This window comes from Pseudomonas sp. LTR0 (assembly GCF_036630035.1).
Classification (GTDB): domain Bacteria; phylum Pseudomonadota; class Gammaproteobacteria; order Pseudomonadales; family Pseudomonadaceae; genus Aquipseudomonas; species Aquipseudomonas putida_Y.
This window is the reverse complement of the sequence record NZ_CP123734.1, coordinates 4,050,664-4,277,835: the sequence shown is the minus strand read 5'-3', so window position 1 is coordinate 4,277,835 and position 227,172 is coordinate 4,050,664. Positions and strand designations below refer to the sequence as shown.

The 227,172-nt window shown below is 62.5% G+C and carries 201 protein-coding genes, 4 tRNA genes, 1 pseudogene and 1 riboswitch (1 of these 207 only partly in view); of the genes and pseudogenes, 127 read left to right on the top strand and 79 right to left on the bottom strand.

Annotated elements, in window-relative coordinates; genetic code table 11:
- On the top strand, positions 1–1,465 hold the 3' end of the coding sequence (locus QCL51_RS19620; protein ID WP_338444057.1) for an efflux RND transporter permease subunit. It extends 1,601 nt beyond the left edge of the window; the window shows 1,465 of its 3,066 coding nt (coding positions 1,602–3,066); the start codon falls outside the window, past its left edge; its stop codon occupies positions 1,463–1,465.
- Positions 1,466–1,645: 180 nt separating this feature from the next.
- On the opposite strand, the gene QCL51_RS19615 is transcribed toward QCL51_RS19620, so the two are convergent.
- The 3 genes from QCL51_RS19615 to plsB all read right to left on the bottom strand — a co-directional run bounded on the left by QCL51_RS19615 (position 1,646) and on the right by plsB (position 5,327).
- On the bottom strand, positions 1,646–2,332 hold the full coding sequence (locus tag QCL51_RS19615) for a DUF4197 domain-containing protein (RefSeq protein ID WP_021785927.1): 687 nt from the start codon (positions 2,330–2,332) through the stop codon (positions 1,646–1,648).
- 33 nt (positions 2,333–2,365) lie between these two features.
- A complete protein-coding gene (locus QCL51_RS19610) occupies positions 2,366–2,764 on the bottom strand; it encodes a YbaY family lipoprotein (protein ID WP_021785926.1) in 399 nt (132 codons plus the stop codon).
- 76 nt (positions 2,765–2,840) lie between these two features.
- On the bottom strand, positions 2,841–5,327 hold the full coding sequence (gene plsB, locus QCL51_RS19605; RefSeq protein ID WP_021785925.1) for a glycerol-3-phosphate 1-O-acyltransferase PlsB: 2,487 nt from the start codon (positions 5,325–5,327) through the stop codon (positions 2,841–2,843).
- A gap of 233 nt (positions 5,328–5,560) precedes the next feature.
- On the opposite strand from plsB, the gene QCL51_RS19600 reads away from it, so the two are divergent.
- Positions 5,561–5,770, top strand: coding sequence for a cold-shock protein (locus QCL51_RS19600; protein WP_003252255.1), 210 nt, complete (start codon positions 5,561–5,563; stop codon positions 5,768–5,770).
- Between the two features lie 122 nt (positions 5,771–5,892).
- On the opposite strand, the gene QCL51_RS19595 is transcribed toward QCL51_RS19600, so the two are convergent.
- From QCL51_RS19595 to QCL51_RS19580, 4 genes are all read right to left on the bottom strand, one after another.
- Positions 5,893–6,270 carry a hypothetical protein gene (locus QCL51_RS19595; protein WP_330508463.1) on the bottom strand — a complete coding sequence of 126 codons (378 nt, stop codon included), beginning with the start codon at positions 6,268–6,270 and terminating at the stop codon, positions 5,893–5,895.
- 17 nt (positions 6,271–6,287) lie between these two features.
- The gene (locus tag QCL51_RS19590) at positions 6,288–7,100 is read right to left on the bottom strand and encodes a putative RNA methyltransferase (protein ID WP_021785923.1); all 813 of its coding nucleotides are present in this window, start codon (positions 7,098–7,100) and stop codon (positions 6,288–6,290) included.
- Positions 7,100–8,251 (bottom strand): succinyl-diaminopimelate desuccinylase, encoded by a 1,152-nt coding sequence (gene dapE / locus QCL51_RS19585; protein WP_021785922.1) that lies wholly within the window; start codon positions 8,249–8,251, stop codon positions 7,100–7,102. The genes QCL51_RS19590 and dapE overlap by 1 nt, the downstream gene beginning before the upstream one ends.
- 190 nt (positions 8,252–8,441) lie before the next feature.
- On the bottom strand, positions 8,442–11,033 hold the full coding sequence (locus tag QCL51_RS19580) for a glycosyltransferase (RefSeq protein ID WP_021785921.1): 2,592 nt from the start codon (positions 11,031–11,033) through the stop codon (positions 8,442–8,444).
- A 119-nt stretch (positions 11,034–11,152) separates the two neighbouring features.
- Here QCL51_RS19580 and tcdA point away from each other — a divergent pair, with 119 nt between their 5' ends.
- The gene (gene tcdA, locus QCL51_RS19575; RefSeq protein ID WP_162149610.1) at positions 11,153–11,962 is read left to right on the top strand and encodes a tRNA cyclic N6-threonylcarbamoyladenosine(37) synthase TcdA; all 810 of its coding nucleotides are present in this window, start codon (positions 11,153–11,155) and stop codon (positions 11,960–11,962) included.
- A gap of 108 nt (positions 11,963–12,070) precedes the next feature.
- Here tcdA and QCL51_RS19570 read toward each other — a convergent pair whose 3' ends face one another.
- The 4 genes from QCL51_RS19570 to QCL51_RS19555 all read right to left on the bottom strand — a co-directional run bounded on the left by QCL51_RS19570 (position 12,071) and on the right by QCL51_RS19555 (position 15,178).
- On the bottom strand, positions 12,071–12,481 hold the full coding sequence (locus QCL51_RS19570; RefSeq protein WP_021785919.1) for a SufE family protein: 411 nt from the start codon (positions 12,479–12,481) through the stop codon (positions 12,071–12,073).
- On the bottom strand, positions 12,478–13,683 hold the full coding sequence (locus QCL51_RS19565; RefSeq protein WP_338444052.1) for a cysteine desulfurase: 1,206 nt from the start codon (positions 13,681–13,683) through the stop codon (positions 12,478–12,480). The genes QCL51_RS19570 and QCL51_RS19565 overlap by 4 nt, the downstream gene beginning before the upstream one ends.
- An 81-nt stretch (positions 13,684–13,764) precedes the next feature.
- The gene (dapD, locus tag QCL51_RS19560; protein WP_021785917.1) at positions 13,765–14,799 is read right to left on the bottom strand and encodes a 2,3,4,5-tetrahydropyridine-2,6-dicarboxylate N-succinyltransferase; all 1,035 of its coding nucleotides are present in this window, start codon (positions 14,797–14,799) and stop codon (positions 13,765–13,767) included.
- A 31-nt stretch (positions 14,800–14,830) separates the two neighbouring features.
- Positions 14,831–15,178 carry an ArsC family reductase gene (locus tag QCL51_RS19555; protein ID WP_003252272.1) on the bottom strand — a complete coding sequence of 116 codons (348 nt, stop codon included), beginning with the start codon at positions 15,176–15,178 and terminating at the stop codon, positions 14,831–14,833.
- Positions 15,179–15,835: 657 nt separating this feature from the next.
- Between QCL51_RS19555 and QCL51_RS19550 the strand changes: the two genes are divergently transcribed.
- Entirely contained in the window at positions 15,836–17,482 is a 1,647-nt protein-coding gene (locus tag QCL51_RS19550; protein ID WP_012053546.1) for a Na+/H+ antiporter, read from the top strand.
- A gap of 105 nt (positions 17,483–17,587) precedes the next feature.
- On the opposite strand, the gene dapC is transcribed toward QCL51_RS19550, so the two are convergent.
- Genes dapC through map (QCL51_RS19535) form a run of 3 tightly spaced genes read right to left on the bottom strand, consistent with a single transcriptional unit; the run spans position 17,588 to position 22,341 of the window.
- On the bottom strand, positions 17,588–18,784 hold the full coding sequence (gene dapC, locus QCL51_RS19545) for a succinyldiaminopimelate transaminase (protein WP_021785916.1): 1,197 nt from the start codon (positions 18,782–18,784) through the stop codon (positions 17,588–17,590).
- A 30-nt stretch (positions 18,785–18,814) separates the two neighbouring features.
- Positions 18,815–21,517: a [protein-PII] uridylyltransferase gene (locus tag QCL51_RS19540; RefSeq protein WP_021785915.1), complete on the bottom strand. Its 2,703-nt coding sequence runs from the start codon at positions 21,515–21,517 to the stop codon at positions 18,815–18,817.
- Between the two features lie 41 nt (positions 21,518–21,558).
- Positions 21,559–22,341, bottom strand: coding sequence for a type I methionyl aminopeptidase (map, locus tag QCL51_RS19535; protein ID WP_021785914.1), 783 nt, complete (start codon positions 22,339–22,341; stop codon positions 21,559–21,561).
- Positions 22,342–22,687: 346 nt separating this feature from the next.
- On the opposite strand from map (QCL51_RS19535), the gene rpsB reads away from it, so the two are divergent.
- The 23 genes from rpsB (at position 22,688) to ispD (ending at position 48,814) form a co-directional block, all read left to right on the top strand.
- Positions 22,688–23,425, top strand: a complete 738-nt coding sequence (gene rpsB / locus QCL51_RS19530) for a 30S ribosomal protein S2 (RefSeq protein ID WP_003252287.1) — start codon at positions 22,688–22,690, stop codon at positions 23,423–23,425.
- A 185-nt stretch (positions 23,426–23,610) separates the two neighbouring features.
- Complete coding sequence (tsf, locus tag QCL51_RS19525; protein WP_003252290.1) at positions 23,611–24,474, top strand: translation elongation factor Ts; 864 nt, start codon at positions 23,611–23,613, stop codon at positions 24,472–24,474.
- 181 nt (positions 24,475–24,655) lie between these two features.
- Positions 24,656–25,399: a UMP kinase gene (gene pyrH, locus QCL51_RS19520; protein WP_003252294.1), complete on the top strand. Its 744-nt coding sequence runs from the start codon at positions 24,656–24,658 to the stop codon at positions 25,397–25,399.
- A complete protein-coding gene (gene frr, locus QCL51_RS19515; protein WP_003252296.1) occupies positions 25,396–25,953 on the top strand; it encodes a ribosome recycling factor in 558 nt (185 codons plus the stop codon). The genes pyrH and frr overlap by 4 nt, the downstream gene beginning before the upstream one ends.
- A 15-nt stretch (positions 25,954–25,968) precedes the next feature.
- Entirely contained in the window at positions 25,969–26,724 is a 756-nt protein-coding gene (gene uppS / locus QCL51_RS19510) for a polyprenyl diphosphate synthase (RefSeq protein WP_021785913.1), read from the top strand.
- On the top strand, positions 26,724–27,539 hold the full coding sequence (locus tag QCL51_RS19505) for a phosphatidate cytidylyltransferase (RefSeq protein WP_021785912.1): 816 nt from the start codon (positions 26,724–26,726) through the stop codon (positions 27,537–27,539). Before uppS ends, QCL51_RS19505 begins: the two co-directional genes overlap by 1 nt.
- Positions 27,536–28,726, top strand: a complete 1,191-nt coding sequence (ispC, locus tag QCL51_RS19500; RefSeq protein WP_338444048.1) for a 1-deoxy-D-xylulose-5-phosphate reductoisomerase — start codon at positions 27,536–27,538, stop codon at positions 28,724–28,726. Before QCL51_RS19505 ends, ispC begins: the two co-directional genes overlap by 4 nt.
- 72 nt (positions 28,727–28,798) lie before the next feature.
- Positions 28,799–30,151, top strand: coding sequence for an RIP metalloprotease RseP (gene rseP / locus QCL51_RS19495; RefSeq protein WP_084850393.1), 1,353 nt, complete (start codon positions 28,799–28,801; stop codon positions 30,149–30,151).
- Positions 30,152–30,223: 72 nt separating this feature from the next.
- Entirely contained in the window at positions 30,224–32,584 is a 2,361-nt protein-coding gene (gene bamA / locus QCL51_RS19490; protein WP_021785909.1) for an outer membrane protein assembly factor BamA, read from the top strand.
- 44 nt (positions 32,585–32,628) lie between these two features.
- A complete protein-coding gene (locus tag QCL51_RS19485) occupies positions 32,629–33,132 on the top strand; it encodes an OmpH family outer membrane protein (RefSeq protein ID WP_003252311.1) in 504 nt (167 codons plus the stop codon).
- A gap of 1 nt (position 33,133) precedes the next feature.
- A complete protein-coding gene (lpxD, locus tag QCL51_RS19480) occupies positions 33,134–34,189 on the top strand; it encodes a UDP-3-O-(3-hydroxymyristoyl)glucosamine N-acyltransferase (protein ID WP_021785908.1) in 1,056 nt (351 codons plus the stop codon).
- Between the two features lie 114 nt (positions 34,190–34,303).
- On the top strand, positions 34,304–34,744 hold the full coding sequence (gene fabZ / locus QCL51_RS19475) for a 3-hydroxyacyl-ACP dehydratase FabZ (protein WP_003252314.1): 441 nt from the start codon (positions 34,304–34,306) through the stop codon (positions 34,742–34,744).
- Positions 34,741–35,517 (top strand): acyl-ACP--UDP-N-acetylglucosamine O-acyltransferase, encoded by a 777-nt coding sequence (gene lpxA / locus QCL51_RS19470; RefSeq protein WP_021785907.1) that lies wholly within the window; start codon positions 34,741–34,743, stop codon positions 35,515–35,517. Before fabZ ends, lpxA begins: the two co-directional genes overlap by 4 nt.
- 1 nt (position 35,518) lies before the next feature.
- Positions 35,519–36,646, top strand: a complete 1,128-nt coding sequence (gene lpxB, locus QCL51_RS19465) for a lipid-A-disaccharide synthase (protein ID WP_028698302.1) — start codon at positions 35,519–35,521, stop codon at positions 36,644–36,646.
- A gap of 1 nt (position 36,647) precedes the next feature.
- On the top strand, positions 36,648–37,271 hold the full coding sequence (rnhB, locus tag QCL51_RS19460) for a ribonuclease HII (protein ID WP_084850392.1): 624 nt from the start codon (positions 36,648–36,650) through the stop codon (positions 37,269–37,271).
- A gap of 186 nt (positions 37,272–37,457) precedes the next feature.
- Entirely contained in the window at positions 37,458–40,982 is a 3,525-nt protein-coding gene (dnaE, locus tag QCL51_RS19455; protein ID WP_021785904.1) for a DNA polymerase III subunit alpha, read from the top strand.
- Between the two features lie 106 nt (positions 40,983–41,088).
- Positions 41,089–42,036 (top strand): acetyl-CoA carboxylase carboxyltransferase subunit alpha, encoded by a 948-nt coding sequence (locus QCL51_RS19450; protein WP_003252323.1) that lies wholly within the window; start codon positions 41,089–41,091, stop codon positions 42,034–42,036.
- A gap of 155 nt (positions 42,037–42,191) precedes the next feature.
- Positions 42,192–43,475 (top strand): tRNA lysidine(34) synthetase TilS, encoded by a 1,284-nt coding sequence (gene tilS, locus QCL51_RS19445; protein ID WP_279934660.1) that lies wholly within the window; start codon positions 42,192–42,194, stop codon positions 43,473–43,475.
- A 267-nt stretch (positions 43,476–43,742) separates the two neighbouring features.
- The gene (locus tag QCL51_RS19440; RefSeq protein WP_012270851.1) at positions 43,743–45,371 is read left to right on the top strand and encodes a CTP synthase; all 1,629 of its coding nucleotides are present in this window, start codon (positions 43,743–43,745) and stop codon (positions 45,369–45,371) included.
- Positions 45,372–45,374: 3 nt separating this feature from the next.
- Positions 45,375–46,220: a 3-deoxy-8-phosphooctulonate synthase gene (gene kdsA / locus QCL51_RS19435; protein WP_021785900.1), complete on the top strand. Its 846-nt coding sequence runs from the start codon at positions 45,375–45,377 to the stop codon at positions 46,218–46,220.
- Positions 46,221–46,374: 154 nt separating this feature from the next.
- Complete coding sequence (gene eno / locus QCL51_RS19430; RefSeq protein WP_021785899.1) at positions 46,375–47,664, top strand: phosphopyruvate hydratase; 1,290 nt, start codon at positions 46,375–46,377, stop codon at positions 47,662–47,664.
- A gap of 164 nt (positions 47,665–47,828) precedes the next feature.
- Positions 47,829–48,110 (top strand): cell division protein FtsB, encoded by a 282-nt coding sequence (ftsB, locus tag QCL51_RS19425; protein WP_021785898.1) that lies wholly within the window; start codon positions 47,829–47,831, stop codon positions 48,108–48,110.
- Positions 48,107–48,814: a 2-C-methyl-D-erythritol 4-phosphate cytidylyltransferase gene (gene ispD, locus QCL51_RS19420; protein ID WP_021785897.1), complete on the top strand. Its 708-nt coding sequence runs from the start codon at positions 48,107–48,109 to the stop codon at positions 48,812–48,814. Before ftsB ends, ispD begins: the two co-directional genes overlap by 4 nt.
- A 65-nt stretch (positions 48,815–48,879) precedes the next feature.
- Here ispD and QCL51_RS19415 read toward each other — a convergent pair whose 3' ends face one another.
- Complete coding sequence (locus QCL51_RS19415; protein WP_021785896.1) at positions 48,880–49,776, bottom strand: LysR substrate-binding domain-containing protein; 897 nt, start codon at positions 49,774–49,776, stop codon at positions 48,880–48,882.
- A gap of 107 nt (positions 49,777–49,883) precedes the next feature.
- Here QCL51_RS19415 and QCL51_RS19410 point away from each other — a divergent pair, with 107 nt between their 5' ends.
- The 8 genes from QCL51_RS19410 to rpoS all read left to right on the top strand — a co-directional run bounded on the left by QCL51_RS19410 (position 49,884) and on the right by rpoS (position 57,350).
- Positions 49,884–50,996, top strand: a complete 1,113-nt coding sequence (locus QCL51_RS19410; protein ID WP_021785895.1) for an S-(hydroxymethyl)glutathione dehydrogenase/class III alcohol dehydrogenase — start codon at positions 49,884–49,886, stop codon at positions 50,994–50,996.
- A gap of 8 nt (positions 50,997–51,004) precedes the next feature.
- A complete protein-coding gene (gene fghA / locus QCL51_RS19405) occupies positions 51,005–51,859 on the top strand; it encodes an S-formylglutathione hydrolase (RefSeq protein ID WP_014592130.1) in 855 nt (284 codons plus the stop codon).
- 340 nt (positions 51,860–52,199) lie between these two features.
- Positions 52,200–52,673, top strand: coding sequence for a 2-C-methyl-D-erythritol 2,4-cyclodiphosphate synthase (gene ispF / locus QCL51_RS19400; RefSeq protein ID WP_021785881.1), 474 nt, complete (start codon positions 52,200–52,202; stop codon positions 52,671–52,673).
- Positions 52,670–53,728, top strand: coding sequence for a tRNA pseudouridine(13) synthase TruD (gene truD / locus QCL51_RS19395; RefSeq protein WP_021785880.1), 1,059 nt, complete (start codon positions 52,670–52,672; stop codon positions 53,726–53,728). Before ispF ends, truD begins: the two co-directional genes overlap by 4 nt.
- Positions 53,716–54,465, top strand: a complete 750-nt coding sequence (gene surE, locus QCL51_RS19390; protein ID WP_021785879.1) for a 5'/3'-nucleotidase SurE — start codon at positions 53,716–53,718, stop codon at positions 54,463–54,465. The genes truD and surE overlap by 13 nt, the downstream gene beginning before the upstream one ends.
- Before the next feature lie 35 nt (positions 54,466–54,500).
- Complete coding sequence (locus QCL51_RS19385) at positions 54,501–55,139, top strand: protein-L-isoaspartate(D-aspartate) O-methyltransferase (RefSeq protein WP_162149611.1); 639 nt, start codon at positions 54,501–54,503, stop codon at positions 55,137–55,139.
- A 237-nt stretch (positions 55,140–55,376) separates the two neighbouring features.
- Positions 55,377–56,234 (top strand): peptidoglycan DD-metalloendopeptidase family protein, encoded by an 858-nt coding sequence (locus QCL51_RS19380; protein ID WP_021785877.1) that lies wholly within the window; start codon positions 55,377–55,379, stop codon positions 56,232–56,234.
- Positions 56,235–56,342: 108 nt separating this feature from the next.
- A complete protein-coding gene (gene rpoS, locus QCL51_RS19375; protein WP_021785876.1) occupies positions 56,343–57,350 on the top strand; it encodes an RNA polymerase sigma factor RpoS in 1,008 nt (335 codons plus the stop codon).
- Between the two features lie 517 nt (positions 57,351–57,867).
- Here the strand turns inward: rpoS and fdxA are convergent.
- Together fdxA and mutS are read right to left on the bottom strand one after the other, a co-directional pair.
- Positions 57,868–58,191: a ferredoxin FdxA gene (fdxA, locus tag QCL51_RS19370; protein ID WP_004375459.1), complete on the bottom strand. Its 324-nt coding sequence runs from the start codon at positions 58,189–58,191 to the stop codon at positions 57,868–57,870.
- A 140-nt stretch (positions 58,192–58,331) separates the two neighbouring features.
- Positions 58,332–60,905: a DNA mismatch repair protein MutS gene (gene mutS / locus QCL51_RS19365; RefSeq protein WP_028698024.1), complete on the bottom strand. Its 2,574-nt coding sequence runs from the start codon at positions 60,903–60,905 to the stop codon at positions 58,332–58,334.
- 281 nt (positions 60,906–61,186) lie between these two features.
- Between mutS and QCL51_RS19360 the strand changes: the two genes are divergently transcribed.
- The 4 genes from QCL51_RS19360 (at position 61,187) to recX (ending at position 64,267) form a co-directional block, all read left to right on the top strand.
- The gene (locus QCL51_RS19360) at positions 61,187–61,840 is read left to right on the top strand and encodes a hypothetical protein (protein ID WP_021785874.1); all 654 of its coding nucleotides are present in this window, start codon (positions 61,187–61,189) and stop codon (positions 61,838–61,840) included.
- A gap of 284 nt (positions 61,841–62,124) precedes the next feature.
- Positions 62,125–62,607, top strand: coding sequence for a CinA family protein (locus QCL51_RS19355; protein WP_103469356.1), 483 nt, complete (start codon positions 62,125–62,127; stop codon positions 62,605–62,607).
- A gap of 103 nt (positions 62,608–62,710) precedes the next feature.
- Positions 62,711–63,775 (top strand): recombinase RecA, encoded by a 1,065-nt coding sequence (recA, locus tag QCL51_RS19350; protein WP_338444041.1) that lies wholly within the window; start codon positions 62,711–62,713, stop codon positions 63,773–63,775.
- A gap of 21 nt (positions 63,776–63,796) precedes the next feature.
- Positions 63,797–64,267: a recombination regulator RecX gene (gene recX, locus QCL51_RS19345; protein WP_338444040.1), complete on the top strand. Its 471-nt coding sequence runs from the start codon at positions 63,797–63,799 to the stop codon at positions 64,265–64,267.
- A gap of 132 nt (positions 64,268–64,399) precedes the next feature.
- Here the strand turns inward: recX and QCL51_RS19340 are convergent, their stop codons facing one another.
- Positions 64,400–65,518, bottom strand: coding sequence for an LOG family protein (locus QCL51_RS19340; RefSeq protein WP_084850386.1), 1,119 nt, complete (start codon positions 65,516–65,518; stop codon positions 64,400–64,402).
- Positions 65,519–65,678: 160 nt separating this feature from the next.
- On the opposite strand from QCL51_RS19340, the gene QCL51_RS19335 reads away from it, so the two are divergent.
- The gene (locus QCL51_RS19335; protein WP_021785870.1) at positions 65,679–65,888 is read left to right on the top strand and encodes a hypothetical protein; all 210 of its coding nucleotides are present in this window, start codon (positions 65,679–65,681) and stop codon (positions 65,886–65,888) included.
- 14 nt (positions 65,889–65,902) lie between these two features.
- Here QCL51_RS19335 and QCL51_RS19330 read toward each other — a convergent pair whose 3' ends face one another.
- Positions 65,903–66,322 (bottom strand): quorum-sensing-regulated virulence factor family protein, encoded by a 420-nt coding sequence (locus QCL51_RS19330; protein WP_021785869.1) that lies wholly within the window; start codon positions 66,320–66,322, stop codon positions 65,903–65,905.
- Positions 66,323–66,538: 216 nt separating this feature from the next.
- Here QCL51_RS19330 and QCL51_RS19325 point away from each other — a divergent pair, with 216 nt between their 5' ends.
- The 3 genes from QCL51_RS19325 to QCL51_RS19315 all read left to right on the top strand — a co-directional run bounded on the left by QCL51_RS19325 (position 66,539) and on the right by QCL51_RS19315 (position 68,517).
- On the top strand, positions 66,539–67,249 hold the full coding sequence (locus tag QCL51_RS19325; protein ID WP_021785868.1) for a tRNA-uridine aminocarboxypropyltransferase: 711 nt from the start codon (positions 66,539–66,541) through the stop codon (positions 67,247–67,249).
- Between the two features lie 178 nt (positions 67,250–67,427).
- A complete protein-coding gene (gene erdR / locus QCL51_RS19320) occupies positions 67,428–68,078 on the top strand; it encodes a response regulator transcription factor ErdR (RefSeq protein WP_010952699.1) in 651 nt (216 codons plus the stop codon).
- 73 nt (positions 68,079–68,151) lie between these two features.
- Positions 68,152–68,517 carry a diacylglycerol kinase gene (locus QCL51_RS19315; RefSeq protein ID WP_010952700.1) on the top strand — a complete coding sequence of 122 codons (366 nt, stop codon included), beginning with the start codon at positions 68,152–68,154 and terminating at the stop codon, positions 68,515–68,517.
- Here the strand turns inward: QCL51_RS19315 and finR are convergent.
- A complete protein-coding gene (gene finR, locus QCL51_RS19310) occupies positions 68,514–69,440 on the bottom strand; it encodes a LysR family transcriptional regulator FinR (RefSeq protein WP_003252379.1) in 927 nt (308 codons plus the stop codon). The genes QCL51_RS19315 and finR overlap by 4 nt on opposite strands.
- A 117-nt stretch (positions 69,441–69,557) precedes the next feature.
- On the opposite strand from finR, the gene fpr reads away from it, so the two are divergent.
- Positions 69,558–70,337 carry a ferredoxin-NADP reductase gene (fpr, locus tag QCL51_RS19305; protein WP_003252381.1) on the top strand — a complete coding sequence of 260 codons (780 nt, stop codon included), beginning with the start codon at positions 69,558–69,560 and terminating at the stop codon, positions 70,335–70,337.
- A 185-nt stretch (positions 70,338–70,522) separates the two neighbouring features.
- Here the strand turns inward: fpr and QCL51_RS19300 are convergent, their stop codons facing one another.
- Positions 70,523–71,017: a SprT family zinc-dependent metalloprotease gene (locus QCL51_RS19300; protein WP_021785867.1), complete on the bottom strand. Its 495-nt coding sequence runs from the start codon at positions 71,015–71,017 to the stop codon at positions 70,523–70,525.
- 131 nt (positions 71,018–71,148) lie between these two features.
- Complete coding sequence (locus QCL51_RS19295; protein WP_003252385.1) at positions 71,149–71,748, bottom strand: Yip1 family protein; 600 nt, start codon at positions 71,746–71,748, stop codon at positions 71,149–71,151.
- Between the two features lie 262 nt (positions 71,749–72,010).
- On the opposite strand from QCL51_RS19295, the gene ttcA reads away from it, so the two are divergent.
- Positions 72,011–72,835: a tRNA 2-thiocytidine(32) synthetase TtcA gene (ttcA, locus tag QCL51_RS19290; protein ID WP_014592121.1), complete on the top strand. Its 825-nt coding sequence runs from the start codon at positions 72,011–72,013 to the stop codon at positions 72,833–72,835.
- Between the two features lie 4 nt (positions 72,836–72,839).
- Positions 72,840–73,511 carry a DNA-3-methyladenine glycosylase I gene (locus tag QCL51_RS19285; protein WP_010952703.1) on the top strand — a complete coding sequence of 224 codons (672 nt, stop codon included), beginning with the start codon at positions 72,840–72,842 and terminating at the stop codon, positions 73,509–73,511.
- A 103-nt stretch (positions 73,512–73,614) separates the two neighbouring features.
- Here the strand turns inward: QCL51_RS19285 and QCL51_RS19280 are convergent, their stop codons facing one another.
- Genes QCL51_RS19280 through arsC form a run of 3 tightly spaced genes read right to left on the bottom strand, consistent with a single transcriptional unit; the run spans position 73,615 to position 74,976 of the window.
- On the bottom strand, positions 73,615–74,028 hold the full coding sequence (locus tag QCL51_RS19280; protein ID WP_021785866.1) for a DUF2069 domain-containing protein: 414 nt from the start codon (positions 74,026–74,028) through the stop codon (positions 73,615–73,617).
- Entirely contained in the window at positions 74,021–74,626 is a 606-nt protein-coding gene (gene wrbA, locus QCL51_RS19275; protein WP_101196200.1) for an NAD(P)H:quinone oxidoreductase, read from the bottom strand. The genes QCL51_RS19280 and wrbA overlap by 8 nt, the downstream gene beginning before the upstream one ends.
- The gene (gene arsC / locus QCL51_RS19270; protein ID WP_101196199.1) at positions 74,623–74,976 is read right to left on the bottom strand and encodes an arsenate reductase (glutaredoxin); all 354 of its coding nucleotides are present in this window, start codon (positions 74,974–74,976) and stop codon (positions 74,623–74,625) included. Before arsC ends, wrbA begins: the two co-directional genes overlap by 4 nt.
- Before the next feature lie 85 nt (positions 74,977–75,061).
- Here arsC and QCL51_RS19265 point away from each other — a divergent pair, with 85 nt between their 5' ends.
- A complete protein-coding gene (locus tag QCL51_RS19265; protein WP_010952706.1) occupies positions 75,062–75,526 on the top strand; it encodes a peroxiredoxin family protein in 465 nt (154 codons plus the stop codon).
- Positions 75,527–75,642: 116 nt separating this feature from the next.
- Here QCL51_RS19265 and QCL51_RS19260 read toward each other — a convergent pair whose 3' ends face one another.
- From QCL51_RS19260 to QCL51_RS19245, 4 genes are all read right to left on the bottom strand, one after another.
- The gene (locus QCL51_RS19260) at positions 75,643–76,047 is read right to left on the bottom strand and encodes an META domain-containing protein (protein WP_021782541.1); all 405 of its coding nucleotides are present in this window, start codon (positions 76,045–76,047) and stop codon (positions 75,643–75,645) included.
- Positions 76,044–76,481 (bottom strand): hypothetical protein, encoded by a 438-nt coding sequence (locus QCL51_RS19255; protein WP_021782540.1) that lies wholly within the window; start codon positions 76,479–76,481, stop codon positions 76,044–76,046. Before QCL51_RS19255 ends, QCL51_RS19260 begins: the two co-directional genes overlap by 4 nt.
- 31 nt (positions 76,482–76,512) lie before the next feature.
- On the bottom strand, positions 76,513–77,502 hold the full coding sequence (locus QCL51_RS19250) for a 2-hydroxyacid dehydrogenase (protein WP_021782539.1): 990 nt from the start codon (positions 77,500–77,502) through the stop codon (positions 76,513–76,515).
- A gap of 284 nt (positions 77,503–77,786) precedes the next feature.
- Positions 77,787–80,540, bottom strand: coding sequence for a response regulator (locus QCL51_RS19245; RefSeq protein WP_084850385.1), 2,754 nt, complete (start codon positions 80,538–80,540; stop codon positions 77,787–77,789).
- A gap of 193 nt (positions 80,541–80,733) precedes the next feature.
- Between QCL51_RS19245 and QCL51_RS19240 the strand changes: the two genes are divergently transcribed.
- The 10 genes from QCL51_RS19240 (at position 80,734) to QCL51_RS19195 (ending at position 93,507) form a co-directional block, all read left to right on the top strand.
- Positions 80,734–81,453, top strand: a complete 720-nt coding sequence (locus QCL51_RS19240; protein ID WP_021782537.1) for a response regulator transcription factor — start codon at positions 80,734–80,736, stop codon at positions 81,451–81,453.
- A gap of 3 nt (positions 81,454–81,456) precedes the next feature.
- Positions 81,457–82,848 (top strand): sensor histidine kinase, encoded by a 1,392-nt coding sequence (locus QCL51_RS19235; protein WP_338444033.1) that lies wholly within the window; start codon positions 81,457–81,459, stop codon positions 82,846–82,848.
- A gap of 141 nt (positions 82,849–82,989) precedes the next feature.
- Positions 82,990–83,889 carry a cysteine synthase CysM gene (gene cysM / locus QCL51_RS19230; RefSeq protein WP_003252416.1) on the top strand — a complete coding sequence of 300 codons (900 nt, stop codon included), beginning with the start codon at positions 82,990–82,992 and terminating at the stop codon, positions 83,887–83,889.
- Complete coding sequence (rlmD, locus tag QCL51_RS19225; RefSeq protein ID WP_021782535.1) at positions 83,890–85,248, top strand: 23S rRNA (uracil(1939)-C(5))-methyltransferase RlmD; 1,359 nt, start codon at positions 83,890–83,892, stop codon at positions 85,246–85,248.
- A gap of 96 nt (positions 85,249–85,344) precedes the next feature.
- Positions 85,345–87,585, top strand: a complete 2,241-nt coding sequence (gene relA / locus QCL51_RS19220) for a GTP diphosphokinase (RefSeq protein WP_021782534.1) — start codon at positions 85,345–85,347, stop codon at positions 87,583–87,585.
- A gap of 123 nt (positions 87,586–87,708) precedes the next feature.
- The gene (gene mazG, locus QCL51_RS19215; protein WP_028698018.1) at positions 87,709–88,542 is read left to right on the top strand and encodes a nucleoside triphosphate pyrophosphohydrolase; all 834 of its coding nucleotides are present in this window, start codon (positions 87,709–87,711) and stop codon (positions 88,540–88,542) included.
- Positions 88,543–88,568: 26 nt separating this feature from the next.
- Positions 88,569–89,108, top strand: a complete 540-nt coding sequence (locus tag QCL51_RS19210) for a DUF2058 domain-containing protein (RefSeq protein WP_021782532.1) — start codon at positions 88,569–88,571, stop codon at positions 89,106–89,108.
- Positions 89,109–89,415: 307 nt separating this feature from the next.
- Complete coding sequence (locus QCL51_RS19205) at positions 89,416–90,756, top strand: cytochrome C (protein ID WP_084850382.1); 1,341 nt, start codon at positions 89,416–89,418, stop codon at positions 90,754–90,756.
- A gap of 4 nt (positions 90,757–90,760) precedes the next feature.
- Positions 90,761–91,252: a sorbitol dehydrogenase gene (locus QCL51_RS19200; RefSeq protein WP_021782530.1), complete on the top strand. Its 492-nt coding sequence runs from the start codon at positions 90,761–90,763 to the stop codon at positions 91,250–91,252.
- Positions 91,249–93,507, top strand: a complete 2,259-nt coding sequence (locus tag QCL51_RS19195) for a GMC family oxidoreductase (RefSeq protein ID WP_021782529.1) — start codon at positions 91,249–91,251, stop codon at positions 93,505–93,507. Before QCL51_RS19200 ends, QCL51_RS19195 begins: the two co-directional genes overlap by 4 nt.
- Before the next feature lie 99 nt (positions 93,508–93,606).
- On the opposite strand, the gene QCL51_RS19190 is transcribed toward QCL51_RS19195, so the two are convergent.
- The 4 genes from QCL51_RS19190 to purM form a co-directional block, all read right to left on the bottom strand.
- Positions 93,607–93,789, bottom strand: a complete 183-nt coding sequence (locus QCL51_RS19190) for a hypothetical protein (protein ID WP_021782528.1) — start codon at positions 93,787–93,789, stop codon at positions 93,607–93,609.
- Positions 93,790–93,989: 200 nt separating this feature from the next.
- Positions 93,990–94,700 carry a DUF3108 domain-containing protein gene (locus QCL51_RS19185; protein WP_021782527.1) on the bottom strand — a complete coding sequence of 237 codons (711 nt, stop codon included), beginning with the start codon at positions 94,698–94,700 and terminating at the stop codon, positions 93,990–93,992.
- Positions 94,701–94,708: 8 nt separating this feature from the next.
- Positions 94,709–95,362 carry a phosphoribosylglycinamide formyltransferase gene (gene purN / locus QCL51_RS19180; RefSeq protein ID WP_021782526.1) on the bottom strand — a complete coding sequence of 218 codons (654 nt, stop codon included), beginning with the start codon at positions 95,360–95,362 and terminating at the stop codon, positions 94,709–94,711.
- Complete coding sequence (purM, locus tag QCL51_RS19175; RefSeq protein ID WP_021782525.1) at positions 95,362–96,420, bottom strand: phosphoribosylformylglycinamidine cyclo-ligase; 1,059 nt, start codon at positions 96,418–96,420, stop codon at positions 95,362–95,364. Before purM ends, purN begins: the two co-directional genes overlap by 1 nt.
- Positions 96,421–96,789: 369 nt before the next feature.
- On the opposite strand from purM, the gene QCL51_RS19170 reads away from it, so the two are divergent.
- From QCL51_RS19170 to QCL51_RS19075, 20 genes are all read left to right on the top strand, one after another.
- Positions 96,790–97,857 carry a DUF2066 domain-containing protein gene (locus QCL51_RS19170; protein WP_021782524.1) on the top strand — a complete coding sequence of 356 codons (1,068 nt, stop codon included), beginning with the start codon at positions 96,790–96,792 and terminating at the stop codon, positions 97,855–97,857.
- A gap of 12 nt (positions 97,858–97,869) precedes the next feature.
- On the top strand, positions 97,870–98,943 hold the full coding sequence (locus QCL51_RS19165) for an AI-2E family transporter (protein WP_021782523.1): 1,074 nt from the start codon (positions 97,870–97,872) through the stop codon (positions 98,941–98,943).
- A 179-nt stretch (positions 98,944–99,122) separates the two neighbouring features.
- A complete protein-coding gene (hda, locus tag QCL51_RS19160) occupies positions 99,123–99,830 on the top strand; it encodes a DnaA regulatory inactivator Hda (RefSeq protein WP_003252443.1) in 708 nt (235 codons plus the stop codon).
- Positions 99,831–99,957: 127 nt separating this feature from the next.
- Positions 99,958–100,596 (top strand): NlpC/P60 family protein, encoded by a 639-nt coding sequence (locus QCL51_RS19155; RefSeq protein ID WP_021782522.1) that lies wholly within the window; start codon positions 99,958–99,960, stop codon positions 100,594–100,596.
- 140 nt (positions 100,597–100,736) lie between these two features.
- The gene (locus tag QCL51_RS19150) at positions 100,737–101,270 is read left to right on the top strand and encodes a C40 family peptidase (protein ID WP_021782521.1); all 534 of its coding nucleotides are present in this window, start codon (positions 100,737–100,739) and stop codon (positions 101,268–101,270) included.
- A gap of 122 nt (positions 101,271–101,392) precedes the next feature.
- A riboswitch (cobalamin riboswitch) is annotated at positions 101,393–101,614 on the top strand.
- A gap of 119 nt (positions 101,615–101,733) precedes the next feature.
- Positions 101,734–102,345, top strand: coding sequence for a cob(I)yrinic acid a,c-diamide adenosyltransferase (gene cobO, locus QCL51_RS19145; protein ID WP_014754250.1), 612 nt, complete (start codon positions 101,734–101,736; stop codon positions 102,343–102,345).
- On the top strand, positions 102,342–103,637 hold the full coding sequence (locus QCL51_RS19140; RefSeq protein WP_021782520.1) for a cobyrinate a,c-diamide synthase: 1,296 nt from the start codon (positions 102,342–102,344) through the stop codon (positions 103,635–103,637). The genes cobO and QCL51_RS19140 overlap by 4 nt, the downstream gene beginning before the upstream one ends.
- Positions 103,634–104,284, top strand: a complete 651-nt coding sequence (gene bluB, locus QCL51_RS19135; protein WP_021782519.1) for a 5,6-dimethylbenzimidazole synthase — start codon at positions 103,634–103,636, stop codon at positions 104,282–104,284. Before QCL51_RS19140 ends, bluB begins: the two co-directional genes overlap by 4 nt.
- On the top strand, positions 104,281–105,189 hold the full coding sequence (gene cbiB / locus QCL51_RS19130) for an adenosylcobinamide-phosphate synthase CbiB (protein ID WP_021782518.1): 909 nt from the start codon (positions 104,281–104,283) through the stop codon (positions 105,187–105,189). Before bluB ends, cbiB begins: the two co-directional genes overlap by 4 nt.
- On the top strand, positions 105,182–106,174 hold the full coding sequence (cobD, locus tag QCL51_RS19125) for a threonine-phosphate decarboxylase CobD (RefSeq protein ID WP_084850376.1): 993 nt from the start codon (positions 105,182–105,184) through the stop codon (positions 106,172–106,174). Before cbiB ends, cobD begins: the two co-directional genes overlap by 8 nt.
- A complete protein-coding gene (locus QCL51_RS19120) occupies positions 106,171–107,625 on the top strand; it encodes a cobyric acid synthase (protein ID WP_338444028.1) in 1,455 nt (484 codons plus the stop codon). Before cobD ends, QCL51_RS19120 begins: the two co-directional genes overlap by 4 nt.
- 1 nt (position 107,626) lies before the next feature.
- Complete coding sequence (cobU, locus tag QCL51_RS19115) at positions 107,627–108,148, top strand: bifunctional adenosylcobinamide kinase/adenosylcobinamide-phosphate guanylyltransferase (RefSeq protein ID WP_003252463.1); 522 nt, start codon at positions 107,627–107,629, stop codon at positions 108,146–108,148.
- Positions 108,145–109,200, top strand: coding sequence for a nicotinate-nucleotide--dimethylbenzimidazole phosphoribosyltransferase (cobT, locus tag QCL51_RS19110; protein WP_101196193.1), 1,056 nt, complete (start codon positions 108,145–108,147; stop codon positions 109,198–109,200). The genes cobU and cobT overlap by 4 nt, the downstream gene beginning before the upstream one ends.
- On the top strand, positions 109,197–109,763 hold the full coding sequence (gene cobC, locus QCL51_RS19105; RefSeq protein WP_021782514.1) for an alpha-ribazole phosphatase family protein: 567 nt from the start codon (positions 109,197–109,199) through the stop codon (positions 109,761–109,763). The genes cobT and cobC overlap by 4 nt, the downstream gene beginning before the upstream one ends.
- Before the next feature lies 1 nt (position 109,764).
- The gene (locus QCL51_RS19100; RefSeq protein ID WP_338444026.1) at positions 109,765–110,487 is read left to right on the top strand and encodes an adenosylcobinamide-GDP ribazoletransferase; all 723 of its coding nucleotides are present in this window, start codon (positions 109,765–109,767) and stop codon (positions 110,485–110,487) included.
- 226 nt (positions 110,488–110,713) lie between these two features.
- Positions 110,714–111,829, top strand: coding sequence for a cellulase family glycosylhydrolase (locus tag QCL51_RS19095; RefSeq protein WP_319298472.1), 1,116 nt, complete (start codon positions 110,714–110,716; stop codon positions 111,827–111,829).
- A gap of 61 nt (positions 111,830–111,890) precedes the next feature.
- Entirely contained in the window at positions 111,891–112,295 is a 405-nt protein-coding gene (locus QCL51_RS19090; RefSeq protein ID WP_084850372.1) for a MarR family winged helix-turn-helix transcriptional regulator, read from the top strand.
- 72 nt (positions 112,296–112,367) lie between these two features.
- Complete coding sequence (locus tag QCL51_RS19085; protein ID WP_338444897.1) at positions 112,368–113,561, top strand: MFS transporter; 1,194 nt, start codon at positions 112,368–112,370, stop codon at positions 113,559–113,561.
- The gene (locus tag QCL51_RS19080; RefSeq protein ID WP_010952738.1) at positions 113,558–113,680 is read left to right on the top strand and encodes a hypothetical protein; all 123 of its coding nucleotides are present in this window, start codon (positions 113,558–113,560) and stop codon (positions 113,678–113,680) included. The genes QCL51_RS19085 and QCL51_RS19080 overlap by 4 nt, the downstream gene beginning before the upstream one ends.
- A gap of 46 nt (positions 113,681–113,726) precedes the next feature.
- Entirely contained in the window at positions 113,727–114,278 is a 552-nt protein-coding gene (locus QCL51_RS19075; RefSeq protein WP_014592086.1) for a glutathione peroxidase, read from the top strand.
- A 210-nt stretch (positions 114,279–114,488) separates the two neighbouring features.
- Here the strand turns inward: QCL51_RS19075 and QCL51_RS19070 are convergent, their stop codons facing one another.
- The 3 genes from QCL51_RS19070 to QCL51_RS19060 all read right to left on the bottom strand — a co-directional run bounded on the left by QCL51_RS19070 (position 114,489) and on the right by QCL51_RS19060 (position 116,873).
- Positions 114,489–115,769, bottom strand: coding sequence for an outer membrane protein transport protein (locus tag QCL51_RS19070; RefSeq protein ID WP_021782510.1), 1,281 nt, complete (start codon positions 115,767–115,769; stop codon positions 114,489–114,491).
- Between the two features lie 147 nt (positions 115,770–115,916).
- Positions 115,917–116,399, bottom strand: a complete 483-nt coding sequence (locus QCL51_RS19065) for a hypothetical protein (protein WP_021782509.1) — start codon at positions 116,397–116,399, stop codon at positions 115,917–115,919.
- A 249-nt stretch (positions 116,400–116,648) separates the two neighbouring features.
- Positions 116,649–116,873: a hypothetical protein gene (locus tag QCL51_RS19060; protein ID WP_016501083.1), complete on the bottom strand. Its 225-nt coding sequence runs from the start codon at positions 116,871–116,873 to the stop codon at positions 116,649–116,651.
- A gap of 949 nt (positions 116,874–117,822) precedes the next feature.
- Between QCL51_RS19060 and QCL51_RS19055 the strand changes: the two genes are divergently transcribed.
- Positions 117,823–118,242 (top strand): sel1 repeat family protein, encoded by a 420-nt coding sequence (locus QCL51_RS19055; protein ID WP_028698010.1) that lies wholly within the window; start codon positions 117,823–117,825, stop codon positions 118,240–118,242.
- 445 nt (positions 118,243–118,687) lie between these two features.
- Positions 118,688–120,061 carry a DNA recombination protein RmuC gene (rmuC, locus tag QCL51_RS19050; RefSeq protein WP_162149588.1) on the top strand — a complete coding sequence of 458 codons (1,374 nt, stop codon included), beginning with the start codon at positions 118,688–118,690 and terminating at the stop codon, positions 120,059–120,061.
- Here the strand turns inward: rmuC and QCL51_RS19045 are convergent.
- Together QCL51_RS19045 and QCL51_RS19040 are read right to left on the bottom strand one after the other, a co-directional pair.
- Positions 120,033–123,512: a PAS domain-containing hybrid sensor histidine kinase/response regulator gene (locus QCL51_RS19045; protein WP_021782506.1), complete on the bottom strand. Its 3,480-nt coding sequence runs from the start codon at positions 123,510–123,512 to the stop codon at positions 120,033–120,035. The two genes, rmuC and QCL51_RS19045, sit on opposite strands and share 29 nt — an antisense overlap.
- A 126-nt stretch (positions 123,513–123,638) precedes the next feature.
- Positions 123,639–124,817, bottom strand: a complete 1,179-nt coding sequence (locus QCL51_RS19040; RefSeq protein WP_028698009.1) for an MFS transporter — start codon at positions 124,815–124,817, stop codon at positions 123,639–123,641.
- Positions 124,818–125,059: 242 nt separating this feature from the next.
- On the opposite strand from QCL51_RS19040, the gene QCL51_RS19035 reads away from it, so the two are divergent.
- The 4 genes from QCL51_RS19035 (at position 125,060) to QCL51_RS19020 (ending at position 130,054) form a co-directional block, all read left to right on the top strand.
- Positions 125,060–125,791: a GntR family transcriptional regulator gene (locus tag QCL51_RS19035; protein ID WP_028698008.1), complete on the top strand. Its 732-nt coding sequence runs from the start codon at positions 125,060–125,062 to the stop codon at positions 125,789–125,791.
- A gap of 95 nt (positions 125,792–125,886) precedes the next feature.
- Positions 125,887–127,161 (top strand): MFS transporter, encoded by a 1,275-nt coding sequence (locus QCL51_RS19030; RefSeq protein WP_021782503.1) that lies wholly within the window; start codon positions 125,887–125,889, stop codon positions 127,159–127,161.
- Between the two features lie 24 nt (positions 127,162–127,185).
- A complete protein-coding gene (locus QCL51_RS19025) occupies positions 127,186–128,019 on the top strand; it encodes an amidohydrolase family protein (protein WP_103443850.1) in 834 nt (277 codons plus the stop codon).
- Between the two features lie 157 nt (positions 128,020–128,176).
- Complete coding sequence (locus QCL51_RS19020; RefSeq protein ID WP_028698006.1) at positions 128,177–130,054, top strand: MFS transporter; 1,878 nt, start codon at positions 128,177–128,179, stop codon at positions 130,052–130,054.
- Positions 130,055–130,057: 3 nt separating this feature from the next.
- Here QCL51_RS19020 and sugE read toward each other — a convergent pair whose 3' ends face one another.
- Both sugE and rdgC read right to left on the bottom strand, forming a co-directional pair.
- Entirely contained in the window at positions 130,058–130,375 is a 318-nt protein-coding gene (gene sugE, locus QCL51_RS19015; RefSeq protein WP_010952753.1) for a quaternary ammonium compound efflux SMR transporter SugE, read from the bottom strand.
- A 217-nt stretch (positions 130,376–130,592) separates the two neighbouring features.
- Entirely contained in the window at positions 130,593–131,513 is a 921-nt protein-coding gene (rdgC, locus tag QCL51_RS19010; RefSeq protein WP_003252510.1) for a recombination-associated protein RdgC, read from the bottom strand.
- 216 nt (positions 131,514–131,729) lie between these two features.
- Here rdgC and QCL51_RS19005 point away from each other — a divergent pair.
- The 4 genes from QCL51_RS19005 (at position 131,730) to QCL51_RS18990 (ending at position 132,231) form a co-directional block, all read left to right on the top strand.
- Positions 131,730–131,805, top strand: a tRNA-Val gene (locus QCL51_RS19005).
- A 13-nt stretch (positions 131,806–131,818) separates the two neighbouring features.
- Positions 131,819–131,895 (top strand) — tRNA-Asp (locus QCL51_RS19000).
- A gap of 170 nt (positions 131,896–132,065) precedes the next feature.
- A tRNA-Val gene (locus QCL51_RS18995) sits at positions 132,066–132,141 on the top strand.
- Between the two features lie 13 nt (positions 132,142–132,154).
- Positions 132,155–132,231 (top strand) — tRNA-Asp (locus QCL51_RS18990).
- A gap of 114 nt (positions 132,232–132,345) precedes the next feature.
- Here the strand turns inward: QCL51_RS18990 and map (QCL51_RS18985) are convergent.
- Positions 132,346–133,194: a type I methionyl aminopeptidase gene (gene map / locus QCL51_RS18985; RefSeq protein WP_021782500.1), complete on the bottom strand. Its 849-nt coding sequence runs from the start codon at positions 133,192–133,194 to the stop codon at positions 132,346–132,348.
- 266 nt (positions 133,195–133,460) lie between these two features.
- Between map (QCL51_RS18985) and QCL51_RS18980 the strand changes: the two genes are divergently transcribed.
- From QCL51_RS18980 to nirD, 3 genes are all read left to right on the top strand, one after another.
- Positions 133,461–137,486 carry a bifunctional nitrate reductase/sulfite reductase flavoprotein subunit alpha gene (locus tag QCL51_RS18980; RefSeq protein ID WP_338444019.1) on the top strand — a complete coding sequence of 1,342 codons (4,026 nt, stop codon included), beginning with the start codon at positions 133,461–133,463 and terminating at the stop codon, positions 137,484–137,486.
- Positions 137,487–137,758: 272 nt separating this feature from the next.
- Entirely contained in the window at positions 137,759–140,311 is a 2,553-nt protein-coding gene (gene nirB, locus QCL51_RS18975; protein WP_274101321.1) for a nitrite reductase large subunit NirB, read from the top strand.
- Positions 140,311–140,673 carry a nitrite reductase small subunit NirD gene (gene nirD, locus QCL51_RS18970; protein ID WP_021782497.1) on the top strand — a complete coding sequence of 121 codons (363 nt, stop codon included), beginning with the start codon at positions 140,311–140,313 and terminating at the stop codon, positions 140,671–140,673. The genes nirB and nirD overlap by 1 nt, the downstream gene beginning before the upstream one ends.
- A gap of 127 nt (positions 140,674–140,800) precedes the next feature.
- On the opposite strand, the gene QCL51_RS18965 is transcribed toward nirD, so the two are convergent.
- The 4 genes from QCL51_RS18965 to QCL51_RS18950 all read right to left on the bottom strand — a co-directional run bounded on the left by QCL51_RS18965 (position 140,801) and on the right by QCL51_RS18950 (position 144,824).
- Complete coding sequence (locus QCL51_RS18965) at positions 140,801–141,751, bottom strand: 2-hydroxyacid dehydrogenase (RefSeq protein WP_012053427.1); 951 nt, start codon at positions 141,749–141,751, stop codon at positions 140,801–140,803.
- A 24-nt stretch (positions 141,752–141,775) separates the two neighbouring features.
- On the bottom strand, positions 141,776–142,534 hold the full coding sequence (locus tag QCL51_RS18960) for an SDR family oxidoreductase (RefSeq protein ID WP_021782496.1): 759 nt from the start codon (positions 142,532–142,534) through the stop codon (positions 141,776–141,778).
- Between the two features lie 18 nt (positions 142,535–142,552).
- A complete protein-coding gene (locus QCL51_RS18955) occupies positions 142,553–143,263 on the bottom strand; it encodes a fumarylacetoacetate hydrolase family protein (protein ID WP_012053425.1) in 711 nt (236 codons plus the stop codon).
- A 220-nt stretch (positions 143,264–143,483) separates the two neighbouring features.
- Positions 143,484–144,824, bottom strand: a complete 1,341-nt coding sequence (locus QCL51_RS18950; RefSeq protein ID WP_021782494.1) for an MFS transporter — start codon at positions 144,822–144,824, stop codon at positions 143,484–143,486.
- A gap of 295 nt (positions 144,825–145,119) precedes the next feature.
- On the opposite strand from QCL51_RS18950, the gene QCL51_RS18945 reads away from it, so the two are divergent.
- On the top strand, positions 145,120–146,049 hold the full coding sequence (locus QCL51_RS18945) for an AraC family transcriptional regulator (protein ID WP_012053423.1): 930 nt from the start codon (positions 145,120–145,122) through the stop codon (positions 146,047–146,049).
- 25 nt (positions 146,050–146,074) lie between these two features.
- On the opposite strand, the gene QCL51_RS18940 is transcribed toward QCL51_RS18945, so the two are convergent.
- The 3 genes from QCL51_RS18940 to QCL51_RS18930 form a co-directional block, all read right to left on the bottom strand.
- Complete coding sequence (locus QCL51_RS18940; RefSeq protein WP_021782493.1) at positions 146,075–146,743, bottom strand: hypothetical protein; 669 nt, start codon at positions 146,741–146,743, stop codon at positions 146,075–146,077.
- Complete coding sequence (locus tag QCL51_RS18935; RefSeq protein ID WP_021782492.1) at positions 146,740–147,393, bottom strand: hypothetical protein; 654 nt, start codon at positions 147,391–147,393, stop codon at positions 146,740–146,742. Before QCL51_RS18935 ends, QCL51_RS18940 begins: the two co-directional genes overlap by 4 nt.
- Positions 147,394–147,695: 302 nt before the next feature.
- A complete protein-coding gene (locus QCL51_RS18930; RefSeq protein ID WP_223271096.1) occupies positions 147,696–149,204 on the bottom strand; it encodes a hypothetical protein in 1,509 nt (502 codons plus the stop codon).
- Here QCL51_RS18930 and pcaQ point away from each other — a divergent pair.
- The 5 genes from pcaQ to QCL51_RS18905 all read left to right on the top strand — a co-directional run bounded on the left by pcaQ (position 149,172) and on the right by QCL51_RS18905 (position 152,654).
- Positions 149,172–150,104: a pca operon transcription factor PcaQ gene (gene pcaQ / locus QCL51_RS18925; RefSeq protein ID WP_021782489.1), complete on the top strand. Its 933-nt coding sequence runs from the start codon at positions 149,172–149,174 to the stop codon at positions 150,102–150,104. The two genes, QCL51_RS18930 and pcaQ, sit on opposite strands and share 33 nt — an antisense overlap.
- A gap of 253 nt (positions 150,105–150,357) precedes the next feature.
- Positions 150,358–151,110 carry an FKBP-type peptidyl-prolyl cis-trans isomerase gene (locus QCL51_RS18920; protein ID WP_010952765.1) on the top strand — a complete coding sequence of 251 codons (753 nt, stop codon included), beginning with the start codon at positions 150,358–150,360 and terminating at the stop codon, positions 151,108–151,110.
- Positions 151,111–151,398: 288 nt separating this feature from the next.
- Complete coding sequence (locus QCL51_RS18915) at positions 151,399–151,836, top strand: DUF1232 domain-containing protein (RefSeq protein WP_021782488.1); 438 nt, start codon at positions 151,399–151,401, stop codon at positions 151,834–151,836.
- 114 nt (positions 151,837–151,950) lie between these two features.
- Positions 151,951–152,289 (top strand): helix-turn-helix domain-containing protein, encoded by a 339-nt coding sequence (locus QCL51_RS18910; protein WP_021782487.1) that lies wholly within the window; start codon positions 151,951–151,953, stop codon positions 152,287–152,289.
- Positions 152,286–152,654, top strand: a complete 369-nt coding sequence (locus QCL51_RS18905; RefSeq protein ID WP_028698000.1) for a hypothetical protein — start codon at positions 152,286–152,288, stop codon at positions 152,652–152,654. The genes QCL51_RS18910 and QCL51_RS18905 overlap by 4 nt, the downstream gene beginning before the upstream one ends.
- 24 nt (positions 152,655–152,678) lie before the next feature.
- Here QCL51_RS18905 and QCL51_RS18900 read toward each other — a convergent pair whose 3' ends face one another.
- Positions 152,679–153,644: an EAL domain-containing protein gene (locus QCL51_RS18900; RefSeq protein ID WP_021782485.1), complete on the bottom strand. Its 966-nt coding sequence runs from the start codon at positions 153,642–153,644 to the stop codon at positions 152,679–152,681.
- A gap of 118 nt (positions 153,645–153,762) precedes the next feature.
- Positions 153,763–155,844 carry a carboxy terminal-processing peptidase gene (locus QCL51_RS18895; protein WP_172402795.1) on the bottom strand — a complete coding sequence of 694 codons (2,082 nt, stop codon included), beginning with the start codon at positions 155,842–155,844 and terminating at the stop codon, positions 153,763–153,765.
- A gap of 139 nt (positions 155,845–155,983) precedes the next feature.
- Between QCL51_RS18895 and QCL51_RS18890 the strand changes: the two genes are divergently transcribed.
- Complete coding sequence (locus QCL51_RS18890; RefSeq protein ID WP_021782483.1) at positions 155,984–156,946, top strand: NAD(P)H-quinone oxidoreductase; 963 nt, start codon at positions 155,984–155,986, stop codon at positions 156,944–156,946.
- A gap of 60 nt (positions 156,947–157,006) precedes the next feature.
- Here the strand turns inward: QCL51_RS18890 and QCL51_RS18885 are convergent, their stop codons facing one another.
- The 6 genes from QCL51_RS18885 to QCL51_RS18860 form a co-directional block, all read right to left on the bottom strand.
- Entirely contained in the window at positions 157,007–157,660 is a 654-nt protein-coding gene (locus QCL51_RS18885; protein ID WP_019436775.1) for an HAD family hydrolase, read from the bottom strand.
- Positions 157,661–157,674: 14 nt separating this feature from the next.
- Positions 157,675–158,664 (bottom strand): ABC transporter ATP-binding protein, encoded by a 990-nt coding sequence (locus tag QCL51_RS18880; RefSeq protein ID WP_021782482.1) that lies wholly within the window; start codon positions 158,662–158,664, stop codon positions 157,675–157,677.
- Position 158,665: 1 nt separating this feature from the next.
- Positions 158,666–159,460: an ABC transporter permease gene (locus QCL51_RS18875; protein WP_021782481.1), complete on the bottom strand. Its 795-nt coding sequence runs from the start codon at positions 159,458–159,460 to the stop codon at positions 158,666–158,668.
- Positions 159,450–160,289: an ABC transporter permease subunit gene (locus tag QCL51_RS18870; protein WP_021782480.1), complete on the bottom strand. Its 840-nt coding sequence runs from the start codon at positions 160,287–160,289 to the stop codon at positions 159,450–159,452. Before QCL51_RS18870 ends, QCL51_RS18875 begins: the two co-directional genes overlap by 11 nt.
- Positions 160,286–161,092 carry an alkaline phosphatase family protein gene (locus tag QCL51_RS18865; protein ID WP_003252558.1) on the bottom strand — a complete coding sequence of 269 codons (807 nt, stop codon included), beginning with the start codon at positions 161,090–161,092 and terminating at the stop codon, positions 160,286–160,288. The genes QCL51_RS18870 and QCL51_RS18865 overlap by 4 nt, the downstream gene beginning before the upstream one ends.
- Before the next feature lie 129 nt (positions 161,093–161,221).
- Positions 161,222–162,286 (bottom strand): extracellular solute-binding protein, encoded by a 1,065-nt coding sequence (locus tag QCL51_RS18860; protein WP_021782479.1) that lies wholly within the window; start codon positions 162,284–162,286, stop codon positions 161,222–161,224.
- Between the two features lie 326 nt (positions 162,287–162,612).
- On the opposite strand from QCL51_RS18860, the gene QCL51_RS18855 reads away from it, so the two are divergent.
- A complete protein-coding gene (locus tag QCL51_RS18855) occupies positions 162,613–163,326 on the top strand; it encodes a UTRA domain-containing protein (protein ID WP_003252562.1) in 714 nt (237 codons plus the stop codon).
- Here QCL51_RS18855 and QCL51_RS18850 read toward each other — a convergent pair.
- The 7 genes from QCL51_RS18850 to minC form a co-directional block, all read right to left on the bottom strand.
- On the bottom strand, positions 163,323–165,488 hold the full coding sequence (locus QCL51_RS18850) for a mechanosensitive ion channel domain-containing protein (RefSeq protein WP_021782478.1): 2,166 nt from the start codon (positions 165,486–165,488) through the stop codon (positions 163,323–163,325). The genes QCL51_RS18855 and QCL51_RS18850 overlap by 4 nt on opposite strands.
- A gap of 44 nt (positions 165,489–165,532) precedes the next feature.
- On the bottom strand, positions 165,533–165,700 hold the full coding sequence (locus tag QCL51_RS18845) for a hypothetical protein (protein ID WP_016501052.1): 168 nt from the start codon (positions 165,698–165,700) through the stop codon (positions 165,533–165,535).
- A 136-nt stretch (positions 165,701–165,836) separates the two neighbouring features.
- Complete coding sequence (locus QCL51_RS18840; protein WP_021782477.1) at positions 165,837–167,126, bottom strand: M18 family aminopeptidase; 1,290 nt, start codon at positions 167,124–167,126, stop codon at positions 165,837–165,839.
- 169 nt (positions 167,127–167,295) lie between these two features.
- A complete protein-coding gene (locus QCL51_RS18835) occupies positions 167,296–167,931 on the bottom strand; it encodes an RluA family pseudouridine synthase (protein ID WP_019436776.1) in 636 nt (211 codons plus the stop codon).
- A gap of 151 nt (positions 167,932–168,082) precedes the next feature.
- Positions 168,083–168,337 (bottom strand): cell division topological specificity factor MinE, encoded by a 255-nt coding sequence (gene minE, locus QCL51_RS18830; protein ID WP_021782476.1) that lies wholly within the window; start codon positions 168,335–168,337, stop codon positions 168,083–168,085.
- Between the two features lie 3 nt (positions 168,338–168,340).
- A complete protein-coding gene (gene minD, locus QCL51_RS18825) occupies positions 168,341–169,153 on the bottom strand; it encodes a septum site-determining protein MinD (protein ID WP_003252574.1) in 813 nt (270 codons plus the stop codon).
- Between the two features lie 109 nt (positions 169,154–169,262).
- On the bottom strand, positions 169,263–170,024 hold the full coding sequence (gene minC / locus QCL51_RS18820; RefSeq protein ID WP_021782475.1) for a septum site-determining protein MinC: 762 nt from the start codon (positions 170,022–170,024) through the stop codon (positions 169,263–169,265).
- Between the two features lie 111 nt (positions 170,025–170,135).
- Here minC and QCL51_RS18815 point away from each other — a divergent pair, with 111 nt between their 5' ends.
- Both QCL51_RS18815 and QCL51_RS18810 read left to right on the top strand, forming a co-directional pair.
- The gene (locus QCL51_RS18815; protein WP_021782474.1) at positions 170,136–171,071 is read left to right on the top strand and encodes a lipid A biosynthesis lauroyl acyltransferase; all 936 of its coding nucleotides are present in this window, start codon (positions 170,136–170,138) and stop codon (positions 171,069–171,071) included.
- A gap of 145 nt (positions 171,072–171,216) precedes the next feature.
- On the top strand, positions 171,217–172,365 hold the full coding sequence (locus QCL51_RS18810) for a patatin-like phospholipase family protein (protein ID WP_021782473.1): 1,149 nt from the start codon (positions 171,217–171,219) through the stop codon (positions 172,363–172,365).
- An 87-nt stretch (positions 172,366–172,452) separates the two neighbouring features.
- Here QCL51_RS18810 and QCL51_RS18805 read toward each other — a convergent pair whose 3' ends face one another.
- Positions 172,453–173,280, bottom strand: a complete 828-nt coding sequence (locus QCL51_RS18805) for a VacJ family lipoprotein (protein WP_021782472.1) — start codon at positions 173,278–173,280, stop codon at positions 172,453–172,455.
- Positions 173,273–174,571 (bottom strand): serine protein kinase PrkA, encoded by a 1,299-nt coding sequence (locus QCL51_RS18800; RefSeq protein WP_021782471.1) that lies wholly within the window; start codon positions 174,569–174,571, stop codon positions 173,273–173,275. The genes QCL51_RS18805 and QCL51_RS18800 overlap by 8 nt, the downstream gene beginning before the upstream one ends.
- Positions 174,572–174,761: 190 nt before the next feature.
- Here QCL51_RS18800 and QCL51_RS18795 point away from each other — a divergent pair, with 190 nt between their 5' ends.
- Entirely contained in the window at positions 174,762–175,115 is a 354-nt protein-coding gene (locus QCL51_RS18795; protein ID WP_101196187.1) for a hypothetical protein, read from the top strand.
- Positions 175,116–175,404: 289 nt separating this feature from the next.
- Here QCL51_RS18795 and QCL51_RS18790 read toward each other — a convergent pair whose 3' ends face one another.
- The gene (locus QCL51_RS18790) at positions 175,405–176,970 is read right to left on the bottom strand and encodes a beta-1,6-glucan synthase (protein ID WP_028698287.1); all 1,566 of its coding nucleotides are present in this window, start codon (positions 176,968–176,970) and stop codon (positions 175,405–175,407) included.
- A gap of 197 nt (positions 176,971–177,167) precedes the next feature.
- On the opposite strand from QCL51_RS18790, the gene QCL51_RS18785 reads away from it, so the two are divergent.
- Positions 177,168–178,028 carry a glycine betaine ABC transporter substrate-binding protein gene (locus QCL51_RS18785; protein WP_021782468.1) on the top strand — a complete coding sequence of 287 codons (861 nt, stop codon included), beginning with the start codon at positions 177,168–177,170 and terminating at the stop codon, positions 178,026–178,028.
- A 394-nt stretch (positions 178,029–178,422) separates the two neighbouring features.
- On the opposite strand, the gene QCL51_RS18780 is transcribed toward QCL51_RS18785, so the two are convergent.
- Both QCL51_RS18780 and tnpB read right to left on the bottom strand, forming a co-directional pair.
- Positions 178,423–179,955, bottom strand: a complete 1,533-nt coding sequence (locus QCL51_RS18780; protein WP_338444004.1) for an IS66-like element ISPpu15 family transposase — start codon at positions 179,953–179,955, stop codon at positions 178,423–178,425.
- Positions 179,956–179,973: 18 nt separating this feature from the next.
- On the bottom strand, positions 179,974–180,333 hold the full coding sequence (gene tnpB / locus QCL51_RS18775) for an IS66 family insertion sequence element accessory protein TnpB (RefSeq protein WP_009687920.1): 360 nt from the start codon (positions 180,331–180,333) through the stop codon (positions 179,974–179,976).
- 182 nt (positions 180,334–180,515) lie between these two features.
- Here tnpB and QCL51_RS18770 point away from each other — a divergent pair, with 182 nt between their 5' ends.
- From QCL51_RS18770 to QCL51_RS18740, 7 genes are all read left to right on the top strand, one after another.
- Positions 180,516–180,827 carry a DUF485 domain-containing protein gene (locus QCL51_RS18770; RefSeq protein ID WP_021782467.1) on the top strand — a complete coding sequence of 104 codons (312 nt, stop codon included), beginning with the start codon at positions 180,516–180,518 and terminating at the stop codon, positions 180,825–180,827.
- Entirely contained in the window at positions 180,824–182,488 is a 1,665-nt protein-coding gene (locus QCL51_RS18765) for a cation acetate symporter (RefSeq protein ID WP_021782466.1), read from the top strand. Before QCL51_RS18770 ends, QCL51_RS18765 begins: the two co-directional genes overlap by 4 nt.
- Before the next feature lie 154 nt (positions 182,489–182,642).
- Positions 182,643–183,128: a hypothetical protein gene (locus tag QCL51_RS18760; protein ID WP_021782465.1), complete on the top strand. Its 486-nt coding sequence runs from the start codon at positions 182,643–182,645 to the stop codon at positions 183,126–183,128.
- A 68-nt stretch (positions 183,129–183,196) separates the two neighbouring features.
- Positions 183,197–183,688, top strand: coding sequence for a CS1 type fimbrial major subunit (locus QCL51_RS18755; RefSeq protein ID WP_028698289.1), 492 nt, complete (start codon positions 183,197–183,199; stop codon positions 183,686–183,688).
- A 74-nt stretch (positions 183,689–183,762) separates the two neighbouring features.
- Complete coding sequence (locus QCL51_RS18750; RefSeq protein ID WP_274119203.1) at positions 183,763–186,231, top strand: CS1-pili formation C-terminal domain-containing protein; 2,469 nt, start codon at positions 183,763–183,765, stop codon at positions 186,229–186,231.
- A gap of 54 nt (positions 186,232–186,285) precedes the next feature.
- Positions 186,286–187,059, top strand: coding sequence for a pilus assembly protein (locus tag QCL51_RS18745; protein ID WP_033739140.1), 774 nt, complete (start codon positions 186,286–186,288; stop codon positions 187,057–187,059).
- Between the two features lie 11 nt (positions 187,060–187,070).
- Complete coding sequence (locus QCL51_RS18740) at positions 187,071–188,234, top strand: hypothetical protein (protein WP_238090224.1); 1,164 nt, start codon at positions 187,071–187,073, stop codon at positions 188,232–188,234.
- 73 nt (positions 188,235–188,307) lie between these two features.
- Here QCL51_RS18740 and QCL51_RS18735 read toward each other — a convergent pair whose 3' ends face one another.
- Positions 188,308–188,460, bottom strand: coding sequence for a DUF3309 family protein (locus QCL51_RS18735; protein ID WP_003252624.1), 153 nt, complete (start codon positions 188,458–188,460; stop codon positions 188,308–188,310).
- A 206-nt stretch (positions 188,461–188,666) separates the two neighbouring features.
- On the opposite strand from QCL51_RS18735, the gene QCL51_RS18730 reads away from it, so the two are divergent.
- Both QCL51_RS18730 and csrA read left to right on the top strand, forming a co-directional pair.
- Positions 188,667–189,476 (top strand): SDR family oxidoreductase, encoded by an 810-nt coding sequence (locus QCL51_RS18730; RefSeq protein ID WP_084850779.1) that lies wholly within the window; start codon positions 188,667–188,669, stop codon positions 189,474–189,476.
- Between the two features lie 120 nt (positions 189,477–189,596).
- Positions 189,597–189,776 carry a carbon storage regulator CsrA gene (gene csrA / locus QCL51_RS18725; RefSeq protein ID WP_021782459.1) on the top strand — a complete coding sequence of 60 codons (180 nt, stop codon included), beginning with the start codon at positions 189,597–189,599 and terminating at the stop codon, positions 189,774–189,776.
- Between the two features lie 14 nt (positions 189,777–189,790).
- Here the strand turns inward: csrA and QCL51_RS18720 are convergent, their stop codons facing one another.
- The 5 genes from QCL51_RS18720 to mnmC form a co-directional block, all read right to left on the bottom strand.
- Complete coding sequence (locus QCL51_RS18720; RefSeq protein WP_004575803.1) at positions 189,791–190,018, bottom strand: YheU family protein; 228 nt, start codon at positions 190,016–190,018, stop codon at positions 189,791–189,793.
- A gap of 83 nt (positions 190,019–190,101) precedes the next feature.
- Positions 190,102–191,286, bottom strand: a complete 1,185-nt coding sequence (locus QCL51_RS18715) for an osmoprotectant NAGGN system M42 family peptidase (RefSeq protein ID WP_021782458.1) — start codon at positions 191,284–191,286, stop codon at positions 190,102–190,104.
- Positions 191,287–191,490: 204 nt separating this feature from the next.
- Positions 191,491–193,236 carry an N-acetylglutaminylglutamine synthetase gene (gene ngg, locus QCL51_RS18710; RefSeq protein ID WP_274119201.1) on the bottom strand — a complete coding sequence of 582 codons (1,746 nt, stop codon included), beginning with the start codon at positions 193,234–193,236 and terminating at the stop codon, positions 191,491–191,493.
- A 3-nt stretch (positions 193,237–193,239) separates the two neighbouring features.
- Positions 193,240–195,027, bottom strand: coding sequence for an N-acetylglutaminylglutamine amidotransferase (locus QCL51_RS18705; protein ID WP_021782456.1), 1,788 nt, complete (start codon positions 195,025–195,027; stop codon positions 193,240–193,242).
- Positions 195,028–195,441: 414 nt separating this feature from the next.
- The gene (gene mnmC, locus QCL51_RS18700) at positions 195,442–197,406 is read right to left on the bottom strand and encodes a bifunctional tRNA (5-methylaminomethyl-2-thiouridine)(34)-methyltransferase MnmD/FAD-dependent 5-carboxymethylaminomethyl-2-thiouridine(34) oxidoreductase MnmC (RefSeq protein ID WP_338443988.1); all 1,965 of its coding nucleotides are present in this window, start codon (positions 197,404–197,406) and stop codon (positions 195,442–195,444) included.
- A gap of 136 nt (positions 197,407–197,542) precedes the next feature.
- Between mnmC and pap the strand changes: the two are divergent.
- Positions 197,543–199,037 (top strand): annotated as a pseudogene (gene pap, locus QCL51_RS18695) (polyphosphate:AMP phosphotransferase).
- A 177-nt stretch (positions 199,038–199,214) separates the two neighbouring features.
- Positions 199,215–200,168, top strand: a complete 954-nt coding sequence (locus QCL51_RS18690) for a DMT family transporter (protein WP_084850783.1) — start codon at positions 199,215–199,217, stop codon at positions 200,166–200,168.
- Positions 200,169–200,283: 115 nt separating this feature from the next.
- Here QCL51_RS18690 and QCL51_RS18685 read toward each other — a convergent pair whose 3' ends face one another.
- Positions 200,284–201,678, bottom strand: a complete 1,395-nt coding sequence (locus QCL51_RS18685) for a class II fumarate hydratase (RefSeq protein ID WP_021782452.1) — start codon at positions 201,676–201,678, stop codon at positions 200,284–200,286.
- Between the two features lie 154 nt (positions 201,679–201,832).
- Here QCL51_RS18685 and QCL51_RS18680 point away from each other — a divergent pair, with 154 nt between their 5' ends.
- The 7 genes from QCL51_RS18680 to QCL51_RS18650 all read left to right on the top strand — a co-directional run bounded on the left by QCL51_RS18680 (position 201,833) and on the right by QCL51_RS18650 (position 209,746).
- Positions 201,833–202,357 carry a DUF2059 domain-containing protein gene (locus tag QCL51_RS18680; RefSeq protein ID WP_010952796.1) on the top strand — a complete coding sequence of 175 codons (525 nt, stop codon included), beginning with the start codon at positions 201,833–201,835 and terminating at the stop codon, positions 202,355–202,357.
- A 10-nt stretch (positions 202,358–202,367) separates the two neighbouring features.
- Positions 202,368–202,664: a BolA family protein gene (locus QCL51_RS18675; protein WP_010952797.1), complete on the top strand. Its 297-nt coding sequence runs from the start codon at positions 202,368–202,370 to the stop codon at positions 202,662–202,664.
- Positions 202,665–202,791: 127 nt separating this feature from the next.
- Complete coding sequence (locus QCL51_RS18670) at positions 202,792–203,724, top strand: rhodanese-related sulfurtransferase (RefSeq protein ID WP_275966617.1); 933 nt, start codon at positions 202,792–202,794, stop codon at positions 203,722–203,724.
- 3 nt (positions 203,725–203,727) lie between these two features.
- Complete coding sequence (locus QCL51_RS18665; RefSeq protein ID WP_028698294.1) at positions 203,728–204,360, top strand: DsbA family protein; 633 nt, start codon at positions 203,728–203,730, stop codon at positions 204,358–204,360.
- A complete protein-coding gene (locus tag QCL51_RS18660; protein ID WP_021782449.1) occupies positions 204,353–206,185 on the top strand; it encodes an ABC transporter ATP-binding protein in 1,833 nt (610 codons plus the stop codon). Before QCL51_RS18665 ends, QCL51_RS18660 begins: the two co-directional genes overlap by 8 nt.
- 288 nt (positions 206,186–206,473) lie before the next feature.
- Entirely contained in the window at positions 206,474–208,930 is a 2,457-nt protein-coding gene (locus QCL51_RS18655; RefSeq protein ID WP_021782448.1) for an EAL domain-containing protein, read from the top strand.
- 30 nt (positions 208,931–208,960) lie between these two features.
- The gene (locus QCL51_RS18650; RefSeq protein ID WP_021782447.1) at positions 208,961–209,746 is read left to right on the top strand and encodes an iron-containing redox enzyme family protein; all 786 of its coding nucleotides are present in this window, start codon (positions 208,961–208,963) and stop codon (positions 209,744–209,746) included.
- A gap of 118 nt (positions 209,747–209,864) precedes the next feature.
- On the opposite strand, the gene QCL51_RS18645 is transcribed toward QCL51_RS18650, so the two are convergent.
- From QCL51_RS18645 to ubiG, 3 genes are all read right to left on the bottom strand, one after another.
- The gene (locus QCL51_RS18645) at positions 209,865–210,605 is read right to left on the bottom strand and encodes a YciK family oxidoreductase (RefSeq protein WP_021782446.1); all 741 of its coding nucleotides are present in this window, start codon (positions 210,603–210,605) and stop codon (positions 209,865–209,867) included.
- 157 nt (positions 210,606–210,762) lie between these two features.
- Positions 210,763–211,434: an N-acetylmuramic acid 6-phosphate phosphatase MupP gene (mupP, locus tag QCL51_RS18640; protein WP_021782445.1), complete on the bottom strand. Its 672-nt coding sequence runs from the start codon at positions 211,432–211,434 to the stop codon at positions 210,763–210,765.
- A 2-nt stretch (positions 211,435–211,436) separates the two neighbouring features.
- Complete coding sequence (gene ubiG, locus QCL51_RS18635; protein ID WP_338443981.1) at positions 211,437–212,135, bottom strand: bifunctional 2-polyprenyl-6-hydroxyphenol methylase/3-demethylubiquinol 3-O-methyltransferase UbiG; 699 nt, start codon at positions 212,133–212,135, stop codon at positions 211,437–211,439.
- Positions 212,136–212,245: 110 nt separating this feature from the next.
- Here ubiG and mtnA point away from each other — a divergent pair, with 110 nt between their 5' ends.
- From mtnA to rpsA, 7 genes are all read left to right on the top strand, one after another.
- The gene (gene mtnA / locus QCL51_RS18630; RefSeq protein ID WP_325948676.1) at positions 212,246–213,322 is read left to right on the top strand and encodes an S-methyl-5-thioribose-1-phosphate isomerase; all 1,077 of its coding nucleotides are present in this window, start codon (positions 212,246–212,248) and stop codon (positions 213,320–213,322) included.
- 1,412 nt (positions 213,323–214,734) lie between these two features.
- Complete coding sequence (gene gyrA, locus QCL51_RS18625) at positions 214,735–217,506, top strand: DNA gyrase subunit A (protein ID WP_021784966.1); 2,772 nt, start codon at positions 214,735–214,737, stop codon at positions 217,504–217,506.
- Positions 217,507–217,653: 147 nt separating this feature from the next.
- Positions 217,654–218,739 carry a 3-phosphoserine/phosphohydroxythreonine transaminase gene (gene serC, locus QCL51_RS18620; protein ID WP_028698391.1) on the top strand — a complete coding sequence of 362 codons (1,086 nt, stop codon included), beginning with the start codon at positions 217,654–217,656 and terminating at the stop codon, positions 218,737–218,739.
- Entirely contained in the window at positions 218,732–219,835 is a 1,104-nt protein-coding gene (pheA, locus tag QCL51_RS18615; protein WP_172402871.1) for a prephenate dehydratase, read from the top strand. The genes serC and pheA overlap by 8 nt, the downstream gene beginning before the upstream one ends.
- A 186-nt stretch (positions 219,836–220,021) precedes the next feature.
- Complete coding sequence (locus QCL51_RS18610) at positions 220,022–222,229, top strand: bifunctional prephenate dehydrogenase/3-phosphoshikimate 1-carboxyvinyltransferase (RefSeq protein WP_274101366.1); 2,208 nt, start codon at positions 220,022–220,024, stop codon at positions 222,227–222,229.
- Positions 222,226–222,912, top strand: a complete 687-nt coding sequence (gene cmk / locus QCL51_RS18605; RefSeq protein WP_021784962.1) for a (d)CMP kinase — start codon at positions 222,226–222,228, stop codon at positions 222,910–222,912. Before QCL51_RS18610 ends, cmk begins: the two co-directional genes overlap by 4 nt.
- A 124-nt stretch (positions 222,913–223,036) precedes the next feature.
- On the top strand, positions 223,037–224,713 hold the full coding sequence (rpsA, locus tag QCL51_RS18600; RefSeq protein ID WP_003252673.1) for a 30S ribosomal protein S1: 1,677 nt from the start codon (positions 223,037–223,039) through the stop codon (positions 224,711–224,713).
- Between the two features lie 598 nt (positions 224,714–225,311).
- Here the strand turns inward: rpsA and QCL51_RS18595 are convergent.
- Positions 225,312–225,767: a transposase gene (locus QCL51_RS18595; protein WP_021784961.1), complete on the bottom strand. Its 456-nt coding sequence runs from the start codon at positions 225,765–225,767 to the stop codon at positions 225,312–225,314.
- Between the last annotated feature and the right edge of the window lie 1,405 nt (positions 225,768–227,172).

The following is a 227,172-nucleotide window of genomic DNA, read 5'->3' as shown; positions in this document are numbered from 1 at the left end:
GATCCTGCTGACCGTTGCCGCCTTTATCGGCAGCATCCTGCTGTTCCGCTTCGTGCCCCAACAGTTCTTCCCGGCCTCCGGGCGTCCGGAGTTGATGGTTGACCTGAAGCTGGCCGAAGGCGCCTCGCTGGCCAATACCGCCAAGCGGGTCAAGCAGCTGGAGGCGCTGCTCAAGCAGCAGGACGGTATCGACAACTACGTGGCCTATGTGGGCACCGGTTCGCCGCGCTTCTACCTGCCGCTGGACCAGCAACTGCCGGCAGCCAGCTTTGCCCAGTTCGTGGTGCTGGCCAAGTCTATGGAGGACCGCGAGCGCCTGCGCAGTTGGCTGATCAGCACTGTGGACCAGCAGTTCCCCGACCTGCGTGCCCGGGTCACGCGCCTGGAGAATGGCCCGCCCGTGGGCTACCCGGTGCAGTTCCGGGTCACTGGCGAGCATATCGAGAAGGCCCGTGCACTGGCCCGTGAAGTGGCTGACAAAGTGCGCGAGAACCCGCATGTGGTGAACGTGCACCTGGACTGGGAGGAACCCAGCAAGGCGGTGTTCCTCGAAATCGACCAGGACCGCGCCCGGGCGCTGGGTGTGAGCACCGCGCACCTGGCGAGCTTCCTGCAAAGCTCGCTGATCGGCACCACGGTCAGCCAGTACCGCGAGGACAATGAGCTGATCGAGATCCTGCTGCGCGGCACCCTCCAGGAGCGCAGTGACCTGGGCAACCTGGGTAGCCTGGCGTTGCCTACCGACAATGGCCAAAGCGTGGCGCTGTCGCAGGTGGCGACCCTGGAGTACGGCTTTGAAGAAGGCATCATCTGGCACCGCAACCGCTTGCCGACGGTGACCGTGCGTGCCGATATCTACGACCAGGAGCAGCCGGCGACGCTGGTGAAGCAGATTCTGCGGACCTTGCAGGACATCCGCGCCAAGCTGCCCGATGGCTATCTGCTGGAGGTGGGCGGCACAGTGGAGGACTCCGAGCGAGGGCAGAAATCGGTGAATGCCGGTATGCCACTGTTCGTCGTGGTAGTGCTGAGCTTGTTGATGATCCAGCTGCGCAGCTTCTCGCGCACGGTGATGGTGTTCCTCACCGCGCCGCTGGGGCTGATTGGTGTGACCCTGTTCCTGCTGGTGTTCCGCCAGCCGTTTGGCTTTGTCGCCATGCTCGGCACCATTGCCCTGGCGGGGATGATCATGCGCAACTCGGTGATCCTGGTGGACCAGATCGAGCAGGACATCGCAGCGGGGATGGAGCGCTGGCAGGCGATCATCGAGGCTACGGTGCGGCGCTTCCGGCCGATCGTGCTGACCGCGCTGGCGGCGGTGCTGGCCATGATCCCGTTGTCGCGTAGTGTGTTCTATGGACCGATGGCGGTGGCGATCATGGGTGGGCTGATCGTGGCCACGGTGCTTACACTGCTGTTCCTGCCGGCGTTGTATGCGGCGTGGTTCAGGGTGAAGAAGGGCTGAAGACCGCAGGGGGAGGGCTTGGCCCTCCCTTCGCGGGTGAACCCGCTCCTACAGAGGACCGCGCAGGCTTTTCGATCAGTGTAGGAGCGGGTTTACCCGCGAATACGGTAGCGGCAGCAACGGTGAACGGCTGGTGAAAATTGGCCAGCAGGCCCGGCCCTTTCGCGGGTGAACCCGCTCCTACAGCGCGCCGAAAACCTTCTTGGCCAGGCTGGTAGCTGCGGCTGCCGGATTCTGGCGAATGCTCTGCTCCTGCTTGCCGATCATCTCGAACAGGCCATCCAGCGCCTTCTCGGTCACGTAGTTCTCGATATTGGCGTCATCCTTGACCAGCCCCAGGCCTTTGGCCTGGGCGGCGAAGGCATTGTACTGCTGGGCCACGCCAACCTTGTCGGTGGCCTGCTTGACGATTGGCAGGAACTTGGCGCGGATCTGCTCGCGGCTGCTCTTGTTCAGGTACTGGGTGGCCGAGTCGTCACCGCCGCTGAGAATGCCCTTGGCATCGGTCACGCTCATGTTCTTCACGGCCTCCACCAGAATTGCCTGGGCCTGCGGCACGGCAGCCTCGGCGGCCTTGTTCATGCTGGTTTCCAGGGCTTCGACCTGTTCACCCTTGCCGAACATTTTCATCGCCTTGGCAGCTTTGCCCAGGTTGCCTGGCAGCTCGATGCGCACGTCCGGGTTGTTGCTGAAGCCGCCTGGGGTGCTCAGTTGCTTGACGGCCAGTTGCGCACCTTGGGTCAGGGCGTCCTTCAGGCCGCCGGTGGCGTCTTTCTGGCTGAGGTCGCCGAGCGACAGGGCCAGGGCGCTGGCCGACAGCAGCAGGCCGGCGCACAGGGTGGTGAAGCGCAGGGAAGTGCGGATCATGAAGCTTTCCTTGTAAACGGATGAGTACGGGTATCAGCGAACCTGGTCTACCTTGATGCGTACCGATTGCGGGTCACTGCCATCGAGCGCGACAGCGTGCTGTTCGGTGTTGATGAACAGCAACTTGCCATTCAGCTCGATGCGCGCGCTCACCGCATAGCGGTGGCCAGGCTTGACCTGCGCGGGATCATAGGTGAGATGGAACGGCAGTGGTACGTTGCCTTTGACCGGGCCGGCCTGGCGCGCCAGGGTTACGGCAGGGGCGTCCATCAGTGACACATCCTGCAGTTCCACGCTCAGGGTGGCGGCAGGCGGCAGGGCAATACGCTGCAGGTAGAAGACTTCACCGTCCAGGCTGGCCTGGCTGTGTGGGTTTTGGCTGGAACAGGCTGCAAGCAGGGATGCGCAACACAGCATAAAGAGCTTTTTCATGGAATCTCCGGTGTCCTTGGAGCTGGCTTGTGGCCAACCCCAGGGACTTTAGCGGATTTTCCCGACCGATGAACCGTTAGAGGGCCGAAGTTTCCAGCCCGTCGTCACGGTGCAGGGCCACCTGGCGGATCGACAGGCGCAGCTCGGCCGACAGCACACGCTTGGCCACGCCCTCGGCCAGCTCGCCGAGCTTGTCCTGATAACCCAGCTTGCCTTGCGCGTCGGCGTGCAGCACGCCTTGCTCGAGCAAGGTCTGGATGAAGTGGCGGAACAGCGTCTTGTCGAAGAACTCCGGCGCGTTCAAACCATGCAGGATCGACAGGCGCTGGGCCATCATCACGCACAAGTCTTCCAGCGCTTCGGCACTCAGGCTGTTCTGCCCGCTGTTGATCAGCAGCGAGGTGGCCATGTAGAAGCGCTGCAGGGTCTGGGTGATGGTACGGGCGAGCAGGGTCAGCAACACGAATTGCCGCGAGCTGGGCGCCGGGCGCACGTACAGATCGTTGTCCTGGCGCAGCAAGCCCTGTTCCACCAACGCGACCAGCCATTGGTCGATTACTTCGTCCAGCTGTTCTGGCGTCCAGCGCAGAAACAGTTCGGCCTGCAGGTACGGGTACAGCGCGTGCACATACTGGCCCAGCAGTTCACGGCTCATGCGTGAACTGCTGAGGAAGAAGCTGGCCAGCAGCGCCGGCAGGGCGAAGATGTGCAGCACGTTGTTGCGGTAATAGGTCATCAGTACCGCATTGCCTTCATCCAGATAGAGGATGCGGCCCAGGGCGTCCTTCTGCTCGGCCATCAGGTTCATGCTGCGTACATGTTCGATCAGTGCCTGGCCGTCGCCCTCGGGCAGGGTGGTATGCGGCGAGTAGGGCACTTGGCGCAGCAGCGCCAGGTACAGGTCGAGTACGCGGGTCAGGGCGCGTTCGTCCAGGGCAAGGCGGCTGGTGGACAGCAGTGCCAGGGCCACCAGGTTGACCGGGTTGATGGCGGCTGCCTCGTTGAGGTGACGGGCCACGGTTTCTCCCAAGCGGGCGGTGGTGGCGTTGAGCCAGTCCGGACGGTACTGCGGACCGTGATCCTGTTCACGCCAGCCGGGCTGCTGCTGGTCGAGGAAACCAGCCAGGCGGATGGGTTCGCCGAAGTTCACGTAAACTTGGCCAAAGCGCTGCTTGAGTGCGCCGAACACCTTGAAGATGTCGAACACCGACTCCTTCTTCTTGCTGGCGCCGCGCAGTTCGCCCAGGTAGGTACGGCCTTCGAGCACGCGTTCGTAGCCGATGTACACCGGCACGAACACGATTGGCGTACGCGACGAACGCAGGAAGCTGCGCAGGGTAATGGCCAGCATCCCGGTGCGCGGCTGCAACATGCGCCCCGTACGCGAGCGGCCGCCTTCGACGAAGTACTCGACCGGGAAGCCCTTGGTGTACAGGGTGTGCAGGTACTCGTTGAACACTGCCGTGTAAAGCGGGTTGCCCTTGAACGTGCGGCGCATGAAGAAGGCGCCACCACGGCGTAGCAGGTTACCCACCACCGGCATGTTGAGGTTGATGCCTGCAGCCACGTGCGGCGGAGTGAGGCCGTTGCGGAACAGCAGGTACGACAGCAGCAGGTAGTCGATGTGGCTGCGGTGGCACGGCACATAGATCACTTCATGGCCAGGGGCGATACCCTGCACCTGTTCGATGTGGTTGACCTTGATGCCGTCGTAGATCTTGTTCCAGAACCAGCTGAGCACCACTTCGAGGAAGCGGATGGCGGTATAGGTGTAGTCCGAGGCTATCTCGTTGCCATAGCGCAATGCCTGGGCCTCGGCTTTGGCCAGCGGCAGGTTCTCGCGCTGAGCTTCGTCGGCAATCGCCTGGCGCACTTGCGGGGCATGGACCAGGCCTTTGACCAGGGTGCGTCGGTGCGAGATGTCCGGGCCGATGACGGCAGTCTTGAGGTTGCGAAAGTGCACGCGCATCAGGCGCTGGGCCATGCGCACGGTGCGCTCGTGGCCTTTGTTGTGCTGCACCAGTTCGCGCAGGTGGATTGGCGCGGAGAACTGTACCCGGGTCTTGCGCCCCAGGATCAGTACGGTCAGCAGCCGGCGCAGGCGCCCGGTTACCGCCCAGCTGTCGGCGAACAGCAGCTTCCAGGGGCTGGACTCGCTGGCCGGGGTCTGGCCCCAGAACACGCTGACAGGAATGATCTGCGCATCTTCTTCGGCATGCTGGCTGACGGCAGCCACCAGGCGCTCGAGCGTGGGCGGGGCGCCGCTTTTGTCCTGGCGGCCGAGCCAGTCCGGGTCGGGGGTCAGGTAGAAGAACGCGGCGGGTTCCTGCAGTGGGCCGACGGCTACCGGCAGCACCGGGCGCGGCAGCCCCGCCTTGGTGCACTCGTGGTCGAGCACGGCCAGGTCGGTGAGCGCGGGCGAGGGCAGCGCATAGAACACCGGCCGGCTGCGGTCGAGGTTGAGGGTCATGGAAGACTGGTTGATGGTCTCGGAGCGCACCCACAGGTACAACAGGCGACGCAGGCCGCCGAATATCAGGCGGTGCAGGGGGGAACGGGTCATGGGGTGTGTGCCCTGGGTGTGATGTTCAGGTGAGTATTCTGCTATTTAGTCTGCCGTATCGGCGTAAGTTCAGCAAAATTCGGCCAACAGCGGGGCCGTCATCAATTTTTTTTGTTCTGTGTCATATACTCGGCCTGCCACTTGCAGGATATTTCAGCAAGCGGCGTTGGCACGGGGCATGTGACCTCGTGCCTGCAAGGCGATCTTCACAATAAAAATCCGGAGTAGTTCAGATGTCGTCTCGTGAGACTGGGAATGTAAAGTGGTTCAACGATGCCAAGGGTTATGGCTTCATTCAGCGCGAAGGTGGTGCGGATGTGTTCGTCCACTATCGGGCGATTCGCGGTGAGGGGCATCGTACCCTGGTCGAAGGGCAGCGGGTGGAGTACGCCTGCGTGCAGGGCCAGAAAGGCCTGCAAGCTGAAGACGTAGTGGGCCTCTGAGCCTCTGGTTTCAAGCCGTAGGAGCGGGCTTGCCCGCGAAGCAGCCACCACGGTGGCTGTCACGGGCATAGCCCGTGTTCGCGGGTAAACCCGCTCCTACAGAAACAAGCAAGGCTGCCGTTTCATGATGTACGCCAGGTGATTTCCTCTTCACCGTCGGCGCTGATGCGGACCCAGCGGTCGGCATCTTCTTCCCCGTCTTCCTCAACCCAGCCACCCGGCGCGCAGCGCACTTCCACACCCAGTGCGGCAAATGCGGCGCGGGCGCAGGCAACGTCATCTACCCAGGGCGTCTGGTCGCTTTCCAGGTACAGGCTGTTCCATTTCCCTACAGCCTTGGGTAACCAAGTGACCGGAATGTTACCGGCCTGGCATTTGAAGGTATGGCCTTTCTGCTTCCATTCAGTGCACGTGCCGATCGCCTGGGCAAGCCATTCGGCAATCTGCTTGTGGTCGACGTCGGCGTCCTTCAGGTAGATCTCGATATCAGGTTGACGCATAAGGGCTCCGGGTGTGCTCAGTCTTGGCGCACGAAATAGTCATAACGCATGGAAACCGTGACCTCGAACGGCTCGGCCTGGTCGATCACCCGGGCCCGTTTTTCGGCGCTGGCGCGCCAGCCGTGTGGGGTCATGGCCAGCAGGTCGGCGCGGGCCTTGGGCGCGGCCAGGCTCAGGCGGAACTCGAGGGTTTCGCTGTGGGCATGGGCCATGCCTTCAGGGACCAGGGCCAGGTGCTTGTCGTCGGCGTAAGGGCGTACTTCATCGTAGAGCACTTCACGCAGTTCCATCAGGTGGCCGCTGGTCGGGCCGACCCGCATCAGGCCGCCGCCGGGGCTGAGCAAACGCTTGGCCTCGGCCCAGTCAAGCGGGCTGAAAACGCTGGCGATGAACTGGCAGCTGGCGTCGGTCAGCGGCACGCGGGCCATGCTGGCGACCATCCAGGTGACCGCCGGTGCTCGGCGGCAGGCACGCTTGACCGCTTCGCGGGAGATGTCCAGCGCATAGCCGTCGGCGGCCGGCAAGGCCTGGGCGATCTGTGCGGTGTAGTAACCCTCGCCGCAGCCGATGTCCAGCCAGGCGCCTGGCTGGCGCTCGGCGGCCAGCTCGGCCAGGCGGCGGGCGACTGGCGCGTAATGGCCGGCGTCGAGAAAGTCGCGGCGGGCCTCGACCATGGCCTGGTTGTCACCGGGGTCTCGGCTGTTCTTGTGCTGCACCGGCAGCAGGTTCAGGTAACCCTGGCGGGCGCGGTCGAAGCGGTGGCCGGCCGGGCACACCACTCCATTGTCGAGCCGGCTCAGCGGCGCTTGGCAAAGCGGGCAGGCAAGCATCAGGCGAGCAACCGGACCAGGGTCTGGTAGTAGATTTCGGTCAGCAGATCGAGGTCACTGGCAAGGATCCGCTCGTCAACCTGGTGGATCGTAGCGTTGACCGGGCCGAGTTCGACCACCTGGGTGCCCATGGTTGCGATGAAGCGTCCATCGGAGGTGCCGCCGCTGGTGGAGGGCTGGGTATCGCGACCGGTGACGCCCTTGATGCTGGCCGCTACGGCGTCGAGCAGCTCGCCTGGCTCGGTCAGGAACGGCAGGCCCGACAGCGCCCAGTCGACCGACCAGTCCAGTTCATGCTTGTCGAGAATCGCCGACACCCGCGCCTGCAAGCCTTCAACGGTGGACTCGGTGGAAAAACGGAAGTTGAACAGCGCGGTCAGCTCGCCCGGGACTACGTTGGTGGCGCCGGTGCCGGAATTGACGTTGGAGATCTGGAAGCTGGTTGGCGGGAAGAACGCGTTGCCTTCGTCCCAGTGCTCGGCAGCCAGTTCCGCCAGGGCCGGGGCGGCCAGGTGGATCGGGTTGCGCGCCAGGTGCGGATAGGCCACATGGCCCTGCTTGCCGCGTATGGTCAGCTTGGCGCCCAGTGAACCACGGCGACCGTTCTTGACCACGTCACCCAGCAAGGTGGTGCTGGACGGTTCGCCGACGATGCACCAGTCCAGGCGCTCGTTGCGCGCTTTCAGGCGCTCGACCACCGCCTTGGTGCCGTGGTGAGCCGGGCCTTCCTCGTCGCTGGTGATCAGAAACGCGACTTTGCCGCGGTGGTTCGGGTAGTCCTGCACGAAGCGCTCGCTGGCGATGACCATGGACGCCAGGCTGCCCTTCATGTCGGCGGCGCCACGGCCGCAGAGCATGCCGTCGGCGTCGATCAGCGCCTCGAAGGGTTCATGCTGCCATTGCTGGACCGGGCCGGTGGGCACCACGTCGGTGTGGCCGGCAAAACACAGTACCGGGCCGTCCTGGCTGCCGTGGGTGGCCCAGAAGTTGTCGACGTCTTCAATGCGCATCGGCTCCAGCTGGAAGCCTACGGCACCCAGGCGTTTCATCATCTGCGCCTGGCAATCGGCGTCGACGGGGGTGACCGAGGGGCGACGGATCAGGTCGCAGGCCAGTTGAAGGGTAGGCGAGAGCTCGGCAGGGGCCGTCATGGGGGACTCCGGGGCAAGGCAAGGCGGGGAAATCTGAGGGGCGTTATCTTATATCAAATGATTTCGGGCAGCACGGCCCATTCGCGGGCACGCCCGCTCCACCAGGTACCGCGCAGCTCTGAATGCCTGTGGCAGGCCTGTGGGAGCGGGCGTGCCCGCGAATGGGCTGCACAGGTCAGCCCAGGCAACTTCAAGCCTGCTGCGCTTCGGCAGCCTTTTCTGCGGGCTTGGGCAGCGACGACAGAAATGCCATCACCAGCGCTGCCACATATGGCAACGACTGCACCAGCAACATCGCCACCCAGAAGCGCATGTCCGAGCTCGGCAGCCCCTGAACCAGGTAGATGCCCAGCGCCGCGCCCCACAGCAGCACCATGATGAACAGCTCTTCACGCGCTTCGGAAATCGCCACCAGCAACCCATGGCTGTCAGCATTCTTCGGCGTGCGGAAGAACGGCATGCTGCTGGTGAAGAAACCATACAGGACCGCCTTGGCGATGGTGTGCGACAGTGCCAGCCCGGCCAGTGCAGCTGCGAAGGCATCCTTGAGGTTCACCCCCACCGCTCGGCGGTACAGGAAGACGATCTTGCCGACCTTGAAGAAGAACAGCGCCAGCGGCGGGATGGCAAAGATCATCAGCGGCGGGTCGACCCGATGCGGCACGATGATCATCGCCGCCGACCACAGCAGCGCGCCGATGGTGAAGAAGATGTTCATGCCATCGGCGATCCACGGTAGCCAGCCGGCCAGGAAGTGGTAGCGCTGGCCACGGGTCAGCTGGCTGCCTTTGCCGCGCAGCAGTGCGCTGGCGTGGTGCTTGATGATCTGGATGGCGCCGTAGGCCCAGCGGAAGCGTTGCTTCTTGAAGTCGATGAAGGTGTCAGGCATCAGGCCCTTGCCATAGCTGTTGTGGGCGTAGGCGGCGGACAGGCCTTTCTCGAACACGCGCAGGCCCAGTTCGGCGTCCTCGCAGATGCACCACTCGGCCCAGCCCAGTTCTTCCAGCACACTGCGCCGGGTCATGGTCATGGTGCCGTGCTGGATGATCGCGTCACGGTCGTTGCGGGTGACCATACCGATGTGGAAGAAGCCCTTGTACTCGCTGTAGCACAGCTTCTTGAAGGCGCTTTCGTGCTGGTCGCGGTAATCCTGCGGTGACTGCACCACGGCAATTTTCGGGTCGGCGAAGTGCGGCACCATGTGCTTGAGCCAGTTGCGGTCGACGCAGTAGTCCGAGTCGATTACCGCGATCACTTCGGCGTCCTTGGCCGTGTGCGGGATCAGGTAGTTCAGCGCGCCACCCTTGAAGCCGGCCAGAGGCGCGACGTGGAAGAACTTGAAGCGCTCGCCAAGCTTCTCGCAGTGGGCCTTGAGCGGCTCCCAAACGGCCGGGTCCTTGGTGTTGTTGTCGATCACCAGCACTTCGTAGTCGGGGTAGTCCAGGGCGGCCAGGGCGTCGAGGGTTTGTTTCACCATCTCAGGTGGCTCGTTGTAGCACGGCACATGCACCGACACCTTGGGCCGGTAGGCACTGTCGGCCTGCACGGGCAGGAACTCGCGGCGCCGCTTGTGTATCCATACCGCCTCGGCCAGTTCGTGGGCCTCGGTGAGCAGCACGATGAACACGCCCAACGCGCCAAGGGCCAGCAGCACGCCCACGGTCAGGCTGAACCAGGTGCTGTATTGCTGGCTATAGTCGTAGGCGATCCACACCAGCACCGACCCGCACAGGAAGGTGATGAACGTCAGGAAGGTCCGGCCACGCTGGCGCAGGGCCGAGCCATCAATGAACAGCACCGTCAGGGCGATCATTGCCAGCACCACCGACGCCACTGCCAGGGCCCGCCACTGCGGGATCGCCACCACGGGGCCGTCGAAGTTGAACTTCTGCTGGCGCTCGGCGTTGTAGACCCCCCAGTAGGCGCCTACCGAGCCTTCGTCGCTGGCTTTCCAGGGTTGGTCATAGGCTTCAATGACAAAGTAGTTATAGCCCCTGCGGTTGAGGGTGTTGACCAGGGTGCGCAAGTAGATGGCCTGGTCGGCCTGTGTGGCATCGGCACCACCGCGCATGCGGCCGTTGCTTGGCCAGCCGACTTCCGACAGCAGCAGGGGTTTGCGCGGGAACTGGCGCTTCAGTTCACGGGCGCGGTCGAGGACGAACTCGACCGAATCCTTCATCGGCACGAACTCCCAGTAGGGCAGGATGTGCGCCGCAATCAGGTCGACGTGCCTGGCCAGCTCGGGGTGTTCCTTCCAGATGTGCCATTGTTCACTGGTGGTCACGGGCACCTTTACAGCTGCGCGTACCCGGTCCAGGTATTTGATCAGGTTTTCCGGTGTGACTTCTTCCCGGAACAGCGCCTCGTTGCCGACCACCACCCGCACCACGCTACGCGACGTGTTGGCCAACTGGATGGCCGTGGCGATTTCGCGCTCGTTGCGCTCCAGGTCCGGGCTGATCCATATCCCCAGTGTTACCCGCAGGCCCAACTCCTCAGCCAGGCGCGGGATGTCGGCCTGGGTGCCTTCCACGGTATAGATACGGATGCTGTCGGTCAGTTTGCTCAACTGCTCCAGGTCCTGGCGCATTTCGTCGTCAGTGGGATACTGACCCTTCTGTGGGCTTTCGCCCAGGCGGAACGGCGAATACGAAAAGCCAGAGATCTGTTCTGGCCAGGCGGGGGCGGAGACCGGGCGGTTGATCAGTGCCCAGAACCCGGTGAACAGTGCGGCGATGGCCAGCACCACTACCAGGTTCAGGCCGAATTTACGTGAAGACATCGTCGTCCATTCATGTCGAAGTGATAGGACATTAAAGCAGGGTTGGCAGTCTCTTTCCTAACGATGCAGGGCAAGGGCTCACTGGCATATAATGCGCGCCGGTTTTTTGGGGTATGAACATGAGCACAGAAGATCCACGCTTTGCCGGCGTTGCCCGGTTGTATGGCGACCAAGGGCTGCAACGGCTGGGCCTGGCCCATGTGGGCGTGGTCGGTATCGGCGGTGTGGGCTCGTGGGTGGCCGAAGCGCTGGCCCGCAGCGGCGTGGGCGAAATCACCCTGTTCGACCTGGACGATGTCTGTGTCAGCAACACCAACCGCCAGGCCCATGCGCTGGAAGGGCAGGTGGGGCGGCCCAAGGTCGAGGTCATGGCCGAGCGCCTGCGGGCGATCAACCCGGCGTGCACGGTGCATGCGGTGGCCGACTTCGTCACCCGCGAGACCATGGCCGAATACATCACCGAGCACCTCGACTGCGTGATCGACTGCATCGACAGCGTCATGGCCAAGGCGGCGCTGATCGCCTGGTGTCGGCGGCGCAAGATTGCCATTGTCACTACCGGTGGCGCGGGTGGGCAGATCGACCCGACGCAGATCCAGATCGCCGACCTGAACAAGACCTTCAACGACCCGCTGGCCTCGCGGGTACGCTCAACGCTGCGCCGCGACTACAACTTCTCGCGTAACGTCAGCCGCAACTATGGAGTGCCGTGCGTGTTTTCCAGCGAACAGCTGCGTTACCCCAAGGGTGATGGCAGCGTTTGCCTGCAGAAGAGCTTTGTCGGTGAGGGCGTGCGTCTGGACTGCTCGGGGGGCTTTGGAGCGGTGATGATGGTGACCGCGACCTTTGGCATGGTGGCGGCGAGCAAGGCGATCGAGAAGCTGGTGGCCGGCGCGCGCCGGCCGTCGGAACGGGTCAAGCCTGAATAGACCGCGTGGGCATCTTCGCAGGGCCGGCCGCTACAGGTATTGCCTCTCTCTCAAGCATGATGCCGTACCTGTGGGAGCGGGCTGGCCCGCGAAGAAACCGGCGCCGATTCAGCGGTTGGACGCCAACTCCGCCATCCGCTGCAACACTGCATGCAGCCCATTGCTGCGCGACGGCGACAATTGGCGCTCCAGCCCGAGCTGGGTAAACCACTCGCGCAGATCAAGCCCGGCCAGCTCCTCACTGGCCAGTCCCTGCACCCGCACCAGCAACAGCGCCAGCAGCCCACGCAACAAGCGGGCATCGCTGCTGGCCTTGAACCGCCACACGCCCTCGACCTGCTCGGCCACCAGCCACACCAGGCTCTCGCAGCCATGCACCCGGTTGGCCTCGGTCTTTTCGGCGTCATCCAGCGGGTCCAGCCGTTCACCCCACTGCATCAGCAGCCGCGCACGCTGTTCCCAGCCTTTGCCCTGTTGAAAAGCTTCCAGCGCTTGCTGCGCCTGTTCCTGCAGGCTCATCGCAACAGCTCCAGGCCTTGGTCCAGCGCGTCGAAGAAACGCTGCAAGTCATCGCTATCGTTGTACAAACCCAGTGACACCCGTATCGCGCCCTCCAGCCCCATCCCCTTCAGCAGTGGCATGGCACAGTGGTGACCGGTGCGCACGGCAATGCCCTGTTCAGTCAGTAGGTGGGCGATATCAGCGTTGTGCACGCCCTCGATGACGAAACTGGCCAGTGCCGTCTGCGGTGCGCCCAACACCCGCACGCCCTCGCGGTCGCCCAGGCCACGCAGCAGGTGCTGGTGCAGGCTGGCTTCATGCGCTGCGACCGCATGGGCATCGAGGCTGGCCAGGTAGTCCAGTGTCGCGCCCAGGCCGATCACCCCGGCAATGGGCGGCGTACCCGCTTCGAAGCCCAAGGGGGCGGGACGGAAGGTGGCGCTGTGGTACTCGGCCAACTGCACCATCTCGCCACCGAACTGCCAGTGGCGCAACAGCTGCAGAGCCTGGCTGCGGCCATAGAGCACGCCGACGCCGTCCGGACCGTACAGCTTGTGGCTGGAAAACACATAGAAGTCGCAACCCAGTTGCTGCACGTCATGGCGGCCATGCACCACGCCCTGGGCGCCATCGACCACCGTCAGCGCGCCCTGGGCGCGGGCATGGGCCAATAGCGCTGGCAGCGGCTGCCAGGTACCCAGCACGTTGGACAGCTGGCTGATGGCGAGCACCCGGGTGCGTGGGCCGATCAGTTGCAGTGCCTGGTCCTGGTCGATACGACCATGGGCATCCAATGGCAGCACCACCAGGCGCAGGTTGCGCCGGTGCGCCAGCTGTTGCCAGGGCAACAGGTTGGCATGGTGCTCCAGGGCACTGACGGCAATTTCGTCACCGGCTTCCAGGCGGTGTTCCAGGCCATAGGCCAGCAGGTTCAGTGCCGAGGTGGCGCCGTGGGTGAACACGATCTGCCGCGAGTCTGCGGCATTGAGCCAGGCGGCGACCTTGTCGCGGCTGGTTTCGAAGGCCTGGGTCGCCAGCGCACCGGGCAAATGCTGGGCACGGTGCACGTTGGCCGCGCCATGGCCGTAGTAATGGCTCAGGGCATCGAGCAAGGCTTGCGGCTTCTGGGTGGTGGCGGCGCTGTCCAGATAGGTCTGGTGCTGCCGTTGCAGGGCGGCGATGGCGGGGAAGTCGGCACGCCAGGGAGAGGGCTGGAACATGTTTGCGAGGCCTGGAATGAAAATCGGGTCTGGTGCATTGGCGCCAGACCCGATCTTAACACCTCAAACCCGGCAAGGTTCTCAGTTGTGAGCGTGCAGCGCTTCGTTCAGCTCGATGGCCGACTTGTGGGTCTTGCACTCAACTGCGCCGTTGAGCGAGTTGCGGCGGAACAGCAGGTCGGTCTGGCCGGCCAGGTCGCGGGCCTTGACCACTTTGACCAGTTCGTTGTTCTCGTCCAGCAGGTTCACCTTGGTGCCCGCGGTGATGTACAGGCCGGCTTCGACGGTGTTGCGGTCGCCCAGCGGAATACCGATACCGGCGTTGGCGCCGATCAGGCAACCCTCGCCGACTTTGATGACGATGTTGCCGCCACCGGACAGGGTGCCCATGGTCGAGCAGCCGCCGCCCAGGTCCGAGCCCTTGCCGACGAATACGCCAGCGGAAACGCGGCCTTCGATCATGCCCGGGCCTTCGGTGCCAGCATTAAAGTTGACGAAGCCTTCGTGCATGATGGTGGTGCCTTCGCCAATGTAGGCACCCAGGCGCACACGGGCGGTGTCGGCGATACGCACGCCGGCCGGGACCACGTAGTCGGTCATTTTCGGGAACTTGTCCACCGAGAACACTTCCAGCAGCTCGCCCTTCAGGCGTGCTTCCAGTTGCAGTTCGGCCAGTTCGGCCAGGTCGACCGCGCCCTGGTTGGTCCAGGCCACGTTCGGCAGCAGCGGGAAGATGCCGGCCAGGCTTACGCCATGCGGCTTGACCAGGCGGTGCGACAGCAGGTGCAGCTTGAGGTAGGCCTCTGGGGTCGAGCTCAGTGCTGCGTCTTCGGCCAGCAGGGTGGCGACCAGCGGCTTGTGGCTCTCTGCCAGACGGGTCAGCAGGGCGGCCTGGGCAGCGTCCACGCCTTTCAGGGCTTCGGCCAGTTGTGCGGCCTGGGCGTTGCTGAAGGCGATGGCCTGGTTGCCACCTTCGTAACCGAGAACAGGGGCTACTGCAGCAACCAGTTCGGCGCTCGGGTTGAGCAGGGGTTGTGCGTAGAACACTTCCAGCCAGGCGCCCTGGCGGTTCTGGGAGCCGACACCAAAGGCCAGGCTGAACAGGGTATTGGACATGTGATTACCTCGTGCGAAATAGGGTAGGGGCTCAGGCCAGGGCAGCGGCGTACAGGTCGGGCTTGAAGCCAACCAGGGTACGCGCGCCAAGGTCGAGCACCGGGCGTTTGATCATCGACGGCTGGGCCAGCATCAGCTCGACGGCCTTGGCCTGGTCGAGGTCTGCCTTGCTGGCGTCGTCCAGCTTGCGGAAGGTGGTGCCGGCACGGTTGAGGATGACTTCCCAGCCGTGTTCGTCGCACCAGCGGTTCAGGCTGTCACGGTCAATGCCTTGGGTCTTGTAGTCGTGAAATTCGTAGGCGATGGCTTTGTCTTCGAGCCAGGTACGCGCCTTTTTCATGGTGTCACAGGCTTTGATGCCGTAGAGCGTGTAGGTCATTGTGTACATTGGGGGTACAAGTCGCCCCAATCTCTCCGTTTTTCGATGTCAGTCGCGGGATTATGCGGGAACGAGACAGGGAGCGCCACGGGTGTGCAAGTCTTGGGTTTTGATGGGGCGTGGTTAGGTCTGCCTTGAGTCTTGTAGTGCCTGTGAGATCGAGCGCCGCCCGCGCGGCGCTTCGCGGGTAAACCCGCTCCTACGTTTGTTTCGGGCCAGTATCGCCTGTGCCAGACCCGCGCGACCGCCTTGTTTGTACGACGCGATATCGAGGCGTGCGCCAAGGCGTTCGCGCGCAGATGCCACAGGCATAACTTGCCCGAAACAAACGTAGGAGCGGGTTTACCCGCGAAGCGCCGCGCGGGCGGCGCTCGATCTCGCAGGCGCTGAATGTCTTAAGCCGGGAACCTGGCGGCGCTCGATCTCACAGGCGCTGAATCTCTTCAGCCGGGAACCAGGCGGCGCTCAATCTCGCAGGCGCTACAAGACTCAAGGCAGGCCCTACCATCAAACCTAAGTATCATCATGTTACATATTCAACCTCCACCTGCGACTATCGTGCAGCGGCCCCAGCTCGCCGGTCGCCGCTAACATATTGTTCCAATGGCGATGTTTCGCCTTGCTATCGTTTCTGGTTCTCAAAGGAAGCCTTACCGGATGCAGTCCGCCTACACCGTCCTCATCCTGCTGACCCTGGTCAGCCTGTCGAAGCTGGTCGGCCGTGTGATCCCGCTGCCATTGCCGCTGGTACAGATTGCCGCCGGTGCCTTGCTGGCGTGGCCGACGCTGGGCCTGCATGTAGCCCTTGACCCCGAATTGTTCCTGTTCCTGTTCCTGCCTCCGCTGCTGTTCGCCGACGGCTGGCGCATCCCCAAGCGTGAGTTATGGCGCATTCGTGGCCCGGTAGTGGCGCTGGCCGTGGGGCTGGTGTTGTTCACCGTGGTCGGGGCCGGTTACTTCATCCACTGGTTGCTGCCGAGCATCCCGTTGCCGGTGGCCTTCGCCCTGGCGGCAGTGCTTTCGCCGACCGACGCCGTGGCCGTTTCGGCCATTGCCCAGGACCGCCTGCCCACTCCCCTGATGCACATGCTGCAGGGCGAGGCGCTGATGAACGACGCGTCGGGCCTGGTAACCTTCAAGTTCGCCCTGGCGGCGGCGATCACCGGGGTGTTTTCGTTGGCTGACGCCAGCTTCAGCTTCGTGTTGGTCGCACTGGGCGGCCTTGCGGTGGGCGTGGTACTGAGCTGGTTGATCGGTCGCCTGCGCATGTGGATGATCACCCGGGGCTGGGACGATCCGGCTACCCATGTGGTGTTCATGTTGCTGCTGCCGTTCGCAGCCTACGTGCTGGCCGAGCGTTTGGGCGTTTCGGGTATTCTCTCGGCAGTGGCGGCCGGCATGATGCAGAGCTGGCTCGACCTGCTGCCGCGTCAGACCAGTACCCGCCTGCTCAACCGCAGTGTCTGGTCGTTGCTGGAGTTTGCCTTCAATGGCCTGATCTTCCTGTTGTTGGGCTTGCAGTTGCCAGACATCATCAAGGCTGTGGTCAGCCACGAAGCGACCCTCTGGCCGACATTGGCCTACCGATGCCTGGACGTGGTGGCGATCTTTGCCGCACTGATTGTGTTGCGGTTCATCTGGGTCCAGAGTATCTGGCGCTCGATCGGTGTGGTCCGTCGCTGGCGCGGCAAGCCGGCACTGGTGCTGATGCCTACGGCGCGTTCCTGCTGGTTGCTGACCTTGGGGGGTGTGCGCGGCGCTGTCACCCTGGCGGGTGTCATGTCGATCCCGTTGCTGATAGGGGCTGGCACCGCTTTCCCGGAGCGTGATCTGCTTATCTTCATTGCTGCGGGGGTAATCCTGCTGTCGTTGATCAGCGCCTGCATCGCGCTGCCGATATTACTGCGCGGGGTGACCAAGAGCCCGGACGAGCGCTTGCACCAGGAAGTGCAGGAAGCCTGGCGGCGCACGGCCGAGGCGGCGATTCATGCCTTGGAGGCAGAAGAGGTGATCGACAGCAACGCACCGCAGGATGCTGCGCAGGCAACGTTGGCGACCGAGTTGAAGGCGCGCTTGATGGCTGAATACCGGGATGAGCTGGAAAGCTACGACGACAGTGCCGAAGCCAAGGCCCTGGCCGCACAGATGGACTTGCTGGAGCGGCGTTTGCGCTTGCGTGCACTGAGGGCGCAGCGGCTGGAGCTTTACAACCTGCATCGCCAGCACCTGGTGGGGGATGAGGTGGTGCGGCAAGTACTGGGTGAGCTGGATATGAGTGAGGCGAACCTGGGGCAGGTCAAGTAGACCCTATCAAGACCCTTCGCGGGCTCGCCCGCTCCCACAGGTACTGCGCTGAGCTTGAAATCAGCGCAGTACCTGTGGGAGCGGGCGTGCCCGCGAAGGGGTTGATCAGCGGTTTTGCAGGAAGGCGCGAATCCGCTCCGCCGCCTCGATGCATTCGGCCAGCGGTGCAACCAGTGCCATGCGCACGCGCCCGGCACCCGGGTTCACCCCGTCCACTTCACGCGACAGGTACGACCCCGGTACCACGGTCACATGCTGGGCTTCGAACAGGTCACGGGTGAACTTGGCATCGTCGCCCGGTACCTTGGCCCACAGGTAGAAGCTGCCGTCCGGGCGCTGCACGTCCAGTACCGGCTGCAGAATATCCAGCACGGCGTCGTACTTGGCCCGGTACTGGTCGCGGTTCTCGCGCACATGCGCCTCGTCCTGCCAGGCGGCGATGCTGGCCAGTTGGGTTTGTACCGGCATCGCGCAGCCGTGGTAGGTGCGGTACAACAGAAACGGCTTGATGATCCGGGCATCGCCAGCGACGAAGCCCGAGCGCAGCCCCGGCAGGTTGGAGCGCTTGGACAGGCTGTGGAACACCACGCAGCGCGCAAAATCGCTACGACCAAGCTCGGCGCATGCCGTCAGCAGGCCTGGCGGTGGTGCGTCTTCGTCGAAGTACAGCTCGCTGTAGCACTCATCGGCGGCGATCACGAAGTCGTGCTCGTCAGCCAGGGCAATCAGCTTCTTCAGGGTGTTCATCGGCACCAGCGCACCGGTAGGGTTGCCCGGCGAGCACAGGAACAGGATCTGGCAACGCTTCCACACCTCGGCCGGTACGGCGTCGAAGTCCGGGTTGAAACCGTTGTTTTCCAGGCACGGCAGGTAGTGCGGGGTGGCGCCGGCCAACAGCGCTGCGCCTTCGTAGATCTGATAGAACGGGTTGGGGCTTACCACCAGGCCGTCATCGGCGCGGTTGACCACGGCCTGGGTGAAGGCGAAAAGTGCTTCACGGGTGCCGTTGACCGGCAGGATGTGGCGGTCGGCGTCCAGCCAGCCGGTCGGCACGCCAAAGCGTCGTTCGCACCACTGACCGATGGCCTGGCGCAGGGCTGGCAAGCCGATGGTGCTGGGATAAACCGCCAGCTTGTCGAGGTTGTCGGCCATGGCCTGGGCGACGAACGCCGGCGATTCGTGCTTCGGCTCACCGATCGACAGGGCGATGGCGCGTTTGTCCGCCGCAGGCGTCACGCTGCCCAGCAGGGCACGAAGCTTTTCGAACGGATAGGGCTGAAGCTGGGTCAAGGCATGGTTCATCGGCGCAAGGTCTCGTCAATCGTCTAATCGTTAAAAGGTCACGCGGGTCTGGCTGGTGTCGCTACCTTGGCCGGCCTGCAGTTGCTGCACGATGGCCTCCTGCAGGCGGCTGCACAACTGCGGGTCTGACAGCGGTTGGTTGTCGGCATCGGTAATGAAAAACACGTCTTCTACCCGCTCGCCGAGGGTGGCGATCTTGGCGTTTTGCAGCGAAAGGTCGAACTCCAGGAAAATCCGTCCCAGCCGGGCCAGCAGGCCCGGGCGGTCTGGCGCGGTGATTTCGAGGATGGTCACCGGCCGCTGAGCATCGTTGAGGATGGTCACTTGCGGCGGGAAGTCGAAGTGCTTGAGCTGGCGCGGTACCCGGCGCTGGATGATGGTCGGGTAGTCCTCAGGGTTGCGCAGCGCTTCGGTCAGGCCGTCGCGAATCTGCTTGACCCGTTGCGGGTTGTCGCCGATCGAGCCACCGTCGTTGTCCAGCACAATGTAGGTGTCGAGGGTGAACTGGCTGCTCGACGTGATGATCCGGGCGTCGTGGATGTTCAGGTTCAACTGCGACATGGCCGCCACCGTCACGGCGAAGAAATCATGCTGGTCGGGGGCATAGATGAAAATCTGCGTGCCGCCTTCGAACTCGCGCTGGGTGGTTTCCTTGATCAGTACCAGTGGCCCGCCATCGGCCGGTTGCTGCAGGATCGCATCCGTGTGCCAGGCCACGTCGGCGGCGGTGTGCTTGAGGAAATAGTCATCGCCCAGTTGCGCCCATAGCTGCTCGACGTCGTCCGGGTCGGTCCCCTCGCGCACCAGGATATCCAGCGCTGACGACTGGGTCTGGCGAATCTGCTCTTCGCGGTCCAGCGGGTTTTCCAGGCCACGGCGCAGGGCGCGCTTGGTCTCGCTGTACAGCTGGCGCAGCAGGCTGGCGCGCCACGAGTTCCACAGGCTGGGGTTGGTGGCGTTGATGTCCGCCACAGTCAGCACGTACAGGTAGTCAAGGCGTGTCTCGTCGCCCATGTGCAGGGCAAAGTCGTTGATCACCTGCGGATCGGACAAGTCCTTGCGCTGAGCGGTGGTCGACATCACCAGGTGGTTCTGCACCAGCCAGACGATCAGGCGGCTGTCCCAGGCCGGCAACTGGTGCCGTTCGCAGAACTTCTGCGCGTCCACTGCACCGATTTCCGAGTGGTCGCCCTGGCGACCCTTGCCGATGTCGTGGTACAGGCCGGCCAGGTAGATCAGCTCGGGTTTGGGCAGGCGCCCCATGAGCTTGCTGGCCAGCGGGAATTTCTCGGACACCGGCGTGTATTGCAGCTTGCGCAGGTGCTTGATGAGGTTGAGGGTGTGCGCATCGACCGTATAGATGTGGAACAGGTCATGCTGCATCTGCCCGACGATCAGGCCGAACTCTGGCAGATAACGGCCAAGAATGCCGTAGCGGTTCATCCGGCGCAGGTTACGGTGGATGCCGATTTCGCACTTGAATAGCTCGATGAACAGGCTGGTATTGCGGATATCGGTGCGGAACGTGTCGTCGATCAGGTGGCGGTGTTCGCGCAGCAGGCGCACGGTATCGGCACGCACGCCCTTGATCTCGGGGTGTTGGGCCATCAGTACGAAGATTTCCAGCATGGCGAACGGCGTTCGCTTGAACACGTTCGGGTTGGCGGCCTCGATATAGCCGTCATGCAGGCGGAACCGCGCGTTCAGCGGCTGGGTGCTGCCACTTTCCTCGTCGGCGAGGATAACTTCTTCGAAGTGCTGGATGATCAGGTCGCACAGCTGGCTGATGCTCATCACCACCCGGTAGTACTGCTGCATGAACTGTTCGATCGCCCGCTTGGGGTTTTCGTCGCTGTAGCCCAGCAGCGTGGCGAGGCTGCGCTGGTGATCGAACAGCAGGCGGTCTTCGGCGCGCCCGGCCAGCATGTGCAGGGCATAACGGACTTTCCAGAGGAAGTCCTGGGACGAAGCCAGCAGTTCGTTCTCGCTTTCCAGCAAGAAGCCTTCGCCGGCCAGTGCATGCAGGTTCAGTGTGCCGTACTGGCGACGGGCTACCCACAGTACCGTCTGGATGTCGCGCAGGCCACCTGGCGAACCCTTGACGTTGGGTTCGAGGTTGTACTCTGTGTCGTTGTACTTGTGGTGGCGGGCCTTGAGTTCGGCGCGCTTGGCCAGGAAGAACTCCTTGCTCGGCCACATGTGTGCGGTGCTGGTGACTTCCAGCATGCGCTGGCGCAAGGCCTCGGGGCCGGCGATGGTGCGGCTTTCCATCAGGTTGGTGATCACCGTCAGGTCGGCGCGGGCCTGTTCGGCGCACTCGTCGACGGTACGCACGCTCTGGCCGACTTCCAGGCCAATGTCCCACAGCAAGGTAAGAAAGCGCTCGATGGCGTCGCGGTACTGCTCGTGCTCGGCAGCGCCTAGCAGAATCAGCAGGTCGATGTCCGAGTGCGGGTGCAGTTCGCCGCGCCCATAGCCGCCCACCGCAACCAGGGCAATGCCGCTCTGGTCGCCCCAGTCGAACTGGTTCCACGCCTGTTGCAGTATATTGTCGACGAGCCAGGCGCGGGCCTCGATCAGCGGGCGGATGTCGCTGCCGGCGCGAAAACGCTTGTCGAGCACCTCGCCGGCCAGGCGGATGGCTTTCTTGAAGGCGGCGATGGGGCTCGCCTTGAGGGCCAGTTCCGCCTGGAACTGGCCACGGTCGAACAGCTCGGGGTCCACCTGGGGCATCGCGTCACGTTCCTGTCGTGGGGTGGCCTGTCGGGGTGCGGTCAGGCCGAAGTGCGCGGGATGGTGTCGTCCTTGCGCAGGGTGAAGATCTCGTAGCCGGTCGCGGTCACCACCAGAGTGTGTTCCCACTGGGCCGAGAGCTTGCGATCCTTGGTGATGGCGGTCCAGCCGTCGCCCAGCACCTTGGTGTCGGCCTTGCCCTGGTTGATCATCGGCTCGATGGTGAAGGTCATGCCTTCCTTCAGCTCCATACCCGTGCCAGCGCGGCCGTAGTGGAGGATCTGCGGCTCTTCGTGGAACACCTTGCCGATGCCGTGACCGCAGAACTCGCGTACCACCGAGAAACCGTTCTTCTCTGCGTGCTTCTGGATCACTTCACCGATGTCGCCCAGACGGCAGCCCGGCTTCACCAGCTCGATGGCCTTGTACATGCATTCCTGGGTGACCTTGGACAAACGCTCGGCCCAGACCGGCACGTTGCCGACGTGGAACATGCGGCTGGTGTCGCCGTGGTAGCCGTCCTTGATCACGGTGACGTCGATATTGAGCGTGTCACCGTCCTTGAGCGGCTTGTCGTTGGGGATGCCGTGGCAGACCACATGGTTGATCGAGGTGCAGATCGACTTCGGGTAGCCCTTGTAGTTGAGCGGTGCCGGGATGGCCTGCTGGACGTTGACGATATAGTCGTGGCACAGGCGGTCGAGCTCTTCGGTGGTGATACCGGGCTTGACGTGTTCTTCGATCATTTCCAGCACTTCGGCGGCCAGGCGGCCAGCGATGCGCATCTTCTCGATGTCTTCTGCGGTCTTGATGGTGACGGTCATTACAGGCTCTCTACGGCGCCGTGCACGGCGCGAACAAACGGGAAAGGCCGGATTCTAGCAGAGCAGGGCGCCGATCGGTCGGGATAAAGGCGGTCATGCTGTTGTCTACAGCTGGCATTCTGGCGCGAAAGCCGGGGTGCTGCAAAAAGTGCTGACAGACGCAACAGTATCCGGGTTCCGTTCGCTCGCGGTCTGTGGTATAAAATGCGCCGCTTTCGGGGACGACCCCGTCAGTACTTAACCCACACACGTGTCGACACGATGACCTGGGTGCCCCGAGTTGCAGAATTCGCGGGTTGGTCATTGGGATACGTGGAGGCCCAACCCGACTTATCAAGGAACTATCATGTCCCAAGTCAATATGCGCGATATGCTGAAGGCCGGTGTGCACTTCGGCCACCAGACCCGTTACTGGAACCCGAAAATGGGCAAGTACATTTTCGGCGCGCGTAACAAGATCCACATCGTCAACCTGGAAAAAACCCTGCCAATGTTCAACGACGCTCTGTCGTTCGTAGAGCGCCTGGCCCAGGGCAAGAACAAGATCCTGTTCGTCGGCACCAAGCGTTCCGCCGGCAAGATCGTTGCCGAGCAAGCAGCTCGTTGCGGTTCGCCATACGTTGATCACCGTTGGTTGGGCGGCATGCTGACCAACTACAAGACCATCCGCGCTTCGATCAAGCGTCTGCGCGACCTGGAAACCCAGGCCGAAGACGGCACTTTCGCCAAGCTGACCAAGAAAGAAGCCCTGATGCGCTCCCGCGACCTGGAAAAACTGGATCGCAGCCTGGGTGGCATCAAGGACATGGGCGGTCTGCCAGACGCTCTGTTCGTTATCGACGTTGATCACGAGCGCATCGCGATCACCGAAGCCAACAAGCTGGGCATCCCGGTTATCGGCGTTGTCGATACCAACAGCAGCCCGGAAGGTGTTGACTACATCATCCCAGGTAACGATGACGCCATTCGCGCTATCGAGCTGTACATGACTTCGATGGCTGACGCAGTCATCCGCGGCCGCAACAACGTTGCCGGCGGCACCGAAGTTTACGCTGAAGAAGCGGCTGCACCTGCTGCTGAGTAATAGGCGCTAGCGTCTACTTGGCACGCAAAAAGGGGGCTCTGCCCCCTTTTTGCCACCTTGAAATCCTGCTGTCAGCATCGGCCCCGCATCATGGGCCTGCTGAAATCAAAACAGCGGATTTGCAGAATTGAACGCCCGTGATTGACGGGTGGAATGGTTGAAAAACTTTCCAAGAGGATTTTGAAATGGCAGCAATTACTGCAGCGCTGGTAAAAGAACTGCGCGAGCGTACCGGCGAAGGCATGATGGATTGCAAAAAGGCCCTGGAAAAGGCCGGCGGCGACATCGAGAAAGCCATTGACGACATGCGTGCCTCGGGCGCCATCAAGGCCGCCAAAAAGGCTGGCAACGTCGCTGCTGAAGGCGCTATCGCCGTCAAGACCGACGGTACATCTGCCGTCCTGCTGGAAGTGAACTCGCAGACCGACTTCCTGGCCCTGCAAGACGACTTCAAGAACTTCGTGGCCGAAAGCCTCGAAGAAGCCTTCGCCCAGAAGCTGACCGACGCCGCCCCGCTGATCGCCTCGCGCGAAGCTGCTCGTGAAGCCCTGGTTGCCAAGTGCGGCGAGAACGTCAACATCCGTCGCCTGGTGCGCGTTGAGGGTGACGTTGTCGGTGCCTACCTGCACGGCAACAAGATCGGCGCTGTCGTCGTTCTGAAAGGCGGTGACGTTGAGCTGGCGAAGAACATCGCCATGCACGTTGCAGCTTCGAACCCTGAGTTCCTGGATTCGTCGGAAATCTCCGCCGAGGCTATCGAGCGCGAGAAGAATGTCTTCCTGCAGCTGAACGCCGACAAGATCGCCGGCAAGCCGGAAAACATCGTTGAGAACATGATCAACGGCCGTATCACCAAGTTCAAGGCCGAAGCCTCGCTGAAAGAGCAAGCCTTCGTCATGAACCCGGAAGTCAAGGTTGGCGAGCTGGCCAAGAAAGCCGGTGCTGAAATCGTTTCCTTCACCTACTTCAAAGTAGGCGAAGGCATCGAGAAGCCAGTCGACGACTTCGCTGCTGAAGTTGCCGCTCAGGTAGCTGCTGCCAAGCAGTAAGACAGCCCCGTCTGTCGCCCCAAAGAGGCTGCCCGCTCACGCGCGCAGCCTCTTTGTCAAAACGGAGAGGGGTTTATACGACTCCCTCTTCGCTGGCACCGAAGCGGTGCCACGCTACAGTTAGCAGGCTGCAAACAGCCCGCACGAATTTTCTAAAAGTACGCCGCAGGAGAGACTCGCAATGGCTCAGCAGGTGAGTGGTCGCCAACCTCGCTATAAACGCATTTTGCTCAAACTTAGCGGCGAGGCCCTGATGGGCTCGGAAGACTTCGGGATCGACCCGAAAGTGCTGGATCGCATGGCGCTTGAAGTTGGCCAGCTGGTAGGGATCGGTGTTCAGGTCGGCCTGGTGATCGGTGGTGGCAACCTGTTCCGCGGCGCTGCGCTCAGCGCAGCCGGCATGGATCGCGTCACGGGTGACCACATGGGCATGCTGGCTACCGTGATGAACGGCCTGGCCATGCGCGATGCGCTGGAGCGCTCGAACATCCCGGCCCTGGTAATGTCGGCCATTTCCATGGTGGGTGTCACCGATCATTACGATCGTCGCAAAGCTATTCGTCACCTCAACTCCGGGGATGTGGTAATTTTCTCCGCCGGTACCGGCAACCCGTTCTTCACCACCGACTCCGCGGCCTGCCTGCGCGCCATCGAAATCGATGCTGACGTGGTGCTGAAGGCGACCAAGGTCGATGGCGTGTACACTGCCGATCCATTCAAGGACCCGCACGCCGAGAAATTCGATCACCTGACCTACGATGAGGTTCTGGATCGCAAGCTGGGTGTGATGGACCTGACCGCAATCTGCCTGTGCCGTGACCACAAGATGCCATTGCGGGTATTCAACATGAACAAGCCTGGCGCCCTGCTGAACATCGTGGTGGGTGGCGCTGAAGGTACACTGATCGAGGAAGGCCAAGCATGATCAACGACATCAAGAAAGACGCGCAGGAGCGCATGGGCAAGTCCATCGAAGCCTTGTCCCGCAACCTGGCTGCAATCCGCACCGGTCGCGCTCACCCAAGCATCCTGGACAGCGTCAAGGTTACCGCCTGGGGTAGCGAAATGCCGCTGAACCAGGTCGCCGCGATCACCGTCGAAGATGCCCGCACCCTGAAGATCGTCGCTCACGACAAGAACCTCAGCGCTGCCATCGAAAAGGCTATCCTCACCTCCGATCTGGGCCTTAACCCATCCAGCGCCGGTACTACCATCCGTGTACCGATGCCGGCCCTGACCGAGGAAACCCGCAAGGGCTACACCAAGCAGGCCAGTGGTGTTGCCGAGGATGCCAAGGTAGCCGTGCGCAACGTGCGCCGCGACGCCCTGGCTGACCTGAAAAAACTGACCAAGGACAAGGAAATCAGCGAAGACGAAGAGCGTCGCGCCGCTGACGAGATCCAGAAGCTGACCGACAAGTTCGTTGCTGAAGTCGATGCCGCCTTCAAAGCCAAGGAAAAGGACCTGATGGCCGTCTAAGGCCGGGGTTTTTTAATGGAAAAGACCAAGCCAGCGGCGCCGTCCTCGGTGCCGCGTCATGTCGCGATCATCATGGATGGCAACAACCGCTGGGCGAAAAAACGCCTGCTGCCTGGCGTGGCCGGGCACAAGGCGGGTGTGGATGCCGTTCGCGCGGTCATCGAAGTCTGCGCCAAGGCCGGGGTTGAGGTGCTGACCCTGTTCGCCTTCTCCAGCGAGAACTGGCAGCGCCCTGCCGAAGAAGTCGGTGCGCTGATGGAGCTGTTCTTCTCGGCTCTGCGCCGTGAGGCCAAGCGCCTTGACGAGAACAATATCAGCCTGCGCATCATCGGCGACCGTTCGCGTTTCCATCCTGAGCTGCAGGCCGCCATGCGCGAGGCCGAGGCAGCGACCGCCGGCAACAACCGCTTCATTCTGCAGATAGCAGCCAACTACGGTGGCCAGTGGGACATCGCCCAGGCTGCCCAACGGTTGGCGCGGGAAGTGCAAGCTGGGCATCTGCGCCCGGAGGACATCACCCCGGGTCTGCTGCAGACCTGCCTGGCAACCGGCGAACTGCCGTTGCCGGATCTTTGCATTCGCACCGGCGGCGAGCACCGCATCAGCAATTTCCTGCTGTGGCAGCTGGCCTATGCCGAGTTGTACTTCTCCGACCTCTACTGGCCGGACTTCAAACACGAGGCCATGCGCAAAGCCCTGGCCGATTTCGCTTCGCGCCAGCGCCGCTTCGGTAAGACCAGCGAGCAGGTCGAGGCTGGAGCTCGTGCTTAATGCTTAAACAACGCATCATTACTGCGCTGATCCTGCTGCCGGTCGCGCTGGGCGGTTTCTTTCTGCTCAATGGCGGGGATTTCGCCCTGTTCATCGGCTTCGTGGTGGCCCTCGGCGCCTGGGAGTGGGCACGCCTTGCCGGGCTTATGGCCCAGCCGCTGCGCATCGCCTATGCGGTGGTGGTCGCCGGGGCGCTGATGCTGCTGCACATCCTTCCGGAGCTGGCACCCTGGGTGCTGGGCGCTGCGGTGATCTGGTGGGGGCTGGCCACTTGGCTGGTGCTTACCTACCCGCGCAGCAGCGATCTGTGGGCCAGTGCTGCCTGTCGGCTGTTGATCGGTCTGCTGGTGCTGCTGCCGGCTTGGCAGGGGCTGGTGCTGCTCAAGCACTGGCCCTTGGGGAACTGGCTGATCCTGTCCGTCATGGTGCTGGTGTGGGCTGCCGACATCGGTGCGTACTTTTCTGGCCGGGCGTTCGGCAAGCGCAAGCTGGCCCCGCAGGTCAGCCCGGGCAAGAGCTGGGAAGGCGTGTATGGTGGGCTGGCGGTCAGCCTGTTGATTACCCTGGGTGTCGGCATCGGCCGCGACTGGGGCTTTGGTCAGATCCTGCTGGGCCTGCTGGGCGCTGCGTTGCTGGTGATGTCCTCGGTGGTCGGTGATCTCACCGAGAGCATGTTCAAGCGTCGCTCCGGCATCAAGGACAGCAGCAATCTGCTGCCTGGGCATGGTGGTGTGCTCGATCGCATCGACAGCCTGACTGCGGCAATCCCGATCTTTGCGGTGCTGCTGTGGGCTGCCGAATGGGGTGTGATGTGAGTCGCCCGCAACGTATTACCGTGCTCGGGGCCACCGGCTCCATCGGCCTGAGCACGCTGGATGTGATTGCGCGTCACCCTGGCCGTTATCAAGCGTTTGCCCTCACTGGCTATTCGCGCATCGACGAGTTGTTGGCGTTATGTGTGCGTCATCGCCCGGCATTCGCTGTGGTGCCGAGCACCGAAGCAGCGGTGAGGTTACGCGCAAGTCTGGCTGCAGTCGGTTGCTCCACCGAGGTGCTGGAAGGCGAGGCCGGACTTTGCCAGGTGGCGTCGGCCGCTGAAGTGGACGCAGTGATGGCGGCCATTGTCGGTGCTGCCGGTCTGCGTCCCACGCTGGCGGCAGTCGAGGCAGGCAAGAAGGTGTTGCTGGCCAACAAGGAAGCACTTGTAATGTCGGGCGCGCTGTTCATGGAGGCGGTGCGGCAAAAGGGTGCCGTGCTGCTGCCGATCGACAGCGAACACAACGCTATCTTCCAGTGCATGCCTGGCGACTACGCCCGTGGCCTGAGTGCTGTCGGTGTGCGCCGGATCCTGCTTACCGCTTCTGGTGGGCCGTTCCGCGAGACGCCGGTCGAGGCGCTGCTGGACGTGACCCCGGAGCAAGCTTGTGCTCACCCTAACTGGTCCATGGGGCGCAAGATCTCCGTGGATTCGGCCAGCATGATGAACAAAGGCCTCGAGTTGATCGAGGCCTGCTGGTTGTTCGATGCCGCGCCGTCCAAGGTTGAGGTGGTGGTGCACCCGCAAAGCGTGATCCACTCACTGGTCGACTACGTGGACGGTTCGGTGCTCGCGCAACTGGGCAACCCGGACATGCGTACGCCGATCGCCAGCGCGTTGGCCTGGCCGGAACGGATCGATTCCGGGGTCGCCCCCCTGGACCTGTTCGCCATCGCCCGTCTGGATTTCCAGGCGCCCGACGAACAACGCTTCCCTTGCCTGCGCCTTGCGCGGCAGGCTGCCGAGGCAGGCAACAGCGCGCCTGCCGTGCTCAATGCAGCCAACGAAGTTGCCGTCGAGGCATTTCTTGAACGGCGCATCCGTTTCCCGGAGATCGCGGGTATGATCGAACAGGTACTCGACCAGGAACCCGTCGTGCCACTGCCTTCGCTGGATGCGGTATTTGCCGCCGATCAGCGTGCCCGGGAGCTTTCCCGTGAATGGCTGAGGCGTCACGGTCGCTGATGCAGGCCCGCCAAGGTTCGTGAGGGGGCTGGGCAGCAATGCCGGCCCGCTGAACATCATTCGGAGATGGACATGACAGCGCTCTACATGATTATCGGCACCCTCGTGGCTCTGGGTGTGCTGGTCACTTTCCACGAATTCGGTCACTTCTGGGTGGCGCGCCGCTGCGGCGTCAAGGTGCTGCGTTTTTCGGTCGGTTTCGGCACGCCGCTGCTGCGGTGGCATGACCGCTACGGCACCGAGTTCGTTGTTGCGGCCATTCCTCTGGGCGGCTACGTCAAGATGCTCGACGAGCGCGAGGGCGATGTGCCGCCAGCGCTGGCCGGGCAGTCGTTCAACCGCAAGTCGGTGCGCCAGCGTATAGCGATTGTCGCCGCAGGCCCGATTGCCAACTTTCTGCTGGCTATCCTGTTTTTCTGGGTGCTGGCGATGCTGGGTACCCAGCAAATCCGACCGGTTATCGGTGCGGTCGACAGTGGCAGCCTGGCAGCATCGGCCGGGCTGACCGCGGGTCAGGAAATCGTCTCAGTTGACGGCAAGCCGACCAACGGATGGTCGGCGGTCAATCTGCAGCTGGTTCGTCGTCTGGGTGAGAGCGGTACCTTGCAGATTGGCGTGCGTGATGAGGGCGCCAGCAACGAGCGTCAGTTGCAGGTCAAGCTGGACAGCTGGCTCAAGGGCGCCGACGAGCCCGACCCGATTCAGTCCCTGGGGCTGCGCCCATGGCGGCCGGCGATCACGCCGGTGCTGGCTGAGATCGATCCGAAGGGGCCAGCTGCCGCTGCCGGCCTGAAAACCGGGGACAAGCTGCTGGCTCTGGATGATGTGGCAGTGACCGAATGGCAGCAAGTTGTCGACAGCGTGCGTGCCCGCCCGGATGCCAAGGTAGTGGTTCGTGTGGAGCGCGATGGCGCAACCCTGGAGTTGCCGGTGACCCTGGCCCGCAAAGGTGAGGGCAAGGCAGTGGGTGGCTATCTTGGCGCTGGCGTCAAGGGTGGCGAATGGCCTGCCAGCATGCTCCGCGAGATCAGCTACGGCCCGCTGGATGCGGTGGGTGAGAGCTTGTCGCGTACCTGGAACATGAGTGTCCTGACCCTTGAATCGCTGAAGAAAATGCTGTTCGGGGAGCTCTCGGTAAAAAACTTGAGTGGACCGATAACCATTGCTAAAGTGGCGGGCGCTTCAGCCCAGTCCGGCGTGGGGGATTTCCTGAATTTCCTGGCCTACCTGAGCATAAGCCTGGGGGTTCTTAACCTGCTGCCCATACCTGTGCTGGATGGGGGGCATTTGCTGTTTTACCTGGTCGAGTGGGCGCGCGGTCGTCCGCTGTCGGATCGGGTGCAAGGTTGGGGGGTTCAGATCGGTATCAGTTTGGTCATAGGGGTGATGTTGCTCGCCCTGATCAACGATCTGGGTCGACTATAAAGCTTCGCTCAATTGCGAACCTGTCGTTTGTGACGGCAGGTTGTTTATTGCCAGTTGGAATAAAAGGACTTCATGAAACGTCTGCTGCTAACTGCGGTCATGTCCGCACTGATGATCGCTGAAGTTCACGCCGAGTCCTTCACCATCTCCGATATTCGCGTCAACGGCCTGCAGCGGGTTTCCGCCGGCAGTGTGTTCGGTGCCTTGCCACTGAACGTTGGCGACCAGGCCGACGACCGCCGCCTGGTGGACTCGACTCGTTCCTTGTTCAAGACCGGGTTCTTCCAGGACATCCAGTTGAGCCGCGATGGCAATGTGCTGATCATCAACGTGGTCGAGCGCCCGTCGGTGTCGAGCATCGAGATTGAAGGCAACAAGGCGATCAGCACCGAAGACCTGATGAAGGGCCTGAAGCAATCGGGCCTGGCCGAAGGCGAAATCTTCCAGCGCGCCACCCTCGAAGGCGTGCGTAACGAGCTGCAGCGCCAATACGTGGCCCAGGGCCGCTACTCGGCCGAGGTCGACGCCGAAGTGGTGCCGCAGCCGCGCAACCGTGTGGCGCTGAAGATCAAGATCAACGAAGGCACCGTTGCTGCCATCCAGCACATCAACATCGTTGGTAACAACGTATTCGATGACGAGACCCTGGGGCAGTTGTTCGAACTGAAGACCACCAACTGGCTGTCGTTCTTCAAGAACGACGACAAGTACGCCCGTGAAAAGCTCTCCGGTGACCTGGAGCGCCTGCGCTCCTACTACCTGGACCGCGGCTACATCAACATGGATATTGCCTCCACCCAGGTGTCCATCACGCCGGACAAGAAGCACGTCTACATCACCGTCAACATCAACGAAGGCGAGAAATACACCGTTCGCGACGTGAAGCTGTCCGGTGATCTCAAGGTGCCGGAAGACCAGGTCAAGTCGCTGCTGCTGGTGCAACCGGGCCAGGTATTCTCGCGCAAGGTGATGACCACCACGTCCGAGCTGATCACCCGCCGTCTGGGTAACGAAGGCTATACCTTCGCCAACGTCAACGGCGTGCCACAGCCGAACGACCAGGACCACACCGTCGACATCATGTTCGTGGTCGACCCGGGCAAGCGTGCCTACGTCAACCGCATCAACTACCGCGGCAACACCAAGACCGAAGACGAAGTGCTGCGTCGCGAAATGCGCCAGATGGAAGGTGGCTGGGCTTCGACCTACCTGATCGATCAGTCCAAGACCCGTCTGGAGCGTCTGGGCTACTTCAAGGAAGTGAACGTCGAGACCCCGCAGGTGCCAGGCACCGACGACCAGGTCGACGTCAACTACAGCGTCGAAGAGCAGGCCTCTGGTTCGATCACCGCCAGCGTCGGTTTCGCCCAGAGCGCCGGCCTGATCCTCGGTGGTTCGATCAGCCAGAGCAACTTCCTCGGTACCGGTAACAAGGTATCCGTCGGTCTGACCCGTTCGGAGTACCAGACCCGCTACAACTTTGGCTTCGTTGATCCCTACTTCACTGCCGATGGCGTCAGCCTGGGTTATAACGCCTTCTACCGCAGCACCGATTACGACGACCTCGACGTCGACGTCGCCAGCTATGCGGTGGACAGCTACGGTGCCGGCGTCAGCCTGGGCTACCCGATCAGCGAGACTTCGCGCCTGACCTACGGCCTGAGCGTGCAGCAGGACAAGATCAAGACCGGCAAGTACACCGTTGACGAGATTTTCGACTTCCTCGAGCAGGAAGGTGACAATTTCCTGAACTTCAAGGCCTCGATCGGCTGGTCCGAGTCGACCCTGAACAAAGGCGTACTGGCCACCCGTGGTCACTCGCAAAGCCTGACCCTGGAGTCCACCATTCCGGGCAGCGACCTGTCGTTCTTCAAGCTTGACTACCGTGGCCAGCTGTTCAAACCGATCACCAACGACTACACCCTGCGCCTGCATACCGAGCTGGGCTATGGTGATGGTTACGGCAGCACCTCTGGCCTGCCGTTCTACGAGAATTATTTCGCGGGTGGTTTCAACTCTGTCCGTGGCTTCAAGGACAGCAGCCTGGGCCCACGCAGTACGCCTAGCCGCGGCGAGGCCAATGGCGGCAAGCCGGGCACTATCCGCGACCCGGATCAGGATCCGTTGCCGTTTGGTGGTAACGTGCTGGTGCAGGGCGGTGCCGAGCTGCTGTTCCCGCTGCCGTTCGTCAAGGACCAGCGTTCACTGCGCACCTCCGTGTTCTGGGACGTGGGTAACGTGTTCGACACCAATTGCGGCAACAAACCTGATTGCGAGAAGGTCGGGTTCTCGGGCATGGCCAGTTCGGTCGGCCTGGGCGTGACCTGGATTACCGCTCTGGGCCCGTTGAGCTTCAGTCTGGCAATGCCGGTCAAGAAGCCGGACGATGCCGATACCCAGGTGTTCCAATTCTCTCTGGGCCAGACCTTCTAAGGTCGGCCCCTGCTTAACGACAACGGTTTATCCAGGAGTGCATCGTGCGTAAATTGGCTCAACTGGCCGTAGTGGCCGCGGCGCTGGTCGCCACCCCGGCTTTCGCCGAAATGAAGGTTGCCGTCCTGAACTACCAGATGGCCCTGCTCGAGTCGGATGCCGCCAAGAAGTATGCGGTGGATGCCGAGAAGAAGTTCGGTCCGCAACTGACCAAGCTGAAAAGCCTGGAAAGCAGTGCCAAGGGCATCCAGGACCGCCTGATCAAGGGCGGCGACAAGATGCAGCAGCAGGAGCGTGAGCGCCTGGAGCTCGAGTTCAAGCAAAAGGCTCGCGACTTCCAGTTCCAGTCCAAGGAGCTGAACGAAGCCAAGGCCGTTGCTGATCGCGACATGCTCAAGCAGCTGAAGCCGAAGCTGGATGGCGCTGTCGAGGAAGTGATCAAGAAGGGCGGCTACGACCTGGTCCTCGAGCGTGGTGCGGTCATCGATGTCAAGCCTCAGTACGACATCACCCGCCAAGTCATCGAGCGCATGAACCAAGCCCGTTGATATGAGTGTGACCATGACGCTAGGCCAGCTGGCCGAGGCACTTGGAGCCACCCTCAAGGGGCCCGAGGCGCTGCAGATTACCGGGCTGGCCACCTTGCAGGAGGCTGGCCCCGGTCAGTTGAGCTTCCTCGCCAACCCGCAGTACCGCAAATTCCTGGACGACAGCCAGGCGGCTGCAGTGCTGCTGAAGGCGGCGGATGCCGAAGGCTTTGCCGGCAATGCACTGATCGTCGCCGATCCGTACCTGGCCTACGCACGCATTTCCCACCTGTTCGACCCCAAACCCAAGGCTGTGGCGGGTATTCATCCCAGCGCCGTGGTAGCTGAGGACGCGCAGGTGGATGCCAGTGCCAGCATCGGGCCGTTCGCGGTCATCGAAAGCGGTGCGCGCATCGCGGCCAATGTCAGCGTGGGTGCACACTGCGTGGTCGGCGCACGTTGCGTGATCGGCGAGGGCGGTTGGCTGGCACCGCGGGTCACGCTGTATCACGACGTAACCATCGGCAAGCGTGTGGTCATTCAGTCGGGTGCCGTGATCGGCGGCGAGGGCTTCGGCTTTGCCAACGAGAAGGGCATCTGGCGCAAGATTGCACAGATCGGCGGCGTCACCATTGGTGATGACGTTGAGATCGGTGTCAATACTGCAGTCGACCGTGGCGCGCTGTCCGACACCCGGATCGGCGACGGGGTCAAGCTGGATAACCAGATCCAGATCGCTCACAACGTTCAGATCGGTGATCACACTGCCATGGCCGCTTGCGTCGGAATCTCCGGCAGTACGCGCATCGGCAAGCACTGCATGCTGGCCGGTGGTGTGGGGCTGGTTGGGCACATCGATATTTGCGATAACGTTTTCGTTTCCGGAATGACCATGGTTACCCGTTCGATCACTGAACCGGGTTCCTATTCTTCCGGCACTGCCATGCAGCCGCTGGCTGAATGGCGCAAGAGCGCCGCGCGTATCCGCCACCTGGACGACATGGCCAAGCGTCTCCAGCAGCTGGAAAAACGCGTCGATACCGTGACCTCAGGTGGCCTGCCGACATCAGAAGGCTGATACCATTCCCTGAGCAAGAGTGAACAGTCGCTAGCTGGCTCCTCTTTGGATTGCAAAAGGAGCGTGTGGTCAGCACCTGCGCTCCCTATTCTTATTACAGGCTTCCCCACCGAAATGATGGACATCAACGAGATTCGCGAATACCTGCCTCACCGCTACCCGTTCCTGCTGGTAGACCGTGTGACGGATCTGGACTTCGAGGCCCAGAGCATTCGTGCCTACAAGAATGTCAGCATCAACGAGCCGTTTTTCAATGGCCACTTCCCGGCACACCCGATCATGCCGGGTGTCCTGATCATCGAAGCCATGGCCCAGGCGGCCGGCATCCTTGGTTTCAAGATGCTCGATGCCAAGCCGGCCGATGGCACCCTGTACTACTTTGTCGGTTCCGACAAACTGCGTTTCCGTCAGCCGGTGCTGCCGGGCGACCAGCTTGTGCTGGAAGCCAAGTTCCTCAGCCGTAAAAGCATGATCTGGAAGTTCGAGTGCCGCGCCCTGGTCGACGGCAAGCCGGTCTGCTCGGCAGAAATCACCTGCGCGGAACGATCCCTATGAATTCGATTGATCCTCGGGCCATTATCGATCCGTCGGCCAGGCTGGCCGACGGCGTCGAGGTCGGCCCTTGGTCGATCGTTGGCCCTGATGTAGAAATCGGGGAGGGCACCGTTATCGGCCCGCATGTTGTGCTCAAAGGGCCGACCCGCATCGGCAAGCACAATCGTATCTTCCAGTTTTCCTCGATTGGTGAAGACACCCCGGACCTGAAGTACAAGGGTGAGCCGACGCGCCTGGTAATCGGCGATCACAATGTGATTCGCGAAGGGGTTACCATCCACCGCGGTACTGTTCAGGACCGTGCGGAAACCACCGTGGGCGACCACAACCTGATCATGGCCTATGCCCACATTGGCCACGACAGTGTCATCGGCAACCACTGCATCCTGGTAAACAATACGGCGCTGGCAGGTCATGTGCATGTGGGTGACTGGGCGATCCTGTCCGGTTACACCCTGGTTCACCAGTACTGCCACATTGGCGCCCACGCGTTTTCCGGTATGGGCACGGCGATTGGCAAGGACGTTCCGGCCTTCGTTACCGTGTTCGGCAGCCCGGCCGAAGCCCGCAGCATGAACTTCGAGGGCATGCGCCGCCGCGGTTTCAGCGACGAGGTGATCCATGTGCTGCGTCGTTGCTACAAGATTGTCTACCGTCAGGGCCTGACCGTCGAAGACGCACTCAAGGAGCTGGCTGAACCTGCCGCGCAACACCCCGAGGTCGAGCTGTTCCGTCAGTCGATCCTGAGCTCCGCTCGCGGCATCACGCGCTGATATGGCCCAGCTTTGCGTAGCGCTGGTCGCCGGTGAGGCCAGTGGCGATATTCTTGGTTCAGGCTTGATGCGCGCCCTCAAGGCGCGCCATCCCGACGTACGTTTCATCGGGGTTGGCGGCCCCTTGATGGAAGCCGAAGGCCTGCAATCCTATTTCCCCATGGAACGTCTGGCCGTCATGGGGCTGGTCGAGGTGCTGGGGCGTCTGCGCGAGCTGCTCAAGCGCCGCAAGTTGCTGATCCAGACCCTGATCGAAGAAAAGCCCGACGTATTCATCGGCATCGACGCCCCTGACTTCACCCTCAATATCGAGCTGAAGCTGCGTCAGGCCGGGATCAAGACCGTGCACTATGTCAGCCCGTCAGTGTGGGCTTGGCGGCAGAAGCGCGTGCTGAAGATTCGCGAGGGTTGCGACCTGATGCTGACGCTGTTGCCGTTCGAGGCGCGGTTCTACGAAGAGCAGGGTGTGCCAGTGCGTTTTGTCGGCCACCCGCTGGCAGACACCATCCCGCTTGAAGCCGACCGCTCTGCCGCGCGTGCCACGCTGGGCCTGGGCGAGGGGCCGGTGGTGGCACTGATGCCGGGCAGCCGGGGCGGCGAAGTAGGGCGCCTGGGCGCGTTATTCCTCGACGCCGCCGAGCGCCTCTGTCAACAAGTGCCGGGTGTGCGCTTCGTGTTGCCCTGCGCCAACGCCACGCGGCGTGCCCAGATCGAGCAGATGCTGGAAGGGCGCCAACTGCCGCTGACCCTGCTCGATGGCCAGTCGCACCAAGCCCTCGCGGCTTGTGACGCGGTGCTGATCGCCTCGGGCACCGCCACCCTCGAGGCGCTGCTGTACAAGCGGCCGATGGTGGTGGCGTACCGCCTTGCGCCCTTGACCTACTGGATTCTCAAGCGTCTGGTGAAAAGCCCTTACGTGTCATTGCCGAACCTGCTGGCCCAGCGAGAGCTGGTGCCCGAGTTGCTGCAAGACGACGCTACCAGCGAAGCGCTGGCCAACACCTTGGCGCCGCTGGTGCGCGATGGAAGCCAGCAGACCGAACGTTTCGACGAAATTCACCGCACCCTGCGCCGTGACGCCTCCAATCAGGCGGCCGAGGCGGTACTGGCCCTGCTCAAGGACCGCTGACATGCAAATTGGACTGGACTTCAACCTGGTAGAAGACCTGGTCGCCGGCGTTGACGAAGTGGGCCGCGGCCCGCTGTGTGGCGCGGTGGTCACGGCGGCGGTGATTCTTGATCCTGCACGGCCGATTCTCGGTCTGAACGATTCGAAGAAACTCACCGAGGCCAAGCGTGAGGCGCTGTTCGACGAGATCCGCGAAAAGGCCTTGAGCTTCTGCATCGCCCGCGCCGAAGTCGAGGAAATCGACAGCCTGAACATCCTGCAGGCCACCATGCTGGCCATGCAGCGGGCAGTGGAGGGCTTGCACATTACGCCGAAGCTGGCATTGATCGATGGCAATCGCTGTCCGAAGCTGGCTGTGCCTGCAGCACCGGTGGTCAAGGGGGACAGCCAGGTGCCGGCCATTGCGGCGGCATCGATCCTGGCCAAGGTGACCCGTGACCGGGAGATGAGCGCTTTTGAACTGATCTACCCGGGGTATGGCATTGGCGGGCACAAGGGCTACCCGACCCCGGTGCATCTCGAGGCCTTGGCGCGCCTTGGGCCTACGCCCATTCATCGGCGATCCTTCGCCCCTGTGCGGGCGGCCTGGGAAGCGCGCGAAGGCGTCAGCGATTCCCTGATCTGACCTATTGAGGCCGCTTTGCGGCCCTTCGCGGGCACCCCCGCTCCCACAGGATTCATCGGTCTGAGCAGCGGTGCCGTACCTGTGGGAGCGGGGGTGCCCGCGAAGGGCTGCAAAGCAACCCCAAAAAAAGCCCCTAGTTAGGCTACAATCCCGCCCTTGTCGTTAAGCACTGCTACAGGATCTTCCATGTCGGTTTCCTTCGTTCACCTGCGCGTCCACTCCGAATTCTCGCTGGTTGACGGCCTGGTGCGGATCAAGCCGCTGGCCAAGGCGCTGACCGGGATGAACATGCCGGCGGTCGCCATCACCGATCAGAGCAACATGTGCTCGCTGGTGAAGTTCTACAAGACTGCCATGGGCGCCGGTATCAAACCGATCTGCGGTGCCGACCTGTGGCTGGCCGGTGCCGACCCGGAAGCCCCGCTGTCACGCATCTGCTTCCTGGCCATGGACCCCAAGGGCTATCGCAACCTCACCGAATTGATCTCGCGCGGCTGGACCGATGGCCAGCGCAACGGCCTGGTCATCCTCCAGCGTGAATGGATCGCCCCCGCCAGCGAGGGCCTGATTGCCCTTTCCGCGGGTAAGGAAGGCGACATCGGCATGGCCTTGCTGGCTGGGCGGCAAGATGAAGCCGAAGCGCTACTTCAGGACTGGATGGGCATGTTCCCCGAGCGCTTCTACGTTGAAGTGCAGCGCACCAATCGCGCACGCGACGAGGAATACGTGCATGCGGCGGTGGCGTTGGCCGACAAGCTTGGCGCCCCGCTGGTGGCTACCAACGACGTGCGCTTCATCAAGCAGACGGACTTCGACGCCCACGAAACCCGCGTATGCATCGGCGAGGGCTGGACCCTCGACGACCCGCGCCGTCCGCGTTGCTACAGCGACCAGCAGTACCTGAAGTCGGCAGAGGAAATGGCCGAGCTGTTCAGTGACCTGCCCGACGCCATCGCCAACACCGTCGAAATCGCCAAGCGCTGCAACATCCAGGTGCAGTTGGGCAAGTACTTCCTGCCTGACTTCCCCACGCCCAACGGTATGGGCATCGACGACTATCTGCGGCATGTGTCCCACGAAGGTCTGGAAGAGCGCCTGGCGGTGCTGTGGCCGAAAGAGACCACGCCCAATTATGAAGAAAAGCGTCAGGTCTACCTGGACCGCTTGAAGTTCGAGCTGGACATCATCATCCAGATGGGCTTCCCCGGTTACTTCCTGATTGTTATGGACTTCATCAAGTGGGCCAAGAACAACGATGTACCGGTTGGCCCGGGCCGCGGTTCGGGTGCTGGCTCGCTGGTGGCGTACGTACTGAAGATCACCGACCTCGACCCGCTGGCCTACGACCTGCTGTTCGAGCGCTTCCTCAACCCTGAGCGTGTTTCCATGCCCGACTTCGACGTCGACTTCTGCATGGACGGCCGTGACCGGGTGATCGACTACGTGGCCGAGGCCTACGGTCGTAATGCGGTGAGCCAGATCATCACCTTCGGTACCATGGCCGCCAAGGCAGTGGTACGTGACGTGGCGCGGGTGCAAGGCAAATCCTATGGCCTGGCCGACCGCCTGTCGAAGATGATCCCCTTCGAAGTGGGCATGACTCTGGAGAAGGCCTACGAGCAGGAAGAAATCCTGCGCGACTTCCTCAAGGGCGACGAAGACGCCCGTGAGATCTGGGACATGGCCCTGAAGCTGGAGGGTGTGACCCGGGGTACCGGCAAGCACGCCGGTGGTGTTGTTATCGCACCGACCAAGCTCACCGATTTTTCGCCGATCGCCTGTGATGAAGAGGGTGGTGGCCTGGTAACCCAGTTCGACAAGGATGACGTCGAGGCCGCCGGCCTGGTGAAGTTCGACTTCCTCGGCCTGCGTACCTTGACCATCATCAAGTGGGCGATGGAGATCATCAACCGCGAGCAGGCCAAGAAGAACCTGCCCGACCTCAACATCGACTTCATCCCGCTGGACGACCGCAAGACTTACGAGCTGCTGCAGAAGGCCGAAACCACGGCGGTGTTCCAGCTTGAATCGCGTGGCATGAAGGAGCTGATCAAGAAGCTCAAGCCCGACTGCCTGGAAGACCTGATCGCACTGGTTGCGCTGTTCCGCCCGGGCCCGCTGCAGTCGGGCATGGTGGACGACTTCATCAACCGCAAGCACGGCCGCGCCGAGCTGGCCTACCCCCACTCCGACTACCAGTACGAAGGCCTCAAGCCAGTACTGGCGCCGACCTACGGCATCATCCTGTACCAGGAACAGGTGATGCAGATCGCCCAGGTGATGGCGGGTTACACCCTGGGTGGCGCCGACATGCTGCGCCGAGCCATGGGTAAGAAAAAGCCCGAGGAAATGGCCAAGCAGCGCGGTGGTTTCATCGAAGGTTGCGTAGCCAACAATATCGATGCGGACCTCGCCGGTAACATCTTCGACCTGGTAGAGAAGTTCGCGGGCTACGGCTTCAACAAATCCCACTCCGCTGCCTATGGCCTGGTGTCGTACCAGACCGCCTGGCTGAAAACCCACTACCCGGCGCCGTTCATGGCCGCGGTCCTGTCGGCGGATATGCACAACACCGACAAGGTGGTGGTGCTGGTGGAGGAGGTGCGCAGCATGAAGCTGCGCCTCGACGCGCCGGACGTGAACTTCTCGGACTTCAAGTTCACCGTCAACAACGACGGCCGGATCGTCTACGGCCTTGGCGCCATCAAGGGCGTCGGCGAAGGCCCGGTGGAGGCGATTGTCGAGGCCCGTGCCCAGGGTGGTCCGTTCAAGGACCTGTTCGATTTCTGTGAACGCATCGACCTCAAGCGGGTCAACAAGCGTACCCTTGATGCGCTGGTGCGCAGTGGCGCGCTGGACCGCCTTGGCCCGCACTTCCATGACGAGATCAAGGCCTACCACGCCAACATCGACATCAACCGGGCAACCTTGCTGTCGGCGCTGGGCGAGGCCATCAAGGCAGCCGAGCAGGCTGCGCACACCGCTGACAGTGGCCATGTCGACCTGTTCGGCGGCATGTTCGACGCGGCAGATGTCGACGTCTATGCCAACCATCGCAAGGTGCGCGAGCTCACCCTCAAGGAGCGTTTGAAGGGGGAGAAAGACACCCTTGGCCTGTACTTGACCGGCCACCCGATCGACGAGTACGAGACCGAAATTCGCCGCTTCGCCCGCCAGCGCATCGTCGACCTCAAGCCGTCGCGCGAAACCCAGACCATTGCCGGCATGATCATTGCGTTGCGGGTGATGAAGAACAAGAAGGGCGACAAGATGGGCTTCGTCACCCTGGATGACCGTTCCGGGCGGATCGAGGCATCGCTGTTTGCCGATGCCTTCATGGCGGCACAGTCCTTGCTGCAGACCGATGCCATGGTGGTGGTGGAAGGCGAGGTCAGCAATGACGACTTCTCCGGGGGCTTGCGCCTGCGGGTGAAGCAGGTGATGACCATGGAAGACGCGCGCACCAAGCTGGCTGAGAGCCTGCGCCTGAAGGTGGCGCACGACGCACTGAAAGGCGACCGGCTGAAGTGGCTGGGCGAGCTGATCACCCGCCATCGTGGTGCTTGCCCGATCACGCTGGAGTACACCGGCAGCGACGCCAAGGCCATGCTGCAGTTTGGCGAGCAGTGGGCGATAGACCCGGCCGATGGGCTGATTCAGGCGCTGCGTGACCAGTTCGGGCGTGAGAACGTCTTCCTGCAATATCGTTGAACCGACAAAAATTTAATCTCGACCTGAATGCGCCTGATCCCTTAAGGTATGGCGCCAAACGGATCAACCGGCCGGCCGCCTGGCCGTAGACCCAAGACGGATGACTATGAACCCGAATTTCCTCGATTTCGAACAGCCGATTGCCGACCTGCAAGCCAAGATCGAAGGCCTGCGCCTGGTGGGTAACGACAACTCGCTGAACATCAGCGATGAAATTGCCCGTCTGCAAGACAAGAGCAACACCCTGACCGAAAGCATCTTCGGCAACCTGACCAGCTGGCAGATCGCCCGCCTGGCCCGTCACCCCCGTCGTCCATACACCCTGGACTACCTGGAGCACATCTTCACCGAGTTCGAAGAGCTGCACGGGGACCGTCACTTCTCTGACGACGCCGCCATCGTGGGTGGTACTGCGCGTCTGGACGGCAAGCCGGTCATGGTCATTGGTCACCAGAAGGGCCGTGAAGTGCGCGAGAAAGTGCGTCGCAACTTCGGCATGCCGCGCCCGGAAGGCTACCGCAAGGCCTGTCGCCTGATGGAAATGGCCGAACGCTTCAAGATGCCGATCCTGACCTTCATCGACACGCCGGGCGCCTACCCGGGTATCGACGCTGAAGAACGCAACCAGAGTGAAGCCATCGCCTGGAACCTGCGTGTCATGGCACGCCTGAAAACTCCGATCATCGCTACCGTGATCGGTGAGGGTGGTTCCGGTGGGGCACTGGCCATTGGCGTGTGCGACCAACTGAACATGCTGCAGTACTCCACTTACTCGGTTATCTCGCCGGAAGGCTGTGCTTCCATTCTGTGGAAAACTGCCGACAAAGCAGCAGACGCGGCCGAAGCCATGGGTATCACCGCCGAGCGCCTGAAGAGCCTGAACATTGTCGACAAGGTCATCCAGGAGCCGCTGGGCGGCGCCCACCGTGACCCGGCCAAGATGTCCGAAAGCATTCGTGCCGATCTGGTGCAGCAGCTGGACATGCTCGGCAAGTTCGACAACGACGCGCTGCTGGCCCGCCGTTACGAGCGCCTGATGAGCTACGGTCTCTGATTCTGATTTGCCCCGGGGGCCGTTTTTGTGGCCCTTGTGATTGACGGCACCGGCTTCGCCGGTGTTCGCGGGTAAACCCGCTCCTACAGGGAATGCACGGCCCCTGTGGGAGCGGGTTTACCCGCGAATGCGGCATCAAACCTTTCGAGGTCCTGATGATTGATCTCGCCCCCTGGCTCAACGCCCCCACCTGGTTCATCGCGTTCTCTGGCGGCCTCGATTCCACCGTCCTCCTGTACCAGCTGGCCGACTTCGCTTGCCAGCACACATCCCCCCCGCTGCGTGCCATTCATGTCCATCATGGCCTGCAGTCCGCTGCTGACGCCTGGCCCGCCCACTGCCAAGCCATCTGCGACAATCTTGGCATCGAGCTCCAGGTCATCCACGTCCAGGTCAGTCCCGGCGCCAGTCTTGAGCAGGCCGCTCGCGACGCCCGCTATGCCGCCTTCAGGCAAGTCCTCGGCCCGGGCGACATCCTGTTCACTGGCCAGCACCGCGACGACCAGGCCGAGACCCTGCTGTTCCGCCTGTTGCGCGGCGCGGGCCTGCGCGGCCTGGCAGCCATGCCGGTGCAGCGGGCATTAGGGCGGGGCAGCCTGGTCAGGCCGTTGCTGGGTTGTTCCCGGCAGCAGTTGCAGGACTACGGCAAAGCCCAAGGGCTGGTCTGGATCGATGACCCGTCAAACGCCGACACACAATTCGCCCGCAACTACCTGCGCGGCGAAGTGATGCCGCACTTGCAGCAACGTTGGCCTCAGGCCAGCCAGAACTTCGCCCGTGCAGCAGAACATCTGGGTGAGGCGCTGGGTTTGCTGGACGAACTGGCCCGGGAGGATCTGGCGCTTGCGCGTAAGGGGGCGCCCATCGTCTGGCCGGGGCTGGATTCCCTCGACCTGGCCGCCCTGTTGACGTTATCGCCGGCCCGTCAGCGCAATGCCTTGCAGTACTGGCTGAGCCAGCGCACCCGTTTGCCCGATACCCGGCACTGGGCCGGCTGGGCAGACCTGCGCGATGCCGCTGCCGATGCCCGGCCAGTCTGGCGGCTTGCCGATGGACGGTTGGTACGTAGCCACGGGCGCATCTGGTGGTTGAGCGGTGATTGGCTACAGCAACCGGCTGGCTCGCTGGCCTGGCCCGAGCCTGATGTGCCATTGCGGTTGCCGGGCAATGGTAGCGTGCGTCTTGTTGGCGCAGCCGTGCCGGGCGGGTTGCGCGTTGCCTACCGTCAGGGTGGTGAAATGCTGGAGGTTCCCGGCCGTGGCCGGCGTGACCTCAAGCGCCTGCTCAACGAGCAGCAGGTGCCGCATTTCCTGCGCTCGCGCCTGCCGTTGCTGTATCGCGGCGAATGCCTGCTGGCGGTAGCCAACCTGCCCGGGCTGGTGCAGGCGGATTGCCAGCTGCACTGGCAGTTACCGACGAACGCGCAAGGTTTGAGCTGAAGGGTACATTCCGGTAGACTACCCTCCCTTCTTGATACAACTTCTGTGGGTTCCGCGAAAACACAGGAGTTGCCGATTACCAAGCAGTTTTTTGCCGAGCTGATTCTGGAAATGACGAGCGAACGCCATGCCGGGGATACCCTGGCTGTACAGACGCGGCAGTTTTTCGAGATGCACTGTGATTGACGCAGGTGATCGGGGGCTTCGGCCTTCCTTCGCTTTCTCCGGCGGCGCTGGCCGCCTTAACGCAGACTTCTAGGGTTTTTCATGACGCGCTACATATTCGTCACGGGCGGTGTTGTTTCTTCATTGGGGAAAGGCATTGCCTCGGCTTCCCTGGCGGCCATCCTGGAAGCGCGGGGCCTGAAGGTCACCATGCTCAAGCTGGATCCGTACATCAACGTCGACCCGGGCACCATGAGCCCGTTCCAGCACGGTGAAGTTTTTGTCACCCATGATGGTGCCGAGACCGACCTCGACCTGGGTCACTACGAGCGGTTCATCCGCACGACCATGACCCAGAACAACAACTTCACCACTGGCCGTATCTACGAGCACGTGCTGCGTAAAGAGCGTCGTGGTGATTACCTGGGCGCGACCATCCAGGTCATCCCGCACATCACCGACGAAATCAAGCGTCGCATCATCAAGGGTGCCGGCGATGCCGACGTGGCCCTGGTGGAAATCGGCGGTACCGTGGGTGATATCGAGTCGCAGCCGTTCCTCGAGGCGATTCGCCAGCTGCGCGTCGAAGTGGGTTCCAAGCGTGCCATGCTGATGCACCTGACCCTGGTCCCGTACATCGCCACCGCTGGCGAAACCAAGACCAAGCCGACCCAGCACTCGGTCAAGGAACTGCGCTCCATCGGCCTGCAGCCTGACGTGCTGATCTGCCGCTCCGACCACCCGGTCGATGCTTCGTCGCGTCGCAAGATCGCGCTGTTCACCAACGTTGAAGAGCGTGCGGTGATTTCGCTGGAAGACGTCGACACCATCTACAAGATCCCGGGCGTACTGCACGCACAGGGCCTGGACGACTTCGTCGTCGAGCGTTTCGGCCTGCAGTGCAATGGCGCCGACCTGTCCGAGTGGGACAAGGTGGTCGATGCCAAGCTCAACCCGGAGCACGAAGTGACCATCGCCATGGTCGGCAAGTACATGGAGCTGCTGGATGCGTACAAGTCGCTCATCGAAGCGATGAGCCACGCCGGCATTACCAACCGTACCAAGGTCAACCTGCGTTACATCGACTCGGAAGACATCGAGAACCAGGGTACCAGCCTGCTGGAAGGCGCTGATGCCATCCTGGTTCCGGGTGGTTTCGGCCTGCGTGGCGTGGAAGGCAAGATTACCGCGGTGCAGTATGCCCGTGAAAACAAGGTGCCGTATCTGGGTATCTGCCTGGGCATGCAGGTGGCCGTCATCGAGTTCGCCCGTAACGTGATGGGCTGGAAAGACGCCAACTCCACCGAGTTCGACCGTAACAGCGGCCACCCCGTGGTCGGCTTGATCACCGAGTGGGCCGATGCCACCGGTGCCGTCGAGACCCGCGACGAGGCTTCCGACCTGGGCGGCACCATGCGCCTGGGCGCACAGGACTGCCAGCTGGCTGCCGGCTCCAAAGTGCACGACTGCTACGGCAAGGACGTGATTACCGAGCGTCACCGTCACCGCTACGAAGTGAACAACAACCTGCTGCCACAACTGGTGGACGCTGGTCTGGTGGTTTCCGGTCGTTCCGAAGACGGCGCGCTGGTGGAAGTGGTCGAATCCAAGGACCACCCATGGTTCGTCGCCTGCCAGTTCCACCCGGAGTTCACCTCCACCCCGCGTGACGGCCACCCGCTGTTCAGTGGTTTCGTCAAGGCAGCCCTGGCTCAGAAGAACAAGGCCTGATCAATGACTCAGAAGATCATTCGCGTCGGTAACATCGAGATCGCCAACGACAAGCCGTTCGTCCTGTTCGGCGGCATGAACGTCCTGGAGTCCCGTGACCTGGCAATGAAGGTCTGCGAAGAGTACGTGCGGGTTACCGAAAAGCTTGGTATCCCGTATGTGTTCAAGGCCAGCTTCGACAAGGCCAACCGTTCGTCGGTAACGTCCTACCGTGGGCCTGGCCTGGAAGAAGGGCTGAAGATCTTCGAAGAGATCAAGCGCACCTTCAATGTGCCGGTGATTACCGACGTGCACGAGCCGTATCAGGCCGAGCCGGTGGCCAAGGTGTGCGACATCATCCAGCTGCCGGCCTTCCTGTCGCGGCAGACCGATCTGGTGGTGGCCATGGCCAAGACCGGTGCGGTGATCAACATCAAGAAGGCCCAGTTCCTCGCACCTCAGGAAATGAAACACATCCTGGCCAAGTGCGAAGAGGCCGGTAATGACCAGTTGATCCTCTGCGAGCGTGGTTCAAGCTTCGGCTACAACAACCTGGTAGTGGACATGCTCGGCTTCGGTATCATGAAGCAGTTCGAGTACCCTGTGTTCTTCGACGTGACCCATGCCCTGCAGATGCCGGGTGGTCGCGCCGATTCTGCCGGTGGCCGCCGCGCCCAGGTTACCGACCTGGCCAAGGCCGGCATGAGCCAGGGCCTGGCCGGGCTGTTCCTCGAAGCGCATCCCGATCCGGACAACGCCAAGTGCGATGGTCCGTGCGCGCTGCGCCTGGACAAACTGGAGCCATTCCTGGCCCAGCTCAAGCAACTGGACGACCTGGTGAAAAGTTTTCCGACGGTAGAAACCGCGTAAAGCTCATTTCTCGGGTAAAGTACTGCCCGTTCCACCCCTGACCCGCCGGTCAGGGGCTCCCTTCACTTGGCCTGCCAATCGCAATCTCAGCCAGGTGAACGGCAAGAATTCTCTAAGCTGCGTTGTTTTCGTCAATTCTGGAGTGCTTACAACAATGGCAAAAATCGTCGACATCAAAGGTCGTGAAGTTCTCGATTCGCGTGGCAACCCCACCGTGGAAGCCGATGTACTGCTCGACAACGGCATCATCGGCAGCGCTTGCGCGCCGTCCGGTGCTTCCACCGGCTCGCGCGAAGCGCTGGAGCTGCGTGATGGCGACAAGAGCCGTTATATGGGCAAGGGCGTGCTGAAGGCCGTCGCCAACATCAACGGCCCGATCCGTGACCTGCTGCTGGGCAAGGACCCTTCCGACCAGAAGGCTCTGGACCGCGCCATGATCGAACTGGACGGTACCGAGAACAAGGCCAAGCTGGGCGCCAACGCCATCCTGGCTGTTTCCCTGGCTGCCGCCAAAGCAGCTGCCCAGGACCAGGACCTGCCGCTGTACGCGCACATCGCCAACCTGAACGGCACCCCAGGCGAGTACTCGATGCCGGTTCCGATGATGAACATCATCAACGGTGGCGAGCATGCCGACAACAACGTCGACATCCAGGAGTTCATGGTTCAGCCGGTTGGCGCCAAGACCTTCTCTGACGGCCTGCGCATGGGCACCGAAATCTTCCACCACCTCAAGGCTGTACTGAAGGCCCGTGGCCTGAACACCGCCGTAGGTGATGAAGGTGGTTTCGCCCCTAACCTGGCATCCAACGAAGACGCCTTGGGCGCCATCGCCGAAGCTGTCGAAAAAGCCGGCTACAAGCTGGGCACCGACGTGACCCTGGCTCTGGACTGCGCGGCTTCCGAATTCTACGAAGACGGCAAGTACAACCTGTCCGGTGAAGGCAAGTCGTTCGACGCCGAAGGCTTCGCCGACTACCTGAAAGGCCTGACCGAGCGTTTCCCGATCATTTCGATCGAAGACGGCCTGGACGAGTCCGACTGGGCTGGCTGGAAAATCCTCACTGACAAGATCGGTGAAAAAGTCCAGCTGGTCGGTGACGACCTGTTCGTGACGAACACCAAGATCCTCAAGGAAGGCATCGAGAAGGGCATTGGTAACTCGATCCTGATCAAGTTCAACCAGATCGGCTCGCTGACCGAAACCCTGGAAGCCATCCAGATGGCCAAAGCTGCCGGTTACACTGCAGTGATCTCGCACCGTTCCGGTGAAACCGAGGACTCGACCATCGCCGACCTGGCTGTGGGTACTGCTGCTGGCCAGATCAAGACGGGTTCGCTGTGCCGTTCCGACCGCGTTTCCAAGTACAACCAGCTGCTGCGCATCGAAGAGCAACTGGGCGCCAAAGCGGTTTACCGCGGTCGTGCCGAGTTTCGCGGTTAAGCAAGAGATGGTAAAAAGGCAGCAGCCGAAGTTGTAGGAACGTTCGTACTGAACTTTCCTACGTACCAACGGGTTTCTGTCGACGAAGCCTGGCCTCGGCCAGGCTTCGTGCTATTCGAGGCCCCGAAGTAAAACGCGGCAGCCTTTTTAACCTGGATAACGTGATGCGCAGTCCCTATTGGTTGTTCCTCGTTCTGCTCTTGCTGTTGGGTGGCCTGCAGTACCGCCTGTGGGTGGGTAGCGGCAGCCTGGCGCAAGTAACCGAACTGAAGCAGCAGATTGCCGATCAGCATGCCGAAAACGAGCGCTTGCTCGAGCGTAATCGCGTGCTCGATGCTGAAGTGCTAGAGCTGAAAAAAGGCATGGAGACCGTTGAAGAACGAGCCCGCCATGAATTGGGGATGGTAAAAGAGGGCGAAACCCTCTTCCAGTTGCCACAGAAATGATCGATACCTTGCCGGCCTTCTGGGCCGTGATTCCTGCGGCGGGTGTAGGTGCCCGCATGGCTGCCGACCGCCCCAAGCAATACCTGGAGCTGGCTGGGCAGACGCTACTCGAGCACAGCCTCGACTGTTTTCTTGGCCATCCGGCGCTTAAAGGCGTGGTGGTCAGCATTGCCGAAGACGACCCGTACTGGCCTGGCCTGCGCTATGCCAGCGACCCACGCATCCAGCGCGCGGCAGGTGGCCGTGAGCGAGCTGACTCGGTGCTTAACGCCTTGCTGATGCTGCATGCCCAAGGGGCGGCTGACAGCGACTGGGTACTGGTGCACGATGCCGCGCGGCCGAACCTGGCACGCAGCGACCTGGACAAGCTGTTGTCGGAGCTGGCGGACGATCCGGTGGGTGGTCTGCTGGCGGTGCCGGCGCGCGATACCCTCAAGCGCGCCGACAGTAATGGCCGGGTGAGTGCTACTGTGGACCGCAGCACGATCTGGCAGGCGTACACACCTCAGATGTTCCGCCTTGGAGCGTTGCATCGGGCGCTGGCCGAATGCCTGGTGTCGGATGTGGTGGTCACCGACGAGGCTTCTGCCATCGAATGGTCCGGTCAGGCGCCGCGGCTCGTGGAAGGGCGCAGTGACAACATAAAGGTGACCCGGCCCGAAGATCTCGAATGGTTGCGCCAGCGCTGGGCGGGTAAACGCTGAACATTCTCCTGTACTGGCCTTTTCGCGGGTTCACCCGACGAGGCCAGTACATGCAGTACATCCCGTTAGCCGAACCGGTATTCCGGCAACCCTGCCAACCCCTCCTTCAGGTAATCCACCAGCCGTCGCACCTTCGGCGACAGGTGCCTCTGCTGCGGATACAGCGCCCAAACCGCGGTATTCGGCGGCTGGTGCGCCTCAAGCAGCGACACCAGCGCGCCGCTATTGAGGTGTTCCAATACGTAGTAATCCGGCAACTGGCACAACCCTATCCCTTGTAACGCCGCATCCAGCACGGCCTGGCCACTGTTGCAGCGCCAGTTACCCTGTACCCGCTGGCTGATCTCACGGCCATCCTGCTGTAGTGCCCACAAGTCCGAACTCCCCACCAGGCAATTGTGCCGCGCCAGCTCGGACAGGCTGTGTGGCCGGCCATAGCGCTCAAGATAGGCCGGCGAGGCGCACAGGTACATGCGCCTCGGCGCCAGACGGGTGGCCACCAACCGAGAGTCGGCCAGGCGGCCCAGGCGGATGGCCAGGTCCATGCCTTCATGCAGCAGGTCGAGGGTGTGGTTGCTCAGCTCCACATCCACGCGCAGCTGCGGGTACAGCGCCATGAATCGTGTCACCAGCGGCACGATGAAGCGCTCGCCGTAGGCCACAGCGCAGGTCATGCGCAGCAAGCCCTTGGGTTCGCTGGCCAGGTCGCCCATGGCGCGCAACGCTTCCTCACGGCCATCCTGCAAGCGCTGGCAGTGCTGCAGGAAGGTCTGCCCGGCCTCGCTCAGGGTTACCCGGCGGGTACTGCGGTACAGCAAGCGCGTTTGCAGGCGTTCCTCCAGCCGGGCGATCTGCCGGCTGATGTGCGATGAGGAAACCCCCAGGCGTTCGGCGGCGGCAGTGAACTGGCCCGATTCGGCCACGGCGACAAATTCGTCGATGCCTTCCCATCGGCTGCTCATTGATTATCCCTGTATGGCAATAATGTTTTGTCTTTGGCCTGATTATTCATCAAAAGGCGCTGAATTACACTGCGAGACTGAATCGACCCACTGTCTGGAGACCTTTGATGATCAAGTCCCGTGCTGCCGTAGCCTTCGAAGCCAAGAAACCCCTGGAAATCGTCGAAGTCGACGTGGCCATGCCAAAGGCCGGTGAAGTGCTGCTGCGCGTGGTCGCCAGCGGTGTCTGCCACACCGATGCCTATACCCTGTCCGGTGCTGACCCGGAAGGTATCTTCCCATCGATCCTCGGCCACGAAGGTGGTGCAATTGTCGAAGCGGTAGGCGAGGGGGTCACCTCGGTCGCCGTGGGCGACCACGTCATCCCGCTGTACACCCCGGAATGCGGCAAGTGCAAGTTCTGCCTCTCGGGCAAGACCAACCTGTGCCAGGCCATCCGCGCCACCCAGGGCAAGGGCCTGATGCCGGACGGCACCACGCGCTTCTCGTACAAGGGCCAGGAGTTGTTCCACTACATGGGGACCTCGACCTTCTCCGAGTACACCGTGCTGCCGGAAATTTCCGTGGCCAAGATCCAGAAAGAAGCACCACTGGAAAAGGTCTGCCTGCTGGGCTGCGGCGTCACCACCGGTATCGGCGCGGTACTCAACACTGCCAAGGTCAAGCCGGGTGATACCGTGGCCATCTTCGGCCTCGGTGGCATCGGTCTGTCGGCCGTGATCGGTGCGGTCAAGGCCAAGGCCTCACGTATCATCGCCATCGACATCAACCCGGCCAAGTTCGAAATCGCCCGCCAACTGGGTGCCACCGATTGCGTCAACCCGAAAGATTACGATCGCCCGATCCAGGAAGTGATCGTCGACCTCACCGATGGTGGCGTGGACTTCTCCTTCGAGTGCATCGGCAACGTTCAGCTGATGCGCGCCGCTCTGGAATGCTGCCACAAGGGTTGGGGTGAGTCGGTGATCATCGGTGTGGCCGGTGCCGGCCAGGAAATTTCCACGCGTCCGTTCCAGCTGGTGACCGGTCGGGTTTGGCGTGGTTCGGCGTTCGGCGGGGTGCGTGGCCGCAGCGAGCTGCCGAGCTACGTGGAAATGTCCGAGAAAGGCGAGATCCCGCTGGATACCTTCATCACCCACACGATGGGCCTGGAAGACATCAACAAGGCCTTCGACCTGATGCATGAAGGCAAGAGCATCCGTAGCGTGATCCACTTCTGAGGTCTGCCATGAGCCTGGATAACATCTCCTGCCAGAAGAGCTTCGGCGGCTGGCACAAGCGTTACCGGCATCACTCCAAGGTGCTGGGTTGCGACATGGTGTTTGCTGTGTACCTGCCGCCGCAGGCCGAGCAGGGCGAAAAGCTGCCGGTACTGTACTGGCTCAGCGGCCTCACCTGCACCGACGAGAACTTCATGCAGAAGGCCGGCGCCCAGCGTCTGGCCGCCGAGCTGGGGCTGATCATCGTTGCTCCTGATACCAGCCCGCGTGGCGAGCAGGTGCCGGGCGACCCGGACGGTGCCTGGGACTTCGGCCTGGGCGCTGGCTTCTACCTCAACGCCACCCAGCAACCCTGGGCCCAGCACTACCGCATGCACGACTATGTGGTGGAGGAGTTGCCAGCCCTGATCGAGGCGCACTTCCCGGCGTCGGGCGAGCGTAGCATCAGCGGCCACTCCATGGGTGGGCACGGCGCGCTGGTGTGCGCCTTGCGCAACCCGGGGCGCTACCGGTCGGTGTCGGCATTCTCGCCGATCAGCAATCCGATGGATTGTCCGTGGGGCGAGAAGGCCTTCAGCCGCTACCTGGGTGAAGACCGTGGGCGCTGGCGTGAGTGGGATGCCAGCGTGCTGCTGGCCGAAACCCCTGCTGGCCAATGCCCGCCGTTGCTGGTGGATCAGGGCGACCGTGACGATTTCCTCGAGAAGCAGCTCAAGCCTGAAGCGCTGGAACAGGCGGCACGCAAAGGTGGCCATGAAATGACCCTGCGTATGCAGCCGGGCTATGACCATAGCTATTACTTCATTGCCAGCTTCATCGAGGAGCACCTGCGTCATCATGCGGTGGCACTGGGGCGGGTGTAAGGCGTAGCTTTTTCGGCGCCTGGGAGATCGGGCGCCGCCCGCGCGGCGCATCGCGAGCTGCGCTCGCTCCTACGTTTGTTTCGGGCCAGTAACGCCTGTGCCAATGCGCGCGACCGCCTTGTTCGTCCAACGTGATATCGCGCCATGCAGCAAAATGCTCGCGCGCAAATCCCTCAGAAATAACTGGCCCGAAACAAACGTAGGAGCGAGCGCAGCTCGCGATGCGCCGCGCGGGCGGCGCCGATCTCCCAGGCGCCGACAATGCCGCGTCAATCACCTCACGCCCCACTGCCTCAAAAGCAGGTAGAATCACGCCCTGACTCATTCAGGGCGTTTTTTTATGCGTATTGGCCACGGCTACGATGTGCACCGTTTCTGCGACGGTGATTTCATTACCCTGGGCGGGGTGCGTATCCCCCACAAATACGGCCTGCTGGCCCATTCCGACGGTGACGTGCTGCTGCACGCCCTGAGTGATGCCTTGCTTGGCGCTGCGGCGCTGGGCGACATCGGCAAGCATTTCCCCGACACCGACCCACAGTTCAAGGGTGCTGACAGCCGCGCGCTGCTGCGCCATGTGGTCGGTATCGTCAAGGCCAAAGGCTGGAAGGTCGGCAACGTTGACGCCACCATCGTCGCTCAGGCACCGAAAATGGCCCCACACATCGAAACCATGCGCCAGCTGATCGCCGAAGACCTGCAGGTCGAACTCGACCAGATCAATGTCAAGGCCACCACCACAGAGAAGCTGGGCTTTACCGGCCGCGAGGAGGGCATTGCCGTGCATTCGGTCGCCCTGTTGCTGCCAGCATGACCGAACTGGAACTGCTGGGCCCTCGCGCATCGGGTGAAGCACTGGGTACCGCCGTCCTCAAAGCGGTTGCCGAAGACTTTCAGGTTGACGAAGTCCTGGATATCCCGCTATCGGGCCAAGGCGAGCACCTGTGGCTGTGGGTCGAAAAGCGTGATCTGAACACCGAAGAAGCCGCCCGACGCCTCGCCCGCGCCGCTGGCGTACCGGTGCGCAGCATCAGCTACGCCGGCCTCAAGGACCGCCAGGCGCTGACCCGCCAGTGGTTCAGCCTGCACCTGCCGGGTAAGGCCGACCCGGATCTGTCGCGTGCAGAGGATGCCAGCCTGCGTGTGCTCAAGCAGGTGCGCCATCAGCGCAAACTGCAGCGTGGCGCGCATTCGGCCAACGGGTTCACCTTGCGCCTGACGGCCCTGGCTGCCGATCACCAGGCGGTGGATGCGCGCCTGGAACAGCTCAGACAGCACGGTGTGCCCAACTATTTCGGCACTCAGCGTTTCGGGCACGGCGGTGGCAACGTTCATGACGCCCTCGATTGGGCCGCGCGCAAGGCTTTGCCTGAGCAGCGCAACGTGCGTTCGCGGCTGCTTTCGGCCGGGCGCAGCTATCTGTTCAATCAGTTGCTGGCTGCGCGTGTCGCTGACGGTAGCTGGGCCCGAGCCCAGGTCGGGGACCTGCTGGCGTTCACCGACAGCCGCAGTTTCTTCCCGGCGGGTGAGGCGGAATGTGCCGACCCGCGCCTGGCGATTCTCGACCTGCACCCGACCGGGCCGATGTGGGGGGAGGGCGCTTCACCTGCGGGCGCTGTGCCTGCCCAGCTGGAAAACGCTATCGGCGCACGCCAGCCGGCACTTTGCCAGTGGTTGGCCCAGGCGGGCATGGATCACGAACGACGAATTCTGCGGCTCCCTATTGGCGGCCTGACGTGGCATTATCCCGAGCCTGATATCCTGCAACTGGAATTCGTCCTGCCGGCCGGATGCTTCGCCACCGTGGTGGTGCGTGAAGTCGTGGATCTGGTGTCGGCAGGGCAGACGGACAGCCCATGCGTATTCTGATTTCGAATGACGACGGTGTTACCGCACCTGGCATCGCCGCGCTGCACGCTGCGCTGGTGGATTATGCCGAGTGCGCAGTGATCGCCCCGGATCAAGACAAGAGCGGCGCCGGCAGTTCGCTGACGCTGGACCGGCCACTGCACCCGCAGACCCTGGCCAATGGCTTCATCAGCCTCAATGGCACGCCGACCGACTGCGTGCACCTGGGGCTCAATGGGCTGTTGCCGCAGACGCCGGACATGGTCGTGTCGGGGATCAACCTCGGTGCCAACCTGGGCGACGACGTGCTGTATTCGGGAACGGTCGCTGCGGCGCTGGAAGGCCGCTTCCTCGGCGGTACCTCGCTGGCGTTCTCGCTGTTGTCGCGCCTGCCGGACAACCTGCCGACCGCGGCCTATATCGCCCGCCGTCTGGTCGAGGCACAGTCGCGCCTGGCGTTGCCGCCACGCACCGTACTCAACGTCAATATTCCCAACTTGCCGCTGGAGCACATCCGTGGCATCCAGCTCACCCGTCTCGGTCACCGGGCACGTGCGGCGGCGCCAACCAAGGTGGTCAACCCGCGTGGCAAGGAAGGCTACTGGATTGCTGTGGCCGGTGATGCCGAGGACGGCGGCCCGGGCACCGACTTCCACGCGGTGATGCAAGGCTACGTATCAATTACCCCGCTGCAACTCGATCGCACCTTCAATGATGCCTTCGAGCAGCTCGATGGTTGGCTGGAGGGCCTGCTCTGATGCGTGAGGACGATATGCTGCGGCGTGGCATCGGCATGACCTCTCAGCGTACCCGGGAGCGGCTGATCCAGCGCTTGTGCGAGGAGGGTGTTTCGAACACCCAGGTGCTCGACGTAATCCGTCGTACGCCGCGCCACTTGTTCGTTGACGAGGCGCTGGCCCATCGGGCTTACGAAGACACCGCGCTGCCGATCGGCCACAACCAGACCATTTCACAGCCGTTCATGGTTGCGCACATGAGCGAGCTGTTGCTCGAGGCCGGGCCGCTGGACAAGGTGCTGGAGATTGGCACCGGCTCGGGCTACCAGACGGCGATCCTGGCCCAGCTGGTCGAGCGGGTGTTCTCGGTAGAGCGCATCAAGGTACTGCAGGACCGGGCCAAAGAGCGCCTGGTGGAGCTGAACCTGCGCAACGTGGTATTCCGCTGGGGTGACGGTTGTGAGGGGTGGCCGGCGCTTGCGCCCTACAACGGCATCATCGTCACCGCCGTGGCGCCGGAAGTGCCACAGGCACTGCTCGACCAGTTGGCACCCGGTGGGCGCATGGTCATCCCGGTAGGGCCTGCCGGCGAAGTGCAGCAACTGATGCTGATCGTGCGCGAGGAGCATGGATTCTCCCGTCGCGTACTGGGGGCTGTGCGTTTCGTGCCACTGCTCAATGGTCCCCTGGCCTGAGGTCTGTTGATCTGAGCTGTGCAGGCATGAGGCGCGGTGTATTTTTGTGCCGCCGGCGAATTCTTGTCGCTTCGCCCTGTCTATCAGGCGGTGCGAAGCGCTAACGCACAGCGTGCGCCGGGGGGGTTCGCCCGTCTTTCGTACCCGTCTGCCAATACCGGCTGGCTTGGTTATAATTGCAACAATATTGCATTTCTTGTCTTCATATAGATTTTCGGCACCATGAGGGGAGCGCGGGTGGGTCACACAGTCATTCGGCAGCGCAAGGACGGGTCGGGTTTCAAGCTTCTGGTGATTGCATTGGCCATGGGCGCGCTTCTGGTGGGTTGCTCAAGCACCAGCAGCAACAACGCGCGGGTGGTCGACCGCAACAACACCGTGCCCAAGCGCCCGGCGGTGACTTCCGGGCAATACATCGTCAAGCCAGGCGACACCCTGTTCTCCATCGCCTTCCGTTATGGTTGGGACTACAAGGAGCTGGCTGCACGCAATGGCATCCTGGCGCCCTATACCATCCGCCCGGGGCAGGCGATCCGTTTCAGCAGCGGTTCCAGCAGCCGCACCACGGTGGTATCCAACCCGTCCTCGTCAAGCCGCACCACGGTCACGCGGCGGCCTGTGGGCAGCACTGCAACCGCGCCCGCCAGCACCCGTAAACCAGTCGCGCCGGCCTCTTCGGGCAGCGCGCCCGTGGTTGCCAGCGTGCCGGCTGCGGAGCGTGCGGTAGGCGGCTGGGCTTGGCCTGCCAACGGCGTGCTGATTGGAAAATTTGCTTCAAACGGTAGTTTGAATAAAGGCATTGATATCGCCGGTGATTTGGGACAGCCTGTTTTTGCTGCGTCTGATGGTGCAGTGGTATACGCCGGGAGTGGTTTGAGGGGCTACGGCGAGCTGATCATCATCAAGCACAGCGACACCTACGTCAGTGCCTACGGTCATAACCGCAGGCTGTTGGTTCGGGAGGGGCAGCAGGTCAAGGCAGGGCAGTCGATTGCTGAAATGGGGTCTACGGGCACAGATCGGGTGAAGCTGCATTTCGAGATTCGCCGCCAGGGCAAACCCGTCGATCCGCTCCAGTTCCTGCCACGTCGTTGATCGTTGTACCCAGCCTGTTCCTGTGATGTAGAGGGGACAGGCTCAAGCGCTGCCAGGGATAAAGGTGCCGCTCGAGTCTGAGTTCGAACTCAGCAAAGGATTATAACAATGGCTCTCAGTAAAGAAGTGCCGGAGTTTGACATCGATGATGACGTCCTCCTGATGGAGACGGGCATCGTTTTGGAAACGGATGTGGTGTCAGACGAACCTGCTGTATCTTCGGTTCGGACGAGGGCCAAGTCGGGCTCTTCGCTCAAGCAACACAAGTACATCGATTACAGCAGGGCGCTCGATGCCACCCAGCTGTATCTCAACGAGATTGGTTTCTCGCCGCTGCTTTCGCCGGAAGAAGAAGTGCATTTTGCGCGCTTGTCGCAAAAGGGTGACCCTGCCGGCCGCAAGCGCATGATCGAAAGCAACCTGCGCCTGGTTGTCAAAATTGCCCGTCGTTACGTGAACCGTGGCCTGTCGCTGCTCGACCTGATCGAGGAGGGCAACTTGGGGTTGATCCGTGCGGTCGAGAAGTTCGACCCGGAGCGTGGTTTCCGTTTTTCGACCTATGCGACCTGGTGGATTCGCCAGACCATCGAACGGGCGATCATGAACCAGACTCGCACCATTCGCCTGCCGATCCACGTTGTCAAGGAGCTGAACGTCTATCTGCGTGCCGCGCGCGAGCTGACCCAGAAACTCGACCACGAACCCTCACCAGAAGAAATCGCCACGCTGCTGGAGAAGCCGGTTACCGAGGTCAAGCGCATGCTGGGCCTGAATGAGCGGGTGTCGTCTGTGGATGTTTCGCTTGGCCCGGACTCGGACAAGACCCTGCTTGATACGTTGACCGACGACCGCCCGACTGATCCGTGCGAATTGCTGCAGGATGACGACCTGTCGCAGAGCATTGATCAGTGGCTGGGTGAGCTGACCGACAAGCAACGCGAGGTGGTGGTGCGTCGCTTTGGCCTGCGTGGGCATGAAAGCAGTACCCTTGAAGATGTTGGCCTGGAGATTGGCCTGACCCGGGAGCGGGTGCGGCAGATTCAGGTAGAGGGGCTCAAGCGTTTGCGCGAGATCCTTGAGAAGAATGGCCTGTCCAGTGAGTCGCTGTTCCAGTAGCGAAGGTCTGTCACTCAAAACGCCCCGATGACCTCGGGGCGTTTTTGTGTGTGGGGCGAAAAGTTTGAGAACGTCGGGGGGGGGCACTTCAGGGCAGAACAGATATCTAATATGTACTGCGCTACCCCGGTAACATTGCCTGTAAGCCTTTTCTTACTCGTTTTGTAAGCTATCTACGCACGTCTCAGTAGACCATTGTCGTTTCCTGGCGCTGGTTTTTTACAAGTCATTGAAAATCATGCTTTATTCGCCGCTGACCAAATGTGTCTTCGGAAATACCCTGTGAGGTCTGGCGCTTGCCCGCCCGACTCAACCCGCTAGTATTCGAACTGTGCACAGGGACATGCGCAGGCTTTCAGGATGAAGGCCAGGGACATCGCAAGAAGCGATTTCATCAGGATGATGTTTGGGACAAGCAGGGACTACGGAAAAAATGTGGGCGGGTCAAACCGCCCCTTTTTTTGCCCGCAGAAAAACAAAAAAGGCCCCAAGGGGCCTTTTTCGCATCTGGGCGCTATCAGCGCTCCAGGTCGGCAATCTTGCCGGTCTTGCCGTCCCATTCTTCAGCGTCTGGCAGGGCATCCTTACGTTCGGTGATGTTCGGCCAGATTTCCGCCAGCTCCGCGTTCAGCTCGATGAAGTTCTCCATGCCAGCAGGCACTTCGTCTTCCGAGAAGATGGCTTGCGCTGGGCACTCCGGCTCGCACAGGGCGCAGTCGATGCACTCGTCCGGGTGGATGACCAGGAAGTTCGGGCCTTCGTAGAAGCAGTCCACCGGACAGACTTCCACGCAGTCGGTGTATTTGCATTTGATGCAGTTGTCGGTGACGACGAAGGTCATTTCTAATTCTCTCCTCAGGCGACGGCGGCGGCCCTTCCTCTCAGGGCCGCGCGGTTTACGGCGATGTGGCTGCAGGCCAGGCTAATAACCTGCAGCACCAGCAAACCGCGGCGGATTCTATCAGCTTGTAGTGGGCGCCGTTATAACAGGTTCTTTAGTTGATATAGCATTTCGATAGCTTGACGCGGGGTCATGTCGTCCAGTTGCAGCTTGCCCAGCTTCTCGATGGCTGGGTGTGGCAGGCTGGCGAACAGGTCGCTCTGGTGCGGTACCTGAGGCGCATCCTTGGCTTTTGCGGCCGCAGGCTGCTCGTGCGGCAGGCTGGTGGTTTCCAGGCGCCCCAGGTGTTCGCGGGCTCGCTGGATGACCACCGTCGGCACACCGGCCAGTTGCGCCACGGCCAGGCCGTAGCTCTGGCTGGCAGGGCCGGGCAGTACATGGTGCAGGAACACGATGCGTTCGTTGTGCTCGGTGGCGTTCAGGTGCACGTTGGCCACCAGCGGCTCGCTCTCCGGCAGCACGGTCAGTTCGAAGTAGTGCGTGGCGAACAGTGTGTAGGCACGCAGTTGGGCCAGGCGCTCGGCGGCGGCCCAGGCCAGCGACAGGCCGTCGAAGGTACTGGTGCCGCGGCCCACTTCGTCCATCAGCACCAGGCTGCGGTCGGTGGCATTGTGCAGGATGTTGGCGGTTTCGCTCATCTCGACCATGAAGGTCGAGCGCCCGCCGGCCAGGTCATCGCTGGAGCCGATGCGCGTGAAGATGCGGTCGACCAGCGACAGCTCGCAACTCGCCGCAGGGACGAAGCTGCCGATGTGCGCCAGCAGCACGATCAGGGCGGTCTGGCGCATGTAGGTGGACTTACCGCCCATGTTCGGGCCGGTGATGATCAGCATGCGCGTGTTGTTGTCCAGGCCCAGGTCGTTGGCCACGAACGGCGTGGTCAGTACCTGCTCCACCACCGGATGGCGGCCCTGCTCGATGCGCAGGCAAGGCTCGTCGACGAAGCGCGGGCAGTTAAGGTCGAGGTTCAGTGCGCGCTCGGCCAGGTTGCTGAGCACATCCAGTTCAGCCAGGGCGGCAGCGCTGTCCTGCAGCGGTGCCAGGTGGCTGATCAAGGTTTCCAGCAGGGCGTCGTAGAGCATCTTTTCGCGGGCCAGGGCGCGGCTCTTGGCCGACAATGCCTTGTCCTCGAACGCCTTCAGCTCTGGGGTGATGAAGCGCTCGGCGCCTTTGAGTGTCTGACGGCGGATGTAGTCGCCCGGGGCCTGCTCGGCCTGCTTGGTCGGCAGTTCGATGAAGTAGCCGTGTACACGGTTGTAGCCGACCTTGAGGTTGGCAAGGCCGGTACGGGCCTTTTCCCGGGCTTCCAGGTCGATCAGGAACTGGCCGGCGTTCTCGCTGATTGCCAGCAGCTCGTCCAGTTCGTTGTCGTAGCCGGCCTTCAGTACGCCGCCATCGCGGATCACCGCCGGCGGGTTGTCGATGATCGCCCGTTCCAGCAGGCTGGCCAGTTCTGGATAGGTGCCGGTAATGGCCGCCAGACGCGCCAGGTGCGGCGCTTCGAGCTCGGTCATGGCGTTCTGCAGCTCTGGCAGCGCGCCCAGCGCATCGCGCAGGCGTGCCAGGTCGCGCGGGCGGGCATTGCGCAGGCCAATACGGGCGAGAATCCGCTCGATATCGCCAATTTCCTTCAACTGCGGCTGCAGTTTTTCGAAGCGGTAGCTGTCGAGCAGGCAGCGGATCGAGTCCTGGCGTGCTTGCAGCACCTTGAGGTCACGCAGCGGGCGGTTCAGCCAGCGGCTCAGCAGGCGGCTGGCCATGGCAGTCTGGCAGCGGTCGATCACCGATTGCAGGGTGTTGTCGCGCCCGCCGGCCAGGTTGATGTCCAGCTCAAGGTTTCGTCGGCTGGCACCATCGAGTATGACCGTATCATCCAGGCGCTCGTGGCGCAGGCTACGCAGGTGCGGCAGGGCGGTGCGCTGGGTTTCCTTGGCGTAGGTCAGCAGGCAGCCGGCGGCACCAATGGCCAGGGTCAGCTTGTCGCAGCCGAAGCCCTTGAGGTCCTTGGTCGCGAACTGCTGGCACAGGGCCTTGCGTGCCGAGTCGCGGTCGAAGTCCCACGGTGCGCGGCGGCGGGCGCCAGGGCGTTTCTCCGCAGGCAGGTCCCGGGGCCAGTCGTCGGGGATCAACAGCTCGACCGGGTTCAGGCGCTCGAGTTCGGCCAGCAGGTTTTCCCAGCCCTTGATCTCCTGCACGCTGAAATTGCCGCTGGTGATGTCCAGTACCGCCAGGCCGAACAGGCGCTCGTCACCGAGCAGTGCGGCAATCAGGTTGTCGCGGCGCTCGTCGAGCAGTGCCTCGTCACTGACCGTGCCGGGGGTGATGATGCGCACCACCTGGCGCTCCACCGGGCCCTTGCTGGTGGCTGGGTCGCCGACCTGCTCACAGATCACCACCGACTCGCCGAGCTTGACCAGCTTGGCCAGGTAGCCTTCCAGCGAATGGAACGGAATCCCGCACATGGGGATGGACTGGCCGGCCGACTGACCGCGGGCGGTCAGGGTGATATCCAGCAGTTTCGCGGCCTTTTTCGCATCTTCATAGAAGATTTCGTAGAAGTCGCCCATGCGGTAGAACATCAGCTGGTCCGGGTGCTGGTTCTTCAGCTTCCAGTACTGCTGCATCATCGGGGTGTGTGCGGAAAGATCTGAGATTGCTTTATTCATCAATGGCTTAGAAAGTAGGTCTCAACATTGTGGGGCAAATTTGAGGCGTTCTGTGTTGCGTTTGCGACGCCGAGACCCACCGGATTTTAAAGTCGCATAGGTTACCACGGGTACCGGGCAGGCAGTACCGGGCAACCGCGATGAAGGCTTATTGACACCATGTGCCCCCTGTGGAGAATTGCGCAACTTGATCATCAGGGGTGGCCTGCCTCATTCACCTGCGGTGGTACCTGGCCCGGTAAACATCTATTGCAAGGTTGATTAGAGCAGTGAGCGGAATTCGTTTTGACGTCGATGCGGTATTTTGTATTTCCCTCGAAACGCGGAGTGACCGGCGTGCCCTGTTCCGCGAAACCATCGGCCGGCAACTCGACAATCAAGTGGTCTTTCATGTCGTTGAAAAAAACAGCGACCCCAGGCGGGGGTGCTACGAGTCGCATCAACAACTGGCCCGCCATGCGCTCGACAATGGCCACGACAGGATTCTGATTTTTGAAGATGATGCCAAGGCCTATGAATTCAAGGCTTGGCAGGTGCGCTGGGTAAACCGGTTCATGCAGACCCGGCGATTCGAGGCCCTGCACCTGGGCTATTCGATGGGGCGAACCTGGCTGACTTGGTTCCCGTTCATCGCCAGGGGCCGGGTTGTTGCGCTGCACGCTTACGTGCTGTCCCGCGAGGGCTGCAGGATTCTGGCAGAGACGCCCTATGATGGCACGCCTGTGGATGTGTTGGTCAAACACAAGATCCGCCAGCATTGCGTGTTCCCCATGATGTTCCGCCAGCATGCTGCCGCCGTTGCAGGCAGTGACCTGGAGCAGGTAGTGCGCAATGAGGATGAATGGTGGGAACGTAACTGGGCGAAGCACCGCCGCTCACCTCTGAAAAACATCTGGCGCACCATGCTTCGGCTGAACTTCTGAGGTAGTCATTTTGTTCAGGCGTATCGTGTGTAGGCTGTTCCGGCACCGGTCCATAGAGGTCGAGCGCATTTTTGTCGGAGAAATCGTTATCTCACGTAGAGTCTGTGGGCGCTGTGGCCAGCCGCTGCGGGATTTGGCTGAATATCAGTGAGCGGCGGCGGGTACTTTAAAATTGCGCTGATGCTCTGATGCATGCCATGAGTGGTCTATCGTCAGTGAGATCGGGTGCCGTCCACCCTCCCCGGAATGATAGGGTAGAGGGCAGCCTACCAGGAGCACCCTACATGGACCCGATCACCACGCTCGCCACCCGCCTGGGTGAGCACCTGCGCCGTTTCAATGCACAGGTGACTACCGCCGAATCGTGCACCGGTGGTGGCATTGCCGAAGCCATCACCCGCATACCTGGCAGCTCGGCCTGGTTCGAGGCCGGTTACGTCACCTATTCCAATGCCCAGAAAACCCGCCAGCTGGGGGTGCCTGAAGCGTTGTTCGGGCAGGTGGGGGCAGTCAGCCAGGAAGTGGTCGAAGCCATGGTCCGTGGGGCTCAGGCCGCCAGTGGCGCACGCTTCGCCGTGGCGGTGAGTGGTGTGGCCGGGCCGGACGGCGGCTCGCCAGCCAAACCGGTGGGCACCGTGTGGCTGGCCTGGGGTGACGGCGGCCGGGTGTTCAGCGAACGCCGGCAGTTCGACGGTGACCGCGAGGCGGTGCGCCGACAGACGGTGATCGCCGCGTTAGACGGCTTGTTACAGCTTGGTGCCGAGTAAATCGACGACAGGGGTTTGCGCGGGCGTCTGCCTGTGGAATAATACTGGCTACTTATACAGGTATTCCGGCCGTCAGGGCCAAGTCGAACACGTGAGGATTTCAATGGACGACAACAAGAAGCGCGCCTTGGCTGCGGCCCTGGGTCAGATCGAACGCCAATTCGGTAAAGGCGCGGTCATGCGCATGGGTGACCATGAGCGTCAAGGCATTCCAGCCATCTCCACCGGCTCGCTGGGCCTGGACATCGCCCTCGGCATCGGTGGTCTGCCAAAAGGCCGTATCGTCGAGATCTACGGCCCGGAATCGTCGGGTAAGACTACGCTGACCCTGTCTGTCATCGCTGAAGCGCAGAAGAACGGTGCCACCTGCGCCTTCGTCGACGCCGAACATGCCCTTGACCCTGAGTACGCCGGCAAGCTGGGCGTCAACGTCGATGACCTGCTGGTTTCGCAACCGGACACCGGTGAGCAGGCCCTTGAAATCACCGACATGCTGGTGCGCTCCAATGCGGTCGACGTGATCATTGTCGACTCCGTGGCCGCACTGGTGCCGAAGGCCGAAATCGAAGGCGAGATGGGTGACATGCATGTGGGCCTGCAGGCCCGCCTGATGTCCCAGGCGCTGCGCAAGATTACCGGTAACATCAAGAACGCCAACTGCCTGGTCATCTTCATCAACCAGATCCGTATGAAGATCGGTGTGATGTTCGGCAGCCCGGAAACCACTACCGGTGGTAATGCCCTGAAGTTCTACGCTTCGGTCCGTCTGGACATCCGCCGTACCGGCGCGGTCAAGGAAGGCGACGAGGTGGTCGGCAGCGAAACCCGCGTCAAGATCGTCAAGAACAAGGTCTCGCCTCCGTTCCGTCAGGCTGAGTTCCAGATTCTTTACGGGAAAGGTATCTACCGTAACGGCGAGATCATTGATCTGGGGGTATCTCAGGGCTTGGTCGAGAAGTCTGGTGCCTGGTATGCCTACCAGGGCAACAAGATCGGCCAAGGCAAAGCCAACGCAGCCAAGTACCTGGCTGAGAACCCGGCTATTGGTGCCGAGATCGAGAAGCAAATTCGTGAGAAGTTGCTGAAAGCGGGTGCTGCTGCTGAAGCCGGCAAAGCTGCTGCCGAAGCTGATGCCGATGACATGGCCGACGCTGACGTCGGTTATTGATTGCGCAGTAGATAGCCGAATATGTCTGCCGTACTCGACACCCCCGTCGCCATCCGGCGGACAGCCATGGACCTGCTCGCACGACGTGAGCACGGTCGAGTCGAACTGACGCGCAAGCTGCGTCAGCGCGGCGCTTCGGACGAGTTGATCGAGCCTGAACTCGATCGGCTCGCCGAAGAAGGGCTGCTTAGTGAAGCCCGCTACCTTGAGAGTTTCATCCGTTATCGTTCCGGTTCTGGCTATGGCCCTGCGCGTATTCGCGAAGAGCTATGCCAGCGTGGTTTGGCGCGTGCAGACATCGACCAGGCCCTGCGTGAAAGTGAGGTGAATTGGATCGAGCGTATGCGAGACGTGTGGCAGCGCAAGTTTGCTGGGCAGCGCCCGCAAGATCCGCGCAGCCGTGCCCAGCAGACCCGGTTCCTGGCTTACCGAGGGTTCCCCATGGACATGATCGGCCGTCTGCTCAGCGGGCGTGATCTCGACGATTATTGACGCTTGAAACTACAGTGAGACGTGCACGTCGCGAATAATCGGTTTGGGCGGTCTGCGCCCGGCCACCGATCAGGTGTAGGCGCAGCACAAGGTTGCCCCAGCAGGTAACACGCGAACTGTTACAAAAAAGCATCAACTCACTTTCAGCGCCTGCCTGGCCCTCTGCGTGGTATGCATGGGCTCTGGCTTTGCCCAGTTCTCCGGCAGATTGATGAAATCCACCAGCTCACGCAAGCGCCCCTGGTCCCGGCCAGTGAAGGCGAATGACAGGCGTGTCAGGTGGCTGTAATCGCCTACTTCGTGTTCGGCGCTGCTATCCGCTTGCTGGTGATATTTGCCACTCAGGCGCAAGTCGGCAAAACCTTCCTGAATGTCATACAGCGCCGCTTCGCTGAGCGGGTGATGCATGCGGATCACGAACTGGCTCTTCAACCAGCGGCTGGAGTGGTAGTTGCTGTAGAACTGGTTGATTTCCTCCACGGCCTCGTCGGCACTGTGTACCAGCCGCACCAGCTTCAGGTCGCTGGGCAGGATGTAGCGGTTCTCTTCGAGTTGGCGGCTGATGAAGTCCAGGCAGTCGTGCCAGAAGCTGTCGCCCGGCGAATCCAGTAGCACCACTGGCACAAGTGGGCTTTTGCCGGTCTGTATCAGGGTCAGTACCTCCAGCGCTTCATCCAGCGTGCCAAAGCCGCCAGGGCACAACACCAGGCCATCGGCCTCCTTGACGAAGAACAGCTTGCGGATGAAGAAAAAGTGGAACGGCAGAAGTTTGTCGGTCCCGTTCACCGTCGGGTTGGCATGTTGCTCGAAGGGTAAAGTGATGTTGAAGCCCAGGCTGTGCTCGCTGCCGGCCCCTTCGTGGGCGGCAGCCATGATGCCGCCGCCGGCGCCGGTGATGACCATCAGGTCGGAGCGCGCCAGAGTGGCGCCCAGTTCGCGGGCCAGGGCGTACATCGGATGCTCCGGTGGGGTGCGTGCCGAGCCGAACACGGTCACCTTGCGTCGGCCTTTGTAGCGCTGCAGGGTGCGAAACGACTGGTCCAGTTCGCGCAAGGCCTGCAGGGTGATCTTGGCGCTCCAGCGGTCGCTGTCGTCATGGGCCATGCGCAGGATGGTCAGCATCATGTCGCGGTAGAGCGGCAGGTTAGGGCTGTTGGGGGCAACCAGTTGCAGTTGTGCTTCGATATTGCTCAGGTCGATATTGTTGTCGCGGAAGTGGCTGAACAGCAGTTCATTCGAATGGTAAGGCATGCGACGTCTCCTTCTGCACCAATACCTCTGACCTCAATCTAGACCCTTGCGCCCGATCGTGCCGACGTGATCGGCGCAGCCGCCTGTCGGCCTGCGGCCATCGGCAGCACGGGTTTGGTTAACTGGTAGAGCGAAATGTGTCGATGCAGGAGGTGGCGGTATGCATCGCTTGGTCATCGAAGTGGACCGGCAGCTCTACCAGCAGCTGGAGAACGCCGCCCAGGTGCATCACCTGAGCCTTGAGGCCGAGTGCCGTCGCAGGCTGTCGGGGCTGGAGTGCCGGTCGCGATACTTGCAGGCGCTGTTGGCGGAGATGCGCGCCGATGCCGCTGAAGGTGGCTGGCGCGCTCATGAGGACGAGAAGGTGTAGCGTTAACGCTGTGCTTACTTCTTCTTGTTGCCGGCCAGGCAGCTGGCGTTGTCGAAGGCTTGGTCCATGACTGGCTGGTTGGTTTTGTAGACTGTGAAGCGGTAGACCATGACCGCGCCCTTGGACATCAGGTTGCGGAAGCCGTTGTTGCGGCACACGCTGTCGCCGAGCTGGCTACGCACCTGCTCAGGGTTGGCCTGCATGCGCTCTGCGTGGCTCTGGCGTACGCTCAGATGGTTGACCAGCGCCTTGCCTTCAACGGTGTAACCCTGATCGAGGATGTCCTCGTTGATCGCACGCGGGGTGCCGACGCTGCTCTCTTTGGCGACCTTTTGCAGCAGGGTGTTCAGGTCGTAATCCTGCTTGGATGCCGCCTGGGCTGCCAGAGGCAGTGCGAGCAGCAGGCTCAGGGCGGGGGCGATAAGGCGCAGCATGAGTCTCTCCTGGTTCGATGACTGGCGCTTTGACATGCGCGGGTCAACGGCGTTCCGTGGAATTGCGTGCGGCGAGGTCCGGCACGGCAAAAAACCGATTATAAGGAGCGCTGTGCCGGCTGCACAGCAATTGCCACCCGTTCTGGTAAACTGGCTGCCTTGTTTTCTCCGAGTCATCCTTGTGCCCATTTCCAATCAGTCCAGAGGCCTGCCGGCATGAGCCATGCGGTAGCGCGTCTGCGTGCCGAACGCCTGGCCCGCAGCAACAAGCCTTTCATCGCCCGTGGCTCGCGTGCCGAGCGTTGCCCGGAGTGCCGGGTCATCGCTACCCATTGCCTGTGTGCCTGGAAGCCTCGGGTGCAGGCTGACGCAGGTGTGTGCCTGCTGATGCACGACACCGAGCCGCTGAAACCCACCAACACTGGCTGGTTGATTGCCGACCTGATCGAAGACACCTGGGCCTTCGGCTGGTTGCGCACTGCGGTTGACGAGCGTCTGCTGGCCTTGCTCGATGACCCGCGCTGGCAGCCCTATATCGTATTTCCGGGCGAGTTCGTTGCCCAGGAACGGGTGGTCAGCGAGGTGGTGCGCGAGCCGGGCAAGCGTCCACTGTTCATCCTGCTGGATGCCACATGGACCGAAGCGCGCAAGATGTTCCGCAAAAGCCCCTACCTGGACCGCTTCCCGGTGTTGAGCCTGCAAGCCGAGCAGATGTCGCGCTACCGCCTGCGGCGCTCCAAGCGCGATGATCATTTCTGCACGGCGGAAGTTGCGGCCATGTGCCTGGACCTTGCTGGCGACAGCCAGGCTTCGCAGGCGCTGGATGCCTACCTGGATGTGTTCAGCCTGCATTACCTGAGCGGCAAGCGGCGGTTGCCGCTTGACGAGCAGGACGACATCCACCAGCGTTTGCATACCTTCCTATAGTCCAAGGGGCATAACCCCTGCTTTGGTTCATAATGACGGAGCTGGCAGCCGGGGTGGGCGAGGCGGCAGGGCGATTGGCTTGATCACCCTGCACCGTGCTCGTCATCCTTGGTGCCGATTCCCGCCGGGCGCTTCCCTTCCTCTCGAGTGCCTGGCACAGAACAGGATCCTTAGATCGATGGCCACATACGAAATCCTGATTGCCGATGACCACCCACTGTTCCGTGGCGCCCTGCGCCAGGCCGTTACCCTCGGGCTTGGCTCCGATGTGCGTCTGGTCGAAGTCGCAAGCATTGCCGAACTGGAAACCCGCCTGAGCGAAAAAGCCGACTGGGACCTGGTGCTGCTGGACCTGAACATGCCGGGTGCCTACGGTTTTTCCGGTCTGGTACTGCTCCGCGGGCAGTACCCGCAGATCCCCGTGGTGATGGTTTCGGCACAGGAAGAGGCCGCCGTGGTGGTCAAGTCCCGCGAGTTCGGCGCCAGTGGTTTCATTCCCAAGTCCAGCACCCTGGAAGTGATCCAGGATGCGGTGCGCAAGGTGCTTGACGGCGAGGTCTGGTGGCCGCCGCAGGCGTTCGAAAAGGTAGATGTTTCGGCCGAGGCAAAGGCCGCCAGCGAAGGCTTGGCCAGCCTCACGCCCCAGCAGTTCCGCGTACTGACCATGGTCTGCGAAGGCTTGTTGAACAAGCAGATCGCCTATGAGCTGAGCGTATCGGAAGCGACTATCAAGGCTCACGTTACCGCGATCTTCCGCAAATTGGGCGTGCGCACCCGGACCCAGGCTGCGTTGCTGCTGCAACAACTTGAATCGGTTGCCAGCAACTGACTGCGCGTGGCTTCACGCTTTTTTGACCCGAGCCGGTCTAGTCTGCTGGCCTTTCTGCTGTGAAGTGACTCACATGACATCGCCATTCAAGGGCCAGACCGGCCTCAAACGCATCTTCAACGCCGCTGGCTACTCGCTGGACGGCCTGCGTGCAGCCTTCAAGGGCGAGGCCGCATTCCGCCAGCTGGTGCTGCTCAACGTGCTGCTGATCCCGATCGCCTTCTGGCTGCCGGTCAGCCGCGCCGAGCGGGCAATCATGATCGCCGTTTGCCTGCTGGGGCTGATCGTCGAGCTGTTCAACTCGGCGGTGGAGGCGGCCATCGATCGCATTTCGCTGGAGCGCCACCCCCTGTCGAAAAATGCCAAGGACATGGGCAGCGCCGCACAGCTGGTGGCCCTGACCATGGTGGCGCTGGTGTGGGGTGTGATCCTGCTTTAAGCGATCGGTGGCAGCACGATTTCGTCGCTGCGGGTAAAGCCCGCAGTGAAGTTGCGGCATAGCTCGAGAAACTCACGCATGGCCGAGGTCTGGTACTTCTGTTTGTGCCAGATGAAGTAGAACTGGCGCAGCAGGTCCAGTTCCGGGGTTTCCACAGGAACCAGACTGCCACGGCGGAAGGCGTCACGCAGGGCCAGGCGTGAAATGCAACCGATGCCCAGGCCCGACTCCACCGCGCGCTTGATCGCTTCGGTGTGTTCCAGCTCCAGGCGAATATTAAGGTTGGCGCGGTGATGGCGCATGGCCTGGTCGAAGGTCAGGCGCGTGCCTGAGCCTTGTTCGCGCAGGATCCACGCCTCTTGCGAAAGGCTTTCGATATCGGCGCGGCCCAGTTTCGCCAGTGGGTGCTGTGGCGCACAGAACACCACCAGTTCGTCCTCGACCCACGGCTGAACCTCCAGGTCGGGGTGATTGCAGTCGCCTTCGATTAGACCCAGATCAATTTCGTAGTGCGCGACCTGTTGCACGATATGCGCAGTATTTTGAACATGCAGTTTTACCTGGCTTTCCGGGTGCGTCTGCATGTAGTTGCCGATCAGCAGGGTGGCCAGGTAGTTGCCGATGGTCAGCGTGGCGCCGACCGCCAGCGAGCCGAAACCGGATTTGCCGTTGAGCAAGTCTTCGATTTCCTTGGCCTGGTCAAGCAGGGCTACTGCTTGTGGCAGCAGCTGATGGCCAAGGGCATTGAGGGCCAGGCGTTTGCCGGCACGGTCGAACAGCTGGCAGCTCGATTGGCGCTCAAGTTCGGTGATAGAGGTGCTGGCAGCCGACTGCGACAGCGCCAGCAGGCTGGCGGCCCGAGAGACGCTTTGGTGCTGGGCGACGGCGACGAAGACTTGCATTTGACGGAGTGTGAATCGCATATCGATATAACCGATAACACATATCTTGATAATCCAGTTAACAGATATTGTCGCTGCCCCTAAACTATTGCGCAACTGTGCGCTTTGCGCGCGCGTTTTTCTTCAGGAGCCCCATCGATGAGCAACATGAACCACGAACGTGTCCTCAGTGTGCACCACTGGAACGACACCCTGTTCAGCTTCAAGTGCACCCGCGACCCGGGCCTGCGCTTCGAGAACGGTCAGTTCGTGATGATCGGCCTGCAGCAGGACAACGGCCGTCCGCTCATGCGTGCCTACTCCATCGCTTCGCCGAACTGGGAAGAGCACCTTGAATTCTTCAGCATCAAGGTGCCGGACGGCCCGCTGACCTCGCAGCTGCAACACCTGAAGGAAGGCGATGAGATCATCATCAGCAAGAAGCCTACCGGCACCCTGGTGCTCGACGACCTGAATCCTGGCAAGCACCTGTACCTGCTGAGCACCGGCACTGGCCTGGCGCCGTTCATGAGCGTCATCCAGGACCCGGAAACCTACGAGCGCTTTGAAAAAGTGATCCTGGTGCACGGCGTGCGCTACGTGAACGAAGTGGCCTACCGCGAGTTCATCACCGAGCACCTGCCGCAGAACGAGTTCTTCGGTGAGTCGGTTCGCGACAAGCTGATCTACTACCCGACCGTGACCCGCGAGCCGTTCGAAAACCAGGGCCGTCTGACCGACCTGATGCGCAGCGGCAAGCTGTTCAGCGACATCGGCCTGCCGCCGATCAACCCGCAAGACGACCGCGCGATGATCTGTGGCAGCCCGAGCATGCTCGACGAGACCAGCGAAGTGCTGGACAGCTTCGGCCTGAAGATCTCCCCGCGCATGCGCGAGCCGGGTGACTACCTGATCGAGCGTGCCTTCGTCGAGAAGTAAGGCGCAGATGGGTTCAGGAAGGCGACTCTCGGGTCGCCTTTCTTATGCCTGGGATTTGTGCATTGCCTGTTCCGGCCCTTTCGCGGGTAAACCCGCTCCTACAGGTGCAGCGCACGTCTCGGGAATTGTACGAACGCTGTAAGAGCGGGCTTGCCCGCGAAGGGGCCGGTGCTGGCAAACCCGGTCTATTCGACCCGCGTCTCACCGCTGTACACCAGGATTTCCCGACACCGCTTGCACAGGTATCGTCGCCCCTGGCGCACCAGCCTGTGCCGCTGCGCGGTAAACGGGAAATCGCTTTTCGGGCATGGGCAGCGGTAGATATAGCGGGTCACTGCGCGCCGTTGCACGTCATAGTTGTGGCAACGATTGGGCGGCAGCTCATAAACCCCGCGCATGATCAATTGCCACTCTTCACCGTGGGCCTGGATGCGGTCGCCAAACAGTTGGTGGGCAACCAGGTGTGCCACTTCATGGGCCACGGTCTGGCGCAGGAAGTCTTCCTGGTTTTCGCGGTAGAGCTGCAGGTTGAAGCGCAGCAGATTCTCGTGCAGGTGGGCGACACCGGCTTTTTGCCCGCGCAGTTTGAAGCTGACTTCCGGGCGCGGGAAGCGGCGTTTGAAAAAGGCTTCGGCTTGCTGGTAGCAGGTTTCGACGCGTTGTTTGAGCTGCTCGGGCATGGCGGGGCGGTTCTCCTGGCCAGGCATTATGCCGCAAGCGCAGGTGGCTTGCCGAGTCACCGGTCAGCGCACAGCCAGAGGCCGCCTCGCGGCGGCCCCTGGTTGATGCCCCAGTGTTGTTTCAGTCTGTTTTAGTTGGTGTAGACGGGCCCCACGCCCAGTCCCCAGATAATGACGGTAGCGGCCATGATAGCCACCAGTACCACCAAGCCTACTGCCAGCACCGAGCTGGAGAACAGGAAGCCTTCATCTGACGGTATGTTCATGAACGTTGGCAAGCCGACATACAGCAGGTATACCGTGTAGCAGATAGCGGCAGTGCCGATCAGCATGCCCAGCCAGAGATGCGGGTAAAGCGCCGCCAGGCCGCCGATGAACAAGGGTGTGGCGGTGTAGGTGGCAAAGGCGATGCATTGCGCCATGGACGGGTTGGCATCGTAGGTTCGGGCCATCCAGTGGATGAACGCGCCCATTACTGCCACCCCGGCCAGCATGGCCAGGTATGACATGATGCTCATCCAGATAGCGCTTTCCATGGTCAGCATCACTGCTGGTCGGTCACCGATCACCCAGCCAACCTGGGTAGTGCCGATAAACGCCGAAACGGCAGGAATCGCCGCGAGGATCAGGGTGTGCGTCAGGTACATGTGGCTGATGGTTTCTTCTTCGCCACGAATCTCCCGCCATTCCTGATCGGGATGGGTAAACAGCCCCACAACGTGATGAATCATGCCGATCACTCCTCTCAATGTTGCCAAACGCCCCCCACATGGAGCGCAAGCGGCCCGAGGCCCTAACACCGATGCAAGCGGTAATGTGGCCTTATGTGGCAGTATAGGAAGCCGTTGCCCGCATAAACCGTGCTTTTTAGAGCAAATTGCGCTGTAAGCGGTGCTGTTGATTACATTGAAGTCTTTATCGGAATGCCTACAGCGGCGCTGCGTTTGTGCGTAAAATAGCCGGCTTTTGTCACACCTCGCGGATTCAAGCGCTATGGGCACCCTTTCGGTCAACCAGAACAAACTGCAAAAACGCCTGCGTCGTCTCGCCGGCGAAGCCATCACCGACTACAACATGATCGAGGATGGCGACAAGGTCATGGTCTGCCTGTCCGGCGGCAAGGACAGCTACACCATGCTCGACGTTCTGTTGCACCTGCAGAAGGTGGCACCGATCACGTTCGAGATCGTGGCGGTGAACATGGACCAGAAACAGCCGGGCTTCCCTGAGCACGTATTGCCGGCGTACCTCAAGGAACTGGGGGTCGAATACCACATCGTCGAGAAGGATACCTACTCGGTGGTAAAGGAGCTGGTACCCGAAGGCAAGACCACTTGCTCGCTGTGTTCGCGCCTGCGCCGCGGTACCCTGTACACCTTTGCCGACGAAATTGGCGCTACCAAGATGGCGCTGGGGCATCACCGCGACGACATCGTCGAAACCTTCTTCCTCAACATGTTCTTCAACGGCGCGCTCAAGGGCATGCCGCCGAAGCTGCGCGCCGACGACGGCCGCAACGTGGTGATCCGCCCGCTGGCCTACTGCAGCGAGAAGGACATCCAGGCCTACTCGGACATGAAGGAATTCCCGATCATCCCGTGCAACCTGTGCGGCTCGCAGGAAAACCTGCAGCGCCAGGTGGTCAAGGACATGCTGGTGGAGTGGGAACGCAAGCACCCGGGCCGTACCGAGAGCATCTTCCGTGCCCTGCAGAACGTGGCACCGTCGCAGTTGGCCGACCGGAACCTGTTTGACTTCACCAGCCTGAAGATCGACGAAAACGCTACCCCGCGTTTCCTCGACGTGCTGAACATCTGAGCCCATGCGCGATTACCAGTGGTTGCATGAGTACTGCCTGAACCGTTTTGGTTCGGCCCAGGCGCTGGAGGCTTTCCTGCCGCAGCCGCGCACGCCGGCGCAACTGCGCGACATCAGTGACGACCGCTACCTGTCGACGCTGGCCCTGCGGGTGTTTCGCGCCGGGCTCAAGCACAGCCTGGTGGACGCCAAGTGGCCGGCGTTCGAGCAGGTGTTCTTCGGCTTCGATCCGGAGAAAGTGGTGTTGATGGGCGCCGAGCATCTGGAGCGGTTGATGCAGGATGAGCGCATTATCCGCCACCTGGGCAAGCTCAAGAGCGTGCCGCGCAATGCGCAGATGGTGCTGGATATCGCCAAGGCGCATGGCAGTTTTGGGGCATTCATCGCCGACTGGCCAGTGACCGACATTGTCGGCTTGTGGAAGTACCTGGCCAAGCACGGCAACCAGTTGGGTGGGTTGTCGGCGCCACGGTTTTTGCGCATGGTCGGCAAGGACACGTTCATCCCAACCGATGACATGGCGGCGGCGTTGATTGCGCAGAAGGTGATCGACAAGCAGCCGACCAGCCAGCGTGACCTGGCTTTGGTGCAGCAGGCGTTCAACCAGTGGCATGCAGAGAGCGGGCGGCCGCTGTGCCAGTTGTCAGTGATGCTGGCGCATACCGTCAACCATTGAGTCTTGTGTTGCTCCCATTCGCGGGCACGCCCGCTCCCACCGGTACTGCACAGGCCTTCAGCGCGGTGCGATTCCTGTGGCAGCGGGCACGCCTGCGAAAAATCTAACTGCCTTCGCCCGCCATGCGCCGCTCATGCTGGAACTTCCAGCGCACGTACAGCAACCCGGCAATGAACAGCCCCAGGCTCACCAGCACTTCAAGCCAGCCGAATACCGCCCGGGCCGGGTCGAACGCCGCCAGCACGCCCTTGATGAAATAGATATTCACCACGAAGCAGGTCCAGGCATGCGCCCGGGCGCTGCCTTTCAGCATGCCTGGCAGCAGTAACAGCAACGGCACCAGTTCGATCGCCAGAATCACCTCGACCCGGGCCCCATGCAGGTTGGCGAACCACAGGTTGTTCACCACCAGCAGGGCGATCAGGCCGAAGAAGCATGCCAGGCTCAATGCCCGGGTCAGGCGCAGGCGTGGTACCAGCCATTGCAGCGGCGGCAATACCTTGGGCTTTCTAGCCACGCGTGGCCTCCAGGGCCTTGGCCGTGGTTGCCAGGCGTTGGCCCAGGGCGCGGCACAGGGCGATTTCGTGGGGGTCGAGTTCGCGCTTGCCATCGGCGCCTGCGTGGTGGCTGGCGCCATAAGGCGTGCCCCCGCCACGGGTCTCGAGCAGTGCCGACTCGCTGTAGGGCAAGCCCATCACCAACATGCCGTGGTGCATCAGCGGCAGCATCATCGACAGCAAAGTCGTTTCCTGGCCGCCGTGCAGGCTGGCGGTGGAGGTGAACACGCCAGCCGGTTTGCCGACCAGCTCACCGCCTAGCCAAAGGCTGCTGGTGCCATCCAGGAAGTACTTGAGTGGCGCTGCCATGTTGCCGAACCGGGTCGGGCTGCCCAGTACCAGGCCTGCGCAGTGGCGCAGGTCATCAAGGCTGGCGTACAGCGCGCCACTGGCCGGAATATCCGGGGCCACCGCTTCGCATTCGGTGGAAATCGCGGGCACCGTGCGCAGGCGTGCCTCCATGCCGGCCAGCTCGATACCGCGGGCGATGTGCCGGGCCATTTCGCTGGTCGCTCCATGGCGGCTGTAATACAGCACCAGGATGTAGGGCGCGCTCACGACAGGATCTCCAGCACTTTCTCTGGCGGACGACCGACCACGGCCTTGTCACCGGCAACCAGGATCGGCCGCTCGATCAGCTTGGGGTGCTGGGCCATGGCCTCGATCAGTTGCGCGTCGGTCAGTGCCGGGTCGGCCAGGTTAAGCGTTTTATATTCGTCCTCGCCGCTGCGCAGCAATTGGCGCGGGGCGATGCCCAGCTTGCCGAGCAGGGCCTTGAGGGTGGCAGCGTCGGGCGGGGTTTCCAGGTAGCGCACGATGGTCGGGGCCAGGCCGCGGGCTTCGAGCAGTTCAAGGGCGCCGCGGGATTTTGAGCAGCGCGGGTTATGATAGAGCGTGAGGTCAGTCATGTCGGGTCGCATCCAGCTGGGTGTGGCGGCTATTCTAACCGCAGCGACTGACCAATTTGCTTTAAAACTCGAGAAGGATTGACCCATGGCAAGGCGTCTGGCAGCAGTACTGGCCATCACCGCGAGCCTGTTGCTCGGTGGTTGCGGTGCCGATTACGGCGTGGACCAACACGGTAATACGGTTAAGGCCGAACAGATCGAAGGGCACTGGCTGGTGCTCAACTACTGGGCTGAGTGGTGCGGGCCGTGCCGTACCGAAATCCCGGAACTGAACGCAGCGGCCAAGCAGTGGGCGGCTGATGGCGTCAAGGTGGTGGGGGTGAACTTCGATGGCCTGCAGGGGCAGGACCTGAAGCAGGCTGCCGAAACCCTGGGTATCGGTTTCACCGTGCTGGCCCAGGACCCGGCCGAGCGCTATGACCTGCCGCGCAGCGAGGCGTTGCCGGTGACCTACATCATTGACGACAAGGGCAAGGTGCGTGAGCAGTTGATGGGCGAGCAGACCCTGGAAGGGTTGCAGGCCAAGATCAAGGCCCTGAAAGGCGCCTGATGCCGGAGGGGCCGCTTTCGCGGCCCTTCGCGGGCATGCCCGCTCCCACAGGGGGACAGTCCAAACTGTGGGAGCGGGCGCGCCCGCGAAGGGCCGCAAAGCGGCCCCGGCAATCCTCAGCCTTCCTCAGGCCAGAAGCGCAGCGGCTTGCCTTCGGCCGGCCAGAAGCGTATCTGCTCCACCGGTGACACATCCCAACGCTCAACCGTTTCCAGCGCCTGCAGGAAGCGCTTTTCCTGTTCCATCAGCGCGGGTGCGCACAGCTTGCGGGTCTTGCCGACCTTACCAAAGCTGAGGTGTTCGCCATCCAGCGTGTAAGGCGCAAACCAGTGGTTGCAGCCGCCGTTGCCATAGGCACGGCCGTCGCTGGCCAGGGTCAAGGTCAGGTGGCTGTAGTCGATCAGTGGTCGTTCGCCAATCCACTCCAGCACGTAGCTGCGCTCCTGCTGCAGCTTGGAAGGTTCTGTGGCGCAGCCGAGCAGGCCGGTTGCAATCAGCACGCCGGTCAGCAGATTTTTCACTCGGCGCTCTCCTGGCAACGTGGGCACAGGTGTTTTTCGCCACGGCTGGTCCAGCCCAGCTCTGCAATACGGGCGCTGGCCGCCGGTTGACGAGCTGCCTTGCCGAGCTTGGCGTCTACCGCGAACTCGAAGCCCAGCACCGCATCGCAGTTATCGCATTCGACCTGCCAGGTGAGGATTTCCAGCTCGTTGAACACCGGGCCGCTCGCCACGGCAACCCACTGGCCGCGTGGGTTGATCAGGTGGCGCACGCTTTCCACGGTCAGGCGCATGGACAAATCCTTGCTGCCCTTGAGCGTGACCAGCAGGCTGTCGCCTTTGTGCATCGAGCCGCCGTTGCCAGTGACCTGATAGCGGCCCGGCACCAACGCACGGCACTCGATCAGGGTGTGTTGCGGGTTGAAAAGGGTGTAGCGAAAATCGTGTTCGACCATGGGTCCTCCAGAAATGCCGCGTATCCTAGCACTAACCCATCACCAGATTCTGTGGATTGCCTGCCGCCCAGCGGTTGATGTTGTGCAGTGTGGTCGCGGCAATGGCATCCAGCGCCTCGCGGGTGAGGAAAGCCTGGTGGGCGGTGATGATTACGTTGGGGAAGGTCAGTAGCCGAGCCAGCACATCGTCTTGCAAGGGCAGGTCGGAGCGGTCCTCGAAGAACAGTTGGGCTTCTTCTTCGTAGACGTCCAGGCCCAGGTAGCCAAGCTGGCCGCTTTTCAGTGCGTCGATCAGCGCAGGGGTGTCGACCAGCGCACCGCGACCGGTGTTGATCAGCATGGCGCCGGGCTGCAACTGGGCCAGGCTTTGCGCATTGATCAGGTGGCGAGTGTGCTCGGTCAACGGGCAGTGCAGGCTGATGATGCGGGCTTCGCGCAACAGCTCGGGCAGGGGCATGTAGCGGGCGCCAAGGGCCAGCAGCTCCGGGTTGGGGTAGGGGTCGTACGCCAGCAACTGGCAGCCGAAACCGGCCATGATGCGGGCAAAGGCGGCACCGATCTGGCCGGTACCGACCACCCCGACGGTTTTGCCGTGCAGATCGAAGCCGGTGAGCCCGTGCAAGGTGAAGTCACCTTCGCGAGTGCGGTTGTAAGCCCGGTGCAGACGCCGGTTGAGTGCCAGGATGAGCGCCACGGCATGCTCGGCAACCGCGTGTGGCGAGTAGGCCGGCACCCGCACCACGGTCAGGCCCAAGCGCTCGGCGGCGGCCAGGTCGACGTGGTTGTAGCCGGCCGAACGCAGGGCGATCAACCGCGTGCCGGCGGCGGCCAGGCGCTGCAGCACCGGCGCGCCGAGATCGTCATTGATGAAGGCGCAGACCACCTCAAAGCCATCTGCCAGGGCGGCGGTGTCGAGCGTCAGGCGGGCGGGCTGGAAATGCAGCTCCAGGGTGGTGCCGCGGGCAGCCTCGGTGAAGCTTTCCTGGTCGTAGTGCTGGCTGCTGAACAACAGGACGCGCATGGTGGGGCTCCTTGGGTTGGTTGCTGGCTGTGAGATCGAGCGCCGCCCGCGCGGCACAGCGCGAGCTCCTACGTTTGTTTCGGCCCAATTATTCCTGAGGATGTGCGCGCGAGCATTTTGCTGCATGGCGCGATATCACGTTGGACGAACAAAGCGGTCGCGCGCGTCTGGCACAGGCGTTACTGGCCCGAAACAAACGTAGGAGCGAGCATGGCTCGCGATGCGCCGCGCGGGCGGCGCTCGATCTCACAGGCGCCGCATGCTCCAAGCCAGGCCCCATGCGCTCACACATTCAGCCGGGCCTGCGCAGCCAGGCGACCGATCGCTGCATCCAGTTCATCCAGGGCCTGCTGCGCCAGCAGACTGTCCTGCTTCAGCAATGTCTCGCTACGCTGACACGCTGCCCTTAATTGCGGCACACCGCAATAGCGCGAGGCACCGTTCAGACGGTGTACTTGCTCGATCAGGCCATTGTGGTCGTCGGCTGCGCGGGCGGCGCGTATGGCTTCGCGGTCGGTATCCAGCGAGGCCAGCAGCATGCTCAGCATGTCAGCCGCCAGATCTGGCTTGCCAGCGGCCAGGCGCAGGCCCTCTTCGGGGTCGAGTACCTTCAGTTCGTCACCGTTGGGCAGTAGCTCGGCCTGCGCCTGCTGGGGTGTGCCCAGGCTCAGGCCGGTCCACTTCATCACCACCTGGGCCAGTTGCCGTTCGCTGATCGGTTTGGTCAGGTAGTCGTCCATACCGCTGTGCAATAACGCGCGCTTCTCGTTGGCCATGGCATGGGCCGTGAGGGCGACGATCGGAAGGGGGTTGCCGCTTTGGGTGTTTTCCCATAGGCGAATCTGTTCGGTACAGGCGCGGCCGTCCATGCCGGGCATCTGCACATCCATCAGCACCAGGTCGAACAGCTCGTCCTGCACGGCCTGTACCGCCGCATAACCATTGTTGACGGCCAGTACCTCGGCACCCAAGTCTTCGAGCAGGGTTTTTACCAGCAGCAGGTTGGCGGCGTTGTCGTCGACGCAGAGTATTTTCGGTCGGCGCTGGCCATTGACGCTGTTGACATCGGCCAGCGGGCGACGTGGTTGTACCAGTTCCAGCAAGAGACGCCGCAGCTTGCGGGTACAGGTCGGCTTGGACAGCAACTGGCCATGGCCGTTGGGCAGGTATGGGTGGTAAAGCGCCTGTTCGGTGGTCGGGCACAACACCACGCATTGGCAGTGGTAACGCTCGAGCTGCTGGTGATAATGGCCCAGTTGCTCGGGCGACAGGTTACCCAGGTTAGCCCCGAGCACGGCGAACTCGAACGGCAGGCCAGCCTGGCTGGCGGCCTGCACCCCTTGCAGCAACAGGTCATAGGAGCCGAACAGGCTCACGCTGAGGCCGCAGTCTTCCAATTGGTGTTCCAGCGCCTGGCGTGCCAGTTCGTGGCCATCGACAATGGCGGCACGGCGGCCAAGCAACGGCTGCGGTGGCAGGGCTTCGACATCGTCATGAGCCTTGGGCAGGTTGAGGCTGATCCAGAACTGCGATCCTTCACCCGGGGTACTGTCGACGCCGATCTCGCCGCCCATCTGTTCGATCAGGCGCTTGGAAATCACCAGCCCCAGGCCGGTGCCGCCGGGCTGGCGGGCCAGTGAGTTGTCAGCCTGGCTGAAGGCCTGGAACAGTGTGCGCACATCCTGTGGTGACAGGCCGATGCCGGTGTCCTGCACGCTGATGCGCAACTGCGCGCAGTCTTCGTGCTCGTCTTCCAGCATGGCGCGCACGACGATGGTGCCTTCGCGGGTGAACTTGATGGCGTTGCTGACCAGGTTGGTGAGAATCTGCTTGAGCCGCAATGGGTCGCCAACCAGGGAAGCAGGCGTGTCGCGGTAGATCAGGCTCAGCAACTCCAGCTGCTTGGCGTGGGCGGCCGGAGCGAGGATGGTCAGGGTGTCCTGGATCAGGTCACGCAGGTTGAACGGTATGCTGTCGAGCACCAGCTTGCCGGCCTCGATCTTGGAGAAATCGAGGATCTCGTTGATGATCCCCAGCAAGTTGTCAGCAGATTTCTCGATGGTGTTCAGGTAGTCGAGCTGGCGCGGTGTCATCTCGCTTTTTTGCAGCAGGTGGGTAAAGCCGAGGATGCCGTTGAGCGGGGTGCGGATTTCGTGGCTCATGTTGGCCAGGAACTCCGACTTGATACGGCTGGCCTCAAGTGCCTCTTTGCGCGCCATGTCCAGCTCGATGTTCTGGATTTCGATGGTTTCCAGGTTCTGGCGCACGTCTTCGGTGGCCTGGTCGATGCTGTGCTGCAGTTCTTCGTGGGCGTTTTGCAGGGTTTCGGCCATGCGGTTGATGCCGTGGGCCAGTTCGTCCAGCTCATGGCTGCCCATGGTTGGCAGGCGTTCTTCGAGGTGGCCGTCCTTGAGCTGATTGACCGCGTGCTTGATGCGTTCGATGGGGTCGTTGATGGTGCGGCTCATTCGCAGCGCCAACAGGCCGCTGAGTGCCAGGCAGGCGAGGATCAGCAACAGGCTGGTAAACAGGTTGCGGTAGCCGCGCAGCAGCGTGCCGTCGTGCGACAGCTCGATCTCTACCCATCCCAGCAGGCGCTCGGCTTCGGCCGGCACGGCGTCGGTGGCCAGGTCGCGATGGTGGCCGAACACGGGCATCAGGTAGCGGGTGGCGTCGTTACCGCTGCGCTGCAGGAGTTGGGTGCCAGTACCGCCGCTGGGCGGCAGGTTGAGCATGCTCGGGCCTGCGTGGGCCAAGCGCTTGCGGTCGGGGGCCAGAAACGCAACTGCGCGCACATCGGCCTGCTCCAGGGTTTGTGCGGCAATTCTCTCCAGTTGCGCAGGCGCGAGCCGGGCCATGGCGGGTGCGGCCAGTGGCGCCAGTTGTTCGGCGATCATTTTGCCGCGCTGCAACAGCTGGGTGCGCAGGTCGTTCTGTTGCAGCCAGGTGAAATAGCTACCCAGCACCAGGGCCATCAAGCCGGCCGGTAGCAGTGCCAGCAGCAGGACCCGACTGCGGATTCCCAAACGATCGAGCACACTCGCCTCCTTTGATGTGCCTGGATGCCGTCAAGTGGTAACGGCCAAGCCGCGAAGTTACTCCGCCTGCCGCACCATTGCATCTCTTTAGTATGTGTCATGCGCTGTTGCCGGGGTTATGGTCACAGCGCGGTTGCCTGGCAGGTGGCGAATACTCAATAATCGCTCAATTGAGAATTAGTGGCAGTTGCCAATGAATCCTGTAGCTATTTACAACTCCAACATCCTTGCCATCGAGGACGACCCGGTTCTTGGCGCCTATCTGCAAGAAGAGCTGCAGCGCGGCGGCTTCCAGGTCACCTGGTGCCGCAATGGCCTGGAGGGCCTGGAAAAGGCTGGCCGCCAGGCTTTCGATGTTGTGCTCATGGATATACTGCTGCCCGGGCTTGACGGGCTGGACGCCTTGGCACAATTGCGCAGGCGCAGCGCCACGCCGGTAATCCTGATGTCGGCGCTGGGGGCCGAGGCCGACCGTATCAGCGGCTTTCAGCGCGGCGCCGACGATTACCTGCCCAAGCCATTCAGCATGGCCGAGTTGCAGGTGCGCATCGAGGCGATTCTGCGCCGCGTGGCCCTGGAACGGCGGCATCAGGGCCCGCTGGAACCAGCCAACGGCGGCGGGCTGCAGTTCGACGAGGGGCTGTGTGACGTGTGCCTGGATAGCCGCCTGGCGGGCCTGACCCCCAGCGAATATCGCCTGCTGGACATACTGAACCGCAACCTCGACGAGGTCCTCAGCAAGCCGTTCCTGTACCAGCAGGTGTTGCAGCGCGGCTATTCACGGCATGACCGCAGCCTGGACATGCACGTCAGCCAGATCCGCCGCAAGCTAAAGGGCATTGGTTATCACGAACGGCAGATCCGCACCGTGTGGGGCAAGGGTTACGTGCTCAGTGCCGGCGAGGCGGAGTGAACCATGCTCGACCGCCATTCGCTGTTCTGGAAGCTGGCCGTCTTGCTGGTGGGCTTCTGCCTGCTGATGATCGGCCTCAGTTACACCTGGGGCCGGCACATGGAAACCCAGAACGCCTTCCTCTCGGAGCCGGCACGGCAGACCTTGCGAGGTTATGCCGCCGAAGCTGAGCAGGCCTGGCGCAGCGGCGGGCGGGCAGGGCTGGACCAGTGGGTGGCGGCCATGCATCAGCGCGAACGGGGCTGGGTGGGCGTGCTCGACATCAACCTGCGCCCGCTCGACAACGCCACACTCAACCCGCAGATCATGCAGCGTCTGACACGCCTGCGGGGTGTCGATTGGCCGATGAGTCGGCGTAGCGTCGACCAGCCGTGGGTGCGCATACCGTTCCCGGGGGCCCCGGAGCAGGGGATGCTGGTGATCGAACTGCCGCAGCGCTTCAATCCGGGCCAGCACCGCTTGCTGTGGCGCATCGTCACCAACGGCATCATTCCGGGGTTGTTCACCTTGCTGTTGTGTGTAGGCCTGTACCGCATGTTGATCGTGCCGCTGAATCAACTTCGCGAGCAGGCCAATGCCTGGCGGGCCGATCAACTGTCGGCCCGCCTGGACTCGCGCACCATCGCCCGGCATGACGAGCTGGGTGAGCTGGCGCGTGCCTTTGACCAGATGGCTGAGCGGCTGCAAGGCACGGTGGCTATGCAGCAGCAGTTGCTGCGCGACCTGTCCCACGAAATGCGTACGCCGCTGAGCCGGCTGCGGGTGGCCTGCGATGGTGAAACCGACCTGCAGCGTCTGCGTGATCGCCTGATCCGTGAAGTGGACTGCATGCAGCAACTGGTCGAAGACACTCTGCAACTGGCCTGGCAGGACGCCGAGCGTGCACCGATGAACCTGGAACCGATCGAGGTCCACGCCTTGTGGGAGTTGCTGGCCGAAAATGCCAGCTACGAGAGCGGCTGGTCGCCTGCGCAATTGCGCTGCGAAGTACCGGCCGACTGCTGGGTGCAGGGCAACCTCAACCACCTGGCTCAGGCGCTGGAGAACATGTTGCGCAATGCCATTCGTCACTCGCCGGCCGAGGGTGTGGTGCGGCTGGGAGGCCAGCGCGAAGGCGGTTATTGGTGGCTGTGGCTGGAGGATGAAGGCGGCGGAGTGGCTGAAGAGGACCTGGAGCGGATCTTCGCGCCGTTCTCGCGGCTGGACGGTTCTCGGCCGGGGGATGGGGGCTTCGGTCTGGGCTTGAGCATCGCCCGCAGTGCCATTCAGCGCCAGGGCGGGACCTTGTGGGCGCAGAATGGCAAACGCGGGTTGCGCTTGTGGATGAGGTTGCCGTTGCATGTGCCGGCCTTTTCGCGGGTAAACCCGCGCCTACAGGGATCCGCTAGCCTTTAGGCGCGTTTTTACCCGCGAAGAGGCCCGCACATGTCTCACCGTTATAGCTTGTAGCTATATGCACTACAGATTGCGTGATATGGCCGCGAAGGGTTTGCCGGTATGATAGGCACCCCGCCGTCCGGATTGCGAAATACGCCCATGACCGTGCAGTACCCAACCATCGCCGATTGCGTCGGCAATACGCCACTGGTTCGCCTGCAGCGCATCGCTGGCGAAACCAGCAATACCCTCCTGCTCAAGCTTGAAGGTAACAATCCCGCCGGCTCGGTGAAGGACCGCCCGGCACTGTCGATGATCGCTCGCGCCGAACTGCGGGGCCAGATCAAGCCGGGCGATACCCTGATCGAAGCCACCTCCGGCAACACGGGCATTGCCCTGGCGATGGCGGCGGCGATCAAGGGCTACAAGATGATCCTGATCATGCCCGACAACTCCACCGCCGAGCGCAAGGCCGCCATGACGGCCTATGGCGCCGAGCTGATCCTGGTGACCAAGGAGGAGGGTATGGAAGGCGCCCGTGACCTGGCCGAGAAGCTGCAGGCCGAAGGCCGTGGCCTGGTGCTCGACCAGTTCGCCAACGGCGACAACCCGATCGCCCACTACAACAGCACCGGCCCGGAGATCTGGCAGCAGACCCAGGGCACCATTACCCATTTCGTCAGCTCCATGGGTACCACCGGTACCATCATGGGCTGCTCGCAGTACCTCAAGGAACAGAACCCCGCGGTGCAGATCATCGGCCTGCAACCGATGGAAGGCTCGGCCATTCCGGGCATTCGCCGCTGGCCCGAGGAATACCTGCCGAAGATCTTCGACGCCACCCGGGTCGACCGCGTGGTCGATATGTCGCAGCAGGAAGCCGAAGACACCACCCGTCGCCTTGCGCGTGAAGAGGGCATTTTCTGCGGCGTGTCTTCTGGTGGTGCGGTGGCGGCCATGTTGCGCCTGTCCCGCGAAGTGGAAAATGCCGTGATGGTTGCGATCATTTGCGACCGCGGCGACCGTTATCTGTCCACTGGCCTGTTTGATCCACGCTAAATGTCCAAGAAAAAAAGCAACAGCGGCCTGCGCTTCCAGCCGGCCGGCGGCAATCGCACCCCCCAGGTCCCCGTGGGCAAGAAGCAGCGCCTGGACATCGAGCGCCTGGCCGGTGACGGCCGTGGCATCGCCTTCCTCGACGGGCGTACCTGGTTCGTCAGCGGCGCTTTGGCCGGTGAGGTCGTGGAGGCGCGGGTGCTCAACGCCCGTGGCAAAGTGGTCGAAGCCCGCCTGGAGCGGTTGCTGCAGGCCGGGCCCGAGCGCCGTGAGGCGCCATGTCGCTACTACGCCCGCTGCGGTGGCTGCAACCTGCAGCACCTGCCGCACGAAGCGCAACTGGCGCTGAAGCAGCGCACCCTCGCCGAGCAGCTGCAGCGGGTGGCCGGCGTGCAACCCGAGGAATGGGCCACCCCCCTGAGCGGGCCGGAATTTGGCTACCGGCGCCGGGCCCGTGTGGCTGTGCGTTGGGACGTCAAGGCGCGTCAACTGGAGGTGGGCTTCCGCGCCGAAGCCAGCCAGGACATCATTGCCATCGACGATTGCGCCGTGCTGGTACAGCCCTTGCAGTCGATTCTGCGCCACTTGCCGACTGTGCTGCGCTCGTTGAGCAAACCGCAGGCGCTGGGCCATGTGGAGCTGTTCAGTGGCACCGCCGAGGCGGTTCTGGTGCGCCACGTCATGCCGTTGCCGGCTGAGGACCAGGCCAGGCTGCAAGCGTTCTGCGAGCAGGCCAATGCCCAGCTGTGGCTGCAAGGCGAAGGTGAGCCGGCGCCAGTGGACCCAGCGGCGCAGTTGGGCTTTGCCCTGGCACCCTGGCAGCTGGAGCTGGCCTGGCGCCCGGGCGATTTCGTGCAGGTGAATGCCCAGGTCAATACCGCGATGATCGAGCAGGCCTTGGCCTGGCTCGCGCCACAGGCCGACGAGCGTGTGCTGGACTTGTTCTGCGGGCTGGGCAACTTTGCCCTGCCGCTGGCTCGCCAGGCGCGTGAGGTGGTGGCAGTGGAAGGTGTACAGGCCATGGTCGATCGGGCCGCGGCCAATGCCCGGAACAACAATGTGCATAACGCACGGTTTTTTCAGGCCGATTTATCGCAGCCTTTGGCAGGCACCGGATGGGCCGCCGAGGGCTTTTCTGCGGTACTCTTGGATCCACCGCGCGACGGTGCTTTCGAGGTGGTGCAAGGCATCGCCCGCCTCAAGGCCAGAAGGCTGGTCTACGTATCGTGCAACCCGGCCACGCTGGCGAGAGACGCCCAAGTGCTGGTCGGCCAGGGGTACCGGTTAAAAAGGGCCGGGATTCTCGACATGTTTCCTCAGACGGCGCATGTCGAGGCCATGGCGTTATTCGAAGCGGGCTAGCTGACTGGCCCCTTGGTGCGGTTGCCACGGAAGGGCGGCCGCACGGTGATCGCCAGCACACCCGTATGGTGTGCTGCATGGAAAGGTAAAACAAAGATGGTACAGGTGAGAGTGCACCAGCCGGTCAACACAGACGGCAGTATCAATCTCGAAGCATGGTTGGACCATGTGGTAAGCGTCGATTCGGCACTGGATCGCGCAGCGCTGAAAGAAGCCTGCGAGTTTGCTCTTGAGGTAGAGAAAAAGGGCAACCCGGCCAAGCATTCCTGGGCGGATGGTACGTCCAGCTTCCAGGCTGGCCTGGAAATCGCCGAAATTCTGGCTGACCTCAAGCTCGACCAGGATTCCCTGGTGGCTGCGGTCATCTACCGTTCGGTGCGCGAGGGCAAGGTCACCCTCGCCGAGGTCAGCCAGTGTTTTGGCCCGGTGGTGTCCAAGCTGATCGACGGCGTGCTGCGCATGGCCGCCATCAGTGCCAGCCTCAGCCCGCGACAGTCGCTGGTGCTGGGCTCGCAGGCGCAGGTCGAGAACCTGCGCAAGATGCTGGTGGCCATGGTCGACGACGTGCGCGTGGCACTGATCAAGCTGGCCGAACGCACGTGCGCAATCCGTGCGGTCAAGTCCGCCGACGATGAGAAACGCCTGCGCGTCGCACGTGAAGTGTTCGATATCTATGCGCCACTCGCGCACCGCCTGGGTATCGGTCACATCAAGTGGGAGCTGGAAGACCTTTCTTTCCGCTACCTGGAGCCCGACCAGTACAAGCAGATCGCCAAGCTGTTGCATGAGCGGCGGCTGGACCGCGAGCGCTTCATCAGCGACGTGATGACCCAGCTGCAGAACGAGTTGCTCGCCACTGGCGTAAATGCCGACATCAGTGGTCGGGCAAAACATATCTATTCGATCTGGCGCAAGATGCAGCGCAAAGGCCTGGAGTTCAGCCAGATCTACGACGTGCGTGCGGTGCGCGTGCTGGTGCCGGAAATCCGCGACTGCTACACCGCGCTGGGCATCGTGCACACCTTGTGGCGGCATATTCCCAAGGAGTTTGACGACTACATCGCCAACCCCAAGGAGAACGGCTACCGCTCCTTGCACACGGCGGTAATCGGCCCTGAGGGCAAGGTGCTGGAAGTGCAGATCCGTACCCACGGCATGCACGAAGAGGCCGAGCTTGGGGTATGCGCGCACTGGCGCTACAAGGGCACCGACGTCAAACCCAGCTCCAACCACTACGAAGAGAAGATTTCCTGGTTGCGCCAGGTGCTGGAGTGGCACGAAGAGCTGGGCGACATCGGTGGCCTGGCCGAGCAGTTGCGGGTCGACATCGAGCCTGACCGGGTTTATGTGTTCACGCCCGACGGCCACGCCATCGACCTGCCCAAGGGCGCCACGCCACTGGACTTCGCCTACCGCGTGCACACCGAGATCGGCCACAACTGCCGCGGCGCCAAGATCAACGGCCGTATCGTGCCGCTGAACTACAGCCTGCAGACTGGCGAGCAGGTGGAGATCATCACCAGCAAGCACGGCAACCCCAGCCGTGACTGGCTGAACTCCAACCTGGGCTACGTCACCACCTCGCGGGCGCGGGCCAAGATCGTCCACTGGTTCAAGTTGCAGGCCCGCGACCAGAACGTTGCAGCCGGCAAGACCTTGCTTGAGCGCGAGCTCAGTCGTCTGGGCCTGCCGCAGGTTGATTTCGAGCGCCTGGCCGAGAAGACCAACGTCAAGACTGCCGAGGACATGTTTGCCGCGCTCGGTGCTGGTGACTTGCGCCTGGCTCATCTGGTCAACGCTGCCCAGCAGTTGCTGGAGCCCGAGCGTATCGAGCAGATCGAACTGGTGCCGCGCAAGCCTACCGGGCCGCGTACCGGCAAGCGTGGCGACATTCAGATCCAGGGTGTCGGCAATCTGCTGACACAAATGGCCGGCTGCTGCCAGCCGCTACCGGGCGATGCCATTGTCGGTTACATCACTCAGGGCCGTGGCGTGAGCATTCATCGCCAGGACTGTGCCTCGGTACTGCAACTGGCGGGCAAGGAGCCAGAGCGCATGATCCAGGTGAGCTGGGGGCCGATCCCGGTGCAGACCTACCCGGTCGACATCGTCATCCGTGCCTACGACCGCCCGGGTCTGCTGCGCGATGTGTCGCAGGTGCTGTTGAACGAGAAGATCAACGTGCTGGCGGTGAACACCCGTTCGAACAAGGAAGACAACACCGCGCTGATGTCGCTGACCATCGAGATCCCTGGCCTGGACGCGCTGGGGCGCCTGCTGGGGCGGATCTCGCAGTTGCCGAACATCATCGAGACGCGGCGTAATCGTACCCCTTGAGACCGTGGCGCCAGCTTCGCGGGCTTGCCCGCTCCACAGGATGGATGCAGGTTTCAAAATCTGCACCGTACCTGTGGGAGCGGGCAAGCCCGCGAAGAAGCCACCACCGAAGGACCTGCCTGTATGACCTACACCCTTGACGACCTGCTGCATCTCATGGCCCGCCTGCGCGACCCGCAGTACGGCTGCCCGTGGGACCTGAAGCAGAACTACGCCAGCATCGTCCCGCACACCCTCGAAGAGGCCTACGAGGTCGCTGACACTATCGAGCGCGGCGATTTCGAGCACCTGCAAGGCGAGCTGGGCGACTTGCTGTTCCAGGTGGTCTACTACAGCCAGCTGGCCCGCGAAGAAGGGCGTTTCGAGTTCGATGGCGTGGTCGACAGCATCACCCGCAAGCTCATCCGCCGCCACCCGCACGTATTCCCCACTGGCGAGCTGTACGCGCCGGTGGATACACCCAGCCTGAGCGAAGCCCAGGTCAAGTCGCGCTGGGAAGAAATCAAGGCCGAAGAGCGCGCGGAGAAGAGCCAGCCCGAACAGCTGTCGCTGCTTGATGACGTGCCGGCAACCTTGCCGGCGCTGTCGCGGGCAGCCAAACTGCAAAAACGTGCGGCCACGGTCGGTTTCGACTGGCCGGCGGCGTTGCCGGTGCTGGACAAGGTCCGCGAAGAGCTGGATGAAGTGCTGCAGGCCATGGCCGACGGCGACGCCGATGCACTGGAAGATGAAGTCGGCGACTTGCTGTTTGCTGCGGTCAACCTCGCCCGCCACCTCAAGCAAGACCCAGAGCATGCGCTGCGCCGCGCCAATCGCAAGTTCGAACGACGTTTCCGTTTTATCGAACAGGCATTGCGCGACAGTGGCCGCCCCATTGAAGATTGTGACCTTGACGAGCTGGATGCCCTTTGGGGTGAAGCCAAACGTCAGGAAAAGAACCTGCCCAGCTGCGGCTGAGCTGTTGCATAAGTGAGTGAGTATTCATGAGCCTTTCCCTTCGCGACCAATTGCTCAAAGCCGGTCTGGTCAACCAGAAACAGGTCTCGCAGACCAACAAAGCTGAAAAGAAACAGAAGCGCATGGAGCACAAAGGCCAGGTCGAGATCGACGACAGCCAGCAGCGCATGGCCAAGGAAGCCATGGCTGAAAAAGCCAGGCGTGACCAGGAACTGAACCGCCAGCAGCAGGAAAAGGCCGAGCAGAAGGCCCGTGCCGCGCAGGTCAAGCAACTGATCGAGGCCACTCGACTGCCCAAGCTGAACACCGAGGATTACTACAACTTCGTCGACGACAAGAAGGTCAAGCGCATTGCTGTCAACGCCCTCATGCGTACCAAGCTGAGCAATGGTGCGCTGGCCGTGGTAGCCCATGCCGGTGGTTACGAGGTTATCCCCCGTGAGGCCGCATTGAAGATCCAGGAACGCGACCCCGACCGTATTCTGCTGCTCAATAGCCATGTCGAGGAAGCGGACGAAGACGACCCGTACGCGGCTTACAAGATCCCTGATGATCTGATGTGGTAAACAGGAAATCACCGCCCTGGCGGTAACGCGGTTCATTCAAGATCGCCAGGGCTTCTTTGCGGCCCTTTCGCGACGCAAGGTCGCTTCTGCGGCCATCGTGAAATACGCGTTGGTTCGCAGCTCGCCGAACCGGCGCGATCAGTCAGCTGCGCCATTGCCTTGGTTCCTTCCGTTCGTCGGACATTTCCTAGGGTTCTGGCACAGCGGCTAGCCTCCAGCTTAGCGTCAGGGATAGCGCTGAACATTCGGTCCAGGAAGGGCCAGTACGCCTCGTCGTCCCGACGCTTTATCTGCTGAGGAGACGACAATGAAAATAACCCTGAAACGGTTGGCGTGCCTGGGTGCGAGCTTCACCAGTGCGCTCGCCATGGCCGATGCGGCCAGCCCGCCGGTGCTGTCACCTGCGGTTCCCTTCGACGTCACCGCCAATCCCCCCTTCACGCTGGACAGCTTGCAACACGATTTCGACGTGCTGTCGTGGCAGACCTTCGTCGCCCTGAACTGGCCCGCCAACGCCGACGGCAGCGCCAACACCTCGGCGCAGATCGGCGCACCCGGAAAGACGGTGTGGGAGTCGTGGAAAGAAAGCTACGAGATCTTCCTGCCCAAGGGACAGAAACCTGTTGGCTGGGACCAGCAGGCGCCAGTGCCCGCGGCCTGCCAAGGCAAGGGTGACTTGCCGGTGCTGCAGCAGATGGGCAAGGTCGCCGGCGTGCTCGATGAGTTCATCCAGCCGTTCAAGACCGGCCCGTTGGTCGACCAAAGTGGCACTTACACGCGCAACGCGATCATGGTCAACAAGCCGATGTTCGATGACATCGTCAACAATGGCCTGTACAGCAAGGAAGGCCAGCAAGCGTTCCTGAGCAAGGCCGACAACCGCATTGCTTTCGCCTGCGGTTCGCAAAAAGCCCGGCAGGTTGGCGCGATCATGGTCAAGTCGGCCTGGAAAGTGCTCGATGGCAGCGACAACCCGCAGGAATTCCACGCCGTCGACGCGCTGGTCTATACGCCCGGCAATGCCGACCCGAACAAGGGGGCGGTGATCCCCGAGTCGTGCAATGCACAAAAGGTCGGACTGGTAGGCCTGCACATCGTGCACAAGACCCAGGGCGCACCGCAGTGGGTATGGTCGACGTTCGAGCACGTGCGCAACGTGCCGGAAAAGACCACGCCAATGAACGAGCGCAAGGGGCCCTACCTGTTCTACGACGCCCAGGCCAGCGATCGCCCGGTGAACGAGCCGCCCGCGCAACCGTGGGACCCGTCGAAGAAGGCCATCCCCTCGCAGATCGTGCGTGAAATTCCCGTCACCGCCGCCACCCAACAGCTCAACGCGCAGTGGCAAGGTGCGCTCAAGGGCACGGTGTGGGCCAACTACCACCTGATCAGCACCCAGTGGCCCACCGCCCCGGCCGATGACTGCCAGGTGCCGTCGCCGACCAACCCGTTAGGTACGCCTGCGCCGAACTTCCTGGCCAACGCCACCCTGGAGACCTACAACCAGGGCACCACCCCACAGGCCTCGTCCAGCTGCATGGAGTGCCACAACAACGCGACCACCCGCGTGACTCAGTCACCGCGCACCAGCTTCGCCGATTTCACTTTCCTGCTTGAACGTGCCCAATCCACCGGCGCCAAGGAGTGATGCCATGAGCGACCAGAACCTGCAAAACTTCATCGGCTTGTCCGCCGTGCTCACTGGCCTGTCGGCCAAGCTGCTGGCGCCGTCCGTCGACCCGATCAACCTGCCGCCGGTGTTCTTCGCCACCGCCCAGCAAGGCATGGGCCTCGAGGCGTTCAGCAGCCTGCTGGAGCTGTACGCCGGCATCCAGAGCCAGCCGCCTGCGCAAATCGCCAGTGCCGTGCTCGATAACGCGAACCCGCAAATTGCCCAAGGCGCCCGCTCGATCATGAAGCTGTGGTTGCTCGGCAGTTGGTATCAACCCTACGACCTGGGCAACGCGCGCACGGGTGATACGCGTGTGGTCTCCGACCAGGCCTACAAGGAGAGCTGGGCGTGGAAGATCGCCCAATCCCACCCCATGGGCTACAGCCAGTTCCATTTCGGATACTGGGGTGAGCAGCCACCGACCCTTAAGCAATTCACCGGTGTCGACGCCAAGGAAGGGCAGCAGCCATGAGCAATGTACAAACCCAGAACATCGAAACCGCCGATGTGATCGTGGTGGGCGCCGGCATGGCCGGCAGTGTCATGGCCTACCAGTTGGGCCTGGCCGGGTTGAAAGTGCTGGTGCTCGAATCGGGCCCGGCCATTCCGCCGAATCGCAGCGAGTACCTGGAGCGCTTCTACACCGCGGTGCTCAAAGCGCCCGAGTCGCCGTACCCACCTGAGCAGAGCGAGCAGACCCCGGCCACGCAGTTCGCGCCAAGGGCGACCATCCAGGACCTGATCACCGCGGGTAGCCAAGACCCGAACAAGGCGCAGAAGAGCTACCTTGTGCAGAAGGGGCCGCAACTGTTCGCCAGCACTTACGAGCGGGTAGGCGGGGGCACCATGTGGCACTGGATGGGTACGGCCTTGCGCCTGCTGCCCAACGACTTTCGCATGCGCACTGCCTACAACGTCGGGGTCGATTGGCCGATCAGTTACGACGACCTGCAGATCGCCTACTGCCGCGCCGAAGAGGAGATGGGCGTGTCTGCCGACGTCGCCTCGCAGACTTACCTGGGCGTGACCTTCCCGCATGGCTACAAATACAGCATGCATGGCATCCCGCCGTCGCTGGTCGACCAGGGCCTGGGCAAGAACGTCACGGGGACGGTGTACCAGAGCCCGGAGAAGGGGCCCGACGGCAAGCCGTACCCAGGCGTCACCCTCAATGTCCGGCAGACCCCGGCCGGGCGCAACTCGCAGAATGATAACGGCCGCCGAGTGTGCGCTGGCAACACCAGCTGCACGCCGATCTGTCCGATCCAGGCCAAGTACGACGCCACCGTGACCATGGCCAAGGCACTGGATACCGGGAACGTGCGCATCCTCTACCAGACCGTGGCAAGCCAGGTGCAGGTCGATGCCAATGGGGTCACGGGAATCGATTTCATTCAGTACCAGAACAATGGTACGCGCCAGAACGGCACGGCCCAGGGCAAACGTTACGTGATTGCCGCCCACGCGATCGAAACACCGAAACTGCTGCTCAACTCCATCGGCCCGAACAGCCCTAAAGGGGTCGCCAACAGTAGCGGCCAGGTCGGCCAGGCGTTGGCTGACCACCCGGTGTACCTGGCCTGGGGCCTGATGCCCGAAGGCAAGCCGCTGTTCCCGTTCCGTGGGCCATTGTCCACCTCGGGGATCGAGGACATGCGCGATGGCCCGTTCCGCAGCCAGCGTGCCGCCTGGCGTATCGAAATCGGCAACGAGGGCTGGAACTGGTCGGTAAACGACCCCTACACCTCAGTCTGCGATTTCATCGACGGCACCAACCATGGCGGCGCTAACCCCAACAAGCTGGCATTGTCCGGCCAGGCGCTGGTGCAGCAGCTCAATAGCGTGCTGACCCGCCAGTTCCGTCTGGGCTTCTTGATCGAACAGGTGGAGAAAGACCCTGACAAAGCGCTTTGCCGGGTGGAGAGGAGCACGGAGTTCACCGACGGCCTGGGCCTGCCTCGGCCACAGATCACCTACGAACTGTCCGACTACACCAAGGAGGGTTTCAAGCAGGCGCGCCTGGCCGCCACGCACATCATCACCGAGCTGATGGGCGCCACCGAGCTGACCGACCTGAACCCTAAGCTCGAGCCCGGTTCGCAAACGGTGTTCGAGTACGACGGCCAGAACTACGCGTTCTACGGCGCTGGCCACTTGATGGGCACCTACCGCATGGGCTCGGACCGCACCAAGTCGGTGGTGGACAAGGATCAGCGCAGTTGGGACCACCCCAACCTGTTCCTGGTCGGCGACGGCGTGTTCCCCACCACCGGCACCGCCAACCCGACCTTGACCATTACCGCGTTGACCTTCCAGGCCGCTGACGTGGTGGCCAGCGACCTGCTTAAGTGCACCGTACAGGTGCAGGCCAACCAGGCTTGGCAGGGCACGGGCATGCAGGTCAATGGGCAGAGCTGGCAGTTGGCGGTCTGTACGGGCGGGCAGTGGACGGCCAACCCGGCCACCGGGATGGTCGGCGCGGCGGGCAACCCAAGGTTGATCGCGAAGTCCGGTTATGCCTTGCCCGGTCAACCGGAAGGGGCGTTGATCGGGCGTATCGGCAACAGCGGCGTGCCGTTCCTGGTCGGCAACCAGGTGCAATTGCCGCGTGGCCAGCAAGGTGAGTTGCAGTTGTGCATCAATGACGACCTGGACGGGCGTTACGGGGCTGGCCTGAGCGATAACCTGGGCAGTCTGTCGGTGGAGGTGCGTTTCGGGGTGGTGTAGGCCCTGTCATGACAACCCCACAATGCTCCGGTAATGCGCGGTATTGTGGGGTTGTTCTCTGAGCCCAGATCAATCATGGGGTCGCAACAAGGGGCAGGGTCATTGCGTGGCGCGCTGGTTTTCCAGGTCTTCAAGCTCTACGCGGTATTGGTGTGCTTCGTGTTCGTTATGGAACATGCCCACCAGTTGGCCTTGTTGGTACACATCCCAGATCCGCACGCCAGCGGCCAGGCCTTCGTGGGACATTTTCGATTCGTCGCGTTCGGTTACTTGGACAGTCATCGGTAAACTCCACTTCTTCAAGATGGCTGCGACAGTGTGTCGCACACCCTCTTTATAGAGTTTGTTAGCAGACTAAGTAAGTAAAACAGGCATGAAACAAGTTTCATGAAGCAGGGAGGTATGCCGCCTGAACGGGTCTCTTCGCAGCAAAGAAAAGCCCCGCACTGGGCGGGGCTTCAGGTGTTGCAGGCAGTGCAGGATCAGTTGCCCTTCACCGGCTTGCCATCGACCGTGCCATCCTGCAACACGATCACGTACTCCTTGCCATCGGTCTCTACCTGGCGCAGTTGCACCAGCAGGTAGTCCCAGTTCTTGGCGAACCACAGCTCGGTAATGCGCTTGCTCTGGCTTGGATCGCGCACGCGCTCGACCTTCACTGCATCGACCTGGCCGGTCTTGGTGGTGACCTTTTCGGTGCCCAGCACGCGGAAGTCGTAGGTGTCGATCTCGTCGCCGTCGACCACCTGATAGGTCATGCTCTTCTTGCCTGCGGCCACGTCGTGCTGCAGGGCCAGTTGGTAGGACGACTTGTCCAGTACACCGCGGTTCAGTGGCAGGCTGACGGCATCGCCACGGTCGCTACCGGTGACCTTCTTGGTGCTCCAGTCGAAGTTCAGGTCTACCTTTTTGGCCTTACCCAGGCCGCCACGCTCGAAGTGGTACTTCTGCGGCAGCAGGGTGTCGTTGTCCAGACGCAGGGTGCTTTCCTCGGTCAGGCTGGCGATCATCATGGAAGCCTTGAAGTTAAGGTCCCAGGTACCGTTGGCATTTTTGACCAGGCTGCGCTCGGCGGTGCCGCTCATGGGCAGCTGTTTCCAGTCGGCGGTGTAGCTGGCCGAGAAGGGCTTCAGATCAGCTGCCTGGAGGGGCAGGGCGAGCACGGCGAGAGCCAAGAGCAGGGCGCGACGCATAAATTCTCCTAGGATCGAATCAAGTGACCGCTGGCCGCCAGTGGCTGGCCGTCCAGTAATGCACCCTGTTCGCCAAGACGCAAGCGCCCTTCAGCGAACCAGCGCACCGCCAGTGGGTAGATCAGGTGTTCCTGATGGTGTACCCGCTGTGCCAGGCTTTCGACGGTGTCGTCAGACGCCACCGGTACCACAGCCTGTACGACCAGTGGGCCGCCATCGAGTTCCTCAGTCACGAAGTGTACGCTGCAGCCATGCTCGGCGTCGCCAGCTTCCAATGCCCGGCGATGCGTATGCAGGCCCTTGTACTTGGGCAGCAGCGATGGGTGGATATTGAGCAGGCGGCCCTGATAGTGGCGCACGAAGTCGCCACTGAGGATGCGCATGAAACCGGCCAGCACCACCAGGTCCGGGGCAAAGCCGTCGATGTGCGCCATCAGCGCGGCATCGAAGGCTTCCCGGCCGTCGAACTGGGTGTGGTCGAGCACGACGCTGTCGATGCCGGCCGCCGCAGCGCGCTTCAGGCCGAAGGCATCGGCGCGGTTGGATACGACCGCGCGGATACGCACCGGGCTGTCCTGCCCTTGGCAGCTGTCGATCAGGGCTTGCAGGTTGCTGCCGGAGCCCGACAGCAGTACCACTACATTGCAGGTCTTGCTCGGCATCAGTGTGCCTTGAGGTTCTGCAGCTCGACCTGGGCAGCGCCTTCGGCGGCTTCGGCGATGTGGCCGATGACCCACGGTTGCTCACCGGCGGCACGCAGTTCGTTCAGGGCGGCTTCGACCTGGTCCTGGCCTACGCAGATGACCATGCCCACACCGCAGTTCAGTACGCGGTGCATTTCGTGCTCGTCGACGTTGCCTTTTTCCTGCAGGAAGTCGAACACCGCCGGGCGCTGCCAGCTGGCCACGTCAACCACGGCCTGGGCGTTTTTCGGCAGTACGCGCGGGATGTTGTCCAGCAGGCCGCCGCCGGTGATGTGGGCCATGGCCTTGACTGCGCCGGTGTTTTTGATCAGTTGCAGCAGCGGTTTGACGTAGATGCGGGTCGGCGCCATCAGCAGGTCGGTCAGCGGCTTGCCGTCCAGCTGGGTGTTCTCGATATCGGTAGCCGACACTTCGAGGATCTTGCGGATCAGCGAGTAGCCATTGGAGTGCGGGCCCGAGGACGGCAGGGCGATCAGCGCGTCGCCGGTGGTAACCTTGGAGCCGTCGATGATCTCGGCCTTTTCCACCACGCCTACGCAGAAACCTGCCAGGTCGTAGTCTTCGCCTTCGTACATACCAGGCATTTCGGCGGTTTCACCACCGACCAGCGAGCAGCCGGCCAGTTCGCAACCGGCGCCGATGCCGGTGACCACGGTGGCGGCCACGTCAACGTTCAGCTTGCCAGTGGCATAGTAGTCGAGGAAGAACAGTGGCTCGGCGCCGCAGACGACCAGGTCGTTGACGCACATGGCGACCAGGTCCTGGCCAATGCTGTCGTGCTTGTTCAGGTTCAGTGCCAGGCGCAGCTTGGTGCCGACGCCGTCGGTGCCGGAGACCAGCACCGGCTGCTTGTAGCCGGCCGGGATCTCGCAGAGGGCGCCGAAGCCGCCCAGGCCACCCATGACTTCAGGGCGTGCGGTGCGTTTTGCCACGCCCTTGATGCGTTCGACCAGTGCTTCGCCGGCGTCGATGTCTACACCGGCGTCCTTGTAGCTCAGGGAGGGTTGCTTGCTCATTGATCCAGGCCTTTAGGAGGGAGGGATTCTTAAAAACGACCATGACGGCCAAGGCCGGCTGGTAAGCGGCGGCGGTCTGAAACGTCAGTGGTCTGTGAAGGCGCGCGATTTTATCAGGGTTGCCGGGCAGCGGCCATCCTCAGGCCGACGGGCAGGGCATGAAAAAGATAATTAGTTGGGGCGTTCGCCTTGAGGGAACAGCGATGCGCCGCGCGGGCAGGCGCGCGATCTCACTGGCGCTGAACCGCTCAAGGCGAACACCGGTAAGCCCGACAACACCTGCAAGCAATCTTTCACGCCCCGCGGCTGGTTACCTGGCGCCCCCGTGTATAAGGTATAGGCATTGCGGTAACTGGACAGGAATCCTCCATGCGTTTGTTCAATATTCTGGCAGCCGGTTGCCTGGCGCTGATCTCGGCCACTGCCCTGGCTGAAAATGTCTCAGGCCTTTATCAGGTGCGCGAGCCGGTCACCGGGCCGGGCGCCGAAGCCCGTACCGAGGCCACGGCCAAAGCTCTGGACACGTTGGTGCAGCGTCTGACTGGTGACCCAAAGGCAGCGCAAAGCCCGGCGTTGGCCGAGCTGCGTAAGGACCCTCGGCAAATCATCAACCAGGTGGGCAGCGAAGCCGGCCCGCCCGAGTCGGTGGTGGTCGAGTTCGACCCTGGTAGCACCGAGCGGGCTTTGCGCAAGGCTGGCCTGGCCCTGTGGGGCAGTAACCGGCCCTCGATACTGGGGTGGTGGTTGAACGACAGTGTTGAGGGCAGCAGCCTGGTCGGTGATGGCCAGGCCAGTGCCCAACCCCTGCGCCGCGCCGCGCAGCACCGTGGTCTGCCGCTGCGCTTGCCGCTGGCCGACCTGCAGGAGCAACTGGTCGCCAATGCCAAGCAGATCGAAGGTAGCGACCCGGCGCAGCTGCGCGAAGCATCCGAGCGCTACGGTGCCGATGCTTTGCTGGCGGTACATGCCCAGGAAGCCGACGGCAAGTGGCAGGGCAAGTGGCAGCTGTGGCTGGGCGACCAGCGTGAGCAGGGCAATGCCGAGGGTGCCGATCAGGCAGCCTTGGCTGACGCGGTGATGCTGGCGGTGAGCAGCCGCCTGGCACCGCGCTACGTTACCCGGCCGGGTGCCAGCAGCCAATTGCAGGTGCAAGTGCAGGGCATGAACCTGCAGCGCTACGCCGAACTGGCCCGCGTGCTGGAGCCCTACGGCCCACACTTGCAGGCGGCCGAAGGCACTACCTTGACCTACGGCGTTACTGGCAATCGTGAACAGTTGCGTGCCCAGCTTGGCCTGGCCAAGCTGCAGGAAGTGCCCGTAGAGCAGGCGCCCGCGGTGCCGGCCATGCCAGCACCGGCAGTGGACGCCGCTGCCGGGGAGGCCGTACCTGCGCAGCCAGCGCCCAAGCCGTTCGACGGCTTGCGTTTTCGCTGGTAAGGGGCGCTCGCCGTGACCGACATGCGTCGCTGGATCTGGCTGGGCGCTGCGCTGCTGATCGCTGTGCTGCTTTATAGCCTGCACAGCATCCTTACGCCGTTCCTGGTCGGCATCATGCTGGCCTACCTGGCTGACCCGCTGGTCGATCGCCTCGAGCGCCTGGGGCTATCGCGTACCTGGGGTGTGGTGGTGGTGTTCGGCCTGTTCACCCTGGTGCTGTTGGGCTTGTTGCTGGTGCTTGTGCCGATGCTGGCCAAGCAGTTGGTGCGCCTGTACGAATTGGTGCCGCAGATACTCGATTGGCTCGAGCATGTAGCGCTGCCGTGGGTACAGGGCAGCCTTGGCCTGGCCGAGGGCTTCTGGAAGTTCGACAAGATCAAGGCCGCCATTGGCGCGCACATGGGGCAGACCACCGATATCGTCGGCATGCTGCTGTCCCATGCTACCGCCTCCAGCCTGGCGTTGGTGGCCTGGCTGGCCAACATGGTGCTGATCCCGGTAGTGGGCTTCTATCTGCTGCGCGATTGGGACCTGATGATGGGCAAGCTGCGCGGCCTGCTGCCGCGCCAGCGCGAGCCGCAAGTGATGGGCCTGGCAGGTGAATGCCATGAAGTGCTGGGCGCATTCGTGCGCGGGCAACTGATGGTGATGCTGGCTCTGGGCATCATCTATTCTGCCGGGCTTATGCTGGTAGGGCTCGAACTCGGTCTGCTGATCGGCATGCTCGCAGGCCTTGCGGCCATCGTGCCGTACATGGGCTTCATCATTGGCATTGGTGCTGCGCTGGTGGCCGGCCTGTTCCAGTTCGGTGGCGACCTGTACCCGATGCTGGGCATCGTTGCCGTGTTCATGGTCGGGCAGGCACTGGAGGGTATGGTGCTGACCCCGCTGCTGGTGGGCGATCGCATCGGCCTGCACCCGGTTGCGGTAATCTTTGCCATCCTCGCCGGTGGCGAACTGTTCGGCTTTACTGGCGTGCTGCTGGCGCTGCCGGTGGCAGCGGTGATCATGGTGCTGCTGCGGCATGTGCATGCTCTGTACAAGGAATCGGACATGTACGCCGGGAATATCGACCCGGAGCTTTGAACGCCACGCGTTTTGTCTTGGGCCTTTTCGCGCCTGCATCCGCGGTTCGCTTGCACAGCGCAACTTGTTGATTTTGCTTGCCCTATCCGCAGTCGAGATTGTGCGCCCCGCGTTGCGGGTATAGACTTTGCACATTGTTCACCAAAGGCCCCCTGCGGTCCTGTCGACCGCCCGCGAGCATGAAACCACCGATCCAGTTGCCCCTGGGTGTGCGCCTGCGCGATGACGCCACCTTCATCAACTACTATCCGGGCGCCAATGCTGCGGCATTGGGTTACGTCGAGCGGCTATGCGAAGCCGACGCCGGCTGGACCGAGAGCCTTATCTACCTGTGGGGCAAGCAGGGTGTTGGCCGTTCCCACCTGCTGCAGGCTGCCACCCATCGCTTCCAGCAACGCGGCGAGCCCGCTGTCTACCTGCCCCTGGCGCAATTGCTCGATCGTGGCGTAGAGCTGCTCGACTACCTGGCCCAGTACGAACTGGTATGCATCGACGATCTGCATGTGATCGCCGGCAAGGCCGATTGGGAAGAGGCCATGTTCCACCTGTTCAACCGCCTGCGCGACAGCGGCCGACGCTTGCTGCTGGCAGCCTCGGCATCACCGCGCGAGCTGCCGATCAAGCTGCCGGACCTGAAGTCGCGCTTGACCCTGGCCCTGGTGTTCCAGATGCGCGGCCTGTCCGACGAAGACAAGCTTCGCGCCTTGCAGCTACGTGCTTCGCGCCGTGGCCTGCACCTCACCGACGAAGTCGGCCATTTCATCCTCACCCGCGGCGCGCGGAGCATGAGCGCGTTGTTCGACTTGCTCGAGCGTCTCGACCAGGCCTCATTGCAGGCACAACGCAAGCTCACCATTCCTTTTCTTAAGGAAACCCTCGGCTGGTAACCCCCTGAAAACACTGGGCCAGAGCGGTAGAACAAAAAAGTCACATCTTTTTCGATAAAATTTGCAAATGGCCATGATAGAGGGCATAGTTTCACCCTTCTAAAGGATTACAGACACGGTCGTGCCCATGCTGAAGCGCTTCGCACCCCTCGTGCCACTCGCACTCGTGACCCTGCTTTTTGGCTGCGCGGCCCAAGGCCCGGTATCTCAGCCCCAGGATCACACCCCGGTCACCGCACAATCGGCAATCAAGGCCAAAGCCTCTCCCTCGGCGGTATTCGGCGAGCCGGAAGAGCTGGCCACCGAAGATGACCTGGCGTCTTTCTCTGGCAGCAAGCCTTACCAATTGCCCGTTCTGGCTGACAGCATTCTCGAGCGCGGCATGTCGTTGATCGGCACCCGCTACCGCTTCGGTGGTACCTCGGAAAAGTCCGGCTTCGACTGCAGTGGCTTCATCGGTTACCTGTTCCGCGAAGAGGCGGGCATGACGCTACCGCGCTCCACGCGTGAAATGATCAAGGTAGATGCGCCAAAAGTGGCCCGCAACAAACTCAAGCCAGGTGACTTGCTGTTCTTCAGCACCAATGGCCGAGGCCGGGTGAGCCATGCCGGCATCTATCTGGGTGACAATCAGTTCATCCACTCCAGCAGCCGCCGCAGCGGCGGTGTGCGCATCGACAACCTCGGTGATCGCTACTGGAGCAAGACCTTCATTGAAGCCAAGCGAGCCTTGGCCATGGCGCCGACCAACATCGCGCGCAACTGATGTCAAAATGATGTACCCTGCCGCGGCGGTGATGCTTTGAAAAAAAGCACACCGCCGTGCGCATTTACAGAAAGCGTCTAATCTAAATTCTCAACTCTTTTCGGCTGCAGCGCAGCGGTCTCAGACAGGATGTTCTGGCCATGGTAAAGATGGCGCGCTTCGCATTTCTCTCCTTGGCAGCCTTGCTGGCTGCATGCTCCAGCCGTGCGCCTGCGCCGGCCCCTGTGGTACAGCCGCAGGTTACCTATAGCCAACCCAGTCCTTCACCGGTTGCCGATGACGTGCTGATTCGTGCCATTGGTCTGGTTGGCACGCCTTATCGTTGGGGTGGCAATACGCCGGACTCCGGCTTCGACTGCAGCGGCCTGATCAAATATGTGTACCGTGATGCTGCCGGCATCAGCCTGCCGCGCTCGACACGAGAGATGATCGTCATGCGTGCACCGACGGTGGATGCCAGTTCACTGCAGTCCGGTGACCTGGTGTTCTTCGCCACCAGTGGCGGCTCGCAGGTCAGCCATGCCGGCATCTATGTAGGGGACGGGCGCTTCGTGCATGCGCCCTCCACGGGTGGCACTGTCCGCCTGGACTACCTCTCCAACAGCTACTGGGCCAAGGCCTACCTGCAGGCCAAGCGGGTGATTCCGCAAGGGCATCTGGCGCAGAACCCCTGATGTCCATGCCTGTTCAGCGGCCCCGTTGAGCTCGGGGCCGCTAGCGGCTGCCGAGATTCATGTTGCTTTGCTCACCCGCCTGATCACCCGCTTCGATTGACGCTCCCGGTGCAACCCTCTAACCTTCGCGGCGTGTTTCAGGTGCCCTGCCAGCCCCGACTGGGCAGGGTGAAACTGGGAAGCCGGTGGGCGCCAGCATGGCGCGATTCCGGCGCTGCCCCCGCAACGGTAAATGAGTAAAAGGCCGCGCAGGGCCACTGGATGCCAGCATCCGGGAAGGCGCGCAGGCCAGGGCAAAGGCCCACTCACAAGCCCGGAGACCGGCCTGATACTGCCAACGGCATCACGGAGGGTGATGCGCGGTGCACCGTGGCGCCCTGCCATGGCCTCTGCGCGTTCTCCGTTTGCCTGCCTATTACCTGTCGCCGCGCGTTGCCGTGGTGCCAGCCAGCGGAGAACCCTGATGAGCGAATCCACCGAACGCGACGAACGCCACCTGGCGCGCATGCAGCGCAAGAAGGCGGTCATCGACGAACGCATCGCCAATTCCCCTAACGAATGCGGCCTGCTGCTGGTGCTGACCGGCAATGGCAAGGGCAAGAGCAGTTCGGCCTTCGGCATGCTCGCGCGCGCCTTGGGCCATGGCATGCAGTGCGGCGTGGTGCAGTTCATCAAGGGCCGCAACAGCACCGGTGAGGAACTGTTCTTCCGTCGCTTCCCCGAACAGGTGCGCTACCACGTGATGGGCGAGGGCTTTACCTGGGAAACCCAGGACCGCCAGCGTGACATTGCTGCTGCGCAAGCCGCCTGGGCGGTGTCGCGCCAGTTGTTGCAGGACCCAGGTGTACAGTTCGTGGTGCTGGACGAGCTCAACATCGCCCTCAAGCATGGTTACCTCGACCTGGACCAGGTACTGTCCGACATTCAGGCCCGCCCGCCCATGCAGCATGTGATTGTCACTGGCCGCGCTGCGAAGCCCGAGATGATCGAGCTGGCCGATACCGTGACCGAAATGGGCATGCTCAAGCACGCCTTCCAGGCCGGTATCCGCGCACAGAAAGGCGTCGAACTGTGAGTCGATCGCGCCACTGTCCCGCCGTGTTGATCGCGGCACCGGCCTCTGGCCAGGGCAAGACTACCGTCACTGCTGCGCTGGCCCGCCTGCACCGTAACCTCGGGCGCAAGGTGCGGGTGTTCAAGTGCGGGCCCGACTTTCTTGACCCGATGATTCTCGAACGGGCCAGTGGCGCGCCGGTGTATCAGCTGGACCTGTGGATGATCGGTGCCGAGGAAAGCCGTCGCCTGCTGTGGGAGGCTGCCGGCGAGGCTGACCTGATCCTCATCGAAGGGGTGATGGGGCTGTTCGACGGCACCCCGTCTAGCGCCGACTTGGCACGCCACTTTGGCGTGCCGGTGCTGGCGGTGATCGATGGCACAGCCATGGCCCAGACCTTCGGCGCCCTGGCTCTGGGCCTGGCGCGTTACCAGGCCGATCTGCCGTTCGCCGGCGTGCTGGCCAATCGGGTAGGCAGCCTGCGCCATGCGCAACTGCTGGAAGGCAGCCTGACCGAAGGCTTGCGCTGGTATGGCGGCTTGTCCCGCGAGCGCGGCATCGAACTGCCCAGCCGCCACCTGGGCCTGGTGCAGGCCAGCGAGCTGAATGACCTGGATACCCGTCTGGACGCTGCCGCCGAAGCGCTGGGTGCCAGTTGCGATGCGGCGTTGCCGCCGCCAGTGAGCTTTGCCGAGCCCGAACCGCAAACCTGCGCTGCCTCGCTGGCCGGTGTGCGCATTGGCGTGGCGCGGGACGAGGCGTTCGCCTTCACGTATGGCGCTAACCTCGACCTGCTGCGCAACCTTGGTGCCCAGCTGGTGTTCTTCTCTCCGCTGCACGACCGCGAACTGCCGGCAGTCGACAGCCTGTATCTGCCGGGTGGTTATCCAGAGCTGCATCACCATGCGCTGGCCGCCAACGCACCGATGTGCGAAGCAATCCGCGCCCACCATGCGCAGGGCAAGCCATTGCTGGCCGAGTGCGGTGGCATGCTGTACCTGCTCGATGCCCTGACTGACGTGGCCGGTGAACGTGCCGAACTGCTCGGCCTGCTGCCGGGTGAAGCCACCATGCAGAAGCGCCTGGCCGCCCTGGCGCTGCAGGCAGTGGAGCTGCCGGAGGGGACCTTGCGCGGTCACACCTATCACCATTCGCTGACCAGTACTGCGCTGGAACCGATTGCCCGCGGTCTGAGCCCCAACGGCGGGCGTGGCAACGAGGCGGTCTATCGTCTGGGCCGGCTGACGGCCTCTTACGTGCACTTCTATTTCCCTTCCTGCCCGGATGCGGCGGCGGCGCTGTTGCGACCATGAATGATCACGCCTATAGCGACGCCGAGCGCGCCGCAATCTACCGGGCCATCGGCGAGCGCCGCGACATGCGCCATTTCGCGGGTGGCCAGGTAGCGCCCGAGCTGCTTGGCCGCTTGCTGGCCGCCGCGCATCAGGCGCCCAGTGTCGGGCTTATGCAGCCATGGCGATTTATCCGTATCACCCGGCGTGACCTGCGCGGGCGCATCCAGGCCTTGGTGGAGGCGGAGCGGATACGCACGGCCGAGGCATTGGGCGAGCGATCCGATGCCTTCATGAAACTGAAGGTGGAGGGCATAAACGATTGCGCCGAGCTGCTGGTGGCGGCCTTGATGGACAACCGCGAACCACACATCTTCGGCCGCCGCACCCTGCCGGAGATGGACCTGGCCTCGCTGGCCTGTGCCATCCAGAACCTGTGGCTGGCCGCGCGTGGCGAAGGGCTGGGCATGGGCTGGGTGTCGCTGTTCGACCCGCAGGCGTTGGCCGCGCTGCTGGGCATGCCCGCCGGTGCCAAGCCGGTGGCGGTACTGTGCCTTGGGCCGGTCGCCGAGTTCTACCCGGTGCCGATGTTGGTGCAGGAAAACTGGGCCGAAGAGCGGCCGCTGAGTGAAATGCTTTACGAAAACCAATGGGGAGAGCGTCAATGAGCGTGGCCTTGCTGACCGTGGCCGGGGTGGCCCTGGACGCGTTGCTGGGCGAACCACAGCGCCGCCACCCCTTGGTGGCCTTCGGCAATATGGCTGGCAACCTTGAGCGCCGTCTGAATGCTGGCGGGCGCGGCTGGCGTAGCCACGGCGTGAGTGCGTGGTTTCTGGCGGTGGTGCCGCTGACCCTGGTGGCGCTGGTCCTTTCGTGGCTGCCATATATCGGCTGGCTGGTTGACGTACTGGCGCTTTACTGCGCCGTGGGGCTGCGCAGCCTGGGCGAGCATGTGCTGCCGGTGGCCAACGCTTTGCGCCAGGGCGATCTGGCGGAGGCGCGGCGCCGGGTTGGCTACCTGGTCAGCCGCGAAACGCGCGAACTGGACGAGCCAGCAGTGGCCCGAGCGGCGACCGAGTCGGTGCTGGAGAACGGCAGCGATGCAGTATTCGCCGCGTTGTTCTGGTTTGTGGTGGCCGGTGCGCCCGGCGTGGTGCTGTACCGCCTCAGCAACACGCTGGATGCCATGTGGGGCTATCGAAACGAACGCTTCGAGCGCTTTGGCTGGTGCGCGGCGCGCATCGACGATGTGCTCAACTATATACCTGCAAGGCTGGTGGCCCTGACGTATGCCCTGTTGGGCAAGACCCGTCTGGCCCTGGTCTGCTGGCGCAAACAGGGCCCGCTGTGGGATAGCCCCAACGCCGGGCCGGTGATGGCTGCCGGCGCCGGTGCGCTGGGCGTGGAGCTGGGTGGCCCGGCGGTGTACCACGGCGAGTTGCATGAGCGGCCGCGCCTGGGCGAGGGGCCAGTGGCCGATGCCGATGCCATCGAGCGCGGCTGGCAGTTGGTGCAGCGCGGCGTGTGGCTGTGGCTGCTGGTGATCTGCCTGGGGGCGTATATCAATGCTTGAACATGGTGGCCGCCTGCTTCGCGCGGTGCAGCAATACGGTATCGCCCGTGAGCAGTGGCTCGACCTGTCCAGCGGCATTGCGCCCTGGCCATTCCCGATCCCGCCGATTCCCGTCGACGCCTGGGCCCGCCTGCCGGAAACCGAGGACGGCCTGGAGGACGCCGCGCGCGCGTATTACGGCGCCCGCCAGTTGCTGCCGGTCGCCGGCTCCCAGGCCGCGATCCAGGCCTTGCCGCTGCTGCGAACAGCCGCCCGGGTAGGCGTGCTGACGCCGTGCTATGCCGAACACCCCTATGCCTGGCAACGGGTGGGGCACCAACTGCTGGCGCTGGAGGAGGCGCAAGTTGAGGCTGCGCTCGACGGCCTCGATGTGCTGGTGCTGGTGAACCCCAACAACCCGACCGGCCACCGGGTATCGCGCGAACGCCTGCTGGCTTGGCATGCCCGCCTGGCTACCCGCGGTGGCTGGCTGCTGGTCGACGAAGCATTCATGGACAACACCCCGGCAGACAGCGTGGTGGACTGCGCCGAACGCCCGGGGCTGATCGTGCTGCGCTCGTTTGGCAAGTTCTTCGGCCTGGCCGGCGTGCGCCTGGGCTTCGTTGCCGCCGAACGCAGCTTGCTGCTGCGCCTGGCCGAGCTGCTCGGCCCATGGACCGTCAATGGCCCGACCCGAGTACTGGCCCAGGCCAGTCTGGCTGATCAAGCTGCCCAGCGCGCGCAGGCCGAACGCTGTGCTGCTGCCAGCCAGCGGCTTGCGCACGTGCTGCACACGGCCGGCCTGGCGCCCAGCGGTGGCTGCGACCTGTTCCAGTACGTGCGTAGCGCGCATGCTGCGCGACTGCATGAATTTCTCGCCCGGCGCGGCATCCTTGTACGGTTGTTCGAACAGCCAGCGGCCGTGCGCCTGGGGTTGCCTGCCTGCGCCGCGGACGAACAACGCCTGGCCCAGGCCTTGGCGGCTTATCAAAAGGAAACGGCATGACGACCCTCATGGTGCAAGGCACCACCTCCGACGCAGGCAAGAGCACATTGGTGACCGCGTTGTGCCGCTGGCTGCTGCGCCAGGGGGTCGCTGTGGTGCCATTCAAGCCACAGAACATGGCGCTGAACAGCGCGGTGACGGCTGATGGCGGCGAAATCGGCCGTGCCCAGGCGGTGCAGGCCCAGGCCTGCCGGCTACAACCGCACACCGACATGAACCCGGTGCTGCTCAAGCCCAACAGCGATACCGGCGCCCAGGTCATCATCCACGGTCGCGCGGTCACCAGCATGAATGCAGTGGCCTACCACGACTACAAGACCACGGCCATGCAGGCAGTGCTGGCTTCTCACCAGCGCCTGAGTGCCGCGTACCCGGTGGTCATGGTCGAAGGCGCGGGTTCGCCGGCAGAGATCAACCTGCGTGCCGGCGATATTGCCAACATGGGCTTTGCCGAAGCGGTGGATTGCCCGGTGATCCTGGTGGCCGACATCAACCGCGGTGGAGTATTCGCCCATCTGGTGGGCACGCTGGAATTGCTGTCGCCCACTGAACAGGCGCGGGTCAAAGGTTTTGTCATCAACCGCTTCCGTGGCGATATCGCCCTGCTGCAGCCAGGGCTGGACTGGCTGGAACAACGCACCGGCAAACCGGTGCTGGGCGTCCTGCCTTACGTTACTGACCTGCACCTGGAAGCCGAAGACGGCATCGATGTGCGCCAGGGCGTCAAGCACGAGCGTGTGCTCAAGGTGATCGTGCCGGTGCTGCCGCGTATCAGTAACCACACCGACTTCGACCCGCTGCGCCTGCACCCGCAGGTGGACTTGCAGTTCATCGGCCCGGGCCAGCCGATTCCGGCTGCCGACCTCATCATCTTGCCGGGCTCCAAGAGCGTGCGCGGCGACCTGGCACAACTGCGCGAGCGCGGTTGGGACAAGGCTATCGAGCGGCACATGCGCTATGGCGGCAAGCTGATCGGTATCTGCGGTGGCCTGCAGATGCTGGGGCGCGAAGTGCATGATCCGCTGGGGCTGGAGGGGGCCGCAGGTTCAAGTCAGGGGCTCGGCCTGCTCGACTATGCCACGGTGCTCGAAGCCGAGAAGCAACTGCGAAATGTTGCCGGCACACTGAGCCTTGGGGCGGCAACGGTAACCGGTTATGAAATTCATGCTGGCGTGACCACCGGGCCTGCTCTGGAGCAACCCGCAGTCCAACTGGCTGATGGCCGCCATGATGGTGCTGTCAGTGCCGATGGCCAGATCCTCGCCACCTACCTGCATGGCCTGTTCGAAGGCAGCCAGTCGTGTGCCGCGCTATTGCGCTGGGCCGGGCTGGAGGATGTGCAGGTTATCGACTACGAAGCGTTGCGCGAACACGACATCGAGCGCCTGGCCGATCTGGTGGAAAAGCACCTGGACACCGCACAATTGCGCCAGCTGTGTGGGGTGGCCTGATATGCGTAACCTGATCCTCGGTGGTGCCCGGTCTGGCAAAAGCCGCCTGGCTGAACAGTTGGCCAGTGCCAGCGGCTTGCCGGTGACCTACATCGCCACCAGCCAGCCGCTGGATGGTGAAATGAACGAACGCGTGTTGCTGCATCGCCAGCGTCGGCCGGATGACTGGGGGTTGATCGAAGAGCCCTTGGCCCTGGCTGCGGTACTGCGCGCCGAGGCGGCCGAAGGGCGCTGCCTGCTGGTGGATTGTCTGACCCTGTGGCTGACCAATTTGTTGATGCTCGAAGATGACCAGCGCCTGGCCGAGGAGCGTGATGCCCTGTTGGCGTGCCTGGAACAGTTACCTGGCACCCTTATCCTGGTCAGTAACGAAACCGGCCTGGGCGTGGTGCCCATGGGCGAGCTGACCCGGCGCTATGTCGACCTGGCCGGCTGGCTGCACCAGGCTGTGGCCGAACGCTGTCAGCGTGTCGTGCTGACCGTGGCCGGCCTGCCCCTAATTCTCAAAGGACCTGCACTATGACCCAAGCCTGGTGGCGTGACGCCTGCCAACCCCTCGACAACGCCGCCATGGACCAGGCCCGCGCCCGTCAGCAGCAACTGACCAAACCTGCTGGCTCGCTCGGCCAACTTGAAGAGCTGGCCATTCAGCTGGCTGGCCTTCAGGGCCTTGAACGACCAGCACTGGATCAGGTAGCTATCACCATTTTTGCAGGCGACCACGGCGTGGTCGAGGAGGGCATCTCGGCCTACCCGCAGGCGGTGACCGGGCAGATGCTGCGTAACTTCGTCGGCGGGGGCGCGGCGATCAGTGTGCTGGCGCGGCAACTGCAGGCCAGCCTGGACGTGGTCGACCTGGGCACCATTGACGCGCAGTTGGAGCTGCCCGGCGTGCGCCATCTGCGTCTGGGCGCCGGTACTGCCAACTTTGCCCGTCAACCCGCGATGAGCGAAAACCAGCTGCAAGCGGCCTTGCAGGCCGGCCGCGACAGTGCCCAGCGCGCTGCCGAACAGGGCGCGCAGCTGTTCATCGGTGGCGAGATGGGCATTGGTAACACCACCGCCGCCGCAGCCTTGGCCAGTGTTCTGCTAGGGTGCCCGGCGTCGGCGCTGAGCGGTCCGGGTACCGGCCTGGACAACGCCGGGGTGCAGCACAAGGCCGAAGTCATCGAGAGGGCACTGCGCCTGCATGGCCTGCGTGCTGAAGACCCGTTGCAGGTACTGGGCTGTGTTGGCGGTTTTGAGATCGCGGCGTTGGCCGGTGCCTACCTCGGTTGCGCGCAGGCGGGTGTCGCGGTGCTGGTGGATGGCTTTATCTGCAGTGTCGCTGCGCTCGTGGCAGTGCGCCTCAACCCGCAGTGTCGGGCCTGGTTGTTGTTCGCTCACCAGGGGGCTGAGCCTGGGCACAAGGGCTTGCTTGCTGCGCTGCAGGCCGAACCCTTGCTGGCCTTGGGCTTGCGACTGGGTGAGGGCAGTGGCGCTGCCCTGGCGGTGCCGCTGTTGCGCCTGGCCTGTGCGCTGCATGGGCAGATGGCGACCTTTGCCGAGGCCGCGGTGGCGGACCGCCCGGCATGATCCTCGACTTGCTGCGCCATGGTGAAACGGAACAGGGCGGCCTGCGTGGCAGCCTTGATGATGCCTTGACCGACAAGGGCTGGCTGCAGATGCGCCGCGCCGTGGCCGACGCCGGTCCATGGCAGGTGCTGGTCAGCTCGCCGCTGCAGCGCTGCGGGCGTTTTGCCGATGAGCTGGGTGCGCAATTGAAACTGCCAGTGCAGCGTGAGCCCGCCCTGCAGGAACTGCACTTCGGTGATTGGGAGGGCCAAACTGCGGCGCAGATCATGGAGCACCAGGCCGATGCACTGGGGCGTTTCTGGGCCGACCCTTACGCCTTCACACCGCCCAATGGCGAACCGGTCGAGGCGTTCGCCGAACGGGTGCTGGCGGCGGTCGAGCGTTTGCGCCTTCAGCATGCCGGCAAGCGCGTGCTGCTGGTGACCCATGGCGGCGTGATGCGGCTGTTACTGGCCCGTGCCCGTGGCTTGCCCAGGGAGCAGTTGCTGCAGGTCGAGGTTGGCCATGGCGCATTGATGCGGCTGGCGGCAGGTGACGACGGGCAACTGGTCGAGGCGCCCTGAGATGTTGCCGTTCTGGATCGCCTTGCAGTTTCTCAGCAGCCTGCCGGTGAGTCTGCCGGGCATGCCGGCACCGCGTGAGGTGGGGCGTTCGCTGCTGTACTACCCGCTGGTCGGGCTGCTGTTCGGCTTGCTGCTGTGGTTGGCCAGTCATCTGCTACAGGGCACGCCGCCGCCGCTGCACGCGGCTTTGCTGCTGACGTTGTGGGTACTGCTCAGTGGTGCCTTGCACCTGGATGGCCTGGCGGACAGTGCCGACGCCTGGCTAGGTGGTTTCGGCGACCGTGAACGCACTTTGCGGATCATGAAAGACCCGCGCAGTGGGCCGATAGCCGTGGTCACCCTGGTCTTGGTGTTGTTGCTGAAGTTCTGCGCATTGTGGGTGCTGGTCGGGCAGGGCGTCGGGGCGCAATTGCTGCTGGCGCCGTTGATCGGGCGGGCGGCGATGTTGGGCCTGTTCCTTGGCACACCTTATGTGCGACCGGGCGGGTTGGGCCAGGCGTTGGCCGAATATTTGCCCCGGCGTGCAGCCGGGAGGGTGTTGCTGGTTTGTGTGGTGTTCTGCCTGTTCCTGGGCGGATGGAGCGTGCTGCTGGCGCTGGCGGTGTTTGCCTGGTTGCGGCATCTGATGTGCCGGCGCCTGGGCGGGACCACCGGGGATACCGCAGGCGCGTTGCTGGAGTTGCTGGAGCTGGCCGTTGTGCTCGGGTTGGCGCTGGGGCTTTGAGCGTTTGGCCGGACGGCCCTTCCGGGGCTGTTTTGCAGTGCTTTCGCGAAAGGCCTCATAGGTGGAAGGGGCAGTAACTTCCGGCAACGGTCCGATAGCGCCGGCATCTCCTTTGTCGGCGTATCCTCAGCCTCCCCTCGCGCAACCAGGTAGGCTTCCCGTGCATCACTGGATCTTTGCCAGTCTATTGGTCCTGTCCACCCTCCCAGCCACTGCTGCAGATCTCATGGCGTTCTGGGACACCCCACGCCACGGCGGCAACAGCTTCAACCGGCTGCCGCCCGATCAAGCCTACTTCGATGCCCTGAGGGGGTACGGCGCCACCTGGGTGCGGCTGTCGTACGACAAATGGCAACCGGTGAGACGTGATTTCCTCCTCGGCAGCGCCGATACCTATGAAGGCCTGCCCGAGGCCGACCTGGCTGTGCTGCGTGCCACCCTCGACCGGGCGCACCAGGCAGGGCTCAAGGTGGTCATCGCGCCACTCTCGCTACCGGGTATGCGCTGGGCGCAAAACAATCAGGGCCAGTTCGATGATCGCCTGTGGCAAGACAAACGCTACTGGTCCCAGGCTGCGGCCTTCTGGCGAGATATGGCGCGCGAACTGAAGCACCATCCGGCCATCGCTGCCTACAACCTGATCAACGAGCCAGCACCGGAGAAACAGAGCGGCCTGGCTGAACATGCCGAACGCAGGCAGATGCAGCAGTGGTATGTGCAAGAGCAGGGCGGTGCGCGCGATCTGCCCTTGCTGTACCGGCAACTGATAGCGGCCATTCGCGAAGAAGACGCTGATACGCCGATCATGGTCGATGCCGGCTGGTATGCAGGTGCAGACGCGTTCGGCTACTGGCCAGCCCCGCTGGAAGATGCGCGAGTGCTGTACAGCGTGCACATGTACGAGCCCTATGCCGCTACCAGTGCGCCGAACATGGCGCGCAAACATCCCATTGCCTATCCAGGTCCCGTACCTTTTGCCGGGCAGATCCAGCTGTGGGATGGGCAACGAGTGGAACGCTATCTGCGCCAGCCGCTGGCATGGGCCGAAGCCATGGGTGTGCCGCTTTCTCGCCTGGTGGTGGGCGAGTTTGGCTGCATGCGCAGGCTGCCGGGTTGCCGGCAGTATCTTGAAGATGTGCTCGTCGTGCTGGATCGCAACCGGTTGCACTGGGCGTTCTATAGCTTCCGTGAAGACAACTGGGATGGCATGGACTACGAACTGGGCACTGCGAAGGTGCCGTGGCGCTACTGGCAGGCGATCGAGCAGGGCGCGCCAGATCCCTTGGCGCGCAAGGCCACGGTTGAGTTCGAGCCGATCCGCAGGCGCTTGAACCCGGACTGACGCTTCTCATCCCTTGTGAAACTTCTTGCAACAGTCAGTATGCGGGTATATACACGTATCCATGCTGACCAGTGAATGTATCTGTACCCATCTGCGTCGTGCCGCCCGCGGGGTGAGCCGGCATTACGACGAAGCCCTGGCCGGCTTTGGGGTCAATGTCGCCCAGTTTTCCCTGCTGCGGCACCTGCAGCGGCTCGACCGGCCCAGCATCACGGTCCTGGCCGAAGCCATGGGACTCGAGCGCAGTACCCTGGGCCGTAATCTGCGTGTGCTGGAGGCGGATGGGCTGGTAGCACTGGGCGATGGTGACGACCAGCGTAACCGCGTGGTGCTGTTGACCGCCGCGGGTAAGCAACTGTTGCACGTTGCCCACCCAGCTTGGGAGCAGGCGCAGAAAGAGCTGGTTGAACGGCTCGGAGTGGGGCAGCGGGATGAGCTGGTGCGACTGTTGAAACAACTGGCCTGAATCGATACGACTATAAGCGGGTATATACCCGCAAAACCTTGCGATGAGCTGGAGATAACGACAATGACTTCGGTGTGGCGAACCAGCGGATGGGTATTGGTGGGGGCGGCCTTGATACTGGCGCTGTCTCTGGGCGTAAGGCACGGCTTCGGTCTGTTCCTGGCGCCGATGAGTGCTGACTTTGGCTGGGGGCGTGAGGTGTTTGCCTTCGCCATTGCCCTGCAGAACTTGATCTGGGGGTTGGCGCAGCCGTTCGCTGGCGCCTTGGCCGACCGGCTTGGCGCGGCACGGGTGGTCATCATCGGCGGTATCCTCTATGCCGTCGGCTTGATCCTGATGGGCATGGCTGATTCGGCCTGGTCGTTGTCGCTGAGTGCGGGCTTGCTGATCGGCATCGGCCTGTCCGGCACGTCGTTCTCGGTCATCCTCGGTGTGGTCGGGCGTGCTGTGCCGGCCGAAAAACGCAGCATGGCCATGGGGATCGCCAGCGCCGCCGGGTCATTCGGCCAGTTCGCCATGTTGCCGGGCACCCTTGGCCTGATTCAGTGGCTGGGCTGGTCGGCAGCGTTGCTGGTGCTGGGGCTGATGGTGGCGTTCATCGTGCCTTTCGTCGGCTTGCTGCGCGATCGCCCGTTACCCAGTCACGGTGCCGAGCAGACCCTGGGCCAGGCGCTGCGCGAGGCGTGCACGCACTCCGGTTTCTGGTTGCTGGCGCTGGGCTTTTTTGTCTGTGGCTTCCAGGTCGTATTCATTGGCGTGCACCTGCCGGCCTATCTGGTTGACCAGCACCTGGCTGCGACCACCGGTACAACAGTGCTGGCGCTGGTCGGCCTGTTCAACATCGTCGGTACCTTCACCGCTGGCTGGTTGGGCGGGCGCATGTCCAAGCCACGCCTGCTGACCGGGTTGTACCTGCTGCGTGCGGTGGTGATCGTGCTGTTTCTGTGGGCGCCGGTGAGCGAGTTCAGTGCTTACCTGTTCGGCATTGCCATGGGCCTGTTGTGGTTGTCCACGGTACCGTTGACCAATGGTACCGTGGCCACCGTGTTCGGGGTGCGCAACCTGTCCATGCTGGGCGGTATCGTGTTCCTGTTCCATCAGTTGGGCGCGTTCCTGGGAGGCTGGCTGGGAGGGGTGGTGTATGACCGCACCGGTAGCTACGACCTGGTTTGGCAGATTTCCATCCTGCTCAGCTTGCTGGCTGCTGCCCTTAACTGGCCGGTGCGTGAACGCCCGGTCTCACGCCTGCAGGCCCAGGCTGCATGAACCGCTACCTGATACGCGGCCTGTTGGCTATTGCCGCTTTGCTGCTGCTGGCACTGGTGTGGTGGGGCTGGCATCAGGGTGGGATGGCGCTGATGCAACTGGGCATGAGTGTGTGTTAGGCGCTACCCTGCAAGCTCAAGGATTGTCATGCGGGAGAAACGAGTCATGCGTGCACATTGGTTGACGGTGCCGGTGCTGGCCCTGCTTGCCAGTACATCGAGCTGGGCAGCGGATTGCCCGGCGTTGTTGCAGGGCAGCCTGCCGGAATTGCGCGGCAAGGGGCAGGTCGAGCTGTGCGAGCGCTTTGCCGGCAAGCCGCTCGTGGTAGTGAACACTGCCAGTTATTGCGGTTTTGCCCCGCAGTTCGAGGGGCTTGAGGCGACGTACAAGGAATATCACGAGCAAGGGCTGGAAATGCTCGGCGTGCCTTCCAATGACTTCAAGCAGGAGGACGCCGACAGTGAGAAGACGGCCAAGGTTTGCTATGCCAACTACGGTGTCACCTTCACCATGACCAAGACGCAGGCGGTGCGGGGCAAGGATGCGATACCGCTGTTCGCGGAGCTGGCCAGCCAGAGCAGTGCACCGAAGTGGAATTTCTACAAGTATGTTGTCGACCGCAAGGGCAAGGTGATCGGTAACTTCTCCAGCCTGACCAAACCGGATGATCCCGCGTTCCGCGCCGCTATCGAAAAGGCCATCGCCTCTCAGCAGTAACCGGACTGCACCGGCATCGCCAGCTGGACGGCCTGTGCTTCGAAGCGGCATTCGGCAGTGTATTGATCCGCACGATATCGATGCCCTGAGCTAGATGGCATCGTGCGTCGAACCTGGCATTGGGTGCCTGGGTAGTGCCCGGGCGACAGCTGGCAAGTGCAGGCATGAAAAAAACCGCCACGAAGGCGGTTTTCATGTAACGCGCAAGAATCAGAAGCGGTAGGTGAGGGAAGCACCGATGCCGTGAGCGCTGTTCTCGTACTTGGCCTGGTAGCTGCCTTTCAACAGCCCTTGTTGTTGTGAGCTTGGCAGGTTGTTGACCTTGGTGTCTTCTTCCCACAGATACGAGTAGGCAACATCAATGGTCATGTCATCGTTCGGGCTCCAACCGGCACCAAAGCTGACCGCTTTACGATCGCCAGTCGGAATACGTGGCGAGCGATCATGGTTGTTGGTAGGCGACTGGTCGACGGAGAAGCCTGCGCGCAGGGTCCACTCCTTGTTCACCTTGTAGGATGCACCAATGGCGTGAGCCCAGGTGTCGTGCCAGTTCTGCTCTTCGGTGATGGTCTTCAGCGGGTAGCCTGCCGGAGCTTCGTTCTCGACGACGATGCTTTCCAGGCGGCTCCAGCGCGTCCAGGTGCTACCCGCATACAGTGTCCAGTGGTCATCCAGTTCATGAGTGACCGAGAAGTCCACTGACTCTGGTGTCTTGATTTTCAGGCTGGCGTCGAACTTGCCGTTCAGGCCAAGCTGTGGAATCGGGTAGGAAACGCGGGTATTGCCTTCAAGCTTGTAGTCGACCATCGAGTGATAGGTCAGGCCCAGACGGGTTCGGTCCGTAGCTTGTACCAGGACGCCGATGTTGTAACCGATCGCGGTGTCGTCTCCCTTGATCTTGGTCTCGCCATCAGGGCCATTGGGCCCCAGAAGGGCCTTGCTGCTCAGGTTCGAACCCAGTTCACCCTTGATGCGGTTGATGGTCGGGCCAAAACCGATCGACACCTTGTCGTTGAAGGCGTAGCTGACGGTTGGCTGGAAGGTGACAACCTCGACCTTACTCTTCTTGCCCCAGTAGCGCGCGGCATCGTCGCTGCCGTAGTCGGTTACCAGGCCGAACGGTACGTAGACACCAAAACCGACGCTCCAGTGGTCATCGATCGGCTTGACGTAGTAACCCATGGGTACGCCAACGACAGGCACCATGTCACCATCGGTTTCCCCCCCGAAGTTGCTGCCTGGGCCCGATATATCGGTCTTGGCGATGACGGCAGCGCCGCCCACGGTGAATTGTTCGCGTTTGAGGCGGGACATGCCGGCCGGGTTGCCATACACAGTGCTGGCATCTTCGGCAGAAGACGAGCGCCCCGCGAAACCGGTTCCCATGCCGCTGATACTTTGTTCGTTCAGCGCGAACCCGGCGGCGAACAGTTGGCTGGAAGCAAGCGCAACAGCTACGCCGAGGGAGGTTTTGAGCATTACTTTTTTCATTATTAGAAAACTCCTTGGGATCTCCGGGGCGAAAAGCTACCAACAAATCACGCGCTGCGCTATAGGCTCAATCGCAGGAGTTAGAGCTGTTTTGTAGGACAATCCGACCAAAATTCCCTTTTTTCCGGTTTAGTTGTAGGACGCGTCTCAAGATGCCTGTGGCATTTTCTGATTTATGCAGGCCTGCCAGGCGTGGGTGAAGTCGCGCAGGCGACCTTGGGGGTTGAAAATCTGTCGCCAGATCCGCGCCAGTGCCAATAGATCGTCCGCCGCAGGCAATGGTGTGGCCTGCTCTTCGATGAGCATCCAGGCAATGGCGGTGGAATAGCGCAGGTTGACGGTGAGCTCCAGGTGCGGGCCACCAAGGAAGGCGTGCTGGCTGGCCAGGCCGCGGACCAGGCTGGCCAGGTCGGGGTCACGGGCCAGGTAATCGTCCCAGAGCGCCTGGTGACGCTGTTCACCGATACGGTAAAGACCATGGCCGCGTCGGTCATGCAGGGCTGAGCCGAGGGCTGACTGGCTGGCAGCGATGCCCAGTAACAAGGCTTCGGCGCTGGCGCAGTGACGGTTCAGGTAGACCAAGGTGGGTCGGATCACATACTGACACAATTCATTCGCCGCAATACCCATGATGCCCTCGAGCAGGTAAGGGCCGGACGGGCGCTGGAGCTTGGCAGCTGGTGAATGATCAGGCCCGCCGGGAGCGGAAAGCACCGCTCGAGTTGAAGTGTAGTGTGATAATCGTGGTGTAAAGAGCTGTTTTTAAATCGATTGCTGCCTGATGCTCCGGGCTATATGCCCTACGGCAATTATGCCGCGAGCGTTCAGGCAGACTTGCGATGGGATGATTCAGCGCTTGAATACACCGGTATTCGCCGGTCACGCGGTGAGCGACTGACGAGTCCGGGCGATCACCGCCTGCAGCGGTTCGTTGCGGCTGTATTGCTCGTGGTACAGGCGTTCGGTATGGCAGGCAACGCCGTGTTCGTCTACCAGGGTGAAGCTGAAGCTGCCCTTGCGTGGGGCAACGATAAGGCACTTCAACGGCGAGAAGGCCTGGGAGAGGGTGCCAATGGCAGCCTGAATCTGATGATGAGTTTGCATATTGTTGGAGGTTCCTGCTTTAAACACGGGGGATATGATCCGTGCATGATAGAAACGTTCCAGTGACGCCTTTATTAAGGGACGAACGAACCTGACTGGAACAGGGCAGCCAGAGGGGGCGCAATCAAATGTAGGCGCTTGGGCTGACTGGTAGGTACTTCGGAAGGCAGGCAGCACGCCGGGGCCAAGGTTCTAGGCCGTCGAGGTGGGATCCTGATCAATCTGTCATGTGATTCGTGCTTGCGCAGCGCAAGGCTGGCGAGTGAACCATTGAATGGGCCGGTCCTGGTTTCAGCAGAGCTGCTTTTGGGGGAGCGAGTCTGCAAGGACGCTTGCGGCCAGAATTGACTTTCAGCTTGGTACTAACGAGGGGCACCTTACCGGAAGTGCAGATGTTTAGCAAGCACTACGTTTGTTCAGGTGAGCCGCGCAGTATGGCGCGAATTCTCGCTGCTGGGAAGAGGGGGTAAATGGCCCAAATGCCGGCCGATGTGCCCTTTTCGGGCACCCAAATGGAGGTTTATGGTGCACTTGTTCACATTCGGGGCAGCGCTTGTAACGGCTTGGCAACACCATCCCGCAGCCTCGCCAATGCCTTGACTGCGTGGTTAAGTCAATGAAAAAAAACACTATTTTTAGCTGGTGAAAAAATCGTCAGTTTGACCAAAGCCCCCAATTCATGGGGGTTTGAGGGGTGTGAGAGGGGGTTGTCCACCGAGTTATCCACAGGAACTGTGGATTGTCCCGAGCGCTTGCTCTAGCACGGGCGTGCCAGCAATGGGATGAACTGTCCGACAATCGTCATGCTCCAGCAGACCGGTTGGTCATCCACCTGAAAACGTCAAGAAAAGATCATTGAATTTTTTTTCAATCCGCCAGAAATCGACAGGCCAAGGCGAAAAAAAAAGAGTAGAGTGGCGCGCCTTTCGAGTCACCAAACCTGTTGCTCATGAAGTTTCGCGGTAAACACCTCGCCAGCCCCACTGCATCGACACTTGCACCTCCCGCTAAACGCTTTTCCCTGAAAGTGGCCCTGTGGTTGCTCGACAGCCCGCGCCTGGGCGACAAACCTCAGGTCAAGCACCTGGCCGGGCACCTTTTGAAGCAGCCGGCGCGCGAGGGGGTGGTAGTGGCGCAAAGCCGACTGGGGCAGATGTTGTGCCGCGATTGTGGCAACGCCCGCGACCGCCGTATTGGCCATGAGCTGCTGCGTCAGGCAGCCCGCGCAGGGGATCGGCGGGCGCAGCTGGAGTACGCTCGGCTGTGTCAGCACAACGAGCCGGAGCAGGCGCGCTATTGGCTCGAGCTTGCCGCAGGGCAGGGGTCGCAGGAAGCGCGCCGGTTGCTGCGACAGTGGTTTGCTGCCTGAGCGCTGTTGCCTGCGCGGGCCCTTTCGCGGGCAAGCCCGCTCCCACCAGATTACCTCTGTCTTCAGGCTTGCGCGGCACTTGCAGAAGCGGGTTTACCCGCGAATACGGTAGCAGCAGCAAAGGTGGACGGCGGGTGATAATTGGCCAGCAGGCCCGGTCCTTTCGCGGGTAAACCCATCTACAGGCGACCGCGCAGGCTTTTCAGATTTTGAGCAAGACAGTTGCTTCCACCTGTGGGAGCGGGCTTGCCCGCGAAGAGGCCGATGCAGGCAACACACCAGTCAGGCTGATAAGCTGCACTCAATTTGCATCAGAGCGTTCGGGGTAAGCATGACAGTGGATCTGGCCAGCATTCTGCTGGGCTTGGTGGCAGGCGCAATACCCTGTCTGGTGTGGGTCATGCAGGTGCAGCGCCGCCAGGGCGCACGGCAAGGTGAGCAGGCCTTGCTCGAAGAGCGCCTCAACGCTGCCCAGCTGGCCCAGGCCGGTCTGCAGGCGCAACTGGATGCCAGTCGCGACGAGGTCAGCGACCTCAGTGAAGCCAATGCCGTCAAACAGGCCCAGCTGGCCGCCCAAGGCCGTGAGCTGGAGTTGCTGCAGATCGACCGCGACAATGCCCGTGACGCCGCCCACGCCTGGAGCCTTGAGCGCGCCAACCGCGAAGCCGAACTGCGCCGCCTGGAGGCGCAAACGGCGCGCCTGGACGCAGAACTGCGTGAACAGCAGGAGAGCCACCAGCAACGTCTGGAAGACCTGCAGGAGGCCCGTGACACCTTGCGCGCCCAGTTCGCCGACATGGCCACCAAAATCTTCGACGAACGTGAACAGCGCTTCGCCCAGACCAGCCAGCAGCACCTGGGCCAGTTGCTCGACCCGCTCAAGGAGCGTATCCATGCCTTCGAAAAACGCGTGGAGGAAAGCTACCAACAAGAGGCCCGCGAGCGCTTCTCGCTGGGCAAGGAGCTGGAGCGCCTGCAACAGCTCAACCTGCGTCTGTCCGACGAAGCCACCAACCTTACCCAGGCCTTGAAAGGCCAGAAGACCCAGGGTAACTGGGGGGAGCTGATCCTCGAACGTGTGCTGGAGCATGCCGGCCTGGAAAAGGGCCGCGAATACCAGACCCAGGTCAGCCTGAAAAGCGCCGACGGCGAGCGCTTCCAGCCGGATGTGCTGATCATGCTGCCCGGCAACAAGCAGGTGGTGGTGGACGCCAAGGTCAGCCTCACGGCGTACCAGCAGTTCGTTGCCGGCAACGACGAAGCCGCGCTCAAGCAGCATGTGCAGTCGCTGCGCAGCCACGTCAAAGGCCTGTCGAGCAAGGACTACAGCCGCCTCGAAGGCCTGCACAGCCTGGATTTCGTGTTGTTGTTCGTGCCCATCGAGGCGGCCTTCTCGGCGGCCCTGCAGGCCGAACCGAACCTGTTCCAGGAGGCCTTTGACCGGCAGATCGTGATTGTCAGCCCTACCACGTTGCTGGCGACCTTGCGGGTCATCGACAGCCTGTGGAAGCAGGAACGTCAAGGACAGAACGCCCGCGAGATTGCCGAGCGTGCCGGCTGGCTCTACGACAAATTCGTGCTGTTCATCCAGGACCTGGACGAGCTGGGCAGCCGCCTGCAGCAGGTGGACAAGGCTTATGCCGCAGCGCGCAACAAGCTGTGCGAAGGGCGTGGCAACCTGGTCAGCCGCAGCGAGCAACTGAAGCTGCTGGGGGCCCGCGCCAGCAAGAGCTTGCCGGCAGACCTGCTGGAGCGGGCGCTGTCCGATGAAGCGCTGCCCGACGTAGCGGTTACTGAGCCAGGCTCAGATGGCGATTGAGCAGGGCGCGCAAGGCCGCCGGCTTGACCGGCTTGGCCAGGTAGTCCAGCCCTGATGCATGTACCAGGGCAATGGTTTCCTTGCTGCCGTCGGCGCTGATCACTACACCGGGTACCGGCTCACCCAGCCGTGCTCGAAGCCAGCCCATCAGCCCTGTGCCGGTCTCGCCGTCGTCCAGGTGATAGTCCACCAATGCCAGGTGCGGGCGCATGCCCTTGGCCAGCAGGGCTTCGCATTCGGCCTGGTTGCGCGCGGTCCAAACCTGGCAACCCCAGCGGCTTAGCAGGCTGTTCATGCCGATCAGGATGCTGTCTTCGTTGTCCACGCATAGCACTTGTAGCCCGGCCAGTGGCTGGCCGCCCTGTTGTTCCACGGGGGCGCTTGGCGCCGCGGCGGCCTGGCGCGCAATCGGTACGCTGACGCGGAACACCGTGCCTTTGCCCGGCCATGAGCGCACTTCCAGCGGATGCCCCAATACCCGGCACAGCCCGTCTGCGATTGCCAGGCCTAGGCCTAGCCCCTTCTCGGCGCGGGTCTGGTGGCTGTCCAGGCGCTTGAACTCCTGAAAGATCACTTGCAGCTTGTCGTCAGCAATGCCCGGGCCACGGTCCCAGACCTCCAGCCACAGGCGCTCGCCCTGTCGGCGCGCGCCCAGCAGGATCGGGCTCTTGCCATAGCGCAGGGCATTGGTGAGGAAGTTCTGCAGCACCCGGCGTAGCAGTTTCATGTCGCTGTCCACCCGCAGGCGGCTGCCGCGCAGGCGGAACTCCAGGCCCTTCTCGGCCGCCAGCAGCTTGAACTCGGCGCCCAAGGTGTCGAACAGCTCATTGAGGGCGAAGGGTTTGGCATCCGGGGTGATCTTGCCGTTTTCCAGGCGCGAGATGTCCAGCAGGTCGCTGATCAGCTCTTCAGCCGAGCGCAGCGAGCTGTCCATGTGCTGTACCAGCTGCTGGGCCTCTTCGTTCATGCCCTCGGCCTGTTGCGACAAGGCGGCAGAGAAAAGCCGTGCGGCGTTCAAGGGTTGCATCAGGTCATGGCTGACGGCGGCCAGGAAGCGGGTCTTGGACTTGCTCACCGCTTCGGCCTGGCTTTTGGCTTCGGACAGCGCCTGGTTCAACTGCGACAGTTCGTGGGTGCGCTCCGCCACGCGTTGCTCAAGGCGTTCGTTGGCATCGCGCAGGGCCTGCTCGGCCTCGCGGAACGGGGTGATGTCGGTGAAGCTCATGACAAAGCCGCCGCCCGGCATGGGGTTGCCGATCAGCTCTATCACCCGGCCATTGGGGAACAGCCGCTCTGAGGAGTGCGCGCGGCCCTGGCGCATCCAGTGTAGCCGCCGCGCCACATGCACCTGCGCTTCGCCGGGGCCGCACAGGCCGCGCTCGGCGTTGTAGCGGATGATGTCGGCAATCGGTCGCCCTACGCTGATCAGCCCGTCCGGGTAGTTGAACAGCTCCAGGTAGCGGCGGTTCCATGCCACCAGGTGCAGGTTCTGGTCGACCACGCTGATGCCTTGGTTGATGTTTTCGATGGCGCCTTGCAGCAGGGCGCGGTTGAACTGCAGCACCTCACTGGCTTCGTCAGCGATGCGCACCACGTCTTCCAGCTGCATGTCGCGGCCTTCGATGGCCGCTTTGACCACGGCGCGGGTCGAGGAGGTGCCGAGCACCCCGGCCAGCAGGCGTTCGGTGTGCTCGATCCAGTCGCCATCGGCGTTCTGATTCGGGTTGAAGCCCTTGCCCTGGCGGTAGGCAAAGCGGATGAAGCTCTGCCGTGCGCGCTCTTCTCCGACAAAGCGCGAGGCCAGGGTCAACAGGTCGTCGATCTGCACCGCCAGCAGCGGCTTGCTGCTGGGCCGCGCGCTGGTCTGCTGGCCAATGAAGCGGCCGGCCTGCCAGTGCTCGGAAACCCGTGTGCGCGACAGCACCGAAACCCAGGCGAACAGGGTGAAGTTACCTGCCAGTGACAGCACCACACCTTGGGTCAGCGGACTGATCGGCAGGTTCAGCGGGTTGCCATGCAGCCACGCAAGGCCAGGGAACAACTGCAACGACCAGCCCAGGCTGTGCGCGGCAATCGGCAGCACCAAGGTGTAGAACCACAGGAAAATGCCGGCGGCCAGGCCGGCGAACACACCGCGACGGTTGGCCTGCTTCCAGTACAGCGCGCCAAGCATGGCCGGGGTGAGCTGGGTCACGGCGGCAAAGGCGATCTGGCCGATGGTCGCCAGGCTGGCGGTGGAACCCAGCAGGCGGTAGCTGACATAGGCCAGCAGCAGGATCACCACGATGGTTACCCGGCGTACCGAAAGCATCCAGTGGCGGAATGCTTCGAAAGGCCGCTCGGCGTTATTGCGGCGCAGCAGCCAGGGCAGCAGCATGTCGTTGGACACCATGGTCGACAGCGCCACGGCCTCGACGATCACCATGCCGGTAGCCGCCGAGGCGCCGCCGATGAACGCCAGCAGGGCAAGGCTCGGGTGCGCCTCTGCCAGCGGCAGGCTGATGACGAACGAGTCGGAGATCACCGTGCCTGGCAGCAGCATCTGCCCGGCCAGGGCAATCGGCACCACGAACAGCGCGGCCAATGCCAGGTACATGGGGAATACCCAGCGCGCCAGGCGCAAGTCCTGCGGCTCGATGTTCTCCACCACGGTAACGTGGAACTGCCGGGGCAGACAGATGATTGCCATCATCGCCACGGCGGTTTGCACCACCATGGACGGCCAATTGATGGTTTCTTTCCAATAGTCCTGCAAGTGGATCGACTGGCGGGCCTGGCTGAACAGGTCGTCGAAACCGTCATACAGGTTGAAAACGATGAAGATGCCCACGGCAAGGAACGCCAGCAGCTTGATCATTGATTCGAAGGCGATCGCCAGGACCATGCCGCGGTGGTGCTCGGTCACATCCAGGCTGCGGGTACCGAAGACGATGGCGAACAGCGCCAGTACCAGCGATATCACCAGCGCGGTGTCCTGCACGCGGGTGCCGGTGGCATCGGCGTTGGCGCCGATCAGCAGGTTCACGCCCAGTACGATGCCCTTGAGCTGCAAGGCGATGTACGGCAGCACGCCGACCAGGCAGATCAGCGCCACCACCACTGCCAGGGTCTGCGACTTGCCGTAGCGCGCGGCAATGAAGTCGGCGATCGAGGTGATGTTCTGCTGCTTGCTGATCAGCACCATCTTCTGCAGCACCCAAGGCGCGAAGATCAGCAGCAATACCGGGCCCAGGTAGATTGGCAGGAACGCCCAAAGCTGTTCGGCGGCCTGGCCCACCGCGCCGAAGAAGGTCCAACTGGTGCAGTACACGGCCAGCGACAGGCTGTACACCCAGGCGCGCAGCTTTGGCGGCAAGGGCGTGCTGCGACGGTCGCCGTAGAAGGCGATGGCGAACATGATGGCCATATAGGCCAGGGCGACCACGGCGATCAGCCCGCTGGACAACGACATGAAGACTCCGAAGCAAAAAGGTAACGCGGTCCCGATCAATCAGTCTGGCACGCAAGTGCCGCTTCGTCAGCGCAGACGATGGTTGTAGGAGCGGGTTCACCCGCGAATAGGCAGGAACAGGCAACATCAAACCGTGCGGGTACCCAACCCGTAAAACACCCCTGCCAGTATCACCGACAACACCAGCAGGTAGAAGACCGCCCCTGGCCACAGGTGTGCCAGTGCAAACCCCACCATCACTGGCCCCAGCGCCGCCCCCAGATTGGACAGGTTCTGTGCGCCGTAATACACCCCGCGCAAGTGCTCCGGTGCAATCAGGTCGATGAACATGTACTCGGCCGGGATCACGATGATTTCACCCAGCGTGAACACCAGCATCGCCAGGCACCAGGCCAGCACCGAGCCAGCCAGTGCAAAACCCAGCAAGCCGGCGATAAACAGGCCCATGCCGGCCAACAGCCACGGCATCAGGCGCTGGCGGCTGATACGCCGGCCAATCAGATACTGCAAGGCAATGACCGTCACGGCGTTGGTGGTGACCAGATAGCCGATCAGCCGTGCGGCTGCGGTGGGGTTGCTGGTTACCACCAGGTACTGGGACAGGTAGGCGGTGAACTGGCCGAACACCACCGCGCTCAGCACCCCTCCCGCGGTAAAGCACACCAGCCGACGATCCCGCGCCAGCCCCAGCGCCACTTGGCCGAAGCCGGCCGCAGGTTTGTCCGGCGCGCTGGCCTGCAGGCTGCGATCACCCAGGCGCCAATAAGCCAGGCACATGGCCAGGCCAAGCAGGGCAGAGGCGAGGAACGGCACATGGTCGTTCAGTTCAAGCATGGCCACGCCCAGCAACGGGCCGGCGGCGTAGCCAACGTTGCTGAGGGTGTACTTGATGGCGAAAACCTCGGCCCGCTCATTCACTGGCAGTAACGCGCAGAAGCCCGCCTTGGCGGCGATGTCGACCACTGCCAGGGCCAGGTTGATCAACACCAGACAAAAGAAGAACGGCAGTGCCGAACGGCTGGCGACCGCGCCGACGAAGGCCAGGGCGAACAGCAGGGTACTGATGCTGACCAGCGCATGGTTGCTCAAGGTGTCGACCAGATGGCCACCGTACAGACTCAATAGCGAGGCGACGATCAGCGCGCCACCGATCAGCAGGCCGATCTGGCTGATCGGCAGCTGGAAATTGTCTGCCAGGTAAACCACCAGGTAGGGCAGGGTGATGGCGCGGGCGATGGTAAGCGTGAAGGTGGTGGTGAGCAGCAGGCGAACGGTGTGCGGGTAGCGTTTTATGGCGGCGAGCATTGCCACGTCCTTGTTATGCGGGTTTGCCGGGCACAAGCATAAGCCACAAGCGGCCCTTGCAGCAGCACCGACAACATTCGAGTGAATGCGGGAATTCTCCGGCCGCTTCACAGCCCTCCGCGACACAAGGCCGCGTCACAAGCAAAAGGGCGACGAGCGGAGGATTGACAGCCCGACAGGCTGGGGGAATACTCGTGAAAAATTCATATATATGTTTATATAACAAGACGAGAGCGAGACCCATGCACCCATTGACCGGTGATGCTCGACTGCCCCGCTACCAACAACTGCGCGACCACATGGTCGCGCAAATTGCCAACAACCGCTGGCGTCCGGGGGAAGCGATCCCGACCGAAGCAGCCTTGGCCACCGAGTTCGACCTGTCGATCGGCACCGTGCGCAAGGCTGTCGATGTGCTGGTAGCCGAAGGCGTGCTGGAGCGTCAGCAGGGTCGCGGCACCTTCATTCGCCGCCCGCAGTTCCAGTCGTCGCTGTTCCGCTTCTTCCGTTTCGAAGCCGCCAATGGCGAGCGCGTGGTGCCGGAAAGCCGCATTCTCTCTATCGAGCCGCTTCCGGCGCCTTCGGCGGTGGCCGAGGCATTGGGCCTGGCGGGGGAGGCTGATGTGATCCGCATCGTTCGCACCCGTCTGCTTGGCGCCCAGCCGGTGCTGGCTGAAGAGATCTGGCTGCCGCGTCAAACCTTCCAGCCGCTGCTGGACGTGGATTTGAACAGCAAGGGCCCACTGCTGTACCCGATCTACGAAGCGCTGTGCGGTCAGGTGGTCGCCTACGCCGAAGAGACCCTGACCGCCGAAGCGGTCGACGCGGTGCATGGCCGCTTGCTGCAACTGCCGGCCGACAGCCCGGTGGTAGTGATCGAGCGCCTGGCCCGGGACTACGCCGGCAAACCTCTGGAATGGCGCCGCTCGCGCGGCCATGCGCAGCACTTCCGCTACCGCATCGACATTCGCTGAACCGGTCGCTTCACCCTTTTACCTGTCTGCGCCGTGCTGCCACGGCGCAGTGGCTTCGCCTGCCCGTCACACCCACGACTAGAAGGATAACAATCATGTTCAGCTGGTATCGCGAGATCACCTCACGGGAACGCAAGACATTCTGGGCCTGTTTCGGCGGTTGGTCGCTCGATGCGCTGGAAGTGCAGATGTTCGGCCTGGCCATCCCCGCGCTGATCGCCGCGTTCTCCCTGACCAAGGGCGACGCCGGCCTGATCAGTGGCCTGACCCTGGTGACCTCGGCAATCGGCGGCTGGCTGGGTGGCACCCTGTCCGACCGCTATGGTCGCGTGCGTACCCTGCAATGGATGATTCTCTGGTTCTCGTTCTTTACCTTCCTTTCGGCATTCGTCACCGGTTTCTACCCGTTGCTGTTCGTCAAGGCCATGCAAGGCTTTGGCATTGGTGGCGAATGGGCAGCCGGCGCTGTGCTGATGGCCGAAACCATCAACCCCAGGTATCGCGGCAAAGTCATGGGTACGGTGCAGAGTGCCTGGGCTGTGGGGTGGGGGCTGGCGGTGGCACTGTTTACGCTGATTTACTCACTGGTACCGCAGGAGTTTGCCTGGCGGGTGATGTTCTTCGTCGGTCTGCTGCCATCGCTGCTGATCATCTGGGTACGCCGCAACGTGCCTGAGCCGGACAGTTTCCAGCGCCTGCAGAAAGAAAAAGCCATCCCCTCCAGCTTCTTGCAGTCGATGGCTGGCATCTTCCGCCCGGAACTGCTGCGTGTGACCCTGCTGGGCGGCTTGCTCGGCCTGGGTGCCCACGGTGGCTACCACGCGGTGATGACCTGGTTGCCGACCTTTCTCAAGACAGAGCGCAACCTCTCGGTGCTTAACTCTGGCGGTTACCTGGCGGTGATCATCCTGGCCTTCTGGTGTGGCTGCGTGGTCAGCGGCCTGCTGATCGACCGTATTGGCAGGCGCAAGAACATCCTGCTGTTCGCCCTGTGCTGTGTACTGACCGTGCAGGCCTACGTGTTCTTCCCGCTGAGCAATACCCAGATGCTGTTCCTCGGCTTCCCGCTGGGCTTTTTCGCCGCCGGCATCCCGGCCAGCCTTGGCGCGTTTTTCAATGAACTGTACCCGGCTGACGTACGCGGCGCCGGGGTGGGCTTTTGCTACAACTTCGGTCGCGTGCTGTCGGCCGTGTTCCCCTTCCTGGTCGGGCACATGAGCGAATCGATGTCGCTGGGGAGTGCCATCGGCATCGATGCCGGCATCGCGTATGGCGTTGCGGTGATCGCAGCCCTGTGCCTGCCCGAAACCCGTGGCCGCAACCTTGAATCTGCACCTGCGCCGGAAGCGGCCGGTGCCGTCGCCAAGTAACCTGAACGTGTTTGTATGAGAACCATGCCCCACGCACCCGCTTTGCACCTGACCGCCATCGACAGCCACGCCCACGTGTTCAGCCGTGGCCTGAACCTGGCCAGCCAGCGGCGTTATGCGCCCAGTTACGATGCGCCGCTGGGCGACTACCTGGGCCGGCTGCGGGCTCATGGTTTCAGCCATGGCGTACTGGTCCAGCCCAGCTTCCTGGGTACCGACAACCGCTATTTGCTCAGCGCCTTGCAGACCGTGCCTGGGCAACTGCGCGGGGTGGTGATGCTGGAGCGGGATGTCGAGCGCGCGACGTTGGCGGAAATGGCCCGGTTGGGGGTAAGGGGTGTACGCCTCAACCTCATGGGGCAGGATATGCCTGACCTGACCGACGCGCAGTGGCGGCCGCTGCTGGAACACATCGGCGAGCAGGGGTGGCACGTGGAACTGCACCGTCAGGTGGCGGACATTCCAGTGCTGGTGCGGGCATTGCAGCCCTATGGCCTGGACATCGTGATTGACCATTTCGGCCGGCCAGATGCCCGCCTTGGCCTGGGCCAGCCGGGGTTTGCCGAACTGCTCACCCTGAGCGGTCGGGGCAAGGTATGGGTGAAGGTGTCCGGCATCTACCGGCTGCAGGGCTCGCCGGAACAGAACCTGGCATTCGCCCGTCAGGCGCTGTGCGCGCTGGAAGCCCATTACGGCGCAGAGCGGTTGATGTGGGGCAGTGACTGGCCGCATACCCAACATGAGTCGGAGGTCAGTTTCGGCACCGCTGTCGAACAGTTCGAGGCCTTGGGGTGTTCAGCGCAGTTGCGCCAGGCACTGTTGGTGGATACCGCGCGGGCGTTGTTTGGCTTCGAGTGACTTAGCGCCAGTGCTGCAACTGCCAGCAGGTCCTTGAAAGCAATCTCGCCTGGCCATGCCTGAGCTGGTGCTTGCCAGCCAGCGCATTTCCCATGCAGATTTGTGGCCCGGCGCGCTTGGCGAGCCTCCAATTGAAAAGCCCTCAGGACCAAGGACGATGAGTCACTCTTCGCAATTCACCTTGCTCGGCAAGCGGCGTTTCCTGCCGTTTTTCATCACTCAGTCGCTGGGTGCCTTCAACGACAACCTGTTCAAGCAGTCGCTGATCCTGGCGATTTTGTTCAAGCTCAGCCTGGGCGATGGTGACCGATCGATCTGGGTCAACCTGTGTGCCTTGCTGTTCATCCTGCCGTTTTTCCTGTTTTCGGCGCTGGGCGGGCAGTTTGGCGAGAAGTTCGCCAAGGATGCGCTGATCCGCGCAATCAAGCTGGCCGAAATCGTGATCATGGCGATTGGTGCGCTGGGCTTTGTCACCAACCATCTGGCGCTGATGCTGGTGGCGCTGTTCGGTATGGGGACCCACTCGGCGCTGTTCGGCCCGGTGAAGTATTCGATCCTGCCGCAGGCCCTGCGCGAGGAAGAGCTGGTGGGCGGTAACGGGCTGGTGGAAACCGGTACCTTCCTCGCCATCCTCGCCGGCACTATCGGCGCCGGGGTGATGATGTCGGCCGACAGTTACGCAACGGTGGTGGCCGGTGGCGTGGTCGGCACGGCGGTACTCGGCTACCTGGCCAGCCGCTGGATCCCCCGGGCTGCTGCCGCCTCGCCGCAAATGCCGCTGGACTGGAACATCTTCAAGCAGTCGTGGGTGATCTTGCGCATGGGCCTGGGCCAGCCGCCGGCGGTGTCGCGTTCGATCGTCGGCAACTCGTGGTTCTGGTTTGTCGGCGCCATCTACCTCACGCAGATCCCGGCCTATGCCAAGGATTGGCTGCACGGTGACGGCACGGTGGTGACCCTGGTGCTGACACTGTTCTCGGTGGGCATCGCCCTGGGCTCACTGCTGTGCGAGCGGCTCAGTGGACGTAAGGTGGAAATCGGCCTGGTGCCGTTCGGCTCGTTCGGCCTGACCCTGTTCGGCCTGCTGTGGTGGTGGCACTCCGGTGATGTGCCGGCTGCAGCAGCGCCGCACGACTGGCTGGCATTGCTGGGCATGAGCCAGGCCTGGTGGATCTTGCTGTCGATCATTGGCCTGGGCGTGTTCGGCGGCTTCTACATCGTGCCATTGTATGCGTTGATCCAGGCCCGCACGGCCGAGGACGAGCGCGCCAGGGTGATCGCGGCCAACAACATCCTCAATGCCTTGTTCATGGTGGTGTCGGCGGTGCTCACCATCATCCTGCTAGGCGTGGCCAAGCTGAGCATCCCGCAGCTCTTCCTGGTGGTGTCGCTGCTCAATATCGCGGTCAACACCTATATCTTCAGGATCGTCCCCGAGTTCACCATGCGCTTCCTGATCTGGCTGCTCAGCCATTCGATGTACCGCGTGCAGCACCGAGACCTTGAGCGCATCCCCGACGAGGGTGCAGCGTTGCTAGTGTGCAACCACGTGTCGTTCGTCGATGCGTTGCTGCTGGGCGGGGCTATCCGCCGGCCGATCCGCTTTGTCATGTACTACAAGATCTACAACCTGCCGGTGCTCAACTTCGTGTTTCGCACTGCCGGTGCCATCCCGATTGCCGGGCGTAACGAAGACCAGGCGACGTACGAGCGGGCCTTCGCGCGCATTGCCGAGTACCTGGCGGATGGCGAGCTGGTGTGCATTTTCCCGGAAGGCAAGCTGACGGGCGATGGCGAAATCGATGTCTTCAAGGGTGGGGTCAGCCGCATCCTTGAAGAAACGCCGGTACCGGTGATTCCGCTGGCCTTGCAGGGGTTGTGGGGAAGCTTCTTCAGCCGTGACCCGGCCAAGGGTTTCTTCAAGCGCCTGTGGTCGCGGGTGACCATCGTGGCAGGCGCCGCCGTCCCGGTGGAGGCGGCGCAGCCTGAAGTGTTGCGTGAACAGGTCAGCCGCCTGCGCGGCCATCTGCGATAGGGATTAGCTGGCGCTGACTTTCAGGCCGACAAGGCCGCAGACGATCAGCGCCACACTGACCAGCCGCACCAGGGCCATGGACTCGCCGAACAGAATGATCCCGGCGATGACCGTACCGACTGCGCCTACGCCGGTCCAGATGGCATAGGCGGTGCCCAGCGGCAATTCCTTCATGGCCAGGCCCAACAGGCCCAGGCTGATGACCATGGCGCCGACGGTAAGGACAGTGGGTAGCGGTCGAGTGAAACCGTCGGTGTATTTGAGGCCGACGGCCCAGCCGACCTCGAACAGGCCGGCGAAAAACAGGATGATCCAGGACATGAGTGTGTCTCCATCGTTTGAATGATGGGGCCGTCCCCGGAGTGGTCACGCGGTGCGTCGTGAGGTCGTCCTCACCGTGGGCATCATGGTGCCTGTCTGCGGCCTTGCGGGCAAGACCGCGCCTGCAAGGGGTTACCACTTGCAGGCGCGGGTTTACCCGCGAAGAGGCCGGTGCTGGCAGAAAACGATTCAGGCCAGCACCTGCATTTCATACCAATCAGACCCCTTGCGGGATCTCTTCCCCACCCAGCGCCTCGAACAGCACCGGCAGGAATTCGGCAAAGGTCATCATCATCAGCTGGAAGCTGGCATCGAACTGCTGCGCAGCCTCATCGCCACCGTCCTGCTCGGCCTGCTCCTGCAGCAGCTCTTCGAACTTCAGGCGCTTGATGACCATCTTGTCGTCGAGAATGAACGACAGCTTGTCTTGCCAGGCCAGGGCCAGCTGGGTCACCACCTTGCCAGTGGAAAGGTGCAACTGGATCTCTTCGCCGGTCAGGTCCTGGCGCTTGCAACGCACGATACCGCCATCTTCGGCGGTGTCACGCAGTTCGCACTCGTCCAGTACATAGAAGCCTTCGGCGGCTTGCTGCGATTTGACCCAGTCGGTCATGGTGGCCACCGGCGCAATCTTCACCGTGGCCGGGCGCACCGGCAGCGAGCCCATCACTTCACGCAGGGTCGACAGCAGGTCTTCGGCGCGCTTGGCGCTGGCCGAGTTGACCAGGATCACGCCCAGGCGCGGGGCAATGGCGGCGAAGATCATCGAGCGGCGGATGAACGCACGCGGCAGGAACGCCTGGATGATTTCGTCCTTGATCTGGTCGCGCTCCTTTTTATAGACCTTGCGCATTTGCTCGGTCTCGATCTCTTCGACCTTTTCCTTGACCGCGTCGTTGACCACGCTGCTCGGCAGGATGCGTTCTTCCTTGCGCGCGGCAATCAGCAGGTACTCGCCGCTGACATGCACCAGGGGAGCGTCTTCGCCTTTGCCGAACGGCGCGACGAAACCATAGGTGGTCAGCTCCTGGCTGGCGCAGGGGCGGGCCGGCTTGCTGGCCAGGGCGGCTTCCAGCGCTTCAGGCTCGAACGGAACTTCCTGGGTCAGGCGGTAGGTCAGCAGGTTCTTGAACCACATGAGGGGCAATCTCTCCTTAATGCATAAGGCGGGCATTATTCTCCGAGCGGTGAGTTGAGGCCAGCCCTGTCAGAGGGCCAGCAGTGGCTTATGCATGAAAGAATCGGCCGACAACGCTAGGTCTTTGAAAGGCCTGAGGTTTTTTTTGCAAAAAGTTTAAAAAGTGCTTGCCAGGGTGCGGGACGCTCCGTAGAATGCGCGCCACACCGAGACGAAGGGTGATTAGCTCAGCCGGGAGAGCATCTGCCTTACAAGCAGAGGGTCGGCGGTTCGATCCCGTCATCACCCACCACTCGATGTATAGCGCAGCGGTAGTTCAGTCGGTTAGAATACCGGCCTGTCACGCCGGGGGTCGCGGGTTCGAGTCCCGTCCGCTGCGCCATATTCCACTTCCAGGGCCCACTGAACACCCGGAAGTAACAAAGAAAGCGACCTTAGGGTCGCTTTTTTTGTGCCTGATTTTTGGTGTTTGACCGAAGTGTGAAAAAACTTCGATAAGTGCTTGCCAGAGCGCCAAGTCGCCCGTAGAATGCGCGCCACACCGAGAGACATGGGTGATTAGCTCAGCCGGGAGAGCATCTGCCTTACAAGCAGAGGGTCGGCGGTTCGATCCCGTCATCACCCACCACTCGATGTATAGCGCAGCGGTAGTTCAGTCGGTTAGAATACCGGCCTGTCACGCCGGGGGTCGCGGGTTCGAGTCCCGTCCGCTGCGCCATATTCCACTTCCAGGGCCTACTGAACACCCGGAAGTAAAAAAGAAAGCGACCCTAGGGTCGCTTTTTTTTGTGCCTGAATTTTGTACTCATACCTGCAAGCGTTTGCCGCAGCTTCAGCCACGACGTTCCTCCTCCCGCAATGTCAGCACCTCATACCCACCCTCAGTCACCGCCACGGTATGCTCCCACTGCGCCGACAGGCTGTGGTCACGGGTAATCACCGTCCAGCCATCCTTCAGCGTGCGCGTCCCACGCCCACCCTGGTTGATCATCGGCTCGATGGTAAACACCATGCCCGGTTTCAGTTTCATGCCCATGCCACGTTGGCCAATGTGCAGCACCTCTGGCGCTTCATGCATCTGCTGGCCAATACCGTGCCCGCAATACTCGCGCACCACGCTGTAACCCGCCGCCTCGGCATGTGCCTGTACGGCATGGCCGATATCGCCCAGCGTTGCCCCAGGGCGCACCTGCTCGATGCCTTTCCACAACGCGTCATAGGTGGTGTCGACCAGGCGCCGGGCTTCATCGCTGATCTTGCCGATGCCATACATCTTCGACGAATCGGCAATGTAGCCGCCCTGTTCCAGAGTGATGTCGACGTTGATGATCGAGCCTTCCTTGAGTACCTCATCGACCTTGGGGATGCCGTGGCATACCACGTGGTCCACCGACGTATTGAGCGAGTAAGGGAAACCGTACTGGCCTTTGCTTGCAGGCCGTGCCTTGAGCGTATCGACGATGAACGCCTCGGCGCGGTCGTTGATCTGCATCGTGGTCACACCGGGGCGGATGAAGCTGTCGAGTTCGGCGAACACCTGGGTCAGTAGCTGGCCGGCGCGGCGCATCAGGTCGAGCTGGGTGGGGGTCTTGAGGATCACCTGGGACATGGGGGGAGGGTAGTTGCTCATGCTGGAAATTGCCCCAGCATAGCGCCAGCGGGTACCGGCTTGCCACCGCATGGTGCGTAGCCTGTGCAGGCCTCTTCGCGGGCGTGCCTGCTTCCATAGGTACGGCGCCGCCCTCAGGCCTTGCGATATCCCTGTGGGAGCGGGCATGCCCGCGAAATGGCTGGTATAGCTGGCCCATAAATTGCTGATTTACCCTCATCCCGGGCTATCAACGTCGACAGCCCTCACCACTTCACGACAAAGGCGCCGTGTTGCCCCGCGTGCATCAGCATGCCGGGGCAGCCGGCGCCTTTTTGCGTTTTCACAGGAGCCCGCCCATGGCCAACAGCGAAGTACGCAGCGTCTGCCCCTACTGCGGCGTGGGCTGCGGCATCGTCATGAGCGTTGCCGATGGCAAGGTCGGCAAGATCAGCGGCGACAAGCTGCACCCGAGCAACTTTGGCCGCCTATGCACCAAAGGCCTCACCGCACACCTGCCACTGAGTGCCAGCGGGCGCATGGCCGATGCCTACGTGCGCCAGCAACGCAGCCAGCCGCCAGTGCGCACCAGCATGGACCAGGCCATCGCTGCCACCGCCGAGCGTCTGCGCGGCATCATCGACCAGCACGGCCCGGATGCCATGGCGCTGTACGTGTCCGGGCAAATGTCGCTGGAGGCCCAATACCTGGCCAACAAGCTGGCCAAGGGCTTTATCCGTACGCGCCACATCGAGTCCAACTCGCGCCTGTGCATGGCCAGCGCCAGCAGTGGCTACAAGCTGTCGCTTGGCGCCGATGGCCCACCTGGCAGTTACCAGGACTTCGAGCACGCCGAGGTATTTCTGGTGATCGGCGCCAATATGGCCGACTGCCACCCGATCCTGTTCCTGCGCCTGCTTGACCGGGTCAAGGCCGGCGCCAGGATGATCGTCGTCGACCCGCGGCGCAGCGCCACGGCCGACAAGGCCGACCTGTTTCTGCAGGTGCGTCCCGGCAGCGACATGGCCTTGCTCAACGGCCTCTTGCACCTGCTGCATCGCAACGGCCACACCAACCCCGACTTCATTGCCCGCTACACCGAAGGCTGGGACGAACTGCTGGCCTTCCTCGACGACTACACCCCCGAGCGCGTAGCCGCCATCACCGGGCTGGCCGAGGCCGATATCATCAAGGCCGCCGAATGGATCGGTAGCGCCAGCAACTGGATGAGCTGTTGGACCATGGGCTTGAACCAGAGCATTCACGGCACCTGGCACAGCAACGCCATCTGTAACCTGCACTTGGCCACGGGGGCTATCTGCCGCCCCGGTAGCGGCCCGTTCTCGCTGACCGGCCAGCCCAATGCCATGGGCGGCCGCGACATGGGCTACATGGGCCCTGGCTTGCCAGGCCAGCGCTCAGCGTTGGTGGAAGATGACCGCGCATTCGTCGAACGACAATGGCAACTTCCACCCGGCAGCCTGCGCAGCGAGGGCGGCGAGGGTACGGTGGCGCTGTTCGGGCAGATGAAAACCGGTGAAGTGAAAGCCTGCTGGGTCATCTGCAGCAACCCGGTGGCCAGTGTCGCCAACCGCCAGCAAGTGATCGACGGCCTGCGCAAGGCCGAACTGGTCATTACCCAGGACGCCTTCCTCGACACCGAAACCAATCGCTACGCCGACATCCTGCTGCCGGCCGCGCTGTGGGCCGAAGGCGAGGGTGTGATGATCAACAGCGAGCGCAACATGACCCTTATGCCACGCGCTGTCGAGCCGCCCGGGCAAAGTTTGCCGGACTGGCAGATCATTGCCCGCGTGGCGTGTGCCATGGGCTATGCGGACGCCTTCGACTACCCCAATGCCGAAGCGGTGTATGAGGAAATACGCCGCTTCCACAACCCTGTGACCGGTTATGACCTGCGCGGTATCGGCTATGCCGAATTGCGTACGCAGCCGCGCCAGTGGCCCTGTGCGCCGGGCAGCCAACAGCAGCGCAGCCCGCTGCGCTACCTCAACGACGGCAGCAGCCAGGCGCTCCTGCTCGATGCCCAAGGTGGGCGGCCGGCACTGGCTTTCCCCACCGCCAGTGGCAAGGCGCGCTTCTTTGCGCGGCCCTGGTTACCGGCAGCGGAATTGCCGGACGATGACTACCCCATGGTGCTGAACACTGGCCGTGTGCAGCACCAATGGCACACGTTGACCAAGACCGGCAAGGTGCCGGCACTGAACAAGCTGGAGCCCGGCCCCTACCTTGAGATTCATCCCGAGGATGCTGCCCGGCTGGGTGTCGCTGAAAAGGACCAGGTAGCCGTTCGCTCACGCCGGGGGCACGCCGTGTTGCCGGCGCGCATCAGTGACCGGGTCATGCCGGGCAACTGCTTTGCGCCGTTTCACTGGAATGACCTGATCGGCGAGCAATTGGCGATCAATGCCGCGACCTGCGATGCGGTCGACCCGCTGTCGCTGCAGCCTGCCTTCAAACACTGCGCCGTAGCCCTGGAGCGGGTCGCAGGCGAGCGCATCGACGCCCTTAATCTGAACACTGCCACTGTAGAGCCTGTCCGCATGCCGACCGCCACCCTGTCCCGTCTGCTTGGCCTGCACACCCAGCCGGTTCCGGTGCTGGCCGAAGAAGAGCGTCATTACCTGCAAGGTTTCCTGCTGGGCCTGGACCAGGCCCGCGCCGAGGGCGTACCCCGCCTGCCGGCCAGTGCGCCGCTGGCTGCCAGCCGTCGTTTGTTTGTCGACGGCTTGCTGGCCGGGCTGTTCGCCCATCCTGCAACTGCACCCATCGCAGCACAGGCCGCGCCATGGCATCAGGTGCTGTGGGCCTCGCAGACCGGCACTGGTGAGCAACTGGCCGAACGCTGTGCCGCGCGCCTGCGCGATGCTGGTCTGAACGTGCAACTCAGTTGCCTGGAGGTGGTCAGTCCAAGCCAGCTGCAGGGCGCTGCCAGTGTGGTGTTGATCGCCAGCACCTTTGGCGATGGCGACGCGCCCGACAGCGGCGCGGCATTCTGGCAGGCCTTGCAGGGTGAGGAGGGCGCTCACTGCGCCGGGCTGTCCTATGCCGTACTGGCCCTGGGCGACTCCAGTTACGACCAGTTCTGCGGTTTTGGCCGCAAGCTCGACCAGCGCCTGGCCGAGCTGGGAGCGCGGCGCCTACTGCAACGGGTGGACTGCGAGCCAGACTTCGACGAAGCCTTTGCCGGCTGGCTCGAAGCGCTATTGCCTGCACTGGGCAGTGCTGCGGCACCACCACCGGCGAGTGAACCTGCACCCTTGGCGGTCTATAGCAAGCAGCAACCCTGGATGGCCACTGTGCTGGAAAACCGCCTGCTCAATGGCCCCGGCGCCAGCAAGGAAACCCGTCAGTTGGTCTTCGACTTGGGCGGAAGCGGCTTCAGTTACGCTGCCGGCGATGCCCTGGGCGTATGGCCGCGCAACTGCCCGGCCCTGGTAGAGGAACTGCTGACGCTGATGCAGCTCGATGGCCAGGCGATGGTCGAGCTTAAAGGTCATTGCGCCATGCCATTGGGCGAAGCCCTGCAAGCACATCTGGAAATTGCCAAGGTCACTGCGCAGCAACTGCAGGCATTTGCCAGCAATGCGCCTGACCTGCAGCGTTTGCTGCAGCCCGAATGCAAGGCCGAGCTGCAAGATTGGCTGTGGGGCCGGCAGCTGGTCGATGTGCTGCGCGCCTTCCCCCAGCAGTTGCCGCTGGCTAGCTGGCTGGAACTGCTCAAACCATTGCAGCCGCGGCTCTATTCGATCAGCTCCAGCCCACTGGCGCACCCAGGCCAGGTGCATCTGACGGTGTCGACGGTGCGTTATGGCGAACGTAAAGGCGTGTGCTCAAGCTACCTTGCCGACCGTGCGCAGGTGCAGAAAGTGGCGATCTTCCCGCAGGTGTCGAAGCACTTCCGCTTGCCCGAGGACGACAGCGTGCCGGTGATCATGGTGGGCCCTGGTACTGGCATTGCACCGTTTCGTGCGTTCCTCGAGGAGCGAGAGGCACGGGGGGCAAGAGGTGACAACTGGCTGTTCTTCGGTGAGCAGTACGCAGCGACCGACTTCTATTACCAGGAGCAGTTGCAGGCCTGGCAGGCGGCGGGGCACCTGCGGCTGGACACGGCGTTCTCGCGGGACCAGGTCGAGAAGATCTATGTGCAGCAGCGCATGCTCGAGCAGGGTGCGCAGCTGTGGCAGTGGCTGCAGGCGGGGGCGTATTTCTATGTCTGTGGCGATGCCCAGCGCATGGCCAGGGATGTAGATACGGCGTTGCGGGTAATCGTCGCCGAGCATGGCCGGATGGATGCGGCGGCGGCGGCGGCTTATGTCGAAGGCTTGAGCAAGGCCAGGCGTTATCGGCGCGATGTGTACTGAAGTGCTCCAAGATGGGGTGCTGTGCACTTTGAATGTGCATTGGCTGGGCGGGCCCAGCGCAAGTGTAGGAGCGGGTTTACCCGCGAAGAGGCCGGCACAGGCAACCCAGGCATCCCACGCAGCCCAATTGGCACACTCCCTGCTTAACCTCGGATACAACAAAGCCCACTGATCAACGGCGATCAACCCGGGCCCCCTACCGTGATGAATACAGGCAAAGGCGCCTGGAGCTTCGGCTCCAGGCGCTTTTTTTTTTGATCGAGGATCGGCTTATGAAGGCAACAGCGAGCAGCGGGCAACGAGAGCGACTGGTCATCGTCGGCAACGGCATGGTCGGCCACCATTGCGTCGAACAACTGGTCAGTCGCGGCGCCCTGCAGCGCTTCGAGGTGCGGGTATTTGGCGAAGAGCGCCAACGCGCGTATGACCGCGTGCACCTGTCCGAATACTTCGGCGGCAGCTGTGCCGAAACCCTGGCCCTGTGTGAGCACGATTTCTACGACGCCAATGGCGTGCACCTGCACCTGGGTGAGGCCGTTCTGGAGATCGACCGCGAGCGCCGCGAAGTCGTCACTGCCGAAGGTCGTTACGGCTACGACCAACTGGTGCTGGCTACCGGCTCCTATCCCTTTGTGCCGCCAATCGAAGGCTCCAGCGGCAATGCCCGCCTGGTCTACCGCACCCTGGACGACCTCGATGGCATTCGTGCTGCCGCAGCCGGTGCCCGCCGAGGGGTGGTGGTCGGCGGTGGCCTGCTTGGCCTGGAAGCGGCCAACGCCCTCAAGTCGCTGGGGCTGGAAGCCCACGTGGTGGAATTCGCCCCACGGCTGATGCCGGTACAGCTGGACGGCGAGGGCGGTGCCGCGTTGAAGGCGCAGATCGAAGCGCTGGGTGTGGGGGTGCACCTGGCGCGCGCCACCCAGTCGGTCAGTGCCGGTGAAACCTACCGCTACCGCATGAACTTCGACGGCGGTGAGCACCTGGAAACCGACCTGATCGTGTTCTCCGCCGGTATCCGCCCACAGGATGCACTGGGCCGGGGTTGCGGCCTGGACATCGCCGCGCGCGGTGGCGTGGTTATCGATAACCACTGCCGCAGCAGCGACCCACGCATCTTCGCCATCGGCGAGTGCGCCTCGTGGAACGGCAGTGTGTTCGGCCTGGTCGCCCCAGGCTACAGCATGGCGCGCAACCTGGCTGGGCTGCTGATGGGCGAGGCGGCGGTGGCGTTCACCGGCGCCGACATGTCGACCAAGCTCAAGCTGCTGGGGGTGGATGTCGGTTCGATCGGCGATGCCCACGGTGCCACGCCGGGCGCGCGCAGCTTTCGCTTCATCGATGAAGCCAACAGCGCTTACCGCCGTTTGGTGGTGGATGCCAGCGGCAAGCACGTGCTCGGCGCAGTGCTGGTCGGCGACAACAGCTATTACGACACCCTGTTGCAGTACGCCCAGAACGGCATCGCCCTGCCGGCCGACCCGGCAGCGCTGATCCTGCCGCAAGGCGGTGGTGCGCCGGCCTTGGGCGCCGATGCGCTGCCCGACAGCGCGACCATCTGCTCCTGCCACAACGTCAGCAAGGGGGCGGTGTGCGCCGCGATCGACAGTGGCTGTAGCGACTTGGCTGCGGTCAAGGGCTGCACCAAGGCCGCGACCGGCTGCGGCGGTTGCGCGGCCCTGCTCAAGCAAGTCTTCGAGCACGAACTGACGGCCCGCGGCGTGGCGGTGGACAAGAGCCTGTGCGAGCACTTTGCCTACACCCGGCAGGAGCTGTACGGGTTGGTGCGGGTGGAGGGTATCCGCACCTTCAGCGAACTGCTCGAGCGCCATGGCAAGGGCTATCTGGGGTGTGACATCTGCAAGCCGGCGGTGGGCAACATCCTTGCCTCGTGCTGGAACCAGCCGATCATGGACCCGGCGCTGGTACCGCTGCAGGACACCAACGACACCTTCATGGCCAACATGCAGAAAAACGGCACCTATTCGGTGGTGCCGCGCATTCCCGGTGGTGAAATAACCCCCGACAAGCTCATCGTCATCGGCCAGGTGGCCAAGAAATACGACCTGTACACCAAGATCACCGGTGGCCAGCGCATCGACCTGTTCGGCGCCCAGTTGCACGAGCTGCCGCTGATCTGGGGCGAACTGATCGAGGCCGGTTTCGAAACCGGCCACGCCTACGGCAAGTCGACCCGCACGGTGAAGTCTTGCGTGGGTAGTACCTGGTGCCGTTACGGCGTGCAGGACAGTGTCGCCATGGCCCTGCGCCTGGAAGACCGCTACAAGGGCCTGCGCAGCCCCCACAAGCTCAAGTTCGCGGTATCGGGTTGCACCCGTGAATGCGCCGAGGCGCAGAGCAAGGACATCGGCGTTATCGCCACCGACAAGGGCTGGAACCTGTACGTGTGCGGCAACGGCGGCATGCGCCCGCGGCATGCCGAGCTGTTCGCCACCGACCTGGACGACGAAACCCTGGTACGCCTGATCGACCGCGTGCTGATGTTCTACATCCGCACGGCCGACAAGCTGCAGCGCACCTCGGTGTGGCGTGAAAACCTGGAAGGCGGGCTGGACTACCTGAAGCAGGTGATCATCGACGACAGCCTGGGCCTGGCCAGCGAGCTGGAAGCGCAGATGCAGCATGTGGTCGACCAGTATGAATGTGAGTGGGCCAATGCCCTCAACGACCCGGAGAAGCTCAAGCGCTTCCGCACCTTCGTCAACGACCGACGCGCCGACCCGGACGTGCACTTCGTGCGCGAACGCGAACAACGCCGGCCCGCAGCACCGCTGCACCTGATCCCAACCGTCGAGGAGGCTGTCTGATGAACCTGGCCAATACTGCTGTGAACACGCAAGAAAACTGGCAGACGGTGTGCCAGGCACAAGACCTGGTGGCCGACTCCGGCGTCGTGGTTTGGTTCGATGGGGCCCAGGTGGCGTTGTTCTACCTGCCGGGGCAGGCCCAGCCGCTGTATGCAGTGGACAACCGCGACCCACGCTCCGGCGCCAACATCATCGGCCGCGGGCTGGTGGGCAGTGTGCAAGGTGAGTTGGTGGTGGCAGCGCCGCTCTACAAGCAGCACTTCAGCCTGCTGAGTGGGGAGTGCCTGGAGGATGCCGGGCAGAGGTTGCGGGTGTGGCCGGTGCGGTTGAAGGGGGAGGCGGTGGAGCTGGCGGTGACCTGATACCCCTTTGCTGCCTGTGCCGGCCTCTTCGCGGGCAAGCTCGCGCCTACGGAATCTGCACCGCCTTCAAATACGGCGCTGCACCTGTGGGAACGGGCCTTCCCGCGAAGAGGCCAGCACAAGCCGACTAGATAACCAACCCCTGCGGTTTGCGTCCGGCAAATACATCCACCAGGCTGGCCACCACCATCTCGCCCATGCGCGTGCGTGTCTGTACCGTGGCACTGGCGCGATGCGGTTGCAGGACTACATCTTCGCGCTCGAACAACGCCTCGGGCGCTCGCGGTTCATCGGCAAACACATCCAGCGCCGCGCCAGCGATCTCGCCGGCCTGCAACGCCGCGACCAACGCGGGTTCATCCACCAGCTTGCCGCGTGCGATATTGATCAGATACCCCTCGGCGCCCAACGCCCGCAGCACGTCGCGATTGATCAGCGCCTCGCCCTTGTCAGCCGCCGCCGCGAGGATCAGCGCATCGCTGTCCTTGGCCAACTGCAGCAGATCTGCCTCGAACCCGTAGGGCACATCCAGCGCCTGTAGATCGGTGTAGCGGATCGGGCAACCGAAGGCTGTCGCCCGCTGTGCTACCGCCCGCCCGACCCGGCCCATGCCGACGATGCCCACGCGCATGCCCGACACCTGCCGGGCCAGTGGCAGCGGTGCCAGCGGCGTGGTGCTGGTGGCCCAACGGCCGGCGCGAACGAAGCGGTCACCGGTGCAGATACCCCGGCACAAGCCGATCAGCAGGCCGATGGCAAGATCGGCGACGTCCTCGGTGAGCGCACCGAGGGTCGCCGTCACCTGGATGCCGCGATCGCGGGCATAGGCCAAGTCTACCGCGTCGGTGCCGACGCCATTGACGGCGATCACTTCGAGGTTGGGCAGGCGCGCCATCAGCGCCTGGCTGATGCCGGTGTGGCCGCCGGTAATCACGCCCCGAATGTTGCTTGCATACTGGCTGACGTAGGCATCCTTGTCGGCCTGTTCGTAGTAACGGTGTACGGTGAACAGCTGTTCCAGGCGCTCACGGATCTGCGGGATCAGGATAGGGCTCAGTTGCAGGACTTCTGGTTTCATCGGTCACTCCATCATAAACAGGGATCAGCCACGGCCAACGAACGGCATGTTGCTGGCCATCACGGTCATGTTCAGTACGTTGGCGTCGAGCGGCAGCGCTGCGATGTAGCGCACCGCATCGGCCACATGGCGCACGTCGAGCATCGGTTCGGCGGCGATCTCGCCATTGGCCTGGCGCACCCCACGGGTCATGCGCTCGGACAACTCGGTCAGGGCGTTGCCGATGTCCAACTGGCTGCACACGATGTGGTAAGGCCGACCATCCAGCGCCAGCGCCTTGGTCAGGCCCAGCACCGCATGCTTGCTGGCGGTGTAAGGTGCGGTGAACGGGCGTGGGGTGTGCGCCGAGATCGAGCCGTTATTGATGATTCGCCCGCCTTGCGGCTGCTGGCGGCGCATCAGGCCGAAGGCGGCGCGGGCGCACAGGAACACACCATCGACGTTGGTGGCCATGACGTTGCGCCAGTTCTCCAACGGCAGCTCGTCCACCGGCACGGCGGGCGCGTTGATGCCGGCATTGTTGAAGATCACATCGAGCCGGCCGTGCACTTCTTCGATGGTGGCGAACAGCTGCGCGACGCTTTGCTCGTCGCGTACATCGGTGGGCACGGCCAGTGCCTCACCGCCTGCTGCCAGCGCCTGTGCAACCACGGCTTGCAGGGGTTCGGCGCGGCGCCCGGCGAGCACCAGGCTGAAGCCGTCATCCAGCAGGGCAAGGGCGACGGCGCGGCCGATGCCGCTACCGGCACCGGTGACCAGGGCGATTTTCTTGTTCTGGGTCATGTCGGGTCTCCGTCAGGTTCAGGCTGCGTTGGCTGTTTGCCCGGCAGGGCGGGGGCCGACACGCAGGTGCAGCTCGCCAATGCCGTCGATCCCGGCGTGTATCGTGTCGCCCGGGTTCAGCGGTGCCACACCAGGCGGGCTGCCGGTCATGATCAGGTCGCCCGGGTGCAGCGGCAGCTGGCGTGACAGCCGGCTGATCACTTCGGCCAATGCCCAGGTCTGCTGGCTCAGGTGGGCACGCTGGCGCTCCTCGCCATTGACCTGCAGCCACAGCGACGTATCCAGCGGCCAGTCGCATTCGCTGGCAGGGACGATGGCGGTCATCGGTGCCGAAGCCTCGAACACCTTGGCGCCTTCCCACGGCAGGCCCTCGGCCTTGGCCTTGCGCTGGTGATCGCGACGGGTCATGTCTAGACCGGCGGCAAAGCCGAACACGTGCTCCAGGGCATGCTCGCGGGCGATGTTGGCGCCGCCTTTGGCGATGGCCGCGACCAGCTCGATTTCATGGCAGAACTCGTCGGTCTGCGGCGGGAAGGGCAGTTCGCCCAGTGCCTCGACCACGTTGCTTGCCGGTTTCATGAAAAACACAGGCTCCTGCGGCGCCGCGCCGTAGGATTCCGGCCACGGGTAGTTGCGGCCGAGGCAGAACACCCGGCCGACCGGGAAGCGCGCATCGCTGCCGCGGATCGGCAGGCTGACGATGGCCGGCGGGTTGAACAGGTAGGTCATGGGTGGATCCTCCGTACTGGAGTGGACAGCGTATCCAGCGGCTGGCCGGCAAAGTTGGACGAAAGCGGGGTTGGGTTGGACTATCCAAGGCACCTGGACCGGCCCTTTCGCGGCTAAAGCCGCTCCTACAGGGATAGCGTCAAACCCAGGGGCAATACCGTCCCCCCGTAGGAGCGGCTTTAGCCGCGAAGAGGCCGGTACCGTCAATACACGCCTTGGCTCAGCCCGCAGCCTTCAGCTCGATGCGATACAGCTTCCCAAGCAGCAGCGAGTAAGACAGTGTGCCCATCAACGCCACACCACCGATGAACCAGAACGCCATGGCGAACGAGCCACTGGCGTGCACGATCGCGCCGATCACGATCGGTGTGACGATGCCGCCGATGTTCGCCGCCAGGCTGGTAATGCCGCCGGTCAGGCCGATCAGCTCCTTTGGCGCCACTTCCGAGACGGCAGCCCACGACGATGAGGCGATGCCCTGGGCGAAGAACGCCAGGGTCAGCACGGCGATGCACAGCACATTGGAGTCGGTGAAGTTCACCAGCACGATCGACATCCCCAGCATCGAGCCCACCACCAGCGGCAGCTTGCGGGCAAACGACAGCGAGTAACCCTTGCGGATCAGCAGGTCGGAGACGATGCCCGCCAGGAGGATGCCGACCGTGGCACCAATGAACGGCATGACCGCGAAGATGCCGACCTTGATCAGCGTCAGCTGGCGTTCTTCGATCAGGTAGGTGGGGAACCAGGTGAGGAAGAAGTACAGCGCCGAAGTGCTGGCGAACTTGCCCAGGCAGATCGCCCAGATCTGGCGATAGCGGAACAGTTCGGCAACCTGGCGCCAGTCGAAGCGGGTACGTTGCTGGCTGCTCTTCACCAGGCCACCACCGTGCTCGATATAGGCCAGTTCCTCCTTGCTGACCTTCTTGCAGTTCAGCGGGTCGCGGTACAGCACCAGCCACACGACGCCGAACAGGATGCCCACCAGGCCGGTGCTGTAGAACACGTGGCGCCAGTCATAGGTGGTCGCCAGCCACAGGAGCGCGCCGGTGAACAGCGCGGTGCCCAGGTACTGGCCACATACGTAGATGCTGCTGGCCATGCCGCGCTCGCGAGCGGGGAACCATACCGTAACCGCACGGCTGTTGGCCGGGAAGGCCGGGGCCTCCATGGCGCCGACCGCCAGGCGCAGGCCGAACAGCGAGGCGAAGCCACTGGCCAGGCCCTGGGCCACGGTGACCGCCGACCAGCTGATCAGCGACACGCCATAGGTCAGGCGCGAGCCGAAGCGGTCAGCAATGAAGCCAGCCGGTACCAGGGCCAACGCGTAGGTCCAGGCGAAGGCGGAGAAAATCAGGCCCATCTCGACCTTGTCCAGGCCCAGGTCTTTGGCCATGAACGGCGCGGCGATGGAAATGTTCACCCGGTCGACGTAGTTGATGATGGTCGCCACCAGCAGCAGCGACAGCATGAACCAGCGGCGGCGGGTAGGCAGGCGCTGGGCAGGGGCCGCGTCCAGCGTGTACGACGACGCGGCGCGGGGGGTAGGCGTGCTCGACATGAGTCGACCTCGTTTGTTGTTGTTGGTAGAGGTTGGGCTGCAGTCCCTTTTCTAAGGTGGTCGTACAACGCGGTGAATGCAACGGGGTATTTAGACCGTTTTTTTCATTGGAGGCGGGGCAGTGCTGTGCTGTCCAAGAAATTTCTCAGCCGGGGTTTCGCCTGAAATATTGGTTGAATAGCGCATTCTCAGAGGGCTGCGTGGATTTGCGGTTGCGCAGGTTTTTGCATAAGGGGTTAAATTGCAGAGTTTGGACGTCGTACAACTTAAAGCGCCTGTATCCCGGAGATTGCCCATGCCCCCCAAGCGCGAGGTTCCGACCTATGTCATGCAGCAGCGCAGCGAGCTGATGGATTTCTACATCCGCGACCAGCGCGGGCGTCCCGCCGAGACCGCGCCGCATCGTCATGAGTACTTCCAGATCCAGGTCAATCTCGGCGGCGACACGGTGCAACACATCGGCAGCGTGCAACGCCCATTCAGACGCAACACCCTGGCCTTCATCCTGCCGCACCGGGTGCATGTGATCCCGCATCCGGAGGACAGCGACTTCGTGGTGATCAATTTCTCCCAGACGTTCCTGCTGCCGCACCTGGCCTGCGACCCGATGGACCTGGAGGAAGTGTCGATCCTGCAGGCGCCGGAGCTGTCGCCGTTCCGCTTTCAGGAGCATCTCGACTTCTACCTGAGTGAGCCGGACTTTGCCGAGGTACGGCAAACCCTCGAGCGCATGCGTGCGCTGGATGCCAACCGCCGTTTCGGCACCCGCGAAATCCTCAAAGGCCTGTTGCTGCAGCTGATCGGCCAGGTCTGTGGCCTGTATGCCGAGCCGCTGCGCGAACTGGCCGACAGCAACGCTGCCCAGCTCAGCCGCCGTGCTGCGCTGGGCCGCATGAGCGACTACCTGCGCCGGCATATCGACGACCCCGACCTGAACCTGCAGAAAGTCGCTGCCGCCACCTACCTGTCGCCGACCTACCTGACCCACTGGCTGCGCAAGGAAATCGGCAAGACCTTCAGCGAGCTGGTGCTGGAGCGGCGCATGCACGCCGCACGCAACTACCTGCTCAACGGCAGCCGCCCAGTGGGCGAGGTGGCGCGGCTTTGTGGCTTTGCGGACGAAGCCTACTTCTCTCGACGTTTCCGCCAGATCCACGGCCTGCCACCTGGCCAGTTCCGACGCCAGCAACGCGACCCGGATACGCCGCAGGCGGCAATGCTTTAAGCCTGCCCGCTTCTGCCGTGGCGTACTACTGGACCGGTCTCAGAGAGAGGGCGAGCAGGCAGGGGAGTCGGTAGCCCTGCTGTACGTCTTGCCCGCTCACGAGCATGCGCTGGTTGTCGGTATCGATTACCATCGAGTCGGTGTGAGTGATGAAGCCAAATTCCCCCGAAAACGCTCCAAACTGACCGTAGCCATATGGGGGGGCAAAGCGAGTGTCAAGTTGACCGCTTGAGTGGTAGCGCACCGCCATGTTGAAGGCATAGAAACCACCGTAACCGATCAGGCCACCCTCGGCTTCTTCAATATGGCTCCACCCGCCGTCGATGTGAAAACGCACTACCTGGCCCTGATTGAACTCAAGAGCAGGCCTACCTTCATAATCCAACCGGTAGAGGGTCGGTTTGCCGCTATCGTCGTCTTCCGAGTAGTGCTGGCCGTATAACGTGATGCGTTTGCTGCTGTCCTCTATGGAAAAGCCGTTATTGAGAATCCACGCGTCTGACCAGTGGTGACCCCCCTCGCCGAATGCGTCATCAAGTACCCCCGCCAGCGACAGGCCACTGGTTACTCCATACCAGTCCGGACCGCGTCGCAACGTAGTCGATATCACGATGCGCTGCACGCCGGCGGCTGGGGATATAACGGCAATGCCGTCAAGCGCGTGCGATGAACTTTCGGGAATTAGAGTGCTCAAGGCCAGCAGCCCATCTTCACCGAAACCGTGGTCCTTTCCACCGTGAGCGTCCAGGGCGACAACCACTGCTTTGAGCCCCCCGCTTCGTATCTGACCGCAGTCGCCACCACCCCTTCCTGGTGGCAGGCCAGCCTCTCCAGCAGCAGATCCACACCGAACAAAGCGCGACTGTCGATATAGCCCTTCCCTTGACCAAAGCTCGGATCGGCTTCGCCTTGGGCTGTCAGCTTCCACAAGTGAGTGGTTGATTGCTCATGAGGCGCCACAGTCACCAGCAGATTGCCCGACATGTCTTCCGCTACCGCATTGGCGTCCAGATAGAAACCCGTGGACAACGTGTTGAAGTCGACCATGCCGCTGCCATTGAACGTGATGTCAAGCTTTCCACTTGCGTCCAGGCAGGCAATGAAAACACTGTGTAGCCCATCGGGATCGGCTTTCTGGCCAGTCACGTAGAAACGGCCCGGCCGCACTTTGCTCCTCAGCACGCTGGTCGCTGCCCCTAAGGTGCCCGGGTCGCTTTTGGTGAAGTGGCCATGGCCGTTGTCGCCATAGCGGGTATCGATGGGGGCCTTGGGTTGCTGCTGAACAGCCTTGCGATACGGGTGCGCTGAATGGATTGAAGGGAAGTGATTCTTGACGCGGATCATGGCGTTGAGCTCCATTCACAATAAAACCGCTGAACGCCTATTGAGCGATGTTTCGGTAGGATCGGCTACTGGCAGAAGTGACAGGTGCGTCAACGATCTGGACATGCAGGGCAGCCTGGCCGGGGCGGCCGATATCCTGTCGAGCACTTAAGTCTTGATACGCGTTGATGCTGCGTTGAAAACAGCCTCGGGATGTCGGTTTACAGCCCGTAAACTCCGCTTCCTTGGCTGTTTTCGCATTGCCTGAACTTCGTCTCAAGACTTTCATGCAGTCTCTGGTGAAGTGCCAGTTAGTCTCATTTTTATTGCTTCAATGAGACGGCAATGACACAAGGGGTGGAACCCGTCTGTATTTCCCGCCCCGCTACGAGTAGGCGTTGGCTTTCTGGCATTACCGTCGCGGAATGGCTGTTACCATAGAATCCTGGTTGCGACCCGATTGCCGTAAAAACACCGTAACCATTCGGCGGCACGAATGTAGTATCAAGTTGGCCGTCCAGACGGTAACGCACCGCCATGCCGCGATCGAGAAATGAACCATAACCTACCAGTTTTCCATCGGCCTCTGTCATATAGTCCCAGGCACCCTCAATGGGGAATAATACGACACGACCCTCGTTGAATTCTTTAGCAGGTTTTCCTGTGTAGTCTAGCCGATAGATCATGGGAGTACTGGTCCCTTCGGACCACACTTGGCCGTGGACGGTGATGCGCTGACTGGCGTTATTTAGCGTGAAATCATAAATGATAATGCCAGGCTTTGACCAATAGACCCCGTTGTCAGCGAAGCGCTGGTCGAGCGCTCCGGACAATGTCAGTGCTGCGATTCCGTTTATGCTCGACGAATCGTTGAAATAGCGCGTGTAGATGATGATGCGCACCTTCTCACCAACCTCCAGCATCTTAGGCGCCCCAATGACATAACGGAGGTCCGGAATAAGATCTTGCATCTTGAGGATGCCTAGCTTACCAAAGCTCTGGCGTGGGACACCTTCATGGGTGAGCACGAAAAGGATGGGAGCGTTTTCAAGGGAGCCTGAGAAGATATAGTCGTTCTTGTAAGTGGTGAATTGGTAGAGCGTGATATCTTTAAAATTGAAAAAATTATTTAGGATGATGTAGCCGTTGTTGCTGCCGAAATCAGTATCTGGCTTTCCGTTTGGCTTAAGCTTCCACAGGTGTGTGAAGCCTTGGGTTAGATCATTCATAGTGAGCAGGATGTGACCCTCCGCATCCTCGGCCATATGAGAGAAACTATGATAATCAAAAACTGTGCTCAGGTCAGTCAGATAGACAAGACCTGTTTTGTTGAAAGACGTATCCAGCTCGCCATCTTTCAAGGTGCGCGCAATGAAAGGTTTCGTGCCGTTGTGGACGCCTCTCAAGTAAAATCGCTCGGGATAGTAGTTGCTTGCCAGGATTTGCGAAACCGCGTTTCTAGGATCCGCGATAGGCTCGCCGATGTGAAGGTGCCCTTTGTCGGCATAGGTTACGTCAATGGGCGCCTTGAGTTCCTGACGCTCGCCTTGGTAATCACGGGGGTTGTGTTGAGTCTGGGCAAAAAAAACCATATTTGGATGCATGATATGACCTGTCACTGGGGGAGTGGTTTTTGCGATCTCATTTAATGCGATCCGGATAGCTGCGGGTACTGGCAAAAATGATAGGTGTTGGTGGTCGATGGATAACGATCCGGTCCTGGAGTTTGGGCTGCAACGGGGAGCACGGGGCGGCAGACCTGGATACGCCGCAGGTAGCGATGCGGTAAGCTTGCTGCCATGAACCTCGACACCCGCATCAAATACCGCCACCTGCTGTGCTTCCTGGAGATTGCCCGGCAGGGCAGCCTGGCCAGGGCGGCCGATAGCCTGTCGATCAGCCAGCCGGCGATTTCCAAGACCCTCAAGGAGCTTGAGGACCTGCTCGAGGCGCGCCTGTTCGAGCGCAGCCGCCAGGGTGTCGAGCTGACCCCGGCCGGCACCCGCTTCATGCGTTACGCCGGGCCCAGCGTGCAGGCGCTGCGCGATGGCGTCAGCAGCCTGCGCGGTGAAGCGCGGGCGCCGTCGCAGGTGCGCATTGGTGTGCTGTCCACGGTCGAAGGCCTGCTCATGCCCGAGGTGCTGTGCCGCCTGCATCAGCGCCATGAAGCGCTGGTGATCAGCGTGGTCACCGGGGTCAGCGCGCAGTTGCTTGGCCAGCTTCACCTGGGGGAGCTGGAACTGGTGGTGGGGCGCATGACCGACAGTCCGCAAATCCAGGGGTTGTCCTTCGAGCACCTGTACAGCGAGTCGATGAGCCTGGTGGTGCGCCCGGGTCACCCGCTGCTGGCCTGCACGCCCGTGGAGCGGGGGCAGGTGGGGCGTTACCCGCTGGTGCTGCCACCCGTCGGCACCACCATCCGCCAGCACGCCGACAGCCTGTTTGTGCAATGCGGCATCCAGATGCCGGCGCAGCGGCTGGAAACCCTGTCGCTGGCCCTGAGCCGGCGCTACCTGCTGGGCAGCGATGGCCTGTGGGTGGCGCCGCGTGATGCCGTGCTGCTCGACCTGCGCCGTGGCGAACTGGTCGAGCTTGACCTGGGTGTGCGCGAGCCGGGAGGGTCGGTGGGGATTTGCCGCAATGCCGCCTTGCCGTTGAGTTTGCCGGGGCAGTGGGTGGGCGAGGTGCTGCGGGAGGTGGCGGGGGAATATCGAGAGGGTCGGTATCCTTGAGGTTTTTGGGGGCTGCCTGCCCTGATGTTTCCGACCTCAGAACCTGCAGAAATAAAAGGCCACAAAAAACCGGCGAGCCCGGCACAAAGGGTCAATACTGGCCAATGGCTGCAACGCTTCGATGAAGAAGCTTTTAACGACTGAACTTCCTTACGAAAACCCGCTCCTATGCCGGTAGCCATTGGTCATGGCCGCCTGCTAAGCTCGCGGCTTTACCCTGATTGCCCTTATGGCGCATGAACAAGGAAATAGCATGAAACAGCATCGTTTGGCGGCTGCGGTTGCCCTGGTAGGCCTGGTACTGGCTGGCTGCGATCAACAAGCCAGCAGCCCCGAGCTGAAGACTCCGGCGCAGAAAGCCTCCTACGGTATCGGCCTGAACATGGGCAAGAGCCTGGCTCAGGAAGGCATGGAAGACCTTGATTCGAAAGCAGTCGCCCTCGGCATCGAAGACGCCGTTAGCAAGAAAGAACAACGCATCAAGGACGAAGAGCTGGTAGAGGCCTTCACCGCATTGCAGAAACGCGCCGAGGAGCGCCTGGCCAAGGCCAGCGAAGAAGCCGCCTCCGCCGGCAAGAAGTTCCTCGAAGAAAACGCCAAGAAGCCAGGCGTGGTCACCACTGCCTCGGGCCTGCAGTACGAAGTGGTCAAGAAGGCCGACGGCCCGCAGCCCAAGCCGACTGACGTGGTCACTGTCCACTACGAAGGCAAGCTGATCGACGGCAAGGTATTCGACAGCTCCGTCGAACGTGGCAGCCCGATCGACCTGCCGGTCAGCGGTGTGATCCCAGGTTGGGTCGAAGGTTTGCAGCTGATGCACGTCGGCGAAAAGTACAAGTTGTTCATCCCGGCTGAACTGGCCTATGGCGCACAAAGCCCAAGCCCGCTGATCCCGGCCAACTCGGTACTGGTGTTCGATCTGGAACTGATCGCCATCAAGGACCCGGCCCAGTTGCAAGGCGCCGAGCCGCAAGCCGAAGCCCCTGAAGAAGCACCTGCCAAGTAACATTGGCTGGTTGTCGAAAACGCCCCACATTGATGGGGCGTTTTCGTTTGTGCCGATTGGACGAACCAGCAACAGCTGATACTGTCCGAAGAAATGCAGCGTGAAGAAGTAGGATGTTTCTGACGCAAATCGTTTGCGGCGCAGGTAGCCATGGCGTGAAACGACTGTGTAAAAAACGCCCGATCTGACTGGGCCCCTTGCCTGGCAGGCACCTGGGGTCGGAAACCTCGCCCTGTTCACAAGGTTATCCACAATAAATGTGGATAACCTTTTCCTCTTGGAGGCTCCATGAGCGCACCCTGGAATTTTGCCCGTTTCCTGCCATTGGCCGAGCGCCTGCTCAGCCGCGGTCGGTTGCCGGCCTTGCTGTTCGCGGTAGCGCGCAAAGGCCCGCGCCTCGGCCAACTGCGCGAAGACGTGAAGCTGCTGCAGTCGCTATGCCTGGCCTGGTGGAGGGGGGAGTACCGCGCCATCAGCCCCAAGGCACTGGTCACTGTCGTGGCTGGCCTGCTGTATTTCGTCAGCCCTATCGATGCCATCCCGGACTGGTTGCTGGGGGTAGGTTTCCTTGATGACATCGCGGTGCTGGGCTGGGTGCTGAAAACCGTGGCCGACGAATTGGCGCGCTTCAAGGCCTGGCGCGATAGCCAGGCACCCGAGCGGCTACGCGTGGTCGAGCGCCTGCCGGCTACCCCGGAAGCGCTGCGGCTGGAGCGCAACAGCTGATGAAACTGGCCTGAATCTCACCTCAACTGCACAGACCTCAGAGTTGGTAATATAATTGGCATAAGGGTTATGCCTACGGATTACATGCTGTAATCCTTTTTAAAGGGGTTTGTAATGGGTATTCAGGTCATCAGCCGGGACGGTCAACCCGAGTACGCCGTCGTTCCCTGGGAGCAATATCAGGCGTTGCTCAGGGCTGCAGGGCAGGCACCTGCCGACGCAGTTTCCAGTGAGGCGCAGGGCGTTGTTGCCAGTGCACCTCTGCCAGCCTTCAGCGAAGTCGCCCATATTCGCCAGGCCAAGGGCATTGCCCCTGAGCAACTGGCGCGCAACGTCGGGGTGAGCCCGGCGTATCTGGCCATGATCGAATCGGGTGAGCGCCAGCCAGATGCTGCCATCCGCCGCGCCTTGGCCTGGCATCTGGGGGTGGCTGGCTGGAGCGAGCCATCATGAGCCAGGTCAGGATCAGCCGTCAGCACTGGGATAACCTGCTGGGTGAGCTTGACCTGGCCCGTCGTCAACGTCACTTGCTGACCTACCGAGCACTGATCGAGCGCTTGCAGTTGCCCAGCCCGGCCATGCAAACGCTGACTGCCGCGCTGGAATACCTGGCGGTGCTGGATGCCCGTGCCGAGCAGCCATTGCGCAGTTCGCTGGTGATCAGCCAAGGCGCCAGCCGTTTGCCGCGTACTGGGTTCTTTGAGTGTGTCGAGCGCCTGGGGCGGTTTACCGGGCCGGTCGATGGCCTGGAGGCCGCCTCGTGGCATGCCTCTGAGGTGGTTCGGGTGTTCGAGTACAGCTATCCCGAAACAGCCTGAGTCGCTCCCGTTCCAGTCTATTCGCTACAGGTGGTGACCCTGCAGGAGCGGGTTGGCCCGCGGATAGGCCGGCACAGGCAGCGCATCTCTGTGAATCAACCCGCACACTCTGCCATCGGCATCCACCACTTCCAATGCCTCCAGGTGCTGGTGCCGGCCAAACAGCTCCAGCAGCTGCCCGATCGTGGCATTCAAGCGCACTGTCGGTTGTTCGGCCAGTGGCACCTGCGTCAGTGCTGGTAAAAGCCCGTTGTCGCGTACCCCCAGCTCCTGTGGCCGCCCTAGCAAGTAGCCCTGCACCAGGTCCACGCCCATCTCCACCAGCACTGCCAGCTCTTCCGCCAGCTCGATGCCCTCGGCAATCACTTGTGCCTTCGACGCCCGGGCGATCTGCAGAATGGAGCCAACAAACTCGCGCTTGAGCGGGTCACGGTGGATGCCGTCAATGAAGTGCCGGTCGATCTTCACGTATTCGGGGCGCAGCTCCGACCACAGGCGCAGGCTGGAATATCCCGCGCCCAAGTCGTCGATGGCAATCGAGAAGCCCATGTCGCGATAGTGGTGCAGGGCATTGGACAGCAGCTGGAAGTCGTCGGTGGGTGTGTGCTCGGTCAACTCGATCACCACCCGGCTTGGCGGCAGGCCAACCTGTTCGAGCAGTTTCAGGGTCAGGCCGGAGGGGTAGTGCGGCTCCAGCAGCGACTCGGGCGAAATGTTGAGAAACAGTTTGCCCTGCAGTTGCTGCTCACTGAAGCGTCGGCAGGCGCTTTCTCGGCAAGCGGCTTCCAGCTCGGTCAGGCGGCCGGCCTGGCGGGCGATGGTAAACAGGTTGAGCGGCGCATGCAGTGGGCTGTTGGACGGGCCACGGCTCAGCGCCTCATGGCCGAACACCCTATGTTCACTCAGGCACACGATTGGCTGGAACAGACTGTGAATACTGCGTTGAGCCAGGATGGCACTCAAGGCACTGAGCTGTTCGGCAACGGTCATGACGTATTCCTGAAAATGAAAGGGCCGGGCATCTGCATGCCCGGCCCCCATATTTCACGACAGCACGATGACTGTTTGATGACAGGTCGCATTATTCTGCCATCATTGCTGACGTGCCTTACTTCTTGGCCACCTTGGTGCTGGCACTGAGGTAGTCGATCAGGATGCGACCGGTCTCGGCGAGGTAAGCGTCGTCTTCCGGTTTGGTGTTTTCATCCTCGACCGGCAGAGCGTCTTCGTCCTCTTTCTTCAGCTCTTTCAGCGGTTCTTCACCCTTGGCCTTGCGGCGGATGTTTTCCAGCGCCAGTTGCTTGGTCTCGATGCTGTCGTGGCGTGCACGGCGTTCCTGCTCGTTGAGGCTGACGGTTTTCTCGTTCATCAGCTTCTGGGTCAGGGCCAGGCGGTCGCGTATGTAGGTGAACTCGGCATCCTTGACGCTACGTGCCTCATGCTGCGCTTTGAGCTGGGCCAGGAACGGCCTGAACGGATCGGCGGCAGGCTTGACCACCGGGCGGATGGTGTCCCACGGCATGGCCTCTGGCAGGGCGCTCTCGCCGATTTCCTTGGTGTCGATGATCGATGGGTAGTCGATGTCCGGCAGTACCCCCTGATGCTGGGTGCTCTGCCCGGAAACCCGGTAAAACTTGGCCAGGGTCAGCTTCAGCTCGCCATGGTTGAGCGGCTGGATGGTCTGCACGGTGCCTTTGCCGAAGGTCTGGCCACCGATGATCAGCGCGCGGTGGTAGTCCTGCATGGCACCGGCGAAGATCTCCGATGCCGAGGCCGACAGGCGGTTGACCAGCAGTGCCAGCGGGCCCTTGTAGAAGGCCCCCGGGTTTTCGTCTTCCAGCACGTCGACGCGGCCGTCGCTGTTGCGCACCAGCACGGTCGGGCCTTTTTCGATGAACAGGCTGGTCAGCTCGGTGGCTTCCTGCAGCGAGCCACCGCCGTTGTTGCGCAGGTCGATGACCACGCCGTCGACTTTTTCTTTTTGCAGTTCGGTGAGCAGCTTCTTCACGTCACGCGTGGTGCTCTTGTACTCCGGGTCGCCAGCGCGGTAGGCCTTGAAGTCCAGGTAGAAGGCCGGGATCTCGATGATGCCCAGCTTGTAGTCACGCCCGTCCTGCTTGAGCTTGAGCACCGACTTCTTCGCCGCCTGCTCTTCAAGCTTTACCGCTTCACGGGTGATCGACACAATCTTGCTGGTCTGGTCGCTAGGCGCATTGCTGGCCGGGATGATTTCCAGGCGCACCACCGAGCCTTTCGGGCCGCGGATCAGCTTGACCACTTCGTCCAGGCGCCAGCCCACCACGTCGACCATTTCCTTGTTGCCCTGGGCCACGCCGATGATCTTGTCGGCCGGGGCCACCTGCTTGGTCTTGGCTGCCGGGCCGGCCGGCACCAGGCGCACGATCTTGACCTGGTCGTTGTCGCTTTGCAGCACCGCACCGATGCCTTCGAGCGACAGGCTCATGTTGATGTCGAAGTTCTCGGCGTTGTCCGGCGACAGGTAATTGGTGTGTGGGTCGTAGGACTGGGCGAAGGTGTTGATGTAGGCCTGGAAGATGTCCTCGGCACGAGTCTGGTCCAGACGCGCGAGCTGGTTCTTGTAGCGCTTGATCAGGGTTTCCTGGATCTGCTTGGGTTCCTTGCCGGCGATCTTCTGGCGCAGCACTTCGTCTTTAACGCGTTTGCGCCACAAGTCGTCGAGCTCGGCCTGGTTCTTCATCCACGGTGCGTCCTTGCGGTCGATCAGCAAGGTTTCCTTGGTGGTGAAGTCCATCTTGTCCACGCCCTTGTTCAGCTCGGCCAGGGCGAAGTCCAGGCGTTGCTTGACGCGGTCGAGGTAGCGTTTGTAGATGGTGAAGCCCGGGTCCAGGTTGCCGCTCTTGAGAAAATCGTCGAATTGCGTTTTCCATTTATCGAATTCGGCAATGTCGGCAGCGGTGAAGTAGCTGCGCGCCGGGTCCAGCAGCTTGATGTAGCTGTCGTAGATAATGACCGAACGGGCATCGTCCAGGGGGGGCTTGCTGTAGTGGTGGCGCTTGAGCAGCTCCACCACATTGAGGCTGGCGACGATCTCGTCGCGGTCCGGCTGCAGGCTGTCCCACTTGTTGGCGGCCACTGCATTGCCGCCGAGCGTGAGGCTGCCCAGGCCGATCATCACAGCCAGTGCGGTGCTTGGAAGGAAATGCTTCATGCTGATTCGACGTGGAGGCAATTGATCACGCATAGTAGGCCGTCTTTTCCGTTGCCGGTTCCATGGAGCCGGGCAAATACTGCAAAAGGCCTGAGGTAAGCGACCTCAGGCCCAGTCATGATTCAACTATGGAGGCACTGTGAAGGCATTGCAAGGCGTTGACGGACATGTGGAGTGGGTCGAGGCCGAACGCCCGACCTGTGACGCGGGCCAAGTGCGCATTCGCGTGGCCGCTGCGGGGCTGAACCGCGCCGACCTGCTGCAGATGAAAGGTTTGTACCCGCCACCGCCAGGTGCCAGCCCGTACATGGGGCTGGAGTGTGCCGGGGTGGTTGAAGAGGTGGGGGCTGGTGCCGATTGGCGCGTGGGTGATCGCGTTTGCGCCCTGCTGGCCAGCGGCGCCATGGCCGAGGAAGTGGTGGTGGATGCCCGTCATGTGCTGCCGGTGCCCGAGGGCCTTGGCCTGCATGAAGCGGCAGCGTTGCCGGAGGTGTATGCCACCGCCTGGCTGAACATCTTCCAGCTCGGTGCAGTGAAGGCTGGCGAGAAGGTGCTGGTGCACGCCGGCGCCAGTGGCGTTGGCTCGGCCGCTATCCAGCTATGCAAGGCGTTCGGCAGCCCGGTATGGGTCAGCGTCGGTTCGCAGGATCGTCTTGCCTACTGCCAGGCGCTGGGCGCTGCGGGTGGTGTGGTACGTAACGAGAACCTGGAAGCGCTGGAAGGTTTTGGCCCGTTCGATGTGATTCTCGACCCGGTGGGCGCCAGCTACGGTGAGCTGAACCTCAAACTGTTGGCCCGCGACGGTCGCTGGGTGATCATCGGCCTGATGGGAGGACGCAAGTTTGAGCTGGACCTGGCCCAAGTGCTGGGCAAGCGTCTGGAAATTACCGGTTCCACCCTGCGCAACCGTGACGACGGCTTCAAGGCCGAGCTGCTGAGCGAACTGCAGCAGCACGTATGGCCGCTGTTTGCCGAGGGGCGGTTGTCGCCGCAGCTGGTCGATACCTATCCGGTGGAGTTTGCCCAGGCGGCGTATGCCGAGCTGGAGACCAACCAGGTGTCGGGCAAGCTGGTGATGGTGATCGACCCTAGCCTGGTGTAAGCAGGCCCGGCCTCTTCGCGGGGTCACTCGCGAAGAGGCCGGCGCAGGCCATGAAGACCTTCAGCTCCAGCTCAGAATCGGCCACCCGTTGATCTCGGCATGCTCGCGCAACACCGCATCCGGGTTTACCACATGTGGGTGATCCACCTTCAACAGCAACGGCAAGTCATTCCTCGAATCGGAATAGAAACTCGCGCCCTCCAGGTTTTCCTGCTCCTGATCCAGCCACTCCAGCAATCGGGTGATCTTGCCCTCACGATAGGTCAGCACCCCGTGGGTCTTGCCAGTGTACACCCCGTTCACTGCCTCCAGCTCGATTGCCAGGTATTCATCCACGCCCAGTCTCGCGGCAATCGGCCCGACCAGGTGCGTACCCGAAGCGGAAATGATCAGGATGCGATCCCCACGCTTGCGGTGCTCGGCAATGCAGCGGCAGGCGTCACCGTAGATGATGGGTTCGATCACTTCTTCGACCCAGGGTGCCACCAGGTGCTCGACTTCTTCCAGGGTGCGCCCGGCAATCGGCTCCAGGCTGAAAGCCATGTAGTCCTCCATCTGCAGGTGGCCCCTGCCATAGGCTTCCATCAGTTCATGGTCGCGGCGCAGGAAGTCCTTGCCGTCGACCCAGCCCAACCGGGCCATCTGCTCGCTCCACAGTGATGCGCAGTCGCCGTGGATCAGGGTTTCATCCAGATCGAAAATTGCCAGTGCCATTGTGGTGAGTCTCCTTAAGCCACTTCCCGCAGCGCAGTGGGGTCGATCGACACGCTTACCCGTTTCCCGTCCGCGTGCAAGTCGGCCGGCGAGCGGTTGAGCACATCGACCACCAGCTCCACTTCACGCACCCGCACCCGGTAGCGGATCACGTTGCCCAGCAGGCTGTGGCTGCGTACCTCGGCGTCAAGCTCGCCGTGCTCGCCAAGGGTGATCGACTCTGGGCGGATCGCCAGGCGGCTGGCCACCGGGCGCTGTAGCAGGCGGCTGGCGCTGTCGGCGTCGAGCAGGTTGTAGTTGCCGATAAAGCCGGCGGCAAACAGGTCCACGGGTGCGGTGTAGAGGGTTTCGGCATCGCCGCTTTGGACGATGCGCCCCTGGTTCATCAGGAAGATGCGGTCGGACATGGTCAGCGCTTCCTCCTGATCGTGAGTGACGAATATGGTGGTCAGCCCCAGTTCGCGCTGGATGGCGCGAATCTGCTCGCGCAGGTGCTTGCGGATACGCGCATCCAGCGCCGACAACGGTTCGTCGAGCAGCAGCAGGCGCGGGCGGGTGACCAGTGAGCGTGCCAGGGCCACGCGCTGGCACTGGCCGCCGGAAAGCTGGTGTGGGTAGCGCCCGGCGAACTTGCCCAGCTCCACCAGCTCAAGCGCCTCGTGTACCCGCAGTTGGCTTTCATCGGCCTTGACCTTCTGCATGCGCAGGCCAAAGGCGACATTCTGCTCCACGGTCATGTTGGGGAACAGCGCGTAGCTCTGGAACACCATGCCGATGCCACGCTTTTGCGGGCTTAACGGCACGATGTCGTGGCCGTCGAGCAGTATCTGCCCGCTATCCACCGAGGTCAGCCCGGCAATGCAACGCAGCAGGGTGGACTTGCCGCAGCCGGACGGGCCGAGCAGGGTGACGAATTCGCCGCGTTCGATGTGGCAGTCGATACTCTCGAACACCGGGCTACCGGCGTAGCTTTTCTGCAGTTTCTGTACGCTGACGAAGCTCATGTCAGGTCTTGTCCTTGTTCAGGCGGTTGGCGACCCAGGTCAGTACCAGCACGAAGGCGAAGTAGGAGATCACCAGTGCGCTGTTGAAGTGGCCGCTGCTGTTGCGCATGTTGTTCAGGTACACCTGCAGGGTCTCGTAGCGGGTGCCGACCAGCAGGTTGGCAAACACGAATTCGCCGAACAGGAACGAGAACGACAGCAGCAATGCCACCATCAGGCCCTGGCGCAGGTTCGGCAGCACCACCAGCAGTGCGGCCTGCCAGGTGCTGGCGCCGAGCAGTTGCGCGGCGTCCATCAGGTCGCGCAGGTTGATGGCCTGAAGGTTGTTGGTGATGGCCCGGTACATGAACGGCAGGGCGATGGTGAAGTAGCAGCCGATCAGGATCCACGGTGTGCCGACCATGGCCATCGGCCCGCTGCCATACAGTTGCAGCAGCCCCACCGACGACACCACCGGCGGCACCGCAAAAGGCAGCAGGATGAGGATGTTCATCAGCGCGTCGAGCCGCGGGAAGTGGTAATGCACCACGAACAGCAGTGGCAAGATCAGCACCACCGACAGCAGCAGTGCGCCGACGCACACCAGCAGCGACTGGCCGAAGGCCGCAAGGAAGCGCGGCTCGCTCCACAGCGCCGCATACCACTTGAGGGTCAGGCCACTGGGCAGCAGGCTCGCCGACCAGCTGGTGGCCAGCGAGTAGAGGAGGGTGCCGGCCAGGGGCAGCAGCAGGATCAGGAACAGCAGGTAGACCACGAGGCGGTGGTACCAGCCGCCGGAGCGGATGTCAGCGCGCATGGTAGCTCCTTTTCAGCAGCCATTGATGCACCACCGTGACCAGCGTCATCAGCCCCACCAGCACCATCGCCAGGGCGCTGGCCAGGTTCGGATCGAGGCTGATGTCGCCCGCCACCAGGCCGGCGATGCGGATTGGCAGTACGTTGAAGTTGCCGGTGGTCAGTGCGTACACGGTGGCGTAGGCGCCGAGGGCGTTGGCCAGCAGGATGACGAAGGTGCCCAGCAGTGCCGGGGCCAGTACCGGCAGGCCGATGTGTCGCCAGTACTGCCAGTGGTTGGCGCCCAGCAGCGCGGCTGACTCGCGCCAGTCTTCGCGCAGGGCATCGAAGGCGGGGTACAGCAGCAATACGCCCAGCGGGATCTGGAAGTAGGTGTACACCAGGATCAGCCCGCTTTTGGAATAGATACTGAAGTCTTCCAGCAGGCCGATCTGTTTCAGCAGCAGGGTCAGCGCGCCGTTGAAACCGAGCAGGATGATGAAGGCAAAGGCCAGTGGTACGCCGGCAAAGTTGCTGGTCATGTTGGCGAAGGCGCTGACGAAGTCGCGCAGCTTCGAGTCCACCTGGCGCAGCGAGTAGGCGCCGAGGGTAGCAATGACGATGCCGAACACGCTCGACCAGAAGCTGATTTCCAGGCTGCGTTGCAACGCCTGCAGGTAGAACTTGGACGCGAACACCTTGCTGAAGTTGTCGATGCCCCAGCCGGCTTCCGATTGCAGGCTGTTGATCGCCACCCAGGCCAGCGGGGCGACCTGGAAGATGACGAAGAACACGGCGAACGGCAGCAGGCAGAGCAGGGCCAGGTAGCGGCCACGTATGCCGCCACTCACTTCAGCAGCTCCCGGCAAACCGTCTTGTCATGCGCGGCGCCCAGCAGTTCACAGATGGTGCCGCACAGTTCGGTCTGCAGCGGCTTGGCGGCCGGGTCCAGGCTGAAGGCGTCGCCGAAGACGAACAGCGGCACCTCACGTTCTTCAGCCAGCAGGCCGTTGTGCGAGCGGTCGTTGTTCATGCCGTGGTCGGCGGTGACCAATACCTGATAGCCCTCCTCGAGCCAGCCGGGCAGGTAGTCGGCCAGCAGGATGTCGACGCTGCGCGCAGCGTTGCGATACTGGCTGCTGTCCAGGCCGTGGCGGTGACCCACGTCGTCAACGCTCATCGGATGCACCAGCAGGAAGTTGGGGGCGTGGCGGCGGCGCAGGTACTCGCCATCGGCCAGAAGGTGCGAGTCGGGGTAACGGTCGTCCCAGTAGAACAGCCCGTGCTGGATCGGCAGCTTTGGCGCGTGGGTGTGGCGGTCACGCTGCGGGTCGAAGGGCGAGCGGTTGTACAGCTCGCTCATCCAGTGGTACGCGGCTGCTGCAGTGCCCAGATTGGCCTCGCGTGCGTAGTGAAACACGCTGCGCTGGTTGGACAGGCGGTTGATGTTGTTGTGCACGATGCCGCTGTCGATTGGCGGCACGCCGGTAAGAATGCATTCGTACAGCGGCCGCGACAGCGATGGCAGCTCGCATTCCACGCGGTACAGCGCGGCACGGTCGGCCTCGACGTAGGCGTGCAGGTGGCCCATCGCGTGGTGGGCGACCTGGTAGTTGAGGCCGTCGAGCAGGACCAGGATGACGTTGTGTTGCATGTTTTCTCCAGTCATGAACCGCGTTGGCACCTTCGCGGGTAAACCCGCTCCTACATGTATCGCGTATCCCTGTGTAGGAGCGGGTTTACCCGCGAAAGGGCCGGATCAGGCGCTACAAAGCCCGGCCCCTTACTCCATCTCGATGATCACCTGCTCCTGCCACATCTGCGGCAGTTTCTTCGAGGTGGCTTCCCAGGCCTCGGCATTCTTGATCGGCTGGGCGGCACCGTACTGGTCGTTGGGCAGCAGCTTGGCCTGCACATCCGCCGGCAGTTTCAGGTGCTCGGCCCGGATCGGCCGCGCGTGCCCCTTGGCCAGGTTGATCTGCCCGGCATCGCTGAAGATGTATTCACGGGTCAGTTTGGCCGCGTTGGGGTGCTTGGCGTACTTGTTGATGACCGTGGTATAGCCGGAAATCACCGAGCCGTCCGAGGGAATCAGCACTTCAAAACGCTTGGGATCGATCTGTTCACGGTAGCTCAGGCCGTTGAAGTCCCACACCACGCCAACTTCCACTTCGCCCTTTTCCAGGGTCTGGATGGTCGGGTTGGCCAGCGACAGGCGCTTCTGCTGCGCCAGTTTGGTGAACAACTGCAGGCCCGGCTGGATGTTCTGCTCGTCACCTTTGTAGGCGATGGCCGCAGCCAGCACACCGTTGGCGGCCTGGGCGGCGGTGCCGACGTCGCCAATGGCAACCTTGTACTTGCCTTTTTCCAGGTCATGCCAGGTTTTCGGCCGTTCTTCTTCCTTGACCAGGTCCTTGTTGATGATGAAGGCGATGGTGCCGGTATAGGCCAGCGCCCAGTGGCCGTCCTTGTCCTTGGCCCATTCCGGCACCTGGTCCCAGGTGCTTGGCTTGTAAGGCTGGCTGACGCCCTTGGTCACCGCGATCGGGCCGAAAGCGGCACCCACGTCACCGATGTCGGCGCTGGCGTTATCTTTCTCGGCTTCGAACTTGGCCAGTTCCTGCGCCGAGCTCATGTCGGTGTCGCTGTGCTTGAGGCCGTACTTGCTGGCCAGGTCTTCCCAGGTGCCTTTCCAGTTGGCCCAGGCGTCGGGCATGCCCACGCTGTTGACAGTGCCTTCCTTGCGGGCGGCGTCTTCCAGGGCCTTGAGGTCAGTGCCGGCGGCCATGGCCGTGGTGCACAACGCGATGGCCGAACCGAGCAGTGACGCCATGAAGAACTTTTTCATCCGAAGCTCCTTTGGGTGGGTGCCTTGCGATCATTATTCTGGGTAAAGCCGTTGCAAGCCTTTGACTGGCACCTTTGGTCTAGGTCAGCAAACCTTGAGCCAAGGTAGGCCGCTTGCGTGACAGTTTGATGTAGGCAGGGGGCCGGCAAGGGCCCTGAAGCTACAGCGTAGACCAGGTAATCGCCCCGGTTCTGCTGGCTTGGCGCGTTTCTGGCAATGGCTGGCCTAAGCTTTGTCACAGGATGTTCATCAGCCCTGCATAGGCTTGCACTGTTCTCCAAATGCCCTGTGATGGGGCTGGACTAGTCCAGATAGGTAACCTTTTGATGCAGTCGACGCCCCCGCGTGCGGTAACAGCCATCTGTCATGCCCTGCAGGAGCAGATCGAGCATGGTCTGCTGGCGCCGGGCGGCAAGCTGCCGGCCGAGCGGCGGCTCAGCGAGGTGTTCGACACCACGCGCATTACCCTGCGTGAGGCGTTGGTGCAGCTGGAGGCCCAAGGCCTGATCTACCGCGAAGAGCGCCGAGGCTGGTTCGTTGCGCCGCAGCGCTTGACCTACGACCTGATCGAGCGCAGCCACTTCCATGCCATGGTGCGCGATCAGGGGCGGGTGGCCAGTACCGAACTGCTGTCGGCGAGGCTGCAGCCGGCTTCGGCGGCCATTTGTGCACGCTTGCAGCTGCCGGCGTTGTCCAGCGTGGTGCGCGTCTGTCGGTTACGGCGGATTGACGGGCGGGCGGTGCTGTATGCCGAGCACTACCTCAACCCCCGGTACTTTCCCGGCATTCTTGAACACGACCTGGCGCAGTCACTGACCGAGATTTATGGGCGGGTGTATGGCATCGAATACGGGCAGGTGTGCTTCGAGATCCTGCCGACAGCGTTGCCGGTGGAGGCGGCCAGTGCCTTGAAAGTGTCGGCGGGCAGCCCGGGGTTGCACATTACCCGGGTCAACAGTGACCAGCATGGGCACCTGATCGACTGCGACCTCGAGTATTGGCGGCATGATGCCATTCGCATCAGGGCGCAGGCAGGCTAGCGTGCTGGCTGCTCCTGCGAACCGGCCTCTGTCATTCCACCCCCACCGGCTGTCACCACCTGCACCGACAACCGCGGCGTTGCCAGGTCAAGCCCGGCCTCGTCCAGTTGCCGCTTCAAGGCCAGGTTGAATGCCCGCGACACCTCCCACTGCTTGATCGGCGCGGTCTTGAACCGCGCCCGCAAGATCGCCGAGCCTGACTCGAAGCTCTCCACCCCCTGCAGCTCCAACGGTGACCAGATGTTGCGGCGCATCAGCGGGTCATTGCGCAGCTTCTGCCCCACTTCGCGAATCAGCGTGATCGCCTGGTCGATGTTCATGCTGTGCGGGATTGCCACGCGGAAGATTGCGTAGCCGAACTCTCGCGAGTAGTTCTTGATGCTCTTGATCTCGCTGAACGGGATGGTATGCACAATGCCGTCGATGTCGCGCAGGCGCACGGTACGAATGGTCAGCCCTTCCACCGTGCCCAGGTGGCCGCCGACATCCACATAGTCGTCGATGGCCAGCGAATCCTCGATGATGATGAACAGGCCGGTGATCAGGTCGGCCACCAGCGACTGCGCGCCAAAACCGATGGCCAGGCCGATCACACCGGCACCGGCCAGCAGCGGGGTGACGTTCATGCCCATGTTGGCCAGTGCGACGATGACCGCGATGATGAAGATGACCACGAACATCACGTTGCGGATCAACGGCATCATGGTTTGCGCACGGGCGTTGGCCAGCCCCCGGCGCGAGCCCACCAGGGCATGGTGTACGGCGGTGTCGGCAAGGATCCATACCAGCCAGGCCACCATCAGCGTACCGGCCAGGCCCAGCAGGCGCAGGCTGACGTCATGGCCGTCGCCCTCGGCGAAGCTGATCATCGACACGCCCCACACGCGCAGGCCCAACTCGATGAACACCAGCCAGATGAACAGGTGCACCAGCAGGTAGCCGAAGTTGCGCAGGCGCTCGGTGTACACCGCCTGGCGCTTGCTGGCCCGCTTGGGGTTGGCAGTATGGCGGCGCACCAGGCCGTTGAGCACCATGCACACCACCACCAGCACCGTGCACATCAGCGACTGGCGTAGGGCGGTGCTGGTGTCGCCGGCGGAGACGAAGGTGGCGAACAGCGAAATGGCCACAAGGATCAGCGCCGGAATGAACCAGAAGCTGCCGAGGATCTCGATGGTATCGCTGAGGGTGCGTCGGGTCAGTCGCCTCGACAGTGGCTGGTTGCGGATCAGGTGGGCGATCGGGCGGCGGAAGCGCAGGATGAACAACCCGGTGCACAGCGCCGCAATCACATTGGCCAAGGTAGCCAGGGCGTGGGCCAGGTGAGTACCGAGGGCCACCAGCATGCGTGGATCGCTCATCGCCTCGCCAAACGCGGCGAAGCTGCCGATCAGCCACAACGGGCGAAACGCCTGGCGCCGCAGGATGTGCAGGGCACGGTGGCGGTGTGGGCCGTCCAGCAAGGAAAAGGCGATGACGCAAATGGCCGAGAAGCAGGTACCGACCACCAGTGCGTAGGCCAGCACCATGGCCAGGGATTTGCCCAGCGATGGCGGCAGCACGAAACTCAGGTACACCGTGAACACCAACGCGACCAACCATGGGCCGAGCTTGCGCAAGGCAAAGCGCACCAGGTCCCAGGTACGCGGGTGCTGTGGCAGTTCTTCGCTCAGGCCAAAGCGCAGGCGGACCCGATGGCCGACCCAGTTGAAGGCATAGGCCAGCACGCTCCACACGGCAATCACTGCAGCAAAACCGAACAGGATCGCCGGCCATTGGTGCACGGGCACCACCAGTTCCGCCAGTTCGGCCTGGGCCTGTTCGATTTCCGCGGCCCAGCGGTGGAATGGACTGGCATCGCCGCTGAACTGTTTTTCAAAGTCGTGCAGGGCACCGCCGATCAGGCCGAGCACACCCTGTTCAACGCTGGGTTGCGATTGCCGGGTGGCGTCGCGCAGCTTTTTCAGGTCGGCCAGCAGCTTGGCCCGTTGCTGATCGTTTTCGAGGTTCTTGATCACCTCGTCCAGCGATTTGCCCAGCGGCTCGGTGGCCTCTGGCTGCGCGGGCGCGCTGCCGCCCAGCAGGCCAGGCAGGCCCGCCGCTTGTGCCGGGGCAATGAAAAGCAATAGCAGCAGGAACAGGTAACGCAGGAGGGCAGGCACTGGAAAATCTACCTCAGGTCAAACGATTGACCGAGTGTAGAGGTTTATGTCGGCAGTTTCTCGAGGATCTTCCAGCAGGTGAGGCCGAAAATACCCAAGGTGCCGATCCACATCATCAGTACACCGATGTTGCGTTCGCGCATGCTGAAGCCGATGGTCAGCAGCATCAGGAACAGGAACACCGGCACGAACAGAGACAGGAACGGGGACATGGACAGCAATCCTTTTGCAGTGGGGCCATGTAACAAGCATAGCGCTTGGCAAACGAGGCGTGATTGACCTTGAGCACGTTCAGGCAGGCCCGGCCTCTTCGCGGTTATACCCGCGAAAAGGCCGGGCCTGCTTGCATCAAGGCAGCTCGCGGCTACGGTAGAACGCGGTCAGTACCTTCACCAGGTGCGCCAGGTCATGGCTGCCGCACAGCTCGCGAATGGAATGCATGGCAAATGTCGGCAAACCGATATCCACCGTGCGCACACCCAGGTGGCTGGCGGTGATCGGCCCGATGGTCGAGCCACAGCCCATGTCGCTGCGCACCACGAAGCTCTGCACCGGTACTTCCTCGGCCATGCACAAGTGGCGGAAGAACCCTGCAGTCTCGCTGTTGGTGGCGTAGCGCTGGTTGTTGTTCACTTTGATCACGGGCCCGGCGTTGAGCTTGGGGCCGTGGTTGCCGTCATGCTTGTCGGCGTAGTTGGGATGCACGCCGTGGGCGTTGTCGGCCGACACCATCAGCGAGCGCTGGAGGGTCCGCACATAGGTGTCGCCATCGGGCAGCAGGCGCTGCAGGGTCTGCTCCAGCATCGGGCCATCGGCACCGCAGGCCGAGCAACTGCCGACTTCTTCGTGGTCGTTGCACACCAGCACACAGGTTTCGTCGCTATCGGCGGCCAGCAGGGCCTGCAAACCGGCGTAGCACGACAGCAGGTTGTCCAGGCGGGCGCCGGCGATGAAGTCGCCATTCAGGCCGATCAGCGCGGCGTCCTGCGTGTCGTAAAAGCTCAGCTCGTAGTCCAGCACCACGTCGGCGATCAATTCATGCTCGCGGGCCAGTTGCTCGGTGAGCAGGGCGCGGAAGTCGATGCGCTCGTCACCAGCCACTTGGGCGAGGATGGGGGGCAGTTCGTTCTGCGGGTTGATCGCCCAGCCTTCGTTGGCGGTGCGGTTCAGGTGGATCGCCAGGTTGGGGATGATCGCGATTGGCAGCTTGAAGTCGATCAGCTGGCTTTCGACCTTGCCGTCACGGCGGTAGGTGACGCGGCCGGCCAGCGACAGGTCGCGGTCGAACCAGGGTGCCAGCAACGCGCCGCCATACACTTCCACGCCCAGTTGCAGGAAGCCCTGGCGCTGAAGCTCGGGCTGAGGCTTGACCCGCAAGCACGGGCTGTCAGTGTGGGCGCCGACCATGCGGATGCCACTGAGCAGCGGCGACTGCGTGCCCAGTTTGATGGCGATGATTGAAGAATCGTTGCGGGTGACGTAGTAGCGGCCGCCGCCCTCGGGGTCCCAACTGTCGCGCTCGTCCAAGCGCTTGTAGCCGGCCGCCTCAAGGCGCTGGACCAGGCTGGCGGTGGCGTGGAAGGGCGTGGGGGAGGCCTTGAGAAAGTCGATAAGGCCGGTATTCAGTGCATCGCGCATAGCTCACTCCAGACAGCAGTGGCGCGAGTTTAACGCAGAATGTCGACAATTGGTGTCTGCATCTTCGCGGCCAAAGCCGCTCCCACAGGTATTACACAGCCCCTGAGAGCAGCGCGGTACCTGTGGGCGCGGCTTTAGCCGCGAAGAGGCTGGTACAGGCCCTGAAAAATCAGAACGGCGCCGGGCACTCGAACTTCAACCGCTGCCCGGACACCGGGTGGGTAAAGCTCAGCATCGAGGCATGCAGACAAAGCCGCTCATGAGCTGCCAGGGCTTGCGGGTTGGCGTATAACCGATCACCCAGCAGCGGGTGCCCGATCGACAGCATGTGCACGCGCAGCTGGTGCGAACGCCCGGTAATCGGTGTCAGCTCCACCCGACAGTGATCGCCGCAGCGCTCGACGATACGCCAGAAGGTCAGGGCGTGCTTGCCCTGCTCGTGGTCCACCACATGCCGTGGTTTGGTCGGTGGGTCGTAACGCAGCGGCAGGTCGATGCTGCCGCTGTCGAGCGCCGGCTGGCCCCAGCACAGTGCGGTGTAGGCTTTTTCGGTTTCACGGTCGTGGAACTGGCGCGACAGCTCGCGGTGGCTGTCGGCATCGCGTGCCAGCAGGATGATGCCGGAGGTTTCCCAGTCCAGACGGTGCACGATCAGCGCATCGGGGTAGCCGTTTTCCTGCAGGCGGGTGATCAGGCAGTCCTTGTTGTCCTCGGCACGGCCAGGGACCGACAGTAGCAGGGTCGGTTTGTTGATCACCAGGATGGCGGCGTCTTCGAAGAGGATCTGGACATTCGACAGCGGCATTACAGGTCTCACGAAAATAGCAGTAAACGCTGGGGCCGCTTTGCGGCCCTTCGCGGGCAAGCCCGCTCCTACAAAGGATATGCATTCCCCTGTAGGAGCGGGCTTGCCCGCGAAGGGCTGCAAGGCAGCCCCAAATTGTCGACTACGCGGATCAGCGATCCGGCAGGGTGATGTTCAGCTCCAGAATCGAGCAGCTGCCCTGGTTTTCCAGTTCGATATGCACGTCATCGTTGCCGATGTTCACATATTTGCGGATCACTTCCAGCAGTTCTTTCTGCAGCGCGGGCAGGTAGTCCGGCTCGCTGCGTTGGCCGCGCTCGTGCGCCACGATGATCTGTAGACGCTCTTTCGCTACCGACGCGCTGGACTGTTTCTGTCTGCCACGAAAGAAGTCAAAAAGGTTCATGGTTTATTTGCTCCCGAAAATGCGCTCGAAGAATCCCTTCTTCTGTACATCGATGAAGCGCATCGGCTTCTCTTTGCCCAGCAGGCGGTCGACCGCATCACTGTAGGCCTGGCCGGCATCGCTCTGGTCATCGAGAATGACCGGGATACCTTGGTTGGACGCCTTGAGGACGGCCTGCGATTCCGGGATCACACCCTTGAGCTTGATCGACAGGATTTCTTCGACGTCGGCCACGCTCAGCATTTCACCCTTGACGACGCGCTCTGGGTGGTAGCGGGTGATCAGCAGATGCTCCTTGATCGGCTCTTCGCCGTTTTCGGAGCGGCGCGACTTGCTCGACAGAATGCCCAGCATGCGGTCGGAGTCACGTACCGAAGAAACCTCCGGGTTGGTTACCACGATAGCTTCGTCGGCGAAGTACATGGCCAGGTGGGCACCTTTTTCGATACCGGCCGGCGAGTCGCAGATGACGTACTCGAAGTCTTTCTTCAGGTCCATCAGTACCTTTTCCACGCCTTCCTGGGTCAGCGCGTCCTTGTCACGGGTCTGGCTGGCGGCCAGCACGTACAGGTTCTCGAGGCGCTTGTCCTTGATCAGGGCCTGCTGCAGGTTGGCTTCGCCGTTGACCACGTTGACGAAGTCGTACACCACGCGGCGTTCGCAGCCCATGATCAGGTCGAGGTTACGCAGGCCCACGTCGAAGTCGACAATGACGGTCTTGTGGCCGCGCAGTGCGAGGCCGGTACCAATGGCGGCGCTGGTAGTGGTCTTGCCCACACCCCCCTTGCCGGAAGTAACCACGAGAATCTTGGCCAAGGTGTTTCACCCCTAAAAATAGTCGGGACACTTGTCCCTGCAAAAAACTGAAATAGCTAAATAAAGGCAACGGTAAAAAAGTTGCTCTAAAAATGCTGGCAAGTATCCGTTAAAGACGGGTGATGTTCAACACGTCACCAGACAGGCTGACTTGCACGCTGGTACCCCACAGTGGATCCCGGCGCAGGTCTTCGCAGACCTTGTACTGGCCAGCGATCGAGACCATTTCGGCGGTCATCTGCTGGCAGAAGATACGCGCCTTGGTGTTGCCTTTGATGCCGGCCAGGGCGCGGCCGCGCATGGCGCCGTACACATGGATGTTGCCATCGGCCAGAAGTTCCGCACCTGGGCTGACCGAGGCGGTAACAATCAGGTCTCCCCCCTGAGCATAGATCTGTTGGCCACCGCGTACTGGCGAAGTAATGATGCGGGTCGGGCGCACCTCGGGTTCGGGGGGCGGTGGTGGCGCCGGGGCCGGTTCGGGCTTTTTGACCACCTCGGGCTCTGGCTCCAGCGGCCGTTCGCGGGCCCCTGACGGCGGCAGCACCGGTAGGTCGATGGCGATGGCGGCGGCGATGTCCTCGATGCGGTTGGCGCGTATGGCCAAGGTACGCAGGCCGTGGTGGCGGCAGATTCGCATCAAGCCGGGCAGGTCGACCGCCCCTTCGTCGGCCGGCAGCTTGTCCAGCGCCAGCACCAGCGGTGTATTGCTGAAGAAGTTCGGGGCCTGGGCGACTTTGGCCGCCAACTGGCGGTCGAGGGCTTCAAGGTCATTGCGTGCCAGTTCCAGTACCGTAATGGCGAGCATGCTGCCCTTGAGCTGGAACACGGAGGCGGTGTCGGGTGTGTGGTTTGGGCTCATGGTCTGCATAGACGGCTTGTTGCGAAAAAAGTGCCCTGACTTATAACGAGAACACCGGTTGCCCGCAACATGCGCTGATCCGTTGTAGAATGCGCGGCCTTTGTCTTTCCGGATGCTTCAATGGAACGCCCGCGTTTTCGTCCCTATTACCTTCACCCCAAGTTCTGGGGCCTGTGGCTGGGCCTGGGCCTGCTGTGGCTGGTAGTCCAGTTGCCGTACCGGGTGCTGCTGAAAATCGGTGCCGCGCTGGGCGCTGTCATGTATCACTTTGCCGGTGAACGTCGGCGCATTGCCGCGCGCAACCTGGAACTGTGCTTCCCGGAGCTGTCGGTCGACGAACGGCAGCGTTTGCTCAAGGCCAACTTTGCCTCAACCGGCATCGCCTTCTTCGAAATGGCCATGAGCTGGTGGTGGCCCAAGGCCAGGTTGGCGCGCCTGGCCCATATCGAGGGCCTTGAGCACCTGCAAGCCGCCCAGCAGGCGGGGCAGGGCGCGATCCTCATGGCGGTGCACTTCACGACCCTGGAAATCGGCGCCGCGCTGCTCGGCCAGCAGCACACCATCGACGGCATGTACCGCGAACATGGCAATGCGCTGTTCGATTTCATCCAGCGCAGCGGCCGCGAGCGGCACAACCTCGACTCGCTGGCGGTGGAGCGTGAAGACGTGCGCGGCATGCTCAAGCTGCTGCGTTCGGGCCGGGCGATCTGGTACGCACCGGACCAGGACTATGGCGCCAAGCAAAGTATCTTCGTGCCACTGTTCGGCATCCCGGCAGCGACGGTAACGGCCACTACCAAGTTCGCCCGGTTGGGGAAGGCGCAGGTGATTCCGTTCACCCAGAAGCGCCTGGAGGATGGTAGCGGCTATCGGCTGGTCATCCACCCGCCGCTGGCGGATTTCCCCGGGGAAAGCGAAGAGGCCGATTGCCTGCGCATCAACCAGTGGGTCGAGAGCGTATTGCGCGAGTGCCCCGAGCAGTACCTGTGGGCGCACCGCCGTTTCAAGTCGCGGCCCGAAGGGGCGCCGCGGCTGTATGACAAGAAAAAGCGCTGAACCTTGTAAGCAGGCCTGGCCTCTTCGCGGGTAAACCCGCTCCTGCAGGATTACCACAGGTTCTGCATATTGCGGGGCCCTGTGGGAGCGGGTTTACCCGCGAAGAGGCCGGGCATGAAAGCACCTTGACCCCAGGAAGGACTCCATGGCTCCACCCCCGGTAACCGGTCTCATCCTTTCTGGCGGCGGCGCCCGCGCCGCCTACCAGGTCGGCGTGCTGGCGGGCATCGCCGAGTTGCTGCCCGCCGGCGCGCACAACCCGTTCCCGGTCATTGTTGGCACCTCCGCCGGGGCCATCAACGCTGTCACCCTGGCCAGTGGTGCGGTGCACTTCAACGACGCCGTGCAGCGGCTCACTGCCTTCTGGCAGAATTTCCGCAGCCATCTGGTCATCCGCAGCGACTGGCCCGGGGTCGTGCGCCAGGCCAGCCGTTTCGTCGGCCACAACCTGCTGGGGCTGGGTGGCCAGGCCCCTGTGGCGTTGCTCGACAGCAGTCCGTTGCGCAGCCTGCTGCAAACGCACCTGAACCTGGATGGTATCGGCCACGCCTTGGCCGCCGAGCAACTGCGCGCCGTGGCGGTGACCGCCTTTGGCTACGAGTCTGGCCAGGCGGTGACCTTCTACCAGGGCCGCGGCACCATCGAGGCCTGGCTGCGTCACCGGCGTATTGGTGTACCCGCACCGCTGACCATCGACCACCTGCTGGCCAGCGCGGCGATTCCGCTGCTGTTCGCCCCGGTGCAACTGGGCGGTGAATATTATGGCGACGGTGCAGTGCGCCAGTCGGCGCCGATCAGCCCGGCCTTGCATCTGGGCGCCAGCCGGGTGCTGGTGGTCGGGGTCAGCGGAAACCCGCAGCGGCCAGCGCCACCGGTGCCGCCCCAACGTGTGTTCAGCGGGCAGCAACCGAGCCTGGCGCAGATCGGCGGGCACATGCTCAACAGTACATTCATCGACAGCCTGGAAGACGATATCGAACTGCTGCAGCGCCTCAACCACTTGAGCGGGCTATTGCCGGCGCACCTTGATGCCCGGCGCCTGGGGTTGGCACCGATCGATGTTCTGGTGGTGGCGCCCAGCCAGCCGCTGGATGAGATTGCCGCTCGGCACCGCCGTGAGTTGCCGGCGGCGTTGCGCCTGTTTTTACGTGGGCCAGGGGCGACGCGCACCAGCGGGGCGGGGGTGTTGAGCTATTTGCTGTTCGAGGCCAGCTATTGCAGTGAACTGATCGAACTGGGGCGGCGCGATGCCCTGGCCAAGAAGCGCGAGCTTTGTGAATTCCTGGCGATTTGATGTTGTCTGTGCGGGCCCTTTCGCGACAAGGGGGTGCGCCAATACCTGTGTAGGAGCGGGTTCATCCGCGAAAGGGCCGCAGCAGGCTTACTCGGCTATCTGCAACTTGCGCGCCTGGGTATATACATACCGCACCTTTTCATACTCGAACGGCGAGTTGAGCTGGCCATAGCGGAATTTGGTCGTATAGCGCTTGTCCACCACGCGCAGGGCGAAGATTTCCGGGTGGTCGCTGCTGACTTCAGCCACGTTCAGGTAGTTGACTGCCTGCTCTCCCGCATAGTCCACCACAATCCCGGTGGTATCGCGCAGGTTCGATGGCCCTAGCACCGGCAGCATCAGGTACGGCCCCTCTGGTACGCCATAGAAGCCCAGGGTCTGGCCAAAGTCCTCACTCTGGCGCGGCAGGCCCATGCTGGTCGCCGGGTCCCACAGCCCACCCACGCCGATAATGGTGTTGAACATCAGTCGCGCAGTGATTTCTGCCGAGCGCTTGGCTTTGAGCTGCAACACGCTGTTGAACAGGTTCGGCACATCGCCAAGGTTGTTGAAGAAGTTGCTCACCCCCGTGCGCACGAAGCTTGGGGTGACATACTGGTAGCCATTCACCAGCGGCAGCAGTACCCATTGGTCCAGTCGGTAGTTGAAGTGATAGATGCGCCGGTTGATCGACTCCAGCGGGTCGTACACGTTAAGCGCCGCCAAGGTTGAGCGCTCGAACTCGCGCTGATCCAGCCCAGGGTTGAATTTCAGCTCACGCAGCGGGTCGAGGAAGCCATCAGCTTCAGGCACTAGGGGCGCGGTACCGACCACCTGCGGGTCGGCCTCGACCACGCTGGCTCGCGGTGCGGTTTCGGCGGCCAGGGTGTGACCAGCGGCAAGCAGGGCAGTGGCGAAGAGGAGTTTGTTAACCACGGAAGAACTCCAGCATGGCGTCACTGTTGACGCGATAGTTGAGGTTGCCGCAATGGCCGCCATGGGGGTAAAGGGTCAGTCGGTCACCGAACACCTTGCGTAAAAAGCCAATGTCGCCCGGGCCGAGAATGACGTCGTCGGCGTTGTGCATCACGGCGATCTTGTCACTGCTGCGCAGGTAGTCTTCCAGGGCATACAGGCTGACCTGGTTGACCAACTGCAGGATGCTGTTGCCGTCGGTGCGGGCGCGCCACATCGGAATCACCTGCTCGGTCATGTAGCAGTCGAAGTCGCACTGCAGGGCGCGCTTGAAGAACGGCGTGAGGCTGCTGCCTTCGGTGATCGGGAACTTCGGCGGAATGATCAGGCCGCGGCGGTTGATCAGGTCGGAGGTAAAAGCAATGTCCGCTGCCGAGAAGCGGAACGAAGTACCGATCAGCATGGCCATCTGTTCGTTGGACAGGTGCTGGCGCGACTGCTGGAAGTCGTACAGCAGGGCGTCGTTCAGGTCGATGTAGCCCTTGTCCTGGAAGTAACGGGTGAGCTTTTCCAGCATCAGCTCGTAGAACGTGGTGCTACGGTCGATGCCCTTGACCTGGGTTTGCACCAGTTTGTCGAGGTTGTTGATCGAGGTGTAGAGGTTGACCGGTGGGTTGAGCAGCAGCACACGCTTGAAGTTGAAGCTGCGGCGGGTTTCGTCCAGGTGGCTGACGAAGGCGGCGTCGAGCGCACCCAGGCTGTAACCGGTGAGGTAGAAATCACTGACCGGCAGGCGTGGATGCTGGGCGCGCACGGCCTGCATCACCCGGTACATGTCTTCGGCGTCTTCCTGGCTGATGCCGGGGGTAGCAAAGCGTGAGGCTGCACTCATGAAGTCATAGCTGGTGGGCGATGACAGTTGCACCACGTGGAAACCCGCCTTGTAGAACAGCTTTTTCAGGTATTCATTGATGCTGCTGCTGTAGGGCGCGCCGGTGCCGGCGATGATGAAGATCAGCGGCGCTTCGCGATCCTGTCGAGCCAGGCGGTACTTGAGCTTCTTCACGGCCCAGAAGTTGTCGGGCAAGGTGAACTCACGTTCCGGGCGCAAGTTCAGGCTGTAGTCGGACTGATTGATTTCATCGTCGTTTGGCAAGTCAGGGCGCTTGTCCGGCGGCGTGGTGGCGATGGTCGCCTCGAACGGGTTGGTCAAAGGGTAGCCATAGCTGGCAGCGTCGATATCCCGCGCTGAAGCGGCCACAGCCATGAGCAGGCTGCCGAGCAGGGCAGCGAGGCGCAAAGATCGAAGCATTTAATCCCCCAAGAGAACGCAAGGTCGAGCAGTGTGCAGGCTAGGACCACAGCCAGGCGGGCAAAGTTGCCCGCTGCGGTGGCCTTTGGCGTACTTGCTATCTGCAACATAGCTGCCGGGGTGTGATTTTGCCTTAGAAACGGGCATAAGCGATCATGGACGTTTTCGATTACCGCTATTGGAGAACAGGATGTCTCGTTCGCTGCCGACGGTGCTGCTGTTGCTGTTTCTGGGGCTTTGGCTCGCGGCCAGTTATGGTGTGCGTTACGGCCTGATGGAGGATGGGCAGTGGGTAGGGCTGTGCGCAGTGCCGACGGCGTACTGGCAGTGCGAGGTGCGTTCGCTGCTGGGGTTGGGCATTCACCATCAGGTAATGGCCTGGGGCGGGCTGGGTCTTGCGCTGCTGGCGCAGGTGGCTCCCGGCCGCGCTGGCTGGTGGCTGGCGGTGCTGGCCCTGGTGTTCGCGGTGCCGGCGCTGGTGCTGTATACCGCCAGCATTGCAGTGTTTGCGCTGGTATTGGCGGGGTTGCGCCTGGTCAGGTAATTGCGGTGCGGCTGACAGGCGTCCGTTTTGGAATTTGTGGTGGGGCGGAGATCGAGCGCCGCCCGCGCGGCGCATCGCGAGCTGCGCTCGCTCCTACGTTTGTTTTTGGCCAGTAACGCCTGTGGCAGGCGCGCGCGACCGCCTTCTCGTACGACGCGATATCGAGCCATGCGCCAAGGCGTACGCGCGCAAAACCCACAGGAATGACTGGCCCGAAACAAACGTAGGAGCGAGCGCAGCTCGCGATGCGCCGCGCGGGCGGCGCTCGATCTCCGCCCCACCGCAAAAATCAAGCCTGGCGTAACCGCAAACTCCGCCACAACGCCGCTGTCATCAGCACACTCACCACAGCCCAGCTCCAGGCCTGTTGGTTCTCCAGCCCTTCCACGAACAACTGCGGCGCCACCCCGGCCCCGACGATGAACGCCAGCAACGCCACCTCCGGCCGCCGCGCCCGCACCGGCCACAACACATACACCAGCGCCGGCAACGCCAGCGCTGCGCTGGGGAAACTGCGGTAGCGTGGGTCGAACACCAGTGCCAACATGCTCACCGCCGCCGCAAAGCCCGCCGCCAGCAACAGCCAGCCAGCTTGCACCTGCAGCCGGGCGAACAAGCGCTCACGCCAGCCGGCTCGCCGCGCCAGCGCCAACAACGCATGGGCCAGCACCAGCAGGTTCAGCCCGGCCAGCATCAGTGCCCATAACCACTCCCCGGCAAAGCGCGCATGGGTACGCATCAACTCGCCCCACAGGCCCAGGCAAGCGGCGCCAAACGCCGCCAGCAATGGCAGCAGCAAGGCCGCCATCGGTGTAGCGGGGCGCCCGGCCAGCACCAGCATGATCACCATCAGCACGGCACTGGCCAGCAGCCACCGCGGCCAGTCATGCAGATTGCTCACTGGCCCTTCGAGCACACCCTTGTCCTGCCGGTCCGCGTCGTATAACCCCCAGTAGCCGCCCACCGCGCCCTCATTGACGCGTTTCCATGGCTGATCGAAGGCTTCGATCAGGTTGTAGTGCCAGCCATTGCGCTCGGCCATGGCCACAAAGCCGCGGATGAAGCGCGCTTCATTGACCCGGCTGGGTACCGCAGTTTCGCGTTGGCGGCCTTCGCTGGGCCAGCCGGTTTCGCCAATCAGTATGTCCTTGGGCGCGAAGCGTGTGCCGAATACCCGGCGCACGTCGGCGACGTGGGCCAAGGCCTCGTCGATGCCACGCGGGTCGTCCTCCCAGTAGGGCAGCAGATGGATGGTCAGGAAGTCCACTGCCGGGGCCACCTGCGGGTGCTGCAGCCAGAACTCCCAGACATCGGCGTAGGTCACCGGTACCTTGACCTGGCTCTTCACCCGCCCGATCAGCTTGGCCAGGTGGGCACCGGTCACCTCCTTGCGCAACAGTGTCTCATTGCCGACGATCACCGCGCTGACCACGTCAGGGTTGGCGTTGGCAGCGGCGATCAGCAGGTTGATTTCCTTCTCGGTGTCGGCCGGGTGGGCATTCACCCAGGCGCCCAGCATCACCTTCAGACCGTGCTTGCGTGCCAGCGCCGGGATTGCCTCAAGACCGCTCATGGAATAGGTACGGATGCACTGAAACCGCTCGGCCAGTAACGCCAGGTCGGCGTCCATCCGCGCCGGGCGCAGGCGAAACGGCTGGTCGTAAGGCGATTGGTCTTTGTCAAAAGGTGTGTACGAGGCGCACTGCAGCTTGTGTGCAGGGCTGGCCGCATCGGGCAGGTGCACTGGCTTGCCCAGTCCGTACCAGAGCCCCCCCAGCCCGAACAGGGCCAGCAGGCAGGCAAGCAGGTACAACGGTAACAACAGGCGGCTACAACTGGGCATCGGGCGGTCCATCGTCTGGCACAAAAGGTTAGATAGTAGCCCGGCGCCAAACCTTTGGCATGCAAGGATCGCGCAGGCCGCTGCCGGCCGATGGCGCTAATGGCATAGTGCTGTCGCATATGGGGCGGGTACAGGTCGCAGCTGGATCAGGTCGTCTTGTGTTGCAGGAAGATGATGCAATCTCCAAGACCTGACGAGGGGATGCTTTGATGGCAACTTTGAAGAAAATGCGACGTTTACTGGGTGTGGGCACCGCCCTGGTAATGGCCATGAGCGCTGCACAGGCTATGGCCAAAGAAGTAAGCATTGGTTACGTGGATGGTTGGGCCGACAGCGTGGCGACCACCAACGTGGCTGCCGAAGTAATCAAGCAAAAACTCGGCTACGACGTGAAGTTGCAGGCCGTTGCCACGGGGATCATGTGGCAGGGTGTGGCAACTGGCAAGCTCGATGCCATGTTGTCGGCCTGGTTGCCGGTGACCCATGGCGAGTACTGGGCCAAGAACAAGGACAACGTGGTCGACTACGGCCCGAACTTCAAGGACGCCAAGATCGGCCTGATCGTCCCCGAGTACGTCAAGGCAGTGAGCATCGCCGACCTCAAGACCGATAACAGCTTCAAGGACAGGATCGTCGGCATTGATGCAGGCTCCGGTGTGATGCTCAAGACCGACCAGGCAATCAAGGACTATGGCCTGACGAGTTACAAGTTGCAGGCCAGCTCGGGCGCTGCGATGACTGCGGAGCTGGGCCGTGCCTATGCCAAGCACCAGTCGATTGCGGTGACCGGTTGGGTTCCGCACTGGATGTTCGCCAAGTGGAAGCTGAAGTTCCTCGAAGATCCGAAAGGCGTATATGGCGCGTCGGAAACCGTTAACAGCATCGGCAGCAAGGAACTGGCAACCAAGGCACCGGAAGTGGCGGAGTTCCTGAAGAAGTTCAACTGGCAGTCCAAGGACGAGATTGGCGAGGTGATGCTGGCGATTCAGGAAGGGGCCAAGCCTGAAGCGGCAGCCAAGGACTGGGTAGCCAAGCACCCTGATCGTGTGAAGGAGTGGACTGGCAAGTAACTTTGGGCGTTTCACGTTGTTTTTTTAACGCCAGTTAGATCGAGCGCCGCCCGCGCGGCGCATCGCGAGCTGTGCTCGCTCCTACGTTTGTTTCGGGCCAATTATACCTGTGGGTTTTTCGCGCGAACGCCTTGGCGCATGACGCAATATCGCGTCGTACAAACAAGGCGGTCGCGCGCGCCTGCCACAGGAATGACTGGCCCGAAACAAACGTAGGAGCGAGCGCAGCTCGCGATGCGCCGCGCGGGCGGCGCTGGTTTTATGCCCGACCGCAAAACCTGAACCGGTCCCTTGCCACCCCTGGCCAAATCTCTTCTTTGTTACGCAATCGGTAAAACACCGTTGCATCGTAACCGATCCATGAACCCCACCTACCACAAGGTGGAAGCCAAGGTTACCGTGGCATCTCTGGCGAACAGTTCCATGGCAGCAGCGCTTCGTAGTCTGCTACCGATGAGGCGTGCGGCAGTCGCTCCAGGACGTGGCGCAGCCACGTATAGGGCTCTTGGCCGTTGACCTTGGCGGTTTCGACCAAGCTGTAGATCTGCGCGCTAGCCGTGGCTCCCTTGGGCGTGTCACTGAACAGCCAAGCTTTGCGCCCGATCACAAACGGCTTTATGGCCCGCTCTGCCAGGTTGTTGTCGATCGGCAGGTGGCCCGCCTCGACATACCGCTCCAAGCGGTTCCAGTTGTTTGCCAGGTAAAGCACCGCCTTGCCCAGTACGCTTTGCGGTGTCACCTGTGAGTGCGTCTTGTCGAGCCAACTTTTCAACTGCTCAAGGATCGGCAGGCTTCGTTCCTGACGACCGAGGAATCGCTGTTCATCGCTGGCATCCTTGAGGTCGCGTTCGATGCCATACAGTTTGTTGATCATCGTCAGCGTAACATCGGCGCGACCGGTCTTGCCCTTAGGCTGCACCTTCTGCGCTTCGACGAATTTACGCCGGACATGCGCCATGCACGCCAGTCGTTCAACGCCCGGCTGTAGCGCCAACGCGCTGTAGCCGGCGTAATCATCGGTCATCACGTAACCGCGATAGCCCTCCAGCAGGCGCAGCGGCACCTCCTGCGCGCGGCTGGTGGTGTAATCGAACAGCACGACTTGTCGATCAGGCGGGCCACTGGCCTGCACCCACATCCAGGATTGACTGGTCGGATCACGATCCGGCTCTTTGAGCACCTGCACGCGAGTTTCATCGCAATGGATCACCGGGCTTTCCAGCAGGCGGTCACGCATCAGGTTCAGCAGTGGCTGAAAGTGTTCGCTGCACTGGATGACCCAGCGGGCCAGGGTTTGCCGGGGGATCTCGATACCATGTCGGTTCAGCACCGTCTCGAAGCGGTGCAGCGGCAGGCCATCGACGTACTTGGTGGTCAGCAACATCGCCAGCACGCTGGGACTGGCCATGCTCTTTTCAATCAATTGGGCCGGCTTGTCAGCGGTGACCGGCGCGGTTTCGCAGCCACGGCAGCCATAGATTTTGCGTACGTGTTTAAGCACACGGATCTGCATCGGCACGATGTCGAGTTGTTCGCTGGTTTGCTCGCCAATCACGTGTTTGCGGCAACCACAGGCGCAAGTCAGTTCGTGCTCGGGCAAGTCATGAATGACTTCAATGCGTGGCAGGTCAGCCGACAGTGGCTTGCGTTTGCCGTGCTGCTTGCTTGGCGCAACAACTTCTTCGTCGGCATCATCAGCGGTAGGTACCCACTGACTTTCGGGTTCATTGAACAACGCCAGTTGGGGCGTGTTGGACTCGACGGTTTGCTCGGACTTGCGATTGAATAATCGGTCACGCAGCAGCTTGACCTGTTCTTTAAGGTCGACGATCTGACCTTTGTCGACCGTGCGCTCGGCCAACAACTGCGCAAGCAGTAGTTTGAGCGCGACAGGGTCGTCAGGAAGGTTATCGGGCACTGAAATCATGGCCCGGATTATACCCGGTCAGGCGACGAAACGAGGAGTCAAAACCTGATGCGGACGGTTGCGCCAGAGATCGAAACCGTCGAGTAGCCAATTCAGTTCCTGGACGGTCAGTACGATAGCTTCGTCGGTCGCGTCGGGTGAAGTTTTGAAACGCTCGGCTTCGAGGCGCTTGAGCCAAAGGCAGAAGCCGTTGCGCTCCCAATACAACACCTTGATGCGGTTACGGGCTTTATTGAGGAAGACGAAAAGTACCGGGTCGAACACGGCGACCTTGATGTCCAGTTCGACCAGGGCAGTGAGGCCGTCGATGGACTTTCGAAAGTCCACGGGCTTGGGGTAGAGGTAGACTTTTTCGACTTTGCTGTCGGGGCGCATCATGGTGGGCTGGCTCCAGAAAGAAATCGGGAGCACAGCATCGGGAATCAGGTGGACGGTTGGAATGTGGGGATGATGGATCCCTTACGTTGCATCTAAGACTAAGGTCGTCTGGTTGGCGTCCGGCAGCCGCATAAAGTAAGGGTGTGGGTTCTTCCCCTACCTGTGCTGCTAGGACAAAAACAATGAACGACAGCATTTACCTCTCGATACAAAACAGCCCCCGTTTCAAGGAGCTGGTCACCAAACGCGAACGGTTCGCCTGGATTCTCTCGGCGATCATGCTCGGCCTTTACTGCGCCTTCATCCTCCTGATCGCCTACGGTCCTCATGTGCTGGGCACGAAGCTCAGTCCTGAGTCATCGATTACCTGGGGCATTCCCCTGGGCGTCGGCCTGATCGTCTCGGCATTCGTCCTGACCGCCATCTACGTGCGCCGCGCCAACGGCGAGTTCGATGAGCTGAACAAGGAAATCCTGAAGGAGGCGCAACAATGATTCGCTCTGTCAAAGCTCTGGCCGTACTGGCCTGCGGAGCCTTTGCACCCGCCGTGTGGGCCGCAGATGCCCTGACCGGCGAGGTGCAGAAACAACCGCTGAACGTTTCCGCCATTGCCATGTTCGTGACCTTCGTCGCCTTCACGCTCGGCATCACCTACTGGGCCTCCAAGCGCAACAAGTCGGCATCGGACTACTATGCTGCCGGCGGCAAGATCACCGGCTTCCAGAACGGTTTGGCGATCGCTGGCGACTACATGTCAGCCGCCTCGTTCCTGGGTATTTCCGCGCTGGTGTTCACCTCGGGTTATGACGGCCTGATCTACTCGATCGGTTTTCTGGTCGGCTGGCCGATCATTCTTTTCCTGATTGCCGAACGCCTGCGCAACCTGGGCAAGTACACCTTTGCCGACGTGGCCTCGTACCGCCTCGGGCAAAAGGAAATCCGCACCCTGTCGGCCTCCGGTTCGCTGGTGGTGGTGGCGTTCTACCTGATCGCGCAAATGGTCGGCGCCGGCAAGCTGATCGAGTTGTTGTTCGGCCTGGACTACCATGTAGCGGTGGTCATGGTGGGTATCCTGATGTGCCTGTACGTGCTGTTCGGTGGCATGCTGGCCACTACGTGGGTACAGATCATCAAGGCTGTGCTGCTGCTGTCCGGTGCCAGTTTCATGGCGCTGATGGTCATGAAGCACGTGGGCTTTGACTTCAACACGCTGTTCACCGAAGCGATCAAGGTACACGCCAAGGGTGAGGCGATCATGAGCCCCGGCGGCCTGGTCAAGGACCCGATCTCGGCATTCTCCCTGGGCCTGGCACTGATGTTCGGTACTGCCGGCCTGCCGCACATCCTGATGCGCTTCTTCACCGTCAGTGATGCCAAGGAAGCGCGCAAGAGCGTGCTGTACGCCACCGGCTTCATCGGCTACTTCTACATCCTCACCTTCATCATTGGCTTTGGTGCGATCCTGCTGGTCAGCACCAACCCGGACTTCAAGGACGCGGCAGGCGCTCTACTGGGTGGCAACAACATGGCCGCGGTGCACCTGGCCAATGCGGTGGGTGGCAGTGTGTTCCTCGGCTTCATCTCGGCGGTGGCCTTTGCCACCATCCTGGCGGTGGTGGCTGGCCTGACCCTGGCCGGTGCCTCGGCGGTGTCCCACGACCTGTATGCCAGCGTCTGGCGCAAGGGCAAAGCCAACGACAAGGACGAGATCCGCGTATCGAAGATCACCACTGTCGCCCTGGGTGTGCTGGCGATTGGCCTGGGGATTCTGTTCGAGAAACAGAACATCGCCTTCATGGTCGGCCTGGCGTTCTCCATTGCCGCCAGCTGCAACTTCCCGGTACTGCTGCTTTCGATGTACTGGAAGAAGCTGACCACCCGCGGCGCCATGATCGGCGGCTGGCTGGGCCTGGTGAGTGCGGTGACGCTGATGATCCTTGGCCCGACCATCTGGGTACAGATTCTCGGCCACGAGAAGCCCATCTACCCGTACGAGTACCCGGCGCTGTTCTCGATGGCCATTGCCTTCGTCAGCATCTGGTTCTTCTCGGTCACCGACAAGTCCAAGGCAGCTGAGGATGAGCGCGCGCTGTTCTTCCCGCAGTTCGTGCGTTCGCAGACTGGCCTGGGTGCCAGCGGGGCGGTCTCGCACTAACGTCAACCCCTTGCATTGAAAACGCCCCGCCTGTCGGGGCGTTTTTTATTTTATGCAGTCAGAAACAGCCTACATACAGAGTGAGGCTCTGCCCATAAAGTTTCCTCATGTCGTAAGGGCATCTATAGATGCCGGCACATTTGGGGAATGTTCAATGAAGTTACGCTGTTTGATCACCTTCGCTCTCCTTGGCGTGGCGGGCGCTGCCGGGGCGAAGGAAATACCGCAGGACATCAGTGTCCAGGCTGTCGTGTCGGTTCCTGAATTTCAGGTGAACTCGGTTGACAGTTGGTGGGAAGACGTACTTCAGGCTGAATATGACCCAGATCGGGGTGTCTTCAAGCAAATTGAAAAAGAGGTGTTTGTAAAAAGTACCTACGGCCCGATCTACGCGAAAACCGACCGTTCGGAGTATCGGTTTACCCGGGTGGGCGGTGGAGAAGCGCCCCGTCGATACCACATCATGTTGAATCGCAAAAGAATGGGCACGGCACCGGTTGAAATCGTCAGTGCTGCTGAAGCCGCTCAGGGAAAAAGCATTCAATTCAGGTTCTATCCGATGCCGGAAGCGTCGTCGACTCGCATACCCGGCACCTATGTCACGCAAGCCACCTTGATGTTCGAAACAGGGGCGCCCTGATTCGCAATTCCATTCGGGTGCTCCAGTGTGCCCGCTATTTGTTGTGCAACCGTTAAAGGAAGTTTGATGTGAAATCCTATGTATTGGCTGTCCCGTTCCTTGCATTGTTTGCCGGTGCCGCTGTCGCGTCCGCCCCTGAGCCGATCACCCAGAATATTTCAGTGACGGCGATCATTCCCGGGAATGATTTTTCAGTGACCCCCGTAGGGGACTGGCTGGATAAAGGCGTGACACTTGAATATGAGTCGGAGCGCGAAGACTTCAAGGCGGTCAGTGAAAAGTTCTCGGCACAGAGTGATGTCGGCGCTATTCAGGCCCACCTGCTGCACACGGCATCGCTGCAAGACCCACAAACCGACGAGAAGATTGATCTTATCATCACTGTTGGGGATAAAAAGATGGAGTTGACGCCCGCGGAGGTCATGAGCGCGGAAGATGCTAAAGTTGGCAATGATCTTCCCATTACGTTTAATGCCATAAAGCCCGGCAATGGTTATGTAAAGGGTGAGTATGCCGGGACAGTGAGCGTGTTGTTTGAAACTTCCTCCAGCAGCCTTTGATTGAAGCAGTGCCGCCTGCCTCAACTTACTGGATGTTTACCAGTGTAGGGGCAGGTGTTGAAGTGGATTGAATCATGTTCCAGTTTGCTGCACCCGGCCGCGCACTCGCTGTCTGGCTGCTGGGTGCTGCCTGCCTTTTGCCCCTCGAAGTGTTGGCCGCGCGCGCGTCCAATGCCATTGATCTGGATACATTCGGGCGTTTGCCAGAAGACTTCGAGGCGCACTTTTTCGATGTGCCACTTGCCGTGCGAGTGGAGCTGGATCAACGCTACCTCGGCGATGCCATGGTGGTGCTGAGCCGTGATAACCGTGTGCAGTTGCTGGCGTTTACCGACACTGAGCAGAGCACAGAGCCGGCCACACTCAGGCAGTTATGGCAACAGCGCCTGGAGGGCGGGCGCATGCTGGGCGACTGCCTGCAAAACTGCCCGGACGGGTTGCAGGCTATCCATTACAGCCTGGCTAATTCCCAGTTGTCATTGCTGACGTCCAATGCCGAGAAGCGGGAGCAGGACGCGCTCTTTCACCGCCTCCCGGAGCAGAGTGACGCTGGGTTGCTGCTGCGTAACCAGCTCAACCTGGTCAATGATGGCAATCAGACCACGGGCAGAATCGGCCTGCTCGGTCAGGGCAACCTGCATAACTGGACGACGCTTGCCGATGCACGCGTGGATCGTAGCCCATCTGAGCAAGGCGATATGCGTTACCGCATGAACCAGCTTTACGCAGAGAGCATGCACGAAGAGCATTTCTTTCGGCTGGGTTACTTCTCTACTGGCGCAGAAGGCCTCGTGCGCCAGCCAGCCCTCCTGGGGCGTCGCCCTGATAGCACGCTTGGCTTGATGCTGGGCAGCAGTGACAGCCTGCTGGTCGACAATGGCCAAGCCAGCGCCATCCCGGTCTATGTCACGCCGAACCGCCCGGGTATCGTCGAAATCTATCGCAATGGTTCGCTGATCAACAGTCAGCCGGTACAGGCCGGTTTACAGGCGCTCGACACGCGGGTATTGCCTGGCGGCATCTATGATGTAGAGCTGCGTTTGCTCGAAGACGGCCTGGAGACCTCGCGCAGCGAAGCGTCCATCTACAAGCCCAGCCGGTGGCAGAACATGGATAACCGCTGGCGCTACAACCTGTACCTGGGCCAGCAGGTCGAGCTGCTGAGCAACGGGGATGGCGAACGTGAACAGAGCCCGGTGTTCGGGGCCCTTTCCAACTACCTGATGCATCCTGCTGCGGTGCTGGGGCTGTCAGTGCAACAGGTCGATGCTGACCTGCAGTTGGGTACCTCGCTGGACTGGGACGTGCATGAACGGTTCAAGCTTTACGCCAGCCTCAATCAGACCCAAGGCCTGGGCAACGGCGGCGATCTGCAGTTGACCTACACCCATCCTTGGGGCTCGTTGCTACTGAGCCACAACCAGACCTGGCTGGAGCCTGGCAGTAGTGGTCGCGACGATACTTCACAGCGCCAGGTGCGCAGCCGCACCGCCTTTTCGATCAACCAGCGGATAACCGCGCGCAGTTCAGCGACGCTGCGCCTGGAACACAGTGCGGGCTCGGCAAGCGGCCTGGGTGCCGACCTGAGCTGGGCGTTCTACGGGAAGCTGCGGGGGCATCAGAGCAGTGTTCGCCTGTCACTTTTCGACAGGCCTGGAACGCGCAGCAGCGCCGGTGTCCGCAGCCGCGGTGTCAACGTTGCTGTAAGCATGAAGCTCGAGCGCGATGGCAAGCAGCTTGGGGTCGATGTGGGTAGCCGCGCCTCGCGTGAGGGGGGCAATGACCCCTACGCTTCGCTGTGGTATCGGCAGAACGTCGACCTGGGCCCCGTGCACAGCCTGGGGGGCAGCGCGACGCTCGACGGCTATGGCACCAGCCTGGCGGCCAATGGGCGCTTCCACAGCCAGGCGCTGCAGGGCGATGCCTATGCCCAGAGTTCCTCTTTCAACAATAACCTCAGCGGTGGCCTCAACCTGGAAAGCACCCTGGCGCTGGGCGCCGGGAAGCTGGCCATGGGGGGCAGCAACCTGCCGCTCGAAGCCGGCTTGATCATCGATGTCGAAAGCGATCTGCACGGTGTGAAGCTGCGCGCCAACGATGGCCAGGGCATGAGTGCAGTGCTGCACCCCGGGCGCAATATCGTGCCGGTGACGGCGTTCAAATCTGGCCATGTGCGTTTCGACTTCGACACGAAGGACGTGCCGCCAGCACAGATCCAACCCCTCGCTGTGGACTATCACCTCAACCGCGGTGGGGTGGGGTACCACGCAGTGAAAGTCATGCGAACGGTGACTGTGTTTGGCCGGCTGCTCGACGGGCAAGGCCAGCCACTGCACGGCGCGCATGTGGTCAATGACGCCGGGCGCACGGTTGTCGAGGCGGATGGCTATTTCAACGTGGAAATGAGTGAGTCACGGCCCACCCTGGAAATTCGCCATGGCACGGCAGGCAACTGCCTTCTGACATTACCGCCGGACAACTTTGATCGCGAGGATGACCTGCTGATCGTGGGTGATCAGCGGTGTGTGCCCAGTGTGGGCTGAGCCGGCTTTCTGCATGAAGCTGTAGAGGGCCCGATTCCCGGGTCGATGGATTGGATGTTGAGTAAACAGAGGTTGAAGATGCACAGGTTCACATTTCACTTGTCACCCTTGTTGTTCGTTGCGCTGATGCTGCCGTGGTTTGCCCAGGCCGGGCCACAGCTGGATGTCGGCACGCTCTATGACTACCTCGAACCAGGCAAGGGCACCTATGCCAAACGCATCTACAACCGGGGGGACAGTACCGCCTTCGTCAAAGTCAGCGTGCTGGAGTTGGTCTACGACGGTCAGGCAGAACCCCGTGAGGTGGACATCGATGAGCTGCCCTTCGACCAGCGCAGCGTTGTTGCCAGCCCAGCGCGGATGATCATCCCTGCACGCGGTATGCAGGCCGTGCGGTTGCTGTATCGCGGTGAACGGAACCAGGAGCGTTACTACCGGCTGCGCTTCGTCCCGGTGGTGCCGGAACAGGATGACAGCTTCGCACTGGATAAAACGGAGCTTGACGCTTACCGCAAAGAACTCAGTGCCGGTGTGCAGTTTCTGGCCGGCTACGGCACCATTTTGATTACCAAGCCTGCTGCCACGCAGTATCAGACCTCGATCGAGCAAGCCGGTGGGAAATGGACCGTGCGCAACGAGGGCAATGCGACGGTGCTGCTCGACAACGTCCAGGTCTGTGTGCTGAACGAGGAGGAGTGTGAGCCTCCGGCCAAGCACCATCTTCGCCCCGGGCGTAAGCGCGAGTTCGTCGAGAAGCCCGGTGTCGAATACCGCTTCGAGCTGGTGGAAGGCGATGCACGCAAAGCTATGAGCTTCAAGGCCGAGTGAGAGGTAGGGGCATGTTTCGCAAGTGTGCAATGCTGGTACTGCTGTCTGGCGTGTTGGGTTCGTCGTGGGCGCAAGCGGCCGATATTACGCTCAAGCTGCGTTACCGCGGCGAGACCCGGCAGTTTGAAAACCTGACGCCCCGGTCGTCCCCTGTGTGTACTCAGTTGCCGCAGCTTTGTGGCGATCCGCTGCAGGACCTGCTGGATGTGGGGGTCGAGTACTCGAAAACAGTCGATGGCGAAGGCGCCGACGGCTTCTACCTCTCGGCCCCTGTCCAGCCGACTACGCTACTGATGGTCCGTGACCAGACCGGTGAGCAAGTCAGCATGGACTTTGCCATTACCCACCTGGGCGGTGCGGTAACTTCGGACGATGGGGCACCGACGCTTGCGGCGCGCACGGGCCTGGACTCGAGTGGTTGCCAGGTTGCGTTGGCCAGCGCGGCCCATCGCCTGTTTCTGTGGTCGCCAGCCAGCAACGGTTGCTGGGCCAACGTCAATGCGGCGAATGCGAGCACTTACCACGTGAGTCACCTGACGCTGGGCTACAGGTTGAAGACGCCTTTACCGGCGAGCTTGAAGTCGGGCGTGTACCGAGGGCGCGTGGTCTATTCGATAGGCCCTGACAGGGATATAAGCCTGGGTTCGAGCCGAACGGTCTCCGGGCTCACGGACGATTCAGTGGCGATCAACGTCGAGCTGGAGGTGGTGCATGACCTTGAGGTGCGTTTTGAGCCGGGCTCCGAGCAGGTGACTCTGGTGCCGCGGCACGCGCAGGGGCATGGGAGCCGAGGGCGGGGTGCGGCAGACAAGCTGGAAAAAGACGTGACCTTCAGCCTGACTGCCAGTGGCCCGTTCAACGTCTGGGCGCTGTGCAGCACGGGGCTGGGCAGCACGTGCAATTTACGCTCGGCCAAGGGCCATGACATACCGCTGTATCTGGCCATGACCTTGCCAGGTGTGTCCTACCATGGCCGTTCGCTCTATCGGCAGGCAATGTCCTTTGGCGGAGCTGAGAACGCCATGAGCCTGGAAGTCCCGCCAGAGGGTGTGACCGGCAGCCAAGGGCAGTTGCATTTTCATGTATACCCTCGCGGTCACACCCAGGAACAGGACATGTTGCCTGGTATCGAGTATCACGCTGTGGTGACGATGGTGTTCGATGCGAACCTGTAGGACGGCAACCGGGTGTTGCGACCCGCTTGCCATTCACCTCAACTGGTTGGATGAAGTGGCTATCCGCAGCGCGTCATATCATCCCAAGCAACAGCAGTACCAGCAGAATCACCAACACCACGCCAATAATGCCGGAAGGGCCATAGCCCCAGCTGCGCGAGTGGGGGAAGACCGGTAAGCCACCGATCAGCAGCAGAATCAGGATGATGATAAGGATCGTGGTCATGTCAAAGTCCTTGCATGATTAGGGGGCAAGAGCCTGAGATTGCTGGCCTCTCGATAATTCGGACCGGTGCGGGTTGGCAAAGATTCCATCCCCGTGCAGCCGTCTGCCCAATCATGCCCCCCCATTCACTACCCTGATGAATCCTGCTGGATGGCAACGCCTTGATTAGACTCACCGGACTACCTGTCAGAACAAGGCCTGCGACCATGCAAAAACGCATCATGATCACCGGCGCCGGGTCCGGCCTCGGCCGCGAGATCGCCCTGCGCTGGGCACGTGAGGGCTGGCGCCTGGCACTGGCCGATGTTAACGAAACCGGCCTGCGCGAAACGCTGGAGCAGGTTCATCAGGCCGGTGGCGACGGCTTCGTCCAGCGCTGCGATGTGCGCGACTATAGCCAGCTGACGGCCCTTGCCCAGGCCTGCGAAGAGAAATTTGGTGGGGTCGATGTGATCGTCAACAACGCCGGTATCGCTTCGGGCGGGTTCTTCGCCGAGCTGTCGCTGGAAGACTGGGACTGGCAGATCGCCGTCAATCTGATGGGCGTGGTCAAGGGTTGCAAGGCGTTCCTGCCGCTGCTGGAGCGCAGCAAGGGGTGCATTATCAACGTCGCCTCGATGGCTGCACTGATGCAGGGCCCGGGCATGAGCAACTACAACGTGGCCAAGGCCGGTGTGCTGGCATTGTCGGAAAGCCTGCTGGTGGAGTTGCGCCAGATTGAGGTGGCGGTGCACGTGGTGTGCCCGTCGTTCTTCCAGACCAACCTGCTGGACTCGTTCCGCGGGCCGAACCCGGCGATGAAGGCACAGGTGGGCAAGCTGCTCGAAGGTTCGCCGATCAGTGCGGCGGACATTGCCGACTATATCCATCAGCAGGTCGCTGCAGGCGAGTTCCTCATCCTGCCCCATGAGGCAGGGCGCCAGGCCTGGCAACTGAAACGCCAGGCCCCTGAGCGGCTGTATGACGAGATGGCCGAAATGGCGGTGAAAATGCGGGCAAAAGCCCAGTCGCGATGATTGGTCTGTAGGAGAAGTTACTCAAATGCGTAAGGGGCTTCTGAATCGCAGTGGAGCTATTGAGTAGCTGAATGCCTACGGGGCAGGCTCCGGTTTTCCCTTTTGCAGGAGGATCGGAACATGCTGGTAATAGGGCGTGAAGTGGGGGAGGTCATCATGATTGGCGATGATATCCGGATCATGGTGGTGGAGACCCGGGACGGCGTGGTGCGCTTTGGTGTGGATGCCCCGCGTGAGGTGCCGGTGCATCGAGCCGAAGTTTACAAGCGCATCAAGGCGTCCAAGCAGAACAAGGCCTGAACAGGCCAGACCTGCTATTCGAGCAGTTCGCGGGGCACATCATGCTTGGCCAGCAACTGGCACTGCTGGCTTTCCAGGTCGAAAAGGATGAAAGCCTGGCCTTTGGCCAACGCCTGGCGTACTCGCAGCACGCGGGTTTCCAGCGGGGTATCGTCGCCGTTGTCAGTGCCGTCGCGGGTAACGAAGTCCTCGATCAGGCGGGTCAGGGTTTCGGCTTGCAGTTGGTCGTAGGGGATCAGCATGGTCGGGTGGTGTCTGAAGTGGGTATGAGCATGCTACGCGAAACATTCGAGGTGTTGGGGCCGCTTTGCAGCCCCATGGGCGTTTAGCCTTTGTTTCCGACCAGGCTGTCCACCGCCGGTACCCGCGTGTCGCTTTCCATCTGCGCATCATGTTCCAGCTGGTGGCTGAAGCGCTCGAGCGATGCATTGGCCGGCTGCGAGTCGCTGGCAAACACGGGCGGGCTCAGCAGGTAGGCTGATAACAGCCGGCTCAGCGCTGCCAGGCTGTCGATATGGGTGCGCTCGTAACCATGGGTGGCATCGCAACCAAAGGCCACCAGCGCGGTACGGATATCGTGCCCGGCCGTTACCGCCGAATGGGCATCGCTGAAGTAATAGCGGAACAGGTCGCGCCGCACCGGCAAGTCGTGGTCGCCGGCCAGTTTCAGCAGGTGCCGAGACAGGTGGTAGTCGTAAGGCCCCGACGAGTCTTGCATGGCCACACTGACCGCATGCTCGCTGGACGCCTGCCCGGGCGCCACCGGGGCGATGTCGATGCCGACGAACTCGCTGACGTCCCAGGGCAGGGCGCCGGCTGCACCCGAGCCGGTCTCCTCGGTGATGGTGAACAGCGGGTGGCAGTCGATCAGCGGCTGGCGGCCGCTTTCCACCACGGCCTTCAATGCCGCCAGCAATGCGGCTACGCCAGCCTTGTCGTCCAGGTGACGGGCGCTGATGTGGCCGCTTTCGGTGAACTCGGGCAAGGGGTCGAAGGCCACGAAATCACCAATGCTCACGCCCAGTGCCTCACAGTCGGCGCGTGTGGCGCAGTAGGCATCCAGGCGCACTTCCACGTGGTCCCAGCTGATCGGCATCTGGTCGATGGCCGTGTTGAAGGCATGCCCGCTGGCCATCAGCGGCAGCACGCTGCCACGGAATACCCCGGTATCGGTGAACACGCTAACCCGGCTGCCTTCGGCAAAACGGCTGGACCAGCAACCGACCGGCGCCAGGGCCAGGCGGCCATTGTCCTGCAACTGGCGCACGCTGGCGCCGATGGTATCCAGGTGGGCAGAGACGGCGCGATCGGGGGTGGCCTGCCGACCTTTGAGGGTGGCACGAATGGTGCCGCGGCGGGTCAGCTCGAAGGGGATGCCCAGTTCGTCAAGGCGTTCGGCCACGTAGCGCACGATGGTGTCGGTGAAACCGGTGGGGCTGGGGATGGCGAGCATTTCCAGCAGCACGCGTTTGAGGTAGTCGAGATCGGGTTCGGGGTGTCGCTCGGACATGTTGGGGACTCCTTTACTCCTGTGCTGGCCTCTTCGCGGGCAAGCCCGCTCCTACAGGTACAGCGCTGCCTTCGCGGGCAAGCCCGCTCCTACAGGTACAGCGCTGCCTTCGCGGGAAATCTGCTCCTACAGGTACAGCGCAACCTTCAAGGGCGGTGATATCCCTGTGGGAGCGGGCTTGCCCGCGAAGAGGCCGGCACGGGTTTACGCCAAAGGCCGGCTATGGGGAAACAGCAGGTCGATAAAACGCTCGGCCGTGGGCTGCGGTTCATGGTTGGCCAGGCCAGCACGTTCGTTGGCCTCGATGATCACGTACTCCGGCTGCCCGGCATCACGCACCATGAAGTCCAGCCCCACCACCGGAATTTCCAGTGCCCGTGCCGCGCGCACGGCAGCATCGGCCAGCACCGGGTGCAGGCGTTCGGTGACGTCCTCCAGGGTGCCGCCGGTGTGCAGGTTGGCCGTACGCCGCACGGCCAGACGCTGGCCGGCCGGCAACACGTCGTCATAACCAACGCCCGCTGCGCGCAAGGTGCGCTCGGTTTCGTCGTCCAGCGGAATGCGGCTTTCGCCACCGGTGGCGGCCTGGCGGCGACGGCTCTGGGCTTCGATCAACTGGCGCACGCTGTGTTTGCCGTCGCCCAGCACCTGCGCCGGGTGACGGATGGCGGCGGCCACCACCTCGTAGCCGATCACCACGATGCGCAGGTCGAACCCGGCGTGGAAGCTTTCCAGCAGCACGCGGCTGTCGAATTGGCGGGCGTGCGCCACGGCACGGGTGATGTCGTCGATGCAGGTCAGGTTCACCGCCACGCCCTGGCCTTGCTCGCCATCGACCGGCTTGACCACCACCGCGCCATGCTCGTCGAGAAACGCCAGGTTGTCATCGGCATTGCCCGCCAGCTGTTGCGCTGGCACCTGCAGCCCAGCGTTGTGCAGCGCGTGCTGGGTCAGGCGTTTGTCCTGGCACAGGGTCATGGTCACGGCACTGGTCAGGTCGCTGAGCGATTCCCGACAGCGAATGCGCCGCCCGCCCAGGCTCAGGGTGAACAGGCCGCCAGCGGCGTCATCCACCTGCACTTCGATGCCGCGGCGTAGCGCCTCGTCGACGATAATGCGTGCGTAGGGGTTGAGGTCGGCTTGCGGGCCAGGCCCGAGGAACAGCTGCTCGTTGATACCGTTCTTGCGCTTGACGGCGAAGGTGGGCAGGTTGCGAAAACCCAGTTTCTGGTACAGGCGCTTGGCCTGGCGGTTGTCGTGCAGCACCGACAGGTCCAGGTAAGCCAGGCCACGGCTCATGAAGTGTTCGATCAGGTGGCGCACCAGCACCTCGCCCACGCCCGGGCGGGTGCAGTGTGGGTCCACCGCCAGGCACCACAGGCTGCTGCCATGCTCGGGATCATCGAACGCTTTGGTGTGGTTCAGGCCCATGACGCTGCCGATCACCGAGCCGCTGTCTTCGTCCTCTGCCAGCCAGTACACCGGGCCACCCAAGTGCCGGGGGGTAAGCAGCTCGGCGTCGACGGGGAGCATCCCGCGGGCCTGGTACAGGGTGTTGATTGCCTGCCAGTCGGAGGGGTTCTGTGCCCGGCGCACGCGGAAGCCGCGAAATACCCGCTGCGCCGGGCGGTAGTCGGTGAACCATAGGCGCAGGGTGTCGGACGGATCGAGGAACAGCTGCTGTGGGGCCTGGGCCAGCACCTGCTGCGGTGCGGCCACGTACAGGGCGATGTCGCGTTCGCCCGGGTGCTCGTCGAGCAAATCCTCGGCCAGGGAAACCGGGTCGGGGTAGGTGTGGCCTATCAGCAGCCGGCCCCAGCCGCAGTGCACGGCACGCGGTTGGTCATGGGGCTGGCTGCCGTCACCGGCCAAGCGCGCTTGCAGGCGCTCATAGGACGGCGCCTGGCCGCGCAGCAGGCGCTGACCATAAGCGATTTCATGGGCTTTCATCGGTCAGATTCCTTGTTCGCTCAACCACAGGTTAAGCGCCGCCAGTTGCCATAGCTTGGAACCGCGCAATGGCGTCAGTTGGCCGTGCGGGTTGCTTAGCAGGCGGTCGATCATGGCCGGGTTGAACAACCCTCTGTCTTGGCTGGGGTCGGTCAACAGCTCGCGTACCCAGCCCAGGGTGGCACCTTCCAGATGCTTCAGGCCCGGTACCGGGAAGTAACCCTTCTTGCGGTCGATCACCTCATGCGGGATCACCCGTCGCGCCGCCTGCTTGAGCACCTGCTTGCCGCCATCGGGCAGCTTGAAGCGTGCGGGAATGCGTGCCGACAGTTCCACCAGGCGGTAATCGAGGAACGGCGTGCGCGCCTCCAGGCCCCAGGCCATGGTCATGTTGTCCACCCGTTTGACCGGGTCGTCGACCAGCATCACGGTGCTGTCCAGGCGCAGGGCCTTGTCCACGGCAGCCGGTGCGCCGGGGCGGGCGAAGTGTTCGCGTACGAAGTCGCCGGCGGCGTCGGTTTCCAGCAGCCAGGGGGCCTGCACGGTGTCGCGGTATTCGGCGTGGCTGCGGTCGAAGAACGCATCTCGGTAAGCAGCATAAGCGTCGTCGGCGCCGTCCACCTGCGGGTACCAGTGGTAACCGGCGAACAGCTCATCGGCACCCTGGCCGCTCTGTACGCCCTTGCAGTGCTTGGCCACTTCCCGCGACAGCAGGTAGAACGCGATGCAGTCGTGGCTGACCATCGGCTCGCTCATGGCGCGAAACGCGGCCGGTAACTGGTCGATGATCTCGTGTTCGGCAATGCGCAGTTGGTGGTGGCGGGTGCCGTAGTGCCTGGCGATCAGGTCGGAGTACTGGAACTCGTCGCCGCGCTCGCCGCCGGCATCCTCGAAGCCGATGGAGAAGGTCGACAGGTCTTCCACCCCCACTTCGCGCAACAGGCCCACCAGTAGGCTGGAGTCGACCCCTCCGGACAGCAATACGCCAACATCCACAGCAGCCCGCTGGCGGATGGCTACGGCGTCCCGGGTGGCGTCAAGCACGCGGGTGGTCCAGCCTTCCAGGTCCAGCTCACGCTCGTCGGGGTGGGGGCCGTAGTGCAGTTGCCACCAGACCTGGCGCTCCACTTCGCCATGCCGGTCGATGCGCATCCAGGTGCCAGGCTCCAGTTTCTGCACGTTGGCCAGCAGGGTGCGCGGTGCCGGTACCACGGCGTGGAAATTCAGGTAGTGGTTGAGTGCCACGGGGTCGAGCATCGGGTCGATGTCACCGCCCTTGAGCAGTGCCGGCAGGGTCGAGGCAAAGCGCAGGCGTTCGCCGTTGCGCGACAGGTACAGAGGTTTGACGCCGAGGCGGTCGCGGGCCAGGAACAGGCGCTGGTTGTCGCGCTCCCAGATGGCCAGGGCAAACATGCCGTTGAGCTTGGGCAGCAGGGCAGCGCCCCAGGCGTGGTAGCCCTTGAGCAGCACCTCGGTGTCGCCGTCGGACCAGAAGCTGTAGCCCAGCGCCTGCAGTTCCTCGCGCAGTTCGGGGAAGTTGTAGATGGCGCCGTTGAAGGCCAATGACAGGCCCAGGGTGTTGTCGACCATCGGCTGCGCCGAGCCGTCGGACAGGTCCATGATTTTCAGGCGCCGGTGGCCCAGGGCGATCGGGCCTTGGCTATGGAAGCCCCAGGCATCCGGGCCACGCGGGGCCAGGTGATGGGTAATGCGCTCTACCGCAGCCAGGTCGGCTGGGCGAGGGGCTTGGTCGATGGGGGTGAAACGTAATTCTCCTGCTAATCCGCACATAAGTCCTTACCGGTTTTTCCGTTGGGGAGGTGATGCCCCGGATTAGGGCACCTTAATGAACTGACCTGTTTGCTTTTTTAGAGTTTTAGAACAGTTTGTTATATAAGGTTGAGGTGGCAGGTTATTGCCTGGGATCTCGCAGTATTGCAGAAATCGAGCGCCGCGTGCGCAGCGCATCGCGAGCTGCGCTCGCTCCTACGTTTGTTTCGGGCCAGTAACGCCTGTAACAGGCGCGCGCGACCGCCTTGCTCGTACGACGCAATACAGGGTCATACACCAAAGCGTTCGCGCGCAAATCCCCCAGGAATAATTGGCCCGAAACAAACGTAGGAGCGAGCGCAGCTCGCGATGCGCCGCGCGGGCGGCGCTCGATCTCACCGGCGCAATAAATTCAACGCCATGCGCCCGAAGCAATCACTTCCCCCGGATCAGCCTGCGCAAGGCAAACCGGTTCGGATGACACGCCTGCGCCACCTCACGCGGCAACGGCAACGGCTCGCCGCACACCCAGGCGGCCACCAGTTCCCCGCTCAAAGGTGCCGTGATCAACCCGCGCGACCCATGCCCGCTGTTCACATACAACCCCTCCAGCCAAGGGCAGGCCACATCCGGCACCTGCCGGGCATCACGCCCCAACACGGCATAAGCTTCGGCAAACGCCTGCGCGTCAGCCATCGGCCCGACAATCGGCAAATAATCCGGGCTGGTACAACGGAACGCCGCGCGCCCTTGCAATTGCTCGGGGTTCAGCTCGGCCACGCCCAGGCGCCGGGCCAGGTCAGTAGAAATCTCATCCAGCAACGCCAGGTTGCCCCGGTGCTCGGCCACCGTCGGCGCAAGGTCTTCACTGTGGAAGTCAAAACTTGCCCCCAGTGTATGTTCACCCTCGCGCGGCGGTGCCACATAGCCCTCCGCGCACACCACGGTGCGTAGCGCCTGGCTGCTGGCGGTGGCCGGCAAGCGGGTGATCTGTCCACGAATGCGCTTGAGTGGTAACTGCGCGCAAGGTTCGAAGTGCCGCACATCGGCCGCGCCGGCCAGGACCACCACTGGAGCGCTGGCTAATAGTTGGTCGCCAGCCCAGGCCTGCCACCGTTCACCCACTTTGCGCAGTTCGAGCACTTCCTGGTGGGCCACCAGGTGAATACCGGGGTGCTGCAACTGCTGCTGGCACAGCGCCGGCGGGTGCACCCAGCCACCTTCGGGGTAGAACAACCCGCCGCCAGGCAACGCCACGCCGGCGATGGCTTCGGCCTCGGCGTGCGCCAGGCAGTGCAGCAAGCCGTGGTCGAAGGCGACAGCCAGCTTGCCCTGGCGTTCGGCCTCCTTGCTGTCGAAGGCCAGTTGCAGCACCCCGCAGGCATCCCAGTCACGGCCACGCTGCAACCGCTGCAGCTGGCGCCGGGTGTAGCCGAACCCGGACAGGATCATCTGCGACAGTGCGGTGCCATGGGCGGACAGCTTGAGGTACAGCACCCCTTGCGGATTGCCCGAAGCTTCCTGGGCCGGGGCTTCGTGGCGCTCCAGCACGGTGACCTGCCAGCCACGCCGGGCCAGGCTGGCGGCGCTGCTGCTGCCGGCAAGTCCGGCACCGATCACCAGCGCCTCGCGCGGCCCCTGCGCAACAGCGGGGCGCGCGTACCAGGGCGCGCATGGGCCGGGCAGGGGGCCGACGTAGGCGCCGCTCATCACCTCCCACTTCTTGCCGATGCCTGGCACCTTCTTCATGGCGAAGCCAGCTTCGACCAGGCTGCGGCGTACCCAGCCGGTGGTGGTGAAGGTGCCCAGCACCGTGCCCGGATGCGATAGCCGCGCCAGTTGCGCAAACAGCGCCGGGGTCCACATGTCAGGGTTCTTGGCGGGGGCGAAGCCGTCGAGGAACCACACATCGATCTGCGCATCGAGCTGCGGCAGCTGTTCCAGCACATCGCCTATCAACAGGGTCAGGGTGACCCTGCCATCGGCGAAGGTGAACTGCTGAAAGCCCGGGTGCACCGCCACGTACTGCTCCAGCAGCGGCCCCGTATAGGCGGCCAGTTCAGGCCACAGGCTTACTGCGCGGGCCATGTCGGCGTGGGCGAGTGGGTACTTCTCGACGCTGACGAAGTGCAGGCGCGCGTCGCTGTGTGCGTGCTGGTCAAACAGCTGCCAGGCGCAGAAAAAATTCATGCCGGTGCCAAAGCCGGTTTCGCCGATCACCGTGCAGGCATGCGGCGCCAGGTTGGCAAAACGCTCGGCCAGGCGGGTCTGGCCGAGGAACACGTGCTTGGTTTCTTCGATGCCTTCGTTGACTGCGAAATAGACGTCGTCATAGTGCCGCGAATGGGGGCGGCCCTGGTCGTCCCAGTCGATCTGGGCGTGCTGGAGGAGGGTGGGCATGGTGGGCTCGGTTGCAGCGGATGGCGGGATTTTATGCCATCCGGATGAGCTGTGGGAGCGCGTTCATTCGTGAAGAGGCCCGCACAGGCAGAAATGAAATCCGCTAGTCTTGCTTATCCATTGAAGGAGCCAGTGCATGTTCGAATCTGCCGAAATCGGCCACAGCATCGACAAGGAGGCTTACGACGCCGAGGTACCCGCTTTACGCGAGGCCCTGCTCGAAGCCCAGTACGAACTCAAGCAGCAGGCGCGGTTTCCGGTGATCGTGCTGATCAACGGCATCGAAGGCGCCGGCAAGGGCGAGACGGTAAAGCTGCTCAACGAGTGGATGGACCCGCGCATGATCGATGTGCTCACCTTCGACCAGCAGACCGACGAAGAGCTGGCCCGCCCGCCCGCCTGGCGCTACTGGCGGGCCTTGCCACCCAAGGGGCGGATGGGGGTGTTCTTTGGCAACTGGTACAGCCAGATGCTGCAGGGACGGGTGCACGGGGTGTTCAAGGATGCCGTGCTCGATCAGGCCATTACCGGTGCCGAACGCCTGGAGGAGATGCTTTGCGATGAGGGTGCGCTGATCATCAAGTTCTGGTTCCACCTGTCCAAGAAGCAGATGAAAGCACGGCTGAAATCGCTCAAGGACGACCCGCTGCACAGCTGGAAGATCAGCCCGCTGGATTGGCAGCAGTCGCAAACGTACGACCGCTTCGTGCGCTTTGGTGAGCGCGTGCTGCGCCGCACCAGCCGCGACTATGCACCATGGCACATCATCGAAGGGGTAGACCCGAATTACCGCAGCCTGGCGGTGGGGCGTATTCTGCTGGAAAGCCTGCAAGCTGCGCTGGCCAATAATCCCAAGGGCAAGCACCAGGGCAACGTGGCCCCGCTGAGCCATAGCATCGACGACCGCAGCCTGCTTGGCGCCCTGGACATGACGTTGCGCCTGGACAAGGCCGACTATCAGGAACAGTTGATCACCGAACAGGCCCGTTCTGGCCGGTCTGCTGCGTGACAAGCGCATGCGCCGGCACGCGCTGGTGGCGGTGTTCGAGGGCAACGACGCGGCCGGCAAGGGGGGCGCCATCCGACGCGTGGCGGCGGCGCTGGACCCACGTCAGTACCGCATCGTGCCGATTGCCGCACCCACCGAAGAAGAGCGCGCCCAGCCGTACCTGTGGCGGTTCTGGCGGCACATCCCGGCACGGGGCAAGTTCACCATCTTCGACCGCTCCTGGTATGGCCGGGTGCTGGTGGAGCGGGTGGAAGGCTTCTGCAGCCCGGCTGACTGGATGCGTGCCTACAGCGAGATCAACGACTTTGAAGAGCAGTTGGTGAATGCCGGCGTTGTGCTGGTCAAGTTCTGGCTGGCGATCGACCAGCAGACCCAACTGGAGCGCTTCGAGGAGCGTGAGCAGATTCCGTTCAAACGCTACAAGATCACCGAGGATGACTGGCGCAACCGCGACAAGTGGGGCGAGTACACCCAGGCTGTGGGCGACATGGTCGACCGTACCAGCAGCGAGATTGCCCCGTGGGCGCTGGTGGAGGCCAATGACAAGCGCTGGGCGCGGGTGAAGGTGTTGCGCACCATCAACCAGGCGCTGGAAGAGGCGTTTGCCAAGCACAAGAAATAGCCCAATGTGATGTTGCCTGTTCTGGCGCTTTCGCGGTCAGCACAGGCAACACCTCGCCCCCCAGCCATGCCCTGGAAGAATGACCTGATGAATTCTTTTCTCGGCACTCTGCACCGTGACCGTCCTCCAACCCCGTAGAATTCAATCACCCCCACCACGGGCTTGATCGAGGATTTTATGCACACCACTTCTGGCCGCTGGGGCTATGGGCTGTTCCTGGCACTTCTGACGGCGCTGCTCTGGGGCATCCTGCCGATCAAGCTCAAGCAGGTATTGCAAGTGGTCGACCCGATCACCGTCACCTGGTACCGGCTGCTGGTCTCCGGTGGCCTGCTGTTCGCCTGGCTGGCGGCTCAACGGCGTTTGCCGTCCATCCGCAAACTGGCGCCCAGGGGCAAGGGCCTGGTGCTGGTTGCGGTGTTCGGCCTGATGGGCAACTACGTGCTTTACCTGATCGGTCTCAAACTGCTTAGCCCGGGCACCGCACAACTGGTGGTACAGATCGGCCCGGTGCTGTTGCTGGTGGCCAGCGTGTTCGTGTTCCGCGAGCGCTTCAGTGTGGGGCAGGGCATGGGGCTGTTGGTGCTGCTGGCAGGGTTTGGCCTGTTCTTCAACCAGCGCCTGGAGGAATTGCTGACTTCACTGGGTGCCTATACCACGGGCGTATTGACCATCTTGCTGGCGACCAGTATCTGGGTGTTCTACGCCCTGAGCCAGAAGCAGTTGCTGACCGTGTGGCATTCGCAGCAGGTGATGATGGTGATCTACCTCAGCTGTGCTGCGTTGCTGACACCTTGGGTGCACCCGCTGGAGGCCTTGCAACTGACCCCGGTACAAGGCTGGCTGCTGCTGGCCTGTTGCCTGAACACCCTGGTGGCATACGGCGCCTTTGCCGAAGCGCTGGCGCACTGGGAGGCCTCACGGGTAAGTGCCACGCTGGCGCTGACCCCGCTGGTGACCTTCGTTGCGGTGGCGCTGGCGGCATTGGTGTGGCCTGACTATGTGCATGCCGAGGACATCAACGCCCTGGGCTATGTGGGGGCGGTCACGGTGGTGTTCGGTTCGGCGCTGGTGGCGCTGGGGCCCTCGCTGGTGGCGGGTTGGCGGGCCCGCAGGGCGCGGTTGGCCTAGGTCTGTCGATTGCCTGTACCGGCCCTTTCGCGGGTAAACCCGCTCCTACAATGGATCGCCTCTCGGCGTAGGAGCGGGTTTACCCGCGAAAGGGCCGGTACAGGCTACAGAGCAGTCAGCCCTTGCCGCCCGGCGCCAGCATGTCCTCCGGCCGCACCCACTGGTCGAACTGCTCATTGGTCAGGTACTTCAAGGCCAATGCCGCCTCGCGCAAGGTCGTGCCCTCGCTGTAAGCCTTCTTGGCAATTTCTGCCGCCTTGTCATAGCCGATATGCGGGTTCAGCGCCGTCACCAGCATCAACCCGCGCTCCAGGTGCGCGGCCATCTGCTCGGCATCCGGCTCGATACCCGCCACGCAATGCGCCTGGAAGTTGCGGCAACCATCGGCCAGCAACTCGATGGACTGCAGCAGGTTATGGATGATGACCGGCTTGAACACATTCAACTGCAAATGCCCCTGGCTGGCGGCAAAGCCGATGGCCGCGTCGTTGCCCAGTACCTGGCAGGCCAGCATCGACAGCGCCTCGCACTGAGTGGGGTTGACCTTGCCCGGCATGATCGAGCTGCCCGGCTCGTTGGCTGGCAGGCGCACCTCAGCAAGCCCGGCGCGCGGGCCGGACCCCAGCAGGCGCAGGTCGTTGGCGATTTTCATCAGGGCCACGGCCAGGGTCTTCAGGGCCCCCGCCAGGCTGGTCAGCGGTTCGTGGCCGGCGAGAGCGGCGAACTTGTTGGGTGCCGTGATGAACGGCAGCCCGGACAGCGCCGCCAGCTCGGCAGCGATGGCCTCAGCAAAACCCTGCGGAGCGTTGAGCCCGGTACCCACGGCAGTACCGCCCTGGGCCAGTTCGCACACCGCCGGCAGGGTGGCGCGGATGGCGCGCTGGGCGTAATCGAGCTGGGCGACGAAGGCCGACACTTCCTGGCCGAAGGTAATCGGCGTGGCGTCCATCATGTGCGTGCGGCCGGTTTTCACCAGCTTGTGGTGACGCATCGACAGCTCGGCCAGTCCCGAAGAGAGTTCGGTGACGGCCGGCAGCAGCTTTTCATGCACCGCCTGGGCTGCCGCAATGTGCATGGCGGTGGGGAAGCAGTCGTTGGAGCTCTGCGAGCGGTTGACGTGGTCATTGGGGTGTACTGGCGCCTTGCCGCCACGGCCTTTGCCGGCCAGTTCGTTGGCGCGCCCGGCGATCACCTCGTTGACATTCATGTTGCTCTGGGTGCCGCTGCCCGTCTGCCAGACGACGAGCGGGAACTGATCGTCGTGCTGGCCATCCAGCACCTCATCGGCGGCCTGCTCGATCAGCCGGGCGATGTCGGCCGGCAGGTCGCCATTGCGGTCGTTGACGCGCGCCGCGGCCTTCTTGATCAGTGCCAGGGCGTGCAATACCGCGCGGGGCATGCGCTCCTTGCCAATGGCGAAGTTGATCAGCGAACGCTGGGTCTGCGCACCCCAGTAGGCGTCCTCCGGAACTTCGACCGGGCCCAGGCTGTCTGTCTCGATACGGCTCATTCTGTACTCACTCCTGTGTAGTTCGAAATCGCAGTTTAGGCCCTGATTCGACCGAGCGGTTCCGTCGCTCGTCGTGCCACTTGAGCACATCGCCACCACGGCGCAGAATGCTCTACTCTGAGGTGCCCGCCTCCCTCTCTTTGAAGGAAATGCAATGACCCGTCTCCGTGTCCTTTGTGCCGCCGTTGCCCTGGTTTGCGCCAGCGGCCAGGTACTCGCTGCCACCGCCAGTCACAACGCTGCTGCCGAGAAATTCCTGACCCTGGCCAACGCCGACAAGCTGGGCACCCCGGTGTACATGCAAGTGCAGCAGATGTTTGCCCAGCGTTTCGCCCAGACCAAGGCCCCGGCCGCCAAGCAGCCCGTACTGGAAAGCTACCAGGCCAAGGCCAATGCCGCGCTGGACAACGCCATCGGCTGGAACAAGCTGAAGCCGAAGATGGTCGACCTGTACACCCGCACCTTCACCGAGCAGGAACTGAAGGACCTGGTCAAGTTCTACGAATCGCCGCTGGGTAAGAAAGTGCTGCGTGAAATGCCCAAGGTCACCCAGCAGTCGGCACAGCTGACCCAGCAGAGCCTGGAGCCAGCCGTTCCGGTGGTGAACAAGCTGCTGGAAGACATGACCAAAGAGCTGGACCCGAACGCAGGCAAGGCCGCCGCCCCAGCGAAGAAGTGAGTACGCCGCAATGACTATGCAACAACGTATCGAACAGCAACTGGCCGCGCTGGCGCCGCAACACCTGGAAGTGCTCAATGAAAGTCACATGCACAGTCGTGGTCAGGAGACCCACTACAAGGCCGTGATCGTCAGCGAGCAGTTCGCCGGGCTGAACAGCGTCAAGCGCCACCAGAAGGTGTACGCCACCATGGGTGAGCTGATGGGCGAGATCCACGCCCTGGCCATCCACACCTACACCGCCGAAGAGTGGGCCAAGGTCGGCGTTGCACCGGCCTCGCCCGTGTGTGCGGGCGGCGGGCACTGAAACCGTTTTGTTGTTCTGGTAGAATCTGTATCACCCAAAGGGGGCCGCTTAGCGGCCCCCTGCTTTTTGTGCAACTGTCAAACCCGGTCCGCCCCTTACGAGGGCAACCACCTGGAGATTCCGTTACATGTCTCAAGCCATCGTCGTCGCGGCGCTGTACAAGTTCGTCACCCTGGAAGACTACGTCGAGCTGCGCGAGCCGCTGCTCAAGACCATGCTCGACAACAACGTCAAAGGCACCCTGCTGCTGGCCCAGGAGGGCATCAACGGCACCGTGTCAGGCACCCGGGAGGGCATTGATGGCCTGCTGACCTGGTTGCGCAACGACCCGCGTCTGGTCGATATCGACCATAAAGAGTCGTACTGCGACGAACAGCCGTTCTACCGCACCAAGGTCAAGCTCAAGAAAGAGATCGTCACCCTCGGCGTGCCGGGCGTAGACCCCAACCAGGCCGTTGGTACCTATGTCGAGCCCAAGGACTGGAACGCCCTGATCAGCGACCCGGAAGTGTTGGTGATCGACACCCGCAACGACTACGAAGTGGCCATCGGTACATTCAAGGGCGCCATCGACCCGAAGACCGAAACCTTCCGCGAGTTCCCGGAGTACATCAAGGCCAATTTCGACCCGAGCAAGCACAAGAAGGTCGCCATGTTCTGCACCGGCGGCATCCGTTGCGAAAAGGCCTCCAGCTACATGCTCGGTGAAGGCTTCGAGTCGGTCTATCATCTTAAGGGCGGCATCCTGAAATACTTCGAGGAAGTGCCTCAGGAAGAAAGCCTGTGGGACGGCGACTGCTTCGTCTTCGACAACCGGGTTACGGTGCGCCATGACCTGAGCGAAGGCGAGTACGACCAGTGCCACGCCTGCCGCCACCCGATCAATGCAGAGGAGCGCGCGTCCGAGCACTATTCGCCAGGTGTCAGCTGCCCGCATTGCTGGGACAGCCTGAGCGAGAAGACCCGGCGCAGTGCCATCGACCGGCAGAAGCAGATCGAGCTGGCCAAGGCCCGCAACCTGCCGCACCCGATCGGTTACAACTACAAAGCCGAGGCTTGAAGCATGTCTGCACGCCTGATCTATGTGATGGACCCGATGTGCTCCTGGTGCTGGGGTTTTGCGCCAGTGGCTGCGGCCCTGATCGCCCAGGCGCGTGAGGCAGGCGTGCCTGCCCACTTGGTACCGGGCGGGCTGCGCACTGGCGGCAGCGCCCTGGACAGCTCCACTCGCAAGTACATCCTGGAACACTGGCAGGCGGTGGCTGATGCTACCGGCCAGCCGTTCCGCTTCGAGGGGGCCATGCCTGACGGCTTCGTCTACGACACCGAGCCGGCCTGCCGCGCCCTGGTCACGGCCCGCGAGCTGGATGCCGAACGCGTCTGGCCGCTGCTGGCGTTGATCCAGCGTTCGTTCTACGAGCAGGGCGTCGATGTGACCATCGCGCCGCAGCTGGTCGAGCTAGCCTCGCAGTGTGGCTTCGACCGTGCCACGTTCGCCGAAACCTTCGCCCGTGCCGATACCCGTGCCGCCACCGCGGCCGACTTCGCCTGGGCTCAGGACCTGGGTATTGCCGGTTTCCCGACCCTGCTGGCCGAGCGCAATGGCCAACTGGCTTTGCTGACCAACGGCTATCAGCCGCTGGAGCGCCTGCAACCCTTGCTCGGCCGCTGGCTGCAGCAGGCCGCCTGTGCTTGATGTGCCTGGGTCACCCGACCCGGTACCGGGCAAGCCTTACACTGCGGGCGATCGACTGAGCTGGGCGGAAATCCGCCGCCTGGCCCTGCATCACAAGAAAAACCTCTGGTCCGCCAACCTTATAGCGTTACTGGCGGCATGTTGCAGCGTGCCCATTCCGCTGCTGCTGCCGCTGTTGGTGGACGAAGTGCTGCTCGGCCATGGTGACGCCGCGCTGAAGTGGATGAACCACCTGCTGCCGTCCGGCTGGCAGGTGGCAGCCGGCTACATCGGCCTGATGCTGGCGCTCACCTTGTGCCTGCGCCTGGCCGCGCTGGCGTTCAACGTCATCCAGTCCAAGCTGTTCGCCGGGCTGGCCAAGGACATTGTCTACCGCCTGCGCATCCGCCTGATCGAGCGGCTCAAGCGTATTTCGCTGAAGGAATACGAAAGCCTGGGCAGCGGCACGGTGACCACCCACCTGGTCACCGACCTGGACACCCTCGACAAGTTCGTTGGCGAAACCCTCAGCCGCTTCCTGGTGGCCATGCTGACCTTGACCGGCACGGCGGCCATCCTGATTTGGATGCACTGGCAGCTGGCCTTGCTGATCTTGCTGTTCAACCCGCTGGTGATCTACTTCACGGTGCAGTTGGGCAAGCGCGTCAAACACCTGAAAAAGCTTGAGAACGACAGCACCGCGCGCTTTACCCAGGCGCTGGCGGAAACCCTCGATGCCATCCAGGAAATCCGGGCCGGTAACCGCCAGGGTTACTTCCTTGGCCGCCTGGGCCTGCGTGCCCGCGAGGTGCGCGATTACGCCGTGGACTCGCAATGGAAAAGCGATGCCAGTGGCCGTGCCAGTGGCCTGCTGTTCCAGTTCGGCATCGACATTTTCCGCGCGGCGGCCATGCTGACCGTGCTGTTTTCCGATCTGTCGATCGGCCAGATGCTGGCGGTGTTCAGCTACCTGTGGTTCATGATCGGCCCGGTGGAGCAACTGCTTAATCTGCAATATGCGTACTACGCCGCAGGCGGTGCGCTGAGCCGCCTCAACGAACTGCTGGCGCGTGCCGACGAGCCGCAATACCCGGCCGCCAGCAACCCGTTCGCCGGGCGCGAAACGGTGGGCATTGAAGTGCGCGATCTGCGCTTTGCCTATGCCGACGAGCCGGTGCTCGACCACCTCGACCTGTCTATCGCTGCGGGTGAGAAGGTGGCGATTGTCGGTGCCAGCGGCGGCGGCAAGAGCACGTTGGTGCAGCTGTTGCTGGGCCTTTATAGCGCCCAGGCCGGGACCATTCGCTTTGGCGGTGCCAGCCTGCAGGAAATCGGCCTGGAAACCCTGCGCGAGAACGTCGCGGTGGTGTTGCAGCACCCGTCGCTGTTCAACGACAGCGTGCGTGCCAACCTGACCATGGGCCGCGACTGCAGCGATGATGCGTGCTGGCAGGCGCTGCGTATCGCCCAGCTGGATGCCACCATCGCCGCCTTGCCGCAGGGCCTGGACAGTGTGGTGGGGCGTTCAGGCGTGCGCTTGTCCGGTGGCCAGCGCCAGCGCCTGGCCATTGCCCGCATGGTGCTGGCTGAGCCCAAGGTGGTGATCCTCGACGAGGCCACCTCAGCCCTGGATGCTGCCACCGAGTACAACCTGCATCAGGCCTTGGCGCGCTTCCTCAGCGGCCGCACCACGCTGATCATCGCCCATCGGTTGTCGGCGGTGAAACAGGCCGACCGGGTGCTGGTGTTCGATGGCGGGCACGTGGCCGAAGACGGCGACCATCAGCAGCTGATAGCCGAGGGTGGGTTATATGCCAAGCTTTACGGGCACCTGCAGCAGAGCTGATTATCTGGCTGCCTTCACCGGGCTTGTGGGAGCAACTGTCTTGCTCAATTTCTAAAAGCTGGTGCGATCCCTGTGGAAGCGGGCTTGCCCGCGAACACGGGCGAAGCCCGTGCCATCCACCGCGGTGTCTTCTTCGCGGGTAAACCCGCTCCTACAATGGCCAGCGCATACGCTGTACAAATTCCCCGATTCCTTGTCATAAAAATCCCCCCCACAGCGATGGCAAATGGCCTACGCTGTGCTTGTCTGGGTCGATTTACGCCTTATCTGCTCTGTGACAGGGACTCCATGAAGGGAAATCGCACACTCGAAGCGCCAAAGTTGCTCGGCATCACATGGCCTTTCATCGCCGTCGTGGTCCTTCAGGTCGCGTTGGGCAGCCTCAGCCTTTATACGCTTTCGGCCGTGCGCGCCTATGTCGCGGGCGAAAGCCTGTGGTCCAAGGCGCAGAAAGATGCCATCTACTACCTCAATCTGTACAGCGAGACGCGCGACGACAGCACCTACCAACGCTATCGCCAGGCCATTACCGTGCCTCAGGGGGATCATCGCCTGCGCGAGGTACTCGACCACCCCAACCCTGATCTGGACGCCGCGCGACAGGCGGTACTGCAAGGTGGCAACCACCCTGACGATGTCGCGCGGATCATCTGGTTTTACAGCAATTTCCGCCATGTCAGCTATATGCAGACAGCCATTGATTACTGGGACATCGGCGACGACTATCTGGCCAAACTGGATGTGCTGGCCGGTGAAATGCGCCAGCGTTTTGCCAGTGGCCCGGTGGATGCCGACACCGTCAGCGATTGGAAGGCCCGCATTGTCGCCATCAACGAAGGCGTGACCCCAGCGGCCAAGGCCTTCAGCGATGCCTTGGGCGAGGGCTCGCGCGCACTGCTCCGGGTGCTGCTGATCACCAACCTGCTGACCGCGATGTTCCTGATAGCGATTGCCTGGGGGCGCTCCAGCAAGCTGCTGGCCCAGCGCCAGGCCTTTGCCAGTGCCCTGCAGGAAGAAAAAGAGCGTGCGCAGATTACCCTGCAGGCCATCGGTGATGCGGTGATCACCACCGATGTCGAGGGCAATATCGGCTATATGAACCCGGCCGCCGAACAATTGACCCACTGGCAATCCGGCCAGGCTCAGGGCCTGCCACTGTCAGCGCTGTTCAGCCTGGTTGATGAGCACGCCGAGGATGATGGTCGCAGCCTGGTCGAACAGGTGCTCGGCGGTAGCCTCAAGGGCGGCTCCGAGCATGCCCGGCTGATCCAGCGCCTGGACGGCAGTACTGTGTCGATCAACCTGGTGGGCTCGCCGATTGTCAGTGATGGCCAGGTCAGTGGCATTGTGCTGGTGCTGCACGATATGACCCAGGAGCGCCAGTACATCGCCAATCTGTCCTGGCAGGCAACCCATGACGCCCTGACCGGGCTGGCCAACCGCCGCGAGTTCGAATACCGCCTGGAGCAGGCGCTCAACGACCTGGCGCGTCAGGCCGGGCGGCACTCGCTGATGTTCCTTGACCTCGACCAGTTCAAGCTGGTCAACGACACCTGTGGCCACGCGGCCGGCGATGAGTTGCTGCGGCACATCTGCGCGGTGCTGCAATCCGGCCTGCGTGAGGGCGATACGCTGGCGCGGCTGGGTGGCGATGAATTTGGCGTGCTGCTGGAAAACTGCCCGCCCGACCAGGCCGAGCGCATTGCCGAACAATTACGTCAACTGGTGCAGAGCCTGCACTTCGTATGGAAAGGGCGGCCGTTCGTGACCACGGTCAGCATTGGCCTGGTGCATATGGCCCAGGCCCCCGGCACCCTGGAGGCCTCTCTGCGCGCCGCCGACATGGCCTGCTACATGGCCAAGGAAAAGGGCCGAAACCGTGTGCAGGTGTACCACGCCGACGACAGCGAACTGTCCATGCGTTTTGGCGAAATGGCCTGGATCCAGCGCCTGCATGTGGCCCTGGAAGAAAACCGCTTTTGCCTCTACGCCCAGGAAATCGCCCCGCTTAAAACCTTCGAGGGCCCGGGCCATATCGAAATTCTGTTGCGCCTGCACGACGAAAGCGGCCGCACCATCCTGCCCAGCAGCTTCATCCCGGCCGCCGAGCGCTACGGCCTGATGACTGCGCTGGACCGCTGGGTTGTGCGCAATGTGTTCATGGTCATACGCCAGTGCCTGGAAGAAGGGCGTGAAGGGCCGTTGTCGACCTGTGCCATCAACCTGTCGGGCTCCAGCATTGGCGACGACAAGTTCCTTGAATACCTCCAGCGGTTGTTCGTCGAATACGCCATTCCGCCGCGGATGATCTGTTTCGAAATTACCGAAACCAGCGCCATTGCCAACCTGGGCAGCGCCATTCGCTTCATCAACGAGTTGAAAGGGCTGGGTTGCCGTTTCTCGCTTGATGATTTTTGCGCCGGCATGTCGTCGTTCGCCTATCTCAAGCATTTGCCCGTGGATTACCTGAAGATTGACGGGAGTTTCGTCAAGGACATGCTCGACGACCCGGTCAACCGGGCCATGGTCGAGGTCATCAACCATATCGGCCATGTGATGGGTAAGCGCACTATTGCCGAGTTCGTCGAAACACCCTTGATCGAGCAGGCCTTGCAGGAAATAGGCGTGGATTATGCCCAGGGCTACCTGATCGAACGCCCCCAGGTGTTCACCTGTGACAGTCTGCAGCGCCAACGGATCGCCGCCCGGCCTCTGTTGCAGCGAGCACCTGGCACGTTTCGCTAGTTGGAAATCACAAGGATCAAGGAGCTGAAAGTGATTGACGCATTCGTTCGTATCGGGCCTTTGATGGACCCCGCCAGCTACCCCCAATGGGCCCAGCAACTGATTGAAGACTGCCGCGAGAGCAAGCGACGGGTGGTTGAGCATGAGTTTTATGCCCGTCTACGCGATGGCCAGCTTAAGCAATCGACCATCCGTCAGTACTTGATCGGGGGCTGGCCGGTGGTGGAGCAGTTTTCGTTGTACATGGCGCATAACCTGACCAAAACCCGCTATGGCCGGCACCAGGGCGAAGACATGGCGCGGCGCTGGCTGATGCGCAACATCCGCGTCGAGCTCAACCATGCCGACTACTGGGTGAACTGGTGCCAGGCGCACGGTGTGCACCTGCACGAGTTGCAGGCGCAAGAAGTGCCGCCCGAGCTGAACGGCCTGAACGACTGGTGCTGGCGGGTGTGCGCCACCGAGAACCTGGCCATTTCCATGGCGGCTACCAACTACGCCATCGAAGGTGCGACCGGTGAATGGTCGGCGGTGGTGTGCTCGACCGACACCTATGCGCAGGGTTTTCCGGAAGAAGGGCGCAAGCGGGCGATGAAGTGGCTGAAGATGCATGCCCAATATGACGATGCGCACCCGTGGGAGGCGCTGGAAATCATCTGTACCCTGGCCGGTGAAAACCCGACCCTGGGGTTGCGCAACGAGCTGCGCAGGGCCATTTGCAAGAGCTACGACTGCATGTACCTGTTCCTGGAGCGCTGCATGCAGCTGGAAGGGCGCCAGCAAGGCCGTATGCGGCCGGCGTTGGCTGCCGGCTGATCGTTCGCCTGTAGCGGCCTCTTCGCGGGCTTGCCCGCTCCGACAGGCACTGCGCAGCCCTCAAGGACTGAGCCATACCTGTGGGAGCGGGCAAGCCCGCGAAGAGGCCAGTGCAGGTTTATTGAGCGTTGAACGCCTGCCCGTTCACTCCTGTGCTGTCCGGCCCCATCAGGTACAGGTATACCGGCATGATTTCTTCGGGCAGCGGGTTGTTCTGCGGGTTCTCGCCGGGGTAGGCCTGGGCCCGCATCGCCGTGCGCGTGGCGCCCGGGTTGATGCTGTTGGAGCGCACCGGCGCCACGCCTTCCAGTTCATCGGCCAAGGTCTGCATCAGGCCTTCGGTGGCGAACTTCGACACGCCATAGGCGCCCCAGTAAGCCCGGCCCTTGCGCCCGACGCTGCTGCTGGTGAACACCACCGAGGCGTCTTCCGACAGCTTCAGCAGCGGCAGCAGGGTGCTGGTGAGCATGAAGGTGGCATTGACGTTGATATGCATGACGCGCATGAAGTTGTCGCCTGACAGCTGTTCCAGCGGCGTGCGCGGGCCGATGATCGACGCATTGTTGAGCAGGCCATCGAGGCGACCGAACTGGTCTTCGATCATGGCCGCCAACTCGTCGTATTGGTGTGGCAGGGCGGTTTCCAGGTTGAACGGGATGACCACCGGCTGCGGGTGACCGGCGGCTTCGATCTGGTCGTAGACCTCGTTCAGGTTGGCCTCGGTCTTGCCCAGCAGCAGCACGGTGGCGCCCAGTGCGGCATAGGCCTTGGCAGCCGCGGCACCAATGCCACGGCCGGCACCGGTAACCAGGATGACCCGGCCTTGCAGCAGGTCGGGGCGGGCGGTGTAGTCGAACATGGTTCTGTCCTTCGAGTTCGTGTGGGCGGCCTGGGCCTATTGTAGGAGCGGGTTTACCCGCGAATGCGTCCGATCAGGCGCCAGTGTTGTCTGGGCTGGCGCATTCGCGGGTGAACCCGCTCCTACAAAGAGGCGTTGCCCGGTCATCGGTCTGGGTTCAGCAGCCGCACAGCGCGCTGTCGATCACTTTGCGCAGTTCCAGCGGGTGGTCGACCACCACGTCGGCACCCCAGTTGTTGGGGTTGTCCTCTGGATGAATATAGCCGTAGCGCACTGCCGCCGTGCGGGTGCCAGCGTCACGGCCAGACTCGATGTCGCGCAGGTCGTCGCCGACGAACAGCACACTGGCCGGGTCCAGGTTCAGCGTCTTGCAGGCAAGGATCAGCGGCTCGGGGTCGGGTTTGCTATTTTTCACGTGGTCCGGGCAGATCAACAGCGCCGAACGCTCGGCCAGGCCCAGTTGCTGCATGATCGGCTCGGCGAAGCGCACCGGCTTGTTGGTGACTACGCCCCACAGCAGGTTGCCTCTTTCGATGTCGGCCAGCAGCTCGGCCATGCCCTCGAACAGCTTGCTGTGCACCGCGCAGTCGCGCTGGTAACGCTCGAGGAACTCCAGGCGCAAGGTCTCGAAGCCGTCAGCATCCGGGTCCATGGCGAACGCAGTGGCAACCATGGCGCGGGCGCCACCCGAGATCACGCCACGGATCAGGTTGTCGTCAACGGCCGGCAGCCCGCGGTCGGCGAGCATGGCCTGGCAAATGGCGATGAAGTCCGGCGCCGTGTCCAGCAAGGTGCCGTCCATGTCGAAGAGTACTGCTCGCAAACGCATGCTTATTCCTCGCGCAGGGTCTGGATCATGTAGTTGACGTCGACGTCGCTGTTGAGCTTGTAGTGCTTGGTCAGCGGGTTGTAGGTGAGGCCGATGATGTCCTTCACCTGCAGGCCGGCATCGCGGCTCCAGGCGCCCAGCTCGGAGGGGCGGATGAACTTCTTGAAGTCATGGGTGCCGCGCGGCAGCATCTTCAGGATGTACTCGGCGCCGACGATCGCCAGCAGATAGGCCTTGGGGTTGCGGTTGATGGTGGAGAAGAACACCTGGCCACCAGGCTTGACCATGCGGTAGCAGGCGCGAATCACCGAAGACGGGGCGGGCACGTGTTCGAGCATTTCCAGGCAGGTGACCACATCGAACTGTTCAGGCATTTCCTCGGCCAGGGCTTCGGCAGTGATCTGCCGGTATTCCACCTGTACGCCCGACTCCAGCTGGTGTAGCTGGGCCACCGCCAATGGCGCCTCGCCCATGTCGATACCGGTGACCGTGGCACCGCGCAGGGCCATGGCTTCGCTGAGGATGCCGCCACCGCAACCCACATCCAGCACTTTCTTGCCGGCCAGGCTGGCGCGCTCGTCGATCCAGTTGACGCGCAGCGGGTTGATTTCGTGCAGCGGCTTGAACTCGCTTTCGCGGTCCCACCAGCGGTGGGCCAGCGCTTCGAACTTGGCGATTTCGGCGCGGTCGACGTTGCTCATTGAACAGTCCTCTGAAACTTCGCAAAATTGCGTCGGAGTATACCCGAGCGCTCGGCCCCGAGGGTCGCTATAATCGCCGGCTTTTGATATCCGAATGACGGGGAGAGGCAATGCGCGAGCGACTTTTGGCGGCGGAGAAGGTGACCGCGATCCGCTGGCAGGGCGGCGCCTTGCACCTGCTCGACCAGCGCCTGCTGCCGTCGGAGGAGCGTTGGCTGGCCTGCGACAATGTTGCGCAGGTGGCCGCAGCCATCCGCGACATGGCGGTGCGCGGTGCCTCGGCAATCGGTATTGCCGCAGCTTACGGCCTGGTACTGGCGCTTGAAGAGCGGCTGGCCGAAGGCGGCGATTGGGAAATGGACCTGGAAGACGACTTTCTCACCCTGGCCGAAGCGCGTCCTACCGCCGCCAACTTGTTCTGGGCGCTGAACCGCATGCGCGAGCGCCTGCAGCGCCTGCGTCCGGAAGAGGACATTCTGGCAGCGCTGGAGGCCGAAGCGGTGGCCATTCACGAAAGCGACCGTGAGGCCAACCTGACCATGGCCCAGCAGGGTATCGAACTGATCCGTCGCCATCAGGGCAATGCCCAGGCCCTGCTCACCTTCGGCAACGCCGGCGCCCTTGCCAGTGGCGGCTTTGGCACCGCGCTGGGGGTGATCCGTGCCGGCTACCTGGAAGGCATGGTCGAGCGGGTATATGCCGGTGAGACTCGCCCTTGGCTGCAGGGTTCGCGCCTGACCGGCTGGGAGCTGGCCAATGAGGGTATCCCGGTGACGCTTTGTGCCGACTCTGCGCTGGCCCACCTCATGAAGACCAAGGGTATCACCTGGGTGGTGGTGGGGGCGGACTGCATCGCTGCCAATGGCGACATGGCCGGCAAGATCGGCACCTATCAGCTGGCTGTCAGTGCCATGCACCATGGCGTGCGCTTCATGGTCGTGGCACCGAGCACCAGCATCGACCTGAACCTGGCCACGGGCGAGGATATCCCGCTGGAGGAGCGTGACGCCGACGAGTGGCTCGACTTTGGCGGTACCCGGGTGTCGCCGGGTGTCGAGGTGTTCAATCCGGTGTTCGATGTGACGCCGGCCGACCTGATCGATGTGATCGTGACCGAGCGCGGCATTGTCGAGCGCCCGGATGCTGCCAAGCTGGCTCAGCTGGTTTGCCGCAAGCGGTTGCATTGAGGGGGGGCGAGGTGGCATTGAGGGGGGGCGGTCGAGGCGGCATTGAGGGGTAGGGCGGTCGAGGTGTGTTGCCTGTGAGGGCGAGCGCCGCCTGTATGGCGGTAGAGGGGCGTCGCCTGGGAGACCGAGCGCCGCCCGCGCGGCGCATCGCGAGCCTTGCTCGCTCCTACGTTTGTTTCGGGCCAGTCATTCCTGTGGGATTTGCGCGCGAACGCCTTGGCGCATGTCTCGATATCGCGTCGTACAAACAAGGCGGTCGCGCGCGTCTGCCACTGGCGTTACTGGCCAGAAACAAACGTAGGAGCGAGCAAAGCTCGCGATGCGCCGCGCGGGCGGCGCTCGGTATCCGCAACACCATAAAATCCACGGCAAACACACCCGGCCATTGCGCAACACCATAAAACCCACGGCAAACACCCCCGGCCATTGCGCAACGTCATGCCAGGCGGCGTGGCCTTGAGGGTATGGCGGTAGAGGGGCGTCGCCTGGGAGGGCGAGCGCCGCCTGTATGGCGGTAGAGGGGCGTCGCCTGGGAGACCGAGCGCCGCCCGCGCGGCGCATCGCGAGCTTTGCTCGCTCCTACGTTTGTTTCGGGCCAGTCATTCCTGTGGGATTTGTGCGCGAACGCCTTGGCGCATGTCTCGATATCGCGTCGTACAAACAAGGCGGTCGCGCGCGTCTGCCGCTGGCGTTATTGGCCAGAAACAAACGTAGGAGCGAGCAAAGCTCGCGATGCGCCGCGCGGGCGGCGCTCGGTATCTGCAACACCATAAAATCCACGGCAAACACACCCGGCCATTGCGCAACACCATAAAACCCACGGCAAACCCACCCGGCCATTGCGCAACGTCATGCCAGGCGGCGTGGTCTTGAGGGTATGGCGGTAGAGGGGCGTCGCCTGGGAGGGCGAGCGCCGCCTGTATGGCGGTAGAGGGGCGTCGCCTGGGAGACCGAGCGCCGCCCGCGCGGCGCATCGCGAGCTGCGCTCGCTCCTACGTTTGTTTCGGGCCAGTCATTCCTGTGGGATTTGCGCGCGAACGCCTTGGCGCATGTCTCGATACCGCGTCGTACAAACAAGGCGGTCGCGCGCGTCTGCCACAGGCGTTACTGGCCCGAAACAAACGTAGGAGCGAGCGCAGCTCGCGATGCGCCGCGCGGGCGGCGCTCGGTCTTGCAGCCAATACAATATTCACGTCAAGCCCCCGTGCCACATCTCCCCACCGCCCCCGCCTTTGTGATAACATCCGGCAGTTTCCAAGACCGCCCATCACGGCGGCCTTCATTGCGCAGATCCATGGCACAACTCATTGATTTGTCGTAAGTCGTCGCACCCTTATGCGCTGCGGCGGCGAGCTTCGTTCGGCCCTTGATGGAGCTGCGAAGTTTCACCAGAAAAAGGAATCAGGCTTCTCATGGGCGAACTGGCCAAAGAAATCCTCCCGGTCAATATCGAAGACGAACTGAGACAGTCTTACCTCGACTACGCGATGAGCGTGATTGTCGGGCGAGCGCTGCCCGATGCGCGTGACGGCTTGAAGCCCGTGCATCGCCGCGTTCTCTATGCGATGAGCGAACTGGGCAACGACTGGAACAAGCCGTACAAGAAATCCGCCCGTGTGGTCGGTGACGTGATCGGTAAGTACCACCCGCACGGCGACACTGCGGTCTACGACACCATCGTGCGTATGGCCCAGCCGTTCTCGTTGCGCTACCTGCTGGTCGACGGTCAGGGCAACTTCGGTTCGGTGGACGGCGACAACGCTGCCGCCATGCGATACACCGAAGTGCGCATGACCAAACTGGCCCACGAGCTGCTGGCCGACCTGCACAAGGAAACCGTCGACTGGGTGCCCAACTACGACGGCACCGAGCAGATCCCGGCGGTCATGCCGACGCGTATTCCCAACCTGCTGGTCAACGGTTCCAGCGGTATTGCCGTGGGCATGGCGACCAACATTCCGCCACACAACCTCGGCGAGGTCATCGATGGCTGCCTGGCGCTCATCGACAACCCGGAAGTCACCATCGATGAGCTGATGCAGCACATCCCTGGCCCGGACTTCCCGACTGCCGGCATCATCAACGGTCGCCAGGGCATCATCGAGGCCTATCGCACCGGCCGTGGCCGCATCTACATGCGCGCCCGCTCCGAAATCGAAGACATCGACAAGGTTGGCGGCCGCCAGCAGATCGTGATCACCGAGCTGCCGTACCAGCTGAACAAGGCTCGCCTGATCGAAAAGATTGCCGAGCTGGTCAAAGAGAAGAAGATCGAAGGCATCACCGAGCTGCGCGACGAGTCCGACAAGGACGGCATGCGCATCGTCATCGAGCTGCGTCGCGGCGAGGTGCCGGAGGTGGTGCTCAACAACCTCTACCAGCAAACCCAGCTGCAGAGCGTGTTCGGTATCAACGTGGTGGCCCTGGTCGACGGCCGTCCGCGCCTGCTCAACCTCAAGGACCTGCTCGAAGCGTTCGTCCGCCACCGCCGTGAAGTGGTGACCCGCCGTACGGTATTCGAGCTGCGCAAGGCCCGTGAGCGTGGCCATATCCTTGAAGGCCAGGCGGTCGCGCTGTCCAACATCGACCCGGTCATTGCCCTGATCAAGGCCTCGCCGACGCCGTCCGAAGCCAAGGAAGCCCTGGTTTCCACGCCGTGGGAATCCAGTGCTGTGCAGGTCATGGTCGAGCGCGCCGGCGCCGATTCCTGCCGCCCTGAGGACCTGCCGGAGCAGTACGGCCTGCATGACGGCAAGTACTTCCTGTCGCCGGAACAGGCCCAGGCCATTCTTGACCTGCGCCTGCACCGCCTGACCGGCCTGGAGCACGAGAAGCTGCTGGCCGAGTACCAGGAAATCCTCGAGCAGATCGGCGAGTTGATCCGCATCCTCAGCAGCGCCGAGCGCCTGATGGAAGTGATTCGCGAGGAGCTGGAGGCCATCCGTGCCGAGTACGGCGATGCCCGCCGCACCGAAATCCTCAATGCCAGCCACGACCTCAACTACGGCGACATGATCCCGGAAGAAGAGCGTGTGGTCACCATCTCCCATGGTGGTTATGCCAAGACCCAGCCATTGTCCGCCTACCAGGCCCAGCGCCGTGGCGGTAAAGGCAAGTCGGCGACCGGCGTGAAGGACGAGGACTACATCGAGCACCTGCTGGTCGCCAACAGCCACGCCACCCTTCTGCTGTTCTCCAGCAAGGGCAAGGTGTACTGGAAGAAAACCTACGAAATCCCCGAAGCGTCCCGCGCTGCCCGTGGTCGTCCGCTGGTCAACCTGCTGCCGCTGGAGGAGGGTGAGCGCATCACCGCCATGCTGCAGATCGACCTCGAAGCGCTGCAGCAGAACGCCGACCTCGACGAAGAACTGGACGAGGCTGAAGACACCGTGCTCGAGGGTGAGCTGGTAGAGGCCGAGGAAATCGACGAAGAAGACGGTGACACCCCGGAGTGGGTTGCAGAGCCGACCGGCGCGTACATCTTCATGGCGACCGCTTCCGGTACCGTCAAGAAGACCCCGCTGGTGCAGTTCGCCCGTCCGCGTTCCAACGGCCTGATCGCCCTGAAGCTGAAGGAAGGTGACACCCTGATTGCCGCGGCCATCACCGATGGCGCCAAGGAAGTCATGATGTTCTCCGACGCTGGCAAGGTCATCCGCTTTGCCGAGAGCGTCGTGCGTGAAATGGGTCGCAACGCCCGTGGTGTGCGCGGCATGAAGCTGGGCAAAGGCCAGCGGATCATTTCGATGCTGATCCCCGAGTCCGGCTCGCAGATCCTCACCGCCTCCGAGCGTGGCTTTGGCAAGCGCACTCCGCTGTCCAAGTTCCCGCGTCGCGGCCGCGGTGGCCAGGGTGTGATCGCCATGGGTACCAAGGGGCGCAACGGCCTGCTGATCGGTGCTATCCAGGTGCAGGAAGGTGAGGAAATCATGCTGATTTCCGACCAGGGCACGCTGGTTCGCACCCGGGTTGGCGAAGTGTCCAGCCTGAGCCGCAACACCCAGGGCGTTACGCTGATCAAGCTGGCGGCCGATGAGACACTGGTGGGCCTGGAGCGTATCCAGGAGCCGTCCGAGGACGAACTCGATGAAGTGATCGAGACGGACGAGGAGGGTGTCGAGGCTGCAGCGCCAGACAATGAAAATGAAGAAGCTGCGGGTGCCGACGAGGCCCCGCAAGAGTAAGCAAGCGTAAACCCGAGCGGGGCGACCAAGGTCGCCCCGTTTGACTGTGTAGGAGCGGGCTTGCCCGCGATGCAGGCGCCACCGATCCTGCATGGAATGTGGCCACCGAATTACGATTTTGTTCTATTTGGCAGAGCGAGAGTGGATGTGAGCAAACGAGCCTTTAACTTCTGCGCAGGCCCTGCCGCGCTTCCTGACGCTGTCCTGCAGCGCGCACAGGCCGAGATGCTGGACTGGCGTGGCAAGGGCTTGTCGGTGATGGAAATGAGCCATCGCAGCGACGATTATGTGGCCATCGCCGAAAAGGCCGAGCAGGACCTGCGTGACCTGCTGTCCGTCCCCTCCAACTACAAGGTGCTGTTCCTGCAAGGGGGCGCCAGCCAGCAGTTTGCTGAAATCCCGCTGAACCTGCTGCCGGAAAACGGCACTGCCGACTACATCGAAACCGGCATCTGGTCGAAGAAGGCCATCGAGGAAGCGCGGCGTTTCGGCAACATTAACGTCGCTGCCACCGCCAAGCCTTACGACTACCTGGCCATCCCCGGCCAAAACGAGTGGAACCTGACCAAAAACGCTGCCTACGTGCACTATGCGTCCAACGAGACCATTGGTGGCCTGCAGTTTGACTGGGTGCCGCAAACCGGTGACGTGCCGTTGGTGGTCGATATGTCCTCCGACATCCTCTCGCGCCCGATCGATGTGTCGCAGTACGGCCTGATCTATGCCGGCGCGCAGAAGAATATCGGTCCAAGCGGCCTGGTGGTGGTCATCGTGCGCGAAGACCTGTTGGGTCATGCCCGCAGCAGCTGCCCGACCATGCTCGACTACAAGGTTTCAGCTGACAACGGGTCGATGTACAACACCCCGGCCACCTACTCCTGGTACCTCTCGGGCTTGGTCTTCGAGTGGCTGAAAGAGCAGGGCGGCGTTGATGCCATGGAGCAGCGCAACCGTGCCAAGAAAGACCGCCTTTACGGTTTCATCGACCGCAGCGAGTTCTACACCAACCCGATCAGCGTCAACGCCCGTTCGTGGATGAACGTACCGTTCCGCCTGGCTGACGAGCGCCTGGACAAGGCCTTCCTCGCTGGCGCCGACGCGCGTGGCCTGCTCAACCTCAAGGGCCACCGTTCGGTTGGCGGCATGCGTGCCTCCATCTACAACGCCCTGGGCCTGGAAGCGGTAGAAGCGCTGGTAGGCTACATGGCTGAATTCGAGAAGGAGCATGGCTGATATGTCCGAACAGGAGCTCAAGGCGCTGCGCGTGCGCATCGACAGCCTCGACGAGAAAATCCTCGAGCTGATCAGCGACCGCGCCCGCTGTGCCGAAGAAGTAGCCCGGGTCAAGACTGCCTCGCTGAAAGAAGGCGAGAAGCCGGTGTTCTACCGTCCCGAGCGTGAAGCTGCGGTGCTCAAGCGCGTGATGGAGCGCAACAAGGGCCCGCTGGGCAACGAAGAGATGGCGCGGTTGTTCCGCGAAATCATGTCGTCGTGCCTGGCCCTGGAGCAGCCGCTGAAAATCGCCTACCTCGGCCCTGAAGGCACCTTCACCCAGGCTGCGGCCATGAAGCACTTCGGCCACGCGGTGATCAGTCGGCCGATGGCGGCCATCGACGAAGTGTTCCGTGAGGTGGCGGCGGGTGCCGTCAACTTCGGTGTGGTGCCGGTGGAAAACTCCACTGAAGGTGCGGTCAGCCACACCCTGGACAGCTTCCTCGAGCATGACATGGTGATTTGCGGTGAGGTCGAGCTGCGTATTCACCACCACCTGCTGGTGGGCGAGAACACCAAGACCGACAGCATCACCCGCATCTACTCCCACGCCCAGTCGCTGGCCCAGTGCCGCAAGTGGTTGGACGCGCACTACCCGAACGTGGAGCGCGTAGCCGTATCGAGCAATGCCGAAGCGGCCAAGCGGGTCAAGGGTGAGTGGAATTCGGCGGCGATCGCCGGCGACATGGCGGCCAACCTGTACGGCCTGACCCGTCTGGCCGAGAAGATCGAAGACCGCCCGGACAATTCCACCCGCTTCCTGATGATCGGCAACCAGGAGGTGCCGCCGACCGGCGACGACAAGACCTCGATCATCGTTTCGATGAGCAACAAGCCCGGTGCCTTGCATGAGTTGCTGGTGCCGTTCTATCAGAACGGCATCGACCTGACCCGCATCGAGACCCGCCCGTCGCGCAGCGGCAAGTGGACCTACGTGTTCTTCATCGACTTCGTCGGCCACCACCGTGACCCGCTGATCAAGGCGGTGCTCGAGCAGATCAGCCAGGAGGCTGTGGCGCTGAAGGTGCTGGGCTCTTATCCGAAGGCGGTGCTTTGATTCAGGGGCCTTGCAGCCCTTCACGGGCATGCCCGCTCCCACAGTGAGCATGTGATGCCGATCCCTGTGGGAGCGGGCGAGCCCGCGAAGGGCCGCGTCGCGGCCCCAATGGCCCTCACAGGCTACCTAGATTTCTGAACAGGGTTCGCACCAGTGGTAAATGCAGCAAAAACCAAACCCGCACCCATCATCAACCGCCTGGTCGTTGTCGGCCTGGGCCTGATCGGTGGCTCGTTCGCCAAGGGCCTGCGTGAGAGCGGCTTGTGCCGCGAAGTGGTCGGTGTCGACCTTGATGCCCCGTCGCGCAAGCAGGCCGTGGCTTTGGGTGTGGTCGACCGCTGCGAAGAAGACCTCGCCGCCGCTTGCGTGGGTGCCGATGTCATTCAGTTGGCCGTACCGATACTGGCCATGGAAAAAGTCCTGGCGCGCCTGGCCCTGCTCGACCTGGGTGATGCGATCATCACCGACGTCGGCAGTGCCAAGGGCAACGTCGTGCGTGAGGCCCGTGCCGTTTTTGGTGCGCGCTTGCCGCGCTTCGTCCCGGGCCACCCCATCGCGGGCTCCGAGCAGAGCGGGGTAGAGGCCTCCAACGCCACCTTGTTCCGCCGGCACAAGGTTATCCTCACGCCGCTGGCCGAAACCGATCCCGCCGCGCTGGCCCTGGTTGACCGGCTGTGGCGTGCGCTGGATGCCGATGTGGAGCACATGTCGGTCGAGCGCCACGACGAAGTGCTGGCCGCCACCAGCCATCTGCCACACCTGCTGGCCTTCGGTCTGGTCGATTCACTGGCCAAACGCAATGAAAACCTCGAGATCTTCCGGTACGCTGCGGGTGGATTCCGCGATTTCACAAGAATCGCCGGCAGCGATCCGACCATGTGGCATGACATCTTCCTCGCCAACCGCGACGCTGTCCTGCGCACACTTGATACATATCGCAGCGATCTCGACGCCCTGCGCGACGCGATCGCTGAAGGGGATGGGCACCAGCTGCTGGGAGTATTCACCCGCGCACGGGCTGCCCGCGAGCATTTCAGTAAAATCCTGGCCCGCCGGGCCTATGTGGACGCTATGAACGCCAACGATCTGATTTTCCAGGCCCAACCGGGTGGCCGCCTGAACGGGCGGATCCGTGTACCGGGCGACAAGTCGATTTCCCATCGCTCGATCATGCTCGGCTCGCTGGCCGAAGGTACTACCGAGGTCGAAGGCTTCCTCGAAGGCGAAGACGCGCTGGCGACCCTGCAGGCATTTCGTGACATGGGTGTGGTCATCGAAGGCCCCAACCACGGTCGTGTGACCATTCACGGCGTGGGCCTGCATGGTCTCAAGCCGCCGCCAGGGCCGCTGTACGTGGGTAACTCCGGTACCTCGATGCGCCTGCTGTCGGGCCTGTTGGCCGGCCAGTCGTTCGACGTCACCATGACCGGCGACGCCTCGCTGTCCAAGCGCCCGATGAACCGTGTGGCAAACCCGCTGCGCGAAATGGGTGCTGTGGTCGAGACCGGCCCTGAAGGCCGCCCGCCGCTGACCATTCGCGGTGGCCACAAGCTCAAAGGGCTGACCTACACGCTGCCGATGGCTAGCGCCCAGGTCAAATCCTGCCTGCTGCTGGCCGGCCTGTACGCCGAAGGCAAGACCACTGTCACCGAGCCTGCGCCTACCCGTGACCACACCGAACGCATGCTGCGCGGTTTTGGCTATGCGGTTGACAGCAACGGCCCGGTTGCCTCGCTACAGTCCGGTGGCAAGCTGACCGCTACCCGCATCGAAGTGCCGGCTGACATTTCCTCGGCAGCGTTCTTCCTGGTGGCTGCCTCTATCGCTGAAGGCTCCGAGCTGGTGCTGGAGCATGTCGGCATCAACCCGACCCGTACCGGCGTGATCGACATCCTGCGCCTGATGGGCGGCGATATCACCCTGGAAAACCAGCGTGAAGTGGGCGGCGAGCCTGTGGCCGACCTGCGTGTGCGCGGAGCCAAGCTGAAGGGTATCGACATTCCTGAAGCGTTGGTGCCGCTGGCCATCGACGAATTCCCGGTATTGTTCGTGGCAGCTGCCTGTGCCGAAGGGCGTACCGTGCTGCGTGGCGCCGAAGAGCTGCGGGTGAAGGAGTCCGATCGCATCCAGGTGATGGCTGATGGCCTGATCACCTTGGGCATCAAGTGCGAGCCGACCCCGGACGGCATCATCATCGACGGCGGCCAGTTGGGCGGCGGCGAAGTGCATGGGCATGGTGACCACCGCATCGCCATGGCCTTCAGTGTGGCCTCGCTGCGCGCCAGTGCGCCAATTCGCATTCACGACTGCGCCAACGTCGCCACCTCGTTCCCCAACTTCCTGGCGCTGTGCGCCGAAGTGGGGATTCGCGTGGCAGAAGAGGGCAAGTCGTGAATTCGCTGGCACCGGTTATCACCATCGACGGGCCTAGCGGCTCGGGCAAGGGCACGGTCGCCGGGTTGATGGCTCGCGAGCTGGGCTGGAAGCTGCTGGATTCCGGCGCGCTGTATCGGTTGCTGGCATTCAATGCCAGCAACCACGGTGTCGACCTGACCAACGAAGAGCTGCTCACCAAACTTGCCGCCCATCTGGATGTGCAGTTCATCGCTTCCGAGCCCGGTAAGCTGCAACAGATCATCCTTGAGGGTGAGGACGTCAGCAACGTCATCCGTACCGAAACCGTCGGTGCCGGTGCATCGATGGTGGCCTCGCTGCCGGCGGTGCGTGATGCGCTGCTGGTTCGCCAGCGTGAGTTCCGCGAATTGCCGGGGCTGATTGCTGACGGTCGCGACATGGGTACTGTGGTGTTCCCGGATGCGCCCTTGAAGGTCTTCCTCACCGCCAGCGCGGAGGAGCGCGCACGTCGCCGCTACCTGCAGTTGAAGGGCAAAGGTGAAGATGTTAGTCTGTCGAGTCTGCTGGATGAGATTCGTGCGCGTGATGAGCGTGACACCCAACGTGCAGTGGCCCCGCTGAAACCAGCGGCTGATGCCATTCAGTTGGACTCTACCGAGTTGTCCATCGAGCAGGTGTTGCAACGTATCAGAAGCGAGATCGCCCAGCGCGACCTTATCTGATAACCAGGAAAGCAGGCAGGGGCACCAGTCAACGTCCTGCCGGCTTTCCTTTACTTAAAACGAACCCACATTGTCTGGAATGTGGTTATGGGCGTTTGTTTCGCCCGAATCTACAGGAATTAAAATGAGCGAAAGCTTTGCAGAACTCTTTGAAGAAAGCCTGAAAACCCTCAATCTTCAGCCGGGTGCGATCATCACCGGTATCGTTGTCGACATCGACGGCGACTGGGTTACCGTACACGCTGGCCTGAAGTCCGAGGGCGTCATCCCGCTCGAGCAGTTCTACAACGAAGCTGGCGAGCTGACCATCAAGGTCGGTGACGAAGTTCACGTTGCGCTGGACGCGGTCGAAGACGGCTTTGGCGAAACCAAGCTGTCCCGTGAAAAAGCCAAGCGCGCCGAGTGCTGGATTGTTCTGGAAGCAGCTTTCGCCGCCGAAGAAGTGGTCAAGGGCGTTATCAACGGTAAGGTTAAGGGCGGCTTCACTGTCGACGTTAACGGCATCCGTGCGTTCCTGCCGGGCTCCCTGGTTGATGTCCGCCCAGTGCGCGACACCACCCACCTGGAAGGCAAAGAGCTGGAATTCAAGGTCATCAAGCTGGACCAGAAGCGCAACAACGTTGTCGTTTCCCGTCGCAGCGTGCTGGAAGCCGAGAACTCCGCCGAGCGCGAAGCCCTGCTGGAAACCCTGCAGGAAGGCCAGCAAGTCAAAGGTATCGTCAAGAACCTCACCGACTACGGCGCATTCGTGGACCTGGGCGGTATCGACGGCCTGTTGCACATCACCGACATGGCCTGGAAGCGCATCAAGCACCCATCGGAAATCGTTAACGTTGGCGACGAAGTCGACGTACGCGTTCTGAAGTTCGACCGTGAGCGCAACCGCGTTTCGCTGGGTCTGAAGCAGATGGGCGAAGATCCGTGGGTAGCTATCACTGCCCGTTACCCAGAAGGTACTCGCGTACAGGCTCGCGTTACCAACCTGACCGACTACGGCTGCTTCGCTGAGCTGGAAGAAGGCGTTGAAGGTCTGGTACACGTTTCCGAAATGGACTGGACCAACAAGAACATCCACCCGTCGAAAGTCGTTCAGGTTGGCGACGAAGTGGAAGTCATGGTTCTGGACATCGACGAAGAGCGTCGTCGTATCTCCCTGGGCATCAAGCAGTGCAAGTCCAACCCATGGGAAGACTTCTCCGGCCAGTTCAACAAGGGTGACAAGATCACCGGTACCATCAAGTCGATCACCGACTTCGGTATCTTCATTGGTCTGGACGGCGGCATCGACGGCCTGGTTCACCTGTCCGACATCTCCTGGAACGAAACCGGCGAAGAAGCCGTACGTCGTTTCAAGAAGGGCGACGAGCTGGAAACCGTCATCCTGTCGGTCGACCCAGAGCGCGAGCGCATCTCCCTGGGCATCAAGCAGCTGGAAGACGATCCGTTCTCCAACTTCGTTGCTGTCAATGACAAGGGCGCTATCGTCAAGGGCATCGTGAAAGAAGTTGACGCCAAAGGCGCCATCGTCACCCTGGCCGACGACATCGAAGCCACTCTGAAAGCTTCCGAAATCAGCCGTGACCGCGTTGAAGACGCGCGTAACGTTCTGAAGGAAGGCGAAGAGATCGAAGCCAAGATCATCAGCGTTGACCGCAAGTCCCGCGTTATCAGCCTGTCGATCAAATCGAAAGACGACGCTGAAGAGCGCGAAGCTATCCAGAGCCTGAAAAACGCTCCGGAAGCTGCTGCCGACACCACCATGGCTGCGCTGCTGCGCGAAGCAATGGCCAAGCAGAACTGAGTTCTGTTTGATCGGTAAAAAGGGCGACCCTCGGGTCGCCCTTTTTTTTGCGTTTTTATTGGTGGGGTGGTGGTGGTGGTGGTGGTGGTGGTGAGTGTTTGTCGTAAGGGTTGTGTCGCCAGTGAGATCGAGCGCCGCCCGCGCGGCGCATCGCGAGCTGCGCTCGCTCCTACGTTTGTTTCTGGCCAGTAACGCCTGTGACAGGCGCGCGCGACCGTCTTGTTTGTACGACGCAATATCGCGCCAAGCGCCAAGGCGTTCGCGCACAAATCCCAAAGGAATGATTGGCCCGAAACAAACGTAGGAGCGAGCGCAGCTCGCGATGCGCCGCGCGGGCGGCGCTCGGTCTCCCGGGCGACGCCCATCTACCGCCATACCCTCAAGGCCACGCCGCCTGCTCGTACCACGCGATATCGAGCCATGCGCCAAGGCGTTCGCGCACAAATCCCACAGGAATGATTGGCCCGAAACAAACGTAGGAGCGAGCGCAGCTCGCGATGCGCCGCGCGGGCGGCGCTCGGTCTCCCGGGTCGCGCATCTCTACCGTCATACCCGTAAAGCTCGATCTCCCGGGCCGCGCATCTCTACCGTCATACCCTTAAAGCCACACCGCATCCCAATGTGGATAATCACCAACCGTGGCCACCAATCCTGCCCTTACCGGATTGGCAACGATGTATCTCGCAATCTTGAAAACGTCCTCGTCCCGGCGCAAGGCCCGGTCGTAATAACCTGCCTGCCACACCGGCTTCCCCTTTGCCCCGGCCTTGTGCAGTGCATTGCTGGACTGGCATTTGAAGCGCTGCATCAGTGTTCCAAGTGTCACTTCTTTCAGTTCAATCAGCCAATGCACGTGGTCTGGCATCACGACCCAGGTCAGTGATCGGCAGTGGTGTTGTTCTTCTGCGTAACGAAGGTTCTGAATGACCAATCGTGCAAAGCGGAGGTCGTGAAACAAAGGGCGGCGTAGGTGGGTAACGGTAGTCAGCATGTAGAGCCTGCCTGGCACCGAGCATCTTGCGCGGCGAAGCCTGCAGCCATGAGGGTTGGGCATTGCGTTCATCCTTGAGCGAATAGGTGCTCGATTAGCGTAGTCAGCCCGTGCAGGAGTCGATCCGATAGAGATTTGCAGCATGTAAATGCGCGCCAAAGCGGCCGCCTGAACCATGACATGCGCCAAAACGCTCGCGCGCAACGCCCCCAGGAATAACTGGCCCGAAACAAACGTAGGAGCGAGCGCAGCTCGCGATGCGCCGCGCGGGCGGCGCTCGGTCTCCCAGGCGACGCCCCTCTACCGCCATGCCCTCAAGGCCGCGCCCGCCTGCTCGTACCACGCGATATCGAGCCATGCGCCAAGGCGTTCGCGCACAAATCCCACAGGAATGATTGGCCCGAAACAAACGTAGGAGCGAGCGCAGCTCGCGATGCGCCGCGCGGGCGGCGCTCGGTCTCCCAGGCGACGCCCCTCTACCGCCATCCCCTCAAGGCCACGCCGCCTGGCATGACATTGCGCAATGACCGGGGGTGTTTGCCGTGGGTTTTATGGTGTTGCAGATACCGAGCGCCGCCCGCGCGGCGCATCGCGAGCTGCGCTCGCTCCTACGTTTGTTTCTGGCCAGTAACGCCTGTGACAGGCGCGCGCGACCGCCTTGTTTGCACGACGCGATATCGAGCCATGCGCCAAGGCGTTCGCGCACAAATCTCACAGGAATGATTGGCCCGAAACAAACGTAGGAGCGAGCGCAGCTCGCGATGCGCCGCGCGGGCGGCGCTCGATCTCCCAGGCGACGCCCCTCTACCGCCATACAGGCGGCGCTCGATCTCCCAGGCGACGCCCATCTACCGCCATGCCCTCAAGGCCGCGCCCGCCTGCTCGTACCACGCGATATCGAGCCATGCGCCAAGGCGTTCGCGCACAAATCCCACAGGAATGATTGGCCCGAAACAAACGTAGGAGCGAGCGCAGCTCGCGATGCGCCGCGCGGGCGGCGCTCGGTCTCCCAGGCGACGCCCCTCTACCGCCATCCCCTCAAGGCCACGCCGCCTGGCATGACATTGCGCAATGACCGGGGGTGTTTGCCGTGGGTTTTATGGTGTTGCAGATACCGAGCGCCGCCCGCGCGGCGCATCGCGAGCTGCGCTCGCTCCTACGTTTGTTTCTGGCCAGTAACGCCTGTGACAGGCGCGCGCGACCGCCTTGTTTGCACGACGCGATATCGAGCCATGCGCCAAGGCGTTCGCGCACAAATCTCACAGGAATGATTGGCCCGAAACAAACGTAGGAGCGAGCGCAGCTCGCGATGCGCCGCGCGGGCGGCGCTCGATCTCCCAGGCGACGCCCCTCTACCGCCGTACAGGCGGCGCTCGATCTCCCAGGCGACGCCCCTCTACCGCCATGCCCTCAAGGCCACGCCGCCTGGCATGACGTTGCGCAATGACCGGGGGTGTTTGCCGTGGGT

Excerpts from the sequence above, each read along its gene's own strand:
- QCL51_RS19615 (WP_021785927.1), bottom strand. The coding sequence starts at position 2,332 with ATGATCCGCACTTCCCTGCGCTTCACCACCCTGTGCGCCGGCCTGCTG.
- QCL51_RS19610 (WP_021785926.1), bottom strand. The coding sequence starts at position 2,764 with ATGAAAAAGCTCTTTATGCTGTGTTGCGCATCCCTGCTTGCAGCCTGT.
- plsB (WP_021785925.1), bottom strand. The coding sequence starts at position 5,327 with ATGACCCGTTCCCCCCTGCACCGCCTGATATTCGGCGGCCTGCGTCGC.
- QCL51_RS19600 (WP_003252255.1), top strand. The coding sequence starts at position 5,561 with ATGTCGTCTCGTGAGACTGGGAATGTAAAGTGGTTCAACGATGCCAAG.
- QCL51_RS19595 (WP_330508463.1), bottom strand. The coding sequence starts at position 6,270 with ATGCGTCAACCTGATATCGAGATCTACCTGAAGGACGCCGACGTCGAC.
- QCL51_RS19590 (WP_021785923.1), bottom strand. The coding sequence starts at position 7,100 with ATGCTTGCCTGCCCGCTTTGCCAAGCGCCGCTGAGCCGGCTCGACAAT.
- dapE (WP_021785922.1), bottom strand. The coding sequence starts at position 8,251 with ATGACGGCCCCTGCCGAGCTCTCGCCTACCCTTCAACTGGCCTGCGAC.
- QCL51_RS19580 (WP_021785921.1), bottom strand. The coding sequence starts at position 11,033 with ATGTCTTCACGTAAATTCGGCCTGAACCTGGTAGTGGTGCTGGCCATC.
- tcdA (WP_162149610.1), top strand. The coding sequence starts at position 11,153 with ATGAGCACAGAAGATCCACGCTTTGCCGGCGTTGCCCGGTTGTATGGC.
- QCL51_RS19570 (WP_021785919.1), bottom strand. The coding sequence starts at position 12,481 with ATGAGCCTGCAGGAACAGGCGCAGCAAGCGCTGGAAGCTTTTCAACAG.
- QCL51_RS19565 (WP_338444052.1), bottom strand. The coding sequence starts at position 13,683 with ATGTTCCAGCCCTCTCCCTGGCGTGCCGACTTCCCCGCCATCGCCGCC.
- dapD (WP_021785917.1), bottom strand. The coding sequence starts at position 14,799 with ATGTCCAATACCCTGTTCAGCCTGGCCTTTGGTGTCGGCTCCCAGAAC.
- QCL51_RS19555 (WP_003252272.1), bottom strand. The coding sequence starts at position 15,178 with ATGACCTACACGCTCTACGGCATCAAAGCCTGTGACACCATGAAAAAG.
- QCL51_RS19550 (WP_012053546.1), top strand. The coding sequence starts at position 15,836 with ATGCAGTCCGCCTACACCGTCCTCATCCTGCTGACCCTGGTCAGCCTG.
- dapC (WP_021785916.1), bottom strand. The coding sequence starts at position 18,784 with ATGAACCATGCCTTGACCCAGCTTCAGCCCTATCCGTTCGAAAAGCTT.
- QCL51_RS19540 (WP_021785915.1), bottom strand. The coding sequence starts at position 21,517 with ATGCCCCAGGTGGACCCCGAGCTGTTCGACCGTGGCCAGTTCCAGGCG.
- map (WP_021785914.1), bottom strand. The coding sequence starts at position 22,341 with ATGACCGTCACCATCAAGACCGCAGAAGACATCGAGAAGATGCGCATC.
- rpsB (WP_003252287.1), top strand. The coding sequence starts at position 22,688 with ATGTCCCAAGTCAATATGCGCGATATGCTGAAGGCCGGTGTGCACTTC.
- tsf (WP_003252290.1), top strand. The coding sequence starts at position 23,611 with ATGGCAGCAATTACTGCAGCGCTGGTAAAAGAACTGCGCGAGCGTACC.
- pyrH (WP_003252294.1), top strand. The coding sequence starts at position 24,656 with ATGGCTCAGCAGGTGAGTGGTCGCCAACCTCGCTATAAACGCATTTTG.
- frr (WP_003252296.1), top strand. The coding sequence starts at position 25,396 with ATGATCAACGACATCAAGAAAGACGCGCAGGAGCGCATGGGCAAGTCC.
- uppS (WP_021785913.1), top strand. The coding sequence starts at position 25,969 with ATGGAAAAGACCAAGCCAGCGGCGCCGTCCTCGGTGCCGCGTCATGTC.
- QCL51_RS19505 (WP_021785912.1), top strand. The coding sequence starts at position 26,724 with ATGCTTAAACAACGCATCATTACTGCGCTGATCCTGCTGCCGGTCGCG.
- rseP (WP_084850393.1), top strand. The coding sequence starts at position 28,799 with ATGACAGCGCTCTACATGATTATCGGCACCCTCGTGGCTCTGGGTGTG.
- bamA (WP_021785909.1), top strand. The coding sequence starts at position 30,224 with ATGAAACGTCTGCTGCTAACTGCGGTCATGTCCGCACTGATGATCGCT.
- lpxD (WP_021785908.1), top strand. The coding sequence starts at position 33,134 with ATGAGTGTGACCATGACGCTAGGCCAGCTGGCCGAGGCACTTGGAGCC.
- fabZ (WP_003252314.1), top strand. The coding sequence starts at position 34,304 with ATGATGGACATCAACGAGATTCGCGAATACCTGCCTCACCGCTACCCG.
- lpxA (WP_021785907.1), top strand. The coding sequence starts at position 34,741 with ATGAATTCGATTGATCCTCGGGCCATTATCGATCCGTCGGCCAGGCTG.
- lpxB (WP_028698302.1), top strand. The coding sequence starts at position 35,519 with ATGGCCCAGCTTTGCGTAGCGCTGGTCGCCGGTGAGGCCAGTGGCGAT.
- rnhB (WP_084850392.1), top strand. The coding sequence starts at position 36,648 with ATGCAAATTGGACTGGACTTCAACCTGGTAGAAGACCTGGTCGCCGGC.
- dnaE (WP_021785904.1), top strand. The coding sequence starts at position 37,458 with ATGTCGGTTTCCTTCGTTCACCTGCGCGTCCACTCCGAATTCTCGCTG.
- QCL51_RS19450 (WP_003252323.1), top strand. The coding sequence starts at position 41,089 with ATGAACCCGAATTTCCTCGATTTCGAACAGCCGATTGCCGACCTGCAA.
- tilS (WP_279934660.1), top strand. The coding sequence starts at position 42,192 with ATGATTGATCTCGCCCCCTGGCTCAACGCCCCCACCTGGTTCATCGCG.
- QCL51_RS19440 (WP_012270851.1), top strand. The coding sequence starts at position 43,743 with ATGACGCGCTACATATTCGTCACGGGCGGTGTTGTTTCTTCATTGGGG.
- kdsA (WP_021785900.1), top strand. The coding sequence starts at position 45,375 with ATGACTCAGAAGATCATTCGCGTCGGTAACATCGAGATCGCCAACGAC.
- eno (WP_021785899.1), top strand. The coding sequence starts at position 46,375 with ATGGCAAAAATCGTCGACATCAAAGGTCGTGAAGTTCTCGATTCGCGT.
- ftsB (WP_021785898.1), top strand. The coding sequence starts at position 47,829 with ATGCGCAGTCCCTATTGGTTGTTCCTCGTTCTGCTCTTGCTGTTGGGT.
- ispD (WP_021785897.1), top strand. The coding sequence starts at position 48,107 with ATGATCGATACCTTGCCGGCCTTCTGGGCCGTGATTCCTGCGGCGGGT.
- QCL51_RS19415 (WP_021785896.1), bottom strand. The coding sequence starts at position 49,776 with ATGAGCAGCCGATGGGAAGGCATCGACGAATTTGTCGCCGTGGCCGAA.
- QCL51_RS19410 (WP_021785895.1), top strand. The coding sequence starts at position 49,884 with ATGATCAAGTCCCGTGCTGCCGTAGCCTTCGAAGCCAAGAAACCCCTG.
- fghA (WP_014592130.1), top strand. The coding sequence starts at position 51,005 with ATGAGCCTGGATAACATCTCCTGCCAGAAGAGCTTCGGCGGCTGGCAC.
- ispF (WP_021785881.1), top strand. The coding sequence starts at position 52,200 with ATGCGTATTGGCCACGGCTACGATGTGCACCGTTTCTGCGACGGTGAT.
- truD (WP_021785880.1), top strand. The coding sequence starts at position 52,670 with ATGACCGAACTGGAACTGCTGGGCCCTCGCGCATCGGGTGAAGCACTG.
- surE (WP_021785879.1), top strand. The coding sequence starts at position 53,716 with ATGCGTATTCTGATTTCGAATGACGACGGTGTTACCGCACCTGGCATC.
- QCL51_RS19385 (WP_162149611.1), top strand. The coding sequence starts at position 54,501 with ATGACCTCTCAGCGTACCCGGGAGCGGCTGATCCAGCGCTTGTGCGAG.
- rpoS (WP_021785876.1), top strand. The coding sequence starts at position 56,343 with ATGGCTCTCAGTAAAGAAGTGCCGGAGTTTGACATCGATGATGACGTC.
- fdxA (WP_004375459.1), bottom strand. The coding sequence starts at position 58,191 with ATGACCTTCGTCGTCACCGACAACTGCATCAAATGCAAATACACCGAC.
- QCL51_RS19355 (WP_103469356.1), top strand. The coding sequence starts at position 62,125 with ATGGACCCGATCACCACGCTCGCCACCCGCCTGGGTGAGCACCTGCGC.
- recA (WP_338444041.1), top strand. The coding sequence starts at position 62,711 with ATGGACGACAACAAGAAGCGCGCCTTGGCTGCGGCCCTGGGTCAGATC.
- recX (WP_338444040.1), top strand. The coding sequence starts at position 63,797 with ATGTCTGCCGTACTCGACACCCCCGTCGCCATCCGGCGGACAGCCATG.
- QCL51_RS19340 (WP_084850386.1), bottom strand. The coding sequence starts at position 65,518 with ATGCCTTACCATTCGAATGAACTGCTGTTCAGCCACTTCCGCGACAAC.
- QCL51_RS19335 (WP_021785870.1), top strand. The coding sequence starts at position 65,679 with ATGCATCGCTTGGTCATCGAAGTGGACCGGCAGCTCTACCAGCAGCTG.
- QCL51_RS19330 (WP_021785869.1), bottom strand. The coding sequence starts at position 66,322 with ATGCTGCGCCTTATCGCCCCCGCCCTGAGCCTGCTGCTCGCACTGCCT.
- QCL51_RS19325 (WP_021785868.1), top strand. The coding sequence starts at position 66,539 with ATGAGCCATGCGGTAGCGCGTCTGCGTGCCGAACGCCTGGCCCGCAGC.
- erdR (WP_010952699.1), top strand. The coding sequence starts at position 67,428 with ATGGCCACATACGAAATCCTGATTGCCGATGACCACCCACTGTTCCGT.
- QCL51_RS19315 (WP_010952700.1), top strand. The coding sequence starts at position 68,152 with ATGACATCGCCATTCAAGGGCCAGACCGGCCTCAAACGCATCTTCAAC.
- finR (WP_003252379.1), bottom strand. The coding sequence starts at position 69,440 with ATGCGATTCACACTCCGTCAAATGCAAGTCTTCGTCGCCGTCGCCCAG.
- fpr (WP_003252381.1), top strand. The coding sequence starts at position 69,558 with ATGAGCAACATGAACCACGAACGTGTCCTCAGTGTGCACCACTGGAAC.
- QCL51_RS19300 (WP_021785867.1), bottom strand. The coding sequence starts at position 71,017 with ATGCCCGAGCAGCTCAAACAACGCGTCGAAACCTGCTACCAGCAAGCC.
- QCL51_RS19295 (WP_003252385.1), bottom strand. The coding sequence starts at position 71,748 with ATGATTCATCACGTTGTGGGGCTGTTTACCCATCCCGATCAGGAATGG.
- ttcA (WP_014592121.1), top strand. The coding sequence starts at position 72,011 with ATGGGCACCCTTTCGGTCAACCAGAACAAACTGCAAAAACGCCTGCGT.
- QCL51_RS19285 (WP_010952703.1), top strand. The coding sequence starts at position 72,840 with ATGCGCGATTACCAGTGGTTGCATGAGTACTGCCTGAACCGTTTTGGT.
- arsC (WP_101196199.1), bottom strand. The coding sequence starts at position 74,976 with ATGACTGACCTCACGCTCTATCATAACCCGCGCTGCTCAAAATCCCGC.
- QCL51_RS19265 (WP_010952706.1), top strand. The coding sequence starts at position 75,062 with ATGGCAAGGCGTCTGGCAGCAGTACTGGCCATCACCGCGAGCCTGTTG.
- QCL51_RS19255 (WP_021782540.1), bottom strand. The coding sequence starts at position 76,481 with ATGGTCGAACACGATTTTCGCTACACCCTTTTCAACCCGCAACACACC.
- QCL51_RS19250 (WP_021782539.1), bottom strand. The coding sequence starts at position 77,502 with ATGCGCGTCCTGTTGTTCAGCAGCCAGCACTACGACCAGGAAAGCTTC.
- QCL51_RS19240 (WP_021782537.1), top strand. The coding sequence starts at position 80,734 with ATGAATCCTGTAGCTATTTACAACTCCAACATCCTTGCCATCGAGGAC.
- QCL51_RS19235 (WP_338444033.1), top strand. The coding sequence starts at position 81,457 with ATGCTCGACCGCCATTCGCTGTTCTGGAAGCTGGCCGTCTTGCTGGTG.
- cysM (WP_003252416.1), top strand. The coding sequence starts at position 82,990 with ATGACCGTGCAGTACCCAACCATCGCCGATTGCGTCGGCAATACGCCA.
- rlmD (WP_021782535.1), top strand. The coding sequence starts at position 83,890 with ATGTCCAAGAAAAAAAGCAACAGCGGCCTGCGCTTCCAGCCGGCCGGC.
- relA (WP_021782534.1), top strand. The coding sequence starts at position 85,345 with ATGGTACAGGTGAGAGTGCACCAGCCGGTCAACACAGACGGCAGTATC.
- mazG (WP_028698018.1), top strand. The coding sequence starts at position 87,709 with ATGACCTACACCCTTGACGACCTGCTGCATCTCATGGCCCGCCTGCGC.
- QCL51_RS19210 (WP_021782532.1), top strand. The coding sequence starts at position 88,569 with ATGAGCCTTTCCCTTCGCGACCAATTGCTCAAAGCCGGTCTGGTCAAC.
- QCL51_RS19205 (WP_084850382.1), top strand. The coding sequence starts at position 89,416 with ATGAAAATAACCCTGAAACGGTTGGCGTGCCTGGGTGCGAGCTTCACC.
- QCL51_RS19200 (WP_021782530.1), top strand. The coding sequence starts at position 90,761 with ATGAGCGACCAGAACCTGCAAAACTTCATCGGCTTGTCCGCCGTGCTC.
- QCL51_RS19195 (WP_021782529.1), top strand. The coding sequence starts at position 91,249 with ATGAGCAATGTACAAACCCAGAACATCGAAACCGCCGATGTGATCGTG.
- QCL51_RS19190 (WP_021782528.1), bottom strand. The coding sequence starts at position 93,789 with ATGACTGTCCAAGTAACCGAACGCGACGAATCGAAAATGTCCCACGAA.
- QCL51_RS19185 (WP_021782527.1), bottom strand. The coding sequence starts at position 94,700 with ATGCGTCGCGCCCTGCTCTTGGCTCTCGCCGTGCTCGCCCTGCCCCTC.
- purN (WP_021782526.1), bottom strand. The coding sequence starts at position 95,362 with ATGCCGAGCAAGACCTGCAATGTAGTGGTACTGCTGTCGGGCTCCGGC.
- purM (WP_021782525.1), bottom strand. The coding sequence starts at position 96,420 with ATGAGCAAGCAACCCTCCCTGAGCTACAAGGACGCCGGTGTAGACATC.
- QCL51_RS19170 (WP_021782524.1), top strand. The coding sequence starts at position 96,790 with ATGCGTTTGTTCAATATTCTGGCAGCCGGTTGCCTGGCGCTGATCTCG.
- hda (WP_003252443.1), top strand. The coding sequence starts at position 99,123 with ATGAAACCACCGATCCAGTTGCCCCTGGGTGTGCGCCTGCGCGATGAC.
- QCL51_RS19155 (WP_021782522.1), top strand. The coding sequence starts at position 99,958 with ATGCTGAAGCGCTTCGCACCCCTCGTGCCACTCGCACTCGTGACCCTG.
- QCL51_RS19150 (WP_021782521.1), top strand. The coding sequence starts at position 100,737 with ATGGTAAAGATGGCGCGCTTCGCATTTCTCTCCTTGGCAGCCTTGCTG.
- cobO (WP_014754250.1), top strand. The coding sequence starts at position 101,734 with ATGAGCGAATCCACCGAACGCGACGAACGCCACCTGGCGCGCATGCAG.
- bluB (WP_021782519.1), top strand. The coding sequence starts at position 103,634 with ATGAATGATCACGCCTATAGCGACGCCGAGCGCGCCGCAATCTACCGG.
- cbiB (WP_021782518.1), top strand. The coding sequence starts at position 104,281 with ATGAGCGTGGCCTTGCTGACCGTGGCCGGGGTGGCCCTGGACGCGTTG.
- cobD (WP_084850376.1), top strand. The coding sequence starts at position 105,182 with ATGCTTGAACATGGTGGCCGCCTGCTTCGCGCGGTGCAGCAATACGGT.
- QCL51_RS19120 (WP_338444028.1), top strand. The coding sequence starts at position 106,171 with ATGACGACCCTCATGGTGCAAGGCACCACCTCCGACGCAGGCAAGAGC.
- cobU (WP_003252463.1), top strand. The coding sequence starts at position 107,627 with ATGCGTAACCTGATCCTCGGTGGTGCCCGGTCTGGCAAAAGCCGCCTG.
- cobT (WP_101196193.1), top strand. The coding sequence starts at position 108,145 with ATGACCCAAGCCTGGTGGCGTGACGCCTGCCAACCCCTCGACAACGCC.
- cobC (WP_021782514.1), top strand. The coding sequence starts at position 109,197 with ATGATCCTCGACTTGCTGCGCCATGGTGAAACGGAACAGGGCGGCCTG.
- QCL51_RS19100 (WP_338444026.1), top strand. The coding sequence starts at position 109,765 with ATGTTGCCGTTCTGGATCGCCTTGCAGTTTCTCAGCAGCCTGCCGGTG.
- QCL51_RS19095 (WP_319298472.1), top strand. The coding sequence starts at position 110,714 with ATGGCGTTCTGGGACACCCCACGCCACGGCGGCAACAGCTTCAACCGG.
- QCL51_RS19090 (WP_084850372.1), top strand. The coding sequence starts at position 111,891 with ATGCTGACCAGTGAATGTATCTGTACCCATCTGCGTCGTGCCGCCCGC.
- QCL51_RS19080 (WP_010952738.1), top strand. The coding sequence starts at position 113,558 with ATGAACCGCTACCTGATACGCGGCCTGTTGGCTATTGCCGCTTTGCTG.
- QCL51_RS19075 (WP_014592086.1), top strand. The coding sequence starts at position 113,727 with ATGCGTGCACATTGGTTGACGGTGCCGGTGCTGGCCCTGCTTGCCAGT.
- QCL51_RS19070 (WP_021782510.1), bottom strand. The coding sequence starts at position 115,769 with ATGAAAAAAGTAATGCTCAAAACCTCCCTCGGCGTAGCTGTTGCGCTT.
- QCL51_RS19065 (WP_021782509.1), bottom strand. The coding sequence starts at position 116,399 with ATGGGTATTGCGGCGAATGAATTGTGTCAGTATGTGATCCGACCCACC.
- QCL51_RS19060 (WP_016501083.1), bottom strand. The coding sequence starts at position 116,873 with ATGCAAACTCATCATCAGATTCAGGCTGCCATTGGCACCCTCTCCCAG.
- QCL51_RS19055 (WP_028698010.1), top strand. The coding sequence starts at position 117,823 with ATGAAGTTTCGCGGTAAACACCTCGCCAGCCCCACTGCATCGACACTT.
- QCL51_RS19045 (WP_021782506.1), bottom strand. The coding sequence starts at position 123,512 with ATGTCGTTGTCCAGCGGGCTGATCGCCGTGGTCGCCCTGGCCTATATG.
- QCL51_RS19040 (WP_028698009.1), bottom strand. The coding sequence starts at position 124,817 with ATGCTCGCCGCCATAAAACGCTACCCGCACACCGTTCGCCTGCTGCTC.
- QCL51_RS19035 (WP_028698008.1), top strand. The coding sequence starts at position 125,060 with ATGCACCCATTGACCGGTGATGCTCGACTGCCCCGCTACCAACAACTG.
- QCL51_RS19030 (WP_021782503.1), top strand. The coding sequence starts at position 125,887 with ATGTTCAGCTGGTATCGCGAGATCACCTCACGGGAACGCAAGACATTC.
- QCL51_RS19025 (WP_103443850.1), top strand. The coding sequence starts at position 127,186 with ATGCCCCACGCACCCGCTTTGCACCTGACCGCCATCGACAGCCACGCC.
- QCL51_RS19020 (WP_028698006.1), top strand. The coding sequence starts at position 128,177 with ATGAGTCACTCTTCGCAATTCACCTTGCTCGGCAAGCGGCGTTTCCTG.
- sugE (WP_010952753.1), bottom strand. The coding sequence starts at position 130,375 with ATGTCCTGGATCATCCTGTTTTTCGCCGGCCTGTTCGAGGTCGGCTGG.
- rdgC (WP_003252510.1), bottom strand. The coding sequence starts at position 131,513 with ATGTGGTTCAAGAACCTGCTGACCTACCGCCTGACCCAGGAAGTTCCG.
- map (WP_021782500.1), bottom strand. The coding sequence starts at position 133,194 with ATGCGGTGGCAAGCCGGTACCCGCTGGCGCTATGCTGGGGCAATTTCC.
- QCL51_RS18980 (WP_338444019.1), top strand. The coding sequence starts at position 133,461 with ATGGCCAACAGCGAAGTACGCAGCGTCTGCCCCTACTGCGGCGTGGGC.
- nirB (WP_274101321.1), top strand. The coding sequence starts at position 137,759 with ATGAAGGCAACAGCGAGCAGCGGGCAACGAGAGCGACTGGTCATCGTC.
- nirD (WP_021782497.1), top strand. The coding sequence starts at position 140,311 with ATGAACCTGGCCAATACTGCTGTGAACACGCAAGAAAACTGGCAGACG.
- QCL51_RS18965 (WP_012053427.1), bottom strand. The coding sequence starts at position 141,751 with ATGAAACCAGAAGTCCTGCAACTGAGCCCTATCCTGATCCCGCAGATC.
- QCL51_RS18960 (WP_021782496.1), bottom strand. The coding sequence starts at position 142,534 with ATGACCCAGAACAAGAAAATCGCCCTGGTCACCGGTGCCGGTAGCGGC.
- QCL51_RS18955 (WP_012053425.1), bottom strand. The coding sequence starts at position 143,263 with ATGACCTACCTGTTCAACCCGCCGGCCATCGTCAGCCTGCCGATCCGC.
- QCL51_RS18950 (WP_021782494.1), bottom strand. The coding sequence starts at position 144,824 with ATGTCGAGCACGCCTACCCCCCGCGCCGCGTCGTCGTACACGCTGGAC.
- QCL51_RS18945 (WP_012053423.1), top strand. The coding sequence starts at position 145,120 with ATGCCCCCCAAGCGCGAGGTTCCGACCTATGTCATGCAGCAGCGCAGC.
- QCL51_RS18935 (WP_021782492.1), bottom strand. The coding sequence starts at position 147,393 with ATGATCCGCGTCAAGAATCACTTCCCTTCAATCCATTCAGCGCACCCG.
- pcaQ (WP_021782489.1), top strand. The coding sequence starts at position 149,172 with ATGAACCTCGACACCCGCATCAAATACCGCCACCTGCTGTGCTTCCTG.
- QCL51_RS18920 (WP_010952765.1), top strand. The coding sequence starts at position 150,358 with ATGAAACAGCATCGTTTGGCGGCTGCGGTTGCCCTGGTAGGCCTGGTA.
- QCL51_RS18915 (WP_021782488.1), top strand. The coding sequence starts at position 151,399 with ATGAGCGCACCCTGGAATTTTGCCCGTTTCCTGCCATTGGCCGAGCGC.
- QCL51_RS18910 (WP_021782487.1), top strand. The coding sequence starts at position 151,951 with ATGGGTATTCAGGTCATCAGCCGGGACGGTCAACCCGAGTACGCCGTC.
- QCL51_RS18905 (WP_028698000.1), top strand. The coding sequence starts at position 152,286 with ATGAGCCAGGTCAGGATCAGCCGTCAGCACTGGGATAACCTGCTGGGT.
- QCL51_RS18900 (WP_021782485.1), bottom strand. The coding sequence starts at position 153,644 with ATGACCGTTGCCGAACAGCTCAGTGCCTTGAGTGCCATCCTGGCTCAA.
- QCL51_RS18895 (WP_172402795.1), bottom strand. The coding sequence starts at position 155,844 with ATGAAGCATTTCCTTCCAAGCACCGCACTGGCTGTGATGATCGGCCTG.
- QCL51_RS18885 (WP_019436775.1), bottom strand. The coding sequence starts at position 157,660 with ATGGCACTGGCAATTTTCGATCTGGATGAAACCCTGATCCACGGCGAC.
- QCL51_RS18880 (WP_021782482.1), bottom strand. The coding sequence starts at position 158,664 with ATGAGCTTCGTCAGCGTACAGAAACTGCAGAAAAGCTACGCCGGTAGC.
- QCL51_RS18875 (WP_021782481.1), bottom strand. The coding sequence starts at position 159,460 with ATGCGCGCTGACATCCGCTCCGGCGGCTGGTACCACCGCCTCGTGGTC.
- QCL51_RS18865 (WP_003252558.1), bottom strand. The coding sequence starts at position 161,092 with ATGCAACACAACGTCATCCTGGTCCTGCTCGACGGCCTCAACTACCAG.
- QCL51_RS18860 (WP_021782479.1), bottom strand. The coding sequence starts at position 162,286 with ATGAAAAAGTTCTTCATGGCGTCACTGCTCGGTTCGGCCATCGCGTTG.
- QCL51_RS18855 (WP_003252562.1), top strand. The coding sequence starts at position 162,613 with ATGCAGTCGACGCCCCCGCGTGCGGTAACAGCCATCTGTCATGCCCTG.
- QCL51_RS18845 (WP_016501052.1), bottom strand. The coding sequence starts at position 165,700 with ATGTCCCCGTTCCTGTCTCTGTTCGTGCCGGTGTTCCTGTTCCTGATG.
- QCL51_RS18840 (WP_021782477.1), bottom strand. The coding sequence starts at position 167,126 with ATGCGCGATGCACTGAATACCGGCCTTATCGACTTTCTCAAGGCCTCC.
- QCL51_RS18835 (WP_019436776.1), bottom strand. The coding sequence starts at position 167,931 with ATGCCGCTGTCGAATGTCCAGATCCTCTTCGAAGACGCCGCCATCCTG.
- minE (WP_021782476.1), bottom strand. The coding sequence starts at position 168,337 with ATGAACCTTTTTGACTTCTTTCGTGGCAGACAGAAACAGTCCAGCGCG.
- minC (WP_021782475.1), bottom strand. The coding sequence starts at position 170,024 with ATGCAGACCATGAGCCCAAACCACACACCCGACACCGCCTCCGTGTTC.
- QCL51_RS18815 (WP_021782474.1), top strand. The coding sequence starts at position 170,136 with ATGGAACGCCCGCGTTTTCGTCCCTATTACCTTCACCCCAAGTTCTGG.
- QCL51_RS18810 (WP_021782473.1), top strand. The coding sequence starts at position 171,217 with ATGGCTCCACCCCCGGTAACCGGTCTCATCCTTTCTGGCGGCGGCGCC.
- QCL51_RS18800 (WP_021782471.1), bottom strand. The coding sequence starts at position 174,571 with ATGCTTCGATCTTTGCGCCTCGCTGCCCTGCTCGGCAGCCTGCTCATG.
- QCL51_RS18795 (WP_101196187.1), top strand. The coding sequence starts at position 174,762 with ATGTCTCGTTCGCTGCCGACGGTGCTGCTGTTGCTGTTTCTGGGGCTT.
- QCL51_RS18790 (WP_028698287.1), bottom strand. The coding sequence starts at position 176,970 with ATGGACCGCCCGATGCCCAGTTGTAGCCGCCTGTTGTTACCGTTGTAC.
- QCL51_RS18785 (WP_021782468.1), top strand. The coding sequence starts at position 177,168 with ATGGCAACTTTGAAGAAAATGCGACGTTTACTGGGTGTGGGCACCGCC.
- QCL51_RS18780 (WP_338444004.1), bottom strand. The coding sequence starts at position 179,955 with ATGATTTCAGTGCCCGATAACCTTCCTGACGACCCTGTCGCGCTCAAA.
- tnpB (WP_009687920.1), bottom strand. The coding sequence starts at position 180,333 with ATGATGCGCCCCGACAGCAAAGTCGAAAAAGTCTACCTCTACCCCAAG.
- QCL51_RS18770 (WP_021782467.1), top strand. The coding sequence starts at position 180,516 with ATGAACGACAGCATTTACCTCTCGATACAAAACAGCCCCCGTTTCAAG.
- QCL51_RS18765 (WP_021782466.1), top strand. The coding sequence starts at position 180,824 with ATGATTCGCTCTGTCAAAGCTCTGGCCGTACTGGCCTGCGGAGCCTTT.
- QCL51_RS18760 (WP_021782465.1), top strand. The coding sequence starts at position 182,643 with ATGAAGTTACGCTGTTTGATCACCTTCGCTCTCCTTGGCGTGGCGGGC.
- QCL51_RS18750 (WP_274119203.1), top strand. The coding sequence starts at position 183,763 with ATGTTCCAGTTTGCTGCACCCGGCCGCGCACTCGCTGTCTGGCTGCTG.
- QCL51_RS18745 (WP_033739140.1), top strand. The coding sequence starts at position 186,286 with ATGTTGAGTAAACAGAGGTTGAAGATGCACAGGTTCACATTTCACTTG.
- QCL51_RS18740 (WP_238090224.1), top strand. The coding sequence starts at position 187,071 with ATGTTTCGCAAGTGTGCAATGCTGGTACTGCTGTCTGGCGTGTTGGGT.
- QCL51_RS18735 (WP_003252624.1), bottom strand. The coding sequence starts at position 188,460 with ATGACCACGATCCTTATCATCATCCTGATTCTGCTGCTGATCGGTGGC.
- QCL51_RS18730 (WP_084850779.1), top strand. The coding sequence starts at position 188,667 with ATGCAAAAACGCATCATGATCACCGGCGCCGGGTCCGGCCTCGGCCGC.
- csrA (WP_021782459.1), top strand. The coding sequence starts at position 189,597 with ATGCTGGTAATAGGGCGTGAAGTGGGGGAGGTCATCATGATTGGCGAT.
- QCL51_RS18720 (WP_004575803.1), bottom strand. The coding sequence starts at position 190,018 with ATGCTGATCCCCTACGACCAACTGCAAGCCGAAACCCTGACCCGCCTG.
- QCL51_RS18715 (WP_021782458.1), bottom strand. The coding sequence starts at position 191,286 with ATGTCCGAGCGACACCCCGAACCCGATCTCGACTACCTCAAACGCGTG.
- ngg (WP_274119201.1), bottom strand. The coding sequence starts at position 193,236 with ATGAAAGCCCATGAAATCGCTTATGGTCAGCGCCTGCTGCGCGGCCAG.
- QCL51_RS18705 (WP_021782456.1), bottom strand. The coding sequence starts at position 195,027 with ATGTGCGGATTAGCAGGAGAATTACGTTTCACCCCCATCGACCAAGCC.
- mnmC (WP_338443988.1), bottom strand. The coding sequence starts at position 197,406 with ATGCCCACCCTCCTCCAGCACGCCCAGATCGACTGGGACGACCAGGGC.
- QCL51_RS18690 (WP_084850783.1), top strand. The coding sequence starts at position 199,215 with ATGCACACCACTTCTGGCCGCTGGGGCTATGGGCTGTTCCTGGCACTT.
- QCL51_RS18685 (WP_021782452.1), bottom strand. The coding sequence starts at position 201,678 with ATGAGCCGTATCGAGACAGACAGCCTGGGCCCGGTCGAAGTTCCGGAG.
- QCL51_RS18680 (WP_010952796.1), top strand. The coding sequence starts at position 201,833 with ATGACCCGTCTCCGTGTCCTTTGTGCCGCCGTTGCCCTGGTTTGCGCC.
- QCL51_RS18675 (WP_010952797.1), top strand. The coding sequence starts at position 202,368 with ATGACTATGCAACAACGTATCGAACAGCAACTGGCCGCGCTGGCGCCG.
- QCL51_RS18670 (WP_275966617.1), top strand. The coding sequence starts at position 202,792 with ATGTCTCAAGCCATCGTCGTCGCGGCGCTGTACAAGTTCGTCACCCTG.
- QCL51_RS18665 (WP_028698294.1), top strand. The coding sequence starts at position 203,728 with ATGTCTGCACGCCTGATCTATGTGATGGACCCGATGTGCTCCTGGTGC.
- QCL51_RS18655 (WP_021782448.1), top strand. The coding sequence starts at position 206,474 with ATGAAGGGAAATCGCACACTCGAAGCGCCAAAGTTGCTCGGCATCACA.
- QCL51_RS18645 (WP_021782446.1), bottom strand. The coding sequence starts at position 210,605 with ATGTTCGACTACACCGCCCGCCCCGACCTGCTGCAAGGCCGGGTCATC.
- mupP (WP_021782445.1), bottom strand. The coding sequence starts at position 211,434 with ATGCGTTTGCGAGCAGTACTCTTCGACATGGACGGCACCTTGCTGGAC.
- ubiG (WP_338443981.1), bottom strand. The coding sequence starts at position 212,135 with ATGAGCAACGTCGACCGCGCCGAAATCGCCAAGTTCGAAGCGCTGGCC.
- mtnA (WP_325948676.1), top strand. The coding sequence starts at position 212,246 with ATGCGCGAGCGACTTTTGGCGGCGGAGAAGGTGACCGCGATCCGCTGG.
- gyrA (WP_021784966.1), top strand. The coding sequence starts at position 214,735 with ATGGGCGAACTGGCCAAAGAAATCCTCCCGGTCAATATCGAAGACGAA.
- pheA (WP_172402871.1), top strand. The coding sequence starts at position 218,732 with ATGGCTGATATGTCCGAACAGGAGCTCAAGGCGCTGCGCGTGCGCATC.
- rpsA (WP_003252673.1), top strand. The coding sequence starts at position 223,037 with ATGAGCGAAAGCTTTGCAGAACTCTTTGAAGAAAGCCTGAAAACCCTC.
- QCL51_RS18595 (WP_021784961.1), bottom strand. The coding sequence starts at position 225,767 with ATGCCCAACCCTCATGGCTGCAGGCTTCGCCGCGCAAGATGCTCGGTG.